This window comes from Pseudochelatococcus contaminans (genome assembly GCF_014195635.1).
In the GTDB taxonomy this organism is placed as follows: domain Bacteria; phylum Pseudomonadota; class Alphaproteobacteria; order Rhizobiales; family Beijerinckiaceae; genus Pseudochelatococcus; species Pseudochelatococcus contaminans.
Map to the genome: position 1 here is coordinate 109,534 of NZ_JACICC010000002.1, position 230,686 is coordinate 340,219.

At 62.2% G+C, this 230,686-nt stretch carries 198 protein-coding genes and 4 tRNA genes (1 of these 202 cut by a window edge); 95 read left to right on the forward strand and 107 right to left on the reverse strand.

The genetic code is table 11. The features are described from left to right. Window positions 1–209: 209 nt before the first annotated feature. The 3 genes from FHS81_RS04650 to FHS81_RS04660 form a co-directional block, all read right to left on the reverse strand. Window positions 210–599, reverse strand: a complete 390-nt coding sequence (locus tag FHS81_RS04650) for a hypothetical protein (RefSeq protein ID WP_183750899.1) — start codon at window positions 597–599, stop codon at window positions 210–212. Window positions 600–885: 286 nt separating this feature from the next. Next, entirely contained in the window at window positions 886–1,587 is a 702-nt protein-coding gene (locus FHS81_RS04655) for a response regulator transcription factor (RefSeq protein ID WP_183750900.1), read from the reverse strand. Between the two features lie 425 nt (window positions 1,588–2,012). Further along, window positions 2,013–3,278, reverse strand: a complete 1,266-nt coding sequence (locus FHS81_RS04660; RefSeq protein WP_183750901.1) for an FAD-dependent monooxygenase — start codon at window positions 3,276–3,278, stop codon at window positions 2,013–2,015. Between the two features lie 162 nt (window positions 3,279–3,440). Here FHS81_RS04660 and tesB point away from each other — a divergent pair, with 162 nt between their 5' ends. Continuing rightward, complete coding sequence (tesB, locus tag FHS81_RS04665) at window positions 3,441–4,313, forward strand: acyl-CoA thioesterase II (RefSeq protein WP_183750902.1); 873 nt, start codon at window positions 3,441–3,443, stop codon at window positions 4,311–4,313. Between the two features lie 53 nt (window positions 4,314–4,366). On the opposite strand, the gene FHS81_RS04670 is transcribed toward tesB, so the two are convergent. Then, window positions 4,367–4,522, reverse strand: a complete 156-nt coding sequence (locus FHS81_RS04670; protein WP_210281547.1) for a hypothetical protein — start codon at window positions 4,520–4,522, stop codon at window positions 4,367–4,369. Window positions 4,523–4,629: 107 nt separating this feature from the next. On the opposite strand from FHS81_RS04670, the gene FHS81_RS04675 reads away from it, so the two are divergent. Then, window positions 4,630–4,968, forward strand: coding sequence for a P-II family nitrogen regulator (locus FHS81_RS04675; protein WP_183751255.1), 339 nt, complete (start codon window positions 4,630–4,632; stop codon window positions 4,966–4,968). 17 nt (window positions 4,969–4,985) lie between these two features. After that, complete coding sequence (locus FHS81_RS04680; protein WP_183750904.1) at window positions 4,986–6,458, forward strand: ammonium transporter; 1,473 nt, start codon at window positions 4,986–4,988, stop codon at window positions 6,456–6,458. Window positions 6,459–6,537: 79 nt separating this feature from the next. On the opposite strand, the gene FHS81_RS04685 is transcribed toward FHS81_RS04680, so the two are convergent. Both FHS81_RS04685 and FHS81_RS04690 read right to left on the reverse strand, forming a co-directional pair. Beyond that, window positions 6,538–7,068, reverse strand: coding sequence for a cyclic nucleotide-binding domain-containing protein (locus tag FHS81_RS04685; protein ID WP_183750905.1), 531 nt, complete (start codon window positions 7,066–7,068; stop codon window positions 6,538–6,540). A 208-nt stretch (window positions 7,069–7,276) separates the two neighbouring features. Further along, window positions 7,277–7,963, reverse strand: coding sequence for a response regulator transcription factor (locus tag FHS81_RS04690; RefSeq protein WP_183750906.1), 687 nt, complete (start codon window positions 7,961–7,963; stop codon window positions 7,277–7,279). 196 nt (window positions 7,964–8,159) lie between these two features. Here FHS81_RS04690 and FHS81_RS04695 point away from each other — a divergent pair, with 196 nt between their 5' ends. Beyond that, window positions 8,160–8,747: a L,D-transpeptidase family protein gene (locus tag FHS81_RS04695; protein ID WP_183750907.1), complete on the forward strand. Its 588-nt coding sequence runs from the start codon at window positions 8,160–8,162 to the stop codon at window positions 8,745–8,747. On the opposite strand, the gene FHS81_RS04700 is transcribed toward FHS81_RS04695, so the two are convergent. The 4 genes from FHS81_RS04700 to FHS81_RS04715 are packed head-to-tail and all read right to left on the reverse strand — an operon-like array spanning window position 8,728 to window position 13,649. Next, the gene (locus tag FHS81_RS04700) at window positions 8,728–10,344 is read right to left on the reverse strand and encodes a dipeptide ABC transporter ATP-binding protein (protein ID WP_183750908.1); all 1,617 of its coding nucleotides are present in this window, start codon (window positions 10,342–10,344) and stop codon (window positions 8,728–8,730) included. The genes FHS81_RS04695 and FHS81_RS04700 overlap by 20 nt on opposite strands. After that, on the reverse strand, window positions 10,341–11,183 hold the full coding sequence (locus FHS81_RS04705) for an ABC transporter permease (protein WP_183750909.1): 843 nt from the start codon (window positions 11,181–11,183) through the stop codon (window positions 10,341–10,343). The genes FHS81_RS04700 and FHS81_RS04705 overlap by 4 nt, the downstream gene beginning before the upstream one ends. Beyond that, the gene (locus FHS81_RS04710) at window positions 11,180–12,127 is read right to left on the reverse strand and encodes an ABC transporter permease (RefSeq protein WP_183750910.1); all 948 of its coding nucleotides are present in this window, start codon (window positions 12,125–12,127) and stop codon (window positions 11,180–11,182) included. Before FHS81_RS04710 ends, FHS81_RS04705 begins: the two co-directional genes overlap by 4 nt. Window positions 12,128–12,158: 31 nt before the next feature. Then, window positions 12,159–13,649, reverse strand: coding sequence for an ABC transporter substrate-binding protein (locus FHS81_RS04715; RefSeq protein ID WP_246374731.1), 1,491 nt, complete (start codon window positions 13,647–13,649; stop codon window positions 12,159–12,161). A gap of 430 nt (window positions 13,650–14,079) precedes the next feature. Here FHS81_RS04715 and FHS81_RS04720 point away from each other — a divergent pair, with 430 nt between their 5' ends. Beyond that, complete coding sequence (locus FHS81_RS04720; RefSeq protein ID WP_183750911.1) at window positions 14,080–15,531, forward strand: mannose-1-phosphate guanylyltransferase/mannose-6-phosphate isomerase; 1,452 nt, start codon at window positions 14,080–14,082, stop codon at window positions 15,529–15,531. Window positions 15,532–15,617: 86 nt separating this feature from the next. Here the strand turns inward: FHS81_RS04720 and FHS81_RS04725 are convergent, their stop codons facing one another. Together FHS81_RS04725 and FHS81_RS04730 are read right to left on the reverse strand one after the other, a co-directional pair. Beyond that, the gene (locus FHS81_RS04725; RefSeq protein WP_183750912.1) at window positions 15,618–16,376 is read right to left on the reverse strand and encodes an ABC transporter ATP-binding protein; all 759 of its coding nucleotides are present in this window, start codon (window positions 16,374–16,376) and stop codon (window positions 15,618–15,620) included. A 39-nt stretch (window positions 16,377–16,415) separates the two neighbouring features. Next, window positions 16,416–17,165, reverse strand: a complete 750-nt coding sequence (locus FHS81_RS04730; protein WP_183750913.1) for an ABC transporter permease — start codon at window positions 17,163–17,165, stop codon at window positions 16,416–16,418. Between the two features lie 479 nt (window positions 17,166–17,644). Between FHS81_RS04730 and FHS81_RS04735 the strand changes: the two genes are divergently transcribed. Continuing rightward, window positions 17,645–18,631 (forward strand): glycosyltransferase family protein, encoded by a 987-nt coding sequence (locus FHS81_RS04735; protein ID WP_183750914.1) that lies wholly within the window; start codon window positions 17,645–17,647, stop codon window positions 18,629–18,631. Window positions 18,632–18,652: 21 nt separating this feature from the next. Here FHS81_RS04735 and FHS81_RS19150 read toward each other — a convergent pair whose 3' ends face one another. Next, a complete protein-coding gene (locus tag FHS81_RS19150) occupies window positions 18,653–18,781 on the reverse strand; it encodes a hypothetical protein (RefSeq protein ID WP_281374409.1) in 129 nt (42 codons plus the stop codon). A gap of 84 nt (window positions 18,782–18,865) precedes the next feature. Next, window positions 18,866–19,081: a hypothetical protein gene (locus FHS81_RS04740; protein WP_183750915.1), complete on the reverse strand. Its 216-nt coding sequence runs from the start codon at window positions 19,079–19,081 to the stop codon at window positions 18,866–18,868. Between the two features lie 290 nt (window positions 19,082–19,371). Here FHS81_RS04740 and scpC point away from each other — a divergent pair, with 290 nt between their 5' ends. From scpC to FHS81_RS04765, 5 genes are all read left to right on the forward strand, one after another. After that, window positions 19,372–20,862, forward strand: a complete 1,491-nt coding sequence (gene scpC, locus FHS81_RS04745; RefSeq protein WP_183750916.1) for a succinyl-CoA:acetate CoA-transferase ScpC — start codon at window positions 19,372–19,374, stop codon at window positions 20,860–20,862. Window positions 20,863–21,182: 320 nt separating this feature from the next. Beyond that, entirely contained in the window at window positions 21,183–22,388 is a 1,206-nt protein-coding gene (locus FHS81_RS04750) for an EAL domain-containing protein (RefSeq protein ID WP_183750917.1), read from the forward strand. 324 nt (window positions 22,389–22,712) lie between these two features. Next, window positions 22,713–23,981: a Glu/Leu/Phe/Val family dehydrogenase gene (locus FHS81_RS04755; protein WP_183751257.1), complete on the forward strand. Its 1,269-nt coding sequence runs from the start codon at window positions 22,713–22,715 to the stop codon at window positions 23,979–23,981. Between the two features lie 161 nt (window positions 23,982–24,142). After that, on the forward strand, window positions 24,143–24,313 hold the full coding sequence (locus tag FHS81_RS04760) for a hypothetical protein (protein ID WP_183750918.1): 171 nt from the start codon (window positions 24,143–24,145) through the stop codon (window positions 24,311–24,313). Window positions 24,314–24,404: 91 nt separating this feature from the next. Then, window positions 24,405–24,716, forward strand: a complete 312-nt coding sequence (locus FHS81_RS04765; RefSeq protein ID WP_183750919.1) for a hypothetical protein — start codon at window positions 24,405–24,407, stop codon at window positions 24,714–24,716. Window positions 24,717–24,877: 161 nt separating this feature from the next. Here the strand turns inward: FHS81_RS04765 and FHS81_RS04770 are convergent, their stop codons facing one another. Beyond that, window positions 24,878–25,879, reverse strand: a complete 1,002-nt coding sequence (locus FHS81_RS04770; RefSeq protein ID WP_183750920.1) for a small ribosomal subunit Rsm22 family protein — start codon at window positions 25,877–25,879, stop codon at window positions 24,878–24,880. Between the two features lie 8 nt (window positions 25,880–25,887). Then, window positions 25,888–26,775 carry an N-formylglutamate amidohydrolase gene (locus tag FHS81_RS04775; RefSeq protein WP_183750921.1) on the reverse strand — a complete coding sequence of 296 codons (888 nt, stop codon included), beginning with the start codon at window positions 26,773–26,775 and terminating at the stop codon, window positions 25,888–25,890. A gap of 276 nt (window positions 26,776–27,051) precedes the next feature. Here FHS81_RS04775 and cpdR point away from each other — a divergent pair, with 276 nt between their 5' ends. After that, a complete protein-coding gene (gene cpdR, locus FHS81_RS04780; protein ID WP_343052439.1) occupies window positions 27,052–27,414 on the forward strand; it encodes a cell cycle two-component system response regulator CpdR in 363 nt (120 codons plus the stop codon). Between the two features lie 308 nt (window positions 27,415–27,722). Continuing rightward, window positions 27,723–27,797, forward strand: a tRNA-Val gene (locus tag FHS81_RS04785). Between the two features lie 378 nt (window positions 27,798–28,175). Here the strand turns inward: FHS81_RS04785 and FHS81_RS04790 are convergent. Further along, a complete protein-coding gene (locus FHS81_RS04790; RefSeq protein ID WP_183750923.1) occupies window positions 28,176–29,060 on the reverse strand; it encodes a decaprenyl-phosphate phosphoribosyltransferase in 885 nt (294 codons plus the stop codon). Window positions 29,061–29,088: 28 nt separating this feature from the next. Here FHS81_RS04790 and FHS81_RS04795 point away from each other — a divergent pair, with 28 nt between their 5' ends. From FHS81_RS04795 to FHS81_RS04820, 6 genes are all read left to right on the forward strand, one after another. After that, on the forward strand, window positions 29,089–29,502 hold the full coding sequence (locus tag FHS81_RS04795; protein ID WP_183750924.1) for a GtrA family protein: 414 nt from the start codon (window positions 29,089–29,091) through the stop codon (window positions 29,500–29,502). Continuing rightward, window positions 29,499–30,800 (forward strand): FAD-binding oxidoreductase, encoded by a 1,302-nt coding sequence (locus FHS81_RS04800; protein WP_183750925.1) that lies wholly within the window; start codon window positions 29,499–29,501, stop codon window positions 30,798–30,800. The genes FHS81_RS04795 and FHS81_RS04800 overlap by 4 nt, the downstream gene beginning before the upstream one ends. Continuing rightward, complete coding sequence (locus tag FHS81_RS04805; protein ID WP_183750926.1) at window positions 30,801–31,553, forward strand: SDR family NAD(P)-dependent oxidoreductase; 753 nt, start codon at window positions 30,801–30,803, stop codon at window positions 31,551–31,553. A 108-nt stretch (window positions 31,554–31,661) separates the two neighbouring features. Next, window positions 31,662–32,786, forward strand: a complete 1,125-nt coding sequence (locus FHS81_RS04810) for a hypothetical protein (RefSeq protein ID WP_183750927.1) — start codon at window positions 31,662–31,664, stop codon at window positions 32,784–32,786. 24 nt (window positions 32,787–32,810) lie between these two features. Continuing rightward, the gene (locus FHS81_RS04815) at window positions 32,811–34,100 is read left to right on the forward strand and encodes an endonuclease Q family protein (protein ID WP_183750928.1); all 1,290 of its coding nucleotides are present in this window, start codon (window positions 32,811–32,813) and stop codon (window positions 34,098–34,100) included. Window positions 34,101–34,226: 126 nt separating this feature from the next. Beyond that, window positions 34,227–34,700: a pyridoxamine 5'-phosphate oxidase family protein gene (locus FHS81_RS04820; RefSeq protein ID WP_183750929.1), complete on the forward strand. Its 474-nt coding sequence runs from the start codon at window positions 34,227–34,229 to the stop codon at window positions 34,698–34,700. Between the two features lie 138 nt (window positions 34,701–34,838). Here FHS81_RS04820 and FHS81_RS04825 read toward each other — a convergent pair whose 3' ends face one another. Next, window positions 34,839–35,933, reverse strand: coding sequence for a glycerol dehydrogenase (locus FHS81_RS04825; RefSeq protein ID WP_183750930.1), 1,095 nt, complete (start codon window positions 35,931–35,933; stop codon window positions 34,839–34,841). Between the two features lie 226 nt (window positions 35,934–36,159). On the opposite strand from FHS81_RS04825, the gene FHS81_RS04830 reads away from it, so the two are divergent. Further along, a complete protein-coding gene (locus tag FHS81_RS04830; RefSeq protein ID WP_183750931.1) occupies window positions 36,160–37,143 on the forward strand; it encodes a LysR family transcriptional regulator in 984 nt (327 codons plus the stop codon). 95 nt (window positions 37,144–37,238) lie between these two features. Here FHS81_RS04830 and FHS81_RS04835 read toward each other — a convergent pair whose 3' ends face one another. Further along, complete coding sequence (locus FHS81_RS04835) at window positions 37,239–38,063, reverse strand: alpha/beta hydrolase (RefSeq protein ID WP_183750932.1); 825 nt, start codon at window positions 38,061–38,063, stop codon at window positions 37,239–37,241. 246 nt (window positions 38,064–38,309) lie between these two features. On the opposite strand from FHS81_RS04835, the gene FHS81_RS04840 reads away from it, so the two are divergent. After that, window positions 38,310–39,029, forward strand: a complete 720-nt coding sequence (locus tag FHS81_RS04840) for a L,D-transpeptidase (protein ID WP_246374733.1) — start codon at window positions 38,310–38,312, stop codon at window positions 39,027–39,029. On the opposite strand, the gene FHS81_RS04845 is transcribed toward FHS81_RS04840, so the two are convergent. Beyond that, window positions 39,019–39,378 carry a winged helix-turn-helix transcriptional regulator gene (locus tag FHS81_RS04845; protein ID WP_183750933.1) on the reverse strand — a complete coding sequence of 120 codons (360 nt, stop codon included), beginning with the start codon at window positions 39,376–39,378 and terminating at the stop codon, window positions 39,019–39,021. The two genes, FHS81_RS04840 and FHS81_RS04845, sit on opposite strands and share 11 nt — an antisense overlap. 112 nt (window positions 39,379–39,490) lie before the next feature. Between FHS81_RS04845 and FHS81_RS04850 the strand changes: the two genes are divergently transcribed. The 7 genes from FHS81_RS04850 (at window position 39,491) to FHS81_RS04880 (ending at window position 47,071) form a co-directional block, all read left to right on the forward strand. Then, on the forward strand, window positions 39,491–40,507 hold the full coding sequence (locus tag FHS81_RS04850) for a zinc-binding alcohol dehydrogenase family protein (RefSeq protein ID WP_183750934.1): 1,017 nt from the start codon (window positions 39,491–39,493) through the stop codon (window positions 40,505–40,507). Window positions 40,508–40,712: 205 nt separating this feature from the next. Further along, the gene (locus FHS81_RS04855; RefSeq protein ID WP_210281548.1) at window positions 40,713–41,105 is read left to right on the forward strand and encodes a helix-turn-helix domain-containing protein; all 393 of its coding nucleotides are present in this window, start codon (window positions 40,713–40,715) and stop codon (window positions 41,103–41,105) included. Window positions 41,106–41,392: 287 nt separating this feature from the next. Continuing rightward, a complete protein-coding gene (locus FHS81_RS18675) occupies window positions 41,393–41,980 on the forward strand; it encodes a hypothetical protein (protein WP_210281549.1) in 588 nt (195 codons plus the stop codon). 270 nt (window positions 41,981–42,250) lie between these two features. Beyond that, window positions 42,251–43,420 carry an ABC transporter ATP-binding protein gene (locus FHS81_RS04865; protein WP_183750935.1) on the forward strand — a complete coding sequence of 390 codons (1,170 nt, stop codon included), beginning with the start codon at window positions 42,251–42,253 and terminating at the stop codon, window positions 43,418–43,420. A gap of 142 nt (window positions 43,421–43,562) precedes the next feature. Further along, the gene (locus FHS81_RS04870) at window positions 43,563–44,522 is read left to right on the forward strand and encodes an ABC transporter substrate-binding protein (protein WP_183750936.1); all 960 of its coding nucleotides are present in this window, start codon (window positions 43,563–43,565) and stop codon (window positions 44,520–44,522) included. Between the two features lie 115 nt (window positions 44,523–44,637). Beyond that, window positions 44,638–46,314, forward strand: coding sequence for an ABC transporter permease (locus tag FHS81_RS04875; RefSeq protein WP_183750937.1), 1,677 nt, complete (start codon window positions 44,638–44,640; stop codon window positions 46,312–46,314). Between the two features lie 202 nt (window positions 46,315–46,516). Continuing rightward, a complete protein-coding gene (locus FHS81_RS04880; RefSeq protein ID WP_183750938.1) occupies window positions 46,517–47,071 on the forward strand; it encodes a hypothetical protein in 555 nt (184 codons plus the stop codon). Between the two features lie 61 nt (window positions 47,072–47,132). Here the strand turns inward: FHS81_RS04880 and FHS81_RS04885 are convergent, their stop codons facing one another. Both FHS81_RS04885 and secA read right to left on the reverse strand, forming a co-directional pair. Next, the gene (locus FHS81_RS04885) at window positions 47,133–48,773 is read right to left on the reverse strand and encodes a putative bifunctional diguanylate cyclase/phosphodiesterase (protein WP_183750939.1); all 1,641 of its coding nucleotides are present in this window, start codon (window positions 48,771–48,773) and stop codon (window positions 47,133–47,135) included. A gap of 623 nt (window positions 48,774–49,396) precedes the next feature. Next, complete coding sequence (gene secA / locus FHS81_RS04890; RefSeq protein WP_183750940.1) at window positions 49,397–52,159, reverse strand: preprotein translocase subunit SecA; 2,763 nt, start codon at window positions 52,157–52,159, stop codon at window positions 49,397–49,399. A gap of 413 nt (window positions 52,160–52,572) precedes the next feature. Here secA and FHS81_RS04895 point away from each other — a divergent pair, with 413 nt between their 5' ends. From FHS81_RS04895 to mutT, 3 genes are all read left to right on the forward strand, one after another. Continuing rightward, the gene (locus tag FHS81_RS04895; RefSeq protein ID WP_183750941.1) at window positions 52,573–53,502 is read left to right on the forward strand and encodes a peptidylprolyl isomerase; all 930 of its coding nucleotides are present in this window, start codon (window positions 52,573–52,575) and stop codon (window positions 53,500–53,502) included. Between the two features lie 241 nt (window positions 53,503–53,743). Continuing rightward, complete coding sequence (argJ, locus tag FHS81_RS04900; protein ID WP_183750942.1) at window positions 53,744–54,985, forward strand: bifunctional glutamate N-acetyltransferase/amino-acid acetyltransferase ArgJ; 1,242 nt, start codon at window positions 53,744–53,746, stop codon at window positions 54,983–54,985. After that, window positions 54,982–55,407, forward strand: coding sequence for an 8-oxo-dGTP diphosphatase MutT (gene mutT / locus FHS81_RS04905; RefSeq protein WP_183750943.1), 426 nt, complete (start codon window positions 54,982–54,984; stop codon window positions 55,405–55,407). Before argJ ends, mutT begins: the two co-directional genes overlap by 4 nt. 14 nt (window positions 55,408–55,421) lie before the next feature. Here the strand turns inward: mutT and FHS81_RS04910 are convergent, their stop codons facing one another. The 4 genes from FHS81_RS04910 to trxA all read right to left on the reverse strand — a co-directional run bounded on the left by FHS81_RS04910 (window position 55,422) and on the right by trxA (window position 58,370). Further along, complete coding sequence (locus FHS81_RS04910) at window positions 55,422–56,207, reverse strand: transglycosylase SLT domain-containing protein (protein WP_183750944.1); 786 nt, start codon at window positions 56,205–56,207, stop codon at window positions 55,422–55,424. Between the two features lie 131 nt (window positions 56,208–56,338). Then, window positions 56,339–56,569 carry a Trm112 family protein gene (locus tag FHS81_RS04915; protein WP_183750945.1) on the reverse strand — a complete coding sequence of 77 codons (231 nt, stop codon included), beginning with the start codon at window positions 56,567–56,569 and terminating at the stop codon, window positions 56,339–56,341. Between the two features lie 169 nt (window positions 56,570–56,738). Further along, window positions 56,739–57,407 carry an LON peptidase substrate-binding domain-containing protein gene (locus FHS81_RS04920; RefSeq protein ID WP_183750946.1) on the reverse strand — a complete coding sequence of 223 codons (669 nt, stop codon included), beginning with the start codon at window positions 57,405–57,407 and terminating at the stop codon, window positions 56,739–56,741. Between the two features lie 69 nt (window positions 57,408–57,476). After that, window positions 57,477–58,370, reverse strand: coding sequence for a thioredoxin (trxA, locus tag FHS81_RS04925; RefSeq protein ID WP_183750947.1), 894 nt, complete (start codon window positions 58,368–58,370; stop codon window positions 57,477–57,479). A 236-nt stretch (window positions 58,371–58,606) separates the two neighbouring features. On the opposite strand from trxA, the gene FHS81_RS04930 reads away from it, so the two are divergent. From FHS81_RS04930 to proC, 3 genes are all read left to right on the forward strand, one after another. Next, entirely contained in the window at window positions 58,607–58,933 is a 327-nt protein-coding gene (locus FHS81_RS04930) for an accessory factor UbiK family protein (RefSeq protein ID WP_183750948.1), read from the forward strand. A 532-nt stretch (window positions 58,934–59,465) separates the two neighbouring features. Beyond that, the gene (locus FHS81_RS04935) at window positions 59,466–59,972 is read left to right on the forward strand and encodes a type III secretion system chaperone family protein (RefSeq protein WP_183750949.1); all 507 of its coding nucleotides are present in this window, start codon (window positions 59,466–59,468) and stop codon (window positions 59,970–59,972) included. 171 nt (window positions 59,973–60,143) lie between these two features. Beyond that, entirely contained in the window at window positions 60,144–60,980 is an 837-nt protein-coding gene (gene proC, locus FHS81_RS04940; protein WP_428982435.1) for a pyrroline-5-carboxylate reductase, read from the forward strand. Window positions 60,981–61,000: 20 nt separating this feature from the next. Here the strand turns inward: proC and FHS81_RS04945 are convergent, their stop codons facing one another. The 3 genes from FHS81_RS04945 to FHS81_RS04955 all read right to left on the reverse strand — a co-directional run bounded on the left by FHS81_RS04945 (window position 61,001) and on the right by FHS81_RS04955 (window position 63,729). Further along, entirely contained in the window at window positions 61,001–62,335 is a 1,335-nt protein-coding gene (locus FHS81_RS04945) for an ATP-binding protein (RefSeq protein WP_246374811.1), read from the reverse strand. 90 nt (window positions 62,336–62,425) lie between these two features. Continuing rightward, a complete protein-coding gene (locus FHS81_RS04950) occupies window positions 62,426–63,181 on the reverse strand; it encodes a response regulator (protein ID WP_183750952.1) in 756 nt (251 codons plus the stop codon). Continuing rightward, window positions 63,178–63,729 (reverse strand): MarR family winged helix-turn-helix transcriptional regulator, encoded by a 552-nt coding sequence (locus tag FHS81_RS04955; protein ID WP_343052418.1) that lies wholly within the window; start codon window positions 63,727–63,729, stop codon window positions 63,178–63,180. The genes FHS81_RS04950 and FHS81_RS04955 overlap by 4 nt, the downstream gene beginning before the upstream one ends. A 254-nt stretch (window positions 63,730–63,983) precedes the next feature. Between FHS81_RS04955 and FHS81_RS04960 the strand changes: the two genes are divergently transcribed. Continuing rightward, window positions 63,984–64,859 carry a branched-chain amino acid aminotransferase gene (locus tag FHS81_RS04960; protein ID WP_183750954.1) on the forward strand — a complete coding sequence of 292 codons (876 nt, stop codon included), beginning with the start codon at window positions 63,984–63,986 and terminating at the stop codon, window positions 64,857–64,859. Window positions 64,860–65,025: 166 nt separating this feature from the next. On the opposite strand, the gene FHS81_RS04965 is transcribed toward FHS81_RS04960, so the two are convergent. The 5 genes from FHS81_RS04965 to FHS81_RS04985 all read right to left on the reverse strand — a co-directional run bounded on the left by FHS81_RS04965 (window position 65,026) and on the right by FHS81_RS04985 (window position 71,761). Next, the gene (locus tag FHS81_RS04965) at window positions 65,026–66,456 is read right to left on the reverse strand and encodes an MATE family efflux transporter (RefSeq protein ID WP_183750955.1); all 1,431 of its coding nucleotides are present in this window, start codon (window positions 66,454–66,456) and stop codon (window positions 65,026–65,028) included. A 200-nt stretch (window positions 66,457–66,656) separates the two neighbouring features. Continuing rightward, the gene (pgsA, locus tag FHS81_RS04970) at window positions 66,657–67,337 is read right to left on the reverse strand and encodes a CDP-diacylglycerol--glycerol-3-phosphate 3-phosphatidyltransferase (RefSeq protein WP_183750956.1); all 681 of its coding nucleotides are present in this window, start codon (window positions 67,335–67,337) and stop codon (window positions 66,657–66,659) included. Between the two features lie 99 nt (window positions 67,338–67,436). After that, entirely contained in the window at window positions 67,437–69,461 is a 2,025-nt protein-coding gene (gene uvrC / locus FHS81_RS04975; RefSeq protein WP_183750957.1) for an excinuclease ABC subunit UvrC, read from the reverse strand. Window positions 69,462–69,570: 109 nt separating this feature from the next. Continuing rightward, window positions 69,571–70,800 (reverse strand): multidrug effflux MFS transporter, encoded by a 1,230-nt coding sequence (locus FHS81_RS04980; protein ID WP_343052420.1) that lies wholly within the window; start codon window positions 70,798–70,800, stop codon window positions 69,571–69,573. 301 nt (window positions 70,801–71,101) lie between these two features. Further along, window positions 71,102–71,761 carry a LysE family transporter gene (locus tag FHS81_RS04985; RefSeq protein ID WP_210281550.1) on the reverse strand — a complete coding sequence of 220 codons (660 nt, stop codon included), beginning with the start codon at window positions 71,759–71,761 and terminating at the stop codon, window positions 71,102–71,104. 539 nt (window positions 71,762–72,300) lie between these two features. Here FHS81_RS04985 and aztA point away from each other — a divergent pair. Continuing rightward, on the forward strand, window positions 72,301–73,101 hold the full coding sequence (gene aztA / locus FHS81_RS04990; protein WP_183750959.1) for a zinc ABC transporter ATP-binding protein AztA: 801 nt from the start codon (window positions 72,301–72,303) through the stop codon (window positions 73,099–73,101). Then, window positions 73,098–73,985: a metal ABC transporter permease gene (locus FHS81_RS04995; protein ID WP_183750960.1), complete on the forward strand. Its 888-nt coding sequence runs from the start codon at window positions 73,098–73,100 to the stop codon at window positions 73,983–73,985. Before aztA ends, FHS81_RS04995 begins: the two co-directional genes overlap by 4 nt. 24 nt (window positions 73,986–74,009) lie before the next feature. Here the strand turns inward: FHS81_RS04995 and FHS81_RS05000 are convergent, their stop codons facing one another. From FHS81_RS05000 to FHS81_RS05020, 5 genes are all read right to left on the reverse strand, one after another. Further along, window positions 74,010–74,384, reverse strand: a complete 375-nt coding sequence (locus FHS81_RS05000) for a flagellar export protein FliJ (protein ID WP_183750961.1) — start codon at window positions 74,382–74,384, stop codon at window positions 74,010–74,012. A gap of 212 nt (window positions 74,385–74,596) precedes the next feature. After that, entirely contained in the window at window positions 74,597–75,418 is an 822-nt protein-coding gene (gene xth / locus FHS81_RS05005; protein WP_183750962.1) for an exodeoxyribonuclease III, read from the reverse strand. A 106-nt stretch (window positions 75,419–75,524) separates the two neighbouring features. Then, window positions 75,525–76,460 carry a LolA family protein gene (locus FHS81_RS05010; RefSeq protein ID WP_246374735.1) on the reverse strand — a complete coding sequence of 312 codons (936 nt, stop codon included), beginning with the start codon at window positions 76,458–76,460 and terminating at the stop codon, window positions 75,525–75,527. Between the two features lie 125 nt (window positions 76,461–76,585). Further along, a complete protein-coding gene (locus tag FHS81_RS05015) occupies window positions 76,586–79,960 on the reverse strand; it encodes a DNA translocase FtsK (protein WP_183750963.1) in 3,375 nt (1,124 codons plus the stop codon). A 163-nt stretch (window positions 79,961–80,123) separates the two neighbouring features. Then, entirely contained in the window at window positions 80,124–81,311 is a 1,188-nt protein-coding gene (locus FHS81_RS05020) for an MFS transporter (protein WP_183751263.1), read from the reverse strand. Between the two features lie 413 nt (window positions 81,312–81,724). Here FHS81_RS05020 and FHS81_RS05025 point away from each other — a divergent pair, with 413 nt between their 5' ends. From FHS81_RS05025 to mnhG, 7 genes are all read left to right on the forward strand, one after another. Beyond that, complete coding sequence (locus FHS81_RS05025) at window positions 81,725–82,690, forward strand: metal ABC transporter substrate-binding protein (protein WP_183750964.1); 966 nt, start codon at window positions 81,725–81,727, stop codon at window positions 82,688–82,690. A 420-nt stretch (window positions 82,691–83,110) separates the two neighbouring features. Next, entirely contained in the window at window positions 83,111–86,050 is a 2,940-nt protein-coding gene (locus FHS81_RS05030; RefSeq protein ID WP_183750965.1) for a monovalent cation/H+ antiporter subunit A, read from the forward strand. Next, a complete protein-coding gene (locus FHS81_RS05035; protein ID WP_183750966.1) occupies window positions 86,050–86,394 on the forward strand; it encodes a Na+/H+ antiporter subunit C in 345 nt (114 codons plus the stop codon). The genes FHS81_RS05030 and FHS81_RS05035 overlap by 1 nt, the downstream gene beginning before the upstream one ends. After that, window positions 86,394–88,025 carry a monovalent cation/H+ antiporter subunit D gene (locus FHS81_RS05040; RefSeq protein WP_183750967.1) on the forward strand — a complete coding sequence of 544 codons (1,632 nt, stop codon included), beginning with the start codon at window positions 86,394–86,396 and terminating at the stop codon, window positions 88,023–88,025. Before FHS81_RS05035 ends, FHS81_RS05040 begins: the two co-directional genes overlap by 1 nt. Next, window positions 88,022–88,510, forward strand: a complete 489-nt coding sequence (locus tag FHS81_RS05045; protein WP_183750968.1) for a Na+/H+ antiporter subunit E — start codon at window positions 88,022–88,024, stop codon at window positions 88,508–88,510. Before FHS81_RS05040 ends, FHS81_RS05045 begins: the two co-directional genes overlap by 4 nt. A gap of 35 nt (window positions 88,511–88,545) precedes the next feature. Beyond that, window positions 88,546–88,827: a K+/H+ antiporter subunit F gene (locus FHS81_RS05050; protein ID WP_183751264.1), complete on the forward strand. Its 282-nt coding sequence runs from the start codon at window positions 88,546–88,548 to the stop codon at window positions 88,825–88,827. Then, window positions 88,824–89,246, forward strand: coding sequence for a monovalent cation/H(+) antiporter subunit G (mnhG, locus tag FHS81_RS05055; protein ID WP_428982431.1), 423 nt, complete (start codon window positions 88,824–88,826; stop codon window positions 89,244–89,246). Before FHS81_RS05050 ends, mnhG begins: the two co-directional genes overlap by 4 nt. Before the next feature lie 120 nt (window positions 89,247–89,366). On the opposite strand, the gene FHS81_RS05060 is transcribed toward mnhG, so the two are convergent. The 3 genes from FHS81_RS05060 to lysM form a co-directional block, all read right to left on the reverse strand. Next, window positions 89,367–89,903 (reverse strand): DUF1269 domain-containing protein, encoded by a 537-nt coding sequence (locus tag FHS81_RS05060; protein ID WP_183750969.1) that lies wholly within the window; start codon window positions 89,901–89,903, stop codon window positions 89,367–89,369. 131 nt (window positions 89,904–90,034) lie between these two features. After that, a complete protein-coding gene (locus FHS81_RS05065; RefSeq protein WP_183750970.1) occupies window positions 90,035–90,370 on the reverse strand; it encodes an Rdx family protein in 336 nt (111 codons plus the stop codon). A gap of 66 nt (window positions 90,371–90,436) precedes the next feature. After that, on the reverse strand, window positions 90,437–90,883 hold the full coding sequence (lysM, locus tag FHS81_RS05070) for a peptidoglycan-binding protein LysM (protein WP_183750971.1): 447 nt from the start codon (window positions 90,881–90,883) through the stop codon (window positions 90,437–90,439). Window positions 90,884–91,178: 295 nt separating this feature from the next. Between lysM and FHS81_RS05075 the strand changes: the two genes are divergently transcribed. Next, a complete protein-coding gene (locus tag FHS81_RS05075; protein WP_183750972.1) occupies window positions 91,179–92,102 on the forward strand; it encodes a D-alanine--D-alanine ligase in 924 nt (307 codons plus the stop codon). Between the two features lie 22 nt (window positions 92,103–92,124). Here FHS81_RS05075 and FHS81_RS05080 read toward each other — a convergent pair whose 3' ends face one another. Further along, window positions 92,125–93,018, reverse strand: a complete 894-nt coding sequence (locus FHS81_RS05080) for a DMT family transporter (protein ID WP_210281551.1) — start codon at window positions 93,016–93,018, stop codon at window positions 92,125–92,127. A 405-nt stretch (window positions 93,019–93,423) separates the two neighbouring features. Between FHS81_RS05080 and FHS81_RS05085 the strand changes: the two genes are divergently transcribed. Further along, on the forward strand, window positions 93,424–93,993 hold the full coding sequence (locus tag FHS81_RS05085; RefSeq protein WP_183751267.1) for an HNH endonuclease: 570 nt from the start codon (window positions 93,424–93,426) through the stop codon (window positions 93,991–93,993). A gap of 12 nt (window positions 93,994–94,005) precedes the next feature. On the opposite strand, the gene FHS81_RS05090 is transcribed toward FHS81_RS05085, so the two are convergent. Genes FHS81_RS05090 through FHS81_RS05100 form a run of 3 tightly spaced genes read right to left on the reverse strand, consistent with a single transcriptional unit; the run spans window position 94,006 to window position 97,425 of the window. Next, complete coding sequence (locus tag FHS81_RS05090; protein WP_183750973.1) at window positions 94,006–94,482, reverse strand: YbaK/EbsC family protein; 477 nt, start codon at window positions 94,480–94,482, stop codon at window positions 94,006–94,008. Next, a complete protein-coding gene (locus tag FHS81_RS05095) occupies window positions 94,479–95,810 on the reverse strand; it encodes a UDP-glucose dehydrogenase family protein (protein WP_183750974.1) in 1,332 nt (443 codons plus the stop codon). The genes FHS81_RS05090 and FHS81_RS05095 overlap by 4 nt, the downstream gene beginning before the upstream one ends. 55 nt (window positions 95,811–95,865) lie before the next feature. Beyond that, a complete protein-coding gene (locus tag FHS81_RS05100) occupies window positions 95,866–97,425 on the reverse strand; it encodes a TerC family protein (protein ID WP_183750975.1) in 1,560 nt (519 codons plus the stop codon). 314 nt (window positions 97,426–97,739) lie between these two features. Between FHS81_RS05100 and FHS81_RS05105 the strand changes: the two genes are divergently transcribed. From FHS81_RS05105 to FHS81_RS05120, 4 genes are all read left to right on the forward strand, one after another. After that, window positions 97,740–98,366, forward strand: a complete 627-nt coding sequence (locus tag FHS81_RS05105; RefSeq protein WP_183750976.1) for a sigma-70 family RNA polymerase sigma factor — start codon at window positions 97,740–97,742, stop codon at window positions 98,364–98,366. Continuing rightward, complete coding sequence (locus tag FHS81_RS05110) at window positions 98,350–99,126, forward strand: anti-sigma factor family protein (protein ID WP_183750977.1); 777 nt, start codon at window positions 98,350–98,352, stop codon at window positions 99,124–99,126. The genes FHS81_RS05105 and FHS81_RS05110 overlap by 17 nt, the downstream gene beginning before the upstream one ends. A 71-nt stretch (window positions 99,127–99,197) precedes the next feature. Beyond that, complete coding sequence (locus FHS81_RS05115) at window positions 99,198–99,923, forward strand: Bax inhibitor-1/YccA family protein (protein ID WP_183750978.1); 726 nt, start codon at window positions 99,198–99,200, stop codon at window positions 99,921–99,923. A 164-nt stretch (window positions 99,924–100,087) separates the two neighbouring features. After that, complete coding sequence (locus FHS81_RS05120) at window positions 100,088–100,747, forward strand: exopolysaccharide biosynthesis protein (RefSeq protein WP_183750979.1); 660 nt, start codon at window positions 100,088–100,090, stop codon at window positions 100,745–100,747. A 12-nt stretch (window positions 100,748–100,759) separates the two neighbouring features. Here the strand turns inward: FHS81_RS05120 and pbpC are convergent, their stop codons facing one another. The 4 genes from pbpC to FHS81_RS05145 form a co-directional block, all read right to left on the reverse strand. Further along, window positions 100,760–102,841: a penicillin-binding protein 1C gene (pbpC, locus tag FHS81_RS05125; protein WP_246374737.1), complete on the reverse strand. Its 2,082-nt coding sequence runs from the start codon at window positions 102,839–102,841 to the stop codon at window positions 100,760–100,762. 24 nt (window positions 102,842–102,865) lie between these two features. Continuing rightward, a complete protein-coding gene (locus tag FHS81_RS05130; protein WP_246374819.1) occupies window positions 102,866–108,082 on the reverse strand; it encodes an alpha-2-macroglobulin family protein in 5,217 nt (1,738 codons plus the stop codon). Window positions 108,083–108,218: 136 nt separating this feature from the next. Next, window positions 108,219–108,902 carry a phosphonate metabolism protein/1,5-bisphosphokinase (PRPP-forming) PhnN gene (gene phnN, locus FHS81_RS05140; protein ID WP_183750982.1) on the reverse strand — a complete coding sequence of 228 codons (684 nt, stop codon included), beginning with the start codon at window positions 108,900–108,902 and terminating at the stop codon, window positions 108,219–108,221. Then, window positions 108,899–110,050: an alpha-D-ribose 1-methylphosphonate 5-triphosphate diphosphatase gene (locus FHS81_RS05145; protein WP_183750983.1), complete on the reverse strand. Its 1,152-nt coding sequence runs from the start codon at window positions 110,048–110,050 to the stop codon at window positions 108,899–108,901. Before FHS81_RS05145 ends, phnN begins: the two co-directional genes overlap by 4 nt. Before the next feature lie 365 nt (window positions 110,051–110,415). Here FHS81_RS05145 and phnF point away from each other — a divergent pair, with 365 nt between their 5' ends. The 5 genes from phnF (at window position 110,416) to FHS81_RS05170 (ending at window position 114,841) form a co-directional block, all read left to right on the forward strand. Next, on the forward strand, window positions 110,416–111,189 hold the full coding sequence (phnF, locus tag FHS81_RS05150) for a phosphonate metabolism transcriptional regulator PhnF (RefSeq protein ID WP_183750984.1): 774 nt from the start codon (window positions 110,416–110,418) through the stop codon (window positions 111,187–111,189). Window positions 111,190–111,214: 25 nt separating this feature from the next. Then, window positions 111,215–112,522 carry an MgtC/SapB family protein gene (locus FHS81_RS05155; protein WP_183750985.1) on the forward strand — a complete coding sequence of 436 codons (1,308 nt, stop codon included), beginning with the start codon at window positions 111,215–111,217 and terminating at the stop codon, window positions 112,520–112,522. 72 nt (window positions 112,523–112,594) lie between these two features. Further along, complete coding sequence (locus FHS81_RS05160) at window positions 112,595–113,608, forward strand: MaoC family dehydratase (RefSeq protein WP_183750986.1); 1,014 nt, start codon at window positions 112,595–112,597, stop codon at window positions 113,606–113,608. Window positions 113,609–113,704: 96 nt separating this feature from the next. Beyond that, window positions 113,705–114,256 carry a cytochrome b gene (locus tag FHS81_RS05165; protein WP_246374739.1) on the forward strand — a complete coding sequence of 184 codons (552 nt, stop codon included), beginning with the start codon at window positions 113,705–113,707 and terminating at the stop codon, window positions 114,254–114,256. 93 nt (window positions 114,257–114,349) lie between these two features. Continuing rightward, complete coding sequence (locus FHS81_RS05170; RefSeq protein ID WP_183750987.1) at window positions 114,350–114,841, forward strand: GAF domain-containing protein; 492 nt, start codon at window positions 114,350–114,352, stop codon at window positions 114,839–114,841. A 4-nt stretch (window positions 114,842–114,845) separates the two neighbouring features. Here FHS81_RS05170 and FHS81_RS05175 read toward each other — a convergent pair whose 3' ends face one another. After that, a complete protein-coding gene (locus FHS81_RS05175; protein ID WP_183750988.1) occupies window positions 114,846–115,346 on the reverse strand; it encodes a peptide deformylase in 501 nt (166 codons plus the stop codon). A 543-nt stretch (window positions 115,347–115,889) separates the two neighbouring features. On the opposite strand from FHS81_RS05175, the gene FHS81_RS05180 reads away from it, so the two are divergent. From FHS81_RS05180 to FHS81_RS05190, 3 genes are all read left to right on the forward strand, one after another. Continuing rightward, window positions 115,890–117,053, forward strand: a complete 1,164-nt coding sequence (locus FHS81_RS05180; RefSeq protein WP_183750989.1) for an alginate O-acetyltransferase AlgX-related protein — start codon at window positions 115,890–115,892, stop codon at window positions 117,051–117,053. 228 nt (window positions 117,054–117,281) lie between these two features. Then, window positions 117,282–118,652, forward strand: a complete 1,371-nt coding sequence (locus tag FHS81_RS05185) for an MBOAT family O-acyltransferase (RefSeq protein ID WP_246374741.1) — start codon at window positions 117,282–117,284, stop codon at window positions 118,650–118,652. A 51-nt stretch (window positions 118,653–118,703) separates the two neighbouring features. Further along, on the forward strand, window positions 118,704–119,825 hold the full coding sequence (locus FHS81_RS05190; RefSeq protein WP_210281554.1) for an alginate O-acetyltransferase AlgX-related protein: 1,122 nt from the start codon (window positions 118,704–118,706) through the stop codon (window positions 119,823–119,825). 226 nt (window positions 119,826–120,051) lie between these two features. Here FHS81_RS05190 and FHS81_RS05195 read toward each other — a convergent pair. Then, window positions 120,052–120,136: transfer RNA gene (locus FHS81_RS05195), tRNA-Leu, on the reverse strand. Between the two features lie 271 nt (window positions 120,137–120,407). Between FHS81_RS05195 and dapD the strand changes: the two genes are divergently transcribed. The 4 genes from dapD (at window position 120,408) to FHS81_RS05215 (ending at window position 123,905) form a co-directional block, all read left to right on the forward strand. Continuing rightward, window positions 120,408–121,250, forward strand: coding sequence for a 2,3,4,5-tetrahydropyridine-2,6-dicarboxylate N-succinyltransferase (dapD, locus tag FHS81_RS05200; protein ID WP_183750992.1), 843 nt, complete (start codon window positions 120,408–120,410; stop codon window positions 121,248–121,250). Window positions 121,251–121,256: 6 nt separating this feature from the next. Next, entirely contained in the window at window positions 121,257–122,450 is a 1,194-nt protein-coding gene (gene dapE / locus FHS81_RS05205) for a succinyl-diaminopimelate desuccinylase (RefSeq protein WP_183750993.1), read from the forward strand. Window positions 122,451–122,558: 108 nt separating this feature from the next. After that, window positions 122,559–123,281 carry an arginyltransferase gene (locus tag FHS81_RS05210; RefSeq protein ID WP_183750994.1) on the forward strand — a complete coding sequence of 241 codons (723 nt, stop codon included), beginning with the start codon at window positions 122,559–122,561 and terminating at the stop codon, window positions 123,279–123,281. Between the two features lie 165 nt (window positions 123,282–123,446). Beyond that, on the forward strand, window positions 123,447–123,905 hold the full coding sequence (locus tag FHS81_RS05215) for a DUF2852 domain-containing protein (protein ID WP_183750995.1): 459 nt from the start codon (window positions 123,447–123,449) through the stop codon (window positions 123,903–123,905). Window positions 123,906–123,935: 30 nt separating this feature from the next. Here FHS81_RS05215 and FHS81_RS05220 read toward each other — a convergent pair whose 3' ends face one another. Both FHS81_RS05220 and FHS81_RS05225 read right to left on the reverse strand, forming a co-directional pair. Continuing rightward, window positions 123,936–124,409, reverse strand: a complete 474-nt coding sequence (locus FHS81_RS05220; protein ID WP_246374743.1) for a DUF192 domain-containing protein — start codon at window positions 124,407–124,409, stop codon at window positions 123,936–123,938. Window positions 124,410–124,564: 155 nt separating this feature from the next. Further along, window positions 124,565–125,125, reverse strand: a complete 561-nt coding sequence (locus tag FHS81_RS05225) for a cold-shock protein (RefSeq protein WP_183750997.1) — start codon at window positions 125,123–125,125, stop codon at window positions 124,565–124,567. A gap of 422 nt (window positions 125,126–125,547) precedes the next feature. On the opposite strand from FHS81_RS05225, the gene FHS81_RS05230 reads away from it, so the two are divergent. Continuing rightward, the gene (locus tag FHS81_RS05230) at window positions 125,548–126,303 is read left to right on the forward strand and encodes a heparan-alpha-glucosaminide N-acetyltransferase (RefSeq protein WP_183750998.1); all 756 of its coding nucleotides are present in this window, start codon (window positions 125,548–125,550) and stop codon (window positions 126,301–126,303) included. Here FHS81_RS05230 and mfd read toward each other — a convergent pair. Both mfd and FHS81_RS05240 read right to left on the reverse strand, forming a co-directional pair. Then, window positions 126,290–129,817, reverse strand: a complete 3,528-nt coding sequence (gene mfd, locus FHS81_RS05235) for a transcription-repair coupling factor (RefSeq protein ID WP_183750999.1) — start codon at window positions 129,815–129,817, stop codon at window positions 126,290–126,292. The genes FHS81_RS05230 and mfd overlap by 14 nt on opposite strands. A 5-nt stretch (window positions 129,818–129,822) precedes the next feature. Continuing rightward, complete coding sequence (locus FHS81_RS05240; RefSeq protein ID WP_183751000.1) at window positions 129,823–130,164, reverse strand: FAD assembly factor SdhE; 342 nt, start codon at window positions 130,162–130,164, stop codon at window positions 129,823–129,825. A gap of 138 nt (window positions 130,165–130,302) precedes the next feature. On the opposite strand from FHS81_RS05240, the gene recG reads away from it, so the two are divergent. Then, a complete protein-coding gene (gene recG / locus FHS81_RS05245; protein WP_183751001.1) occupies window positions 130,303–132,405 on the forward strand; it encodes an ATP-dependent DNA helicase RecG in 2,103 nt (700 codons plus the stop codon). A gap of 35 nt (window positions 132,406–132,440) precedes the next feature. Here the strand turns inward: recG and FHS81_RS05250 are convergent, their stop codons facing one another. Together FHS81_RS05250 and FHS81_RS05255 are read right to left on the reverse strand one after the other, a co-directional pair. Beyond that, entirely contained in the window at window positions 132,441–133,850 is a 1,410-nt protein-coding gene (locus FHS81_RS05250) for a globin-coupled sensor protein (RefSeq protein WP_210281555.1), read from the reverse strand. Window positions 133,851–134,202: 352 nt separating this feature from the next. Then, window positions 134,203–135,579 carry a protoglobin domain-containing protein gene (locus tag FHS81_RS05255; protein ID WP_343052423.1) on the reverse strand — a complete coding sequence of 459 codons (1,377 nt, stop codon included), beginning with the start codon at window positions 135,577–135,579 and terminating at the stop codon, window positions 134,203–134,205. A gap of 415 nt (window positions 135,580–135,994) precedes the next feature. On the opposite strand from FHS81_RS05255, the gene xth (FHS81_RS05260) reads away from it, so the two are divergent. After that, the gene (gene xth, locus FHS81_RS05260) at window positions 135,995–136,777 is read left to right on the forward strand and encodes an exodeoxyribonuclease III (RefSeq protein ID WP_183751270.1); all 783 of its coding nucleotides are present in this window, start codon (window positions 135,995–135,997) and stop codon (window positions 136,775–136,777) included. A gap of 54 nt (window positions 136,778–136,831) precedes the next feature. On the opposite strand, the gene FHS81_RS05265 is transcribed toward xth (FHS81_RS05260), so the two are convergent. The 3 genes from FHS81_RS05265 to FHS81_RS05275 form a co-directional block, all read right to left on the reverse strand. After that, window positions 136,832–137,728: a tetratricopeptide repeat protein gene (locus FHS81_RS05265; protein ID WP_246374745.1), complete on the reverse strand. Its 897-nt coding sequence runs from the start codon at window positions 137,726–137,728 to the stop codon at window positions 136,832–136,834. Window positions 137,729–138,104: 376 nt separating this feature from the next. Further along, window positions 138,105–140,819, reverse strand: a complete 2,715-nt coding sequence (locus FHS81_RS05270) for a valine--tRNA ligase (protein WP_183751272.1) — start codon at window positions 140,817–140,819, stop codon at window positions 138,105–138,107. Between the two features lie 156 nt (window positions 140,820–140,975). Continuing rightward, window positions 140,976–141,440: a peroxiredoxin gene (locus FHS81_RS05275; protein ID WP_183751003.1), complete on the reverse strand. Its 465-nt coding sequence runs from the start codon at window positions 141,438–141,440 to the stop codon at window positions 140,976–140,978. A 474-nt stretch (window positions 141,441–141,914) separates the two neighbouring features. Between FHS81_RS05275 and FHS81_RS05280 the strand changes: the two genes are divergently transcribed. After that, entirely contained in the window at window positions 141,915–145,265 is a 3,351-nt protein-coding gene (locus FHS81_RS05280) for a YhdP family protein (protein WP_183751004.1), read from the forward strand. 71 nt (window positions 145,266–145,336) lie between these two features. On the opposite strand, the gene rnk is transcribed toward FHS81_RS05280, so the two are convergent. Beyond that, window positions 145,337–145,867 (reverse strand): nucleoside diphosphate kinase regulator, encoded by a 531-nt coding sequence (gene rnk, locus FHS81_RS05285; protein WP_183751005.1) that lies wholly within the window; start codon window positions 145,865–145,867, stop codon window positions 145,337–145,339. Window positions 145,868–146,654: 787 nt separating this feature from the next. Further along, window positions 146,655–146,730 (reverse strand) — tRNA-Asn (locus FHS81_RS05290). A 245-nt stretch (window positions 146,731–146,975) separates the two neighbouring features. On the opposite strand from FHS81_RS05290, the gene FHS81_RS05295 reads away from it, so the two are divergent. The 4 genes from FHS81_RS05295 to FHS81_RS05310 all read left to right on the forward strand — a co-directional run bounded on the left by FHS81_RS05295 (window position 146,976) and on the right by FHS81_RS05310 (window position 150,710). Then, a tRNA-Cys gene (locus FHS81_RS05295) sits at window positions 146,976–147,049 on the forward strand. A gap of 105 nt (window positions 147,050–147,154) precedes the next feature. Further along, the gene (locus tag FHS81_RS05300) at window positions 147,155–147,820 is read left to right on the forward strand and encodes a protein-L-isoaspartate O-methyltransferase family protein (protein ID WP_183751006.1); all 666 of its coding nucleotides are present in this window, start codon (window positions 147,155–147,157) and stop codon (window positions 147,818–147,820) included. 399 nt (window positions 147,821–148,219) lie between these two features. Then, window positions 148,220–149,608: a TolC family outer membrane protein gene (locus FHS81_RS05305; protein ID WP_343052424.1), complete on the forward strand. Its 1,389-nt coding sequence runs from the start codon at window positions 148,220–148,222 to the stop codon at window positions 149,606–149,608. A 472-nt stretch (window positions 149,609–150,080) separates the two neighbouring features. Continuing rightward, a complete protein-coding gene (locus tag FHS81_RS05310; RefSeq protein WP_183751008.1) occupies window positions 150,081–150,710 on the forward strand; it encodes a DUF2497 domain-containing protein in 630 nt (209 codons plus the stop codon). A gap of 95 nt (window positions 150,711–150,805) precedes the next feature. Here FHS81_RS05310 and FHS81_RS05315 read toward each other — a convergent pair whose 3' ends face one another. The 5 genes from FHS81_RS05315 to FHS81_RS05335 all read right to left on the reverse strand — a co-directional run bounded on the left by FHS81_RS05315 (window position 150,806) and on the right by FHS81_RS05335 (window position 155,392). Further along, window positions 150,806–151,519, reverse strand: a complete 714-nt coding sequence (locus FHS81_RS05315) for an amino acid ABC transporter permease (protein ID WP_183751009.1) — start codon at window positions 151,517–151,519, stop codon at window positions 150,806–150,808. After that, window positions 151,516–152,274 (reverse strand): amino acid ABC transporter permease, encoded by a 759-nt coding sequence (locus FHS81_RS05320; RefSeq protein ID WP_183751010.1) that lies wholly within the window; start codon window positions 152,272–152,274, stop codon window positions 151,516–151,518. Before FHS81_RS05320 ends, FHS81_RS05315 begins: the two co-directional genes overlap by 4 nt. Window positions 152,275–152,553: 279 nt before the next feature. Further along, the gene (locus tag FHS81_RS05325; RefSeq protein ID WP_246374747.1) at window positions 152,554–153,423 is read right to left on the reverse strand and encodes an ABC transporter substrate-binding protein; all 870 of its coding nucleotides are present in this window, start codon (window positions 153,421–153,423) and stop codon (window positions 152,554–152,556) included. Between the two features lie 34 nt (window positions 153,424–153,457). Continuing rightward, the gene (gene cysE / locus FHS81_RS05330) at window positions 153,458–154,276 is read right to left on the reverse strand and encodes a serine O-acetyltransferase (protein WP_183751011.1); all 819 of its coding nucleotides are present in this window, start codon (window positions 154,274–154,276) and stop codon (window positions 153,458–153,460) included. Window positions 154,277–154,549: 273 nt separating this feature from the next. Then, window positions 154,550–155,392, reverse strand: coding sequence for a siderophore-interacting protein (locus FHS81_RS05335; protein WP_183751012.1), 843 nt, complete (start codon window positions 155,390–155,392; stop codon window positions 154,550–154,552). Window positions 155,393–155,680: 288 nt separating this feature from the next. Between FHS81_RS05335 and apbC the strand changes: the two genes are divergently transcribed. The 4 genes from apbC (at window position 155,681) to dksA (ending at window position 159,091) form a co-directional block, all read left to right on the forward strand. Beyond that, window positions 155,681–156,814 (forward strand): iron-sulfur cluster carrier protein ApbC, encoded by a 1,134-nt coding sequence (apbC, locus tag FHS81_RS05340; RefSeq protein WP_183751013.1) that lies wholly within the window; start codon window positions 155,681–155,683, stop codon window positions 156,812–156,814. 184 nt (window positions 156,815–156,998) lie between these two features. Then, the gene (locus tag FHS81_RS05345) at window positions 156,999–158,132 is read left to right on the forward strand and encodes a TRAP transporter substrate-binding protein (protein ID WP_183751014.1); all 1,134 of its coding nucleotides are present in this window, start codon (window positions 156,999–157,001) and stop codon (window positions 158,130–158,132) included. Between the two features lie 51 nt (window positions 158,133–158,183). Beyond that, a complete protein-coding gene (locus tag FHS81_RS05350; RefSeq protein WP_183751015.1) occupies window positions 158,184–158,570 on the forward strand; it encodes a gamma-butyrobetaine hydroxylase family protein in 387 nt (128 codons plus the stop codon). 101 nt (window positions 158,571–158,671) lie between these two features. Beyond that, window positions 158,672–159,091, forward strand: coding sequence for an RNA polymerase-binding protein DksA (gene dksA, locus FHS81_RS05355; protein WP_183751016.1), 420 nt, complete (start codon window positions 158,672–158,674; stop codon window positions 159,089–159,091). Between the two features lie 134 nt (window positions 159,092–159,225). Here dksA and FHS81_RS05360 read toward each other — a convergent pair whose 3' ends face one another. After that, window positions 159,226–159,978 carry a 16S rRNA (uracil(1498)-N(3))-methyltransferase gene (locus FHS81_RS05360; RefSeq protein WP_183751017.1) on the reverse strand — a complete coding sequence of 251 codons (753 nt, stop codon included), beginning with the start codon at window positions 159,976–159,978 and terminating at the stop codon, window positions 159,226–159,228. Between the two features lie 349 nt (window positions 159,979–160,327). On the opposite strand from FHS81_RS05360, the gene FHS81_RS05365 reads away from it, so the two are divergent. Together FHS81_RS05365 and ubiA are read left to right on the forward strand one after the other, a co-directional pair. Next, window positions 160,328–160,810, forward strand: coding sequence for a hypothetical protein (locus FHS81_RS05365; protein WP_183751018.1), 483 nt, complete (start codon window positions 160,328–160,330; stop codon window positions 160,808–160,810). Between the two features lie 165 nt (window positions 160,811–160,975). Beyond that, entirely contained in the window at window positions 160,976–161,917 is a 942-nt protein-coding gene (gene ubiA, locus FHS81_RS05370) for a 4-hydroxybenzoate octaprenyltransferase (protein ID WP_183751019.1), read from the forward strand. A gap of 48 nt (window positions 161,918–161,965) precedes the next feature. On the opposite strand, the gene FHS81_RS05375 is transcribed toward ubiA, so the two are convergent. The 4 genes from FHS81_RS05375 to FHS81_RS05390 are packed head-to-tail and all read right to left on the reverse strand — an operon-like array spanning window position 161,966 to window position 166,705. Further along, the gene (locus FHS81_RS05375; protein WP_246374749.1) at window positions 161,966–162,898 is read right to left on the reverse strand and encodes an ABC transporter permease; all 933 of its coding nucleotides are present in this window, start codon (window positions 162,896–162,898) and stop codon (window positions 161,966–161,968) included. 8 nt (window positions 162,899–162,906) lie between these two features. Then, on the reverse strand, window positions 162,907–163,950 hold the full coding sequence (locus FHS81_RS05380; protein WP_183751020.1) for a putative B6 ABC transporter permease subunit 2: 1,044 nt from the start codon (window positions 163,948–163,950) through the stop codon (window positions 162,907–162,909). Further along, window positions 163,947–165,551 carry an ATP-binding cassette domain-containing protein gene (locus FHS81_RS05385; RefSeq protein ID WP_183751021.1) on the reverse strand — a complete coding sequence of 535 codons (1,605 nt, stop codon included), beginning with the start codon at window positions 165,549–165,551 and terminating at the stop codon, window positions 163,947–163,949. The genes FHS81_RS05380 and FHS81_RS05385 overlap by 4 nt, the downstream gene beginning before the upstream one ends. Then, a complete protein-coding gene (locus FHS81_RS05390) occupies window positions 165,548–166,705 on the reverse strand; it encodes a putative B6 ABC transporter substrate-binding protein (RefSeq protein WP_246374751.1) in 1,158 nt (385 codons plus the stop codon). The genes FHS81_RS05385 and FHS81_RS05390 overlap by 4 nt, the downstream gene beginning before the upstream one ends. Window positions 166,706–167,086: 381 nt before the next feature. On the opposite strand from FHS81_RS05390, the gene FHS81_RS05395 reads away from it, so the two are divergent. Then, window positions 167,087–167,770, forward strand: a complete 684-nt coding sequence (locus FHS81_RS05395) for a DUF1007 family protein (RefSeq protein WP_183751022.1) — start codon at window positions 167,087–167,089, stop codon at window positions 167,768–167,770. 147 nt (window positions 167,771–167,917) lie between these two features. Continuing rightward, complete coding sequence (locus FHS81_RS05400) at window positions 167,918–169,093, forward strand: nickel/cobalt transporter (RefSeq protein WP_183751023.1); 1,176 nt, start codon at window positions 167,918–167,920, stop codon at window positions 169,091–169,093. A gap of 48 nt (window positions 169,094–169,141) precedes the next feature. Here FHS81_RS05400 and FHS81_RS05405 read toward each other — a convergent pair whose 3' ends face one another. Next, entirely contained in the window at window positions 169,142–169,357 is a 216-nt protein-coding gene (locus FHS81_RS05405; protein WP_183751024.1) for a hypothetical protein, read from the reverse strand. On the opposite strand from FHS81_RS05405, the gene cysE (FHS81_RS05410) reads away from it, so the two are divergent. The 4 genes from cysE (FHS81_RS05410) to FHS81_RS05425 all read left to right on the forward strand — a co-directional run bounded on the left by cysE (FHS81_RS05410) (window position 169,356) and on the right by FHS81_RS05425 (window position 171,784). Next, on the forward strand, window positions 169,356–170,201 hold the full coding sequence (cysE, locus tag FHS81_RS05410) for a serine O-acetyltransferase (protein ID WP_183751025.1): 846 nt from the start codon (window positions 169,356–169,358) through the stop codon (window positions 170,199–170,201). The two genes, FHS81_RS05405 and cysE (FHS81_RS05410), sit on opposite strands and share 2 nt — an antisense overlap. Before the next feature lie 157 nt (window positions 170,202–170,358). After that, window positions 170,359–170,577 carry a DUF3126 family protein gene (locus tag FHS81_RS05415; RefSeq protein WP_183751026.1) on the forward strand — a complete coding sequence of 73 codons (219 nt, stop codon included), beginning with the start codon at window positions 170,359–170,361 and terminating at the stop codon, window positions 170,575–170,577. Window positions 170,578–170,778: 201 nt separating this feature from the next. Next, entirely contained in the window at window positions 170,779–171,084 is a 306-nt protein-coding gene (locus FHS81_RS05420; protein WP_183751027.1) for a DUF6949 family protein, read from the forward strand. A 169-nt stretch (window positions 171,085–171,253) separates the two neighbouring features. Next, complete coding sequence (locus FHS81_RS05425) at window positions 171,254–171,784, forward strand: gamma carbonic anhydrase family protein (protein ID WP_183751028.1); 531 nt, start codon at window positions 171,254–171,256, stop codon at window positions 171,782–171,784. A gap of 33 nt (window positions 171,785–171,817) precedes the next feature. Here FHS81_RS05425 and FHS81_RS05430 read toward each other — a convergent pair whose 3' ends face one another. The 5 genes from FHS81_RS05430 to FHS81_RS05450 form a co-directional block, all read right to left on the reverse strand. Beyond that, on the reverse strand, window positions 171,818–172,930 hold the full coding sequence (locus tag FHS81_RS05430; RefSeq protein WP_183751276.1) for an ABC transporter permease: 1,113 nt from the start codon (window positions 172,928–172,930) through the stop codon (window positions 171,818–171,820). Continuing rightward, window positions 172,930–175,713 (reverse strand): ribosome-associated ATPase/putative transporter RbbA, encoded by a 2,784-nt coding sequence (gene rbbA, locus FHS81_RS05435; protein ID WP_183751029.1) that lies wholly within the window; start codon window positions 175,711–175,713, stop codon window positions 172,930–172,932. Before rbbA ends, FHS81_RS05430 begins: the two co-directional genes overlap by 1 nt. Continuing rightward, a complete protein-coding gene (locus FHS81_RS05440) occupies window positions 175,710–176,780 on the reverse strand; it encodes an HlyD family secretion protein (protein ID WP_183751030.1) in 1,071 nt (356 codons plus the stop codon). The genes rbbA and FHS81_RS05440 overlap by 4 nt, the downstream gene beginning before the upstream one ends. 199 nt (window positions 176,781–176,979) lie before the next feature. Further along, window positions 176,980–178,356, reverse strand: coding sequence for a class I SAM-dependent methyltransferase (locus tag FHS81_RS05445; RefSeq protein ID WP_183751031.1), 1,377 nt, complete (start codon window positions 178,354–178,356; stop codon window positions 176,980–176,982). A gap of 153 nt (window positions 178,357–178,509) precedes the next feature. After that, window positions 178,510–180,759: a FepA family TonB-dependent siderophore receptor gene (locus FHS81_RS05450; protein WP_246374753.1), complete on the reverse strand. Its 2,250-nt coding sequence runs from the start codon at window positions 180,757–180,759 to the stop codon at window positions 178,510–178,512. A 492-nt stretch (window positions 180,760–181,251) separates the two neighbouring features. Here FHS81_RS05450 and gltS point away from each other — a divergent pair, with 492 nt between their 5' ends. Continuing rightward, complete coding sequence (gltS, locus tag FHS81_RS05455; RefSeq protein WP_183751032.1) at window positions 181,252–182,448, forward strand: sodium/glutamate symporter; 1,197 nt, start codon at window positions 181,252–181,254, stop codon at window positions 182,446–182,448. 135 nt (window positions 182,449–182,583) lie between these two features. On the opposite strand, the gene FHS81_RS05460 is transcribed toward gltS, so the two are convergent. The 3 genes from FHS81_RS05460 to FHS81_RS05470 form a co-directional block, all read right to left on the reverse strand. Further along, window positions 182,584–183,858 carry a saccharopine dehydrogenase family protein gene (locus tag FHS81_RS05460; protein WP_183751033.1) on the reverse strand — a complete coding sequence of 425 codons (1,275 nt, stop codon included), beginning with the start codon at window positions 183,856–183,858 and terminating at the stop codon, window positions 182,584–182,586. 47 nt (window positions 183,859–183,905) lie between these two features. After that, the gene (gene nspC / locus FHS81_RS05465) at window positions 183,906–185,024 is read right to left on the reverse strand and encodes a carboxynorspermidine decarboxylase (RefSeq protein WP_183751034.1); all 1,119 of its coding nucleotides are present in this window, start codon (window positions 185,022–185,024) and stop codon (window positions 183,906–183,908) included. 207 nt (window positions 185,025–185,231) lie between these two features. Continuing rightward, on the reverse strand, window positions 185,232–190,064 hold the full coding sequence (locus FHS81_RS05470; protein ID WP_183751035.1) for an NAD-glutamate dehydrogenase domain-containing protein: 4,833 nt from the start codon (window positions 190,062–190,064) through the stop codon (window positions 185,232–185,234). 705 nt (window positions 190,065–190,769) lie between these two features. Between FHS81_RS05470 and FHS81_RS05475 the strand changes: the two genes are divergently transcribed. Further along, window positions 190,770–191,225 carry a DUF2794 domain-containing protein gene (locus FHS81_RS05475; protein ID WP_246374755.1) on the forward strand — a complete coding sequence of 152 codons (456 nt, stop codon included), beginning with the start codon at window positions 190,770–190,772 and terminating at the stop codon, window positions 191,223–191,225. A gap of 116 nt (window positions 191,226–191,341) precedes the next feature. Here the strand turns inward: FHS81_RS05475 and FHS81_RS05480 are convergent, their stop codons facing one another. Beyond that, on the reverse strand, window positions 191,342–192,127 hold the full coding sequence (locus tag FHS81_RS05480) for a Bax inhibitor-1/YccA family protein (RefSeq protein ID WP_183751036.1): 786 nt from the start codon (window positions 192,125–192,127) through the stop codon (window positions 191,342–191,344). 448 nt (window positions 192,128–192,575) lie between these two features. On the opposite strand from FHS81_RS05480, the gene FHS81_RS05485 reads away from it, so the two are divergent. Then, window positions 192,576–193,094 carry a hypothetical protein gene (locus tag FHS81_RS05485; RefSeq protein ID WP_183751037.1) on the forward strand — a complete coding sequence of 173 codons (519 nt, stop codon included), beginning with the start codon at window positions 192,576–192,578 and terminating at the stop codon, window positions 193,092–193,094. A 37-nt stretch (window positions 193,095–193,131) separates the two neighbouring features. Here FHS81_RS05485 and FHS81_RS05490 read toward each other — a convergent pair whose 3' ends face one another. Beyond that, entirely contained in the window at window positions 193,132–195,678 is a 2,547-nt protein-coding gene (locus FHS81_RS05490; RefSeq protein WP_183751038.1) for an ABC transporter permease, read from the reverse strand. Continuing rightward, on the reverse strand, window positions 195,675–196,361 hold the full coding sequence (locus FHS81_RS05495) for an ABC transporter ATP-binding protein (protein WP_183751279.1): 687 nt from the start codon (window positions 196,359–196,361) through the stop codon (window positions 195,675–195,677). Before FHS81_RS05495 ends, FHS81_RS05490 begins: the two co-directional genes overlap by 4 nt. A gap of 359 nt (window positions 196,362–196,720) precedes the next feature. On the opposite strand from FHS81_RS05495, the gene FHS81_RS05500 reads away from it, so the two are divergent. The 3 genes from FHS81_RS05500 to FHS81_RS05510 all read left to right on the forward strand — a co-directional run bounded on the left by FHS81_RS05500 (window position 196,721) and on the right by FHS81_RS05510 (window position 199,000). Continuing rightward, window positions 196,721–197,341, forward strand: a complete 621-nt coding sequence (locus tag FHS81_RS05500) for an arylesterase (protein WP_246374757.1) — start codon at window positions 196,721–196,723, stop codon at window positions 197,339–197,341. A 32-nt stretch (window positions 197,342–197,373) separates the two neighbouring features. After that, window positions 197,374–198,426, forward strand: a complete 1,053-nt coding sequence (locus tag FHS81_RS05505) for an aldo/keto reductase (protein ID WP_183751280.1) — start codon at window positions 197,374–197,376, stop codon at window positions 198,424–198,426. Window positions 198,427–198,616: 190 nt separating this feature from the next. Beyond that, window positions 198,617–199,000, forward strand: a complete 384-nt coding sequence (locus FHS81_RS05510; RefSeq protein ID WP_183751040.1) for a YkvA family protein — start codon at window positions 198,617–198,619, stop codon at window positions 198,998–199,000. Window positions 199,001–199,165: 165 nt separating this feature from the next. Here the strand turns inward: FHS81_RS05510 and FHS81_RS05515 are convergent, their stop codons facing one another. The 20 genes from FHS81_RS05515 to FHS81_RS05610 all read right to left on the reverse strand — a co-directional run bounded on the left by FHS81_RS05515 (window position 199,166) and on the right by FHS81_RS05610 (window position 220,071). Continuing rightward, window positions 199,166–200,386, reverse strand: a complete 1,221-nt coding sequence (locus FHS81_RS05515; protein ID WP_183751041.1) for an acetate/propionate family kinase — start codon at window positions 200,384–200,386, stop codon at window positions 199,166–199,168. A gap of 87 nt (window positions 200,387–200,473) precedes the next feature. After that, window positions 200,474–201,895 (reverse strand): bifunctional enoyl-CoA hydratase/phosphate acetyltransferase, encoded by a 1,422-nt coding sequence (locus FHS81_RS05520; protein ID WP_183751042.1) that lies wholly within the window; start codon window positions 201,893–201,895, stop codon window positions 200,474–200,476. 137 nt (window positions 201,896–202,032) lie between these two features. Further along, a complete protein-coding gene (locus FHS81_RS05525) occupies window positions 202,033–204,345 on the reverse strand; it encodes a DUF3141 domain-containing protein (RefSeq protein WP_183751043.1) in 2,313 nt (770 codons plus the stop codon). Between the two features lie 393 nt (window positions 204,346–204,738). Continuing rightward, entirely contained in the window at window positions 204,739–205,497 is a 759-nt protein-coding gene (locus tag FHS81_RS05530; protein ID WP_246374759.1) for an outer membrane protein, read from the reverse strand. A gap of 337 nt (window positions 205,498–205,834) precedes the next feature. Further along, entirely contained in the window at window positions 205,835–207,196 is a 1,362-nt protein-coding gene (glmM, locus tag FHS81_RS05535; protein ID WP_183751044.1) for a phosphoglucosamine mutase, read from the reverse strand. A gap of 51 nt (window positions 207,197–207,247) precedes the next feature. Beyond that, window positions 207,248–207,511: a hypothetical protein gene (locus FHS81_RS05540; RefSeq protein ID WP_183751045.1), complete on the reverse strand. Its 264-nt coding sequence runs from the start codon at window positions 207,509–207,511 to the stop codon at window positions 207,248–207,250. Window positions 207,512–207,532: 21 nt separating this feature from the next. After that, complete coding sequence (ftsH, locus tag FHS81_RS05545) at window positions 207,533–209,452, reverse strand: ATP-dependent zinc metalloprotease FtsH (protein WP_183751282.1); 1,920 nt, start codon at window positions 209,450–209,452, stop codon at window positions 207,533–207,535. A gap of 273 nt (window positions 209,453–209,725) precedes the next feature. Then, the gene (gene tilS / locus FHS81_RS05550) at window positions 209,726–210,820 is read right to left on the reverse strand and encodes a tRNA lysidine(34) synthetase TilS (RefSeq protein ID WP_183751046.1); all 1,095 of its coding nucleotides are present in this window, start codon (window positions 210,818–210,820) and stop codon (window positions 209,726–209,728) included. Between the two features lie 58 nt (window positions 210,821–210,878). Then, entirely contained in the window at window positions 210,879–211,886 is a 1,008-nt protein-coding gene (gene ybgF / locus FHS81_RS05555) for a tol-pal system protein YbgF (RefSeq protein ID WP_183751047.1), read from the reverse strand. Window positions 211,887–212,065: 179 nt separating this feature from the next. Further along, window positions 212,066–212,572 carry a peptidoglycan-associated lipoprotein Pal gene (gene pal, locus FHS81_RS05560; protein ID WP_183751048.1) on the reverse strand — a complete coding sequence of 169 codons (507 nt, stop codon included), beginning with the start codon at window positions 212,570–212,572 and terminating at the stop codon, window positions 212,066–212,068. Window positions 212,573–212,622: 50 nt separating this feature from the next. Then, a complete protein-coding gene (gene tolB, locus FHS81_RS05565) occupies window positions 212,623–213,981 on the reverse strand; it encodes a Tol-Pal system beta propeller repeat protein TolB (RefSeq protein WP_428982437.1) in 1,359 nt (452 codons plus the stop codon). 83 nt (window positions 213,982–214,064) lie between these two features. Further along, the gene (locus FHS81_RS05570) at window positions 214,065–215,153 is read right to left on the reverse strand and encodes a hypothetical protein (RefSeq protein WP_183751050.1); all 1,089 of its coding nucleotides are present in this window, start codon (window positions 215,151–215,153) and stop codon (window positions 214,065–214,067) included. A 10-nt stretch (window positions 215,154–215,163) separates the two neighbouring features. Then, window positions 215,164–215,634, reverse strand: a complete 471-nt coding sequence (locus FHS81_RS05575; RefSeq protein WP_183751051.1) for an ExbD/TolR family protein — start codon at window positions 215,632–215,634, stop codon at window positions 215,164–215,166. A 15-nt stretch (window positions 215,635–215,649) separates the two neighbouring features. Next, a complete protein-coding gene (tolQ, locus tag FHS81_RS05580) occupies window positions 215,650–216,369 on the reverse strand; it encodes a protein TolQ (RefSeq protein WP_183751052.1) in 720 nt (239 codons plus the stop codon). A gap of 260 nt (window positions 216,370–216,629) precedes the next feature. Further along, complete coding sequence (gene ybgC, locus FHS81_RS05585; protein ID WP_183751053.1) at window positions 216,630–217,094, reverse strand: tol-pal system-associated acyl-CoA thioesterase; 465 nt, start codon at window positions 217,092–217,094, stop codon at window positions 216,630–216,632. Further along, window positions 217,084–218,133, reverse strand: a complete 1,050-nt coding sequence (gene ruvB, locus FHS81_RS05590) for a Holliday junction branch migration DNA helicase RuvB (RefSeq protein WP_183751054.1) — start codon at window positions 218,131–218,133, stop codon at window positions 217,084–217,086. Before ruvB ends, ybgC begins: the two co-directional genes overlap by 11 nt. After that, entirely contained in the window at window positions 218,130–218,744 is a 615-nt protein-coding gene (gene ruvA, locus FHS81_RS05595; RefSeq protein ID WP_183751055.1) for a Holliday junction branch migration protein RuvA, read from the reverse strand. The genes ruvB and ruvA overlap by 4 nt, the downstream gene beginning before the upstream one ends. Continuing rightward, window positions 218,741–219,265 (reverse strand): crossover junction endodeoxyribonuclease RuvC, encoded by a 525-nt coding sequence (gene ruvC / locus FHS81_RS05600; protein ID WP_183751283.1) that lies wholly within the window; start codon window positions 219,263–219,265, stop codon window positions 218,741–218,743. Before ruvC ends, ruvA begins: the two co-directional genes overlap by 4 nt. Before the next feature lie 135 nt (window positions 219,266–219,400). Beyond that, complete coding sequence (locus FHS81_RS05605) at window positions 219,401–219,796, reverse strand: cell division protein ZapA (RefSeq protein ID WP_210281558.1); 396 nt, start codon at window positions 219,794–219,796, stop codon at window positions 219,401–219,403. Next, entirely contained in the window at window positions 219,793–220,071 is a 279-nt protein-coding gene (locus FHS81_RS05610) for a DUF4164 family protein (protein WP_183751056.1), read from the reverse strand. Before FHS81_RS05610 ends, FHS81_RS05605 begins: the two co-directional genes overlap by 4 nt. A gap of 210 nt (window positions 220,072–220,281) precedes the next feature. On the opposite strand from FHS81_RS05610, the gene tkt reads away from it, so the two are divergent. From tkt to FHS81_RS05635, 5 genes are all read left to right on the forward strand, one after another. Continuing rightward, a complete protein-coding gene (tkt, locus tag FHS81_RS05615; RefSeq protein WP_343052426.1) occupies window positions 220,282–222,303 on the forward strand; it encodes a transketolase in 2,022 nt (673 codons plus the stop codon). A 166-nt stretch (window positions 222,304–222,469) separates the two neighbouring features. Next, window positions 222,470–223,480: a type I glyceraldehyde-3-phosphate dehydrogenase gene (gap, locus tag FHS81_RS05620; RefSeq protein WP_183751057.1), complete on the forward strand. Its 1,011-nt coding sequence runs from the start codon at window positions 222,470–222,472 to the stop codon at window positions 223,478–223,480. A gap of 117 nt (window positions 223,481–223,597) precedes the next feature. Beyond that, the gene (locus FHS81_RS05625) at window positions 223,598–224,806 is read left to right on the forward strand and encodes a phosphoglycerate kinase (RefSeq protein ID WP_183751058.1); all 1,209 of its coding nucleotides are present in this window, start codon (window positions 223,598–223,600) and stop codon (window positions 224,804–224,806) included. 133 nt (window positions 224,807–224,939) lie between these two features. Continuing rightward, the gene (fba, locus tag FHS81_RS05630) at window positions 224,940–226,007 is read left to right on the forward strand and encodes a class II fructose-bisphosphate aldolase (RefSeq protein WP_183751059.1); all 1,068 of its coding nucleotides are present in this window, start codon (window positions 224,940–224,942) and stop codon (window positions 226,005–226,007) included. Between the two features lie 36 nt (window positions 226,008–226,043). Beyond that, window positions 226,044–227,078, forward strand: a complete 1,035-nt coding sequence (locus FHS81_RS05635) for an alpha/beta hydrolase (RefSeq protein WP_246374761.1) — start codon at window positions 226,044–226,046, stop codon at window positions 227,076–227,078. Between the two features lie 35 nt (window positions 227,079–227,113). On the opposite strand, the gene FHS81_RS05640 is transcribed toward FHS81_RS05635, so the two are convergent. Beyond that, window positions 227,114–227,389 (reverse strand): hypothetical protein, encoded by a 276-nt coding sequence (locus FHS81_RS05640; RefSeq protein ID WP_183751060.1) that lies wholly within the window; start codon window positions 227,387–227,389, stop codon window positions 227,114–227,116. Window positions 227,390–227,485: 96 nt separating this feature from the next. After that, complete coding sequence (phaR, locus tag FHS81_RS05645) at window positions 227,486–228,127, reverse strand: polyhydroxyalkanoate synthesis repressor PhaR (RefSeq protein WP_183751061.1); 642 nt, start codon at window positions 228,125–228,127, stop codon at window positions 227,486–227,488. Between the two features lie 310 nt (window positions 228,128–228,437). Here phaR and FHS81_RS05650 point away from each other — a divergent pair, with 310 nt between their 5' ends. Both FHS81_RS05650 and phbB read left to right on the forward strand, forming a co-directional pair. Further along, window positions 228,438–229,616 (forward strand): acetyl-CoA C-acetyltransferase, encoded by a 1,179-nt coding sequence (locus tag FHS81_RS05650; protein ID WP_183751062.1) that lies wholly within the window; start codon window positions 228,438–228,440, stop codon window positions 229,614–229,616. Window positions 229,617–230,310: 694 nt separating this feature from the next. Beyond that, window positions 230,311–230,686, forward strand: the 5' portion of a protein-coding gene (gene phbB / locus FHS81_RS05655) for an acetoacetyl-CoA reductase (RefSeq protein WP_183751063.1). The gene runs 353 nt beyond the window's last position; only the first 376 of its 729 coding nucleotides appear in the window; the start codon lies at window positions 230,311–230,313; its stop codon lies beyond the right edge, outside the window.

Genomic DNA, 230,686 nt, shown 5'->3' on the forward strand with positions numbered 1-230,686 from the left:
GTCAATCATCCCGCCCCACTGCCCCGGCATCGGGATCAACCGGGTTTCATCAAGTACAACGGCGGAAATACGGATTTGTGCCATACACAATTCGCGCAGGACCATTTTTTCCTGCGCTTTGCATTCTGGCCGATAAAAACAGGTTCCGACTCATCTCCGGGGAGAAGAAAAGCCGTATTCGCTTTGCTTGAAAACGCTTTATGCGCGCATCAGGAGCTTGCGCGAGACGTCGAGCCCAACTGCCCGGTCGCTGCTGGCGTGCTGCCGGAGCGGAAGCGCTTGGACAGCAGTGAAACGTCCTGTCCAACGCTGTCGAGCAGGTCGATAAGCCACACCTGTTCCTTGCCTACCGATTCCGTCACGCTCTGGCGGATGATTTCGATCTTCGCCGCAACCTCGTATTCGTTGCGGGCAGTCAGGCCGCCTACGGCCCGCTCGATCGATTTCAGTTCGCGCACCAGCTCCTCGCGCAGCGAACGCTGATCGTCGGCGTTGATCAGCGGCGAGTCGAGCATGCCCCGCAATGCCGCCCAACGCAGGCCAAAGGAAGACACGGTGTTCTGCTGGTCGTGTTCGGAATGCGAGGTAACAGAAGTCATTATGATGCTCCGAATTCGTTGCGGCCAATCGCCCGGCAATGTTTGCCGGTCATTGTGCCGGAAAGCCCATCACGGACGGTTCTCAGGCGCTGACATTCTCACGGCTCTTATCTATTTTCCGTAAAGGAATGCTTTTCAGCGACGCGAGACTTTACCCCGGCCATTCACGCCTGACGTTTTTCATCGCGCCGGAGCCGAAGCTTTGTCGATAAAGTCTTCGAAGCCGGCTTTGTTCCCTCTGACAAAGTCATGGGGTTTGACAGTCATGGGGTTTGACAGCCTTGAATCAGGCTTCCTTGAAGCGGTAGCCGACGCCATAGAGCGTTTCGATCATGTCGAAATTGTCGTCGACAGCTTTGAACTTCTTGCGAAGCCGCTTGATGTGGCTGTCGATGGTGCGGTCGTCGACATAAATCTGGTCGTCGTAAGCTGCATCCATTAGAGCGTTACGGCTCTTGACCACGCCGGGGCGCATGGCGAGCGCCTGCAGGATGAGAAACTCCGTCACCGTCAGCGTAACGGGCTCGTTGCGCCACATGCTCGTGTGACGTTCGGGGTCCATTTTCAGGAAGCCGCGCTCCAGAACCCGCGACGTCTCGTTTTCGCGCGGAGCAGCCTGATCGCGCGGCGCGGCGCGGCGCAGCACGGCGCGGACGCGCTCGACCAGCAGCCGCTGCGAAAACGGTTTGCGGATGTAATCATCGGCGCCCATCTTGAGGCCGAACAGCTCGTCGATTTCCTCATCCTTCGATGTCAGGAAAATCACCGGCATATCGGACTTCTGCCGCAACCGGCGCAGAAGCTCCATGCCGTCCATGCGCGGCATCTTGATATCGAAAATGGCGATGTCCGGCGGATCCTTGGCCAGCCCTTCGAGCGCAGCCGCGCCATCGGTGTAGGTTTGGATGCGATAACCTTCCGCCTCCAGCGCAATCGATACCGATGTCAGGATGTTACGGTCATCATCTACTAGGGCGATTGTTGGCATACGACGTCGCTCTCCTTGAAACGTGCTGACAGTAGTCACGGTCAAGCAAGGTCAAATTGTGGCACACACGCCTCATGCAAGTCCGTTAACAGGTCAATCCCCAGCAACTTTAAGTGTTTCAAGCAATCTGCCTGCCGGCGGATAACGTATCCCCAAGGCCGTCTCCGCGTTTTTGGAAAACGCGAAAGTGGCCGGACTTTTCGATGTCGAGCGTAGTCCTGTCGTTCGGATATTTTCACCCGATCAGGAAAACGCTCCAGCACGTCACAAGCCTACACCCTTGCCGAACCTGATACAATCGCCGCCGCCATGCGCGATCCACCCATCAACATCCCGTTGACCGGTCATGCCCGCCTGCAATCCATTTTGCCGCTTTATTCCTTGCGCCCGGAAGCTGTTGCGAGGCTTGCGCCGCAGATGCAGGCTTACAGCCCCTCTCCCCGCAACAGGCGCGGAGCCGCGCCGGTGAGACCGGCAGCCTCACGCGCCAGAAGCCGCTTCACACCCGGCAGGCGGTCGACAATGCCGGCGCCCAGATCACGCGCTATGCGAACGGGAAAAATATCGTTTGAAAACAGCCGGTTCATCACGTCCACGGCCGCGCCGGTGCTGACAACATCGAAGCGCCGCGCGCGTTCATACGCTTCCAGCACGCGCCCGCCTGCCGGATCGAGACCGAGACGGACATTGGCGGCGACGGCTTCGGCCAATGCCGCCACATCCCGGAATCCCACATTGAGCCCAAGCCCCGCCAGAGGATGCACGATGTGCGCGGCATCGCCAACCAGCGCCAGCCGCTCGCCGGTGAAACGGCGCGCAACGCCGATGGCGAGCGGAAAGGCGCGCGGCGTGTCGAGCAACGTCAAGGGGCCAAGCGTGTCGCCGAAACGCCGGGTCACGGCGCGGATGATATCCTCACTGTCCAGCGTCACCAGAAAACGCGCTTCGTCTTCCGGCTCCACCCAAACGATGGACGAGCGGTTGCCCGTGAGAGGCAGCATGGCGAAAGTGCCGGCGGGCAGGAAGTGCTGCACCGCCACGCCCTCGTGCGGACGCTCATGGCCGATGGTGGCGACGATACCCGCCTGCCCATAGGAACGGCCCGTCCAACCGATGCCCGCCCGCCTGCGCAAGGGCGAGTTGCGCCCATCCGCCGCCACGACGAGCGCCGCATGATGCACGGAACCATCTGCAAGGGTCAGTCGCGCCGGGCGCGAGGCAGATGCCTCGACGTTGCTGACGCCGGCGGCGACAAAACGAATCCCCGCCTCCGATGCAGCATCACGCAGGGCGGCGATGAGCGCGTCGCCCTCCACCATATGCGCCAGCGGCCCGTCGCCGGCCTCCTCCTCATCGAAGGACAGCAGCGGCTGGCGCACGGCATCGCCAAGGCGGCTGTCGGTTATGCGCATCCGGGTAACGGGTTCGACATCCCCGGCAAGGCGATCCCAGACGCCGAGCACACCCAGCATCAGCTGCGAACCACGGGCCAGCGCATAGGCCCGGCCTTTTTCGTGCACCGGCTCACGCGCCAAAGCCGGATCGTAGACCGTGACATCGTAGCGTCCGCGAACCGCGTGGCGCAGCGCCAGGGCAGCGGCAAGGCCGACCGCTCCGCCGCCAACCACCCCGATGGTGCGCGCGTCCGCTACCGTCTTGCCCGTAGCCGGGCTATCAGCAACTTCGGTCATCAGCCTCTCCCCGCCTCTGGCGACTTCCATATATATGCACGATGCGTACCGCTGGAACAGGTTTCCCGTCAACCGGCAGGGGACGACGGAGCGATGGTTGCCGGGCGGCGGCACGGCGCGCTATAAAACAAGCGTTCGGTATCGTCAGAGGATGTATTGCTCATGAATAAAGCCGTGCTCGGTCTCATCGACATCCTCAACCTTGAACAGCTTGAGGAAAACCTGTTTCGCGGCATCGGGCCGAAAGAGGGCTGGCAACGCGTCTTCGGCGGGCAGGTTATCGGCCAGGCGCTGGTCGCCGCCACGCGCACCGTGGAGGCCGACCGGCCGGTGCATTCCATGCACTGTTATTTCGTCCATCCCGGCGATCCGAAAATTCCGATCGTCTACGAGGTCAAGCGCATCCGCGATGGCCGCAGCTTCACGACACGCTATGTCGAGGCAATTCAGCACGGACGGGCGATCTTTACGCTCATTGCCTCGTTCCATGCCCATGAGCCCGGCCTGCGCCACCAGCCGCCCATGCCTGACGTGCCGATGCCGGAGGAGACGGCGCAGGAGGATTTGCAGGCCGCGCTCTTGCAGCAGATGCCCGAGCCGATCCGCAATTATTTCGAGCGCGAGCGCCCGGTGGAGCTGCGTCCGGTCGATTACAGCCGGTTTCTACCCGGCACGCAGGGGGCACGCAAACCATCCTTCGACATCTGGATACGCGCCACGGCGCCGCTGCCGGATGATCCGGCAATTCATCGCTGTGTACTCGGCTACGCATCGGATATGACGTTGCTCGACACCAGCCTGGCAGTGCATGGCCGCTCGGTGTTCGAGGGCGGCATTCAGGGCGCCAGCCTCGACCACGCCATGTGGTTCCATCGTCCGTTCCGCGCCGACGAATGGCTGCTCTACTCGCAGGAAAGCCCGTTTTCGGGCAGCGCGCGTGGCCTCTCGCGCGGTCTGTTCTTCACCAGAGACGGCCTCCATGTCGCCACCGTGGCGCAGGAAGGACTGATCCGGCCCGTCGATCCCACCGCCTGAACAGGGACAGGCCCCCTGAAGAGCGGACACACGAGCGCCAAAATCACGCCTGTTTATTGATCATTGCCCAAGATATAGGCATAAACTGCCGCCGTCAGCGCGGCGGCGGCGATGCCACGCGCCGCATCGGCGGGCAAATGCGCGCGTTCCGCCGCCACGCGATGGCTTTTCAAGCGAGGCGCACGGCGGCCTGCCACCCGCGCCGCCACTTTTTTTCGCTGCCAGTGCGCCTTGCCACCCAAGTTGGCATGAACCTTGATTGAACCTCCGCATCGGCCGCGTGGTGCGTGCCGAACCCGCAAGCGGAGACAATGCCATGAAGCTGATCGTGGCCATTATCAAGCCCTTCAAGCTTGACGAAGTTCGGGATGCCCTGAGCGCGCTGGGCGTGCAGGGCCTCACCGTATCCGAGGTCAAGGGCTATGGCCGCCAGAAGGGCCATACGGAAATCTATCGCGGCGCGGAATACGCCGTCAGCTTCCTGCCCAAGCTGAAGATCGAAATTGCCGTGGAGGCCGAACGCGCCGCCGCCGTAACCGACGCCATCAAGAACGCTGCCCACACCGGCCAGATCGGTGACGGCAAGATCTTCGTCTCCTCCATAGAGCAGACGATCCGCATCCGCACGGGCGAAACCGGCCGTGACGCCCTGTGATGGAAGGAGTTCAATCAATGCAGCTTATCCGTTCCGCATCTCGCGGCCTTTTCCTTGCTCCGCTCGCGGCCTGTCTGGCAGCGACGCCGGCGCTGGCGCAGGACGCACCCGTGCCCGATAGCGGCAACACCGCCTTCCTACTGATCAGCGCCGTGCTGGTGCTGTTCATGTCATTGCCGGGCATCGCGCTGTTCTACGGCGGCATGGTGCGTGCGAAGAACATGCTCTCGGTTCTGTCGCAGGTGCTCGCCATCATGGCGCTGACCTCGATCATCTGGATCGTCTACGGCTATTCGCTGGCCTTCACCAACGGCGGCGGCCTGAACAGCTTCGTCGGCGGTTTCGACAAGCTTTTCCTCTCGGGCGTGGATGCATCGTCGCTGGCGGCAACGTTCTCCAACGGCGTCTACGTGCCGGAATATGCCTACATCGCCTTCCAGGCGGCCTTCGCCTGCCTGACGCCGGCAATCCTCATCGGCGCGCTGGTGGAACGCACGCGCTTTTCCGCCATCCTGCTGTTCACGGCGCTGTGGCTCACCTTCGTCTACTTCCCCATTGCGCACATGGTCTGGTACTGGGCCGGTCCCGACGCGCTCGCCGACGCGGCACGCGCGGTGCAGGAAGCGACCGATGAAGCTGCCCGTGCTGCGGCCCTGGCCAACCTCGCCGCTGTCGAGGCGGATGCGGGACTCATCTTCAAGTGGGGCGCGCTCGACTTTGCCGGCGGCACCGTGATTCACATCAACTCCGGTATCGCCGGCCTCGTGGGCGCGATCATGATCGGCAAGCGAATCGGTTACGGCAAGGAAGCCCTGCCGCCGCACTCCCTGCCCATGACGCTGATCGGCACCGCCGTTCTGTGGGTCGGCTGGTTCGGCTTCAACGCCGGCTCCAACCTGGAAGCCAACGGCGGCGCGGCGCTGGCCTTCGTCAACACGCTCTTCGCCACGGCTGGCGGTATCCTCGGCTGGCTCATCGTGGAGTGGACCGGCAAGGGCAAGCCCTCCATGCTCGGCATGGCGTCCGGCGCGATTTCCGGCCTCGTCGCCATCACACCCGCCGCCGGTTTTGCAGGCCCCGTGGGTGCGGCTGTCCTTGGCTTCGTTGGCGGTGCGGTTTGCTTCTACTTCGTCAGCAAGGTCAAGAACGCGCTCGGGTATGACGACTCGCTCGACGTGTTCGGCATCCACGGCGTGGGCGGCATTGTCGGCGCCATCGGCACGGGCATCGTGGTTGCCCCGGCGCTGGGCGGCGCTGGATTGGTGGACTACGTCACCAGCCCCGGCGAAGCCGTGAGTGTGGCCGTGAACATCGGCGAGCAGGTCTGGGCACAGATCAAGGGCGTGCTGCTGACAATAGTCTGGTCTGGCATAGGATCGGCCATCATCTTCAAGATCGTCGATCTGGTCGTGGGTCTGCGCGTGAGCCCGGAGGTCGAGCGCGAAGGGCTCGACGTCGCCGAGCACGGCGAGCGCGCTTACAATCTCTGATCCGGATCAACCGGACAGGGCAACCAATAAGGGGAACGGTTGAACGGGGGCGGCCTGCATGCAGGCCGCCCCTGCGCTTTCATGAGCGCGAGGCGTCGTCGTCTGCCTGCTCATCCGCCACCGCGCCGGACGCGGGCTCAAGCGTTCCTTGCTCAAGCGCTCCCTGCGCCGATTGCAACAAGCGGCTGACGACATCGAGTTCCATGCTCAGACGCCGAAACGGCACTGCAAGCGCCTGCTGCAAGGCAGCGGCCGAATGCGGAAACTCCTGAATAACGCGGCCCATCAGCGCCCGCGACAGCCGCAGCACCGCGCTGTCCTCATCGGCCACCGCCGTTGTGAGCCATTGGGTTTCGATCACCAGCGCCGGCTCCCCCAGCAGGCTGCCGGGCGACACCTGCCGCCGCCGGCCATCCGCATCCTGCAAGGAGAGGCTGCCACTGACGAGGACATAGCCGCCCTCCGCCGGTTCGCCCTGCCGATACAGCACCTCGCCAGTGCGGATATTGCGGGTCTGGGCGGACTGCGCCAGCCGCCGCAACGCCGCCTGCTCGAAACCCGCGAACACCGGCAAGGCCGACAGCAAGGCGATATCATCGCTCAAGCTCATGATTCACGCCCCATGCTTCATTGCCAGTTCGCTTAATTAATCAGCAAAAACCAGATCAACAAGAACCATGCCAAAATATATAATATATGGCGTAGCAAATGCAGACGTGACAGATCCTTTTTCGGGCATCCTATAAACCCGAAAAATGAATATCCAATCAATGACCAATTATTTTTATACGGCTTAACGACCCGGAATCGGCATGGATTTACGGCGCGAGCTTGTAGCCGCCGGGTTCCGTCACGAGGATCGACGCATTGGAGGGGTCTTCCTCGATCTTCTGGCGCAGGCGATAAATATGCGTTTCCAGCGTGTGCGTGGTGACGTTCGCGTTGTAACCCCACACTTCCGCCAGCAAGGTCTCGCGCGGCACGACCTGATCCTCGGCCCGGTAGAGGAAGCGCAGGATGGCGGTTTCCTTCTCTGTGAGCTTCAGCCGCGAGCCCTTGCTGTCCACCAGCAGTTTCGCACCCGGGCGGAAGGTATATTGCCCCACCTTGAGCACGGCATCCTCGCTGGCCTCATGCTGGCGGAGCTGCACGCGGATGCGCGCCAGCAGGACGGCGAAGCGGAACGGCTTGACGACATAATCGTTGGCGCCCGCCTCAAGCCCCTGAATGGTGTCGGCATCGTCGGCGTGGCCGGTCAGCATCAGGATCGGCGCGCGATAGCCGTTGCGGCGAATGAGCCTCACGGCCTCACGGCCATCCATGTCCGGCAGGCCAACATCCATGATGACGATGTCGAAGTTGCCCGCGCCGACAGCCTCGACCGCCGCCTCTCCGGAGGCAACGGACGTGACCTCGAAATCGCCAGTCAGCACGAGCTGCTCTGACAACGTATCGCGCAAGTCCGCTTCATCATCGACGATCAACAACTGAAAAAGGCGTGGCATGCGTGGACAATCTCCGGGATCCCGGCGACGACTGGTCGCCATTCATATGAACGGTTAAGAGTGGCGAAAGATAGCATGTGCCACCAGTTGAAAACGCAAAATACTCTAACTTTTTGATTTTCAGCGAATGCTTGTCGATTCGATGCCCAAGCCCGACCGGAAAGCACTCTGACCTGAAAACACAGCGAGGTTTGGGATGACAGGACGCGCGGCCCTCAGAACGATCCACGTCTTCCCCGCCCCCGATAACCCCCGGCGAGGGCGGATCGTCGCGGGAAACGTGGTCATTGCCTGCGCGCTTGGCAAGGGCGGAATCACCCGCGCCAAGCGGGAGGGGGACGGCGCGACCCCGGCCGGTGCGCATCGGCCCCTGCATGGTTACTACCGCGCCGACCGCGTCTCCAGGCCCCGAACCACGGTGCCGCTCGTGCCGCTGCGCCGGTCCGACGGCTGGTGCGACGCCCCCGGCCACCGCAGCTACAATCGCCACGTCACCCTGCCGTTTGCCGCCCGCCACGAAACCATGTGGCGGGACGATCATGTCTATGACATCGTTATCGATCTCGGCTGGAACCTGCGTCCGCGCATTCAAGGCCACGGCAGCGCCATTTTCCTGCATCTGGCGCGCGATGGCTTTGCGCCCACGGAAGGATGCATCGCCGTGCCGCGCGATAAGGCCGAACGCCTGCTGGCGCTGATCGGCCCGCAAACGCGGATCGTCGTCTGCGGCAAACCGAAGCCGGTGCGGCGCGTATCTCCCGCACTCAAGCGGCGAAAGCGCTGAAATCCGGCTGCGAGGCCAACAGCGCCCGTGTGTAAGGGTGCTGCGGATCGGTGAGCACCTCCGCCGTCATACCCTCCTCGACGATGCGCCCGTCATGCATCACCGCCACGCGCCTTGCGATGGCCTTTGCCACGCGCAAATCATGGGTGATGAAGAGATAAGCCAACCCGTGATCGGCGCGCAGCCGGGCCAGAAGATCCAGAATCCGCGCCTGCGCCACGACATCCAGCGACGACACGGCCTCATCGAGCACCACGAGCCGGGGTCGCGTAACCAGTGCGCGCGCCATCGCGATCCGCTGCCGCTGGCCGCCCGAAAACGCGTGCGGATACTTGTTCGCGTCGTCCGGCGAAAGGCCGACCTCGCGCAGCGCCTCGGCCACGCGCTCGTCCCGTTCATCGGCTGCAATCGGCCCCGCCAGATGCAGCGGCTCGGCAATGATCCAGCCCGCCTTGCGGCGCGGATCGAGAGAGGAGTACGGATCCTGAAACACCGCCTGCACATCCGCGCGCATGCGGCGCAGGACATCGCGCCCCGCTCCGGCGATATCCTGCCCGCGATAGGCGATGCGCCCGGCATCCGGCGTTTGCAGGCCCAGCATCAGACTGGCAAGTGTCGTTTTGCCAGAGCCTGATTCGCCGATCAACGCGACGCTCTCGCCAGCCTGGACAGAGAGGCTCACCTGATCGACCGCCCGCCGATACTGCCGCCAGGCCAGCGGGTGGGCACGGGGCAAGCCGAAACGGCGCGACACTGCTTCGGCTGCGAGCAGCGGCGGATGTTCTGCCGGCGTATGCTCAGGCAATGGAGGCACCGGAGCGGCGATCTCCCGCGAAAGCGTCGCGGCGGCGATCAGCGTGCGCACCTGCGGGGCGTGTGCCCGGCCTGCGAAACCGCGCGTCGGCCCGGTTTCGACGATGCGGCCTTCGTCCATCACGGCGATTCGGTCGGCCATGGTCGCCACCACGCCCAGATCGTGCGAGATCAGGAGCAAGGCCGGTCCGTCATCGCGCAGGATCGTCCGCAGCAGATCGAGAATGCGTGCCTGCGTGGTGACATCGAGCGCCGTGGTCGGCTCATCCGCGATGATGATGTCCGGCCGCATGGCGACCGTCATGGCGATGGCCACGCGCTGGCGCTGCCCGCCGGACAATTCATGCGGAAACCTGTCAGGCGACACCCTTGCCGGATCAAGCCCGGCACGCGCCAGCGTTTCCGCAGCCAGCGACGCCGCCTCCCGGCGAGTCACGTCCGCATGCTGCCGGATGCCCTCAGCCACCTGCGCGCCGATGGTCATCAACGGGTTCAGCGCGGATTGCGGTTCCTGAAACACCACGCCGATGCGCCGGCCCCGAATGCCGCACATCGCCGCCTCATCCAGCGACAGCAGATCCGTGCCATCGAAAACGATGCGCCCCCGCGCCTGCCCGTCCTGCGGTAGCAGGCGCATCAGCGCCAGGGCCGTCATCGACTTGCCAGACCCCGACCGGCCGATGATGCCCAGCGTTTCCCCCCGCGTCAGCGTGAAGCCGACACCGCGCAGGATAGGACGCCCGGCCACATCCACTTCCAGATTATCGACGGTCAGAAGCGTCACCGCACCGCCTCGCTTTCAGGAATAAACGCGCCGCGCGGGTCGAGCGCCTGCCGCAGGCCCGCGCCGAGCAGATTGAAGCCCATGACCGTGACCATAATGGCCAGTCCCGGCGCGATGGCGAGCAGCGGGCTGATAGGCAGCAGCGTCTGCGCCTCCAGCAGCATGCGGCCCCAGCTTGGCTGCGGCGGCTGAACGCCAAGCCCGATGTAGGACAACGATGCCTCCGCCAGCACCCCGAGCGATAGCTGCACACTGGTATGCACGGTCAGCACGCCGGCGATGTTCGGCAGCACATGCACGGTGGCAATCCACAGGCTGCCACGCCCGGCAACACGCGCCGCCGCGACGTAACCGCTGCGCCACACCGGCAACGACGCACCGTAGGAAACACGTATGAATATGGGGATATAGAAGATGCCGATAGCGACCATGGCATTGAGCATGCCCGGCCCCAATGTCTCGCGCAGCAGGATGGCGATGAGCAACGCCGGGAAGGCGAACAGGAAATCACTGGTGCGCAATGTGGCGTAGCTCGCGACACCGCCGCTGCTGGCGGCGAGCATACCCGCCGTTGCGCCGACGACAAGACCGATGGTGACCGCCGAGATCGACACCCCCACCGGCCCAACGGCACCGCGCATCAGCAAGGACAGCACGTCACGGCCAAGCTGATCTGTGCCGAGCCAATGCCGTGGCCCCGGCGGCGCAAAACGATTGGCGATGTCCAGTTTCAGCGGATCGTAGGGCGTCCATACGAGCGAGATCAACGCCATCAGGCAAACGCCGCCGACGATGATCGCCCCGGCCAGCAGCCGTGCGTTCAGAAAATCCCGGTTCATGCCGCCCTCCGCACCCGGGGATCGACCGCCGCATAAGCGAGGCCCACCAGGAGGTTGACCACCGCCACGATGGCGACCAGCAGCATGACCACGCTCTGCACCACGATGAGATCCCGCTGGTTGACGGCCTGAAAGACCAGCCGCCCGATGCCGGGCAGAAAGAAGACGTTCTCGATGATGATGGTTCCGGCCAGCAGAAACGGGAATTGCAGCCCCAGCACACTGAGGATGGGAATAAAGGCATTGCGCAGGGCATGGCGGCGCAGCGCCTGACCACGCGTCAGGCCCTTGGCGCGGGCGGTGCGGACGAAATCCTGCGCCAGCACATCGACAAGCGACTGGCGCATCACCTGCGCCAGAATCGCCGATTGCGGCAACGCCAGCGCCACCGCCGGCAGCACCAGCGCCAGCAGAGCGGGACCGGCACCGGCGTCCCACCCCGGGAAGCCGCCGGGGGGCAGCCATCGCAATGTCACCGCGAACAGCAGCACCAGCAGCATCGCCAGCCAGAAGTTGGGCACCGCGATGCCAAGCTGCGCCACGATCAGCACACCCCGATCCACCGCCCTGCCCCGCCGCGCGGCAGCCCACATACCCAGCGGCAGCCCAATGGCCACAGCGAGCGCCAGCGCCAGCGCCGCCAGCGGCAGGCTGACACCCAATCGCGCAGCTATGAGATCAGAAACGGGCACGGCATACGTGTGGCTGACGCCGGGATTGCCCGTGAGCAGCCCCGAGACCCACGTCCAATAGCGCACCGCCAGCGGCTGATCGAGACCGAGTTGCTCCCGCAGCGCGGCCAGCGTGTCGGGCCGTGCGTTGACGCCGAGCATCACCTGCGCCGGATCGCCGGGCAAAACCTGCATGGCCGCGAAAATCACCACGGACGCCACCAACAGCGTTGCCAGCAGCGACGCCACACCCGCAGCAAACGCGCGGATCATGCTGCGCCACTCCGCCCCCGGCAGGATGGCATCAACGCTCCCACCGCACGCCCGTCAGATCGTTGGCCGGAATCGGCGCATTCTCCCAAAACCCTTGCAGCCGGGCATCCCATACGCCCAGCTTGGGCAGCAGGAACAGGAAGCCGTTGACCGCATCGTCAGTAAGCTTTTGCTGAAGGCTCTTCAGCAAAACCAGCCGTTTTTCCTCATCCTGTTCCGCCGCCAGTTCAGCGTAGAGCGCTTTGTACTCGGGACTGTCGTAGTTGAAGTAGTAATCGTCGCGGGCATAGATATCGAGATCGTTCGGCTCGACATGGGACACGATGCTGAGGTCATAATTCTTGTCGCGGAACACATCCGTCAGCCACTGCGCCCATTCCATCGGCACGATATCGACTTGAATACCGACATCGCGCAGCCGCTCCGCAATAATCTCGCCAGAGCGGCGCGCGTAGGACGGCGGCGGCAGAGCCAGTTTCAGGCGCAACCCCTCCGCGCCCGCCTCCCTCAGCAAGGCACGCGCCGCCTCGGGATCGTAGGGATAGCGCCCGGTGAGGTCGACGTAACCGGCATTCTGCGGTGCGAAATGCGAGCCGATGGGATCGCCATAGCCGTATAACGCGCCGTCGATCAGCAGCTTGCGGTCGATGGCATGCGCGATGGCGCGGCGCACGCGAATATCGTCCAGCGGCTTGCGTGCGTTGTTCTGGGCCAGAACCGTCTTGCCCTCCGTACGGCCCACAACGACCTTGAAGCGCGGATCGGCTTCGAACTGCGGCAGGTGCTCCGGCGCGGGAAAGTTGGTGTAGGCGTCGATATTGCCGGCCATCAGCGCCGCATAAGCCGCCGAAGGATCGCCGATAACGCGGAAGGTGACGCGCGACAGCGCCGGCTTCTCGCCCCAGTAGCGATCGTTGCGCACCAGATCCACCCGGTCGCCCATATGCCAGCGGGAGAACCGGAACGGCCCGGTGCCATTCGGCATGGCGCGATTGGTTTCGGCGGTTTCATGCCCCACGATGACAAGCGCCGGCAGCCCGAGGATGAACGGCAGTTGCGCCGTCGGTCGCTTCAGACGCACGCTCAGGGTATGAGCGTCCACCGCCTCGACCGCTTCGATGGGTTCGAGCAGCGCCTTCTGCGGATTGATGCTGTCGGGCGCGATGGCGCGCTCCAGCGTAAACACCGCGTCGCGCGCATCGAAGGTGCTGCCATCATGGAAGAACACACCCTGCCGCAGCCGGAACGTATAGACCTTGCCGTCATCCGACACCTCCCAGCTCTCCGCAAGGCCGGGGATGACACGGCCCTCGCGGTCGATCCGCGTCAGGCCTTCGAACAGGTTGGCGTAGGTGATTTCACCGATGACCGCGGCAGCGGCGGCGGTGGGGTCGAGATGCGGAGGCTCCAGCCGCACGCCGATTGCAAGGTCCGTGCGCTGGGCGAAAGCCGGCCCGCCGCACAGCAGCGCCACGCCCAAAATCAGGGCAGCGCACCGCCTCGTCATGCGCCATACGGTCATTCCGCACCTCCAGAGCCGTCTTGTGAAGAGCTATCTCGCACATAGCAACTTCCACCGGGCAATTTCGCGTTCGATAATCCGATTATTCCGGTATAGCGCCGCCGGTGCAAGCAGCAAACATCTTCGCAGCCTTTCGTGACACGAAGAGCTGTGGGCGCTCGCATTATAATAGACCGCAGCCTGCATTTTATTCGGCAGACAGACGAGCATGCAAACCACGGTAACATTTGCAAGAACGCGCATGCCGCGATCAGGCAGGTTCTCGCGCGGTTTTATTCACCGCGAATCCTTGTCCGCCCAGCACTTCCACCCGATTGACAAATGCTTCTGCTGAATTTGCGCCATGGATGAGCTGTCATAACGGGTTGCCCGCAACCCCCTTGACCATGCTAAACAGTTGTCACGAATGGTGACAGGTATCGGACGAGACATGAGCACGATCAATCAGCGAATTACCCCGGTTATTTTGTCCGGCGGCACCGGCACGCGGCTGTGGCCGCTGTCGCGCGAGGCCTTCCCCAAGCAGTTGCTGCCGCTGGCCGGCGAACGCTCCATGTTGCAGGAAACCGTGCTGCGCGTCGCCGACCGCGCCCTGTTCAACGCGCCCGTCATCATCGCCAATGTCGAGCATCGCTTCGTCATTGCCGAGCAGCTGCGTGCGCTCGGGCTGACAGACGCCACCATCGTACTGGAGCCGGAGGGACGTAACACCACGGCAGCGGCGGCCGTCGCCGCGCTGCTGGAGGCGCGGCGCGACCCGCAGGGCCTCGTCCTGCTGCTGGCAGCCGACCATGTGGTGCAGGATGCGGAGGCGCTATCCGCCTCCGTCCGCAACAGTCTGCCCGCCGCGCAGGCCGGGCGCTTCGTGCTGTTCGGCATTCAGCCCACGTCGCCCGCCACCGGCTACGGTTACATCCAGCGCAGCGATACGCAGACTGAGGTTCCCGGCGTTTTCTCCGTGCAGCGGTTCGTCGAGAAACCCGATGCGTCAACCGCCGTCACCTATGTCGAATCCGGCGATTATCTCTGGAACAGCGGCATCTTCCTGCTGCCTGCCAGCCCCTTCCTGAAAGAGCTGGAGCGACTGGCGCCTGACGTGCTGTCCGCGGCGACTGAATCTCTCGACAAGGCGCGCGAGGATCTGGATTTCATCCGCCTCGATGAAGGCAGTTTCGCGCGCAGCCCGTCCATAGCCGTTGACTATGCCGTGATGGAAAAGACGGATCTGGCCGTGGTCACCCCCACCGATTGCGGCTGGACCGATGTCGGAAGCTGGTCTGCCCTCTGGGCAATCGGCAAGCAGGACGTCTCCGGCAATGTGCTCGTTGGCGATGTCGTGGCGGAAGATGTGAGCGGCAGCTATCTGCGCGGCGAAGGCCAGCTCATCGCGGCGCTGGGCGTCGAGGATCTTGTCGTCATCGCCACGCCCGATGTCGTGCTGGTGACGCGCAAGGATCGCGATCAGGACGTGAAGAAACTCGTGGAAATCCTGCGCAAGGATGGCCACGCCGCTGCCACGCAGACCGTGCAGATGCACCGCCCCTGGGGATATTACCAGTCGATCCACACCGGCGAGCGGTTCCAGGTGAAGCGCATCACTGTCAATCCTGGTGCGAAACTGTCGCTGCAGAAGCACTTCCACCGCGCCGAGCATTGGGTTGTGGTGAATGGCACTGCCCTCGTCACGCGCGACTCGGAGCAGATCCTGCTACGCGAAAACGAGTCCATCTTCCTGCCGCTCGGCTGCGTCCACCGGCTGGAAAACCCCGGCAAGCTGCCGCTGAACCTCATCGAGGTGCAGTCCGGCCCTTATCTGGGTGAAGACGACATCGTTCGCTTTGAGGATATCTACGCCCGCGCAGAGGACAAACCTGTTGGGTAAAATGATTCGCGTTCAAACCGAGGGGCGGTTTGAGCGCGGAATAGCGTAGAACGCGGTTTCAAAAATATGTCGGAAATGACGGGAAGTCAGAGCTTCCCGTCGTCTTCATCGACAAGGCCGTAAGCGCTCAGCACCTCATCGACCGTGCCGTCCGCCACGAGGCGACCTTCCGACATCATGATGGCGCGGTTGCAGTACTTGCGCAAGGTCTTGGCATCGTGCGAGGCCAGGACGAGAATGCTCGCATGCTGCATCATCGCCTCGATGCGCTGGCGGGCCTTGGCAGCAAAGACGCTGTCGCCGACGCTGATCAGCTCATCGAGCAGCAGGATGTCGGGCGCACGGGCTGTCGAGATGGCGAAGGCCAGACGCAGTGTCATGCCGCTGGAATAGGTGCGCATCGGCAGATCGACATATTCGCCCAGTTCCGAAAACTCCACCACCTCCGGAATCATCTTCCGCGCTTCATCAATGGTCTTGCCGAGGAAGACGCCGCGCAGGATGATGTTTTCCGCCCCGGTCAGTTCAGGGTCCATGCCCATGGTGATGTCGAGCAGCGATGCCACGTTGCCGACGATATCCGCCTGCCCCGAGGAAGGCTCATACGCCCCCGAAAACACTCGCAACAGGGTGGACTTGCCCGCACCGTTATGGCCGACGATGGCCAGCCGGTCGCCATTGCGCAGGGAGAGGTTCACGTCGCGCAACGCCGTCACCGTCACCCCGTCGGCTTCGGTGCTCACGGCCCCACCGACGCGCTGCAGCAGGGTGTTACGGAGGGAACGTCCGCGCGCGTTGTAGATCGGGAACTCGACGGTCGCGTTGACGAGATCGATTGACGGCAAGTTCTTACCCTTCCGATGATGGTCGCACGGCGATGCGTCCTACAGCCAGTACACGATGCGGGCGCGGAAACGCGCGAACAGCGGCCAGGTGATCGCCAGCAGAATGCCGATGACGACGGCCGCCGACACGTAATCAAGCGTTTCCGGCACATATCCGCGGATCGGGTCTGCGACGATGCGCAGGAATATCGCAAACGGATTGAGGTGCAACACCCACCAGCCGCTGTCGCCGAGCTGGTCGATCCGCCACATGATCGGCGTGAGGAAGAACGCCAGTTGCAGCAGGTTGGCGATAATCTGCGGCAGGTCGCGGAAACGGGTGCACAGGATGCCGCATAGCAGCGTGACGAGAAATGCCGCGACCAGCATCATCGCAAGGCCGGGAATGGCCAGCAGGATGGCCCAGCTTGGCACGACGCCGAAAATCAGGAACACCGGCGGCAGAATGATGAGGTTGTGCGCCAGCGCAATGAGATTGCGCACGATCACCCGCATCGCGAAAATCGATTTGGGCAGATTCTCCTGCCGCAGGAAAACCGTTCCCTGAACGAAGGCCGTCGTGCTGTCTGACACCACCCCGGACATGAACGTCCAGATGATATAGTTGACGGCAAGATAGGGCACGTATTCGGCGACGGACTGGTTGAACAGCGCCGAGAAGACGATGCCGATACCGCCGACGAACACCGCCATCGACAGCGTAATCCAGAACTGCCCGAAGCGCGACCGCTTGTAACGTTGGCGAATATCGCTGACGCCCATCAGCGTCCAGATCTGCCAGGATCTCATGCCCTGCGCAAAATCCTTATTGGCAAGGCTCCAGTCTCTGGAAGTAGGGCGAAGGGACATGAATAAGGGCACCCGAACAACGGATTGAACAGCAAATCCGCCAGCACAGGCTTCGCCGGAAAGTCCCCGGAGCAACGCGGCACGCCGGATAACGCCACGGACGAAGCCCATTCGCCAGCGAATGGAAAGACAGCGCGTCGAGTCATTATCGGACAGCACGCCTCAGGTCAACGCCCTCCCCGCGCCTCACAGACGCCAATGTGCGCCGCCGCATATTCGCGCATGAATGCGACATATGTGTCGAGATATACTTCATATCACGCGCAATTATGCTGAAAACGCGACACATTAATCTGAGCATGACCGAAACAGTTTTTAATTTTTTATGATATTCAAATTAATAATTATATTGACGCTCGATGTTCGCCTCGAACATAAGTATCCAGATTTTTATCGACTGAACTTTCTGGCGGCGGATTATGCAGCGGATTGTCGCGGGTATCGTCACTTACAATCCCGAGATCCCCATCTTGAGGGATCTTGTCGGCGCCATCGCCGGCGAAGTCGCGGCCGTGGTCATCGTCGCCAACTCGCCGATGTCTGCCGGCGACGAGGCCGTACTGCGCGAGGCAGCGGACGACACGCCTATCCATATCGACGACCCCGGCGATAACATCGGCCTCGGCAGCGCTTACGAACGCATCATGGCCCGCGTCGACTCCGGTGATGCCGATTTTCACGATGTCGGCCACGTCATTCTGTTCGATCAGGATTCCAGCCCGCCGGCCGGCATGGTGTCGGCGCTTGTGGCGCGCATGGACATGCTGCGCCGCATGGGCGAGCACCCTGCCCTCATCGGCCCCACACCTGTCTCGGCCACACCGGGACACAAGGCGCCCTCGGTCTATGGCCACTCATCCGGCCGGTCCGTAGCGGACTCGAGGGCGGTGTGGTTCGCCATTTCTTCCGGCAGCGTCATCGATGTGGCAGCGTTCCGTGATGTCGGCGCCTTCCGCAGCGACTTCTTCATCGACGCCATCGATATAGAATGGTGTTTCCGGGCATGGTCGGCGGGTTATTCCTGCTGGACGGCCAACGACATTCTCATGCCGCATCGCCTGGGCGGCGGGCATGTCACCGTGCCGCTGATCGGCTGGAAACTGCCCGTGCAGTCGCCGCCAAGGCTGGGCACTTATGCGCGCAATCAGGCAGCATTGCTGCGCGCACCGCATGTGCCTCGCCACTGGAAAGTGCGGGTATGCCTGTATCTGGCAGCCCAGACCGTCGCTTACTGGCTCGCTGACCATGGCCGCACGGCGCGGCCCACCTCTCTGGTAAAGGGATTTGCCGCCGGACTCGCGGGAAGACTGGGACCGCCGAAAGGATCGGCTCGCGCTGCGCCAACTCCCGTAACAGCGGCAAAAGGTCGCCACCCGTCACCGACCCGCGCGGCGCATGAGCAGTAACGCACTGGCGTTACTGGCAAATCATTCGACGATAAAATACGCGTAGACCAGAACGCCAATCAGCAGAAACGCCACCGCCACACTGACGACGAAAAAAACACCCGGCACATTCGCTCCGGCAGGCTGCCCCTGCCCGTTGTCTTCAACCATCGAAATCTCCAGTGAGATGCCGTCACGGCACTTCGACCCATGCGGCAGTATGGGGGTTGCCGACGTGCATCCAGCCGGATGGAATCAGCCCCTGCGCGTCAATATCCTGATTTTACCGCAACTTGCGCTCAATTCGACAGGCAGATCGGGCGTCAAACGGTCCAGCGGCAAAACACCGCGGCGACAGGGCCGCAGCGACGATGTCATACGCATCTGCTGCCCCTTTTTCCCCACCACGATTTCAGCACATCCGCGCATCGGTAACGGTCGTAACAGTTTGATATGAAACTGATTTTCCATTCAACCAATTGCTAAGTTTTCGAAACTGCCGCGAACGTCGATGGTAGTTGGCGGTGAGGTTGAATCGAAAGGAATCTGTCAGCGGCCTGTCATCGCCATCCCGTACGCCCGGAAGAGGCGGCAGGAGACCGGCCCGCGAACGCATCCCTTTTATACCGCATCGTTCGGCTCCTTGCGCCGGTGGAACAGTCTGCCGGCGGCAATGGCCATCCCAAATGAATATGCATTGCCCGGTGGAAGGACGGCGGCGCACGCCCCGCCCCAACCATGGGTCTGACGAGGATACGCTTATGCATCGCGAAAGAATCCGGAATAAAGAGCTTCAATCGAAGGTCACGAGCGCGCTTGAAGCTTCCCGCCACATCAAGAACGGTATGACGGTGGGTATGAGCGGGTTCACCCGCGCCGGCGAGGCAAAGGCGGTGCCGCTCGCCCTCGCTGCCCGGGCCAAGGAAGAGCCGCTCAAGATCACGCTCATCACCGGCGCCTCCCTCGGCAACGATCTCGACAAGACCATGGCCGAGGCGCACCTGCTGTCACGCCGCATGCCGTTTCAGGTAGACCCGGCCCTGCGCAAGCTCATCAACCAGGGCGAGGTCATGTTCGTCGACCAGCACCTGTCGGAAACGGTGGAACTGCTGCGCTCGCATCAGATCGGCCCGGTGGATGTCGCCGTGGTCGAGGCCGTGGCCATCACCGAGCATGGCGGCATCGTGCCCACGACATCGGTGGGCAACTCGGCATCCTTCGCCATTCTCGCCGAGAAGGTCATCGTCGAGATCAATCTCGAACAGTCGGATATGCTTGAGGGCATTCACGACATCTATATCCCCAAGCGCCGCCCCCATCGCGAGCCCATCCCGGTCGTCAATGTCGAAAGCCGCGTCGGCATTCCCTATATCGACATTCCGCCCGAGAAGATCGTGGCCATCGTGGTGACGACGAAGCTGGACAGTTCCTCCACCGTCACCCCGCCCGATGACGACACGCGCGCCATCGCCAGCCACCTGTCGGAATTCCTCCAGAACGAAGTCAGCCAGGGCCGTCTCACCAACAGCCTTCAGCCCTTGCAGGCCGGCATCGGATCCATCGCCAACGCGGTGATGCATGGCCTGATCGATTCGCCATTCCACGATCTGACCATGTATTCCGAAGTGCTTCAGGACAGCACTTTCGACCTGTTCGACGCGGGCAAGCTGGTGTTTGCCTCCGGCTCGTCGATCACGCTGTCGCAGGAGCGCTACAAGAGTGTGTTCCCGCGCCTCAGCGAGTACAAGTCGCGCCTCATTCTGCGCCCGCAGGAGGTCAGCAACCACCCGGAGATCATTCGCCGGCTTGGCCTGATCGCCATCAATACGGCGCTTGAGGTGGATATCTATGGCAACATCAACTCCACGCACGTAGCCGGCACGCACATGATGAACGGCATCGGCGGTTCGGGCGATTTCGCCCGCAACGCTTATCTGTCGGTGTTCGTCACCAAGTCCATCGCCAAGGGTGGGGCGATTTCCAGCGTCGTGCCCTTCGTCAGCCATGTCGACCACACCGAGCACGATGTCGACATCATCGTGACCGAAGCCGGCCTTGCCGATCTGCGCGGGCTGGCGCCGCGTGAACGGGCACGGCGCATCATCGATCACTGCGCCCATGCGAGCTATCGCGATGAACTCAACGATTATTTCGAGCGCGCCGTAGCGCGCGGCGGTCACACACCGCACATCATCGAGGAAGCGCTGTCATGGCACACACGCCTGCGTGAGAACGGATCAATGCATCGCTGATACCGAAGCAACTGGCGTTCATAAACTGAACTTGAAGCAAAGGCCGATGAACCCGTTTCATCGGCCTTTTAACATAGCAGGACAGCGATCTGGAAGCGTGCGCTCCACTTGCGTCGTAATGACGTGCGACAGCACGGAACCGAAGCGCAAGATGTATCACAACCACTCCGACGCCATCAGAACAAGAATAATGCCAGTTATTATAAATATTTGTTATTATTATAAGACAATTACCGATCTATCGACAGCCGATAAATTAATGGCCATAATACCTGAGGTGTGATAATTGCACTCTCCCTGCAGGATAGAGTCCGGAACCCATGATCGTATCTGCCCCTGATGTCCGTCGACACGCGGTACTCGGCGCCGTCAAGGGTGGGGAGATCAGACCAGCATTCCAGCCCATCATCCGTTTGCGAGAGCAGTCGCTGGCGGGCTTCGAGGCTCTGGCCCGGTGGGACAGCCCGACCTATGGAAGCATCGCGCCGAGCACCTTCATTCCGTGGGCCGAGGAAGACGGGCTGATCAACGCCCTGACGCACGGGCTGGTGTCTTCGGCGTGCGCAGCGGCAGCAGCCTGGGGCGAACATTTTTTCCTGTGCTTCAATATATCCCCTCTTCAGTTCAACGGCAGCGATCTCGTATCGGTGATTTTCTCGGCGGTGGACGGCACCGGCTTTTCCCGGCACAGGCTGGTTATGGAGATGACCGAAACCAGCGCTATATCCGAAACGCGCAACGCGCACGAGATGATCGGACACCTGAGCAAATCCGGTGTCAGAATCGCGCTCGACGACTTCGGCACCGGCCACTCCGGATTGAGCCGCCTGCTCAGCTTTCCCTTTTATGCCCTCAAGATCGACAAGACCTTCGTGCGCACCATCGAGGCCGACGCCGACGCCCGGATGATCGTCTCGGCAATCGTCGGGCTTTGCGACAGCCTTGGCCTGAAGGTGGTGGCTGAAGGCATCGAAAGGCCGGAGCAACTGGCGGTTTTGCAGGAACTTGGCTGCACCTATGGCCAGGGATGGCTGCTCGGCAGGGAGATGACGCCCGCGGCCGCAGCGCACTTTGCCGAAGGCCGGAAGGTTGCAACGCATTATCCTGAGACTGCCGTCGATCTCGCTGAGGAGGCGGCAAAACGCCGCCTGTTCGACGAACACGTGGCACGCGGGCGGCTTTTGTCTCGCGGCGCAAATCTCTCGGGCCTCGATATCCTGTTTGGCCTTTCGGACATCGGGCTGTGCCAGGTCGATCTTCACATGACCATCGTGCGGGTCAACGAAACGCTGGCGGCGCTGTTCCACAAGCATGTCCACGACCTGCAGGACGGAGCGGTCAAGGACGTTCTGCCGGCGGACTTCGCCGGCTGGCTCTGGCAGCATGCCGGCGAAATCGGCGCGAGCGACGATACGTTCGTGTACTCCCTCGCGGAACGGAGCGGCCGCGCCATCCGCCTCCGCGTCAGACGGATGCTCTCGGGAGGCAGCCTCACAGGCATTCTGATCATGGCGGTGCCGAACTGAAAACCCGGGCGGTATAATGCCACGCGACTCAAGGCAACCATGGCTTCAACACCGAAACCGAACTCCTCCGGGCATGCCCGTCACACCCCTCACGTCATGGCTGCCGAAAAACCGCTTGTATGTCCGCAACATGACACAAGCATCAATTTCCCCTTGACATATTGGTTATTTTATTTCCTTCAGGGGTGCTGACTTTTTGCGCAAATGCCACGCAAATGGCTATTGCCTTGCCGAAAGCTGCCTGCATTATGCGCTGCTGCATAATTTCCGTACAATTGTCCTTCAACCTTTTCACCCATAGGTGAGCAACCTTCAGGAGTCATGATGTCTCATCGCCAGAGCCTTCTCGATCTCGCCCTCGTCCGTCTCGACGAAGCCGCCCAGCACCTGCAAGTGGACGCGGACGTCATCGAGAAACTGAAATACCCCCGCGAGACGACGAAGGTTCGCCTGATGATTCGCATGGACGATGGTTCGCGTAAGTCGTTCCTCGCATGGCGCTGCCGCTATGACGACACCCGCGGCCCCACAAAAGGCGGCATTCGCTTCCATCCCGACTCCAATGAGGACGAGGTCGAGACCCTGGCCTTCTGGATGACGTTCAAATGCGCCGTCATGAACCTGCCCTACGGCGGCGGCAAGGGCGCGGTCAGCGTCGATCCGCGCTCGCTCTCCAAGGCAGAGCTTGAGCGCCTGTCGCGCTCCTATATCCAGGCGTTCGCCCGCATCGTCGGTCCCGACCGCGACATTCCCGCGCCGGATGTCTACACCAACTCGATGATCATGGGCTGGATGGCCGATGAGTATTCGCAGATCGTTGGCGAGGCTTCGCCGGCGGTGATCACCGGCAAGCCGATTGCGCTCGGCGGCTCCGTGGGCCGTCAGGATGCGACTGCACGCGGCGGCTACTATCTGGTGCGCGATCTGGCCACTGAACTCGGCCTTGAAGGCCGCACGCGCGTCGCCGTGCAGGGCTTCGGCAACGCCGGCCAGTACATCGCCTCGCTGCTGGCCTCGGACGGCAACGTGATCGTCGCGGTGTCCGATTCGAGCGGCGCGGTCTACTCGCCGGACGGGCTGGACATCGACCTTCTGCTGCAAGCCAAGGCCGAGAACAAGTCTGTCGCTTCCACGGCAGGCAAGAGCGGCCATCAGGCCATTTCGGCCGAAGACCTCATCGCCGTGGACGCGGACCTGCTCGTACCGGCAGCGCTTGAGAGCATGATCCACGAAGGCAATGCCGAAAACGTCAAGGCCAAGGTTATTCTTGAGCTGGCGAACGGCCCTGTCACGCCCGAGGCCGACGCCATCCTTGCCCGCAAGGGTGTGACGATCCTGCCGGATATTCTCGCCAACGCCGGCGGTGTGACCGTGTCTTACTTCGAATGGGTGCAGAACAAGCAGGGCTACGCCTGGGCGCTGGAAGAGGTGCATGAGCGCCTGCGCACCATCATGGTGCGGGAAGGCCGCGCCATCTGGGAGATTGCCCAGGACAAGAACGTGTCATGGCGCACGGCCGCCTATGTTCACGCCCTGGCCCGCCTGGCGGCAGCCATCGAGGCACACGGCACGCAGTCGTTCTTCGCAAGCTGAGACTCCAGCAGACACGACAACACGTTCTGAAAGCCGGGCGCGAGGAAAGCGTCCGGCTTTTGTCTTAAAACCACTGAAAAATAAACCACTGAGAAATATCCCCCCTTGTCCCCTGAAAAAAATCGCCAGAGAACTGAAATTATTGACGTATCACGACATATATGATCAACGGCATTCTTAGTTTTGTAAATATTGGCGGAATGGACTGTGCCAATGCTTTCATGACCGCTCGGGAAACAAAAAAGCGCCTCGGGAAACAAAAAAGCACTTGGCAAGTTTTAAATCGCGAGCCTGCTGCACAGAAAAATCAGACCATAACAAAATCTCGCTGATGTGAAGCGTTAAGTTATGGTAAACAGGCGCGCAACTTTTGCAGAAACGCGCCGGAGTGGGCCGGCTCGACTAATTTGGAGGAGTTTTGCAATGCGTGCGGTACTGATTTTGGGGGCTGTAAGCCTCATTCTGGCTGGCTGTCAGAGCACCGAAGAGTCGATGTACAGTGCTGAGCGCGTTTGCCTTAACGCCGGCCTGAAGCCCGGTTCACGGGCTTTCGACAGGTGCGCGAATGCCGCCTATGACGAGAACCGTCGCCAGTCCGATCAGGCGGCGACGGCTGTCGCGGTGGGTGCAGCGGCGGGCGTTATCGGCGGCGCGGTCGTCGGCGCCGCCGCAGCGCAGCCGCGCGGCTACTATTACGGCTGGGGCCCACGCTGCAACCGCTGGGGTTGCTGGTAAGCCAGTCCGGTTCGAGCAGTTTGCATCGGATTCAATGCATCGAATCGCGTGCAAAGCGGCATAGAACACTGACTTGAAACATCCGTCCCGGTATAGAGGTGCGGTTCCACCGGAGCCAGACCTCTATACCGGGGTTTTTTGTGTGGGAGCGGCTGGGCGGGTCAGGGAAAACTGTCGCCCCATCCTGCACGTCGGGCAATGCGATACGTATCGCCATCCCTTCGGCTGACCGTCCGCTGGACGATAGAGCCATCTGCCTCGCAGAGCTTCAGGCTGATATGCCCCTTCCCGGCACGTGGCGGCGCGAGAATGCGCGCACTAGCAAGGTTGTCGCTATCACTGCCGGATGTGCGCGAGACCGCAATGAAGGCATATTTCTCATCCTCCCACGGCACATCGCCACCCTTGACCATCCGGTGCATTTTGGAGCGCGCGACACGCTGGGCGAAGTGGCACCAGTCCGGCGCGATGACGGGGCACGGCAACTCGTGAGGGCACGGTGCCACGATATGCCCGCCAGCATCGATCAATTGCCGCCGAACGGCTTCCACGCGACGGAATCCAGCCGGAGTGCCCGGCTCCACGATGACGAGGACATCACGTGCGCGCGCCCATAGCCGCTCGATCAGGCCGTCACGGTCCCGTTCCTCGATTTCGTCGAGCACATAAGCCATGGTCACAAGATCGTGCTGCTCGGGCTGGCTGCTGCCGGCTGCATCGCCGACAATATTCTGCGATTGCCAGACCACACACATATCGGAACCGCCCTCCCCGGTCAGCGACGCCGACAGTTTCTCGCCCCACCGCCGGATTGAGGCGCTGCCTTCGACCAGCAGCGCCTTCCGGCATGACGGCCACTGGCTTGACGTCGCCCAAAGCGCAGTACCCGGTCCCGCGCCGACATCCAGCAAAGTCTCGGGAGCGAAGCCCGGCCTTTCTTCAGCAACGGTAGCCAGGGCCGCGCGCACGGCAGCGTAAGTCGCGGGCAGGCGCGTGGCGAGATAAGCCAATGCCGCACGATCACCCGCAAGGTGAAAGGCCCCATCGCGCACTTCAGCGCGATATCGCGCGGATAGCGTCGAGGCCGCGCGCGCGAGATCGGCAACGGCGTGCCCCTCCAGCGCGGCATCGACCGCGCGTTTCAATGCAACCGGCAGTTCCATGTCGTTCCTTACTCGGCCGCATTCCGCAATGGCATCAACAACCCCTGCGCTGCGTGCACAAGCTGGTCCGCAACCTCGGTCAGATCGCTGGCGAGACAGGCGAAACCGCCAGTCGGCTCCAGTGACTGCTCGTCCATATAGAGCGAGCGGTTGATCTCGATCTGCAACGCATGCCGGGCAGCAGCGGGCGAGCCGTAGTGCTCGGTAATATAGCCGCCGGCATAGGGCCGGTTGCGAACGACATTATAGCCCCGAACGCGAAAAGCCTTTTCGACGAAGTCGATGATGGCCGGCGCACAGCTCATACCGAAGCGATCTCCGAGCACGATATCAGGCGCGGCGGCGGACAACGCGGAACCCATTGGAGCGGGCATGGAATGGCAGTCCACCAGCAGCGCTGCCCCGAAGCGCGTCCGCGTCTCGGCAAGACGCTGGCGCAGCGCCTCATGATAGGGCCTGTAAAGCGTCTCCACACGAAGCAACCCCTCTTCAAGCGGAATGCGGCCGGGGTAAATGTTCTGGCCATTGCCGACGACGCGCGGAATGGTGCCAAGGCCACCGGCGACGCGTGGCGAGCGCGTATTGGCATGCGCCGGCGGCTTTTCCGTAAACAGGCGCGGGTCCAGCTCGCCTGGCTCGCGGTTGAGATCGAGATACGCGCGGGGGAAATGCGCCACCATCAACGGCGCCCCCAGCCCCACCACACCCGCGAACAATCTGTCGACGTAAGCATCCTCGGACCGGCGCAGCGAGGCGGGATCGAGGCATGATTCGTCACAGAACGACTTCGGATAGACGCGCCCGGCATGTGGCACATTGAAAACTACCGGCGCGCTATGCGGCGCAGGCTCGAAAATGGTGAAAGGCGGGCTGAAGTCCTGTGCGGCGTCGCGCATGTCTGTCCGGTTTGTTGATTGATCTTGTTGAAGGCAGCGAACATCCGATGCCATTTTGCCACATAGTGCCGTTTTCGGCGGTTCCTGTCCACGATGCATGTTTTGGCATGCGGTTAAGGCTGGAGGCCAGCCGGAACCTTCACACCAAATTTACGATCCGCATTGCTTGATGGTGCCCGTAATGGGGTGACCCCACCAATATAGCCTGCCGCAACCCGTCGCTCCCGCGAGCGCACGAAGGTCTATGGAACACCACGCGATTCGTCGAAAAGATATATCATGAACAAGATCCTCCTCGCCGAAGACGACAACGATATGCGCCGCTTTCTCGTCAAGGCCCTGCAGAACGCGGGCTATGACGTGGCGTCATACGACAACGGCCTTTCCGCTTACAATCATTTGCGGGAAGAGCCCTTCGAATTGCTGCTGACCGACATCGTCATGCCGGAAATGGACGGCATCGAACTGGCCCGCCGCGCCACGGAACTCGACCCGGACATCAAGGTCATGTTCATCACCGGGTTTGCCGCAGTCGCGCTCAACCCCGATTCGCAGGCCCCAAAAGACGCCAAGGTGCTCTCCAAGCCCTTCCACCTGCGCGAGCTGGTCGGAGAAGTGGAAAAGCTGCTGGTGGCCTGAGAAGCTGCTATCCGGGACATACAACCCCGCAAAACACTTGCCTGGCGCCGGCACGACCCTTGGCCAGCGAAATTTTTCCACATGCAAGCCGCGTTTCGGATGTTTCACGGCTTGCATGTCCTGCCGGGGCGCGTTATAGCCCTTTCAATGGATGCGGCGTTCAATTCCGCCGTCGCAATCAAGTGTATCGTCAACTGCGGTACACCTCATATAGGGTCTGTGGATAAAGCGGTTTTCGCTTGATTGACAGAAAAAACCCTGTATGAAGCCATACACCTTCGTTTGTTGCAATCATATGCACGGACAATGGGCGCGTAGCTCAGCGGGAGAGCACTACGTTGACATCGTAGGGGTCACAGGTTCGATCCCTGTCGCGCCCACCATTTCTTTCAATAAAACTGAATAGTTATTCACTCTTGCATCCAGATTTGCAGGGCGCTTTTGGTTCATTGAACCACGCGCATGGATTGATTGCTATTTTCGATCCGAGAATCGGAGCACTCGCAACCTGCGTATCGAGACGCTTGGGACTTATCCCTCGATCACCGCCAGCCCTCTCCCCTTCCCCATTCCGCGGATCAGTACCTCTACAAACATCAGCCAACATGGGACGGCGTAGCAAGCCAATTGCGCTGTCCGGACTGGCAGGTGCGACTTGGCACGACACGCGAGTCGGTGCTGGAAACTTGCGAAGCGCCGCTCATCATCTTTAGTATCATTTGATCGAAGTGGGCCAGCAAGATCAGATGCCAGCGAGACAGTTATGCCTGTATCGGCCACAGCGCCCAGCTACAGGCAGCCACCCACAACACAACGGTTAGTAATAATTGCCAATCAGCGACCAGCGCATCAGTAGGCGACTCGCCACCATCGAGCGCTTCCACCACGAACCAGTAACGAAACAAGCCAAACAGCACCAGCGGAATGGTAATGATCAACTCAGGCTTGGTCGACATCACAAACATGCTGTAAAATAAAAGCGCTCCCGTTGCAGACATTTCTGCGTAACGATCAACGAGCGAGACAGAGTATTTTTCGAGCACCTTGCGCCCCTCCGCTCCGCTATGACCCAGCTCCTGCCGCCGTTTCACCGCGGCCAGATATAATGCCAGACACAAGGTCGTAATGAACATCCAGGAGGATACTGGTACATTGAGCGCCATAGCTCCGGCATATACTCGCAGCACAAAACCAATAGCGACGCTAAAGATATCGACAACAGGCTGATGCTTAAGCACGAACGTATAAGCCAGGTTCAAGGCCAAATAAGCGGCAATGACCATAACCACTTTCGGTGCAACGAACCAGCCTGCCACCAATAGAGCATAAAGGCTCCCAAGCAGCATGACAGCAGCTGGCACCGACACGGTTCCCGCAGCGAGAGGGCGGGTTTTAGACTTCCCGGGGTGGCGGCGGTCTCGCTCGATGTCCTGTATATCGTTGACGATATAAGCCGCCGATGCGGCGACGCAGAACAGCAATAAAGCGAACATGGCATCGCGGACGGCGATAACATCCAGGAACTCACCGGAAAATACCAGTGGAGCCAGAACAAAACTGTTCTTGATCCACTGCTTAGGTCGCATCAGCTTGATTAAGGCCATAATTTGCGCTAATTGCGAGCGAGTTGCTGCCTTATCGAGCATTATTTCTGAACCTTGGTGATGTCATTGAATGTCTGCCCCGACTAAGCTGGCGATTAGCTATGCTATTTTCGCATTAATCGCAACCGCAGCAAACATCGGCATTCAGGTTCTTGTTATCCATATCTACCAGGGCGTTTTCGCGATACTGGCTTCGATCATTGCAGGCACCGGGGTCGGGTTGATCGTGAAGTATATACTGGACAAGCGCTACATTTTCCGTTTCCATGCCCGCAACATCGCTCACAATACCCGGACCTTTGTCCTTTACAGTGCCATGGGCCTCGCTACGACTCTGATTTTCTGGGGAGCAGAGCTTTGCTTTCAATACGCTTTCGAGTCCGATGAAATGCGATATCTCGGTGGCGTCATCGGTTTGGCCATTGGCTATCTGACGAAGTATCAGCTCGATAAGCGTTACGTCTTCCGCACGGAGGATGCATGACGCCAATTGCCGCATGGGGACGGCTGAGCGCTGACCCTCACCATGTCAGCAGACTCAATCATCCCTCCGGAGTTCCGGATCTTCTTCGTCATGCCAGCCACTCGGGCATCGCTCATGGCATGGGACGCAGCTACGGCGACGTTTGCCTGAATCCCGAAGGCACGCTCTGGATCACGACCGGACTGGACCATTTCATCGCCTTCGATAGCGAGAGCGGACGCTTGGTCTGCGAGTCTGGCGTGCTGTTGCGAGACATTCAACGGATGGTCATTCCTCGTGGCTGGATTTTGCCGGTCACGCCAGGCTCCCAGTTGGTGACAGTGGGAGGCGCCATTGCCAACGACGTACATGGCAAGAACCACCACGTCGTCGGTTCGTTCGGCGATCATATCCGGCGAATAACTCTCGTCCGCACCGATGGAGAAATCATCAACTGCGGCCCGGATGAACACGCTGAATGGTTCGCGGCCACAGTGGGGGGACTGGGGCTGACCGGGGTGATTACCCAGGCTGAAATCCAGTTACACAGGGTTGTCGGGCCATGGCTGGATACAGAAACCGTTCCCTATGCGAATCTCGACCAGTTTTTCCAGCTCGCGGACAGCTCCGAAGCCGATTGGGAGCATACGGTATCGTGGATCGACTGTATTGGGGGTAGCGATGGTCGTGGCCTTTTCATGCGTGCCAACTCAGCCGATGTTGCAGACCGTCCGGTAAATGAAGGGCGTAAACTGACGATACCCTTCGTTCCCCCGGTTTCCCTTGTCAACCGCATCTCATTGCGTGCATTCAATACTGCCTATTACCATTTCAAGAAATGGCGCTCGGGAAGAAATATCACGCATTACGAACCATTCTTCTATCCGCTGGATAACCTGCTTGAATGGAACAGAATGTATGGACCGAAAGGATTCTTCCAGTACCAGAGCGTCGTGCCACGCAATGGTGGGCATGCCGCGATACATGCCATGCTGAAAGAGATCGCCCGTTCGCACGACGGTTCCTTTTTGGCTGTCCTGAAGACATTCGGAAACCGCCAGCCTGTTGGAATGCTGAGCTTTCCGCAGCCCGGCGTAACGCTAGCCCTGGACTTCCCAAATAACGGGATTCGCACACACAGACTTTTGGAACGGTTGGATGCAATCGTGCACGATGCTGGCGGTCGCATTTATCCTGCCAAAGACGCGCGAATGCCGAGAGAGCTTTTTGAAAGAGGCTATCCGCGTCTGACGGAATTCATGCAATACCGCGATCCTGGCATCAGTTCCGGTCTCTCACGCCGCTTGATGGGATATTAAGTGAATACGAAACAACGAATCGTCATTATTGGCGCCACTTCAGCCATCGCGGAGCATTGCGCCAGACTCTGGTTGCAGAAGCGGCCCACCGAGCTGACCCTGGTCGGTCGTGATGCACGTCGTATCGAGAGAGTTGCGACAGATCTGAAAGTGCGCTGCCCCCAATCCGAGATTCGGATTGTCCAGGCCGAGTTTTTAGATCCTGCCGCAATAGCCACGATAACCGGGGATATCGTCGACAGCGGCCGTATCGACATCGTACTGATTGCGCACGGGTCGCTGCCCGAGCAAGCTGCGTGCCAGAACGACCTGCGCTCCTGTTACGATGCGATCGAGATAAACGGAGTTTCGCCCGTACTGTATGCTGAAGCATTTGCAAAGAAGATGGCAAACAACAACCACGGCACCATCGCGCTGATCGGCTCCGTGGCGGGTGATCGGGGGCGAAAATCCAACTATGTTTACGGTGCCGCCAAAGGGTTGGTTGCGCGCTATGCTGAAGGGTTGCAACATCGCTTTGCGGGCACCGGGGTCAAGGTGGTGCTGATAAAGCCGGGTCCGACCGACACCCCCATGACGGCGCACCTCAAAGACAATGGTGCAAAACTGGCCTCTGTTGAAGTTGTGGCGAAACAAATTGTCGAGGGCGTGGAAGCAGGCAAGCCTGTTATTTACACACCGGCAAAATGGCAGTTGATTATGATGATCATCAGGAATCTGCCTGCTTTCATATTCAACAAAATGGACATCTAAAGGCTGTTCTTATTTCATAAAACCATCTGATGCTCTAACTCGTTGCCATTGAGAAACCACTGAGCAAAATTTACAGACAATACAAATCAGCTGCCGGGAAGTTTAGGAATGAATGCAGTTAATAAAATTGAGAAATTCATTTATGAATCGGCGGCCTGGAAATTCATTCTTGTTATTGGATTACTGACTCTCTTCAAAACAGGGATCTGGTATATTCCAAACCTGAGCACGACACAATCCATCGCGCAGAATCCATTTGCGAGTCCATTTTCCGAATATAGCACGGATCATTATTTATTCTGGAGTTGGTTAGGCCCGTTCGTCGCATGGCTGATTGGCGCGACAGGAAAGTGGCAATTCTTTGCATTTCATCTGGCATTTTCTGTCGCCTTTACACTTCTGTTTATAAGAATTGCATTCACAAACTTCTCAAATGAGCTGGCACGATCATCTCTTGTTTTGTTCAGCGTATTACCCGTTTCGGCAACTGCCTATTTCTGGGTCAGCACAGATTCGATAACCCTCTTCCTGATGCTTTTGGCTCTGGCTTTCCCCAATTCACTTCTTTTAACATTCTCACTTGGCATTCTGCTCGGAATGCAACATTTTGAGCAAGGATTTTTTGCAGCGGCGGGTCTTTTATTTGCGGTGACCATCAGTCACAAGCAGGGATACTTGCTGAAATATTCATGGAAATTCTGCCTGTCTTTATTGATTGGAACAATCCTCGGCAAAATTATTCTTATTGGACTGTTCAAATATTATTCCATCGATATAGAATCAGGAAGGCTGGATTGGCTTCTCAGGAATATCAACCTGCTGCTCAGCTATTTCTTCTTCCATTTTCATTATATCATCTGGTCCGTTCTGGGGCTCGGCTGGCTTGTGGCGATCAGGTTCATGGATTGGGGCCACAAGTCGGTGCCTTTCTTCCTCACCCTTGCCGGACTATGCCTGCTGCTGCCGGTTTCTGGCGATCAGACGCGTGTTCTGGCCATTATTACTTTTCCGCTGGTATCGGCATATTGGCTCTTTAATCAGGATTTTCTTGAAAAAATCACCAGACGAGAGATTTCCATGCTGTTCATCGCCTGGGTGCTGGTGCCTTGGGGGTGGGTGTGGGATGGTATTCCCAGATGGTCGGCGTTCCCTTATGATGTGGCATACGTCCTTCATCGACTGTTCGGATGGTTTGATGTGCCGATGGATCCGGCTCTCTGGCCGTTTCGATAACGCATACTGCTGGCATGCCCGTTCATGGTTTTTCTCGCCGATTTACACGTCCACTCAAAATATTCCCGCGCCACGAGTCGTGATCTCGATCTGGAGCATTTGTTCTGGTGGACAGCGCGCAAGGGTATACGTGTTGTTGGCACCGGCGATTGCGTGCATCCGGTCTGGCTGAGTGAGATCAAGGACAAGTTGGTGCCGGAGGGCAACGGGCTGTTTCGCCTCAAGCCGGACATCGAGGCAGATATTCTGCAAACCTTGCCCGCAGCGTGCCGCCACCCGGTGTCCTTCATGCTGTCTACGGAAATTTCGACGATCTACAAAAAGGGCGACAAGACCCGCAAGATCCATCATCTCATTTACGCGGCGGACCTTGCCGCAGTAGATCGATTGGCGACGGCGCTGGCCGGCATCGGTAACATCGCTTCGGACGGACGGCCCATACTCGGCCTCGACTCGCGCAACCTGCTGGAGATCGCGTTGGACTCAGGCCCGGACTCGTATCTTGTTCCAGCGCATATCTGGACGCCTTGGTTTGCCGCGCTTGGCTCGCGGTCCGGCTTCGACTCCATCGAGGAGTGCTACGGCGATCTCGCCGATCATATCTTCGCGGTAGAAACCGGCCTGTCCTCCGACCCGGCAATGAACTGGCGCGTATCGTCGCTGGACCGTTTCCGCCTCACGTCGAATTCGGACGCCCATTCGCCAAGCAAGCTGGGGCGGGAGGCGACACGTTTTGGCTGCACACCGGACTATTTCGCCATTCGGCGCGCGCTTGAAACGGGCGATGGCTATGTCGGCACCGTCGAATTTTTCCCCGAGGAAGGCAAGTATCATCAGGATGGGCACCGTGCATGCAAGGTGCGCCTGACACCGGCTGAAACCATTGCCCTCGGCGGCCTTTGCCCGGTTTGCGGCCACCCGGTCACCGTTGGTGTCGCGCATCGCGTCGAGGCACTCGCCGACCGCGCGGAGGACGAAGCGCCGCCGCCGCCGACAGCGGGCACGACATCCAGCATGGTGCCGCTGCCGGAAATTCTCTCTGAAATCATCGGCGTCGGCGTTGCATCGAAGGCCGTCACTCGCGCCTACGACCGCACCCTCGCCGCATTGGGGCCAGAGCTGACCGTACTGGAGGAACAGCCCATCGAGGAGCTTGCCACGGCGCATCCGCTATTGGGTGAGGCGGTGGCACGGCTGCGTGCCGGCCGGGTTATCCGCCAGGCGGGCTACGATGGCGAATATGGCGTGATCCGCCTGTTCGAGGATGGAGAGCTGGATCGCGGAGCGAAGAAGGCGGGGCCGCTATTTGCGTGAAGCGCTGCATCGGTGACGGAGACCTTTCGAACGACCAGATCGATTTCAGCTTGATGAATTGGGGAACTTGACGTGTTGCCGAGCGGTTAACGGACATACCGACGGCAATTCGCGAAAGGATATCCAATGTCTGATCTGAAGCATAAGTTCTGGGATCGTCTCGACGGCATCAATGCCGGACTTCTGGGCACGACGAATGAGTTGAAATTTGTCCCAATGTCCCATTACGCCGATCCCGAGCAAAATGCGCTGTGGTTCATCACCGCAAATGGCGTGGATCTTGTTTCGCAAACGGAATCCGGTCCTAAGAACGCTATCCACCTCATCGGCGATGAAGCAGGTAAGCTCTGGGCGCGCATCGAGGGGCAGCTTGAGTTGTCGCAGGATACGGCCAAGCTTGATGAAATCTGGAACTCCGTCGCTGAATCGTGGTTCGATGGCGGCAAACGCGATCCGGACATCCGGCTGTTGAAGTTCTCCCTCGCCCGCGCCGAAGTATGGACGACAAATGGCAAGCTCGGCTTCCTGTATGAAATCAGCAAGTCCAAGCTGACAGGCGACAAGCCGGACCTTGGCGAAAATTACAATCTAACGTTCTGACCCGTCAGCATCGACTGGCATGGGCAAATGAAATGGGGAGCCATATCGGCTCCCCTTTTTTCGTGTGATCCGGTCTCACAAGCCCGGCATCCGCAAGCCCGGCATCCGACGGATGCAACGGGCTTTGGCGTTGGTGGATCAGGGCAGCGCCTTGCTGAATGCGTCCACGGCAAGGATTGCGTCCGCCACGTCGGCGGCTGTCAGGTCGGCGCGCAGGTTCTTCAGCGTGTCGCCGTCGCTGTTGGCCAGTTCACCGACCTTCAGCAAATCCTCGCGGCTGACATCGGCCAGGTGCAGTTCCTTGAGCGTGGTCGGCATGGCGATGGAGCGGAAGAAACGGATGTATTGCTCCAGATCTTCCTCCGGACGCTGATCGAGCACCATGTGTGTCAGGATGCCGTAAGCAACCTTCTCGCCGTGGGTCAGGTGATGAATGTCGCCGTGCAGCGCGGTGAAGCCATTATGAATGGCGTGCGCGCCGGCAAGGCCACCGTTCTCGAACCCAAGGCCGGACAGCAGCGTCGCGGCCTCGACCACGGCTTCCACAGCGGGTGTGACGAGCCCTTCCGCAACCGCCAGATAGGCGCTGTAGCCGTAATCCAGAAGCGTCTTTTCGCAGGCTTCGGCAACCGCGATACCCGCGATGGACACAGACCCGCCGACCATGGTTTTGCTATTGGAGCGCTTCACCGCCTGCGCCTCGACATTGGTGGCGAGACCATCGGCAATGCCGGATGCAAAAAGACGCACGGGCGCCTGCGCACAGACCCAGGTATCGACGAGCACCAGATCGGGGTTCTTGCTGTAGAACCTGTAGCGTTCGAAAACGCCGTCCTCCGAATAGATCACCGACAGCGCGCTACATGGCGCATCGGTCGACGCGATGGTCGGAACGATGACGACCGGCTGTTTGAGATCATCGGCAACGGCTTTCACGGTGTCGAGCGTCTTGCCGCCGCCCAGCCCCACGACAACCGTGGTGCCGATATCCCGTGCAGCCTTGGCGATGCGCTTGATTTCGGTTTCCGACGACTCGCCCTGAAAGCGCTCGCGATGGAAACGCGCCTTGCCGTCCAATGACGCCTCAACCTGACTTCCGATCAGACCCCAGACAGTATCGTCGGCAACCAGAAACGCGTGGTCGCCCAGTTGGCTCAGGTAATCTCCCAGCTCGCGGATGACACCGCTTCCCTGAACATAGCGGGACGGCGATGCGAAAATGCGTGTGCTCATGGTGTTGACCTCCCTGAATGCCGGTCTGAAAGCCGGCCCGCCCGCAACCACGGAGCGGGCGTGGCGCATCCTAACCGCTCCGGCGGGGCGCTATCAAGGCGAAGACGACCGCCCCAGATGCCGTCGATGAGGATGCCGGCACGGTCGCGGACCTGCCACGGCAAGGAAAGCCGCATGCCTCTACCCCACCATGATCGCAGGTGCGGCGGATCGACACAGCTTGCACATGGGCGGCAAAGATGCTGTCCTTTTTCCGGATAACAACGCATCAGGAGAGACGCCAATTTCCGAAAACGGAAAGACCGATCCGTCCCGATTGCGGTGGGACGATGTGCGGGTGTTTCTCGCCATCGCGCATACGGGCACGCTGAGCGGCGCGGCGGTTCGCCTCGGGGCGGGCCTTGCCACGGTATCGCGCCAGATCGAGCGGCTGGAATCCGCGCTCGGTTTGACGCTGTTCAGCCGCCATCAGAATGGTTATCGCCTCACCGATGACGGGGCCGCGCTGCTGGAGCGGGCGCAGGCACTGGAACATGCGGCTGAGGTTCTCTCGGAAGGGTCGGCCGCGCAGGCGGGCGTCGCCGGGCGCGTGCGGCTGGCCACCGCCGAAACACTGGCTAATTATGTCATCATCCCGGCACTGCCGCGACTCGCCGCCAGCTACCCTGACCTGACGCTTGAGGTGGTTACCGACGTTCAGACGGTCAACCTGCATCGGCGTGACGCGGATCTGGCTGTAAGATTGGTGAAGCCGACACGAGGCAATGTCACCATCCGCCGGTTGGGCACCATCGGCTTCGGCCTCTACGGTGCAAGGACTTATATGGAAAGCCGGCCGCAGGCTGCCGGCGATACCCGTTTCGAGGCCGATCGTTTCATTACATGGTGCGACACCTACGGGCACCTACCTGCGGCGCAATGGGTGGAGCGTGTGCTGCGCGGGCGCCCGCCGGCATTGGCAACGACAACGCTCTCCGCCCAGCTATCCGCCACCGTTGCCGGCGTCGGGCTTGGTGTGTTGCCGCATTTCATCGCGCGGCGGCACGATCTGGCCTGCGTGCAGGCTGACCTCGGCATCGACAGGGAGATCTGGCTGGCGATCCATGCCGATCTGGGACATTCACGCAGGATCAGGGTCGTGGCGGAATTCGTGACCGCGTTGATCCGGGAATCGAAAACCGACCTCGAAATCCCGCCTGCCCCGCCTTGATGCTTCCTGGATGCTTCCTGAAACGGCAAGCATCTCCCGTAGCAGCATCACCGAAACCTCCACAGGCCGGAGGTTTCGGCAGGCGACCGGAAAGATTACCGCGCGGCAAACCCGTTATCGGATGACCATGCAACGGTGCGCGACGCAACCTCTTCCGCCTTTTGGCCCATGATCAACAAGTGGCAAGCGCCTTCGATCACGTCGTAATCCGTCTTCGCGGGAGCGAGCCGTTGCCATTGCCACGCGGCTTTCACCAGCGGGGGCGCAACCAGCCGATCCTCGCTTGCGGCGATGAGCAGCAGCGGCGCGCGTCTGGCCGGCGGCCAAAGGACTGTGCCGAAGCCTGTTGCCGCTTCACCGTAAATCCGGCCGGGGCTTGGCACCAGGGATTCGTAAATCTCATTGCGGCGACCAAGCGGGAGCGTGTTGGCGGCGCGCGTATCGAAAACGTTGCGAGCGATGTCGTAAGTCTGGTTCCAGCCTCGCCAGCCCTTACTCACGAGCAACGCCGACTCGAAGGACACGGGATCGGGCAAAAGCCCTGCAAACGGCGCAGGCGACAGCACGATGCCTCCAGCGCCCAACCCTCGCGCGAGCAGCAGTTGAACGACCAGCCCGCCGAAAGAATGACCGACCAGCAACGGCGGCTTGTCGAATGCAGAGATGATACGGGCATAATGGTCGACGATTTCCGTCACCGACAGCGCTCCGAAGCGCGGGTCCAGCCCGGCGCGCAGCTCCTCGACAGGCCTGTCGAGCCACGGCCATGCAGGGGCAACGGTGTGAAAGCCGGCAGCCTCAAACGGCTTGCGGAATTCGTCCCAGCCGGCCGGTGTCGCCCATGCACCGTGAATGAACACCACCGCTGGCCGTGACGGGTCGCCCCCGGCGTCGTGCGGCGTTTGATGATTCGTTGTCATCGTCAGACTGCTCCCACGTTTTAGAACCCCTCACAGCGGGCAAACGTATTCCCGGTTTATGACCGCAACATTGCCATGGCCCGCACAGCGTGCGCCAGCGCGCGGTTACGGGACAACCGGGGCACACCGGCTGGCAATACACAATTCAATCAGCCTGGCGAAGCTTCGCCGAAGGATATTTAAGGTAACGTTAACCATTCGGGTAGAAAGACATAGGATATCGACTATCGATCCGGGGTAAAGTCCTTGTCGGCTCTTGATTCTTTTCGCGCCGCGTCATTAGCGGCCATCGTCGCCCTCGCCTTGGCCTCCTGCACAACCACGCAGGGCCAGCAGGGTACGGAGTTGCCCTCCCCGCCGCCGACGAACGTGGCAGCGCTGCCGCCGGCGCCGCTCCCCGATCCATTCCGGCCGGTCAATCAATCGCCTGCTGACATGTATGCCGCCAGGCAGGATGGCGAATTTGCCATTCCGCCCGTGGACCCGGTGCATATGAAGCCCGCGCATATCCGGCAGGTGGTGGACTATCGGACGAAGGAAGTCCCCGGCACCGTGGTTGTCGACCAGAACGCACGCCACCTCTATTTCATCATGCCGGAAGGCAAGGCCGTGCGTTACGCGGTCGGCGTCGGGCCGGTAGCGCGCGCCTTCAATGGCGGCGAGGCCGAAATTGCCCGCAAGGCCGCGTGGCCGCGCTGGATTCCCACGCAGGACATGATCGCCCGCAACCCGAAACAATATGAGCGCTATCGCGACGGCGTCGACGGCGGCCCCGGAAACCCCATGGGCGCGCGGGCTCTCTACATGCACAAGGACGGCATCGACACCTACTATCGCGTGCACGGAACGAACGACCCGTCATCCATCGGCAAAGCCGTTTCCGCAGGATGCATCCGGATGCTGAATCAGGATGTCATCGATCTGTATGACCGCGTGGAACCGGGCGCGAAGATCGTCATCCGCTGACGTCGCGCTGCCCCGCCACATTGACGTTCGCCTCGCCCCACGCCTGGAGGGCGAGGATGACGGGCGCCAGACTGCGCCCGCGTTCCGACAGGCTATATTCCACCTTGGGCGGCACTTCCGGGTAAACAGTGCGAATGACGAAGCCGTCGCTCTCCAGTTCGCGTAGCTGATTGGTGAGCATCCGCTGCGTCACCCCCGACACCCGGCGGCGTATTTCGTTGAAACGCAGCGTGCCCTGCAACAAATGCCACAGCACCACGCCCTTCCATTTGCCGCCGATCAGCGCGAGCGTCGCCTCCACCGGGCAGCCGGGGCTGCAATCGAAACGCTCATGACGGGGCCGGGGCATCAGACGGTATCCTTTTTGATACTATGTGCGATTTATGTGCATTCTTGCGGAAAGTACGCCAACACGTCACCTGTAGCCAGACACGATTTGCAGCGCAGAACAGGAGATATCGATGCGCGCTATTGGCTACAAAACGCCCCTTCCCATCGACAATGACGATGCGTTGGTTGACATCGACCTTCCCCGTCCCGTGCCATCCGGCCGCGACCTGCTGGTGGCGGTCAAAGCCATTTCCGTCAACCCGGTCGATACGAAAGTCCGCGCCGGCGTGAAGCCCGAAAATGGCGACTGGAAAGTGCTGGGCTGGGATGCCGCCGGCGCGGTTGTGGAAACCGGGCCGGATGCAAAGCTGTTCAAGGTTGGGGACGCCGTATTCCTCGCAGGCGCATTGACGCGCAACGGCACCAATGCCGAATTTCATCTTGTGGACGAGCGCATCGTCGGCCACAAACCCGAGACGCTTGGCTGGGCTGAAGCGGCGGCGTTGCCTTTGACAGCGATCACCGCATGGGAAGCGCTTTTCGACCGGCTGGATGTCAAGAACCACCCTGTTCCCGGCGCAGCGCCCGCCATCCTCATCATCGGCGGGGCTGGCGGGGTCGGCTCCATCGCTGTGCAGCTTGCCCGCCAGTTGACCGACCTCACCGTGATCGCGACAGCATCCAGACCGGAAACAAGAGATTGGGCCATCACTCTGGGTGCCCATCACGTTGTGGATCACTCAAAGCCGCTGGCGGCGCAGATTGCTGCTCTGGGCATTGGAGCACCAGCGTTCGTGTTCTCCACCACGCAGACCGAACAGCACCTTGCGGACATTGCGGAGCTGATCGCGCCTCAGGGCCGCTTTGCGCTGATCGACGACCCGGCCTCGCTCAATATCAACCCCTTCAAGCGCAAAAGCATCTCGGTGCATTGGGAGTTTATGTTCACCCGTTCGATGTTCGACACCGCCGATATTGCGCGGCAAGGCGCGTTACTCAACGATGTATCCCGCCTCGTCGACGAAGGCGTGATCCGCACGACATTGGCGGAGAATTTCGGCCGGATCGATGCGGCCAATCTGAAACGCGCCCACAAGCTGCTTGAGAGCGGACAAGCCCGCGGGAAAATCGTGCTCGAATCCTTCTGACGACAGCGGCCTTCAATACACAACCGGCGCGGCGAACCCACATCATGAACAGTGTGGCGCGCCGCGCCAGCCGCATGCACCGGCGGTGGTGAAGACATGAGTTGGGACACGGGCTTGTACATGGGCTTGACTTCTACATGGGCTTGACTTCGAGGAATAAAGCTCCAAATCTACACTACACGTCAGGTTTAGATAGGTGGTGGTTTTGTCCTCGCTCATGCAAATCGGTGAATTATCGAGCCGCGCCGGCGTCAGCCACCGGACGATTCATTATTACGAACGTATCGGGCTTCTGAAACCCGCCGAGCGCGAGGGGGCAGGCTACCGTTATTACGATGACAACGCCTTTCAGCGGCTGGAGAAAATAGCCGCCCTGAAGAAACTCGGGCTGAGCCTGGACGAAATCGCTGCGGTGATCGACCTCTATTTCGAGGACGCCAGCGGCATCAAGGGCAAGGAAAAGGTGCTCGCAATCCTTGAAGCGCAACTCGCCAAAGCGGACGCCCAACTTGCTGAACTCTCGACATTCCGGCGCGACCTCATCAGCAATATCGAGCGGATGAAATCGTTGATCGACGGAGCGCGCGAAACCCGGTGATCCGCCGGGCGGCCGCCTGTGCCTGGGTTACAAATCCGGGCGCAATCTACACTCAACGTCAGATCGAATTTTGTGCGGTTGCAGTGCCCATGTTGACCGCCGCCAGCCTCTTCCCCACCGCCGACAAGTGTCGGCAGCAACAGGAGAAGCCTCCCGTGCTCACAAAGCTTCACGTGCTCAAACCGCATCCCTTGCCCCGTCGCCGACCCATTGTCGGGATCGCAGCCCTTGTTCTCATTGCGGCGTCAGCGACTGCCGCTCTGGCTCAGTCAACGAAGGAACACACCATGTCACTTGCTTCCATCGCGCACGAAACTGCTTTCTCCGTTCATGACCATCTGCCGGCCGGTTATGGCGAAACCGCGCGCCGTCCCGTCGTTGTCGATGGCGAGGCGGCGGAACTGGTGCGCTATGAGCGAATGGACGGCCGCAACGCCGGCATTGGCGGCGAGCATTTCAGCACCGTGATCGCCGCCAATGGCCGCCTCAAGGGATTCGCGCGGATCGACCTCGACCTTGTCGGCGCGGATCTGCCTTCGCGGGACGAGGCGCAGGCCATCGCCCTCGCCTTCCTGCAAAAGCAGGCTCCGGACCTGTTGCCCGGCATGGAACTGAGCTGGATAGACCCGCATAAAGAACCTCTGCGCGTCGTGCGCAACGGCAAAACCGAAAACCTCACGCTCACCGGTATGAAGGTGAAAATACGCAACACGGTGGATGGCCGCTGGTTCTGGGTTATCGTCGGCGCGGACCGCAAGGTGATGGTGTTCGAGCGCGACATTCACTGGATCACCTTCCCCGGCCATCGCGGCACCGAGAAGTGGCTACACGACGCATGGCTGGTCGAGAAAGGACATGCACCGCGCGGGAGCTGATCGAACGCGCTGAATAACAGCGTTTAAAACACGCGGGTTTCGCAAGACTGTAATAATTTGCGCTTATGTCGCGGTTTAGCGACCACTTGTCTATATTCGATCATTGCTTACCAGAGCAATTTGCGTTCAATATGACCCCGTATATCGAATGCAAGTTGCAGTAACATCGAATCGAGTGCCCATCGGTGTACGGCGCGCTCGATGACCTTCACTTCCGAAGGCCGACGGTTTTCCGACCGTCGGCCTTCAGGTTTAACCGGATTGTGACTGATGACGCCCACGGCTGCACATGCCCGCGACAATGACCCTGCATCCGGCTCCGCCTCGACGGCGCAGCCGGAGGTTAGCGTGGACGGTGTTGCCCTGACCATCGGGCAGAACACAATTCTGCGCCGGATCGATCTCGCGCTTCCGCCCGGCCACATTCAGGCGCTGCTCGGCCCCTCGGGCTGCGGCAAGACCACGCTGCTGCGCATTGTTGCTGGCCTTCTGACGCCGAGCGAGGGCAAGGTCCGCATCGGCGGCGCGACGGTTGCCGACGCCTCCTCCGGCGCTTTCGTGCCGCCCGAACGGCGCGGCCTCGGCATGGTCTTTCAGGATTACGCCCTGTGGCCGCACCTGTCGATCGGCGGCAATGTTGCTTTCCCCCTCGAAATGCGCGGGGTCGGCGGGGCGGAACGCAAGACACGCGTGGCAAAGGCGCTGGCGCTCGTGGGTCTTTCCGGCTTCGAGGCGCGCAGCCCGGCATCGCTCTCCGGCGGCCAGCAGCAGCGTGTCGCCATCGCGCGGGCCATCGTCGCCGAGCCGCGCATCGTGCTGTTCGACGAGCCGTTGTCCAATCTGGACAAGGAACTGCGCGACCAGTTGTCGACGGAGCTGGCGGCGCTGGTGCGCGATCTCGGCCTCACCGCCCTTTACGTCACCCACGATCAGGGTGAAGCGTTCGCCATGGCGGATTCCGTCGCCATCATGCGTGGCGGGCAGATCGTTCAGAATGCCCCGCCCGAAGAACTCGTCGATGCACCCGCCGACCCGGAAACGGCAGAATTTCTCAACCTCGGCCCTGTTTTCACAGCCGTCGAGCGCGATGGCGCATGGCGGCTCACCGATGCGGATCTCGCGCTGGAGCCGCCGTCGGCATTCGCTGGCCAAAGCGGCGCAAACAGCCGAAAGGCCCGCGTGCTGCTTGCCCGCCGGGCATTGTCGCTGACCGCCCCCGGAACCGGGGACTGCGACGGCACGGTGAACCACAGCCTGTTTCGTGGCGACCACCACCTTGTCACCGTTGCGCTCGACCGCCCCGCACAGGCGGCGGCGGCACAGCCGGTGGCAACACACCCGGTGGATGTTCTGGTCGTCAGTGAAAGGCGCATCCGAACCGGAGAACGCGTGGGCGTGCGCGTCTTGCCGGATCGCCTGCGCTGGTTCGCGGATGCATGATCCCGGACAGCGTCAAGCGCTGACGGGAACGTCGCATCGCCAACAATGACGGAACGGGATGGCGCCCGCCCGGCCAGCCACCCCGCACCATGACATGCCACCGCTCTATCGACAGTCTTTCAGACATCAACGGGACACTATCATGATCAAACATTTGCGCCTTGCCGCTTTCGTCATCGCTGGCGTTGCCGCCACCTCTGCCGCGCATGCGGACGTTACCGTCTATTCCGCCGGCCCTGCTGGCCTCATCAATGGTCTTGCCGAAGGCTTCAAGGCGAAGACCGGCGTGCAGGTGAACGTGTTCCAGGGCACCACCGGCAAGGTTCTGGCCCGCATCGAGGCCGAGGCCGCCAATCCGCAGGTCGACGTGCTTGTTTCCGCGTCGTGGGATACGGCCAACGACTTCACCCAGCGCGGCTGGCTGCTGCCCTACACCAGCCCCAACGCCGCGACCGTGCCGGACTTCCTCAAGTCCGAAACCGCCGTTGCGCAGGGCGTCTCGGCGCTCGGCATCGTCTGGAACCCCAAGAGCGGCACGCCGAAGCCGGAAGAATGGGCCGACCTGACGAAGCCCGAGTTCAAGGATCTGGTGACCCTGCCCGACCCGGCCCAGTCCGGCGCCGCGTTCGAGCTGGTCGCGGCGCTTTCGGGCACCGCGGGTAACTGGAAGCTGTTCGAGGATCTGGCCGCCAACGGCGCGATTGTCGCCGGCGCCAATGCAGCAGCGCTCAACCCGGTGTTGCAGGGCGCCAAGGCAGCCGTTTTCGGCGCCGTGGACTACATCTCGTTCGCCGGCAAGAAGAAGGGTGAATCAGTCGAGGTGATCTTCCCGGCTTCCGGCACCGTGGTTGCGCCGCGCCCGGTCATGATCCTCAACTGGTCCAAGAACCAGGACGAGGCCAAGCAGTTCGTCGACTACATTCTTTCTGACGAGGGGCAGGCGCTGGTTGCCAAGGCATTCCTCATCCCGGCCCGCACCGATATCCCGGCTGACCGTCCGGTTATCAAGGATCTCAAGCTGCTTGAAATCGACTCCACGCAGGTCTACGCAAATCGCGCCCAGATGCTGGAAGAGTTCAGCAAGATCTTCAGCAAGAAGTAAGCGCATCCAGATAACGGCGCGCTGATTACGGCGCGCCGTTATTGTTTCTTCCATTAGTTTTTCCGATCACCATCAAACATCGATTCAACACGCAGCCAATGCGGCGAGGACAGGCATGAGCACCCCCGGCACCACGCGCAACCCCGGCCCTGTGGTATGGGGCGCAGCCGCCGCGCTGATCGTCCTCGTGGCGATCCCGCTGCTGTTCATCGTGTTGCAGGCCATTTTCCCCGCCATCGGGCAGGGCTCCCTCGCCTCCCCCTTCGACGGCGTTCTCGATGTCCTGACAGATCCCAAGCTTGTCGGCATGGCCGGAAACACGCTTGTGCTGGGGCTGGGCGTTGTCGTCTGTTCCGCTGTCATCGCCGTGCCGCTGGCGTTCCTGCGCGCACTGTTTCAGGTGCCTCTTGCGCGGCTATGGGATGTTCTGCTGCTCATCCCCTTCATGATTCCGCCCTATATCGCCACCCTCGGCTGGATCATGACCGTTCAGCCCAACGGTTACCTGAAGCAGGTCACTGGCCTCGATGCAGGCTCTTATCTGTTCTCGATAGGCGGTGTGATCTTCGTGATGACGCTTGGCGTGTTTCCGGTGGTTTATTTCGCTGTGTCCCGCACGGTCGAGGCCATCGGCGGGCGCTATGCGGACGTGGGCCGCGTGTTCGGCGCATCGCCCTTCACCGCCCTGCGGCGCGTCACGCTGCCCCTCTCCCTCCCCGGCCTTGCCGCCAGCCTGCTGCTGGTGTTCGCCATGGCCATCGAGGAATACGGCACACCGGCGGCCCTTGGACGGCAGGCAGGCTTCGAGGTGCTGGTGACCGGCATCGACACCCGCGTATCCGACTGGCCCATCGACCTGCGCGGCGCGGCGGTGCTGTCCCTCGTGCTGGTCATGATGTCACTTGGCGCGTTTATGATCCAGTTGCGCATTCTGGCCAACCGCTCTTTCGAGACGGTCGGCGGCAAGCCGCAGGCCGTGCGCAAACGGCCGCTCGGAATCTTCGCCATTCCGGTCGTGGCGGCTTTTGCCATCGTCACATTGCTGGCGGTCGGCGTGCCGCTGTTCGCCATCTTCGCCACCGCCCTGTCGAAAACGCTTTCGGGCGGCCTGTCGCCGGACAATCTCGGCTTCGACCATTTCCGGGCCATCGTAGCCGACGAGAACGGCGCGTTCCGTGCGCTGGTCAACAGCCTCAGCCTCGGCATCGCCACGGCGGTCATCACGGGGGTCATCGGCGCGGCCACGTCCTACATGGTGGTGCGCACGCGCTTTCGCGGCAAGGGTTTTCTCGATGCGTTGACAGTGATGCCGAATGCCATCCCCGGCGTCGTGGTGGCTGTCGGCATCATTCTGGCGTGGAACCAGCCGTGGCTGCCCGTCACGCCCTACAACACGCCGTTGATCCTGCTGATGGCTTATTGTTGTATCCTGCTGCCCTATCCGGTTCGTTACGCCAATGCGGCGTTCCGGCAGGTGGGCGATAATCTGGAAGCCGCCGCGCGCGTGTTCGGCGCATCGCCGCTGGTCGCGTTCCGCCGTATTCTGTTCCCGCTCGTGCTGCCAAGCCTGTTGGCGTCGATGCTGCTGGTGTTCGCCGTCGCCACGCGCGAACTGGTTGCCTCGCTGCTGCTCGCGCCAGTGGGCATGTCCACGATCTCGACCTTCATCTGGCGGCAGTTCGATCAGGGATCGGTCGGACTCGGCATGGCGATGAGCGCCGTCACCATCCTGATCACCACGACAATTCCGCTGCTGGTCACGCTGGCGTCCGGCCGCAGGGGGCCGATGTAGCAGGAATCGACCGGAAAGCCGTAAACGATGACAGCGCGTGGAAATATGGATAGATAACGCCCGTGGTCTGAGGCAATTATGCATCATCAACTGCTCAACTCCGCCCAAGCTGTCGTATAACGCACGTCATCGCAAACGTGTCCTGCTGACATCATGGTTTTATCGTGAGAAGGTACAGCCTCGGCGTGCGGAGGATCTCGCTATGATGTCGCTTTTCAGAACAGTGGTTTTTGCACTGATCATCATCGCGGGGCTATATCTTGTCTTCGGAAGACAACCCGCGCCACAAACGCTGATTTCGCTTGATGATGCCATCAAGAATGTTGCAGCCACAATCCATAATATTGAAAAAGAATATCCATCTTCGGATCGGGGCAACCTTGCTGTCGAGGAAATCAGCGTCCGGTTTGCGGTCCATGCAACCACAGATGATGCCGGAAACGTACAACTGAAAGTGTCGAATCACGCCGCCGGCACGTCCAATGGCATTTTGGCGTCGAGCGTGCCGGCGGACTCGTCAGCCGGCGGTGCGTTCGGCAACATCATAACGATCACATTCAAGCAGGCGAACGTCGTCTCGGCTGCCCCGCAGCAAGCAGCCGGCACCTCCCCGGTCGCTGCGGCCCACCAGGAAACCGCGAGAAACATCCCCCCCGGTGAGGCCCGAAGAAGCCGCACGCATGGGATGACAGCGACCGTGATCAGAATCACCCCCGCGACGGGTATTCCCAAGCCTTTCGCCATGCAGCAAGAGTGATGCGAAGCAAAGGCGCGGTCGCAAACAGCAAATAAAGGTACAAGCGTTGGCTTTATGACAGTCAAGGGCCGGCGATTATGCTGTCTTCGGCAGGCATGCCGATAAAGCGGCGGGCAAAGGCCATGAAACCGCATGTCGGCAGCGGGCGGGCAAAGTAAAAGCCCTGTACCTCGTTGCAACCCTCATCTTGCAAGACCGCAAGCTGGTCGACGCTCTCGACCCCTTCGGCGATAACGCGAAAGCCCAGTTCATGCCCCAGCGAGATGATGGTGCGCAGGATAATGCGGTCACTCTGGCTGTTAGGCACATCACGGACGAAGCCCTTGTCCACCTTCAACCGATCAACCTTGAGCTGACGCAGCACATGCAAGGATGACTGGCCAACACCGAAATCATCGATGGAGATCGACGGACCGAGAGCCCGGATTCTCATGATATCACCGCGAACCAGATCGAAGTCATGCATGACAGCGCTCTCGGTCAACTCGATATCGAGGCGAGTGGGGTCGACACCAGTTTCCTGCAAGGTATGCGCGATAAGGTTCGGTATACCACGGCGAGCAAACTGCCGTGCCGAGAGATTGATACTGACACGCAGGTCGAGGCCCTGATCATGCCAATGCCGTGCGGTGCGGCAAGCCTGAAACAGGACCCATTCATCGATTGCGGTGATGAGTCCGCTTTCCTCCGCATATGGAAGAAAGGCGCCGGGCGGAACCACCGTGCCATCGGGCCGCCGCCATCGGATGAGGGCCTCTCCCCCCACCATCCGGCCACTAGATATGTCGATCTGCGGCTGGAACTCCAAAAAAAATTGCTGCGCCGCCAATGCGTTCCGCAGTTCTATGGCCAGCAGCGCGTTCTTGCGGGCAACAGTCAGCATGTCCTCACGAAAAAAAGCCACGCCGCGCCGCCCGGTGCGGTTGCCGTATTGCGCCGCAATACCAGCCCGGTGAAGCAGATCGTGATACTCTCGCCCATCGAACGGAAACCGCGCCACGCCGACATTGACCGTGAGATTGATATTCTGCCCCTCGACCAGAAGCGGCGCACCGAGTTGGGCCAGAACCTGCCGCGCCAGCGCCTCGATTTCATGCGGAGCGCCAACATTGCATTGCAGGATGGCAAATCCGCTCGCGCCGAAACGCCGCACGATATGATCGTGCCCCAGAATGCTCCGCAGCCTGTTGGCGCAAACCGCCATCAGCTTCCGCCCGGCCGAGGGAGAGAACGCCGAGCACACGGCATCGAAACTGTCGATATTGACCATATGCAGCGCCACGGTGCTCTCCCGGGCGACACGGCGCTTCATATCCTGCTGAACGAGGATCTGCCCCGGCAAGCTCCACGCACGGTCAATCCTGTTATAAAGGCTCTCAAGCGCTTGCGCCGCTTCCGGCCTCCACCGTGCCAGCGCAAGCACCCATCGCATGCGCAAGGTTCGGGCGGTTTCTCCCATATCGGGCGTCAGCACATCGGCCGCGCCGGCTTCCAGGGCCCGCGCCAGGGCAGCGGCGTCGCACTTGCGGGTGAGCACCACCAGCTTCGCACCCGGCGCCGAACGTCCGAGATCGTGCAGCAGTTCGATAGTGGAACTATCGACGACATCGCTGCTGATGACGATAATAGATGGTTTTTGCCGCAGAGCTGACGAGGCCGGGGCACGCGGTTCCGGCACCTTGATATCGAATGCCTTGCGCATCCAATCCATCAAGCTGTCGCGGGAGGCGAATCTTTCAACGACCGCCCTGCCGTCCAAAATCCCGTTCGGGATCAAGGATGACGCGGAATCAACACTCCCCGGTTGTACAACGGCTATGGTTGTCATGAAATACCGCCCGACAGGATGAGACAAGCTCTCCACACACAGGCTGATAATAACGCAAAAATATCACACATAAAACAAATTAAAAAATGATTAATTCATATATGCTTAAAGCAATATATCCGACTTAATAATTGTATTTACATTATTATATAAATATAAATATTTACATAAACACTAATTAATATTGAATTTTATTTCATGATTGTAATTTTATCTGCATAGCAACGCTAAATATAAACTTTCATAGCTATATTCTTGTTCCCGTTTAATGTCGCCCGTTAATATCTATAAGAGGGGATCAATGACGCCGGTCTTCACCGCCGCTCGTGATCGCCAGAGACACGCGGGGAGACTTCCATTCCAGACATTCGACGAACTTTGTCCAAAAACAACACGGGCCGGCTTCACTGAAAGCCGGCCCTGTAAAATTACGATTCCGAATGATGTTGGGTTGACGCCAAAATCCGAAGAAAGCCGCCGGCTGAGCCTCCTGCCCGTCAGGTAAATCTGCCGTGGCAATGCTTGTATTTGCGGCCAGAGCCACACGGGCACAGATCGTTGCGACCCACCTTGTCCCATTGCTGCGGGTCAGCTGCGAACTGGGCGGGCGGCAGCGGCGCGGTGTTTTCCTGGGCCTGCTGCGGCTGCGCTGTCACTGCGTCTGGCTGCTGTGCCTCTTCATCCGTCGGCGGACGCAGCATGATCTCGACACGAGATACCTGCCGCGTGACCTGGCTGCGCAGCTCATTGATCAGACCATTGAACAGCTGAAATGCCTCGGCCTTGTATTCGTTCAGCGGATCGCGCTGTGCAAGGCCGCGCCACCCGATGACCTGACGCAGATGGTCCAGAGTGACCAGATGCTCGCGCCACAGATGGTCGAGCGATTGCAGCAAAATCTGCTTCTCGACATAGGTGGACAGTTCCGGCGTATTACGCTCGACACGCTGGGCATAGGCTTCGTCGGCGGCTGTGCGGATACGCTCACGCACTTCCTCGTCAGCAATGCCATCTTCCTTGAGCCAATCGACAATTGGCAGATCGAGATTGAGCAATTCGCGCACGTCAGCGGCCAGCGCTTCGCCGTCCCACTGCTCAGGATATGCATCCGGCGGAATGTGGCGGTGGACGATATCGTCGACGACACCGTGGCGCATCTCGTCGACTTCCTCGCGCACCGACTCGCGGGACATGAAGTCGCGGCGCTGCTCGAAGACGACCTTGCGCTGGTCGTTCATGACGTTATCGTACTTGAGGATATTCTTGCGGATATCGAAGTTGCGCGCTTCGACCTTGCCCTGCGCCTTCTCGATAGCCTTGTTGATCCAAGAATGGACGATGGCCTCATCTTCCTTCAGCCCAAGCCGGACCAGCATGCTGTCCATGCGCTCGGAGCCGAAGATGCGCATCAGGTCATCTTGCAGCGACAGATAGAATTTGGATCGACCGGGATCACCCTGACGGCCGGATCGACCGCGAAGCTGGTTGTCGATACGCCGGCTCTCATGACGCTCCGTGCCGACGACATAAAGGCCGCCAGCCCCCTTCGCGCGCTCCTTGAAAGCAGCGATCTCATCCCGAATGGCCTGTTCGGCCGCCGCACGCGCGGGATCCACGACATCGCCTTCCGGCTCCGGGCCAAGTTCGTGCAGGATGCGCATGTCGGCGTTGCCGCCAAGCTGGATGTCCGTACCACGACCCGCCATGTTGGTGGCAATGGTAATCGCCCCCGGCACACCGGCCTGCGCCACGATGAAGGCTTCCTGCTCGTGGAACCGCGCGTTCAGCACGGCGAAGTGCTTGCTCGCCTTGCCGGCGCGTGCAGCTTCGAACACAGGCGCAAGCGCATTGGGCGCGCTGAAGTCGATATGCCGGAAACCGTTCTGTGACAGATAAGCGCCCAGCTCTTCCGACTTCTCGATGGAGGTGGTGCCGACGAGAATTGGCTGGCCGTTGGCCGATGCCGCCTCGATCTCACGGGCAATTGCCTTGAGCTTTTCCTTCTCCGTCCGATAAACCTCATCATCCTCGTCAACACGACGAACCGGCAGATTGGTGGGAACCTCCACCACATCGAGCTGATAGATATCGGCGAATTCGTCCGCCTCGGTGGCCGCGGTGCCCGTCATGCCTGCGAGCTTGTCGTAAAGGCGGAAGTAGTTCTGAAACGTGATGGAGGCCAGCGTCTGGTTTTCAGGCTGCACCTGCACGTGTTCCTTGGCCTCCAGCGCCTGATGCAGGCCCTCGGAGTAGCGCCTGCCCTGCATCATGCGGCCGGTGAACTCGTCGATGATGACGACTTCGCCGTTGCGCACGATATAATCCTTGTCGCGCTGGAACAGCGTGTGCGCCCGCAGCGCCTGATTGACATGGTGCACGAGCGAGGCATTGACGGCGTCGTAGAGCCCGGCTCCGTCCTTGAGCAGACCGGCTTCGGCGAGAATTTCCTCGATGTGCTCGTTACCCTGCTCGGTCAGCGAGACGGCGCGCTGCTTCTCGTCGAGGTCGTAATCCTCGCGGGTCAGCTGCGGGATCAGCGCGTCGATGGTGTTGTAAAGCTCGGAGCGATCGTCCAGCGGACCGGAAATGATCAACGGCGTACGCGCCTCGTCGACCAGGATGGAGTCGACCTCGTCGACGATGGCGAAGTTATGCCCGCGCTGCACCATCTGCCCGAGGTCGTACTTCATGTTATCGCGCAGATAATCGAAGCCGTATTCGTTATTGGTGCCGTAAGTGATATCCGCCGCATAGGCTTCCCGGCGCTGGTCATCGTCCAGACCGTGACCGATGATGCCCACTGAGAGGCCGAGGAAGCGATAGACGCGCCCCATGATGCCGGCATCGCGGCTGGCAAGATAGTCGTTGACGGTGACGACATGCACGCCCTTGCCCGCCAATGCGTTGAGATAGACCGGCAAAGTGCCGACCAGCGTCTTGCCCTCACCCGTGCGCATTTCGGCGATGGAGCCTTCGTGCAGCACCATGCCGCCGACGAGCTGCACATCGAAATGGCGCTGGCCGAGCACACGCTTGCCCGCCTCGCGGACGGTCGCGAACGCGGGAACGAGCAGATCGTCGAGCGACTTGCCCTCGGCAACCTCGCGGCGGAAAGTATCCGTGCGTGCACGCAATTCGTCGTCGGAAAGGGCTGCGACTTCCTCCTCCAGCGCGTTGATAGCTGCCACGCGCGCCCGGTAGGTCTTCAGGCGGCGCTCGTTGGCCGAACCGAAGATTTTTTTCGCTATGCCGCCTAACATCGAAAGCCTTCCAGAACCAGAGTATGATATGCGCAACGCATTCCGCGCCGTGTACAGCGCACCCGACGCGCCAAACGGTTTAACTGTTGCCGCGCCCGCGGTCCAGAGCCGCGCCGCATCGAAACCATCTGAAACGACACATATATAAAGCAACATTCGATGCCTGCGCTCAAGCCCGCGGAAGCTTGTGCGCAAGCGAATGCACAGGAGCCAGATGGGCGTATCGCACGCCGCTGTCAACCACAGCCGGGGGACAATCCCGGTAAAACCGTTCAGGACTGTGTGCGAATATACGAATCTCCTTGCCATCGGCGGCGGGTTACGCCACTCATTCATTGCTGCGGTGGCCCCGGCGGCTGCGGCAGCGAGCTTCACGTCGAGATCCGATTTCGTCATCACGTCTGGATTATAGAATGACCGCGCGCCGTTTCCGTCTTTCTGCCCTCATTGCCATTTCGGCTCTGCCGCTGGTTGCGCTCGCTCATGGCGCGCAGGCCCAGCAGGCGCCGGCCGCTGCCCCCGCCGCGCAGGAAAGCGCGGAAGGCGAGAAGGTGCTCGCTCGTGTCAACGGCAAGCCGATAACGGAACGTGATCTCGAACTCGCGCTTGAGGAACTCAACGACCGCCTGCCCGCGCTGCCGGAATCCCAGAAGCGCGATTATGTCGTCGGCTACCTCATCGACATCCGCCTCGGCGCCGATGCCGCGGAAGCTGCCAAGCTGGCCGATACGCCTGAATTCGCCCGCCGCCTCGCCTATGCGCGCGACAAGGTGCTGGTGGACCAGTTCCTCGCCACCGCCGCGACCGAAGCCGCGACCGAAACAGAAATGCGCAAGCTCTATGATGAAACCATCAAGAGCCTGCAGCCCGAGGAAGAGGCACGCGCCCGCCACATCCTCGTCGCGGACGAAGACACTGCCAAGAAGGTGGTCGAGCGTCTGAACAAGGGCGAGGATTTTGCCGTCATCGCCGCCGAGTTGTCGAAGGATCCCGGCTCCGCGAAGGAAGGCGGCGACCTTGGCTATTTCGCGCGTGACCGCATGGTGCCGGAATTCGCCGAAGCCGCGTTCAAACTGGAGCCAGGCAAGGTTTCCGCTCCGGTCAAGTCGCAGTTCGGCTGGCACGTCATCAAGCTTGAGGACAAGCGCCAGAAGCCCGTGCCCACGTTCGACGAGATCAAGGATCAGATCCGCACCTTCATCGTCCAGCGGGCGCAGCAGGATGCAGTACTCAAGCTGCGCGATCAGGCCAAGATCGAACGCCTCGACAAGCCTGCCGGCGAACCCGCAGCACAGGGCCAGAACGGCACTGCTCCCGCAGCCAACGGCGCTGCACCGAAGTAAGCCCCTGCCACGGCTGAGGGGCACCCCCGGCTCGCTGCATCAGCATGCCGGGGTGGCCCGGTGAGAAAGTGACGGGCGGTTTCCACCGCCCCGCGATACCAGATGGCGTTCCAGCAACTGGCCATGTGGTGGCGGTTATTATTTCGCGATGCCAGTATGCAGCGCGGCTTGATGCGGCGTGACTTGGTTTCGATGTTCGCCCGGCAGTTGCCTGTCCCCTGCCCCTGATGTGAAGTTCAGCATGTCCACGAAGATCTCCCCTCTCGCACCCTCTGTCGTCCCAGATCTGCCGCCCGTGCCTGGCGTTCGCTTCGCCACTGCGGAGGCTGGTATCCGTTACAAGGGCCGCACGGACGTTCTGCTGGCTTTGCTCGATCCGGGCACGACAGTCGCGGGCGTGTTCACGCGCTCGCGCTGCCCTTCGGCGCCGGTGGACTGGTGCCGGGCCAATCTCGCGCACGGCACAGCGCGGGCCCTTCTCGTCAACTCCGGCAATGCCAACGCCTTCACGGGCAAGAAGGGCCGCGAGTCGACCGCGTTGGCGGCGAAGCTGGCGGCGGAAGTTGCCGGAATCAGCGAGACGGAAGTGTTTCTGGCATCCACCGGCGTTATTGGCGAACCGCTGGACGCAAGCAAATTCGGGAATGTCCTGGCGGATTGCGCGGACAAGGCGACGGACAGCGCATGGCTTGAGGCCGCGCGCGCCATCATGACCACGGACACCTTCCCCAAGCTGGCAACGCGTACCGCCACGATCGGTGGCGTGCAGGTGACGATCAACGGTTTTGCCAAGGGGGCGGGCATGATCGCGCCCGATATGGCGACCATGTTGTCCTTCGTCTTTACGGATGCGCCGCTGTCGGCAGCAGCGCTTCAGGGCCTGCTGTCGCGGGGCGTTCAGGGATCTTTCAACGCCGTCACCGTGGACAGCGACACGTCCACCTCCGACACCCTGCTGGCTTTCGCGACCGGCGCAGCAGCACAGCGCGGGGCTCCGGTCATCGAAGCTGCTGGTGACCGTCGGCTGTCCGGCTTCCGCAATGCCCTTAACAGCCTATTGGTGGATCTGGCGCAGCAGGTGGCGCGTGACGGTGAGGGTGCGCGCAAGTTTATCACCGTCAAGGTTGAGGGCGCGGTCAGTGCCGCTTCGGCCAAGCGCGTGGCGCTGTCTATCGCCAACTCGCCGCTGGTCAAGACAGCCGTCGCCGGTGAGGACGCCAACTGGGGCCGCGTCGTGATGGCCGTGGGCAAGGCAGGTGAGCCTGCCGACCGGGACCGGCTTTCCATTTCCTTTGGCGACATCCGCGTAGCCCATGAGGGCGAACGGGCTGCCTCTTATGATGAGGAAGCTGTTTCCGCCTACATGCGCGGCGACGAGGTCACCATCACGGCCGATCTGGGTCTCGGACGCGGGGCAGCGACCGTATGGACCTGCGACCTGACCAAGGAATACGTGGCGATCAACGGCGACTACCGTTCATGACCGACGCCGGATGCAAGCTGGTGCTGGTGGTGGCCTGCGCGCTGGTGAATGCCGATGGGCACATCCTGCTCGCCCAGCGCCCTGCCGGCAAGACGCTTGCCGGACTATGGGAGTTTCCCGGCGGCAAGCTGGAGCCTGGTGAGCGCCCTGAGGAATCGCTTGTCCGCGAGCTTGAGGAAGAACTCGGCATTGCCGTAAAAGCGGAAGATCTGGTGCCGCTGACCTTCGCGAGCCATCCTTATGAAACGTTTCACCTGTTGATGCCGCTCTATGTCTGCCGGCATTGGCAGGGAACGCTCGCACCGCGCGAGGGGCAGGAGTTGCAATGGGTCGCGCCGTCGAATCTGCGTGATTACCCGATGCCGCCTGCCGATGAGCCGTTGATTCCGTTTCTGACCAGTTTGCAGAGTCCGGCCGGTTAAACCAGCGAACAGCGTTACTGCATAATCATGAGGTTGGCGGAGTTGACCTTGCCGGTGACCTCGCGCCAGCGCGCGTCGGCGGCTTTCCAGTTGAGGCGGCTTTTCTTGCCTGTTCTCCCCGCAACCCTGACACCTCCGCCCACGGGTGCACCGAAGGTTGCCTTGGGTACCTCTCCCGTCACGGTGTAGCCACGTACGGTAAGGCCGCGGCGGACCTTGATGCAATAATCGACGGAGAGGTGAGAAAATCGGGTTTCGCCATGCCCGGCACGATACTTCATCACCGCCGTGCAGATGTCCTGACCCCCGAGCCGCCATGCTTGAGCCAGATAGGTCACGCCGTAGTGAATGTTGGTTTCCGGCACGGCAAGTTCGGCCAGCGTGCCGGAAAAGCCCAGCATGCGCGCAGTCGAGGGCAACACCTGCATCAGCCCGACCTCACCCACGCCGCCCACCGCGCCGCGATTATAGCTGCTTTCCACCTCGGTAACGGCGTCGGCCAGTTCGAAAGGCACGCCCAGAGCGGCAGCTTTCTCGCGCAATATCTTGCGATACGTATCCCGCCCCTGCGCACGAGACGACGGCGCCGCCTCCCCTGCGGATGAACTCGCCTCGGCGGGTTGTGGGACATCAGGCGCGGGGTTTTGCGCGCTTATGTCCGCAACGGCAGCCTGAGGCGTTTCGGGTGCTTTCGCTTCAGGCGCGGACACAACCGGATCAGCTTCGCCGGTTGCGGGCGCATTTTGCGCGGCAGCCGGCGACAACAGCAATGATCCAATCACGGCGAGAAGAAATCGCATGGTTTGTCCAGGTTATAGACACCAATTGCCGGGCAGCAATCAGCCTTCCGGAAACAATACCTGCGAGAGAATTATAATTCTCTTTCAAAAACGGCGCACGGCTTCAAGAGTTCGTCAGTGCGCCATTGATTTCATGCGAGGGTGCGGGCTTCTTCCGGCAGCATGATCGGGATACCGTCGCGGATGGGATAGGCAAGGCGGGCCTGCCGGCTGATCAGTTCCTGACGGTCCGCATCGTATTCGAGCGGGGCTTTGGTCAGTGGGCACACGAGCAATTCCAGCAGCTTGGGGTCGATGCCGATATGGCTGGCGCCTGCTCCCGCAGGGGATGCACCGGGGTTGGCTGCGTTGTGGTCACTCATCCTGTCGTCTCCTGAAAAACCGTCACCCGCAGGAAGCCAGAAACCGGCGGGACAATCGGGTGACGATGACAAAGCAGCATCCTCCGCCCGCGTCAACAGGCAGATGAAATGGTCGGCGCCGTGCGCGTTATCACGCCGTGGTCACGCACGCCATTGCGCCAGCGCCTCATCATTGCAGCGTCGAATCAGGCTCATCGCCGGAACGGGCCAGGTCGATCTCGGTGATCGCGATCAGCGTCTCAGCGCGCGTTCCAAGGTCCGGCGCTTCCAGCAGGGCCTGCTTTTCGCGCGAGCCGAAGGGCGACATCATGGACAGCGCATTCACGAGCGCCTCGTTCGACGCCTGCTCGATGGCCTTCCAGTCCACCCGCAAGTCGCGTGCATCGGCGAAACGACGCAGCACATCCAGCACGGACTGGCGATCGACCTTGTCCTCGCCCGCCCGCGCGGTGAAGTCGGCGCGGAACTCCTCGTAATCCACCCGGGCCTGCCGATAGGGCGTCAGCACCTGCAATTCCTCGGCGATCCGAAAGCGGGAAAGCCCGGTGAGCGACACCAGGTAGCGCCCGTCCTCCATCTCCACGAACTGCGTGATGCGCCCGGCACAGCCAACCTTGTAGAGCGGGACCACGGCATCCGACGCCTCGTCGATCTCCGCATCCGGCTGGACGATGCCGATCACCCGGTGCGCCCCGAGCACATCATCGACCAGCGCGAGGTAGCGAGGCTCGAACACGTTGAGCGGCAATTGCCCGCGTGGCAGCAGCAGTGTTTCCGCCAAGGGGAACAGCGGCACTACGCCGGGGCAATCGGCGACCGAGCGGTGAATAGCAATCATGGCGTCCTCCTCGCATCATCCGGCAAACGGTCGCGCAAGATGAGACTCCGCGCCGGCAGGCCGGCCAGCTTACGCAAACAGAATCGATGAAAGCCGCTTGCGACCCAGAATAGAAGCCGGGTCCGTCGGCCCCCATGCCTCGAAAAGCTGAAGCAGTTGCTTGCGCGCCCCGTCATCGTTCCAGGCGCGATCGCGGCGCACGATATCAATGAGGTGCTTCAGCGCTTCCTCGCGACGATTGGCGGCATTGAGCGCCAAAGCGAGGTCAAAACGCACCTGATGGTCATCCGGGTTGGCGGCGAGGCGCTGTTCCAGCTCGTGGAAATCACCCAGGGTCTGTGCTTGCTCGGCCAGCTCCAGCGCCGCGCGCGCCGCTGCGATGTGCGTGTCCGACGCCTTGTCGGCAGGGGCCGATTCAAGGAAGCGCCGCGCGCCTTCGAGATCGTTCAGCTTCACATGCAACCGCACCAGCGCGCCGATGGCGCGGGTGTTGTCGGGAGACTGCGCCAACACAGCCGCGTAAATCTCCGCCGCGCCGCCGACGTCACCCGCCTCGGCCTTTGCATCCGCTTCATCAAGCAGAGCATCGACACCGCCGCCCAGCGGCCCCACCAGCCGTTCGATGAAGCCGCGAATCTGGCTTTCCGGCAGCGCGCCCATGAAGCCGTCGACGGGCTGACCGTTCTGGAAGGCGATCACGGCGGGAATCGACTGAATGCCGAGTTGGCCCGGAATCTCGGGGTTCTCGTCGATGTTCAGTTTGACCAGCTTCACGCGCCCTTCCGCTTCGTTTACCGCCTTTTCGATAGCCGGCGCAAGCTGGCGGCAGGGACCGCACCACGGGGCCCAGAAATCGACCAGAACAGGCTGGCGCGCGGATTCGGCGATGACATCCTGGCGGAAACCCTGCGTCGTCGTGTCCTTGACAAGCGCATCGGATGCGGCATGCGTATCGGCTACCATATATAACTCCCGTGAAGTTGACGACGCCCGGCGGACGAATGCTGTGCGACTGCGAATATGACGGAAAATGGGCTTTTCACCCGCGGATCGCAAGCGTAACCGGCCTTTTCGCGCCTTTTTCCAGCGAGAATGCTGGCGAAATGCTCCAGCGCTTCCGATATGGCAGCATGATGGATTTCTGTTATAGAGCAACTTCAGATTTCGTGACGGGCGCAAGCAAGCAGGGAGTTCAAGACATGACACAGACAAGCGGTCGGCTTTTCGACGACGTTGCGCGCCTGATCACCGATGCAGCCGGCCTCGCCGAAGGCGCACGGCGCGAGGTGGAAACGGCGGCGCGTGTGCAGGCCGAACGTGTGCTGCGCTCGCTCGATGTCGTCTCCCGCGAGGAGTTCGAGGCAGTGCGCGAGATGGCCATTGCCGCGCGCGACGAAAACGAGCGCCTGCTGGCGCGAATCACGGCTTTGGAAGCCATCGTCGCACCCGGCTCGGCAGACAATTCGGCCTCCGACGAGGTGCGACATTCTGACGCAGAAGGCCCAACTGCCACCCCTTCTTCATAATACGCTGCCACGAACAGCGACGCGCTGTGGGGTGCAACATCCCGTAGCGACGAAGAAAATGCCCTCAAGCCACAGAAATCGTGGCCGGGGCGGCGGCGTGCTCCACCGCGCATCGTCAACGTGACAAGAGAATCATATTGAGCGTCTTGATTGTACCTTTTTGCCAGCTTATTGTAATCGGTCATGCCAAAGACTGGTGTGGAAACCGGAACGAGGGCCATTGCCGCACGCATGCGAATCCCGGACGATGGAGACGCATTACAGGCAATGCACTTCGCTGGCAGCCGTTTCCACCACGGAAACGGCGGACCTTGGATGTACGACTGCGGCACGTCCTGCAAACAGGATCGGATGCACATGAGCAGATCAGGGTACAACCGGGAAGCGCCCTGGCAGAACAGGGTAGCAGGCGCAACTTCATCGTTTCGCGAATCACGCCCTTTGGCAAGCCTACTGATCGCGCGGGCCATGCCGGCTTGCGCGTATCTTTTTTCCGGCCCCGGATGGGCCGAGAAACCGGAGAGGGATCGATATGACTCATCTCGACTTTGAAATCGTCCCCGAGCGGGACGAACATCCGCTGGATGTCGTCGAGCGCTATGCGTCCATGAACGACTGGACGTTCGACCGCGTGGACGACAACGAGATGTCGGTGTCCATCACCGGCGGGTGGGCCGATTATCATATCGCCTTCACCTGGATCGAGGACATGGAGACGCTCCACCTCGCCTGCGCCTTCGACCTCAAGGTGCAGGAGCGCCAGCGCTCCGAGATGCTGAAGCTGATCGCGCTCATCAACGAGCAGCTCTGGGTCGGCCATTTCGACCTGTGGACGCGCGAGCATGTCGTCATGTTCCGCCACTCCCTGCTGCTCTCCGGCGGCATCGAGCCCACGCGCAACCAGTGCGAGATCATGCTGCAGGTCGCCATCGACACCTGCGAGCGTTACTATCAGGCCTTCCAGTTCGTGCTCTGGGCGGGCAAAACCGCCCAGGAGGCGCTCGAAAGCGTGCTGTTCGAGACCGAAGGCGAAGCCTGAACAAGCCAGAGCAGCATATGTTATGCTTTGATCAGAACATATGCTGCTCTCGATTGTATATTTTACCGCAACTTGCGTTCAATTCGACAGATCGACTTGAACGCAAACTGTTTTTACGGAGACGGAATCATGCCCACGGGTGCGCAGACGGTGCAACGATTTGCTGATGTCATCGACGGCGCTGCTCCCGATCCGGCGCTTCCGTCGTCCCTCGTGCTTGCGGGTGCGGGCAAGATGGGCGCCTCCCTGCTCGACGGATGGCTGAAATCCGGCCTCGATCCGGTCAATGTCACGATTCTCGATCCGCATCCGTCCGAGCATATCGAGCGGCTGGCCGCAGAGCGTGGCATCGCCCTCAACACGGCTATCGAAGCAATCAGGCCGCCGGAAGTGCTCGTGCTGGCCATCAAGCCGCAGTCACTCGCGGAAGCCGCTCCGTCGCTGGCTCGTCTGGTTGCGCCGCATACGCTCGTGCTGTCCATTCTCGCGGGCAAGACCCTTGCCGGCCTCGCCGGGCATTTCCCCGAAGCAGGCGCCATCGTGCGTGCCATGCCGAACCTGCCCGCTTCCATTGGCCGCGGTATTACCGGCGTCGTTGCCTCGCAGAAAACGGACGATGCACAGCGCAGCACCGCCACGGCGTTGCTCGCAGGCTCCGGCGCGGTCGAGTGGCTGGATGACGAAGCCCTCATCGACGCGCTGACCGGCGTGTCAGGTTCCGGGCCGGCCTATGTGTTTCACCTTGTCGAAGCGTTGGCCGCCGCCGGTGTTGCGGCTGGTCTTCCGGCCGATCTGGCCGAGCGTCTGGCGCGCGGCACGGTCACCGGCTCCGGCGCGCTGCTTGAGGCCTCTCCCCTCTCCGCCACCGCCCTGCGTGAAGCCGTGACTTCGAAGGGCGGCACGACAGCCGCCGCGCTGGATGAACTTTCCGGTGATAACGGCATCGGCCCGGCCGTCACCCGCGCCGTCGCCGCCGCAAAACGCCGCGCGCAGGAATTGGCGGACTGAGCCGAGCGACCTGCCGTCCGTTAAACCGGCACACGAATCGTCGCTTTCAGCCCTCCAAGCGGGCTATCCGATAGTTCGATCTCGCCGCCATGCGACCGCACGATGTCGCGTGCGATGGCGAGCCCGAGGCCCGTACCGCCGTCATCGACGTTGCGCGCCGTATCCAGCCGCAGGAATGGCTTGAACGCTTCCTCCCGCAGTTCAGGTTCGATCCCCGGCCCGTCGTCCTCCACCGCGATCGTCAACCAGCGCGACTGGCGCGTGGCGGTGATGTTGACCTTGTCGCCATAACGCACCGCATTGGCGACGAGATTGGCGACGAGACGCTGGAAGGCCAGCGGCCTGACGGTTACAACCACATCGCCGACCACGCTGACGGAAATGTTGCGCCCCTGCCGCGCATAATCGGACTGCAGCGTTTCCAGCATTGCGGCGATGTCGGCAGGCCGCGACTGCTCGCCCGCATCGCCGCGCGCGAAGGCGAGATAGGCCTCCAGCATGTTGCCCATTTCATCGACGTCCTTGCGCAGATCCTGCACGTCCGGGCTATTGCGCATCAACGACAGCGACAGCTTGAAACGCGTGAGGATGGTCCGCAGATCGTGGCTGACGCCATTCAGCATGGTGGTACGCTGATCGATGGAGCGTTCGATTCGCCGCTTCATCTCAATGAAGGCTCGGCCCGCGCGCCGCACTTCACGCGCGCCGCGTGGGCGAAAATCGACGTCCCTCCCCATGCCGAACGCCTCGGCGGCATCCGCCAGCCGCAGAATGGGGCGAATCTGGTTGAACTGGAACAATACGGCAATCGTCACCAGCACGAATGACGTGCCCAGCATCCAGATAAGGAAGATGTGGGAGTTGGATGCATAAGCCAGGCTGCGCCGCGCGAATACGCGCATGACGACATCGTTGTCGAGCAGGATACGAATTTCGATGAGGTTGGAGCGCCCGACCGTATCGATCCAGAACGGCCGCGCAACCTGCCGGCTAATCTCTTCGGACAGCACCTCATCGAGAATGGAGAAGAACGGTTTCGGCCCCTGCGGCGGCAACTCCGTACCCGGCAGAAACTCAACTTCGAGGCCCAGCTTGTCCTGCGCGATGCGCACAAGCTCCGAGGTCATGCGCGCCTGGGGAGATACTTCGTAGATATCGATGAGCGCCGCGATATCCGAGCTGACGGCCGACGACAGCCGGCGCGTGACGAGCTGCCAATGGCGCTCCAGAAACACATAGGCCACGACGGATTGAAGGATGACGACCGGCGCGATGATGATGATGAGCGAGCGGACGAACAGTCCCTTCGGCATCACCTCGCCCAGCCAGCCGAACAATCGGCGCGGACCTTTCATCGCGGTTTTCCACGCCGTCCGCACTGTTCCAGCGGCGCGAGCCGCCATGCCGGGCTGGCTGATCGGGCCGTTCATCGCGCCGCCCCCGCGCTATCGGTCGATCAGCAGACGGTAGCCGACGCCGCGCACCGTTTGCAGATAAACCGGGTTGGCCGGATCGCGCTCGATTTTGCGTCGCAGACGGTTGATCTGCACATCGACGTTGCGGTCATTGGCCAGCGCGCCTGCGTTGGCGGCAGCGTTGCCGGCCAGATCCTCGCGCGCCACCTGTTCGCCGCCCGCCTCGCCCAGAATGGTGAGGATGTCGCGCTCACGCTCGGTGATGCGCACGATCTCGTCACCCAGACGCAACTCGCCCCGGTCGAACCGGAAGATGAACCCGCCAAAACGGATAGCCTCCGGCGTGGCGCGGGCCGCACCGGGCGCTTCGCTGGCGACGTTGCGCTTGATAATGTTGGCAAGGCGCAGCAGCAGCTCGCGCGGCTCGAAAGGCTTGCCGAGATAATCGTCCGCGCCGATCTCCAGCCCCGTCACCCGGTCGGCGCCGTCGCTGCGGGCGGTCAGCATCAGGATCGGCACCGCCGACTTTTGCCGCCAGCGACGGGCGAAGTCGAAGCCGTTTTCACCGGGCATCATGACATCCAGCACCAGCGCATCGAAAATCAGCGAGCCGAGCGTCGATTCGGCCGCCGCCGCATTGGCGGCCACCGTCACCCTGTAGCCGTTTCCGGTCAGGAAGCGCGACAGCAACGAGCGCAACCGGCGGTCATCGTCGACCACCAGCACGTGCGGTGCGTCGTCGGGCAATCCTTCCACCGGGGCATCGTCTTCGGTCGCGTCGATCATTGCACCTGCTCCTCCCCGTCGGCTGTTTTCCACACGATGCGGGAGACATCGTCCCTATCGTCATCGTTGATCATGGAAAACAGAAACGCGGTTACCTTGCTCTTCACGTCCGGCTCCAGCCCGTCCAGCGCGCGGGCGATGCGCTGAAGCTGCGGCGCGGTGAGCGCCAGCGAGAGCGCCCTCCCCTTGTCCGTCGGATAGAGCAGCCGCTGCCGCCTGTCCGCCGTGCCGGTACGTTGCACGATATAGCCTTTTTCGACAAGATCCTTCAGAATCGGGTTCAGACTTTGCTTGGTGATGCCAAGAATGTCGAGCATCTCGGCAATCGTCATGCCGGGAACGCGTTCCACGAAATGCAGCACCCGGTGATGCGCGCGGCCGAAACCGTACTCGGTCAACAGCCTGTCCGGGTCGCTGACGAAGTCCCGATAGGCGAAAAACAACAATTCGACGATGTCGTTGCCGGTCGGCGTATCGGATGGCGGGCCGGATACGTCGCCGGCATCCGCGGCGCTGTCTGACCGGGTGGAAACGGTGGCTGTCGTCACAAGGCTTTCCCTGGATTGCGTCTGATGAAAATTTGTGCAGTCATGCAACATACAGAGGTAGCGAGGAAAGAGTGAAAAACATTTATGTCAGCCTTATTGACATATTTCAGGAAGATTGTTACCCGTCAAGCGGTTTCCGCGAAAGGAAATAATACGGATTGGCCCTCGCGCGCTGAATGCCTTCATCGCCAACGACCGCCCCGGTCCGCATCCTGATTCCCGAACCGTCCGCAAGAAGATTTCGGAGTAGTTTCATGTCGGTCTCACCGCAAGAAAACAAGAAGGACGTCATCTGGATCGATGGCAAGCTCGTGCCACGTGAAGAGGCGAACATCCCGGTGCTCACCCACGGCCTGCATTATGCCTCGGCCGTCTTCGAGGGCGAACGCGCCTACAACGGCGTTATTTTCAAGTCGCGCCAGCATAGCGAGCGGCTGCTCAACTCTGGTCGGCAGCTCGATTTCGAGATTCCCTTCACCGCCGAGGAAATCGACGCGGCCAAGGAGCTGGTGCTAAAGGAAAACGGCCTCGTCGACGCCTACATCCGCCCCATCGCATGGCGCGGTGCCGAGGCGCTCGGCGTTTCGGCGCAGAAGAACAGCATCCACCTTGCCATCGCCGCATGGGTTTGGCCGAGCTACTTCACCCGCGAGGAGCGGATGAAGGGCATTCGCCTCGCCTTTGCCCGCTATCGCCGCCCGGACCCGGCAACCGCCCCTTCCACCGCCAAGGCAGCGGCGCTTTACTCCATCGCCACCATTTCCAAGCATGAGGCCGAGCGGCAGGGCTATTCCGACGCGCTGTTCCTCGACTGGCGTGGCCGTGTGGTCGAGTGCACGGGCGCGAACATCTTCTTTGTCAAGAACGGCGAACTGCACACGCCCGATCCCGAAGGCATCCTGAACGGCATCACGCGTCAGACCGTGATCGAACTGGCGAAGAAGCGTGGCATCCCTGTTGTCGAGCGGGCTATTCTGCCGGAAGAACTGTCTACGTTCACGGAAAGCTTCGTCACCGGCACGGCGGCGGAAGTGACGCCGGTGTCCGAGATCGGCGAGCACAAGTTCACGCCCGGCGAGATCACCACAACGTTGCTGAACGATTACGAGAATCTGGTTCAGGGCAAATAAGTCGCTGATAAAGCCTGTTAAAGAAAAATTTTGATCCCGCGCCGACTTTAGAGCATTTCGGTATTTCGTTGAAACGCCGAAATGCTCTATCTTATTGGTTTGACGCGTTTTCTTTACGCAAAGCGGTATCCACTTTGCTTGAAAACGCTTTAATCGGCGCGGTTTTTTATGCAGGCGGCGCTTTCGTGCCTTGCAGCAGGCCGAGTTGCACGCGCCGCATCCACCGGGCCATCATCAGCACGGCGACGACGCAAAGCCCCACTGTCAGCCCGGTCCAGATGCCCGCGCCGCCCAGCCCGGCGCCAAAAGCCAGGTAGACACTCAGCGGCAGGCCAACCAGCCAATAGCCGATGATGCCGTAGATCATCGGCATGCGCGTATCGTGTAGGCCGCGCAAGGCGGCGATTCCGAGCACCTGCGCACCATCCGCGAGCTGGAAAATCGCCGCCAGCGCAAGGAACGTCACAGCCAGTTGCACCGCGCGGGCGTTGGCAGGGTCGCTGGTGTCGAGGAAGATGCCGGCAAGTGTTTCGGGTATCAGCGTCATCGTCAGGCCGGAGATGACCATGATGACCATGCCAACGCCAAACCCCACCCAGCCGGCGCGCATCACGCCATCCGCGTCGCCCGCGCCAAAGGCCCGGCCCACGCGCACCGTTACCGCCTGCGACAGCCCCACCACTGCCATGAACGCCACGCCGACAAGCTGGATGGCCACGGCATGCGCCGCCAGAGAGGCCTCGCCGATCCAGCCCATCATGAAGGCAGCGGCGTTGAAGACGCTGACTTCCAGCGTCGAGACGAGTGCGATCGGCAGGCCCAGCCGCCAGAAGGCCGTGAACCTCGGCCAGTCCGCCTGCCAGAAGCGCCCGAACACCTGGTAGCGGCGAAAGCGCCGATCCCGCAGCACGACGATTAAAAGCACCACGAACAGCAACAGGTTGGCGCAGGCGCTGGCAATGCCGGACCCGACGACCTCCAGCCGGGGAAAGCCGAGATTGCCGAACACCAGCAGCCAGTTGCCGATAATGTTGAAGATGATCGACGCCACAGCCGCCACCAGCGCCCACTGCGGGCGCTCCAGCGCCGCCACGAAAGAGCGCAGCACGATGAAGCCGAGGAACGGCAGCAGCCCCCAGAGGAAGGCGCGCAGATAACCGCCCGCCATCGCCGACAGATCCGCCGGCTCGCCGATCAGCAGCAACAGCCGCTCACCGTTCCACAACAACACCGCGCAGGGGATGAATACGATGATGGCTGACCAAAGCCCCTGCCGCACGGTGCGGCGCACCTCGCCGACAGCAAAACGGTTGCGTCCCAGCTCGCGCGCGATCATCGGCGGCGCGGCCATCAGCAGCCCGAGCGAGAACAGCATCACCAGATGATAAAGGTTGGTCGCGAGCGTGGCGGCGGCAAGCGCCTGCGCACCAAGGCGGCCGATGAAGATCACATCGGTGATCATGACCGCCATCTGCGCCAGCGTGCTCAACGCCAGCGGCCATCCCAGCACCATCGTTGCGCGCAGCTCGCGCATCCATAAGTCGTAACCGCGACCGGGACGGTTATCCGCGCCCGCCAGCGCCTGCGTATCTGCCATAATGCGCGTCAATAGCTGACAATGCGTGCAGACACCATGACAGTCAGCGACATGGGCGTTATGCGTCTGGCATATCGCGCGCAGGCCGTTAAAGCGTTTTCAAGCAAAGTGGATACCACTTTGTGTGAAGAAAACGCGTCAAACCAAAAAGATAGAGCCTTTCGGCGTTTCAACGAAATGCCGAAAGGCTCTAGGTGGCCTCAGTCGTGCGCGGCGTCGCCCTTCGCGTTATTCGCCTGAGCGGTGGCGGCATCCCGGGCGAGGATGTGGCTGATGCCGTGCGTGAGATAATCCCAGCCCGTATAGAGCGTCAGCAGCGCCGCTATCCACAGCAAACCGATGCCGATCGGCAGCGTGCCGGGCAGCACCGCCTCGCCGGCCTTGCCCGCAATCAGAAACGACAGCGCCAGCAACTGCGCCGCCGTTTTCCATTTCGCCACCCGCGTCACCGGCACGCTGACGCGCAGTTCGGCCAGAAATTCCCGCAGGCCGGAGACGAGAATCTCGCGACACAGAATGATGATCGCCGCCCACAGCGACCAACTGCGGATAGTGCCGTCCGCCACCAGCATCAACAGCGAGGCAGCGACCAGCAGTTTGTCGGCGATAGGGTCCAGCATGCGGCCCAGCGCCGACTGTTGCGCCCAGGCACGCGCCAGATAACCGTCCAGATAATCGGTGATCGCGGCGGCGACGAAGATGCCCAATGCGATCCAGCGCATTTCGGCCTCGTCGGGCCAGAACAGGCACACGACCACCGCCGGCACCGCGACGATGCGACCATAAGTGAGCAGGTTCGGCAGGCTATATGGGCCGGAGAGACGGCCGGCCTTGCGCGGAGCAGGAGCGAGTGAGGAAGCGTCTGGGGGGGTCGTCGTCATGCCTGATCCACTGCGTGAAACCAATACCCGGGAAACCCTGCGCAGCCCCACCGCGAGCGACGGACGCGCCTGGCGAGTGAAGGAAGCGCCTGCGGACGGTCATCCGTCCCGGTCGTGAAAGAACCTATAGACCATTCCCGCCGTCGCCGCATTAATTCCCGGCGCGCTGCGTAAATCCTCCAGCGATGCCTGCGACACCGCCTTCGCCGTGCCGAAATGCAGCAGCAGCGCCCGCTTGCGCGCGGGGCCAATGCCCGCAATCTCGTCGAGCGGGCTTTTGGTGAACTCCCGCTTGCGCCGCGCCCGATGCGTGCCGATGGCGAAACGGTGCGCCTCATCCCGTAGCCGTTCCACATAATAAAGCGTGGCGTCGCGCGGCGGCAAGCGGAAGGGGGCACGCCCTTCCACAAAAAACGTCTCCCGGCCGGCATCGCGGTCGACACCCTTGGCAACGCCCACCACCGGCACGTCGGAAACGCCGAGTTCCTTCAGCGTCGCGCGCACGGCCCCCACCTGCCCCTGCCCGCCGTCGATGAGCAGCAGATCGGGCCATGAGGGGAAAGCGCCCTCATCCGCAACCTCGTCGTCGCCGGCAAATTCCGGATCGACAGGGGCTGCCTCGATGAGACGCGCGCCTTCCTTGACGAGACGTGTGAAGCGGCGTTGCAGCACCTCGCGCATCATGCCGAAGTCGTCGCCGGGGGTGATATCGGTGGAACGGATGTTGAAGGTGCGATAATGCGGCTTCATGAAGCCCTCGCGCCCGGCCACGATCATCGCCCCGACAGCGTTGGTGCCCATGATGTGCGAGTTGTCGTAGACCTCGATCCGCCGGGGCGGGCGCTCCAGCCCGAAAGCCTGCGCCACTGCGCCGAGCAGCTTGTCCTGCGATGCCGTATCGGCAAGCTTGCGCGCCAGCGCCTCCTGCGCGTTGCGGTGCGCGTGGGCCACAAGCGTATATTTCTCACCTCTTTTGGGCACCGCCACCTCAACCCTGTGGCCGGCATGGTCGGACAGCGCCTCCTGCAACAGCGCGCATTCGGTCGGCTTGTGCGACAGCAGCACGAGGCGCGGGCACGGCTTATCCTCATAGAACTGCGCCAGAAACGCCGATAGCACCTCCTCCTCCGGCAGGTTGCGATCCGCGCGGGGGAAGTAGGAACGGTTGCCCCAGTTCTGGCTGTTGCGGAAGAAGAACACCTGCACGCAGAACATGCCGGCTTCCGACGCAATGGCGAAGACATCCGCCTCTTCCACCGTCTGGGGGTTGATGTTCTGCGTACCCTGCACCGCCGACAGCGCCGCCAGACGATCCCGATACCGCGCCGCACGCTCATATTCCAGCGCCTCGGCTGCCTCCTGCATCTCGTGCGCGAGGCGGCGTTTCACCGCGATGGAACGGCCGGTGAGGAAGTCCCCCGCCTCATCGACGAGCTTGGCATAATCCTCCTGCGAGATCTCACCCGTGCACGGCCCCGCGCAGCGTTTGATCTGGAACAGCAGGCACGGACGCGTGCGGTTTTCATAATAGCTGTCCGTGCACGTGCGCAGCAGAAAGGCCCGTTGCAGCGCATTGACGGTGCGGTTCACCGCGCCGCCATCGGCGAAGGGGCCGAAGTAGCGCCCCTTGCGCACCCGCGCGCCGCGATGCTTGACCAGTTGCGGCGCCGCGTGGTCGCCGGTCAGCAAGATATACGGAAACGATTTATCATCCCGCATCAACACGTTATAGCGCGGACGCAACTGCTTGATGAGATTGGCTTCCAGCAGCAGCGCGGCGGTTTCCGTGTCGGTGGTGATGAACTCCATCGCCACCGTCTCGGCGATCATGCGCATGGTGCGCAGGCCGCCATGGCCGATGCCGCGCACGTAAGACGCCACACGTTTCTTCAGATCCAGCGCCTTGCCGACATAAAGCACATGGCCGTTGGCGTCGATCATGCGGTAGACGCCGGGCGCATGCGGCAGGGTTTTCCAGAAACGGCGGATCACCTCCGCCCCCGCGCGCAGCGACGGCGGGGCGCTCGCGTCCTCGGCCCACAGATCGGTTTCGATTGTCAGATCATCGTCAGCCGCAAGCGTGGCAGCGGCGGCGTTCGTGGGCGTGTCGTCTTTATGTATCATGCTTGCTGGCGAAAAACCTGCTTCCCCGAAAACTTATCCCAAACCCGCGCCCACGGCCGGTCGTCGGCGCGCGTGGGGCTGAATGTAGTTGCCCATGCCGGCAATTGCATCAGTGCGGCGGCTGCGCATCTTCGGTATCGTGTCTTTCGGTCCACTTTACGACGAAGGCTGCGGCCAGCCCCAGCACCAGATATCCCAGCGCCAGCGGCAGCACCGTGCCGTCATAAAGCTGGCCGATGATGACGCCGCACAGGGTGCCGAGAGCGGTTGTCGCTGCGCCGATAAAGGACGACGCCGTGCCTGCCATACGTCCCATGGGCCGCATGGCCAGCGCATTGAAGTTGGGAGCGGTGAGGCTGAAAAAGAAGTTCAGCAGCGCCAGAAACCCGGCGAAAATCACGAGCGGCGGCGGGCCGCCCCATGCCAGCACCACGATCACGAGCGCCAGCGCCGTCAGCGTGAAGGCCAGAGTGCCGTTCCACGCCAGCCGCTTCAGCCCCACACGCCGCACGAGCCAGGCATTGACGAACGATGCCACACCCATGACAGCGGCAACCACGCCGAAGACAACCGGAAACCAGCCGCCGAGCGCGTAGACTTCCGTCTCGAAAATCTGCTGCGCCGATGTGATATAGCCGAACAGCGAGCCCAGCACGAGGCTCATCGCCAGCGTGTAGCCCATTGTCACGGGGTTGCCGAGGCATAGGCGCAGGTTGTTCCACGCGCCGGCAAAAGATGCCTTCGTGCGATTTTCGGGCCGTAGCGTCTCCGGCATCCGCAGCGCGAACCAGAAGCCGACGACCAGCGCCATCACCAGCATGCTGACGAAGATGAAACGCCACGAGCCGATGGCCAGAATGAGCGCGCCGCTGCCGGGCGCGATGACGGGGCCGATGATGAACACCATCATGACGAAGGACATGACACGCGCCATCTCCTCGCCCTGATAACGGTCACGGACGATAGCCGTCACCAGCACGCGCGAGGATGCGCCGCCGATGCCCTGCACGGCCCGCGCCAGCAGCAGCATTTCGAAGCTGTTCGCCGCGATGGCCAGCACAGTGCCCACGGCATAGATCGCCATGCCCGTCAGCATGGCAGGCTTGCGCCCGTAAGCGTCCGACAGCGGCCCATAGAAGAGCTGGCTGATGGCAAACCCCGCCATGTAGCTGGAAATCATGTACTGCACCTCATTCGCACTGGCGAGATGGAACTCGTGCTGAATGGGAACGAAGGCTGGCAGCAGGTTGTCGATGGACAGGGCGACAAGAGCCATCATCAGGGCGACAAGCACCACGAACTCGACGAAGCCGGGCGCGCGAACGGCTTTATTGGACACGGATTGCGGCTGCGTCATTGAATGGCAACGTCCCTGAATGGCTGGCTGACGGCGCATTGCGCGCCCGGACGAGTGAATCGGCTTAAAGAAGGCAAGCATCAAAAAAGACACGCGCCTGCCGGAACGGCCGACGCTCTCAGTTGTATATTTTTCTGCAACTTGCGTTCACTTCGGTAGATCGACCTGAACGCAAACTGCACTAGAGGATTTCGGCATTTCGTTGAAACGCCAAAATGTTCTATCCTTTTGGTTTGACGCGTTTTCTTCACGCAAAGCGGTATCCACTTTGCTTGAAAACGCTTTAGCGGCTGGCAGCAAGCCTCACGCCCAGCGCGATCAATGCCGCGCCCATCACGGCGTCGAACGGTCGGCGCAACCGCGCGTACACCGTGCGCACGGCTGGTGACGAGAAGATGATGGCAAGAGTCGTGAACCAGCCCAGCGCCACCACGATGACGACGCCAACCGTCGCGCCATAAACCCATGCAGGAGCGCCGACAGGCAGCACGGTGACGAACAGACTGCCGAAAAATGCCATCGACTTGGGATTTGTCATGCCGACCAGAAAGCCCCGGCGCACGGAAGGCAGGAAAGCCATGCCACCCGCCCTTGTTCCCCCTGCGCTTATGCCCCCTGCAGTGGTGGACGGGGTGGCCGATATTTCGGACGCAGATCCCTGCCGCTCGCGCAGGCCATATAGCATGCGCACGCCCAGATAAACCAGATAGGCCGCGCCCACCAGGCGCAGCACCTCATAGCCCCATGCCATGCGCGCCAGAACGACGCCGAGACCAAAAACAGCAAGGGTCGCCCAGACGGTGCAGGCGGCAGTAACGCCAAGCGCCGCGCCCACACCTGCCCGCCTGCCGTTGAGGGCGTGCGACGTGATGGCGATGAAATCGGGTCCGGGGCTGATGCAAGCCAGCAGCATCACGCCGGCGAGCGTAAGAAGTTCGGCCAAAAACACCGGAATCGTCCTCTCTCGAATGGATGCGGCCACTCGTTCCTTGAGTTCCTCGTGTGGAGTCGAGTCTCGTCTGGAGTCGCCGTGCGGCGCAAGCTAACAGATGCCGACGCTCCCGGATAGACGCCGCCAACGAGGCGGAAACCGCAAGGCGACAAGCCAACCCGGCCGACATACGCCAACGAATGGATGACGCCAATGGATGCCGGCAATGGATGCCGGCATGTGCGCGCCCGCACAGCGCGGGTGGAGGAATAAAAGTTGCAACGCGAGGGCGTTATAATGTAACATATTCGCCATATTCAGGACTGTCACCACCATCAGCAGGCGGGCGAGGATTCTTTGTCTGGCGAAATCAAGCACCAAGCGGGATCCATTCCAAAGGCGTCCGTCACAGGAACATCCTTTACGAGCGTGTCCGTGTTGCGGAGCGCAATGGCCGAACGGCTGGCGGCTGCGGTCATCGTGTCGATTCTGCTCTGGTGCATCGCCTTCTGGGCCATGGGCTGGCTGTGACGGGAACCGGACCTGACGACATGGCACACGATCACTGTTCCCATACCCATACACATCGCTCCAGCCGCGATCAGGCGCCCGCGCCCGGCATCCGGCTCGATAATCTCACCGTCGCCTATCGCCGCCACCCTGCCGTGCACCACTTGTCCGGCAATTTTGCGCCCGGCTCGCTGACTGCCATCGTCGGCCCCAATGGCGCGGGTAAATCGACGTTGCTCAAGGCCATCATGGGTGCCTTGCGTCCTGCAACAGGCCGCATCGAGATTGCCGGCATCAACCGCCGGGACATCGCTTACCTGCCGCAGATCAGCGAAGTGGATCGCACGTTTCCCATCACCGTGCTCGATCTCGTCGCCATGGGCCTGTGGCGGCGTTGCGGCGCTTTCCGCCGCATTGGCCGCGATCAGCTTCACCGCGTCAATGACGCCATCACCACGGTTGGCTTGTCCGGCCTTGCCGAGCGCCCGATCAGCACGCTTTCCGGCGGTCAGTTCCAGCGGGCGCTGTTTGCGCGCATGCTGTTGCAGGATGCACGGTTGCTGCTGCTCGACGAGCCGTTCACGGCACTCGACATGAAGACAACGACGGACCTCATCGATGTAGTCAAGCATTGGCATGGCGAGAACCGCACCATCATTGCCGTGCTGCATGACATCGATCTGGTTCGCGAACACTTTCCGCAGGCGCTCCTGCTGGCGCGCTCTGAAGTGGCGTGGGGAAAGACCGAGGATGTGCTGACCGGCACCAACCTATTGACGGCCCGGCGCATGTGCGAGGGCTTCGACGACAACGCGCCGTTCTGCGATCATCAGGCCGCATGATGCTGTATGATGCGCTGATCGCACCATTTGTCGAATACGGCTTCATGCGCCGGGCGCTCGCGGGGTGTCTGGCCCTCTCCTTTGGCGGTGGGCCGCTCGGCGTTCTGCTGGTTTTGCGCCGCATGAGTTTGATGGGCGACGCATTGGCCCACGCTATTCTGCCCGGGGCGGCGATCGGCTTTCTCGTCGCCGGCCTCTCCCTCGTGGCCATGACGATCGGCGGTGTCGCCACCGGGCTGGCCGTTGCCGTGCTCGCGGGCCTCGTTTCGCGCGCTACGCCGCTGCGTGAAGATGCCAGTTTCGCCGCCTTCTATCTAATTTCACTGGGCCTTGGCGTGTTGATCGTATCCATGCGCGGCTCCAGCGTCGATCTGCTGCATGTCCTGTTCGGGTCGGTACTGGCGCTGGACGATGCGGCACTCTTGCTAATCGTTTCGATCAGCACCGTAACACTGATCGTGCTTGCAATCATTTATCGCCCGCTGATCATCGAATGTCTCGATCCCGGGTTCCTGCGCGCGGTCGGCGGCTTCGGGCCGGTCGGTCTCGGCTCCGTGGTTCACGTCACCTTCATCGCGCTGGTGGTGTTCAATCTCGTCGGCGGCTTTCAGGCGCTCGGCACGCTGATGGTGGTGGGCCTCATCATGCTGCCGGCAGTGGCGGCCCGCTTCTGGTTCCAGAGCGCGCCGGGGCAGATGGCCATCGCCATTGTATTCGGCATTGTCGCCAGCGTCGCCGGGCTGCTGGCGTCCTATCACTGGCACGCACCCGCCTCTTCCGCCATCATTCTGGCGGCGGGCGGGCTTTATATTCTGTCGGTTGTGGCGGGCCGCTTCGACAGCCTCGCCGCATCCCTCATCACGCTGCGCCACCGGGCCGGATAATCCGGCCCCGCCGCCTGCGCATTATCACAGCGAAGCGCTGATGCCCCGCATGGCCGGCTGCTCGCGCACCGACTCGCGGTCGTCGAGCGCCTCGGCCCGGCGCAATTCGCTGAGTGCGTCATCCAGATCCGCCAGCGCATCGTTGAGCTGCGACTTCAGATCCTCGGCCGACTGAACGAGATTATCCCGCCGCTGCGCCGCCGCCTTGGCATAGGTGGGATAGGCGAAATGGTTGTGGTCTGAAATGCCCGAGCGCTGCTCTTCGTGGGCGATCTCCTTGTCGAGATCTTCCGCCATGCGCATGAAGTCGGCGATCATCGCCTCGATCTGCGCGACGCGCCGGCGTCTTTCCTGAACGTGGAAGGTCTTCAACTGAATGATGCCGCTGCGAGGTTTCATCGCCGATAGTGCTCCCGTCGGCTCCGCCGGATGCCGGCTGGAGACTGTCTTCGTCACCATATTTACGGATACAGGTTGATCCTTCCTTACCAACCAAGCGCCAAAAGACGATTTTTGGCGCAAATATAGGGACTTATACCATTCGGTAAGAGTCTTGTACCATTCGGTAAGAGTCTTGCGCGCCTCAGCGGGTATCTCGACTATAAACCGCTCTACAGCGACAGCCGTACCGTGACGGGCGCATGATCGGACGGACGCTCCCAGCCACGAACGTCTCTTGCGATAGCGGCGGTTTCAAGCGCAGGGGCAATGTCTGGCGCCAGCCAGACGTGATCCAGCCGCCGCCCCTTGTCCGCCGCCGACCAATCGGGCGAGCGGTAACTCCACCACGTGAAAACCTTTTCCGGCTCCGGCCGCAGCGCGCGCACCGCGTCCACGTAGCCGGTCATGCGGCGGAATGCCTCCAGCCGTTCCGTCTCGACCGGCGTGTGGCTGACCACGCCGAGCAATGCCTTGTGATTCCAGACATCTGTTTCGTAAGGCGCGATGTTGAGATCACCGACCAGCACACTCGGGCGATCCGCCGGCCGCGTCGCCTCGTGCCATTCGACCAGTTCGTCGAGAAATGCGAGCTTGTGCGCGAATCGCGGGTTGATTTCCGGGTCCGGGGCATCCCCGCCGGCTGGCACGTAAAAATTGTGGATGCGCACGCCGCGCGAGCCGCCCGGTGTCCCCGTGCCGCCCAATTCCACCGTCATATGCCGCGAATCGTCCTTGTCGCAGAAACGCAGCGCCTGCGTCTCCGTGAACGGGATGCGCGAGATCGTGGCGACGCCGTGATACCCCTTCTGCCCGTTCAGCGCGATGTACTGGTAGCCCAGCGTCTTGAACGCCGCAGACGGGAAGTGATCGTTGGGGCACTTGGTTTCCTGCAGGCAGAGAACATCCGGTTCGTTCTCGACGAGAAACCGGATGACCTGATCGATGCGCAGTCTGACGGAGTTGATATTCCAGGTGGTGAGCGTGAACGACACGGCTGGCCTTGCGAGGTTCGGGAAACAGGGTGCATGAGCTTGCAACGCCGCGCCCACCGACACAACCGGGGATTTACCGGATTACCGGAATTGCCCCCTCGCCTACTCAGCGCCGCGCCACCTCGACGCCCGACAACGCGACCTCGGTCTCGTATCCTTGCGGGTCCACGATCCGCCAGCCGCGCAGGACATTGGCGTGGGCATCGAAGTGCAATGTCACGCGCGACGTGCCGCCGAGTGTGGCGCTGTCCTCAAGCGAAATAGAGACCAGCCCGCCCGGATCGATCTGGGCATCGCGCAGACGCACATCCCGCGCCAGATCGACGTTATCGCGCAGCAGGAACTTCAGCGGCGTCTGGCCGATGGAATACACATCGTTTGTGCGCAGCCGCGAGTCGCGAACCGCGACCGACCGTCCATCAGCGACGATTTCCAGCGTGCTCGGCGGATCGTAGGCGAAGCGCAACCGTCCGGGGCGCTGCACGAACAAGGTGCCGCCGACCTGCTGACGATCCGCGCCGGTCTGGAGGAAGCGCGCATTCAGCGTGTTGATGCTGTTGAGATAGGCGTTGACCCGTGCAACCGCCTCGGACGCATTGGCGGGAAGCGCACCTTGCTGCGGAGCACGAGCCTGCTGGGCCGGCGTGGCAACGGGTTGGGCGACAGGCGCCGCCGTGGGTGCGGCAATGGCCGGCGTTGCAACGGCTCCGCCCAACCCGGCTGGCCGGCGCGGCGGCATCGGCACGCCCCCGGCCTGCGAAGGCACCTGCACGGGTTGCGCCAGCGGTTCGGGCTGTACAGGCGCGGAAGGCGTAGGCCCACCCGGCAAAGGCGGCTGCGGCGCGGCCTGAGCGGGATCGGGAAGAGGCGGCGGCAGCGGTGCGGGTTGCGGCTGCCGGGAGGGGCGTTCCTGCTTGAAGACACCGTCCAGAAAACGGCTCAACGGATCCTGCGCATGGGCGGACGACAAGGGCAGCATCGCCGCGCACGCGACGAAAAGCATTCGTGTCAGCCCGCTATCCCACGCAACCCTTTTCATCATCGTCACCCGCGTCACCTCTGCCAAACCACTGCGGCCGACATCATTCAACAAGGCTGATATGGCGAAAGCAGGTCCGATATTGCAAGTGCATTCTGTTTTCACAAGCGCGTGCCCGGCGGCGCGTCTCAGCCGTGATTGGCCTGATCGTCGCCGCCGACGAGAATTTCGCGCTTGCCGGCATGATTGGCCGCACCCACGATACCTTCCAGTTCCATGCGTTCCATGATGGAGGCCGCGCGGTTGTAGCCGATCTGGAGACGGCGCTGGATATAGGACGTGGAGGCCTTCTTGTCACGCAGCACGATGGCGATGGCTTGATCGTAAAGATCGTTGCCACCACCGGCGGAACCGTTGGCTGTGTTGTCGAACACCGCAGCGCCATCGCCTTCCGCAGCCGCTTCCTCATCCGCCGTAACGGCCTCAAGATACTGCGGCCGCCCCTGCGTCTTGAGATGGGCGACGATCTTCTCCACCTCGTCGTCAGACACGAAGGGACCGTGAACGCGCACCACGCGCCCGCCGCCGGCCATGTAGAGCATGTCGCCCTGCCCGAGAAGCTGCTCCGCGCCCTGCTCACCCAGAATGGTGCGGCTGTCGATCTTCGACGTGACCTGGAACGAGATGCGGGTGGGGAAGTTCGCCTTGATGGTGCCGGTGATCACGTCCACGGAGGGGCGCTGGGTGGCCAGAATGACGTGGATGCCCGCCGCACGCGCCATCTGCGCCAGACGCTGGATGGTGCCTTCGATCTCCTTGCCCGCCACCATCATCAGGTCGGCCATTTCATCGACGACGATGACGATATAGGGCAACGGATCGAGGTCCATGACCTCGTCCTCGTAAATCGCCTCGCCGGTATCGCGGTCGAAGCCGGTCTGGACCGTGCGGGTGATGACCTCGCCGCGGGCCTTCGCCTCGCGCACGCGGGTGTTGAAACCGTCGATATTGCGCACCGACAGCTTGGACATCTTCTTGTAGCGATCCTCCATCTCGCGGACAGCCCACTTCAACGCCACAACCGCCTTCTTGGGGTCGGTCACGACCGGCGTCAGCAGGTGCGGAATGCCGTCATAGATGGACAGTTCGAGCATCTTGGGATCGACCATGATGAGGCGGCACTCTTCCGGCTTCAGACGGTAGAGCAGCGACATGATCATGGTGTTGATGGCGACAGACTTACCCGAGCCGGTAGTGCCTGCGACAAGCAGATGCGGCATGCGCGCCAGATCCGCGATCACCGGCTCGCCGCCGATGGTTTTGCCAAGGCACAGCGCCAGCTTGAACTTGGAACGCTGGAACTCTTCTGCGGCCAGCAGCTCGCGCAGATACACCGTCTCGCGCTTTGCATTCGGCAACTCGACGCCGATGGCATTACGGCCGGGAACCACGGCAACGCGCGCCGAAACCGCGCTCATCGAACGGGCAATGTCATCCGCCAGCGAGATCACCCGCGAGGATTTCGTGCCCGGCGCAGGCTCAAGCTCGTAAAGCGTCACCACGGGGCCGGGGCGCACATGAATGATGTCGCCGCGCACGCCAAAGTCTTCGAGCGTGCTTTCCAGCAGCGCCGCGTTCTGCTCCAGAGCGTCCTCGGAAATGGTGTCACGGGGGCCACTCGGCAGCGCCAGCATGCCCAGCGGCGGCATTTCGTAATCCGACGTCGAACGCGGTGAGACCGGCACACGGCGCGTCGTGGTGGCCGAAGCGGATGCCGCGACCGGAGCCGCCGCTACGCTGGCGGGGCGCGCAGCCGCAACCGGCGCACGCACAGGCGCTGGAACAGGCGCAGGTATTTGCGCAGCTGCCGGCCGTGCAGGACGGGGCTGGTCCGGATCGTCATCGTTGGAAGGTGCCAGCGCGGGTGGGCGGCGCTTGTGGCGCATCAGAACCGGCGCGGCGTCCGGAAGCGGCATCGCCGGGGACGAAGCCTCGTAAACATCGTCATCAGCGAAAGCGTCGTCCTGGTCAGAGGAGCTGCCATAGGCTGCTTCGTCCGTCCAGCCGGCATGATCGTCGTCCTCGGTCAGGCTGCCAAAGGCATCCGTCTCGCGACGATCCGCAGGCTGGTGATCGCCATCGTAATCGTCATATTCCTGATCGTAGCCATCCTGATCCTGGATGCCATGATCCTGCCGGGCAGGCGCGCGCGGAGCTTCCGCATAGGTGTCGACGTAAGGCTCCGCCCCACCCGCGGCATAGGCATCGCCCGGCGCGAAATCGAGCGTATGATCGCCAGCCGGATATGTGTCAGCAAGGTGGCCGGTCGCGGGATAACCCTCTTCCGAAATACCAGCTTCAGGATTTTGCAGTCCGATTTCGTCATGAGCACCACGATTGCGGGCGGCCAGTTCACGGTCCGTGCTGCGCGTGAAGCGCACGTTGGGCGGCAACTGGAACGGCTTGCGCCATGCGGGAACAGCAGTGTCTCCCCCTGCGGCTGCCATGGCGGCCGGTGCAACACTGACGAAATCCTCGATGGTGGACTGGTAGGATGCCGGTTCCTGCGGCTGAAGCTGCGCTACCGGCGGCATATGAATCTGAACCGGGCGTTCGCGCACGGGAGCGAAGGCCGCCACTTCCGGTGGAATCTCCGGCCGCGGCTGGACAGGCGCATCCATGCGGGGCGCGCCACGGGAAGGCGCAGCGCGAAGCGGGGCGCTGGCAACAGGCGCGGAGACGGAGGCGAACCCCTCATCCATGCCGTCATCCATCACACCCGCGTCGAAAGACGGCTCGCGGGCGGTGCGCGGTGCGGCATATGTCTGCTCGTCGCGGGGCTTCTGGAAACGGCGCATGACGGAGGCCTTCAACACCATCAGGCCATGCACGACAGCGCCCAGCGAAACGATGCCCCAGCCGGGGCTATCCTTGTCGTCGGAACCTGCGAAGCGGTAATCGTCCTCATCATCGTCAGCGAAATGCGACGGCTGCGCGGACAACCCGAGACCGGACGCCGCCGACAGCGCCAGAATGGCCGTAGCCGCATAGCATATACCGACGATGAGACCGCCGATGCCGCCATCGCCGATGAGGCCCTTGCCGCCAAACAGCAGCGCGTCGCCCACGACGCCGCCGAGGCCGGACGGCAGCGGCCAGCGCTCGGTGCCGGGCAGCGCGCTCGCCACCGCTGACGCCGCAGCCGTACCCAGCACCCACAGCGCGAGCCGCAGGACGAGACGCGGCAGCGGCCGGCGGCCGATCAGCCGGACGGCCCAAATGGCGCATGGAAGCAGCAGCGCCACGGTCCCGAGACCGAAGATCTGCATGGTGAGATCGGCAAAAATCGCACCCGGCGTGCCGAGCAGGTTGGCCACACGACCTTCCGTCGCATGGGTGAGACTGGGATCGGACACCGACCATGTCGCCAGCGCCAGCACGGCGGCGATGACCACGGCCAGCAACAGGAAGCCCGTCAACTCGACAGTGCGCTGCAGGAGGAAACGGCGCAGCGCATCCGGCATGTCATCGGTGGGGGACGTATTGCGTCGAATCGTTCGCATTGTTCGGCAGATCGGCTCGTTTGTTGAGGAAAGGCGAGGCGCGAAACCACGCCGCAACATGATTCGCCGTACATTACGGGCTGCCCGGTTAAGCCTGGATTAACTCAACCGCGACTTCACGGTTTGCACACCCTGCTCTTCCCCCAAAAAACAGACTGATCCGTCATTTTTGTGAAATATTTGCGGCATTATCCGCAACATATCGACGTTTCCGGCGGATGTCCGGCAAAAATATCGTCAACAATCCGATAGCGGGCAGGAAAGAGCAGAGCTGATAGACAAAGACGATGCCCTGACTGTCCGCAACCGCGCCAAGAACCGCCGCGCCCAGTCCGCCGAGGCCGAACGCCAGCCCAAAGAACAGGCCGGAGATCATCCCCACTTTTCCCGGCACCAGTTCCTGCGCGAACACCACGATGGCCGGGAACGACGATGACATGATGCCGCCGATCAGCACTGACAGCACGGCGGTCCAGAACAGATCCACGAACGGCAGCATCAGCGAGAACGGCAGCGCGCCCAGAACCGACCACCACAGCACTGCCTTGCGGCCGAAACGGTCGCCGATCGGCCCGCCGATGACGGTTCCCGCTGCCGCCGCGCCAAGGAAGAGGAACAGGAAAAGCTGCGCGTCCTGCACCGACACGCCAAAAGTGTCGATGAGGTAGAACATGTAATAGCTGGAAATGCTGGCCATGTAGACGTTCTTGGAGAACGTCAGCAGGCAGAGCACGATAATGCCGATCTGCACCGTGCGGCGCGGCAGGCCATGGTCCTGCACGGATACAACCCTGCTGGCATTTGCCCGGCGATAGCGGCTGTACCACGCGCTCACGCGCGACAGGATCACCATGGCAAGCAACGCCGCGAGCGAGAACCACGCCACACTCCCCTGCCCGCGCGGCAACACGACGAAGGCGGCCAGAAGCGGCCCGATGGCGGTGCCGAAATTGCCGCCAACCTGAAACAACGACTGCGACAGGCCATGACGCCCGCCGGCGGCCAGACGCGCCACGCGAGAGGCCTCCGGGTGGAATACCGACGAACCGATGCCGATCAAACAGGCCGCGACCACGAGCACGGTATAATCATGTGCCGCGGCCAGAAGCAGCAGGCCGAAAAACGTGAATGCCATCCCGAGCGGCAGCGAATACGGCATCGGGCGGCGATCCGTGACCGCGCCGACCAGCGGTTGCAACAACGAGGCGGTAAACTGGAATGCCAGCGTGAGCATCCCGATCTGCAGAAAGTCGAGGCTGTATTCCTCTTTGAAGATAGGATACATCGACGTGAACAGCGCCTGCATGATGTCATTCAGCATGTGGCAGAAGCTGATCGCGGCGATGATCATGAAGGCAGTCGTCTCTGCCCCCGGCGCACCCGCCACGCTGGGCGGCGCGGCCTCCCCGGAACGTTCGTCGATCTTGATGGACACCTTGGTTTTCCTCCAGCCACGAAAGCGTATTATCGTGCTGCGTTATCCGGAAGCGCCCCACCGTCCGCAGCATTGAATATGTCTAGCATGCAGCTTCGATTTGCCGTCCGCACCGCGTGCATGGCTGGTGTCTCCGGGGCACATATCCGGCAGATGAGGACGGCAGCGATGAAAGACTGGAGCACCCTGGAGATTGCGAGCACGCGACCCGGAGACCCTCACGGCGGAGGATGCGGGTTGAACGCCGGGTGATTTGGTCGTATACATTATGTTATATCGTTTCATATTTGAGCACGCCCATGTCGGGCAATGTTTCGAGGAGCTGATCCATGTTTGACAGACGGTCACTGCTGGCGGCGGCTGCAAGCTTCTGGCTTGCTGCCGGATATTCAGCCGGCGCACACGCGCAGGATGCCAAAGCCGAAGCCCCCATCGAGGCGGTGGCGAGCTTTTCCATCATCGGCGATATCGTGCAGGAAATCGGCGGCGACCGGGTGAAGGTCATCACGCTTGTCGGCCCCGACAGTGACGCCCATGTTTTCGAGCCGACCCCCGCCGACGTTAAGAAGCTTGGCTCTGCCGCCGTCCTGTTCGAGAACGGCCTTGCGTTCGAAACCTGGCTGGATCGTCTGGTGCAGGCATCCGGCTTCTCCGGTCCGCGTGTCGTGCTTTCGGAGGGCGTGAAGGCACGCAAGGCCGACGAGCACGAGCACGGGCATGAAGGCCACGCGCATGGGGAAGACGGCCACCATCACCACGGCGAATATGATCCCCACGCCTGGCAGAATGTCGGCAACGTCATCATTTATGCCCGCAACGCGGCTTCCGCGCTCGAAAAGATCGATCCGGAGCATGCAGCCTACTACCGTGACCGCGCCACCGCTTATGTCGGCAAACTCGAAGTGCTCGACGCAAAGCTGAAAGAGAAGTTCGCCGCGGTTCCGGAGAACAAGCGCAAGGTCGTGACGTCACACCACGCCTTTGGCTATTTCGGCGACGCTTATGGGCTGACGTTCCTTGCACCCGAAGGTGTCAGCACGGAAGCGGAAGCTTCGGCCGCGGACGTTGCCCGCATCGTCGACCAGATTCGCAAGGAAGGCATCAGCGCCGTATTCGTGGAGAACATCTCCAGCGACAAGCTGATCCGTCAGATCGCCTCCGAGACCGGGGCGAAGGTCGGCGGCGACCTTTATTCGGACGCGCTTGCAAAGCCGGGCCAGCCTGCCTCGACCTATATCGGGCTGATCGAATGGAACGCCGACCAGATCGGCCGCGCACTGACGCCAGCACCCTGACATCGTCGCTTTTCCACAGCGAAACACCGAGGGGGGCCGTCCAACGGCCCCCTTTTTCTTGAACGGCTCAGCACGGTCATGGCAGGGACATTTATGTCGCACTTGCCAGAAATGACTGCAAATCAAATGAGATATCAATTTTTTGTTAAATGACCGAAGCATTCCGATGGTCATAATCGCCCGAAAATCACCCTCGGCGATCACGAAATCGGCATGATCGCCGGTTATCGGGTGCAACAGGCCAGCCAGTCCACGACACAGGAAGGAGCGACGAATGCCAATCATTGCACAGGCTGTGTGATTAGTCGCTTGCGCCCCTGCCCTTGCGTCTGTTATCCGAATTGAACCGCGATGAATGACTTTCCGGTAAGGATCGGCATTCTCCCTCCCCAAAACTTCAAACGGCGCCGCGAATAACCAATGTGGGATGAAGCGCGACTCTTTTTGCTGATCTGCCTTCCCTTCCTGGGAAGCGTTGTCGTCGCATCCTTGCCCCGCGACGCGCGTGACGCTGCATGCCTGCTGACCGGCCTCGTGGCCCTCACCTGCACACTGGTCATCGCGTCGTTCTATTCAACGATGAGCGAAGGAACCGTCGTCAGCACCACCATCGAGTGGCTTCCGACGATTGGCCTCAACTTCATCCTGCGGCTGGATGGTTTTGCCTGGATCATGGCAGGCCTTGTCGGGCTTATCGGCTTCCTGGTCGTCGTCTATGCCCGGTATTATATGTCGCCGGAAGATCCGGTGCCGCGCTTCTTCTCGTTCTTTCTGTCATTTTTCGGGGCAATGCTGGGTGTCGTGCTGTCCGGCAACCTCATTCAGATGGTTTTCTTCTGGGAACTGACCAGCCTGTTCTCGTTCCTGCTCATCGGATACTGGAGCCATAACCCCGGCGCGCGTGAAGGTGCACGCATGGCGCTGACGGTGACGGGCATCGGCGGGCTCTGCCTGCTGGCGGGCGTGCTGATCCTTGGCCATATCGTCGGCAGCTACGATCTCGACAAGGTGCTTGCGGCTGGCGACAAAATCCGCTCCGACAGCCTTTACCGGCCGGCGCTGGTGCTGATCCTGCTCGGCGCGCTGACCAAGAGCGCGCAGTTCCCGTTCCATTTCTGGCTGCCACACGCCATGGCCGCGCCCACTCCGGTATCGGCATATCTGCATTCCGCCACCATGGTAAAGGTGGGTGTGTTCCTCATGGCGCGCCTCTGGCCTGTGCTGGCCGGCACGGAGCCGTGGTTCTGGATCGTCGGCGGCGCGGGCGTGTGTACGCTGCTGCTCGGTGCCTACATCGCCATTTTCCAGCAGGATCTGAAGGGGCTGCTGGCTTATTCCACCATCAGCCATCTCGGGCTCATCACGCTGATGCTTGGCCTCGGCAGCCCGCTCGGTGTCGTCGCGGCGGTGTTTCATCTGCTCAACCATGCCATCTTCAAGGCGTCGCTGTTCATGGCCGCCGGCATCATCGACCATGAAACAGGCAGTCGAGACCTGCGCCGCCTCAGCGGGTTGATACGCTATATGCCCATCACGGCGACGCTTGCGATGGTTGCAGGCGCCGCCATGGCCGGCGTGCCGCTGCTCAACGGCTTCCTGTCGAAGGAAATGTTCTTCGCCGAAACCATTGTCGAGCACGTCGATTCGGTATTCGACGAAGCGCTGCCGTTCCTGGCCGTGGTGGCCAGCATGTTCTCGGTTGCCTATTCGCTGCGCTTCATTCTCGGCGTTTTCTTCGGCCCGCCACCTGTGGGGTTGCCGCGCAAGCCGCACGAGCCGCCGCACTGGATGCGCTTCCCGATGGAATTTCTGGTGCTGCTGTGCCTGCTGATCGGTATCTTCCCGACATTCACCATCGGGCCGATCCTGCACATCGGCGTGTCGGCCATCCTCGGCGACAGACTGCCTTACTACAGCCTCGCCATCTGGCACGGGTTCAACTACCCGCTGCTGATGAGCATCATCGCCATGATCGGCGGCATCCTCGTCTACCTGCTGCTGCGCGGCTATCTGGCGCAGGGCGAGGAAGGCCCTCCCCTGCTTCGCGGGCTGAAGGGGCAGCGCATTTTCGAACGCATCATGGTAACGGTGTCGTGGAAGTGGGCGCGCCAGCTCGAAGCGCTGTTCGGCACCCGGCGGCTCCAGCCACAGTTGCGACTGCTGGTCTTCATGGCGCTGGCGGCTGCGACGTTGACGCTCTATTTCGACGGTTTCGGGCCGCTATGGCTGTCGTTTGCGGGGCTGGACCTGCACGGCTTCGATACCGCTTTCGCGCTGATGTGGCTGGTTGGCATCTGCTGCGCGGTCGGCGCGGCATCGGAGGCCAAGTATCACCGGCTGGCCGCCCTTGCCATGTTGGGCGGCGCAGGCCTTGCCACCTGCATCACCTTCGTCTGGCTGTCCGCCCCCGATCTGGCGCTGACGCAGCTTCTGGTCGAGATCGTCACCACTGTCCTGCTGCTGCTCGGCCTGCGCTGGATGCCCAAGCGTATCAAGGAAGTGGATGCGCTGACGCCGGTTCCGCTCAACGTTCGCGCCCGTCGCGCCTGGGATCTCGTGGTGGCCATTGCCGCCGGCACCGGCATCGCGATGCTGTCATACGCCGTCATGACGCAGCCGATGCCCGATTCCATCTCCAGCTTCTTCCTGGAGCGCGCCTATAGCGAGGGCGGCGGCACCAATGTCGTCAACGTCATTCTGGTCGATTTCCGCGGCTTCGATACGCTGGGCGAAATCACGGTTCTGGCCATCGTCGCGCTGACGGTGTTCGCCCTCCTGCGGCGTTTCCGCCCTGCGCCGGAGAGCATGGCGATGCCGGAGCAGCAGCAGCTCCAGATCGCTTATGACGATGCCCACCCGGATCGCAACGTCGGCCAGACGGTTGCCGAATACATGGCGATTCCGCGGCTCATCATGTTGTGGCTGTTCCCGGTCATCGCCGTCGTTGCGGTTTACCTGCTGATGCGCGGGCATGATCTGCCCGGCGGCGGGTTTGCGGCAGGCGTTGCCATGTCGATCTCGTTCATCCTGCAATACATGGCGAGCGACACACGCTGGGTTGAGGACAGGTTGCGCATTCTTCCCGTGCGCTGGATGGGCATCGGCCTGCTGGCCGCAACCTGCACGGGCCTTGGAGCGTGGCTGTTCGACTATCCGTTCCTGACATCGCACTTCCAGTATCTGGAACTGCCGGTGCTCGGAAAAATCCCGATGGCAAGCGCCTTGCTGTTCGACCTGGGCGTGTATTCGCTGGTTGTCGGCGCGACGGTGCTGATGCTGATCGCCATCGCCCACCAGTCGATCCGCACGCCGAAGCTGCCGCGCAAGAAACTCGCGGCCAGCACCACGGGAGGCCAGTGATGGAAATCATCATCGCAGTCGCCATCGGTGTGCTGACGGGGTCCGGCCTCTGGCTGCTGCTGCGCCCGCGTACATTTCAGGTCATCATCGGGCTGGCATTGATATCCTATGCGACGAACCTGTTCATCTTCGGCATGGGGCGCCTGCGCTCCAACGCACCGCCCATTCTCGAACCAGGCGGGTCGAGCGATCTGGCCACGCTGGCCGATCCGCTGCCTCAGGCGCTCGTGCTCACAGCCATCGTTATCAGCTTCGCCATGACCGCGCTTTTCCTTGTGGTGCTGCTCGCTTCGCGCGGGCTGACCGGCACTGATCATGTCGATGGCCGGGAGACCGACCTCTGATGACCGTGCTGGCCGATCACCTCATCATCCTCCCCATCGTGCTGCCGCTGCTGGCAGGGGCGTTCCTGCTGCTATTGGACGACCGCCGCAGGCCCGTCAAAGCCGCCTTGACCATTCTGGTGGCAATAGCATTGCTGGTTATCGCCGTGACGTTGCTGTTCCGCGCGAGCGGATCAACGGCGCTGGCAGAAACGGTGTCCTACCGGCTCGGCGACTGGCCTGCGCCATTCGGCATCGTGCTGGTGCTGGATCGCCTTTCGGCGGTCATGCTGGTGCTCACGAGTATCCTGGCGCTTGCGGCGCTGGTGTTTTCGCTGGCGCGCTGGCATCGGGCCGGCCCGCACTTCCACACGCTGTTCCTTTTCCTGCTTGTCGGGCTGAACGGCGCGTTCCTCACCGGCGATCTGTTCAACCTGTTCGTGTTCTTCGAGGTGTTGCTGGCCGCATCATACGGTCTCGTGTTGCATGGCATGGGCGTTGTGCGGGTGAAAGCCGGCCTGCACTACATCGTCGTGAACCTTGCTGCATCCACCCTGTTCCTGATCGGCGTCAGCCTCATTTACGGCGTCACCGGCACTTTGAACATGGCGGATCTGGCCACGCGCATTCCCGGTCTCAACGACACCGACAGGATGTTCATGGAGGCCGGAGCGGCGATACTGGGCGTTGCCTTTCTGGTTAAGGCCGGCATGTGGCCACTGTCATTCTGGCTGCCCACGGCCTATGCGGCGGCAAGCGCACCCGTCGCGGCTATTTTCTCCATCATGACGAAGGTGGGCGTCTACATCATACTGCGCCTGTCGCTGCTGCTTTTCGGCCCGGGGGCGGGCGAGTCGGCCCATTTCGGCTCCGAGGTGCTGCTTTACGGCGGCATGGCGACCATCGCCTTCGGCCTCGTCGGTGTGCTGGCCACGCAAACCATGTCGCGCCTTGCCGGATATAGCGTGCTGGTGTCCTCGGGAACGCTGCTTGCGGCCATTGGCGTGGGCAACGCGGCGGCGACGAGTGGCGCGCTGTTTTATCTGGTCAACTCCACATTGGCGGTTGCGGCATTTTTCCTGCTGACGGAACTCGTGGAGCGCGGGCGCGACCCCGGCGCCGACGTGCTGGCCGTCACCATGGAGGCATTCGGTTACACGGATGAGGACGATATCACCGAGGAAGTCGAGGTCGGTGAGCGCATTCCCACGATTCTGGCGTTCCTCGGCGGCAGTTTCGTTGCCTGCGCGCTGCTGCTGGCGGGTCTGCCACCGTTGTCGGGCTTCCTCGCCAAATTCGCCTTGATGTCGGCGATCATGGACCCGGCAGGTTTCGGCACGGGCGGGCCGCAGTTCGTGGTGACGTGGGTGCTGATCGCCCTGTTGATCCTGTCCGGTCTCTCGGCCATGCTGGCCATGACGCGTATCGGCATCCAGACGTTCTGGTCGCCACTTGAAATCGCCGTTCCGGGCGTGCGCGGAGTCGAGGTCGTGGCTGTCAGCTTCCTGCTTCTGCTATGCGTGGCGTTGACGATGGCCGCAGGCCCCGTGCTCGATTTCATGGAGGACACCGCCATGTCGTTGCATGCACCGGCGGCCTACATCGACAGCGTCCTGCCAAACGGCGGGGCGTCGCGGGGTGCCACGCCATGAGACGCATTTTGCCGCATCCCCTCATGTCGCTGGCCATTTTCGTGATGTGGCTGCTGCTCAACCAATCCGTGTCGCCGGCCGCCCTGACTTTCGCGGCCGTACTGGCGCTGGGTGGCGGCTGGATGATGACCACGCTGGAGCAGACTGGCCCACGCATTCGCCGCCCATGGACCATCATCAAGCTGGCGGGCATCATCTTTATCGACATCGTGCATTCGAACATCGCGGTGGCGAAGATTATTCTGCGTCCGTCGAGCCGGCGCGGGGCTCCCGGCTTCATGGCCGTGCCGCTGGATATTCGCAACCCGTATGGCCTTGCGACCCTTGCCATTGTCATCACGTCGACGCCCGGCACCATATGGACAAACTTTTCCTATTCGTCGGGCATGCTGCTGATTCACGTCCTCGATCTGCAGGAAGAGCAGCTCTGGATAGACACCATCAAGAATCGCTACGAGCGGCGGCTGATGGAGATTTTTGAATGAGGTTCCTTCCCCTCCCCCCTGCCCGCCCACTCGACATGCCGTTTCTGGTGCTGGACTGGTCGCTGTTCATTGCCCAGCTTTTCCTCGGGCTTGCCATGGCATGCGCGGCTTACAGGCTGATTTTCGGCCCGCGCGCACAGGATCGCATTCTCGGCCTCGATACATTTTATGTAAATGCCATGCTGCTGCTGCTGACATACGGCATTCGCATCGCCAGCGCGACTTACTTCGAGGTGGCGTTGATCATCGCTCTGCTCGGCTTCGTCGGTACGGCGGCACTATCGAAGTTCCTCATGCGCGGTGAGGTGATCGAGTGATTGATATCGACCTCGCGCTCAAGGATCTACCGGCCTGGGCCGCTTATCTGACTGCAGCCATGGTGTTTATCGGCGCGCTGCTGTCGTTGATCGGCGCAATTGGTCTTGTGCGGCTGAAATCGTTTTACGAGCGCGTGCATGCACCGACTTTGGGGGCAACACTCGGCACCGGATTTATTCTTGTCGCATCGATGATTTGTTTTACGGTGCTGCGCGGGCGCTTATCCGTGCACGAGATTTTGATCGCCGTATTCCTGACGATCACGACCCCGGTGGCGATGATGCTGCTGGTCCGCGCGGCGCTTTACCGGGACCGTGTCGAGAATAACCGCGAAGTTCCCGGTGCCGGAAAATACAAAAAAGCCGAAGCTGCAGTTCGGTCGCAAGCTGGCGAGAGCGAAACCGCGGATCGCACCTGAAGGCTAAAACCCTCCGGCACAAGTGCTCAGTGCTGCACCACGATACGGAACGAACTGGATTGAATAAAGCAAGCTTCAGACCATCCGGCGTCATATGACGCCGGATGGTCTGTTTGATTGTCAGCTTGCGGGAAGCTTTGCCGGATCTTCGCTGTCTTGCGGCCCGGTCTTGATGTGCCCGGCGAGTGCGTCGCGCAGAGCGGCTTCCTTGGTTTCGTCGTAGGAGGTCTGGATAACCGTACCGCCGATACCTTCAAGGTCTTTCAATACCTTGTCCGCCGTCACCTTGCGGATAAGCAAGAACAGGCCAGCGGTGCCGGGCGTCAAGGCCTCGGCGGCCTCCTTGACGAAGTTATCGTTGATGCCGACATCCGTGAACTTGCCGCTGAGCGCGCCGGCACCCGCGCCAATTGCCGTGCCCAAGATCGGGTTCAGGAAGATGAAGCCGATCAGTGCGCCCCAGAGTGCGCCAGAGGCTGCACCCGCCGCCGTCAGATTGACCAGCTGATTCAGGCGAATCTTGCCATCGTCCTCTTTGACGGCGATCACCGCGTCGCCGAGTTCGATGAGGTATTCCTGCTGAAGCTCAAGCAGGCGCTTGCGGACTTCGATAGCCTTTTCTTCGGTCGGGAATGCAATGAAAACGAGATCGCTCATCGGATCAACTCCATAGACGGGTGACGGAGGCGGTGCGCGAAACGGCGGCCGCACGATTTTGCCAGAAATGGCCTGACTGCTTATTCTAAAGATATTGCTGACCGGACGTTTCCACCCAGTCCAGCAGCGCCCTATTCCACGCGCGCAACGGCGTCGATATGGCCAAGATCACGCGCGGGGTCCAATTTATCGCGGACGCGCTGCTTCAGTGTTTTGACGTCGGGAAAGCCGCCATCGCGCTTGCGCTCCCAGATCGGATCGCCATCGTAGTCTATCCTGAAGACGCCGCCAGTACCGGGCACGAGGGCAACTTCAGAGAGATCTGTGGCGAACGTCGACAGCAGTTCTTGCGCCATCCAGGCCGCACGCAGCAGCCATTGGCATTGCGTGCAGTAGGTAATGACGATGCGAGGAGCAGCCGTTTCGGCTGCCGCGTCGCTATCGGAAGCGTCTTTTTGTATGCTCATGCCTATGGCTCACCCCGCCGGGATGCCGGTGCTGGCAATGCTGCGAAGCACCGGCTTTTGGCAGAATCAGACCAGCGCGGGAATGCGCAGCACCTGACCGGGATAGATCTTGTCGGGGTGGCTCAGAAGCGGCTTGTTCGCCTCGAAAATCTCGGTGTACTTCGCGCCCTTGCCTGCGCCGTACTGCTCTTCAGCGACCTTCCAGAGGGTGTCGCCCTTCTGCACGGTGTAGAAGCGGGCTTCCTCGCTGGGCGTTTCCACCGCGATTTCGCTTTCCACCGCAGCGACACCGATGGTGTTGCCAAGCGCCAGAGCGATCTTCTCCGCGTCTTCGGTGGTTGCGGCGTTGCCCTTCACGGTCACCTTGTCGCCATCGACCTGAATGTCGAGACCTTCGGTGCTGAAGCCGTGCTTTTCGACTTCCTTCTTGAGGTCATCGGCAGTTGCCGCCTGTGCCTCGCTCGCGCCGAAAATCTTCTCGCCCGCGCCCTTGATGAAGCTCAGCAAACCCATCGTGATCACTCCATTATTTGCATCTGCACTATCAGCATGCATGTCGTGCTGCCGTATGACAGGTTATCAAGACATACCATAATCTCAATAAACCCTGGCTGCTTAATTGCACGTACGAGCACTTATTTTGCAGCCATTCACATAAACAGCCTGTTCTTTCACCTTGTTCCATGTCCATGTATGGGCTTCAACGACGCCATCGGAGCGTTGATATCTGCCGGGATTTTTCGGGAAATAGTTACCTTTGCCACCCTATAAATCAGAACCTGAGGCAATACGAAGCGGGGGAAGAAAGATGTCGGCAAAACGGATTGTGGTTCTGTATGGTGGGTTCTCCACCGAGCGCGAAGTATCGCTTGTCAGCGGGCAGGCGTGCGCTGATGCCCTTCGCAGCAAGGGCCATGACGTTGCCCTCGTCGATCCGGCTGATGGTGTCAAGACGTTGGTCGCTGCGCTCGATCCGGATCGCGACATCGTATTCAACGCCCTGCATGGCCATCTTGGTGAAGATGGGTCGGTGCAGGGTTTGCTTGATCTCCTTCGCGTGCCCTACACCCACTCCGGCCTGCTGGCATCGGCCGTCGCCATGAACAAAGCGCTGTCGCGCGATATCTTCACCCGCGCCGGACTGCGCTGCGCCGCCGGGAAGCTATGCACCCGCGATGATTTCCGCGATGGACACCCGCTGCCGCCACCTTATGTCATCAAGCCTGTGGCAGAGGGGTCATCGAAGGGCGTACGCATCGTGCAGGCGGGCGACAACGCGATCGCCAGCGACGAGGATTGGCACTATGGCGACCATGTGCTGGTTGAAAAGTTCATCGAAGGCCGGGAACTGACAGTGGCGGTGCTCGACGGCAAGGCATTGGCGGTGACGGAGCTGCGCACCTCCGAAGGCTTCTATGATTACGACAGCAAATATACGGCCGGACGCACGCAGCACCTCATCCCCGCTCCGATTCCCGCCGAGATCACCGAGCAGGCCCTGCGCTGGGCGGAAATCGCCCACACGGTGCTTGGCTGCCGCAGCCTGAGCCGCTCCGACTTCCGCTACGACGACCGCCCGGAAGCGGGCAGCGACGGCGGGCTTTATATTCTTGAAACCAACACCCAGCCGGGCATGACGCCACTCAGCCTTGCGCCCGAACAGGCAGCTTACGTCGGCATCAGCTTCGCTGATCTCGTTGACGGGCTGGTCAAAACCGCGCGTTACGGCTGAGTGAGCGCAGGCGCGAGCGCGATCATCGTTGCTTGCGCCGCCACTCGCTGACGAGCACGCCGGCAACAATCAGCGCGCCGCCGAGAAGAGCCAGCGGGCCGAGTCGCTCGCCCGCCAGCCGCCCGAAAATGCCGCCCCACACCGGCTCCCCGGCATAGATCAGGGTGGCGCGCGTGGGGGAAACGGTGCGTTGCGCCCAGTTCATCGCGAACTGGATTGCGGCGCTCGCGACACCCAACCCGACGACCGTGGCAACCAGCAGCCATGAAAACGGCGGGATGGCTTCGCCAGCCGGGATCATCGCCGCAAAGCTCAAGACGGAGGCAACACCAAGCTGTATCACCGTCACGCGTCTGGCACTGGTGCGGCCCGCGAAAAAGCTGATGAGGATGATTTCCCCGGCAATGGCAACGGCGGACGCCACCGTCCACAATTCACCGACTTCGAAGCGGATCGACAACCCCTCCGGCCCGGCGAGCAGCATCAGGCCGAGGAAGGCCAGCACGATGCCGAGCCATGCCATTCGGCGGGGCATGACACGCAAAACTAGAAGCTGAAGCAGCGGCACACAAGGCACGTAGAGCGCGGTTATAAAGGCGGACTGGCTGCTCGGAATGGTCTGCAGTCCAACCGTCTGCAACGAATAGCCCAGCATCAGCACGATGCCGATCAGGCAGCCGGCTCGCCATTCAAGACGGGTCACCCCCGCTGCCATCGAGCGCCACGACACCAGCGCCAGCAGCAGCGCGGCCGCTGCGAATCTCAGGCCGACGAGAAAGAACGGCCCCGTCACCGTGAGCGCATTCTGCACGATGAGGAATGTGGCGCCCCAGAAAACCGTGATGATAATGAGCACGACTTCCGGCAGCGAAAACCATTTCCGCTCCGGCTCGGCAACCCCGGATGACACGCTCAATCATCTGCTCCGTTACGCGTGGCGAGCGCGCGCAGCGCGCGTTCTCCAGACCGATCTTTGATGAATCATCCGGTGTATGACACATTCTCGCGAGAAATGCGAAACGCCCATCGCACAGCGCTTCGCGCCGGGCCAACCGGGAAATGCCTGACGGGCCCTCCTTGCTTGAGTCGCCGCTGCGGAGTCTAAAAGGCCTGCCCACGGTGTCGTGAGCAGACGGGCGCAAGAGCTTGAATCGGAGCAGATTGGCGTGCAACGGTAAAGGGTTGTCGGCTATTGAAGGCGGAATTCACAAAGACATAATTATCCTTCACAACAACGTCACAGGCACTGTAGAATATCCGTCGCGAAGCAGAATAGTCTGTTTTTGGAAACCCCTACGTGGGGGAATACGGAGACGGCAAGGTGACGGTCCACGTCCCAGTTCCCGCTACGCCGGATGGATGTCCGGCTCTTGTACTCAACGCCGATTTCCGGCCGCTGAGCTATTATCCGCTTTCCTTATGGAGTTGGCAGGATGCAATCAAGGCGGTGTTTCTCGACAGGGTAAACATCGTCTCGGAATATGATACGGCGGTGCGAAGTCCCACTTTCGAGATGCGCCTTCCCTCCGTCGTTTCCCTGAAAACCTACGTTCAACCCTCTCGCCATCCGGCCTTTACAAGGTTCAACGTTTTCCTCCGCGATCGCTTCTCATGCCAGTACTGCGGATCGCACGAGGATCTCACCTTCGATCATTTGATCCCCCGTTCCAAGGGCGGACAGACGACCTGGGAAAACGTTGTCACGGCCTGTTCGCCGTGCAATCTGCGCAAAGGCAACCGTATGCCGCGCGATATTGACATGTGGCCGATGCAGATGCCCTACGCACCGTCCGTTCACGATCTGCACCAGAACGGACGCCTGTTCCCGCCCAACTATCTGCATGAAAGCTGGCTCGATTACCTCTACTGGGACGTGGAACTGGAGCCCTGAATCAACGTGGCTTCAAGCCGGCGTGTCGACTTCCTGACACACGTCGATCCATGTTGCCCCGACGATTTCAGCCAGCCGCTGCGTGCCGATACGCACTGCGGAATGCGTCGAGCCAGCCGCCGGTACGACTTCGTCGAAGGCCTTGAGGGATACGTCACAATAAACCGGCAGCGGTGTCGCCAGCCCGAACGGGCACACCCCGCCCACGGGATGGCCGGTGAGCGCCGCGACTTCCTCCGGTCCCGGCATGCGGGCCTTCGTGCCGAAATGTGTTTTCAGCTTGCGATTGTCGAGCCGTGCGTCGCCGCGCGCCACAACCAGCACCACATCGTCGCCGAACCGCAGTGACAGCGTTTTGGCGATGCGCCCCGGCTCCACGCCATGCGCCTCGGCCGCCAGTGCCACTGTGGCCGTGCTCACCTCAAGCTCGATGATTTCGAGATCAGGCGCTTTCTCTTTCAGGAAGGCGCGAGCCGACTCAAGGCTCATGCCCCCTCCTCCTCGTACAACTCCTGCGGGCGGCCGATGCTGATGTAGGTGAAGCCACGGCGCAGCAGATCGTTCGGCGGATAGATGTTGCGCAGGTCCACCATGACGGGCTGGCGAAGCAAGGCCTTGACGCGGTCGAGATCGAGCGCGCGGAAGGCATCCCACTCCGTGACGATAACGAGCGCATCCGCTCCGTCGATGGCCGAATAGGCATCCTTGGTGTAGGTCACGTCGTCGAGCACCAGCCTGGCCTGATCGATGCCCTCGGGATCGTAGGCGCGGATGGCTGCGCCCGCATCCTGCAGCGTGCGGATGACGGCAATGGACGGCGCCTCGCGCATGTCGTCGGTGTTGGGCTTGAAGGTGAGGCCCAGCACGGCGATGGTCTTGCCCGAAACGTTGCCGCCGCAAGCTGCGATCACCTTGCGCCCCATGGCGCGTTTGCGCACCTCGTTGACGGCGGAGACCGTCTCGACGATACGCACAGGCGAGTCGGCATCCTGCGCGATTTTCACCAGCGCCATCGTATCCTTGGGGAAGCAGGAGCCGCCGTAACCCGGCCCCGCGTGCAGGAACTTGCCGCCGATGCGGTTATCGAGGCCGATGCCGCGCGCCACCTCCTGCACGTTGGCTCCGACTTTCTCGCACAGATCGGCGATCTCGTTGATGAACGTGATCTTGGTGGCGAGGAAAGCGTTGGCCGCATATTTGATCAGTTCCGCCGTGCGGCGGTTGGTGACGATGAGCGGCGACTGGTTCAGATAGAGCGGGCGATAAAGCGCCCGCATCACCTCGGCAGCGCGCTCATCCTCCGTGCCCACGACAATGCGGTCCGGGCGCTTGAAGTCGCTGATAGCAGCGCCCTCGCGCAGAAACTCAGGATTGGAGACAACGGCGAAATCCGCATCCGGCCGCACCTCGCGGATGATGGCTTCCACGGCGTCGCCCGTGCCCACCGGCACGGTCGACTTCGTGACGATGACGGTATATCCGTCGATGGCCGCAGCGATCTCGCGTGCCGCCTGATGCACATAGGACAGATCCGCGTGCCCGTCCCCGCGCCGGGACGGCGTGCCGACGGCGATGAAAACGGCATCGGCAGACCGCACGGCTTCCGTCAGATCCGTATCGAAGAAAAGACGGCCGGTGCGGACGTTATTGGCCACGAGTTCGGCCAGCCCCGGCTCGAAAATCGGGATTTGACCGGCTTTCAGCGCCTCGATCTTGGCCGGATCCTTGTCGACGCAGGTCACGTCATGGCCGAAATCGGCAAAGCATGCTCCCGATACCAGCCCGACATAACCGGCGCCAATCATTGTTACGCGCATATTACCGTTCCTGCTTGCTGTTATACCAGCGGCGCCGATCCGGCACCGCACAGGCTCATGAAGCGCCGCTCGCCCCGGCAACCACACTGCCGATACGCCGGCCGTTCATATCCGCGACCTCGAAACGCCAGCCGTTCCAGATGAACGCCTCGCCTTCTTCCGGCAGGTGGCCAAGATGGGCCAGCATGAACCCGGCCAGCGTGGTGAAGTCGCCGTCCTCGTCCATATCCTCAAGCTGCAGCACGCGCTCGACCTCGTCGATGGCCATGCGCCCGTCGAGCATCCATGCGCCATCTTCGCGCCGCACGGCCTCTGCCTTCTCTTCCCCGGCCAGTTCCGGCAGATCGCCGGCGATGGCGACGAGCACGTCGGTTGCCGTCACAACGCCCTCGAAGGTGCCGTGCTCGTCAACCACAATGGCCAGATGGACGTTGGCTTCCCTGAAGTTCTCAAGCAGCCGCAGCACGGGCATGGTGTCGTTGACATAAAGCGGCGCGCGCACCGCCGTCGCCAGATCGATCGTGCCGGTCAGGCGCTGTTGCTCCAGCAGATCCTTGGCGTGAACGACGCCGATGACATTATCCACCTCGCCCCGGCAAACGGGAAAGCGCGAGCGTCCGCTCTGGTTGATCTCCCGCAGCACCACCTCGGGCGGGTCGGCCGCGTCAAGCCAGATCGTGTCGACGCGCGGCACCATGATGGAACGCACGTTGCGCTCCCCGAGGGTCAGGACGCGCTCGATCATACTGCTCTCGGCAGCAGTGAACGCCGTTCCACCACCGCCGGTGGAGATGATCGCCGCGACCTCCTCGGACGCCTCGGACGTATCCTTGCCGCCGCGCAGGATGCGCAGCACGGCGCGCGCCGTGCGGTCGCGCAGATCCGTGCTAGTCACGCGCTTCTGCACGTTTCGCCGGCCAAGCTGGTTCGCCGCCTCCACCAGAATGGAGAAGCCGATGGCGGCGTAGAGGTAGCCCTTGGGAATGTGATAGCCGAGACCTTCGACAATCAGGCTGAAGCCGATCATCAGCAGGAAGCCGAGGCAGAGGATGACCACGGTCGGGTGGCGGCTGACGAAGTTCATCAGCGGACGGCTGGCGATCATCATCACCACGACGGCCACGATGACAGCGATCATCATCACCGACAGATCCTTCACCATGCCGACGGCGGTGATGACCGAATCCAGCGAGAACACCGCGTCAAGCACGACGATCTGGGCGATGACGTGCCAGAAGACCGCATAGGCCCCGGACGACGCCTTGGCGGCCGTGTGCCCTTCCAGCCGCTCATGCAGCTCTGACGTGCCCTTGAAGAGCAGGAAGGCGCCGCCGCCGATGAGGATCACGTCCCGCCAGGATATCTCCGCCCCGAGAATGGTGATGATGGGCTGCGTAAGCGTCACGATCCACGAGATCGAGGCCAGCAGCGCCAGGCGCATGATGAGCGCCAGCGACAGACCGATGATGCGCGCCTTGTTGCGCTGCTCGGGCGGTAGCTTGTCGGCGAGAATGGCGATAAAGATGAGGTTGTCGATCCCGAGGACGACCTCGAGCACGATAAGCGTGGCCAGACCGGCCCAAGCGGAGGGGTCCGCAATCCATTCCATAGACATCAGACGATTTCCGCGACTGTTTCAGGCTGGGAGAAAGCGGGCCGGACCAATGGTGCGCAGGCTGGCGACAGGCAGCAGATGCAACAGCTTCCCAAAATACTCCCCGCTTCGAATCGCGTTATACAACAGCTCGGTTCGCCAGCGGGGGACACAAAGGGCTCCATGATCTCGACAGGCGCGCATTGCGCACGCTGCCGCTATCATAAGCGCAGCGCCATGCCGCCAACAACCCCCGTTTGCAACCTCGCAACAAAAAAACGCATGAAACACGCTCTACCCGGGAATAGAATCGATTTCAGATCCGTATACCCAACATGAAACGTGACAGGACGCCCGTGAACGTCAGTGCTTCGGAAACGCCCGCCGCTCACAGCGGCGATGGCGATGGCCTTGATGTGGTTGGCGAATTGCCGGCGTTGCGCCGCTACGCGCTGAGCCTGACGCGCGATGCGACGGACGCCGAGGATCTCGTCCACGACGCTCTGCTGCGCGCCTACGAAAAGCGTGGCGGCTTTCGTGCGGAAAAGGGCCTGCGCCCGTGGCTGCTGGCGATCCTGCATAATATTTTCGTCGACCGGCTGCGTTCACGGCGAAGCGAGCGCAAACGTATGGAAGCGCTGGCCGGGGATATAAATGCCGACCCTGCGGCGCGCCAGCATGGGCCGCAGCAGGATCACGCATTGCGGCTGGCACAGGTGCGCGAAGCGTTCATGGCCTTGCCGGAGGAGCAGCGCGCCGTGCTGCACCTTATCACCATCGAGGGGTTGGGCTATGGCGAGGCCGCGCAGGCGCTGGACGTGCCGGTCGGCACCGTGATGTCGCGCCTCTCCCGCGCCAGGGCGGCGCTGCGCGCGTTCGAGGAGCAGCCCGCCCGCCCCAGGGAGGCGGCCGGCGTTACCCATCTGCGTGTGGTAGGAGGCACCGATGACACATCTGCATGACAGTGCGCATGATCCTGTCGTTGAGACCGATCTGCAACGCTATATCGACGGGCATATATCCCTGCCCCGCCGCATCGCGGTGGAAGCGCACCTCGCCGCGCGCCCCGAACTGGCCGCCCGCGTGATGCAGGATATGCGCCTGCGTGACGAGCTGACGCTCGCATTGGCGCAGGTGCAGCCGGCTCCCCGCCCGGAAACCGGACAGGCCGCCCGCCGTCTGTCCCGGGCGTTGCGCTGGGGACGGCGTTCCGAGGCCTTGCGCCGCCTCGCGGCTGTCGGCATGTTCCTCGCCATCGGCTGGTTCGCGCATGCGGAATATGGCGCGCTGGGCATCGGCAAGGTATCCGCCTCGGGGCTGCCGCCGGCATTCGTCGAGGAGGCCATCGACCGCTTCGACGAACGTCCATCCGTTATCCGCGAGAGCAGTGGCGGCGCTTACGATCCGCTGCACATCCTCGCGGAAACCGCGATTGCGCTCCCGGCCCTGCCGGACGACTGGCAGGTGCAGGATGTCGCGGTCGCGCCGTCCGCCTATGGCCCCGGCGTGGGATTGTCGATTGCAACGCCCGATATGGGCTCCATATCGCTGATCGCCCTGCGCCCCGGCGTTTTCGATGTCGTGCCGGTCACGATTGCGCACAGGGGCGAGCTTGCCGTCGCTTACTGGCAGATTGGCGACGTGGCCTATGCGCTCGTCACGCAGGAGGGCGCGCGCGAAATCGATGAGGCGGCCAGCCGCCTGCTGCGAACCCTCTACTGACGTTCCGCCGGCCCGCGCCGGTGGAGATCACCTCGGATGATCCTTTCAATATCGCTTCTCTGGAGTTGACAATGAACAACCCGCAACCCGGTTTCGGCTGGCAGAACACCGCCCGCACCGTCGACCGCGCCGCGTTCGACGAGGGCCTGCGCCAGCACATGCTGCGCATCTACAATTATATGTGCCTTGGCCTCGTGGTCACGGGCGTCGTCGCCTTCATCGTCGGCACCACGCCGGCGCTGTACGTGCCGATTTTCTCCACCCCGCTGAAGTGGGTGGTGATGCTGGCTCCGCTCGCCTTCGTGCTGTTCTTCTCGTTCCGCATCGACAAGATTTCCGCCAGCGGCGCGCAGACCCTGTTCTGGGCCTTCTGCGCCGTGATGGGCCTGTCACTGGCCTCGATCTTCCTGGTGTTCACCGGCACCAGCATCGCCCGCACGTTCTTCATCACGGCGGCGATGTTCGGCGCAACCAGCCTTTACGGCTACACCACGAAGCGTGACCTGTCGCAGTTCGGCTCGTTCCTGATCATGGGCCTGATCGGCGTCATCATCGCCAGCCTCGTGAACCTGTTCATCGGTTCGACCATGCTGCAGTTCGCGGTGTCGGTGATCGGCGTGCTGGTGTTCGTCGGCCTGACCGCATGGGACACGCAGAGCATCAAGGAGCAGTACTCCGAAAACTTTGCCTACGAGTCGCAGCAGAAGCTCGCCATCTTCGGCGCATTCTCGCTGTACCTCAACTTCATCAACATGTTCCAGTTGCTGCTGTCCCTCACCGGCCAGCGTCAGGAATAATCCGTCAGGCAGCATGCTCCGCAATCCAGCCATGCGGATGCCCACTTGACCGATACTCGTGACTTGACCAAGACCCGGCGACGCTCCATCTCAGGGGAAGCCGCCGCCGGGAGACGATATAATAATCAGCCGCCCGGGCGACGGCGGTTCGGGAGGTTTAGCCAGTGTCCCAATCGACCAGCGCCAGTTCGGGCCCGGTTCCGAATATCCGCCAGCGCCCGCCCGGACGGCGGCTCTGGGCCATTCTCAGAGCGCTGGCGCGCGATACGAGCCGAGAGCGTATCTCGGTCGGTGACTTGCTGGAAACCATGCGTGACCGCGCTTTCGGCGCGCTGATGTTCATTTTCGCCTTTCCCAACATTCTGCCCACGCCACCCGGCACCTCGGCCGTGCTCGGCCTGCCGCTGGTCTTCCTGTCCGCACAGCTCATGTTCGGCCGCAAGCCGTGGCTGCCGAAGGTCATCGCCAGCCGCTCCATGGCGCGCAAGGACTTCGCCGCCGTAACGGAGCGCGCCGTGCCGTGGCTTTTCCGCGCGGAGAAGCTGCTGCGGCCACGGTTGATCGTGCTGGCCAGCCCGCCGGCCGAATACGTGACCGGCGCCATCTGCTTCTTGCTGTCCGTGATCCTGCTGCTGCCGATCCCGCTGGGCAACATGCTGCCCGCGCTGGCCATCTGCCTGTTTTCCCTCGGCATTCTTGGCCGCGACGGCGTGTGGATCCTGCTCGGGGTGGTGGCCACCATCGTTTCGCTCATCGTCGTGAGCGGTGTGGTCTATGCCTTCGTCAAAAGCGCGATCTTCATCATCTCCAACGCTTTCGGATAACGCGGCACACCCCTACCGCAACCGCACGTTGACGTGATCGGCGTTGCCGCGCGCATCGATCACCGACAGCCGTGCGAAGCCCGCGCCATCCGGCTGCCACGATGTTTCCCGCCGGATGCTACCCTGCTGCACCGGCTTGCCGTCGACCAGCCACGTCAGCGGCAGCGCCCCGCCAGTGGCCTTGAGCGCCAACGACTGCAACAGCCCGGCCCCATCCGCAAAACCCAGATCGATCACCGCACCATCGGGCGGATAGGCGATGCGCAGCGGCGCGGTAACCGTCGCGAGGATCGTACCCGGCGCATCACGGCGCAGATGCCGCAGCGGCGGCGGCAGGCTGGCAGAGGTGGAGACGGTCAAGCGGCCCGACGGCGCGACAACCGGCACAGGCTCTCGGCCCAGCCGCGCGAAGGCATCGAACAGCAGGGGCGCGGCAGTGTTGCGCGCCAGCAAACCCGGCACCGCGCCGCCATCGGGACGCCCAAGCCACACGGCAATCGTGGTATGCCGGTCAAAGCCCGCCGCAACGGCGTCACGATAACCATAGGATGTGCCCGTCTTGTAGGCGATGCGGCCCGGCAGCGCGTTGTGAGGTGCGGGAGCCCCGCGCAGGATGTCGGCCACGTACCACGCCGCCACTGGCCCGACGAATGCGGGGCGCGGCGCGCCCTCCCCATCATCGGGGCGATACCGCAACACCGGCACCGCGCCGCCGCGCGCCAGCCCTGAAAACGCCGCTGCCATATCCGTGAGGCGCAACCCCAACCCGCCGAGCGCAATGGCAAGGCCCGGCTCGCCGGCATCCTTCGGCATCTCCACCGCCACTCCGGATGCGCGCAGCCGCGTGAGAAACTGCACCGGGCCGACCTCCGCCAGCAGGGCCACGGCGGGAATGTTCAACGACAGTTGCAACGCCTTGCGCGCGGTGACGGTGCCCTGAAACGTCTGGTCGAAATTCTCCGGCGCATAAAGGCCATAGCGCGTGGGCCTGTCCTCCAGAATGGTTTCGGGATGCGCCAGCCCCGCCTCGAAGGCCATGGCATAGATGAACGGTTTCAGCACCGATCCGGGCGAGCGCACGGCGCGCGCTGCATCCACCCAACCGGCGCGCTCGGCTGCGCCATAATCCGCCGCGCCCACATGTGCCCTCACCTCGCCGGTGGCGTTGTCGACCACCACGATAGCCGCCGACAGATACGGGCCGATCCGCGCCGCGGCCTCACGCGCCAGTGCCTCCATGGAAGCCTGCAAGCCAGCGTCGATCGTGGTGCGGTGAACGCCCGCTTCGGGCCGCGCATCCCGCACCTCCTGCGCGACATGGGGGGCCAGCATGGGAAAAGGCCGCCGCGCGTCCGGTACTGGTGCGGCGCGTGCAGCCTCCGCCTCTGCTGCGCTGACAACCCCACGCTCCACCGCCCTGTCCAGCACACGGTCGCGGGCAATGCGCGCCCGCGCGGGGGAGCGGTCGGGACGGCGCGCTTCGGGGGATTGCGGCAGCGCCACCAGCAGCGCCGCTTCCGCCGTGGACAGGCGGCGCGGCTCCTTGCCGAAATAGGCGAGGCTTGCGGCGCGCACGCCTTCCAGATTGCCGCCATAGGGAGCGAGATTAAGATAGAATGACAGGATCTCGGCCTTGGAAAAGCGCCGTTCCAGTTCCACGGCACGCACGGCCTGCCGCAGCTTGGCCTTGAACGAGCGCTCGCTGCGCGGCTCCATCAGCCGGGCCACCTGCATGGTCAGCGTCGAGCCGCCAGACACGATGCGCCCGCTCGTCAGCATCTGATAAGCCGCGCGCCCCACTGCCAGCGGGTCTACGCCATCGTGCGCGTGAAAGCGCCTATCCTCGTAGGCAATCAGCAGATCGATGAAACGCGGATCGACATCGGCGACGGTGGCAGGCAGACGCCAGCGTCCGTCATCGAACGTGAACGCGCGCAGCAATGTGCCGTTGCGGTCGAGGACGACGGCAGAGTGTTGCCGTACCGGCGTGAGATCGAGTTGCGGCAGCGTCGCGGCGAACCGCCAGACGCCGATACCTGCCAACGCCACGATGACCGCCACAGCCAGCGCGGCCACGACCAGAACACGGCGCATCCTCGCCGCAGCACCCATCATCGTTCAAGGGGTTCCCTTGCCCCCGGAAACTTCGACATTGCCGAAGCCCGTGCGGCCAAACCTCTCAGGCCGGAACATGTCTTCCACGATCGCGGGCGGATGCAGATAGTCGCCCGGCGTCACCGCCCGCACCACATAGGCCACCGAAAAGAACGCCGGCTGATCCGGCGTGCGGTCGAATGCGGCGATGAAGCGGTCATCGCGATATTCGACATGGGCGGGCTCGACATCACGCGACAGCCACGGCAAACCGGCCACGTCGCCGCTGTCGACGAGGCGCGGATTGTCGATCTCGAAGCCGGCGGGCAAGTAGTCGACCAGCAGCGTGCGCGCCTCGCGAGCGTCCCGTTCCGTCACTGTCAGCACGGTGACGAGCCGCTCGTTCTGCGTCACCTTTGCCGGATCGGCGGGCTTGCCGTCGAGGTGGAAATAGCGTCGCTCGATCTCATAGCCTTGCGCCAGCGCATCCTCATGAACGGATGAGTTGCCCGCCACGCCGATGACCACCCGCACCGGCGACGTGCCGGTGTTGACGATCTCCACGGCCCCTTCGGCCAGCGCCGATTCCGGCAGCGTGCGGAACAGCGGCCCCTGATGCGCCTCGCCATTCACGCTCAGCGCGACATTGTCAGCCTCCTTTGCGAGGCCGATGGCGGCCAGCAGCAGCCAGGCGTTTTCCTGCGTGCTGGTGAGGGTGCGCTCGTTGCGCGCCTTTTCCAGTATGTCGGTCACGCGCGCCAGCTCGGCCCGGCCCGCGCCGGTTTCGCCGATGAGGGCAAGGACACCGGCGGCATCCCGCAGGACGGAGCCGTAATCCCCGCGGCCATTCTCGCTGTCCTGCGCGGCCGCCAGCGTGTCGGCTGCCTGAGCGAAGGCCCGGTCGGCGCGCGGCGTATCGCCAAGCAGCGCCAGCGCCGCGCCGATCTGCGCCTGTGCCAGCGGTGAGCCGAACGCGGACAGCCGTGCATCGGCAAAGTAACGCAGATCGCCGATGACGGGGCGGCCGTTGCGTGCCAGCACGTAAGCCGCGTAGGCCAGCGCCTGCCCCTCGCCATCCGGGAAATCCGTGCTGTTGACGACCGCGTTGCGCAGCCGGTCCAGCGACTGGGTGAAGGCGATCTGCGGCACGTCATGGCCACCCTCACGCGCCCGCGTCAGGAAATCCGTGATGTAGGCGTCGAGCCAGAGATCATCACCGCCCACGGACCACAGCCCGAAGGAGCCGTTGGCGTCCTGCCGCGACAGCACGCGCGACACCGCCGCGCCGACCTTTTCGGCGGCATCCTCGTCAACCGAGAGCGCGCCCAGCCGATGCAGCGTAGCGGCATAAAGCAGCGGCAGAGCACGACTCACGGTCTGCTCGGTGCAGGTATAGGGGAAGCGCTCCAGCGCGCCGAGCAGCGCCGGCACATCGAGCGCCGCAACGGGCGAAACCGCCAGCGAGGCCACACCCGTACCCGGAACGATATCCGCGAAGAGATCACGCGAGACGGTGAGGCTCTCGCCAGGGGCCAGCGTCTCCACCGTGCGGCGGGTGAGCGGGCGCAGGCCGGTGCCGACGCCAAGCCGCAAGATCTGCGCCGCCTCGACACCCGGCCCGGCAATATTGACCGTCACGCTGCCCTGCCCGATGCCCGATGCCGTGACGGGGATGGCAAATGCCGCCTGCCCGCCCTTTTCCAGCCGCACCGGCTGCGCGAAAACGGAATCGTCCACCGTGAGCGGCCCTTCGCTCGTCAGCGACAGCCGGTAATCGCCCGCTTCGCCCGATACGTTATCGACCGCGAGGAACAGGCTCGTGGTGTCTCCGGGGTTGAGGAAGCGCGGCATGTTGGCGGAAACGACCACCGGGTCGCGCACCACGATATCGGTTGTGGCCTGCCCCACCTTGTTCTGCGACCATGCCACGGCATTGACGCGCACGGTGCCGTTGAAGGCCGGGATGTCGAAATCGACGGTGGCGACGCCATCGGCGCCGACCTTGACCACGCCGGAATAGCGCGCCAGCGGCTCCTGCGCCGGCGGCGAGCCTTCAAGTTGCAAAGCGCCTGCATCGCCGCCGGAGCGGATCGCGCCACGCGTGCCCTGCATGCCGTCGATGAGGAAGCCGTAGATGTCGCGGATTTCAGTGCCAAGCTGGCGCTGACCGAAGAAATATTCAGCCGGATCAGGCGATTCATAACGTGTGAGGTTAAGGATGCCGACATCCACCGCCGACACGACAACGAACGCCTCCTGCCCCGGCGTGAGACCGCCAACCTTCACCGGCACGGACAGCGTGCTGCGCGGCGCGATCTCCTTCGGCGTATCGATGGCGACGGCGAGCGTGCGCGCCTCCCTGTCGACGGAGAACCACGCCAGCCCGAGCGCCCGGCCCGGCTGGCGGCGGGCCGCGACATCGAGCGGGCGGTGCGCCAGCGCCACGACATAGGCCCCCGGCCCCCATTCGGCCTGCACCGGCAAACTTACCGTGGTGCCATCGGGCGTGACGTCAATGACGCGTTCCTCATAAATGCGGTCGCTGGCAATGACGAGCGTGGCGCGGCCGGTGAAACGCGGCTTGATCACTGCCGTCAGCGTGTCGCCAGCGGCGTAGGCCGCTTTGTCGAGCGTCAGGTCGAGACGGTCCGGTACATCCGCCGTGGCATCCCCGCCAAAACCTGAAACGAACGTCACGCTCACAGGTTCAGCCGCGCCATCGGGTGCGACGATCTCAAGCCGGTAGCGGCCCCATTCCACCGGCACGGAAATGCGAGCAGGGTCACCTGCGCCAGCAAGCTCGATCTGACCGTCGCTGACGCGGCGCGTGGTGGTGACGCTCTCGAAAGACCAGCCTCCGTCCCGCTTGTACCACTGATAATTTTTCTCGATTCGTGACAGCGTCCAGCGCGCCTTGCCGCCCAGCCGCTCGCCCTGCGGTGAGACGGCCACCACCTCGAAGCCCGCCTGCGCGCCCTCGGTGAGATTGGTGAACAGTGGTCTGGCCGCCAGCACGGGGCCTTGCGGCAAGATCGGCAACGTCACGGAACGCTCAACCGCGCGCCCGCCCGCTTCCGCTACCTGAACCGCGATCCGCGCCTCGATAGGCCGCGCCGCCACCACCTCCGGCACGGGCACGGTGAGCTTCGCCTTGCCCTGCGCATCGGTGACGACACCGTCGGGCAATTCCACGAAGACGCTCTCGAACGTCTCATCGTCGATGCCGGTGCGGTAGCCTTCCAGCCCTGAAATCGCCGACGCCTGCGCCTGTTGCACGGTGACGGACCCGCTGACGCCAAGCCCGCCAGCCGGCGCGCCATAGAGGAAATCGGCACTGACATCGATGACGGCATCGGCATCCCACGCCAGCTTGTCCGCTGCCGGCGTCAGCCGCACGTCGATTCGCTCCGGCAGGTAATCTTCCACCAGAAATGTGGTTTCGCCCACGGGCTCGCCCTTGGGGTCGATGAAAGCCTGCACGCGCCACGTGCCATGCGCAGCCCCCGCCAGCAGCGGCAGCGACCACGCGCGCCCGCCCAGCCCCTGATCGGTGACGACATCGCGCCGGTATTCGACGCCATCCGGCCTGCGGGCGATGAGCGTCACCGGCAGGCCGTCCGCCGCGTTGCCGGACGAGTCGCGCAGCAGCGTGGTGACATGCACATCCTCGCCGGTGCGGTAGACGCCGCGTTCGGTGAAGACGTCCGCGTCCAGCGGTCCAGGCGCGGCGCGCCCCGCCACGCCCCGATCCGTGAGATCGAACGGCGCTTGCTGGAGATCGATAAAGTTGTAATCGCCCTCCGGCGTGGTGGCGACGACGAGCGCCGGGCGCACGCCCCCCTGTCCGCGCAGCAGGCCGGCATCGAAAGTGAACTCGCCCCGTTCATCGCTGCGCGCGGTGGCGAGCACCTCGTTGTTGCGCGCCACCAGCTTCAGCTCGATGCCGGCAAGCGGCGCGGCGGAAGCCAGCGAGCGCGTCAGCACCTGCAAACCACCCTGATTCGACAGCGTGGTCAGGCCGATGTCCGACACCACGAACCATTGCGTGGCGCGCTGGCTGAAATCCTCTTCGGCTGGCGGGCCGCCTGCCGGACGCGCGGTCAGCGCATAGACCCCCGGTTGCAGCCGCTGGCCGATGGCCTCGTCTACCGGAAAGGCGGTGATCTCGTCGACGTTAAGCGGCGCGCGAGTTGTGAGCGTGCCGTTCCATATTCTCTGGCCGCGCTCACCCGCCAGCGTCTCGATCACCCAGCTTCCCAACTGGTCGAGGAAGCCGCCATCGCGGATGGCAGGGAGCAGGTTGCGGTCACCGACGCGGAAAATTTCGATCTCCACCGCCTCGGTGTTGACGGAGATAACCGGAATGCCTTCCTGCCCTGTGGAGGGCAGAACATAATTACGGCCTGTGAACCGCACGGACGGCGCACGGTCACGCACGAAGATGTCATAGTCGAGATTGCGCGGCAGCGTGTCGCCGGTGGCCGAGGGCAGGCCCTGCCGCAGCACGATGGCGTAACGCTCGCCGTGGCGCAGGCCATCGACGCAGATCTGCTGATCTTCAGCCGTCACCGCCGCGTTGGCGGAACCGGCGACCGCGACGAAAGGCGCGAAATCCACCCCCGGCGCAAGGCTTTCCGAAAACTGGAAGCAGGCGCGCGGCGAGGCCGCGTCGGAATCGACGCTGTTGTCGAAGACGCGAAAACCGTAGCGGTCGCGCAGGTCATCAAACACCTGCCGCACAGCCGGGTCATCGACAAGCGCGAGAGAGGCGCGGTAAGCTTCAATGGCGGGGCGGAACAACGATGCCTTGGCCTGCACCTCGCCGAGCGTCACCAGCGCTTTGGCCTTGTCGGCAGGCGTTTTGGCCCGCTCGAACCCGGCATAGGCGGCAACGCGGGCATTCCGGAACAGCTTCTGCTGCCTCGCATAATCGTCGGTCTCGACGGCGGCGGAAAGCCGCGCATAGGCAAGCCAGTCCGCCGGGCTGGCGGCATCGCGCACCAGAACGGCGCTGGCCAGATCGAGCGCCCGCGCCGCATCGCCGCGATCACGAGCGGCGTCCCGGTCCTTGCGCAATTGCGCGACTGTGTGCTTCAAATCGGCGGCAGAAGCCTGCGCCCGCAAAACCGGATCGAACCGCACCACTTCGCTCGCCAGATCGCGACGCTCGAAGGATTTAACCGTCTGGGAAAGAGCCGGCGTCAGGGAAAGGGTGATGGCCGCAGCCACCGGAATCGCCATGCGGCGAAAAAATGTAAAAGTCACAGCGCCTCTCCCCAGTCCACTTTCAACCCGACACCGCGCGGCTGCCGCAGGATGGACGATACGCCGCGTTCTTTCAAGGTCGCCTTGGCGGGAGCGATAGCGCCGGCGCTGCCTATACGCCTTCGCGCACCACCGCGCATTTCTCGGCAACGCGGCGCAGGAAACGCGACAGACGCTCGCCGCCGATTTCCACCGGCCCTGTATTCATGATGGTCAGGTCCGGATTGAGCACGGCGCTCAGTCTTTTGCTGCGCTCCATGCGGGCGTCAATGCTCGCTCCGCTTTCGCGGCCCCGCTGGCGCAGGCGCTCCATGATGACCGTAGGGGGAGCGGTGATGAGCACCACGTGGACGTTATCGAAGCGCTCGAATATTTCGGAGATGATGGCCCGCGACACGTTGCACACCACCACCTTGCCGCCCTCCACCGCCTCACGCACCGCCATGGGCAGCGCATAGCCGAGGCCATGCGCCTCCCAGTGCAGACAAAAGGCGCCCTCGCGCACGCCGGCCTCGTAGGCTTCCCGGCTGATGCTGTCGTGGTCTTCCGCATCATTGTGCTCGCGCGTCACGAGACGGCGCGGGAAAACGATGGCCGGATCGTTGGCGAGGATACTCCGCGCATGCATCAGCAGGCTATCCTTGCCCGCACCGCTCGGCCCGACGATGCAGACGAACGCACCGCGCGCGGATGCCCCTTTGACGGATGCGTCCTTCACAGACGCCGCTTTCGCAAGTGCTTCCTTGGCAAACTTTTCCTTGGCCGATGCTCCGTCGGCGGATGCGCCCTGTATCATGTCACCCTGCGCCCCCCGCGCCACACTTCGCGGACCACCGGCACGTCGCCGACCACGCGCACGCGCACGACATCACCCCGCCGGCCGACCTCCAGCGCACCACGGTCATCCAGCCCGGCCGCGCGGGCAGGATTGGCCGTGACGGTCGCGATGGCCTGCGGCAGCGCGATGGACGGCACACGCCGCGCCAGATCGAAGGCGGCCATCATCAGGCTCGCCGGCACGTAATCCGATGACAGCAGGTCGAGAATGCCTTCGCGCGCCAGCGTCTCGGCGGCAATGTTCCCCGCGTGAGATCCGCCGCGCACGACATTCGGGCCGCCCATCATCACCTGAATGCCGGCCTTGTGGGACTGATACGCCGCCTCGACCGTCGTGGGAAACTCCGCCACGGTGACGCCATCCGCCACCGCCCTCGCGACGTGCTCGCCGGTGGCGTCATCATGGCTGGCCAGCACCGCGCCCTGCCTGCGGGCCATCTCCACCAGCGCCTTGCGGTGCGGTTCGGAATGGCGCTCGTGCAGCTCAAGGCGGCGGGCGATCAACTGGCTCGCCTCCTCGTCGGATGCGTCTGTCCTGCCCATGTAGAACAGCTTCCAGACGCTGATATCGCGAAACTGCCGCTGGCCGGGCGTGTGGTCCATCAACGACATGAAATGCACGGGGTGGCGCGCCACGAACGCCTCCGCCTGCTCCAGCACATCCGAGGAGGAGACTTCGCACCGCAGATGCGTGCGGTGGTCGGCGCGCAGGCATCCCGTGTCCCTGGCCTCGGCGAACGCAGCCGCCAGAAGCCACAGCTCATCGCTGTCGATTGGGTAGAAATCGAAATCCGAGCCGACCCGCAGCGAGTCGAAGACCGTGGTGATGCCGGCCGCCGCGATCTGCGCGTCATAGGCCATGACGGCGCTCATCGGATGCCAGCGCACATGCGGGCGCGGGTGGAAATGGCTCTCGACGTGATCTGTATGAAGCTCGATGAGACCCGGAGTCACATAGTCGCCGCCGACATCCACCCCGCGCTCGGGCGCCCTGCCCTCACCGATTTCGGCGATGACGCCATCGGCAATCGCGATCCACCCGCCTGTGACCACCCGGTCCGGCAGGATGAGAGACGCGTTTTCCAGAACAAGGTTATCGGCGGTCATATAAGATCTTCTTCCAATGCGAAACGTGACTCAGGCCCGCTTCTCATAAGACGATCCTCTCGCCGGCGCCATGCGGATGCATACCGGAGCGGATCTGGGCCTCATTAAACAACGACAAGTACACGGCAAGGCGTATTCATGCCGCCCGCCGATGACGAAACGAGAAATTGGATATGGGACTTCCGAGGATCATCAAATACCTGATCCATCATTGCATGGTCATTTACCCGGACCCATGCGACTCACACTAGTCCAGCGAGACAACAATCGTGCGACGGCCCCGCAGAACCCATCGCAATTCCTTTGGTTAAGGCGTACTTTCCGATTCGACCAGAGCAGACGCTTTACGTGTCCGGGACGAAACGATGCCAGGTACAGACGATACAAATCCGGCTTCCGCCCTCTACCGGGGCAAAGGGGTGACCGCATGGCGGCTGATCGCGGATGAGATCGAAGCCGATATCGCGGTGCTGCGCCTGCCGCCCGGGGAGCAGCTGCCGACGGAGGCGCAACTGGCGGCGCGCTTTGGCGTGAACCGCCACACCGTGCGCCGCGCCATCGCATCGCTGGCCGAGCGCGGTCTGCTGAAAGCAGCGCAGGGCCGTGGAACTTTTGTGGAAAACTGGCCGCTCTCCTACCCCATCGGTCCCCGCACACGCTTTTCCGAGAATGTCGCACGAGAGCGTCATCAACCCGGAGGCGAATTGCTGCGGGCGGAAGAGATCCCCGCCACACCTGTCATTGCGCATGCCCTTTCCATTCCTGCCGCCGCGCCGGTGGTGGCGGTGAGCACGCGCCGTTTTGCAGACGGCACGCCCATCTCCTGCGGCATAATCCACCTGCCGCTGCCACGCTTTGCCGGGTTTGCCGCCGCCTATCGGCGCAACGGCGCGGTGACGCCGGCGCTCGCCGCCTGCGGGGTTGCGGACTATCGCAGGCTGGAAACGCGGATCGCCGCACGCTCCGCCTCCGCCGAGGAAGCGGCGTTGCTCGATCTAGCCCCGGGGCGCGTCGTGCTGGCCGTGACAAGCATCAACGTCGACGACAATCAGGTGCCGATCGAATTCGGCAACACCGCATTCGCGGCCGATCGTGTCGAGCTTCTCGTCGCCAGCGATCAAGCCGAGTTCAAGCCATGATCTCTTCTCCGGCAAAGGCCGCGCGATGAACACATCCTCGCTTCTGTTCCAGCTCGGTCTGGCGCTGGCCATCGGCCTGCTGGTCGGCACGGAGCGCCACTGGCGCGAGCGTGACGATGCCCCCGGCGCACGAACGGCGGGCATTCGCACCTTCGGCATCATCGGCCTGCTCGGCGGCCTCACCGCGAGCCTCGCAGGCGCGGCGGGAATGCCGGCGGCCATCCTGACGGGGTGCGTTTTCGTCGCCTTCTCGGCCGTGTTCGCAGCCTTCAAGTGGCGCGAATCGGAGGCGCAGCACGACTTCAGCGTCACCACCGTTGTCGCGGGTCAGACAACGTTCCTGCTCGGCGTGCTGGCAGTTGGCGATAATCATGCAGTTGCAGCGGGCGCAGCTATCGCCCTCACCGCGCTCCTCGCCAGCCGTGAAAGCCTGCACGCCTTTGTGCGGCGGCTGACGTGGCCGGAGTTGCGCTCCGCCATCTTCCTGCTGGCCATGGCGTTCATCGTGCTGCCCCTGCTGCCCGACCGCGCCATGGGGCCGTTCAATGCCATCAACCCGGCGGAAATCTGGATTTTCGCCATTGCGCTGGCCGGTATTTCCTTTGTCGGTTACGTGGCGGTGCGCGTGTTCGGCACGGCACATGGGCCGCTGATCGCGGGGCTTGCTGGCGGCCTCGTGTCCTCCACCGCCGTAGCGCTGACGGCTGCACGTGATTCACGCGCCGCCGATGCCAGCATCCGCGCCATTGCCTCGGGCGCGCTGGCGGCAAGTGCCGTATCCGTCGCGCGTGGCGGGGCGCTGGTGGCCTTTTTCGTGCCCGCCCTGCTGACGCCGATCCTGCCGGCGCTGGTATCGACGGGCATCGTCTTGACCCTCGCCGCGATTATCTGCGCCGTCCGGCAGCCTCCGCCGCCATCCAAGAATGGCGAACAGGCGAATAATAGCACGGCGGAGCAGCAGAACCCGTTCGAGATCGGCGCTGTGCTCAAGCTCGCGGCCATCATCGCCTTCGCCACCATCGCCGCGCGCGTCGGAAGCACGATCTTCGGCGACCGAGGCCTCATGATCGTTTCCGTCATCATGGGACTGGTCGATATCGATTCCGTCATTCTGTCGATTACCCGGCTTGCCAGCGGCGCCGCCAGCCAGACTTCCGGCCCATCGGAAACGGCGCTGACGCTGGCCATCCTGCTCGCCATCGCGGCTAACATCGTGGGCAAGGCAGGCTACAGCATGGCGCTGGGCTCGCGCCGCTACGGCCTGTTGATCGCCGGTGTTTCGGCGCTGGCGCTCGTAGCCGGCGTGCTTGCCGCCGGTTCGATGCTGGTGTAACAAACACCTGTTAGGGAGCCGGCCGACGCCAGATCGCCAATAAAAAACGCCTGACATAACCGGAGGTCAACAATGCCCGCCCGCTCGTTCGAAGACTTCATACCCGGGACGCAGACCGAATATGGCGATACCGCCGTGAGCGCCGAGGAGATCATCGCTTTCGCCCGCGAATACGACGATCAGCCCATGCATACTGACGCCGAAGCGGCGCGCCACAGCTTCGCCGGCGAATTGATCGCCTCCGGCTGGCATACCTGCGCGTTGACGATGCGGATGTTTCACGACAACGTGCTGATCGATTCCACCAGCATGGGGTCGCCCGGCGTCGACGAAGGTAGCTGGGTGCGTCCGGTGCGTCCCGGCGATACGTTGCGCGTTCGCCAGACCATTCCGGAAACCCGCGCCTCCCGCAGCCGCCCGGAAATGGGGCTGGTGCACTTTGTTTTCGATGTCGTGAACCAGCGCGACGAAACCGTCTATACGCAATCCTGCCACGTGATGTTCGGCCGTCGCGGCGCACCGGCACTCCTTCCCGCCGAGGGGCGCGGACCGGCCCTTTCGCCTGCGGGGCAGGAAGCGCCGCAGGTGCCTGAAAACACGGGCGCGCCGGTGGTTTGGTTTGACGATGTCGTACCGGGCGCGGAAACGATCATCGGCAGCCACCATTTCACCGCCGACGAGATCGTGCGCTACGCCCATGCTTACGATCCGCAGCCCTTCCACACCGACGCCGAGGCGGCACGCCTGACGCATTTTGGCGCGCTATGCGCTTCCGGCTGGCACACGGGGGCCGTCTGGATGAAAACGATGCTGGCCCATCAAGCCCGCGAGGCCGCCCGTGCGGAGCAGGCGGGCATCCCTGTCGGCAAAAAAGGCCCCTCCCCGGGTTTCCGTAACCTGCGTTGGCTGAAGCCCGTGTACGCGGGCGACGTGCTGTCCTACCGCTCCACCTTCACCGACAAGCGCCCCACCGCGACGCGGCCAGGCTGGGGCATCGTGCGTTCGCACAACACGGCCTTCAACGCTGCCGGTGAGCAGGTTTTCAGCTTTGACGCCGCTGTTTTCCACCAGATACGTGCCACCTAAGGCTGTTTGAGGCACTATACATGTCGCTCTATAGCTTTTCTTTTGAGACGGAATTTCATTATACTCCGGACGAAGAGGCTGAAACAGGGCGATAAGTTGACTGGATTGCTTGATAATGCGCAGCGCTACGGGTTCGTCACGCGGGCGCTGCACTGGCTGATGGCCGCGATCTTCCTGTGGCAATTCGTGGGGATGGGGCTGCGGCTCGCTTTGGGCCGCACGCCGCTGGTCGGGTTCTTCGTGTCCAGCCACGGCGCGCTCGGAGCTGTGCTTTTCGTGCTGGTCGCCATACGCATCCTGTGGGGGCTGCTGAACCGGAACCGCCGCCCCGCCTATGAGCACGGCCTGCTCGGTCTGCTGGCAAAGGCCGGGCATCTCGGGCTTTATGCGCTGATGGTGATCGTGCCCGGGCTGGCCCTTTTGCGAGCCTGGGGCTCCGGCCGGGGGTTTCAGCCCTTCGGCATCCCGGTGTTCCCCGCGACAGGCGAGCAGATTGCATGGGCCACCGCCCCGGCCAACGCCCTGCACGGCGTGCTGGCCTGGGTGCTGCTCGTGCTCATTGCCGGACATGTGTTCATGGTGCTGGTGCATCAATTCATCTTCCGCGACAACGTGGCCAGCCGCATGCTTCCCGCGGGCCAGCGCTGAAGCGCTTGATCCCGGCGCTAAATAAGGAGAGCATGGGACTCTGATCTCATATCATCGGAAAGCGTCTGGACGCCGACCGCAGGGAGAACGACGATGTTCACGGCAAGCCAGATCGATGCCTCCGACCTGACACGTTTTTACGCGGAACTCGACGCCCAACTCGCGGCATTGTTGACGGGAGAGCGCGATGTCGTCGCCAATGCGGCCAATACATCGGCGCTGATTTTCCAGCTTGTCGCCGATCTCAACTGGGCCGGCTTCTATCTCCTGAAAAGCTCCGATGAACTCGTCGTCGGCCCGTTTCAGGGCAAGCCCGCGTGTGTGCGCATTCCGGTCGGCAAGGGTGTGTGCGGAGCAACGGTGGAGCGGCGGGCGTCGATCCTCGTCGAGGACGTCCACGCCTTCCCGGGGCATATCGCTTGCGACGCCAATTCGCAGTCGGAACTCGTTGTGCCGCTGCTTCTGGGCGAACGGATCCTCGGCGTTCTCGATCTCGACAGCCCGGTGAAGCGCCGCTTCGGCGAGGCCGACCGCATCGGCTTCGAGCGGCTGGCCAAGACCTTCGTGGAAGCCTGCGACTGGTAACGGGTCAGCGCGGCGCGGACGTCTTTTCGTAACGGCGCAGCAGCCTGTCACGCTTCAGCCGCGACAAGCGCTGAAGCCAGAAAATACCGTCGAGCTGGTCGATTTCGTGCTGAAGGCAGACGGCCAGCAACCCGTCCGCCGTTTCCTCATGCTCCACACCGTCAAGATCGCGATACCGCACCCGCACACGCGCGGCGCGCTCCACCTCCTCGGTCACGCCGGGCAGCGAAACGCTGCCTTCCGTGTGCCTGATACGCTCCGCAGATGTCTCGATCACCTCAGGGTTGGCGTAATGGCGCACGCCATCGTCCGGTGAAAGCGCGATCACGACGAGCCGCTGCAACACGCCGATATGCGGCGCGGTGATGCCAATACCCGGCGCGGCACGCATGGTATCGAGCAGATCATCGGCCAAAGCGCGCAAATCCGCGTCGAACGCCGAAACCGGCTCTGCCGGCAACTTCAACACGGGATCGGGATAATAAACGATGGGCCGCACAGGCACGATGGATTTCCTGAATATACAACAAGGCGCAGAACAAGCACTTCCCCTGAGAAAGCAGCATACCCATAAGGACCAGCAAGTCAATCATCGCAAAGATTATCAATAAAAGCATATTATTTGTTTTTACAGCAATTTAAATTTGATATCAAATAAAGTAAATTTTTAACAAACAAAATGAATATATAAAAAACTAAATACATTTATACATATTCAAATAAATTTGAATAGATTATAAATATACTATTAGATATTATTATATGTAATTTTTTGTTGATAATTTGCTTTTTAATAGATGAATAGTGTTCCATGTGATGCCATGTGGGTGTATCGGGCAACTTTAAGCTTTGCCTGATGACTTCAGTTGGACCCAGGCTGCAACAGGATACAAGATTTGGAGCGCACGTTCTGATGGCGCTTGATGCCCCGGCTGAAAGCTGCTCCGTGTCCGCTGCCTGCGGCGGTATTCAAGATGCAGTATTCAATTCCCGGTCATCACTGTTGTTTGTGACACATTGCTGCTTTAAGAAACGGGTGTTGAAATAAGTGACAATCACTGATCATTCTACTGAATCGACATCCCGTCGATCTTTTGCGGCGCGCATCTATGGTTACTGTCTTGTCGGTTTGCTGGCGCTCGCGAGTATAGCTGGCATGAATGCCATCATCTTTGCGCCGAATACAGAGGCCGGTGAAAAGCTGACGGACGAAAATCGGGATCGCAGCACGATGCCGCCTCTGCCCGGCACGGCATCGGAATGGGTAAGCTTTCCGCGCCGTTTCGAGACCTTCGTCAACGACAATTTTGGTTTGCGAGACGCCCTCATCCGCACCAGTTCGATATTGTCAACAACCATGCTCGGGCGCCTACCAACCGATCAGGTCATTGCCGGCACCGGAGGGTGGCTCTTTTTCACCGGCGACCGCTCGCTTGAACTTTTTCAGCGCACGTTCAGCTTCGCCCCCGCCACCCTCGACCAGTGGAGCGCTCAACTCGCTGAACGCAAGCGAGCGCTTGAAGCGCGTGGCATCCCTTATATCTTCACCCTCGCTCCGGATAAACATACAGTCTATGGCGAGTTCATGCCGCGGCATCTGCGCCGGAGCAACGCTCCGTCCCAGCACGATCAACTCATGACAGTCGCGCTGAGGCAGAACCTTTCCGTCGTCGATCTGCGCCAAGACCTGTTGCGCGCTAAAAAGAATGATATTCTCTATCTCCGCGACGACACACACTGGAATGATCGGGGCGGCGTGGTTGCCTATAACACCCTCATGTCATACTTGGATTTGCACCCCATTGCCGTCGATAACGATGCTTTCGCTTTACGCAACAGAAAGGAAAGCGATTTGGCGCGCATGGCCCTGATGAGTCGCGTTGAGAATGCACCGGCTTTACGCCGTGAGGCCCTTCCCTGTCACGACACAATCAAGGAGAATGTCCCTGATCACTTCGTAATGGGAATGGTAACCCGGACGCACTGCGAAAGCCGCAAAGGTAAGTTACTGTTTTTACATGACTCATTCGGAATTGCCCTGCTGCCTTTGCTGGCGGCCAGCTTTGGTGAAGTCATAGCGATAGGAACCTACCCTTCAACCGAAGTTTTTCTGGCAACAGTGGAGGCTGAACAGCCAGATTTTGTAATCGAGGAACGTGTCGAGCGATACCTGCAATACCCGCCCGCATCCGTTGGAAAGGGCTTCCCTTAATAAGTGTAGCACAATAACTATTCACCGGAGCAATAGACGCTCGAACAGAGGTGCGCTCCGTCGATAATATATCAGCGGCAGCGTGTTTCTTTTAAAACTGGAAACAGCTTTAGAAAAAGAAATAAAATGGTCTTTGCATCCCCTGTCTTCATATTCTTATTTCTTCCTGTCTCACTTATATTTTATTTTCTGTCTCCTATCCGGCTCAGAAACGCTGTCCTGCTGTTCATGAGCATTCTTTTCTATGCATGGGGAGAAAAGATACTCACGCTGGTTATGCTGGCCTCGGTCGCCGCTAACTGGATATTCGGCCTGCTGCTGGAGCGGTATCCGGCGGGTCATGGCGGCAAGTTCGTCGTCGCTGGCGCCGTGGTGGTCAATCTCGGACTGCTCGGCTTCTTCAAATATTCCGGATTCTTCGTCGAGCAGCTCAACGATGTGATCGTGCCGCTGGGGTTCTCGGCGTGGGTGTTCGATGCACCGCCTTTGCCGCTGGGCATATCGTTCTTCACGTTCCACGCCCTGTCTTACGTGATCGATATCTATCGGCGCGAAGCCCCGGCCCAGCGAAACCCGGTGGATTTCGCACTCTACATCTCGCTGTTTCCACAGCTCATCGCCGGCCCCATCATCCGCTATCACGACATCAGCACGCAGTTGACGCAACGGCGCACGCGCTTTGATTATGTCGTGTCAGGGGTGGAGCGCTTCGTGGCCGGTTTCGGCAAGAAGATGCTGCTCGCCAACCCGCTGGGCGAGGTCGCCGACACGATTTTCGCCCTGCCGCCGGACCAGTTGACCACGCCCGTCGCGTGGCTCGGCATCATCTGCTACGCGTTGCAGATCTACCTCGATTTCTCAGCTTATTCCGACATGGCCATCGGTCTGGCGCGGCTGTTCGGCTTCGATTTTCTGGAAAACTTCAACTATCCCTACAAGGCGCGGTCGGTGCAGGAGTTCTGGCGGCGCTGGCACATCTCGCTGTCCAACTGGTTCCGGGATTACTTCTATATTCCGCTGGGCGGCAGCCGGGTTGTCGAATGGCGGGTGTGGTTCAACCTCGTCATTGTTTTTCTCGCCTGCGGCCTGTGGCATGGCGCAAGCTGGACGTTTGTCGTCTGGGGTGCGCTGCATGGCCTGTTTCTCGTGCTGGAGCGCATCGGGCTGGGCCGCGTGTTGGCGCGCCTGCCCGCGTTCATACGCAGCGCCTATCTGCTACTGGTCGTGACGGTGGCGTGGGTGTTCTTCCGCGCTGACGATATCGGCGCAGCCTTCACCTATCTCGGCGCGATGGCCGGTCTCAACACGCCGGCGCAGGGGCCGGGCGTCGAGGATTATCTCGATATCGCCGTGGTGATTTACCTGGCTCTTGGAATCATGGCCAGCGCCGGATTGTTTACGCGTCTCACCGCCGATTGGCGTTGCCGGGCCGGCCAGGTTCATGGCATTCTCTCACCGGGTCTCGACACGCTGCGGATCGGCGCGGATGGCCGTGCCATGCTGGCAGGCCGCTTCGTTCTGTTGTGCGCCATCGCATGGCTCGCAGCGGCCCAGATGGCGGGCGGCACTTATAACCCGTTCATTTATTTCCGGTTCTAAGGGAATTCACAACGGTCAATGGCAATATCACGGCCCGCACATTCGCTCCCGGTGCGCATCTATAGCTATGGGCTTGCCGGCCTTCTCACACTTGCGAGCGTAGCCGGCATGGCAGGCATCCTGATGTCCATGACTGTGCAGGAGGATGGCGCTGCGCTGCGGGGCGAAAACCGCCGCCTTGGCGCATTGCCGGCCATCCCGCACACAGCTGAGGAGTGGAACAGCTTCCCGCGCCGGTTCGAGGCTTTCGTCAATGACCATTTCGGCCTGCGGACCGCGCTTGTCCGCACCCACACCGACATATCCACCGCCCTGCTGAATCGCCTGCCGACTGATCAGGTCGTCGCCGGCAAGGACGGCTGGTTGTTCTATGCCGGCGAAGGTGCACTCGGCCTGTTCCAACGGGCGGTGTCGCTCGATCTGGACCGCCTTGACGCCTGGCGAGACCAGCTTTCTCAGCGAGCGACCGCATTATCTGCCCGCGGCGTTCCATATGCCTTCGTCATCGCCCCGGACAAGCACACGATCTATGGCGAGAACATGCCCGGCTATCTGCGGCAAGGACGCAACCCGTCTCCGCACGACCAGCTAGTCGCAACGGCGACAGCACACGGCTTGCCGGTTGTGGATCTGCGCCCGGACCTGACAGCCGCCAAGACCGATGCTCGTCTCTACATGCGGGATGATACGCATTGGAACGAACGCGGGGCGGACGTCGCCTATCGCACGCTGATGCAACACCTTGGCCTGCAACCGCTCACTCTCGATGCGGACAGTTTCGCCATGCGCCCGAACGGCCCCGGCGATCTCGCGAGCATGGCGCTGATCGACCGGCTGGAAGACGTGCCATCACTGCGCCCCGAGGCCCTGCCCTGCGTTGCAAAAGAAGTGGAGCGTGTCGCGGATCAGTATGGCAGGGCGGTCATCAGTCGCACCCGCTGCGATGGCGCGACGGGCAAGCTGCTGTTTTTCCGCGACTCGTTCGGCGATGCGCTATTGCCATTCCTCACCGCCAGTTTCGGTGAAGTCGTCGCTGTGGCCGATGCCCCCTCCACGCAGGACTTCCTGCACATGGTCAAGACGGAGCTGCCGGATGTCGTGATCGAAGAGCGCGTCGAGCGCCACCTGCGGTTTCCGCCCCGCGCAATCAAGGCCGCAGCAACTGACGAATAAAGACATACCGAGCGGAACCGGCGCTTAGAACATAGTGCCAGACAAAGCCTCGATTATCGATTTCAGGTAAAATATAAAGCCGGCCTCGCCCGGGCAGCCGCCACGTGCCCGGTTGTTCCGGGTTTCGCGCCAATTCTCGCTCCAAGAAACCTTGCACGCCTGCGGCCGCAAAATCGGGCAATTCGAAGTTCCGAAACGATCAGACCTTCACACCCTCTTGGGGAATTGGTGCGGCCAAGAGGACTCGAACCTCCACCGGTTGCCCGACTAGCACCTCAAGCTAGCGCGTCTACCAATTCCGCCATGGCCGCAGCGTCTTCAGAAGAACCATGCTCTCCCGAAGTGGGTTGGATGTAGCAGAACCATTTCGCCTCGACAAGTATATTCCTGCCCTCACCCCTGCAAGAAAGACTGAACGTCTGTGGGTAACGCCGCAACTCATTGATTTCAATGGTCTATAAAAAACAGACCGGCTTCAGCTCTCTCGTGCCTTCACGCGTGTTTCAGGCTGCCATTGACAGATCGCGGCGGATGGGCAGACTCCGCGTTTCATTTGAGATTACGCAATCATTCGGGATACCCATGACCCACGACCATCTCGCCTCGACCATCGACAACGCCTGGGAACGCCGTAACGACGTTTCGCCCGCAACGACCGGAGAAATCCGCGATGCCGTGGAAGAGGCGCTGAATCAGCTCGACAGTGGCCGCGCGCGCGTGGCGGAGAAGGTGGACGGCGAGTGGCGCGTCAACCAGTGGCTTAAAAAGGCCGTGCTGCTGTCCTTCCGCCTGAACGATATGGCCGTCATCGCGGGCGGTCCGGGCGATGCGTCGTGGTGGGATAAGGTGCCCTCCAAGTTCGCGGGCTGGGATGCACAGGCTTTCCGCGCGGCGGGTTTCCGGGCTGTTCCCAACGCCATCGTGCGCCGCGGCGCCTACATCGCGCCGAACGTTGTGCTGATGCCGTCTTTCGTCAATCTGGGGGCTTACGTCGGCGAAAACACCATGGTCGACACCTGGGCCACCGTCGGTTCCTGCGCCCAGATCGGCAGCAACGTCCACCTGTCTGGCGGCGTTGGCATCGGCGGCGTGCTGGAGCCGCTGCAGGCAAATCCGGTCATCATCGAGGACAACTGCTTCATCGGCGCGCGATCTGAAGTGGTGGAAGGCGTCATCGTGCGCGAAGGGTCCGTGCTGTCCATGGGCGTGTTCATCAGCGCCTCCACAAAGATCATCGACCGGGAAACCGGGGAAGTGTTCCGTGGCGAGGTTCCGCCCTATTCCGTCGTCGTGCCCGGCAGCCTGCCCGGCAAGCCCCTGCCGGATGGAACGCCCGGACCTTCGCTTTACGCGGCGGTCATCGTAAAGCGCGTCGATGCGCAGACGCGCGCCAAGACCAGCATCAACGATCTCCTGCGCGACTGAACGTCCATGACAACCCCTGCCCACACCGAAGCCGGCCATCCGGCCGTTACCCTTGCACAGGCCCTTATTCGCTGCCCGTCCGTCACGCCCGACGACGGCGGCGCGCTGGCGCTGCTGGCGGAGCGGCTGGCCCACGCAGGCTTCGTGGTGGAACAGGTGACTTTCAGCGAAGCCGGCACGCCGGATATCGCCAATCTCTACGCCCGCTATGGCACGGCAGAGCCGGTTTTCGTGTTTGCCGGCCATACCGATGTCGTGCCGCCGGGTGACATCAGCCGGTGGCGGCACGATCCGTTTGCCGCCGTCATCGAGGATGGCAAGCTGTTCGGGCGCGGGGCGTGCGACATGAAGGGCGGCGTCGCCGCCATGGTCACCGCAGCGATCGACTTCGTGGCTGCGCATCCACAATTCAACGGCTCCATTGCCTTCCTGCTGACAGGCGACGAGGAAGGCCCGGCGGTGAATGGCACGGTGAAGCTGCTGGAATGGGCGAAGGCGCGCGGCGAGGTGTTTTCGCATTGCCTGCTGGGCGAACCGACGAACCCCAGCGCTTTGGGCGATATGGTGAAGATCGGTCGGCGCGGCTCGCTCACCGGCAGGCTGACCGTGCGCGGCAAGCAAGGGCATGTCGGCTATCCGCATCTGGCCGACAACCCCGTCCCTGCCCTGCTGCGTATTCTCCAATCACTGATTGCGCCAGGCCTCGACGCCGGATCGGATTTTTTCGACGCGTCCAATCTCGAAGTGACCACCGTCGATATCGGGAATCCCGCGACCAACGTCATCCCCGGCGAAGCGCGCGCTACGTTCAATATCCGGTTCAATGACCTGTGGGCACCGCAGACGCTGCGGGACGAAATCGGCCGCAGAGTTGCCGAGGCAGCGGGTGAGGCGCGATACACGCTGACCTTCGATCCGACCAATGCCGTTTCCTTCCTGACCGCGCCGGGGCCTTTCGTCGATCTCGTCGCCGGGGTCATTGCCGGCCGGACCGGCCATACTCCGCGCCTGTCCACGACCGGCGGTACATCGGACGCGCGTTTCATCCAGGCCAGTTGCCCCGTGGTCGAGTTCGGCCCCGTCGGCACCACCATGCATCAGGTGGACGAATACGTCTCCATCGCGGATCTTATTGCGCTGACAGCAATTTATCGGGATATTATCGATGCCTATTTCGCCGCCGGCAGTCAGGCTTCATGAGCCACGAACATGTTTTGACGTCGCGGCGATGTTGATTTAACATCCCGGCTTGTTTGACGTGTTTTCATGCCTGTCAATTGCGCTTCTATCGACGCGGGTGGTCTTACCTTGACGACACAGCCACGCGACACGCCTCAGTTCTATCTGACAGCGCCCGCGCCTTGCCCCTATCTGCCGGGGCTTCAGGAGCGCAAGGTGTTCACGCACCTCATCGGCCGCCGGGCCGAGGAGATGAACGACGCGCTGACCCAGGGCGGCTTTCGCCGCTCGCAGACCATCGCCTACCGCCCGGCCTGCGAGAGCTGCCGTGGCTGTGTGTCGGTACGCGTGGTCGCAGACGCCTTCAGGCCGTCGCGCAGTTTTCGCCGCGTCTGCGCCAGCAACGCCGATTTGCGCGGCGAAGCCGTACCGGCACAATCCACTTCCGAGCAATATTCGTTGTTCCGCAGCTATCTCGACGCCCGCCACGCGGATGGCGGCATGGCCGATATGAGCGTGCTGGACTACGCCGTGATGGTCGAGGATACCCACGTCACCACCCAGCTCATCGAATATCGGGACGAGCGGGGTGAACTCATGGCCGTTGCGCTGACAGACGTGCTCGCGGATGGCTTGTCGATGGTTTATTCGTTCTATAACCCCGACATGCCGCACCGCAGCTTCGGCAGCTTTCTCATTCTTGATCACATCGCTCGCGCCCGCACGATGAACCTGCCATACGTTTACCTCGGCTACTGGGTCGAGGGATCACAGCGCATGGGCTACAAAAGCCGCTTCTATCCGCAGGAGCGCCTGCTGCCGGAAGGATGGGCGCGCTTCGATGCGCCCTGATTACGCCTGAGCTTCCGCTTGATTCCCGGTCTGGATGCACCATCTGGTGTTGCATAACCGCAGCATTCCATCGAAATGTCGAAATGCCGTGGATTTCTGACATGACGCGTTTTCGGCATGCAAGGCGGCATCCGTCTTGCGCGAAAACGCCTCCCGGAGACCGCAATGACCAATCGTGACACCCGTTCCTCTTTCAACAACTGGCGGCCGACAGAGCTTGCGGCCCTTGTCATCGGCCTGATCGTGTTCTGGCCGCTGGGCATTGCCGTATTGGCATGGAAATACTGGAACGACCGCTCCGCGTCACCGCGCAATCTCGATGAAATATTCGGCGAAGGCGTGCGCAACCTGCGTGGAAACCTGAGCGGTATTTTTGGCAGCGTCAGCCCGAAAGCCGGACCGGGCGATGCCAGCACGTATGCCGATGACCTCGCGCCGACCGGCAATGCAGCCTTTGACGCGCATGTGCGGGACGAGTTGCACCGCATTGACACCCGCCGCCAGCATCTGGCGGAAGAGGTTCGCGCCTTCCGCGCTTTTCTGGATGAAGAGCGCACGGGCGGTCCGGAAGTCTATGAGCGGTTCCGCCGCAGGCAGGAAACCGGCCGCGACCACACTATTTAAAGCGCGAAATGATCGGATAAAATTGTCCGATCATTTGCGGTCGATAAACGAGATGTCGACCTTGTCACCAACCTTGGCGCCGATGCGGGAAGCCGTGCCGGCGTTTAATTCGATCACAGCCCGCACGGGACCGCCGGAAGGGATGAACCGGCGTGACAACGGCTCGGCCCGTTCGGCGATGCGAATAATCTTGCTATCCGGGCCGACGAACAAAATATCGAGGGAAATGAAGGTGTTCTCCATCCACATGGAGACTGGTCGCACATCCGCATAATCGAAGATCATGCCACGGTCCGGGGGGAGATAGCGACGGTGCATCAGCCCCCTCGCCTGCTCCTCTTCCGTCCGGGCGATCTCAACCTCGAACTTGTGCTGTCCGGATGCCGTGTTGACGGTCAGCGTCTCGGTGGCCAACCCGGTGGCTGCGACTTGTTGGGAGTGGAAACCGGCAAACGCGGCCAGTGATGCCGCCAGCCAGAATGCGCCAAAGCGCCGTCTGCTCATATTCATCCGTCTACCCGCGTGAAATATCTCCGGCCACAGCATATAGAGCACCTTACCAGATCAGGACAGGTAGCACCAAAACGTCACCAAATCCCGACATTTTCGCGCGATAGCGACATGCCGCGTCGGCCGATGCGCATTTCAGTTTAAAGGCGTCAGTGCGAGACCGGCGCGTGGCTGATGTCCGGCAGGCGGATCTCGGCCACCATGCGGCCCTTCGGGCCATCTCCGTAACGCACCAGCACAGCCTGCCCCGGGATCAGTTCCACCAGCCCATAACGGCGCATGGTTTCCATGTGGACGAACATGTCCGGCGCTCCCTCGCCGCAGGTGACGAAGCCGAAACCGCGCTGGCGGTTGAACCATTTCACCACGGCAAGCTCGAAACCGCCGGTCGGCACCACGGAAACATGCGTGCGCACGGGCAACTCGGACGGATGCGGGGCCGTCGATACGTCGACGGAAACGACACGGAACACCTGCAACCCGCGATCCCGGCGGATCGCCTCGCAAACGATGCTCGCCCCTTCAGTCACGGCCTCATAACCATCGCGCTTGAGGCAGGTTATGTGCAACAGCACATCCGGCAAACCGTTGTCCGGCACAATAAAACCGAAGCCGCGTGTGGTATCGAACCACTTGATCCGGCCGCTGACACGGATCAGATTCTGCGACACATCCGATGAGGTCTGATGGATTTCAGTTTGCCGGATCATATTGTCATGGGCTATGATGTCACTGCCCTTATCCTGATGAGCGAGCAAAGAATCGTTTCTTGTCCGAGCCTCATCAACCATGACTTGCAACACCCGAAAACTGGCAACACGAATATATTAACCATATCATTAATGCCTGCCGGACGCAGGCCACAATCCCTTCGCGTGCGCGATTCGCACACAGGCTTTATGCGTCAATAGCCCTGGCGGGCTGCGCACATAAAAATGCCATGCCGATCACACCGGCGGTCTTGATATTCCCCGCAGTTTGCGCCCAACTCGCGGCAGAGATTTACTAACGCGCCGGACGTTCTGACTGAATCAGAACAAGCGCTCCAGATTCCATATCTCACCGCAACTTGCGTTCAAGGCGATGGATCAACTTGAACGCAAACTGCTCCGGGCGTTGACGCGAGGGCCTTATGACCATGCCGGTTTCCAGCAAGCTTCCTGCGGGTGGCAAGCGCATTCTCGCTCTTGATGCCGCGCGCGGCATCGCGATCATCGCGATGATCTCCTATCATTTCATGTGGGATCTCTATTTCACCGGCTTCTGGGACGTGAATGCCGCGCGCGATCCGCTGCTGCGTTTTTATGCCAAGGCCATCGCGGCCTCGTTTCTGACCATCGCCGGCATATCGCTTTACCTCGCTCAGGAACGCGGCATCCGCTGGCCGTCCTTTCTGAAACGTCTCGCCATCATCGCCATTGCGGCGCTTGCCGTCAGCGTCGGGTCGTGGTTCGCATTTCCGCAGAGCTTTATTTTTTTTGGCATTCTGCACTGCATTGCCGTCTCCAGCGTCGTCGCCCTGCCGTTTCTGCGTGCTCCGCTGGCGCTCGTGTTCGCGGCCGCCGCGGCGGCCTTCGCACTCCCGCTCTTCATCGCTTCACCAGCGCTGGAAACATGGCCAACGTGGTGGCTTGGCCTTGGGGAATGGCCACCGGCCAGCAACGATTATGTGCCGCTGTTTCCGTGGGTTGGCTTCGTGCTAGTGGGCGTCGGTGTTGCGCGGCTGCTCGTCCCCATGCGCGATACAGTCGCGCAATGGCAGCCGCGCACGTGGCTTGGCCGGGGGCTGATTGCCGCCGGCCGATATAGCCTCATCATTTATCTGACGCACCAGATCGTGTTGCTCGGCATCCTGATCGGGCTGGCGCAGATCCTTAGGCCGCTTTGACGGGCCGTTCGGCAATGCGCACCAGATTGCGCAGGATCGTCGTCGCGCCTTTGAGACGATGCTCCGGCGTATCGAAGGAATCGATGAAGACGATGCGCATGTCCGGCCGCACCTTGGCCAAAGATCCCTGCTCCGCGACATAGGACACCAGCCCTGCCGGGTTGGCGAACGAGTTGTTGCGGAACGAGACGATGACGCCCTTCGGCCCTGCTTCGATCTTCTCGACATTGGCGCGCACGCACAACGCCTTGATCGAGACGATCTTCAGCAGTTGCTCCACCTCCTCCGGCAGCGGGCCGAAACGATCGACAAGTTCTGCCGCGAACGCCTCGATCTCCCGGTCCTCGTCGATTGTGGACAGGCGGCGATAGATGTCGAGCCGCAGTTGCAGGTCCGTCACGTAGGATTCGGGAATCATTACCGGCGTGCCGATGGTGATGGTCGGCGACCATTGCTCGTCCGCATCGTCGTCCACGGCGCCGGATTTGAGCTGCGCCACCGCTTCCTCAAGCATCTGCTGATATAGCTCATAGCCGACCTCGCGGATGTGACCGGACTGCTCATCGCCCAGCAGGTTGCCCGCGCCGCGAATATCGAGGTCATGGCTCGCCAGCATGAAGCCCGCCCCCAGCGTATCGAGCGATTGCAGCACCTCCAGCCGCTTTTCGGCGGCGGGCGTCAGGCGGCGTTTGGGCGGCACCGTGAACAGCGCATAGGCGCGCGTCTTGGAGCGCCCGACGCGCCCGCGAAGCTGATAGAGCTGCGCGAGGCCAAACATATCCGCCCGATGCACAATGAGCGTGTTGGCGCGGGGGATGTCGAGGCCGGATTCAACGATGGTGGTGGACAGCAGGATATCGAACTTGCCCTCGTAAAAGGCCGTCATGATATCTTCGAGCTGCCCCGCCGGCATCTGCCCGTGGGCAACGGCGACCTTGGCTTCCGGCACCTCACGGTCGAGAAAATCCTTCACCTCGGCCAGATCGTCGATGCGCGGCACCACATAGAACGACTGCCCGCCCCGATAGCGCTCGCGCAGCAACGCCTCGCGCACGGAAAGCCCGTCGAACGGCATGATGAACGTGCGCACGGCCAGCCGGTCCACGGGCGGCGTGGCGATGATCGACAGTTCCCGCACACCCGTCAGCGCCAGTTGCAGCGTGCGCGGGATGGGGGTGGCGGAGAGAGTGAGCACGTGCACCTCGGCCCGCAGTTCCTTCAGCCGCTCTTTGTGCGAGACACCGAAATGCTGCTCCTCGTCGATGATGATAAGGCCAAGATCCTTGAACCTGATTGTTTTCGACAACACTGCATGCGTGCCGACGACGATGTCGACGGTGCCGTCCGTCAACCCGGCCTTGACCTTGCGCGCCTCGGCGGCGGGCACGAAGCGCGAGAGCTGGGCGATGTTGACCGGCAGGCCCTGGAAACGCTCGACGAAGCCGGCATAGTGCTGGCGCGCCAGCAGCGTCGTCGGCACCACCACCGCGACCTGATGCCCGGCAAGCGCCACGGCGAAAGCCGCGCGCAGGGCGACTTCCGTCTTGCCGAAGCCGACATCGCCGCACACCAGCCGGTCCATGGGCCGGCCGGCGGCCAGATCATCGAGCACCGCGTCGATGGCGCTCTGCTGATCGTCCGTTTCCTCGTAAGGGAAGCGCGCCGCGAACTCATCGTAGACACCGGGCGGCAGGTCGACACGCGGCGCCTCGCGCATGGCCCGTTCCGCTGCCACCTTGATGAGCTGGCCAGCCATCACCTTGATGCGCTGGCGCAATTTGGCCTTGCGCGCCTGCCATGCCCCGCCGCCGAGTTTGTCGAGCGCGACTTCCGTATCCCCGGAGCCATAACGCGACAGCAGCTCGATATTCACCACGGGCAGAAACAGCTTGTCACCGCCGGCGTAGTGGATTTCGAGGCAATCGAGCGGCGCACCTGCCGCCGTGATCGTCTTCAGATCGACGAAGCGGCCAATGCCGTGATCGACATGCACCACGAGATCGCCCGCTGACAGGCTGCCGACCTCGGCAATAAAATCCTGTGCGCGCTTCGTTTTCCGCTTCTGCCGCACGAGGCGGTCGCCCAGAATGTCCTGCTCGCTGATGACGGCCAGATTGGCGGTCTCGAAGCCCGATTCCAGCCCCCAGACGGCCAGCCCCACCTCGTTGCGCGGCAGTGCCAGCGCCACATCGAGGCGGGCGACGTTGATAACCGGCTTCAGCCCGTGATCCGCCAGCACATGCGATAGGCGCTCACGCGCGCCATCCGACCACGCCGCGATGATGACGCGCTTTTTATCCAGCACGAGCGCCCGGGCGTGATCCACCGCAGCCTGGAACACATTGGCGCTGTCGTCGACACGCTCCGGCGCAAAATTGCGGCCCTGCTTCGCACCCGCATCGATCACGGCACTGGCTGCATCGGAGGGGCGGGAGAACGGCGTCAGCCGGGCGTGGGCAACCGTCGCCTGCCGCTCGGACCACTCCGCAGGCGTCAGATAAAGCGATTCGGGCGGCAGCGGATTGTAGGGGGCGCTGCCGGATGCGGACTCGGCGGCACGCGCGGCCTTTCTGGCTTCGTAATAGTCACCGATCTGCGCGAATCGCTCAGTCGCCGCCTCATCGGTCAGCGCATCGAGGACCAGCGGCACGCCGGGGAGATAATCGAACAGCGTGTCCAGCCCGTCATGCAGCAGCGGCAGCCAGTGTTCGAGGCCGGGGTGGCGCCGCCCCTCTGACACGGCTTCATATAAGGTATCATCGCGTGTGGCCGCGCCGAATGCCTTCACATACCCCTGCCGAAAGCGACGAATCGTTTCCGTGGTGATCTTGGCCTCGCTCATCGGCACAAGATCGAGCGAACGCAACTGGTGAGTGGTGCGCTGGGTTTCGGGATCGAAAGCGCGAATCGATTCGAGCGTATCGCCGAAAAAGTCCAGCCGGATCGGCTCTGCCAGCCCCGGCGCATAAAGATCGACGATGCCGCCTCGCACCGCGTATTCGCCCGTGTCGCGCACCGTGGGCGTGCGGCCAAAGCCGTTGACCTCCAGCCATTCGACGAGCCTGTTCATGTCGATGGCGTTGCCGGGAGCGGCGGAAAATGTCTCTGTCGCGATCAGCCGCAGCGGCGGCACCCTTTGCAGCAGAGCATTGACCGTGGTCAGCACCACGCGCGGCTGCTGCTCGGACGAGCGCGTGCGCGCCAGCCGCGCCAGGGTCATCATGCGCCGGGCCGTTATCGCCGGCGTGGGCGATACGCGATCATACGGCTGGCAATCCCAGCCGGGAAAGGACAGCGCCTCGATTTCCGGCGCGGCGAAAGCGAGACCCGCCTCCATGGCCGCCATGCGCCGGTCGTCGCGCGCCACGTGGATGAGCACGGCCGCGTGCTCCCTCTCCCGCAGTCCGCGCGTCAGTTCCGCCACGACAAGAGCGTCGTAGCCGTCCGGCACGTTGGCAATGGTGGGATTATCGCCCCTTGCGAGGGCGTCGATGGCGCGCTTCAGGCTGGACATATCGCTCAGACGTTGACCGGAGACGTGTGGGTGTGGAACGCCTTGATGCGGCGGAAGATCGGCGTGTCCTGCTCCGGCGGCACATTGCCGGTGCTGAACCATGTAAACAGATCCCGGTCGGGCAGCGACATCAGACGCTCCAGCGCGGTCACGGTTTCCTCGTCGAGCTTGTCGAGTTCCGAATCGACGAACGGCCCGAGCACCATGTCCATCTCGCGCGTGCCGCGATGCCAGGCCCGGAAGCGGATGCGCCTGCGGCGGGCATCCAATGCCAGCCCATCGGACAAATCCGCCCCTTCTATTTCACCGCCGGCCTCGGAAAAGCCGGGCTGCAAAAAACTGTTCATGATTTGTCCCTTGAAAGACATATGGTCGCCACGGGCGTTCGTGTGAGCTATATAACGCAGAGGCTGGCTTCTGTCATCCATCCGTCTTCCGTTCCACTGTTTTGCAATCCATCGTCTTGCCTGTCCGGTTTCGTTCGTATGCGCCCTGCCCTGCTCGATCCGCTGTTCGCGCCTGTCACGACCCTTCCGGGCGTGGGGCCACGCGTGGGCGCGCTGTTCAACCGGCTGCTGGGCACACCGGAACATGAAGCGCGCGTGGTGGACCTTTTGTTCCACCTGCCCCACTCGGTCATCGATCGCAGCCGCCGGCCGGCGATTCGCGATACCCGCGAAGGCGATATCGTCACTCTCACCGTGCGCGTGGCCGAGCATCGCCCGGCGGCTTACGGCGGCAAGGCGCCGTTCCGCGTGCTGGTGGAAGACGGCACCGGCGATGTGACGCTGGTCTTTTTTGGCATGACACAGGCACGCATCGACAAGATGCTGCCGCTCGGTGCGACGCGGGTGGTGTCCGGCACAATTGCCGTCTGGGAAGGCTTCCGCCAGATGGTGCACCCGGACCGGATCATGTCCGAGGAGGAAGCCGAAGGCCAGCCGCTGATCGAACCTGTCTATGGCCAGACTGAAGGGCTGACGTCACGCGCCATCGCGCGCGCGGCGCAAGCGGCGCTATCCACGCGCCTGCCGGCGCTGCCCGAATGGCAGGACGCCGCCTGGCTGGCACGTGAGAAATTTCCGGCCTTCGGTGAGGCTCTGGCAGCGTTGCACCGGCCCGAATCGGTTGCGGCATTTGCGCCTGAAAGCCCGGCGCGGCGGCGGCTTGCCTATGACGAACTGCTCGCATCGCAGCTCGCTCTGGCGCTGATGCGCGCATCTCACCGCAAGGCGGCGGGGCGCGTCAACGCGGGGGACGGGCGGCTCGTCGCGGCCATCGAGGCCGCGCTGCCGTTTGCACTAACGGACGGACAGCGCGAAGCTGTGGCGGATATTCGCCGCGATCTGGCCGAGCCGCAGCGGATGCTCCGGCTGCTGCAAGGGGATGTGGGATCCGGCAAAACGGTCGTCGCGCTGCTCGCCATGGCCAGCGCCGTCGAGGCCGGGCGACAGGCCGCGCTGATGGCCCCGACCGATATTCTGGCCCGGCAGCACTTCGCCAGGCTTGAACCGCTGGCGCGGGCTGCGGGCATCGAGGTCGCGCTGCTCACAGGGCGGGACAAGGGCGCGGCGCGGACGAAAGCGCTGGCGGCAATCGAATCGGGCGCAGCGCAGATCGTCATCGGCACCCATGCCCTGTTTCAGGAGGCGGTGGCTTTTCAGGATCTGGGGTTTGCCGTCATCGACGAGCAGCACCGCTTCGGCGTTCACCAGCGATTCGCACTCAGCCGCAAGGGCGACGGCGTCGACCTTCTGGTGATGACAGCGACCCCGATTCCGCGCACGCTGATGCTGACATTCTTCGGCGATATGGACGTGTCTCTGTTGAAAGAAAAGCCTGCGGGGAGGCAGCCCGTCGATACGCGCGCCGTTCCCATCGACAGGCTGGGCGATGTGGTCGACGGTCTGGCGCGGGCGCTGGAGCGCGGGGCGCGCACCTATTGGGTGTGCCCGCTCGTGTCCGAATCGGAAACCATTGATCTCGCGGCCGCGGACGAGCGTTTCGCCGACCTGACCCGCATTTTCGGCCCTGTGGTCGGCCTGTTGCACGGCAAGATGAGCGGCCGCGACAAGGACGCTGCCATGGCGGCTTTCCAGCGCGGGGAAACGCGGATTCTGGTGGCCACCACGGTCATCGAGGTGGGCGTCGACGTGCCGGAAGCCACCATCATGGTGATCGAGCATGCGGAGCGCTTCGGGCTGGCGCAGCTTCACCAGTTGCGCGGCCGGATCGGGCGCGGATCGGGCGCATCGACATGCCTGCTGGTTTACAAGGCACCGCTGGGCGAGGTGTCGAAGGCGCGCATCAGCATCATGCGCGAAACCGAAGATGGTTTCCGTATTGCCGAGGAAGATCTGCGGCTGCGCGGCGAAGGTGAGATTCTGGGCACGCGTCAGTCCGGCACACCCGGCTTCCGCCTGGCGCGGCTGGAGGAGGACGCGGACCTGCTGCCCGTCGCCCGCGATGACGCCCGCCTCATCCTGGAACGTGACACAACGCTTGCCAGTGAGCGCGGACAAGCGTTGCGGGTGTTGCTCTATCTCTTCGAGCGCGACGAAGCCATCCGCCTGCTGCGGGCGGGATAGCTCCGGCTGCGATCGTCCGTTACCATGCCGGCAGCTTATGCCGCGCGATTGCGCCGCTCTGGCCCATAGTACTTTTCGCTGGCATTATCGTCGCGCCGGTCGAGCGGCCCCTGACGCAGGACGACGAAGAACTTGTTGATCTCGTCGCCAAGCACGACCATCTGCTGATTGAGTGTATTCGACGCCTCCGTCAGCGTGTCCGATGTCTCGCGGGTGTCGCCCATGGCGCGGGACACGTTGCCGATGGTTTCGGACAGCGATTGCGCACCGCCGGCGACACGGGTCACGCTGCGCGAGATTTCCTCCGTCGCCGCACCCTGCTCCCGGGCCGTGGCGGCAATGGCGCTGGTGATCTGGTCGACCTGCAACATAGCGTCGGAGATATTCTCGATCACCGTGACGGTGCTCTCGGTCGCGGTCTGGATCGAACCGATCTGCCGCGCGATGTCCTCCGTGGCGCGCGATGTCTTGGAAGCCAGTTCCTTGACCTCTGAAGCCACCACCGCGAACCCCTTGCCGGCCTCGCCTGCCCGTGCCGCCTCAATGGTGGCGTTCAACGCCAGCAGGTTCGTCTGGGCGGCAATCGTCTGGATCAGCGTCACGATTTCGCCGATCTGCTTCGCCGCCTCGGTCAGGTTGCCGATATCATCCCGCGCTTCGGCCATCAGCCGTACGGTGGTGGTGACGGAACTCGCGGCGCTTGAAATCTGCTCCGATACTTCGGCAATCGATTTGGACAGTTCTTCCGTCGCCGAGGCGATTTCTGAAACGCTGCTGGCTGTGTCACGCGCAGCGGACGCGGCCATGTCGGAGTTTTGCGATACGTTGGCAACCACACTGCCAAGATCGTCGGCAGCGTTTCTCAAGCCGTCACCATTCTCGCGCACGTTGTCCAGCACGCCGAAGACGATACCCTGGAAGCTCATGATGGCGGACTCGGTCTGATCGCCCAGGTTTTTCTTGTCGTCGAGAAGAATGTCCTGATAGGTGGACAGCGCGAGGTCCAGATCGAGCATGAGGCCCTTGGTAATCGCCTCGATCCGCGCTGCGGCCGTCTTCATGTTCCAGCGGGAGTTTTGCAGAATGATACCGTGCAGTTCGTTGAGCACGATCTGGTAACCGCCGATATACCAGCGCGGTTCAAGCCCGATGCGCTGATGCGCCGTACCGATCTTGAGTGTTTCATCGAAATATTGCTTGTCGAAAGCGCCGGAAAAGATGCGCTGCCAATGCTTGAGCTGGGCAGCGGACAGACGATCCTGCAGCGGGCCGATCATCTTCTTCAGGTGCGGATAGGCGAAGATATGATCGTAAAAGCGTTGCAGCACGCCCGGCAAATGGCCTTCAATGATCGGCCATACACTCCGCAAGTCTGCCTTTGTCTGCTCCGTGATCTTTGCAAACGCGAGCCGCTCCGAAATCAAATTGATTTCATTCTGTTCCATGACTTCCCCTCACCGGGCAATTTTCGAAAATAAGTCCTGTTAGCGCTTAGATCGGATTTCCACGAACAAATTCAAAAAACATCTATAAAAACAAATAAATCTTGTTATCTTATTTTAGCAATCTACACATCCAGATGGAGTTTCCATGGATACGATAATGTAGAATCATTGCAATAATATGAAATTGACAATCTATAAAGCGCAAGTTTATTTATGTATTGCACAAATATTAATTGAAAAAAATATTTTCATTATGGTATTATACTAATAAATATTAATACAATAAGTTAAATGGAAATTTTTTCCTCAATTTATATTTATATTCGCATCGGTAAATTTGATTTCGTCATTTTTACTCTTCTGCTCTTGAATATACTCCAGCTCTGTCATCGTTGCTCCGCAAAATGGCAAAGAACCGATGGATCTCTTTATCGAGCACTGTCATCTGGTCGGTGACCGCCCCCGATGCCCCTGTCAGCACATCCGATGTCTGCCGCGTCTCGGTCATGGCATGGGAAACTTGCGCGACGGTTTCGGAAAGCGCCTGCGCGCCGCCGGCAACGCGGGTCACGCTGCGCGAGATTTCCTCGGTTGCCGCACCCTGTTGCCTCGCCGTGGCGGCGATAGCGGCGGTGATTTGATCGACCTGCGACATGGCATCGGAAATGTTCCGGGTCACGGAAGCCGTGCTATGCGTCGCGGCCTGAATCGAACCGATCTGCCGGGCGATTTCTTCCGTGGCATGCGACGTTTTGGAGGCCAATTCCTTCACCTCGGAAGCGACGACCGCAAAGCCCTTTCCAGCCTCTCCCGCGCGCGCTGCCTCGATTGTGGCGTTCAGGGCCAGAAGATTCGTCTGCGCCGCTATGCTCTGGATGAGCGTGACGATCTCGCCGATCTGCTTCGCGGCATCCGTCAGGTTGCCGATATCATTCCGCGCTTCGTCCATGAGCCGTACGGTCGTGGTGACGGAGGTGGCGGCGCTTGAAATCTGCCCCGAGACCTCCGCAATCGACTGCGACAATTCCTCCGTCGCGGAAGCAATTTCAGAGACGCTGTGCGCCGTATCGCGCGCGGCCGATGCGGCGACATCGGAGTTTTGCGATACCTGGATCACGACATGATCGAGACGTCCCGAAGCATCCCGCAGCCCCTCGCCGTTCTCGCGCACATGGCCCAGCACGCCGAGAACGATGCCCTGAAAATCATGAATGGCAGCCTCGGTCCGCTCCATCCTTTTCTTTTCGTTATCGAGAACAATGGCGTGATAAGTCGACAAAGCGAGATCAAGGTCGAGCATAAGGGCCTTGGTCACAGCCTCTGCCCTGGCAACCGCGACCTTGCGGTTCCATCGCGCATTGTCACTAATGACGGCGTGTAACTCGTTGAGCACAAGCTGGTAACCGCCGATATACCAGCGCGGCTCAAGCCCTATACGATAATGTGCCTCGCCGATTTTGAGCGCACGCTCACAATACTCATCATCGAAAGCGCCGAAAAAGATACGCTGCCAGTGCTTGAGCTGAGCGGCGGACAGACGCTCCCGTAGCGGACCGATCATCTGCCTGAGATGCGGATACGTCACCAGATGATCGTAAAAACGCGACAAAATACCCGGCAAGTGACCTTTAATCACGGGCCAGACGCTGCGTAAATCCGCTTTCGTCTGTTCCGTAATCTTCGCGAACGCGAGACGTTCCGATATCATGCATACAATGTCTTGCGTCATAAAATCACCACACAATATTAAAAAATATTTTTTATTATACTTATATATAATAAAATAAACTATACGATATCTATAATCCAAAAATGTAAATTTATTTCTAAATTTTTAGATATATTACATTTTATATATTACAGACGTATAAAATAACATCGCCAAACATATATTTTTAGCATAATGTATTATACTGATAATTTTTATAAAATTATAATTACGATTCTATATTATAAAATCTAATGGGTTTATTATCATGCAAACAAGTCGCTCATATAAGTAATTTTTCTTTTGTATCGGTTGGTGACTGTCATCGCTGCGGGCTGAAATCTGCAACCGCTTTCCGGCCATATCGATAAAAAGGGTGTCCACTTTCCCGCCTGATGCGCTAGTTTCCGGCCATATTCATGTGAGGATCGTCATGCTGCGAGTGGCTACCTGGAACATCAATTCGGCCCGTCTGCGCGTCGGGCACCTGACGACATTCCTGCAGGAGGCGAAACCGGACGTTCTGTGCCTTCAGGAAATCAAGTGCGTCGACGATGCCTTTCCCGTCGGCGACATCGAAGCGCTTGGCTACAACGTGGCTGTACACGGGCAAAAGACGTTCAACGGAGTCGCCATTCTGTCACGTCTGCCGCTGGAGGATGTCACCCGTGGCCTTCCCGGTGACGACGGCGATGAGCAGGCCCGCTATATCGAGGCCGTGGTTTCCGTGGCCGGCGGCGTTGTGCGTGTGGCGTCGATCTACCTGCCGAACGGCAATCCCCCCGATACGGAGAAATATACCTACAAGCTCGCATGGATGGACCGCCTCATCGCCCACGCGCGCGGCCTGCTGGAACTGGAAGAGCCACTCGTGCTCGCGGGCGACTACAATGTTATCCCCGAAGCACGCGATGCGGCGCGGCCTGAACTCTGGACGGGCGATGCGCTGTTTCTGCCGCAAACGCGATCAAAGTTCCGGGCGCTGCTCAATCTGGGCCTGACGGAAGCGCTTCGCGCCTGCGACGATCAGCCGGGGGTTTACACGTTCTGGGATTATCAGGCCGGAGCATGGCAGAAGAACAATGGCATCCGGATCGATCATCTGATTCTCTCACCCCAGGCAGCCGACAAGCTGCGGTCGACAGAGGTGCATAAGCACCTGCGCGGGCTGGAAAAGCCCTCGGACCATGTGCCGGTATCGATTGATCTGGATTTGTAAGACGCGCCGCATCAAGGGCAGACGGCCTTCCCGCGTTTTATCGAAACGCGGGAATCAGCGGCCGGTGCGCAGATATTGTTCGAGATAAGACATCGCCAGCTTGCGGTCGTCATCGCTGGCGCTGGCGAAGTTCTTGTCGTGAAGCTCGGTGATCCACGCATCTTCCGCAGCGGCGCTTTTGCCCTCGTTCTGCACCGACTCACGCGCGAGGGCCAGCCACATCAGGCCAAGCCCCGGCTGTTTCGGCACCCCCTGCCCGGCGATCAGCATGTTACCGAGCAGCGCCTGCGATGCCGGATGCCCCTTGCCCGCTGCAAGCTTCAGCCAGCGCGCCGCCTGACGGGCATCCTTGGGGACACCCTGCCCGTCGAGGTAAAGCCTGGCGAGGTTATACTGACCATCCGGATCGCCGTAATACGATGCGGCGTACTGGAACATATCAACCGCGCGGTTGAGGTTCGCCTTTACGTAAGTATTCGGAATACCTTCCAGAAAATAGCCACCGAGCGCGACAAAGGCGCTGGACACGAACGGCGCCTGCCGCGTGCCGGGACTTTCATCGGCGTAATTGTCGGCGATTCGGGAGAAGTATTCGAAAGCCTTGAGATCGTCGTGCGGCACGCCGTCGCCCTCGGCGAACATGCGGCCGAGTTTCCACAGCGACACGGTGTGGCCCTGAGTCGCGGCATACTGAAGCGCACGCACGGCACCGGCCTTGTTGCCGGCGTTGTAATCCTTGATGCCGCGCCGGAACGCCTCGCCCACGGACTTGAAACCGCTATCGGACGTCAGCGGATTAGCGAGATCTATGGGATTGGCTGCTCCGGATTTCGCGCGATCGGCAGCGAGAATGGTGGCCGCATGATTCTGCAGAACCGAGATATCCGTCAGTTGCGCCCGCGCGGGTGCGGCTGCGGCCATACAGACGACCCCGGACAGGAAAGCAAACATGCAGTGCCGGACATTCATCATTCCGTCAACGCCCGCAATGAAAGCAACGCTTGCATGACCGCTCCGCTACACAACTCCGGATCGGACCGCCATCCACGATGACGCGACCGAGCGCAAAAGACCCTGATCGCTGCGAGAAGCTGCACAACAGCACATGCGCCTCCTTCAACAGCCGGCATATGAAGCCGGTTCTTTGTGGCGGCATCACGGCGTTAGTACTTTTTTTACTTAAGCACTCCGCTGGACGGTCCGCCGCGGCGGTTTGCCTTCCGCCACGGACGTATCTGACCATTGTTTCGGGCCGCCGTCCATGCCACGGCGGCCACAACTCTTTGTAATGGTTACCGCGAACCGACGCGGTTGCCGGGAAAAGCGATCAGCCGATGCCGGAAAGCTGTTCCAGCGCTTCCGATACCTTGGCATGGCGGGCTTCCAGATCGCTCCGGCGCTCGCGCTGCTCCTCGACGATTTCCTCCGGCGCGCGGGCAAGGAAATCCGCATTGCCCAGCTTGGCATCGATACGGCCGATATCGGCGGCGATCTTGTCCGCTTCCTTGCGCAGGCGGGCTTTTTCCACCGACAGATCGATGACGCCAGCCAAAGGCAACGCCACGACTTCGCCGTCCACGATGAGTCGCACTGCCCCTTCCGGGGCCGAATCGGCAAAGTCGATGGCGGACAGACGCGCCAGCCGCGCGATGGTGTCGCGCCAGCGTTCCGCCCTTTCGCGGATGGACGCCGACACGCCGACGAGCGCGAGCGGAATCTGCGCACCCGCAGGCACGTTCATCTCGGCTCGCACCGAGCGGACTTCCGACACCAGCGCGACCACCCAGCCGATTTCCGCCTGCGCCTCGGCATCGCCGGCAACCGTGGGCACCGGCCACGGCGCAAGAGTCAGCAACGTTTCACGCGCCGGACCCTGCTCACCCTTGATCGCCCACAGTTCTTCCGTGAGGAATGGCATGAACGGATGCAGCAACCGGGCGGCCTCGTCGATCAGCCACGCGATGGTTGCGCGGGTTTCGTCCTTCGCGGAACCGTCCTCGCCCTGCAACACCGGCTTGGCCAGTTCCAGATACCAGTCGCAGAACACGTTCCAGACGAATCGGTAGGCCGCGCCCGCCGCCTCGTTGAAGCGGAAATCCTCCAGCGCCGCCGTGATATCGCGCACCGTTTGCGACACCTCGGCCACGGCCCAGCGATTGAGCGTTTCCTTCACGCCCGCGGGATCGAACCCGGCCACACGCACGCAGCCGTTCATTTCGGCGAAGCGGGCGGCGTTCCACAGCTTGGTGGCGAAGTTGCGATAACCTTCCACGCGCTGGGTGGAGAGCTTGATGTCCCGGCCCTGTGCTGCCATGGCCGCCAGCGTAAAGCGCAGCGCATCGGCACCGTAGCGGTCGATCAGCTCGATGGGGTCGATGACGTTGCCCTTGGACTTCGACATCTTCGCGCCGCGCTCGTCCCGCACCAGTGCGTGGATGTAGACGTTGCGGAACGGCACCTCGTCCATCACGTGCAGGCCCATCATCATCATGCGAGCGACCCAGAAGAAGATGATGTCGAAGCCGGTTACAAGCGTGCTGGTGGGGTAATAGCGCTTCAATTCCGGCGTATCATCCGGCCAGCCCAGCGTCGAGAACGGCCACAGGCCAGAGGAAAACCACGTATCCAGCACGTCCTCATCACGCGTCAGCGTGACGTCATCGGCGCCGTAATGGCGCACGGCCTCGGCGCGGGCGTCTTCCTCGTTCTCCGCCACGAAAACGTGCCCGTCCGGCCCGTACCATGCCGGGATCTGATGGCCCCACCAGAGCTGGCGCGAGATGCACCACGGCTCGATGTTCTCCAGCCAGTCGAAGTAGGTCTTTTCCCAGTTTTTCGGGATGAACACCGTGTCACCGTCACGCACGACCTTCAGCGCCCGATCAGCCAGCGGCTTGACGTTGACGTACCACTGATCCGTCAGCCACGGCTCGATCACGACGCCGGAACGGTCGCCGTGCGGCACAACATGGGTGTGCGGTTCAATCGCCTCGACCAGCTCGCGCTCTTCCAGCAGAGCGACGATGGCCTTGCGCGCCTTGGCGCGGTCCTGCCCTTCCAGCGCCAGCACGGCGTCGAGATCGGGACCGGGCGTGGCCCCGCGCAGGAAATCCTCGTTGCCGGCAATCGTGACCTGTGCCTCGGAGCCGAGCACGTTGATCAGCGGCAGGTTATGCCGCTTGCCGACCTCGAAGTCGTTGAAGTCATGCGCGGGGGTGATCTTCACCGCGCCGGTGCCCTTTTCGGGGTCGGAGTAAGTGTCGGCCACAATCGGGATGCGCCGGCCCACGAGCGGCAGCAGAACGTGCTTGCCGACGAGATCGCGATAGCGCTCATCCTCCGGGTGCACCGCCACGGCGACATCGCCCAGCATGGTTTCGGGACGCGTCGTCGCCACGACGATGAAACGGCCGGGCTCATCCGCCACCGGATAGCGCAGATGCCACAGGTTGCCCTTCATCTCGATCTGCTCGACCTCGATATCCGAGATCGCGGTCTGGAAACGCGGGTCCCAATTGACGAGGCGCTTGTCGCGATAGATCAGCCCGTCCTTATGGAAGCGCACGAAGATGCGGCGCACGGCGCGCGACAGGCCCTCATCCATGGTGAAGCGCTCGCGCGACCAGTCGCAGGATGCACCCAGGCGACGCAGCTGGTTGCCGATGACGCCGCCCGATTCGGCTTTCCACTCCCACACCCGCCGGACGAATTCCTCACGGCCGAGTTCGCGCCTGCCCGGCTGCTGGCGCTCGGCAAGCTGTCGTTCCACCACCATCTGCGTGGCGATGCCGGCATGGTCCATGCCGGGCTGCCAGAGCACATCCTTGCCGCGCATGCGCTCGAATCGCGACAGGATATCCTGCAACGTATTGTTGAGCGCGTGGCCCATGTGCAGCGAGCCGGTGACGTTGGGCGGCGGAATGACGATGGAATATGGCTCGGCATCCTTGCGCTCGGGCCGGCCGGCGCGGAACGCCTGTGCATCTTCCCATGCTTTTGAAATACGGGCCTCGACGGCGGCGGGCTCGAAGGTCTTTTCCATCGCACTCAACGTCAATACTCAACTGTTGTGGCGCGCGACGCGCCCGGAGAATGGCAGCACGACCGCACCGGCGGCCCGGGCGGTTGCAGCAAGATCAAGGTGCAGATGAAGCGGAGCCGGCCGCCGCTGTCAAGGCGAACGGCTTCCGCTCAACATTCAGAGCGCCTGCGCGGCCTTCAGCACGGCCTCGGCATGGCCGGGAACCTTCACCTTGCGCCAGATCTGCGCGATCCGGCCCTCGGCATCGATGAGGAAGGTGGAGCGGTCGATACCGAAATACTTGCGGCCATACATGCTCTTTTCCACCCACGCGCCATAGGCCTCGACGGTCTGCTTCGTCTCGTCGGACGCCAAGGCGATGGCGAGGTCGTGCTTGTCGCGGAACTTGTCGTGACTGGCGGCGCTGTCGGCAGACAGGCCGATGATGACCGTATTCGCTTCCTCGAATGCATCGCGCAGACCGTTGAAGGCAATGGCCTCCTTCGTGCAACCGCTGGTGTCATCCTTGGGATAGAGATACAGCACCACCTTGCGCCCACGCAGCGCAGACAGGGAAATGGTCTCTCCGCCGGCACCCGGCAGGGTAAAATCGGGGGCGGCATCGCCTTGTTCGAGGCTCATCTCAGACTCCATTCGATTCAAGTCGGTATGTTCCAGAGGCCAGAGGCTCCGGACATGCGAGATTCCGGGTCCGCCGGAACATTCGCCGGGAAAGGACCGTTCGCTCCCCGTGATGCCGCTTTCACGGCATTATATTCCGGTGACAACATAATGCGGCCACAACGGTATAGAAGCGAATACGGCAGAGCATCCACCCGGCTCCGGGCGGATGCGACAGAACGGCAGTGTGCACGGGTTTTTGTGTGGGCAAAAGACGATTTTTAGCCCACATCATCATCCTCGACATGCGACAACGTTACACTATGCTTGGTTGAAACGGAATGGCGGCGCCATTTCCGGGGAGGGTTCCAGCGTGCCTGACAGATTATCACGAGGTCGGCAAACCAGTGCTCCCGGCCTGCAGCGGTCAGGCGGATGACAGGATTTCGACTTTTTCGCCGAAACCGCCGCAGACAGGCCAGACGGGGCGGCGTGGTGCAACGTGCAACGGCCCAGATGCTTCGCGGCGGGCTTCTTGTTGCGCTCATATTGATCCTGTGCGTTGGCGCCGTCATCGTTCGCCTCTCGTTCGGCTCGCTTTCAGCGGAAGCGCTGGCGGAGCCTATTTCCCGCGCGCTCAACGAACGCCTCGCCCCCGGCTGGAGCGCGCGCATCGCCAGTACCGGCGTTGCATTGTCCGCCTATGGCCCGGCGTTGCTGGCGGAAGGCATCGAGATCCGGCAACCTGACGGCACCGTATTCCTGAGCGCGCGCGAGGGCGAGATCGCCATCGATCCGTGGCAGCTGATGTTCGGCGCCGTCGACGTTACCGCCATCGCCTTTTCAGGCATCGACGCCCGCCTCAGCATCATGCCCGACGGCACGGTTCACACCGAATCGACACCCACCCTCAGCGCCCCTGCAATTCCCGAACGCGACACGCCGCCGCCAAGCACGATACAGGCGCATCCGAAAAGCGGAGACGCCTTCGATTCCGCCATCGTCGGCATGGTCGATATACTGTCCGACGAATCGGGGCTTGCTCGCGCGCTCGACAGCATTTCCCTGTCCGACGCGCGCATCACCATCGCAGGCAGCAGTGGCGAGGACCGGATTCACTTTTCGGAAGTGAAGGCCGACGTATCGCGCAAATCGGCCGACACGCTGGATATGACGATGGCCGCTCGCAGCCCGACCGGCGTGTGGACGGCAAAAGGCGGTATCACCGGCATCGTCACGGGCGACCGCGTTCTCGAATTTGCGCTGGAGGGGGCTTCCCTCGGCGATATCCTGCTGCTGGCCAACGCCGAAAACGGTCCCGTCGCCGGAGATCTCGTCTTTTCGGGCCGGGCGCGGGCGGCCGTTTCGGCGCAGAACCGGCTTACGGCGCTGGAAGGCTCAATCGAATCGGCCCCCGGCACGCTGATCTATCATGACAAGGACCAACCGCCGCTGCACGTTTCCGCCTTCCAGCTGGAAGTCAATCGCGAAGCCGCAAGCGGGGATCTGCTGATTCCCAAGTTATCTCTTGCGATCAGCGGGGCGAAGTTCGATCTGGACGGGCGCGTGCAATTCGGGGGCGTTGAAACGCCGTGGCGCCTGCTTCTCTCCGGTAAGGATGCCGTGCTTCCCCCCCTGAGCGAAACCGAGCAGCCGCTGATCATCGACAATCTCTCCGTCGATGTCGCCGGCAAACACGATGGCCGCGTACACATCGAGCGTATCGCCGCATCCGGCGCGGGTTTCGGCGTTGCATTGAACGGCGACCTCGGCGGCGCGGATAACCCCGGCGGCATCCGCCTCGGCGTGCAGACCGCGCGTTCCGATGCCAGGGCAATTCTGCGGTTCTGGCCACAGTTCGTCACACCCGAGCCGCGCCTCTATCTCATCGAGAATCTGAAAGCCGGCCTGCTTGAAAATCTGAATGTCGCTGTCAGCCTGTCGAAAGCGCAACTCGAAGCCTCACGCCGCCGCGAACCTCTGGCCCATGAGGTGGCCCGCACGCAATTTTCCGCCACCGACGTCACATTGCAGGCCGCGCCTGGGTTTCCAGCGCTGGAAGATGCAACAGTGAGCGGCATCGTGACCGGGGCAAGCGCCAAGGTTTCCGTGCCCTCGGCGCAGGCGGAGATCGTACCGGGGCAGATTCTCGAACTGTCAGATGGTAGCATGACCATGGAACGTCTGACCGCCCCCATCGTGGCCGCCATCGACTTTCGCATACGCGGCGAGGCCACGACGCTCGTGCGTCTTCTGGAGCGGGAAGCACTGCGGCCGATTTTCGACCTCGACATTCCAGCGAACAGCGTTCAGGGGGCCGTGGATCTAAGGGTCGATGTTTCGCTGCCGCTCATCAAGGATCTGAAACCGGATCAGGTCGCCACCCGCGTAACGGGCGCGCTTCAGAAACTCAGTATCAGCATCGGCAAGGAAAAACTCACGAATGGCGAGCTGGCGCTGACCGCCAACGACAACGACCTGACGATCAACGGCACAGGACAGATCGCCGGTTTGCCAGCGACGATCGATGTAAACCAGCCCCTGCGGCGCGGACATGACAACGACAGGCGCGCCGGCCGCGCAATTGTCACGCTGACTCTCGACGACGCCGCGCGCAAGGCCCAGGGTATCGATCTTGGAAACCGGCTGCGCGGCCCCATCGCTGTGCGGGTCGACACGCCTTTCGGCACCGGCGCCGCCAACGGCAGCTTACCGATGAAGGTCGACGCCGACCTGACGCGCGCGCGGATTGATAACCTTCTCCCCGGCTGGTCCAAGCCGGCGGGCAAATCCGGCAGCCTCACTTTTACCCTCGTGGAACAGAACGGTTTCAACTTGTCCGACATCGTGCTGGATGCAGGGGCCACAGCACGAGGCAGCGCGCGGCTGGAACCTGGCGGCAGTCTCAAGAGCGCCGCGCTGACTGGCGTGCGGCTATCGCCGAACGATGATCTGTCCGTTGACGTCACTGCAAATGGCAACGGGTATCGCATCGGCGCGCGCGGTAATCTGCTCGACGCCCGCCCGTTCCTCAAGGATATCAGCGGCGGCCTCACCGGCGGCGAGAGTGGCGGCGCAGGCGGCAGCCTGCCCGATATCGACCTCGATCTCGCCGTCAACATTCTGGCTGGCTTCAACGGCGAAACGCTGTCGAAATCGGCGCTGACGCTGAAAACACGCAAGGGCAGCATCAGTGCGCTCAACTTGAAGGGCAGTTTCAGCGGCGCGGCACTGGAAGCCAGCATGAATGGCGGAAATGGCGACATTTCGATGCGTACCGCCAATGCCGGCGCCATGTTGCGCTTCGCGAACCTCTACGCGCGGCTCGCGGGCGGCAATCTTCAGGCTCATATGACGAAGGACGCCGGCCAGCTGCTGATGCACAACTTCGCCATCCTCAACGAGCCGACCATGGAGCATCTGCTGACGGAAAGCCCGCGCAAGCTGCCTGTCGACCCCGGCAATGTCGCCTTTACCAAGCTGCGGATAGCGTTTACCCGCGCACCCGGCCGCATATACATTCAGGAGGGCGTGACCTGGGGGCCGAGCGTCGGCATCACGTTTGAAGGTAACATTAACCTCCAGCGCGAGACGCTCGACCTCTCGGGAACATATGTGCCCGCCTATGCACTCAACAATGTGTTCAGCCAGGTGCCGTTGCTCGGGCCACTGCTGGGCGGCGGTCAATACGGCGGTCTGTTCGCGGTCAATTTCCGCGCGCAGGGGGCAATCGCCTCACCCAGTGTCACCGTTAACCCGCTGTCGGCTATCGCCCCCGGCATATTCCGCAAGTTTTTCGACCTCGGCCGCGCCGATAGCAAGCCGACCGCAACGGGCGCGAATTGAGACCCTCGGAGCATCCTGCGTTCAGGCAGCCTTGCCTGTCGAACGCAGGATGCGGAGGTACACACAGCCGCTTACGCTGCCGAGGGGCCGGGATCGTCCTCTCCGGATATGCCTGCGGCCGGGCGTGCGACGGCCCGGGCATCGCGGGCATTGCCGAGATCGATAACGGCACTCCCCTCGCCTTCCGGCTTGACGACGGGACTGGCGGCCGGGCCGACAGACAGCACAGTGAGCCGCTGCTGGCGCCCATCCCGCGCCTCGAAGGAAAACGACTGCCCCGCCGACAGCCCGATCAGCGCCGCGCCGATGGGTGTCAGTATCGAGATACGGCCGGATGAAATATCCGCCTCGCCCGGGTAGACGAGCGTCACGCGACGCCGGTGGCCTTCGTCCGTTTCGAACTCAACCTCGGCGTTCATGCGCACGACATCCGCCGGCACCTTCGCCGACTTGACGACGCGGGCGCGATCCATTTCCGCGAGCAATTCCTCTGCAAGCTCGGGCTGGCGCGCGGCGATCGAATTCGCCAGCGCCGACAGGCGTTCATGCTCTTCATCGCCGATGACGATCTTGGGCAGGGCGATACGACCTGATTTAGTCATGTTGGTCACCTTGTGAGAATAGTCCCTCCCGGAATGCCTGCCGGAAGAGAATTGCCGGATCGTCCGGGCGATGTCGCGCATTGAAGCCGATGTGGCTCCGTGCTGCTGATAGCGATGACGATCTGTAAAAATTGGGGTTTCAGGCTATCCGGCGCGGGGCCTTTACAGGGGCTGCCCGTCCGCGGGTGGCGATGTCAGTGCGGGGAGATTAAGCCCCGGCCGGCTGCCACCGGGCAACCCTTGCGGCTGCCATCCTTCCCGGTCGATGTCGCCGGGCTTCGGCAACACACGGCACCGCGATCCGGAACGGCGCGTCTTGCGCCTGTCCGGTTTCAGCTTGCGGCAACATGCGCCCGATATGGTTCAAAACAGCCATGAAAGAATGGTCGCCGCAATCACATCGTTTGTCAATTCAGGAAAAGAAAACGTGATTCGCAAAGCCAGCCGGCATACTGCGTCATAAGCGCATATCGATAGGTGATGAAAAGCGCTAGGTAGAATCGCCTGCGACTGAGAAGGCTTGGGCCATCCGCCAGAAACGTGGCCATATGAAACTGCAAAAGCGAATCGCTATCAGCAGATGACCAACTATTTCGCGTTATTTTTGTGAAGACTGCAAGCCGCCACTGGCCGTCGCCTGAGTGGTATCATGGAATGATATCCACGTTACAGAAAGCAACAAGGCTGCATGCCTTTGCTTATAATGTTATCCACTCGCGGCCTTGGCCGCGATATTGAATAAACATCACACATGCGTATCGCAACGCATGTATTCCAAAAAATAAACTGGCTCCTCGAGCAGGACTCGAACCTGCGACCCAGCGATTAACAGTCGCTTGCTCTACCAACTGAGCTATCGAGGAACAGTGATCAGGGGGATACAGGATGATGTTTCAGGATGCAAGCCGTTTTACGATTTTTTTGCCGGCGATGTTCGGGTGTGGATAACATTCGGGCATTGAGACGCAAACGACAGGATTTCCAGCCATCGAAGGGGCCTCGTGCCGCTGTTTCCACTGGAGTCAGGCGGATTTCGGCTGCGAAGGCGGTCATATTCATCGAGGCAGTTGCAATCCTGTATCGGGCTTTGCTATGAAGCACGCAGTGAGGCCTCGTGGCGGAGTGGTTACGCAGAGGACTGCAAATCCTTGCACCCCGGTTCGATTCCGGGCGAGGCCTCCAGAATTTCGGCGCATCCGGCATTTTCCGGCGCAGGCCGGGTGGCTGCAACGGCAAGCGGGTTCGACGACGCAGCAGGCAACGATACGCAGCATAAAGGTCGCCGTCATGTTCGATTTCGCCAGCGCCCGACGTACGATGGTCGACTGTCAGGTGCGGACATTCGACGTTACCGATAGAGACGTGCTGGCAGCGCTTCTCGACCTGCCGCGCGAGCGCTTCGTTCCGGAAGACAGGCAGCTTCTTGCTTTCAGCGATCAGCACCTCGTCGTTGGAGAAGACAGGGAGCATGGGCGCTTCCTTCTGGCGCCGCTGATTTTTGCCCGCCTCATTCAGGCTCTTGAAGTGACGCCGCGCGCCCGCATTCTCGATGTCGGCGCGGCGACCGGATATGGCTCGGCCGTTCTGGCGCATCTGGGCGCTGCAGTGACTGCGCTCGAGTCGGACGAGGCCGTCGCCGCGAAAGCCCGCCAGTTGGCTGCGGAGTTCGGTGAAGGCCGGATCGAGGTCGTGACCGGCCCGCTCGCAGATGGCTGGAGCGCAACGGCGCCCTATGATGCGATCGTTATCAACGGCGCTTTCGATGTCATTCCCGACAAGCTCCGGGACCAGCTGGTCGATGGCGGCAAAATCGTCGGCATCAGCAGCCATTCCGGCGCGCCCAAGGCCATACTCATCCAGCGTGTCGGCTCATCGTTCAGTACGCGGACATTGTTCGACGCGCCAGCGCCAGCGCTTGACGCGTTCCGTGCGCCAGCGGATTTCATATTCTGAAACAACTCAATACTTGCTTGTGCGATGCCGCACGCAGCAGCCCACTATCCGCAATAGCTTTTTCTTTGGCATTTGACATAACCGGCTGCAAAAGAAAGATTATCGCCAGCTTTCAGGAGGCTGGCGATGTTTCATTTTTGCCACACCCTTTTCCAAACACCGGAACTGAAAGAAAAGCATAGTTTCAGGCTGCTACACGGCAACGTAGAATGCATGCGCTGTTGCATGGGATGGTTTTTTAACTGGATTTGAGTACGTGATGACACGCGACGGCAGCATTTGTACGGAAGGTAATCCATCCGCAAAGGACGCCTGCCGGGAGGCGGTTTTTTTATTCGCATCGGCATGCTTGGCAGATTGTGCGGCAGTCCGACCAATTTGGAATTCGGGAAGGTGAACGTGAACAGCAACGGCAGAACCACCCGGGCAGCGGTTATCGGCTTCGCTCTCCTCGTCAGCACCGCCCTCTCGGCTCCGGCAGCGGCGGAAACGATGACGGGCGCGCTGGCGAAAGCCTATGCGTCGAGCCCCACCCTGAACGTCCAGCGTGCGGCGCTACGCGTTACGGATGAGAATGTGCCACAGGCTTTGTCGGGCTACCGGCCGACGCTGAACGCCACGGGAAGCACCGGCATTGCCCGCACAGATACCCGGATTCCCGGCAACCGTAATACGGAAACGCTTTATCCCAGCTCCCTCGGCATCCAGCTCGACCAGAGCATATTCAACGGTAATCGCACCCGCAATTCAGTGCGGGCAGCCGAATCTCAGGTGCTGAGCGGACGTGAGCAGCTCCGCAACACCGAACAGGTTCTCCTGCTCGACAGTGCCTCCGCTTACATGAACGTGCTGCGCGACACCGCCGTTCTCAATTTGCAGCGCAACAACGTCGAGGTTCTGGAAGAGCAGCTCCGCCAGACAGAAGACAGGTTCAGCGTTGGTGAAGTGACGCGTACCGACGTCGCACAGTCAGAGGCACAGCTCGCCAGCAGTCATGCCCAGGAAAGCGTGGCCGAGGCGAATCTGCGCACCAGCATCGCGACGTACCGTCAGATCATCGGCGAAACCCCGCGCAAGCTCGGGCCAGGTGTAGCGGCGGAGCGTTATCTGCCCAAGACCCTAGAACAGGGGATCCGGATTGGCCTTGCGGAACACCCCGCGATCATCGCGGCGCTACATGGCGTCGACGTTGCGGAGTTCCAGGTAAAGGTGGCAGAAAGCGCTCTTTACCCGCAACTTGGGGTCAGCGCATCATTGACCCGTAACTTCGATGCCTCCAGCACCCGCCACAGCGTCATTACCTCGGGCACCATTGTCGGACAATTGCGCATTCCGATTTACGAAGGTGGACTTGTCTACTCGCAGACAAGGCAGGCCAAGGAAAGTGCAGGCCAGCAGCGCCTCCAGGTCGATGTTGTCCGCGATCAGGTGCAGCAGGCGATCGTTGCTGCCTGGGCAAACCTTGAAGCCTCCAAGCAGCGCATTACTGCCGCGCAGTCCGCCGTTGCAGCCAATGAAATCGCCTTGTCCGGCACCCGCGAGGAAGCCAAGGTCGGACAGCGCACAACGCTCGACGTGTTGAACGCACAGCAGACACTGCTGTCATCGCGTGTGCTCTTGGTCACAGCGCAGCGGGACCGGATTGTCGCTTCCTATGAAGTGCTTCACGCGATCGGCCGCCTGTCGGCAGAGACCCTCGGGCTGAAAGTGGCGCGTTACGATTCGTCCCAGCACTTCCATCAGGTCAAGGGCAAGTGGATCGGCACATCGACGCCTGACGGGCGCTGATTATCCGCCCTTCCGCCTATCGGGTAAATCTCAAGCCTGTCCGTCATCCGCATGTGAATCGGGAACGCAGCCAGTTGCCGCGTTTCCGGTTTTGCTTTTCGGCCCCGTGCCATGATTCCAGCAGTTGCAAGTCAAGCAGTTGTCCGAGACCCTGGCGCCCAGAGTGTAAGGTCGGATCTTGGCTGGAGTCGTTTTTCTTACCTGTATCAACGGTAATCTTTCATTAACCTCTGTGCACGGGAATTGAGCGAGGCTATCTTCGTCCAACGTATTTTCGCCTGCCAGAGCAGTTTGCGTTCAAAGCGATCCATCGAATTGGACTCACCCTGCCGAAACAGACATTCGGATCTCGCGGCCTGATATTGTCAGCAAGCGCGTTTCCGGCAGGAGGAAATCATCGTGGTTGGATGATATATTCGCGCACAGGGTCGCCGCAGGGCACCCGTCAGTTACAGGACAGGCAGGTTTGTCGATGAGCGCAGCAAGCCAGAGGCTTCATTCCGTTCCCCGGGAGACCACCCGCACCAGCGACCGGGCGAACGTCGAACCATCGATGGAAGAAATTCTCGCATCGATCCGGCGCATCATTGCCGACGATCAGGCCCACTCGCTGCCGCTGCCGGCTGATAGCGTCAACGTCGATGCGGGTATCGATTTCAGCGCAATCACCTTCGATGACGAAGTTGTCGAGAGCGATCCGCAACATCCTCGCGACATGAGCACCGTGACTACGCCTGCCCCTTCGTCCGTACCGATTGCGGAACCTGTGCGCCCTCAGGCGCACGAGCGGCGAGACGCACATGAAACGGCTCATGCGCAGCAGGCGGCTCCGATCTCGGAAACCGCTTCTTCGCGTCCCGGCGATGTCGAAGCACCGCCTGCTCCGGAACCCCTTCTGTCTTCCGCCGCCGATGCATCCGCGGCCTCGGCGTTCAGCGCCCTGTCATCGGTTGTGTTGAACCGCGCCCCGCGCACGGTTGACGATCTGGTGCAGGAGATGCTGCGTCCGCTGCTGAAGTCATGGCTCGACGAGAACCTGCCGCCGTTAGTAGAAAGACTGGTCAAGGCAGAGATCGAGCGCATCTCACGCGGCAAGCAGTAACCCCGCGCCCGGCGGCGCTTGATACCAAACGGTGACAAGCAGCCGCCATGCCGGGTCTGAGTGCTTTCGCGCTTTTAACTTAAAAGTCGACGGCATCAGGAAGCGGTTTTGGCGGCCTTGTCGCCTCTGGTATGTTCCCGTTCCTTACCCGCCACCGCTCCCGCGACGAGATCGAGCGCGCCGCAGATCACGAAATACACCGCCGCGACAAACAGAAATATCTCCGCCGGATAGACCATCGCCCGGTTGTTGACCTGGGTGGCGACGAAGGACAGTTCCGGCACGCCAATGACGTAGGCGAGTGACGTGTCCTTGATCAGAGCGACCCACTGGTTGACGAAGGATGGCGCCATGCGGCGCAGGGATTGGGGCAGGATGATGAGGCGCAGAACGCGCCAGCGCCCCAGCCCCAACGAAATGCCGGCCTCCCACTGCCCTCCCCCCACGCTACGCAAGCCCGCTGCAACGCCATGCGCCAGGTAAGCGCCGCCGATGAAGGCCAGCGCGCAGACCACGGTTGCAAGTTCAGGCACGGAAAAACCGAGCGCCACGGGCAGCAGAAAATATGTCCAGAAGATCAGCATCAGCACCGGGATCGACCGGAAAAAGCTGAGGAACAGCAGCAGCACAGTGTGCACGATGCCCCGGGCCATGAATAGCCAGACGCCGAGCACCAGCCCGATCACCGCCGATGCAATGCCGGAAAACAGGCTCAGCACGATCGTCAGCGCCGCACCGCCCAACGGACCCTGCGGCCATGCACCCCACAGCAGATATGGCAGGTTGTTCCAGACGACATCGAAATTCATGTCACGGCCCCCCGGCCATATTTTCTGTCGCGCCGACGCTGCACCAGTTCGCCAATGGCTTCCACGACCGCCACCGCGAAGATGTAAAGAATCGTGGCGATGCCGAAGGCTTCAAAGGTTTGGAACGTTTCCGTCTCGACCTGCCGCGAGGCATAGGACAACTCGGCCACGCCGATTGCCATGGTCAGCGATGAATTCTTGATGGCGTTCATATACTGCCCGAGCAGCGGCGCGAAGGCGTGGCGCGTGGCCTGGGGCACGATGATGAGAATGAACACCAACGCCGGCGAAAGACCGAGCGACAGGCCACCCTCGCGCTGGCCGGCATCGACCGCCCGAAGACCGGACCTGAACTCCTCGGCAATGAAAGCCGTGGTGTAGAATGTGAGTGAGACGAAGCCGGCCCAGAACTCGAACGAGGGGAGCTTGAACGACAGCCAGGTTGTTCCTGCCGGCGCAATCGTGACCGTATGGGGATTGTTGAACCAGTCCAGCAGGGGGGTCGGGAAAATAGCCGATCCGGCGAAGTACCAGAAAAAGATCTGCACAAGCAAAGGGGTGTTGCGGAAGATGGCCAGATAAATCCGCGCAGGGATGCTGAACACGCGCAGCGGGCTGATCCGCGCGGCGCAGATCACCAAGCCCCCGAGTGTCGCGGCAACGCATGTCGCGGCGGATAGCAGCAGGGTGACGCCGAAGCCCCACAGCAGCCATTCGACGTAAATGGACGCCAGACCAAATATCGATAAATCCATCGTCAGCAGCTCGTGACCGTGAGTTCGCCCATGCCGTCAGATCGCATAATGCCCGTATGTCAGGAAAGGACTGCGAAATTGCGCAAATCGGTATCCGCTTTGCTTGAAAACGCTCTACTTCCCCGGACAAGCAAGCTGCGCGTTCGGTTGGGAACGCGCAGCCAGAGATGTCGAACGGCGCTATAACTGTCTGATTTCACACGCCGTCTCTACGCAAAGCAGTGCGCGCTCTGCCGGTCAACGGTTCAGTTGGCCCAACAGTTCAGTTGGTCCAAGAGTTCAGTTCGTCTTGGCATCACCGATCTTGAACAGGCGCGGCAGCGGGGTCTTGCTGTTCGGGCCGAACCAGACGTCATAGATTTCCTGCGCCTTGCCGGATGCTTCCAGCTCCGTCAGCGTTTCGTTGACGAACTCGACCAGCGCCGTCTCGCCCTTCGGGATGCCAACGCCGATGTAGTCGTTGGAGATGGTGAAGGCCGGGATCTCATAGTTTTCCTTGTCCGGCACGTTCGCCAGCAGACCGACGAGCTTGGGGCCGTCCTGTGTGATGGCCTGCACGTTGCCGTTGCGCAGTGCCGTGAAGGCGAAGGGCGTATCGTCGTAAGAGACGATGGTTGCGCCTGGGAAGTCGCGGCGCAGGACGATTTCGTTGACGGTGCCCTTGTCCGCGCCGATGCGCAGGCTGTTGAGCTGGTCCGGCGAGCTGAGAACGCCCTTCTTGGCCAGGAACTGCTGGCCGGAGGAGAAGTACGGCACGCTGAAGTCGACCTGCTTGGCGCGCTCGTCGGTGATCGTGAAGTTCGCCAGCACGAGATCGACATTGCCGGAGGTCAGCAGCGGCACGCGGTTGGCGGGGTTGGTGGGGCGCAGTTCCAGCTTGACGCCGAGCTTGTCGGCGAATGCCTTGGCATAATCGACGTCCAGACCGACGATCTGGCGGCTCTTTTCATCGACATAACCGAAGGGCGGGTTGCTGTCGAACGCGGCAACGCGCAAGACGCCAGCCTTCTTGATGTCGTCGAGCCTGTCGGCATGCGCCGCACCGCCAACGAATACGGCGGCGAGGAGAACGAGTGCACCTAGTTTCATGGTCTTTTCCTCATGCTTGGAGCCGCCAGAGGCGCCGAACCATACGGCCACTCTGCGCATTGCCCCATAAAACTTTCAGGATGGATGCTATCCATCATAGCCCGACGTCGTAGAACATCTGGTTCATGGCCTGCGACGGCTCGTCCGCGCCGGCTGAACCAACGACGCGGGCAGGGCTGCCAGCGACAGTCGTGCGCGGCGGCACTGACGACAGCACGACCGCACCTGCCCCCACGCGCGCCCGCTCACCGACCTCGATATTGCCGAGAATCTTCGCGCCCGCACCGATCAGCACACCCGAGCGAACCTTGGGATGGCGGTCGCCAAGCCCCTTGCCCGTGCCGCCAAGGGTGACGCCCTGGAGAATGGAGACGTTATCGGCGATTTCGGCGGTTTCACCGACGACGAAGCCGGTCGCATGATCGAGAAAGATACCGCGTCCCATCCGCACAGCGGGGTGGATATCCGTCTGGAATACCTCGGAGGATACGCTTTGCAGGTGCCGGGCAAAGTCACGCCGGCCCTTTTTCCACAGCCAGTGCGCCAACCTGTGGGCCTCGATGGCGTGGAAGCCCTTGAAATAGAGGATAGCGTCGAGATAGCGCCCCACAGCCGGATCACGCTCGATCACCGCCACGAGATCCGCCCGCATCGCCGCCTTGATGTCCGGATCAGCCCGGAACGCTTCGGTATAGGCCGCACGGATGAGTTCGGCAGAGAGAATGCCGCGATCAAGACGCTGGGCAACACGATAGGCCAGCGCATCCTCAAGCGTCTCGTGGCCGAGAATCGAGGCCCATACCACGGTGGCCAGTTCCGGCTCGCGCTTGATCACCTCCTGCGTCTCGGTCTGCACCTTCCGCCAAAGCCAGTCCGTCACTCTCGGACTGCCTTCATTCACCGCGATGCTCATGCCGCAGACCTCTTGTCGCCCTGTTCCATGCGAGGCGACATGCACCGCCTCAGCAAATGTTTATTGAATTTATAGACCATTTAAAGTGCGGGCAACAAAATTCACATAAAAAATGAGATTCATCGATAATTTTACATTTTTAAAACGCATATAGCTTGGGATAAAAAAGCCGCCAGGTGAATACCCGACGGCTTTGCGCCTGAAAAAGAGAGGTGTATCCGAAGCAGGCCGCACCCGACCCGATGCAACGAATTGGGCCAATTGTTTGTCGCCTCAGTCCGCGTGTTCGTCGTGAGAGTTGGCGACGCCCTTTTTCCAGTAGCCGGATGCCTTCAGCCAGGCCTTCGGGTGGCCGTGCGTTGCCAGCAGAATGTCTCGCAGCCGCTTGGCGGTGAGCGATTCGCAGGCGATCCACACGTATCCGTCGCCTGCCGGCAACGCGAGTTTCCCGATGGCGTCTGCCAGCAACGTATTGTCGCCCGGCGTCCGGCCGTCGCGGTGGAGCCATTGGACCTGCAAATCGGCGCGGGAAGACAACGGCTGTTCCGCGTCCGCATCCGCAACCTCGGCCACGACCAGTGCCCGCGCCTCGGGGCGCAGTTCCTCCAGACGGCGGGCAATAGCGGGAAGGGCTGTTTCATCGCCCACCAGCAGATACCAGTCGAAATCATCCCGCACCACGAAGGAGCCTCTCGGCCCCGCCACGCCGAGGTGATCGCCCGGTTGCGCCGCGCGCGCCCAGTCGCTGGCCGGGCCTGATTCATGCAGCGCGAAGTCGATGTCGAGTTCTCCCGCGCTCGCGTCATAGTGGCGGGGCGTGTAATCGCGCGCGGTCGGGCGATTGTTTTCGTCCACCAGCACGCGGCCTTCTTCCAGCTTCGGCAACACAGGCAGAGCCTCGCCAGCACGCGGGAAGAACAGTTTGACGTGATCGTCATGGGCGCCGCTGTAGAAACCGGCCAGATCGTCACCCGCCAGGGTGATGCGCACCATCCCCGGCGTCAGCGGATGCACCCGCTTGACTGTCAGCAGCCGGATGCGCAGTGGGTGGCGAACGCGCTCCGTCCGGTGTCGCTCGCTGTCCGGTACGCCAGCATCGGGATCGGTCGTCGTCATGCCGCTCATCCTTTCATTCAGTTCACGATAACCATTCGGTCCTGAAGGGTCGATGTCCGGAACGGATCCTCCTGCGTCAGCCGAACTATCACTGCCTTTGGCTACGGCAAGATTGGATCTATTCCATATTTTATTGAAATAACACGCGAAAATGTTTTACCCTGCCATCCTCGCACAATGCCAGTAAAAACGGATACCGCCTGTTGCGGCCCGTCTGTATAGTGCCGCCCGTAAAGGGCCTCTGCCGCTGGCGGCGGACGCGGAGCGCACCGAGGAAACAGGACGACCATGGCCGATCAATCTCAGCAGCCGACCGAAGACGTCATTCTCGCGGCCCTCGCCTCCATTCCCGGGCCGGACGGACGCACGCCCCTGCCCCGCTCGGGCGCGTTGTCGGAAGTCGTGGTGCACAAAGGCAAGGTGTACTTTTCCATACAGGTGGATGCCGCACGCGCCTCCCGGCTGGAGCCTCTGCGGCTGGCCGCCGAAAATGCGGTGCGGGCCGTGCCGGGCGTCGTCGATGTCCTCGTCTCGCTGACGGAAGAACGCGCCGCCACCGAAGCCCCCGCGCCGGGCGGCAGACGCCCCGGGCCCAAAGCACAGGCCGCGACCACCAAAGCGGGCGTGCCGGGCATCCGCCATATCATCGCGGTCGCCAGCGGCAAGGGCGGCGTCGGCAAGTCGACCACCACGGCGAACCTCGCTCTGGCGCTGGCGCGAATCGGCAACCGCGTCGGCGTTCTGGATGCGGATATCTATGGGCCGTCCGTGCCCAAATTGTTCGACCTCTCCAACGCCCGCCCGGAAACGGTCGAGGGCAAGACGCTCAAGCCGTTGACGGCACACGGGCTAGCGCTGATGTCGATTGGCTTTCTCGTCGATCAGGAAGCCGCGATGATCTGGCGCGGCCCGATGGTGATGTCTGCGTTGCAACAGATGCTGCGCGATGTCGCGTGGGGGGATCTCGACATCCTCGTCATCGATATGCCGCCGGGCACCGGCGACGCGCAGCTCACCATCGCGCAGACCGTCCCCCTGTCCGGCGCGGTCATCGTTTCGACGCCGCAGGATCTGGCGCTGATCGATGCGCGCCGGGGCGTGACGATGTTCGAGCAGGTGGCCATTCCCGTGCTCGGCATCGTGGAGAACATGTCGTATTTCGTCTGCCCGCATTGCGGCGAGCGCTCCGACATTTTCGGTCACGGCGGCGCGCGGGACGAGGCAGCGCGCCGGGGCGTGCCGTTTCTCGGCGACATCCCGCTCGACATGGCCATCCGCGCGACGTCGGACGCGGGCCAGCCAATCGTCGCAGCCGAGCCGGACGGCCCTCATGCCGCGGCCTATCTCGCCATCGCGCAGCAGGTGGCGACCGGCCTTGCCACGCCGCAGCGCCCGCCGCCGCGCATCGTCATTGAGCAATGAGCGGTGGCGATAAAAGGCGGCAACCAGAGGCGGGTCGGAAACATATCGCTGCCGTCAGTCAGATGTTTACCTGTTCCACATTATACTCACTCTTATCGAGCCATCCGTCCTGTTGCCGATTTCTGGCAGCACGGTCGCTGAACGACCGCCCCGCCCCGGCTATTGACAGTATCGGAGCTGATTGATGAAGCGCCGCCAGTTTCTTCATGCCGCAGGTATGGTGACCGCCAGCCTCGGCGCCGCCCTTGCCGGCACTGGCGCCTCACGTGCGCAGACGGCGGCGGAAGGCGCCCCCGGCAAGGCGGAGCCCAAACCCGTCGTCTGGCGCCTCGTTTCGGATTTTCCCGAGGCGCTCGATACACCGCGTGCCGGAGTGGAAGCGCTGGCGAATACACTGACGGCCATCACGGACGGCGCGTTCACCGTCAACGCCGCCTCGCAGCCTCAGAAAACACAAAAGCAGCCCGCGTCCGCACTCGACGCCGTGCGCGAGGGCAAGGCCGAAATCGCCTATACGTCGACAGCCTTTTATGCCGACCGCGATCCGGTCTTCGGTGTCGGCGGCGGCATGCCTTTCGGCCCCAACGCGCGGCAGTTCAGTGCCTGGCTGCTGGACCGGGGCGGCCTCGACCTGCTGAACGATGCTTATCGCAGCCACGGCGTGCTGGCCCTGCCGGGCGGCAACACCGGCGCGATCACCGGCGGGTGGTTCAAACAGGAAATCGCAGGCGTCGAGGGTCTCGCCGGCAAGCGCGTGGGCGTGACAGGCACAGGCGCGGCCCTGCTGGCACGCTTCGGCGCATTGCCGCAACCCATCCCGCCGCAGGATCTGGCAGCGGCGCTGACCGCGGGGCGCATCGACATAGCGCAGTGGACCGGCCCGCATGACGACGAGCGCCTTGGGCTGAACAAGGGGGCGCCATTCTATTATTATCCAGGTTGGCAAGGCGGCCTTCAGTTCAGCTTCATCATTGCGCGCGATGCGTGGGACGCCCTTTCCGCACCGCACCGGGCCGCGCTTACCGCCGCCGCTGCGCGAGCACATGACACCGTGCAGGCGCGCTACGATGCACTCAACGCGGCTGCGATCCGCCGGCTCGTCGCGCTCGGCACGAAGCTACGCCCCACCCCGCAGGCCATGATGTCCCAGCTTTACACGGCCAATCAGGCGTTGACGGCGGAAATCGCCGATACCAATCCGGCTTTCCGCACGCTTTCCGACTCCGTGAAAATTTTCAGCACCGAGGCCTATCTCTGGTGGCAGGTGGCAGAGTACACCTATGACAACTTCATGATCCGGGTGCGCGCACAGGATTAACCCCTTGCGGGGGCACACCCGGATTTTCAGCGGCACGAGCGAGGAACTGTCATGGCGAACCATTGGCCGGAAGAACTGCGCCTCTCGCGCGACAAGACCACGCTGACCGTGACCTTTCCCGACGCCGCCTTTGCGCTGCCGGCGGAATATCTGCGCGTGTCGAGCCCCTCCGCAGAGGTGCGCGGCCATGGGCCGGGACAGGCCATCACGGTTGCCGGCAAGCGGGACGTGGCCATTCTCGGCATCGAGCCCGTGGGGCGTTATGCGGTCAAGCTGGTGTTCGACGACATGCACGCCAGCGGCATCTACACCTGGGATTATTTGCACGAATTGGGCCACGAGCAGCCGGCGCGCTGGGCAAAATATCTCGCCGAACTTGTGGATAAAGGATTGACTCGCGATCCGCCGACACCTGTCGTTCGGCAAACAAGACGATAAGGCGACAATAAAGAACGTTGTGAGACGTTGCCAAGACGGTTATACAGACGCGGCCAAGGAATGGTCCTGGTGCTATCGAGTGTGAAGAGCTTCAGCTACGCATGTCTGATACACTGATTGAGGCAGGCTACAGGCCAACCGAAGACGAGCCGTTCATGAACGAGCGGCAGCGTGAGTATTTCCGGCGCAAGCTCATGGCCTGGAAGGATGACATCATCCGCGAAAGCCGTGAGACGCTTCTGACCCTGCAAACCGAGAACGAGAACCATCCGGACATCGCCGACCGTGCCTCCTCCGAGACCGATCGCTCGATCGAGTTGCGCGCCCGCGACCGCCAGCGCAAGCTGATCTCGAAGATCGACGCCGCGCTGGGCCGCATCGACGATGGCACCTATGGCTACTGTGAGGATACCGGCGAACCGATCTCGCTCAAGCGGCTCGAAGCGCGTCCGATCGCCACGCTGTCCATCGAGGCACAGGAGCGCCACGAACGGAACGAGCGCGTCTATCGCGAGGATTGAGCGCCGGATTCTATATTTCACCGCAACCTGCGTTCCATTCGATTCATCGCGTGGAACGCAAGGGGCGTTCGATGATGAGTTGAAGGCGCGATACGTGCGGCGCGCTTGCAGCGGATGGCGGCGCGCAGCCTGTTTTACCGCCAGTCACCCAGCACGGCCTGCACCACGGCCAGCGCGGCCACTGCCGCCGTATCGGCCCGCAGGATACGCGGCCCCAGCGATAGACGCAGGGTGCGCGGATGGGCGAGGATCTGCATCCGCTCCGCTTCGTCAAAACCACCCTCGGGACCGATCAGCACCGCTATACCGCCCTGCGTGCTATCATCAGCGGCGCTGCGCAACGCGGCGATGCTGTCGCTAACAGGGGCACCCTCATCGCAAAACACCAGCAGACGTCCCGCATCCAGTGCCGCCAGAGCCTCCCCGAGGCGCACCGGATCGCGCACTTCCGGCACAGCGAGGATGCCGCACTGCTCCGCTGCCTCAACCGCATTGGCCAGCATGCGCTCCGTGTTGACGCGGGATACCTGCGTGCGCCGGGTCAGCACCGGGGCAAGCACGCCGGCGCCCATCTCCACAGCCTTTTGCACCATATAATCCAGCCGCGCATGCTTGAGTGGCGCGAACAGGTAAAGCAGATCCGGCGCCGCGGGCTGTTCGCGGGTCAGCTGCGTGGGAGAAAGGTGCGTCACCCGGCGTCCCGCCTGAGCCACCCGCGCTAGCCATTCGCCATCGCTGCCGTTGAAAATCAAGACGCTATCGCCGTCAGCAAGCCGCAGAACATTGCCGAGATAGTTCGCCTGCGCCTTGTCTACGGCAATATCCTCCCCTGCCCGGATGGGGGTGGATACATGCAGCCGCGGCGCGGAAAAGTCGTAATCGCTCAAAATTATCCCCGATCATTCCACCGCGGCGGCACTCCTCCACGGCGTTTGTATTGACGGAAGCTTGTAGTAAAATTGGCGGCATGAGCAATCGCTACCGCCGCATTATCACCCCATTGTGCCGGTAAAAACGCCGCATCATATGATTGCGCGGGCAGATGTTTGCACTTGTGCAGCCACGCATTCCTGCAACAAAGTATTGCAGGTGGCTGGATAAGCCTTATGTTCGGATGAAACTGCCACGTATCGGTGTTCTCCGGGAGACGCGATATCCGGGCAGGATACCCGGGATGGAATTGCCCGCAAAAATCGTTTATTGATTCGCAGCCTCGATGATTGAAAAGGTTGGACCATGAAGCAATCCGCAATCCGCCGCGCAACGATGGGTGCTGTCGCAGCCGCGCTGCTCTCGTCGATTCCGCTTTTCGGCGCGATGCCCGTTGCTCATGCGCAGGAAGGCGTCTGCGCGCGCATCACCACCTTCCTCGAAGACCGCAAGGCGCTGGTCACGCGGATCAACAAGATGGGCAAGCGCCCCGATCCCCGCAATGCCTGCACCTTGTTCCGCAATCTCGTGTCGAACGGCAACGCAGCCATCAAGTGGCTGGAAACCAACAAGGACTGGTGCCAGATTCCTGACCAGTTCATCAGCGGCCTCAAGGCCGACAATGCCAAGGCCGACGAGATTCGCGGACAGGCCTGCCGCGCTGCGACCCAGCAGGCGGCAATGGAAAAGCGCGCCCGCGAAAACGCGCAGAACCGCCCGCAGATGCTCGGCGGCAGCGATGGCGATCCCGTGACCGGCCGTATCCCGATTCCCCAGGGTGCGCTCTGAACCGCTCAGGCAGTTTGCGTTCAAGCCAATCGATCCGGTTGAACGCAAACTGCGTTGGAGCATGGAATCCGCAAAGCGCAGGGCACCGCGCTTGCGGATGATCGGGCCGTACGCGGCCATCCTGTGATATGCCGGTTGCGGATGACCGAATCGTGAGCCGCAGACATGACCGACCCCACAGGCATTGACCGCCCGCTTCCCGACGCCATACCCGGCAACTGGCTGGACACCTACGCCCCGCGTGCATGGCGTCCTTATCTCAGGCTGGCCCGTCTGGAACGACCCATTGGCTTCTGGCTGCTGCTGCTGCCCTGCTGGTGGTCGGCTGCCTTGGCCGCCGGTGCTGCGGGCCAATATCCCAACGTCTGGCACCTGCTGCTGTTCTTCATCGGGGCGGTGGCGATGCGCGGCGCGGGTACGGCCTATAACGACATCGTCGACCGCGACCTCGATGCGCAGGTCGCCCGCACCCGTCACCGCCCGCTGCCGGCAGGACAGGTGACGGCCCGGCAGGCCGCCGTATTCCTGCTGGCGCTATGTCTGCTCGGCCTGCTGGTGCTGCTGCAATTCAACCGCGAAACGATCTGGCTCGGGTTCGGATCGCTGGCCATCGTCGCTGCTTATCCGTTCATGAAGCGCATCACCTCCATGCCACAGCTGGTGCTGGGGTTTGCCTTCGCGTGGGGCGGGCTGATGGGCTGGTCGGCCGTCTTCGGCCAGGTCGATGCCCCGGCTTATCTCCTCTACGCCGCCGCCGTGATCTGGACCGTGGGATACGATACGATTTACGCCCTTCAGGATATCGAGGATGATTCCGTCGTCGGCATCAAATCCTCGGCGCGGCTGTTCGGTTCGCGGGTGCGCGCGGGTGTCGGCGGCTGCTATGCTATCGCGGTGCTGCTGCTGGCCGGTGCTCTGGCGACGGCGCACGCGGGAATCACCGGGTGGCTGGGCGGCGCGGTATTCGCTGCACATCTGGCGTGGCAGGTCAAATCCATCGATCCCGGCAATGGGCAACTGGCGCTGACGCTGTTCAAATCCAACCGCGACGCAGGTCTGCTGCTGTTCGCCGGCCTCGTCGTGGATGCCGTGCTGCGCGCAAGCTAATCGAACGCGCGCTGCGTTATTTTTCAAGCGGATTATTTCGCAAGTGGATTACTTCCCAAGCGGATTGCCCCGTGTCCAGGCCTCGCCCAGCGCGGCGGGCAACGCGCCGCCCTGGCCGAAAATTGCCAGTACCAGCAGCACTGCCGCGAAAGGCAGCATCTGCACCACGTCCGTTGGAGCATCGATCCCGGCGACCTGCAAGGCGGTCGTTGCAGACAGGCAAGCGCCGAATAGCAGCGCGCCGCACAGCACCATCAGCGGCCGCCCACGCGCCAACATGGCCAGCACGATGGCGATGAACCCCGCGCCATTGGTCATGAAGGGCACGAAAATCCCTGCGCCGACAATGACCATGAACGCCCCGCCCAGACCAGCGCCAGCCCCTGCCGCCAGCACGGCAGCGACACGCGTGCGCACCACGCTGCCGCCCGCTGCATCCAGCGCGGAAGGATGCTCCCCCGCGGCACGCAGCGACAATCCGAAGCCCGTGCGCCGGTCGATCCACACCATCACGGCGACCAGCGCCACCGCCGCGTAGACGACGGGCGAGCGGTCGAACAGGGCTGGCCCGACGACGGGCAGGTGCGACAACCCCGGCAGCGCCCATGACGGAGCAGGCGGCAGACGCGGATAGGTGGTGGCAAAGGCCAGATGGTGCAGAATCGCTGTCGCGCCCTCGACCCCCAGCAGCAGCGCGATACCGATAACGATCTGGTTGAGGCCAAGGCACACCGCGAGCAGCGCCATGAGCGCCGCAATTCCCATGCCGGCGACCATGCCGGCCGCAAAGCCCCACCATGGATCGCCAGTGCCGAGCGCCGCAACGAAAGCGGCGTAGGCGCCCGCAAGCATCATGCCTTCAAGACCGATGTTGAGCACACCGGATTTTTGCGACATCTGCTCCCCGAGCCCCGCCAGCAGCAAAGGCACACCGGCGGTGACGGCACCGGCCAGAAGAGCCGTGGCAAAAGCCGTTGTCATCAGCTCCATCATGCCGTTGCCGCCTTCGTCGCGCGCCGGCGCCGGTCAAGCGCTTCGCCCACTGCAAGCCCGATCAACAGGATTGCGACCGTTACCAGCGTGACGTAGTTGGGCACGCCAAGCCGCCGCGCCGCGCTCTCGCCCCCCACCGACAGAACGGAAAACAGGAAGACGAAGACGATGGCCGCGAACCCGTTGAAGCGGGCCAGAAACACCAGCGGCACCACCATAAGGCCATAAGCCGGGTTCCACCCTGCCCTGACATTGCCCTGTATGCCGAGAACATCGACGGCGCCGGCCAGCCCCGCAAGTCCCGCGGAGAGGCCGAAAACCACCATGGTAAGGCGCGGCACATCGAGACCCGCGTGGACAGCGGCGCGGGCATTCGCCCCGACGATGCGCAACCGCAGGCCGAAGGCCGTGCGCGTCATCACCCCATGCACCAGCAGCACCGCCAGCAGCCCCACCAGCACGCCCGACGACACCGCGCCGCCCAAAAGACCATCGCCGATTCGCGGCAGGCGATCGGCAACCGGCAGCGTCACCGTTTGCGGCACGGTGGTACCGGGGTCTTGAAACACGAACTTGATGAGCACGTTCGCCAGCGACAGGCCAAGGAACGACATCATCAGCGAAGACACAACCTCGTTGACACCGCGACGGGCGCGCAGCCATGCGGGCAACAAGGACCACACCGCGCCCGTGACGGCAGCGGCCGCGAAACACACAAGCCACGCCAGCCAGTGCGGCATCATGCCGGCCAGTGCGGGCGCGATGGCGGCGGCGATAACCGCACCGAGCAGATATTGCCCATCGCCACCGAGATTCCAGATGCCGGCGCGGAACGCGAGAATAAGGCTTGCCGCCACCAATAGCAGCGGGGCCATGCGCGTGATGGCTGCCTGCAACCCGGAGGGGGAAAGCAATCCCCGCTGCACCACCAGCCCGAAATACGCCAGCGGATCGACGCCCATAAGGGCGAGCATGCATGCCGTCAGCCCGAGAGCCAGCAGCAAGGGCGCGGCCACCAGGCGGATGAAGCGACCAGTCATGACGCTTCCCCGAAGGACCGATCCTGAAGTCCGCCCGCGCTCAAATCCTCACTCCGGCTGATGGCGCGCCCCACTGCCGCGTGAGCGCCCTCGCCGCCAGGAATACGCGCCACGATACGCCCGCCCGCCATCACGACAATCTGTTGAGACAACGCAACGATTTCATCGAGGTCGGTCGAGATCAGCACAACGGCAAGGCCCGCAGCGGCAGCAGCGCGGATGCGGGCGTGGCAGGCCGCCGCGCTGCGCACGTCCAGCCCGTGCGTGGGTTTGGCGAAGACGATGGCCCGCGCAGCACCGTCCAGTTCGCGGGCGAGCATCACCTTTTGCAGATTTCCCCCGGACAGATGCCCCGCAAGTGTGCGCGGCCCTTGCGCACGGATGTCGAACGCCTCAATGGCCTGCCGCGCGTGGGCATCCACAGCAGCCAGCTTCTCCATGCCGCCGCGCCAGAACGGCGCATCGCCAATGCGTTTGATCAGCAGGTTAAGGCCGATGGAGAGCGCACTAACCGTTCCCTCGCCATGCCGGTCATCGCTGGCATATCGCAACCCGCGTTTGTAGCGCGCGGCGACACCAAGACCCCGCACGGACGCGCCGCAGAGCAGAATATCACCCGCGTCGAACGGGCGTTGACCGGCCAATGCCTCGGCAAGCTCGCGCTGGCCGTTGCCGTCGATGCCGGCGATGCCAACGATCTCACCGGCGCGCACGGTGAGCGTGACGTCACGGAGCGGGGGATCGGCATCCGCAATCGAAAGCCTTTGCACCTCCAGCACCGGCGCGGCGGAAGCTGCTGGCAAGCTGGCCGCAATTGTCGGTGCTTGCGCCAAACCACCCGAGAACATCATGCCGAGCAGGGTATCGCGCGCTGTGTCGCGAGTCATGTCCGCGCCGGGGCGCAGTTCTCCCGCCTTGCGCCCACCCCGCAGGACGGTGATACGATCGCCGCAATCGAGCGCCTCGTCCAGCCGGTGCGTGACGAAGACAATGCCCAATGGCCGCGCGGCGTCATCCGCTAGACGGCGCATCAACCGCACCAGATCGGCGGCAGCTTCCGGCGTCAGCATGGACGTGGGTTCGTCCAGTACCAGCAGGCGGCTGTCGCGCATCAGCGCCCGCACGATCTGCGCCCGCTGCCGCTCGCCAAGCGACAGCGCCCCGGCCCGTGCGAAGGGATCGAGCCTCCCTGTCCCACCGATCCGCGCATCAGCCTCGCGCATGCGCTGCGCGATGCGGGCACGCTGCGGCGTTTGCCACCACGGGCCGCCCAGCGCGATGTTATCGACAAGGCTTAACGAGGGAACGAGTTGCGCGTGCTGGAACACGACGCCGATGCCGCTGTCCATCGCGTCACGCGGGGAAGCGATGCGGCGCTCTGTGCCATCAAGAAGGATGCGGCCACCATCCGGCTGCTGCACACCGGCAAGGATGGCGGCGAGCGTCGATTTGCCCGCGCCATTTTCCCCGAGCAGAACATGAACCTCACCGGCGCGGAAATCGACATCAACATCGTCGAGCGCCCGCACGGCACCGTATGACTTACGGATGCCCGCCAGCGACACGAGCGGCGTGGCATCCGCATAGACAGGATGCGTCACGGCGCGCGTGTCGCGCTCGTCACGAGAGCGTGGACGCCAGCAGCGTCAAAGACGGGCGTGAGCGTGATTTTGCCATCGATGATATCCTGACGGATACCCTCGATGTGCCGCCATGCATCCTCGGGGATATGCGGCGTTTTCAGCAGCGAAACCGAATCGTCGCGTAGGGCGATGCCGTAATTGCGCTCTCCGAAGGTGCCCGCTTTCACATCCGCGATGATGGCGGAGAATACCGGCTCAAGGTTCCAGATGACGGACGACAGCAGATGACCTTTGTCGATAGGCGTCTTGTCGCCGATGACATCGATGAACCACACCTTGCCGCCATCCACGGCTGGTGTTGCCTCCACGGCAGCGAGCATGCCGAAGCTCGACCCGTTGCCCTGCCCGAAAATAATATCCGCCCCGGCGGCGATCACGGTTTCCGTCACCCGCCGCGCACCGGCAGCGTCGCTATAGGCGGCAGGGCCGATCACCGCATAACGAATGACGATATCGGGCTTTTCCGCCCGTGCACCCTGTGCGAACGCCGCTGACTGAGAGTTCCAGCCGGGCGGCTCACCGGATGTGACGATGCCGAGCGTGCCGGTGCGGCTGAGGCGGCCCGCAAGACGCCCAGCCAGATAAGCCCCCTCATGCCCGCTGGCGGTATAATCCGCGACCTTTCCCGGTTCGCGCGCTTGCGGCCGATCCGTGATGGCGACGGGCACGCCCAGCTCCGCCCCGATCTCGGGTGCGGCGGTGTTGTAGCCGCTGGCATGCGCGATCAGCAAGCCGGCTCCGTCCTCTGCCAGTTCGCGCAGCACCGGCCGCACGTCGTCGTAGCCGAGGTTCTCCGCCACCAGCACCTTGACGCCCGCCTTGTCCGCCGCCGCACGCGCCGCAGCAACGCCTTGCTGGTTCCAGCCGAAATCCGTCGCAGCCTCCGGCGCGAGAATGGCAATCGTACTCAGCTCATCCGCCTTGGCAGGCGCAGCATGGACGAGGCAGGCCGCCACCACCAGCATGGCGAGTTTCGCGCCCGCCCATGGCATCGCCGAGCCAAGAAACTCCGAACCAAGATTTGCCCAGCCAAAATTTGCCGATGCCAAGCGGCGAAACGCCCGCGGCGCGCGGCGCCGTGATGATGCGTCGATGGTGAACCCGTTGCGCATGCCCACTCCCCTCTTTTGCCGGCCGATCATGCACGCTCGTTCCGGCACGGTTATTTTTCGTATTAATGACTGTCCGAGGGAAGAAATCCAGATACATCAGCGATAAATATTGCCGTCATATACCTCATGTGCGATTCACCGGCTGAGCAATTGCCTTCCGGATGCGCCACGCCGCGCCTGGTGCCGTATTCCTGCCGCTGTTGACGTGCAAAGGCGGTTCGGGATGCTAGAGCCTTTCGGCATTTCGTTGAAACGCCGAAAGGCTCTATCTTTTTGGTTTGACGCGTTTTCTTCACACAAAGCGGTATCCACTTTGCTTGAAAACGCTTTAGGGCGACATAGACCGCGATCCGTCGCGGAAAACGGGATGATCGACAACTGATGCCGCAGCGCCACGCCACGCCCAGCCACCGCTCCGCCGCCGGCCCTCGACTGGCCGCCATGGGAATGCTGGCGCTGGCTGCCATCGGGATATCCCATGAGGCGGCAGCGCATCCGCATGTCTGGGTGACGTCGCGGTCGCAGTTCGTGTTCGACGGCGATAACGTCGCCGCCATCCGGCATAGCTGGACCTTCGATCCCGCCTATTCGCAATATGCCACGCAGGGCCTCGACATCAACGGCGACGGCAAGCTCGACGGGACCGAACTCGCGGACCTTGCCGCCGCGAATGTCGAGGGGCTGTACGAGTTTGATTTCTTCACCAAGGTCAAGGCGAACGGCAAGCCTGTCACGCTCTCCAAAGCCACGGACTCCGCCATGACATTCAAGGATGGTGCGGTGGTGCTTGATTTCACCTTGCCCATCGAGCCGCCCGTGCCGGCGGACAAGGCGCTGGCTGTGGAAATCTATGACCCGACCTATTTCGTGTCGTTCCTGTTCGCGTCTGAAGCGGATGCCGCCACGGTCAGCGGGCGGGAGAACGCGTGTGCCATCACCATCAAGCGGCCGGAACAGAAGGTTTTCGACGATGAAGAACTATCGGAAGCGTTTTTCAACGCCTTGACGTCCGCCTCCAACTTCAGTCAGGATTTCGCCACGCGTGCCATTGTCGCTTGCCCATGACCAGTGGCGGCTCATGACAACACCGTTCCTGAGAGCGCACGATGGTCTGACAGAGTTAGAACAAGCACTCCAGATTCTCTATTTACCGCAACTTGCGTTGAATTGGATGGTTCGACTTGAATGCAAACGGCTTTAGATGACAGCGACATGAGCGATACGACGATTCCCGCCTCCACGTCCCGTCCTACGCTGAAGAGCAACCTGATCCGCGCAAGCATTGCCCTGCTGGCGCTGGCGCTCGTCGCAGGACTGGTCGTGCTGACGGCGCATATCGGCGGTGGAGAGACACAGCCTACGCCAAGGCATCCCTTCGCGACCGGCGTCACCGAGGCCGCGCCATCCACAACGGGTATCGGCGGTGCCATTCTCGCCATTCAGTCCGGATTCTACGCCCGCATGATCGCGGCGCTGCAAGGGCTGGCGAACAATGCCGCCGCCTTCTGGACGCTGGTTGCCCTCAGCTTCGCTTACGGCATTTTCCACGCGGCCGGGCCGGGACACGGCAAGGCGGTGATCTCGGGTTATCTGGTGGCCGACAGCCGGCGCTCCATCGGGCGCGGACTGGGGCTGGCGCTCGCGTCGTCGCTATTGCAGGCAGTCGTGGCCATCGCCATCGTCGGTGTCGCCATGGCGGCCCTGAATGCCACCGCAGCAACCGTGAACGCCACGGCGCGGATCATCGAGCAGGTGAGTTTTCTGCTCGTGGCACTCGTTGGCCTGATGGTGCTATGGCGCAAGGCGGGTCGGCTGGCTTTCCTGATTCAGCAACCGGCAGCGCCCCGGATCTCCGCACCTGTGCCTGTATCTGCACCAGCACCCACGCCGGAAGCCGCTCCCAGAACAGCCGTGAGCGGGCTGTCCTTCAAACCTGCGGGCACCGTATCGTCGGGACGCTTTCGCGCTGAGGCTGTTGAGGCGGATGCCGTGCCGGAAGCATGCGACGATGTCTCGTGCCGGGCTGGCGGCCTGTGTACACATGTGCATCTCCTGACGCCTGCCGAGCTGAAGCGGCTCGACAGCCCGCGCGACATGGCCATGGTGGCGCTTTCAGCCGGACTGCGGCCCTGCTCCGGCGCCATGATCGTGCTGGTTTTCGCCTTCGCGCAGGGCATGCCGGCAGCCGGCATCGCCGCTGCCTTCGCCATGGCCGCAGGCACTTTCATCACCGTGGGCGCATTGGCGAGTCTTGCTGTTTTCGCCAAGCGGGTGGCCACGGGCATTGCCCGCCCCGGCGGCAGAACGGGCGTGCGAGCCATCGCCGTGCTGGAAGTCCTGGCCGGCGCGGTCGTCGCCGTGATAGGCGCAATCCTGATGCTCGGCTGAGCCCGCCCGAGTGTCGGGATGACGAAGAAGCTGGCGACAACGGGGCGGTTATCGCTTTCCTCCAAGAACAATTCCATGTAGCGTGAGATCCTGTTTCGGGACAAAAGCCGAAGCAGGGCGGGAATCCAGTGCGCTCATCGCAGGTGCGGGGAACAGGAGAGATGATGAAAGTTGCGCTCGAAACAGGGCAAATCTGCCGCTGTTGACGGTTGGCAGACCGTTACGCGATTTTGTCTCCTTCTGAATTTTCAGGAACTCGACCATGATTTCGGAGCCCCTCTCCACCGTTCACGACCCCCGCGCGGATATCGACCTGTCACCGCGCAATCTGGTCTGGATGCGCGTGCGCAGGGAAGCCAGCGCCATCGTTGACCGCGAACCCTATCTCGGCGGCGCAATCGCCGGATCCGTTCTCAACCATGACAGCCTCGAATCGGTTTTGGCCTTCAAGCTTGGGCAGCGCCTTGGCCACCCCACCCTGCCCGGCGAACTGATCTCGCAGGGGCTGATGGCCGCTTTCGATAGCGAGCCGGAGTTGAAGTCCATCGTTCAGGCGGATCTGCTCGCCGTGGCCGACCGTGACCCCGCCTGCCAGCGCATCATCGAGCCAGTGCTTTACTTCAAGGGCTTTCACGCGCTCGTTGCCCACAGGCTGGCGCACTGGCTGTGGCAGGAAGGCCGCAAGGACTTCGCCCTGCACATCCAGAGCCGCTCGTCGGAAGTGTTCCAGACGGACATCAACCCCGCGGCCCGGTTCGGGCGCGGCATCTTTCTCGATCACGCTACCGGCTTCGTCGTCGGCGCGACGGCGGTGGTGGACGATAACGTGTCATTTCTTCAGGAAGTGACGCTCGGCGGCACCGGCAAGGAAAGCGGAGATCGTCATCCGAAAATCCGCAGTGGCGTGCTCGTTGGGGCGGGAGCCAAGATTCTCGGCAACATCGAAGTCGGCCCATGCGCGCGAATCGCTGCCGGTTCCGTGGTGCTGCACCGCGTTCCACCCAATACAACCGTTGCCGGAGTCCCCGCAAAACCTATAGGAAAAGCCGATTCCATAGAGCCGGCCCGCTCCATGGATCAGATCCTTGGAGATTTCCCGGACGAGTAACACAACCGAGAGTTGCTCTTGTCAGCGACTTGCCGCAGGTCTCGTCACCCTTTATCAAACCCTTGTCTCCTCCGTTTGCCACGGCGAATCCGTGGCATGTCGGCGGTAGCCGCTTTTCCCCTCACACAAACATAACCAGAGCAGAGATTCCGTCATCATGGACAAAAAAGAACTTGCCAAAATCGAACAATTCCTGCGTCAAACCTTCGCAAATCACGCCATTCGTGTCGTCGGTCGCCCCAAGAAAACCGACTCCGCCGAAGTTTATATCAGCGATGAATTCATTGGCGTTCTGTTCGTCGACGACGAAGACGGAGACAAATCTTACAGCTTCCAGATGGCTATCCTTGATACCGATCTGGAAGAGGATGCATAAAACTTAGGATATATCCCGGAATCGTGAAAAAATATCATAGGGTGGTCAAAGGCATGCTGAGCGACATCATTGTCTCACCCTATGGTTGTGATGCATTTTAAGCACGCTTCAATGTCATTTTTGCCATTTCGAGCGCCAGTATTGATGCAAATCAACGGTGTGAGTATTTAACCACATCCCTATCAATAGATGTGGTCTCCTATGTCAGATTTTACAATTCAGGCGTTCATCCTGGGCTTTTCGTTCGCAGGGCTGATCTGTAACAGCTTCGAATTTCTGACCGGCCGTCCAGCCAATTTCGGCCTGATGTTCGCACGCGGCAAGGCATTGCTACTATGCCTTCCCCTGCTGCTGTTTTCCGCTCCCTACATTCTGGCGAGAAACGTCTTTCGTGCCGCCGGCGTCTACGGCCTGGGCCGCAACGCGCTGATTGGCGCGCTGGTGATGTCCGTGCTGTGGAGCATCATGTGCGGCCGTGTGGTGATGATGGTCGTGACGAGTGCATGATCCGCAGAGCGTTTGTCCTTCAGATGGGGCACCTGAATGACAAACGCTCTGCGTCGCAAGCACAACATCACCTTGGCAAATCGCCGCCGCAAATCATCGTTGACGATGTCGGTGCATACGGCCACAGTGCCGGAGCGTCAGGGTTGATATTACAATCCCGGAGGGAAAGATGCCGATATACAGGCTTGGAGAAGCCGCTCCAGTCTTGCCTGCCGATGGCCGGTTCTGGGTGGCGCCGACGGCTTCGGTCATCGGCAATGTCATTCTGGGCGAGGATGTCGGCATCTGGTTCGGGGCGGTGCTGCGGGGCGATAACGAGCCCATGCGCATAGGGGCCGGTACCAATATCCAGGATAATGCCGCCCTCCATTCCGACACAGGCAAGCCACTGACAATCGGCGCGGGCTGCACCATCGGGCACAGTGCGATCGTGCATGGCTGCACGATTGGCGATAACTCCCTGGTCGGCATGGGCGCGACGATCCTCAACGGCGCCCGCATTGGCGCCAACTCTCTCATCGGCGCCAACGCGCTGATCACAGAGGGCAAGGAGTTTCCCGACAACGCGCTCATCGTCGGCGCACCGGCGCGCGCGATCCGGAGTCTGGACGAAGAGGCTATCGCGGGCCTGCGCGCATCCGCCCGGCATTACATCGAAAACTGGAAGCGCTTTGCGGCGGGTCTGACACCCGTTAGGTGAAGCCTCACCTGACGTTCAGCGGCCGCCCGAGTGCTACTTCAACGACCGCCTGAACCGTCCCAGTGAGAACATGAACAGGGCTGTGCCGATCACGGCCAGCGCTGCAAGCTGCTGCCAGACGAGCGTCAGATCCGCCCCTCTGAAGAGCACGCCCTGAGCCAGCGCCACGAAGTGCGTGGTGGGCGCGGCCATCATAACGGTCTGCACGAACTCGGGCATGCTCTCGCGCGGCGTTGTACCGCCGGAGAGGATGTTGAGCGGCAGCAGCGTCATCATCAGCAACAGGCCGAACTGGGGCATGGACCCCGACATCGTGGCGAGAAATATCCCGAGCGAAGTAACGGCGAAAAGATGCAGCGCCACACCGAACAGGAACAGCCCCAGCGAGCCCTGCAACGGCACCTGCATGATGCCCTGTACCAGCACGATGAGCGACAGCGCCGTGGCGACGAACACCACACACCCCATCGACCACACCTTGCCCAGCATGATCTCAAGCGGTGTCACCGGCATCACCAGCAGATGCTCGATGGTGCCGTGTTCCCGCTCCCGGATCAGCGCCGTGCCGGTGAGGATCACGGCCAGCATGGTGACGTTGTTGATGATCTGCACCACGGCCCCGAACCACTGCTTGTTCAGTTCCGGGTTGAACCGCGCGCGCATCGCCAGATCGACCGGCAGGCTGTCGCCGGAACGGTGGCGCGCGACGAACTCGTTCACCTCGCCATTGACGATCGACTGGACATAGCCGCTGCCGGTAAAGGCCTGCGACATCCGGGTGGCGTCGACATTGAGCTGGATGACCGGCTGACGCCCGGCCAACAGATCGCGCTGAAAATTCGGCGGGATATTCAGGGCGAAAGTGTCGAGCCCGGCATCCATGCGCTGATCCATCTCGGCGCGGGTGATGAGCGAGGGCGTCAGGAACAGCGGCGGATAAAACGCCCCGGCGATGCGATCCGACAGCGGCGAGCGATCCTCGTCGATGATGGCGATGGGGGCCTTGTTCAGCGTTTCCGGGATGGCCGTCGCGGCGCTGTAAACCGACATCGAGAATGCATACACGATGAGGATGAGCAGAACCGGGTCGCGGGTGAGGCCGCGCAGTTCCTTGATGCCGAGTTGGATGACGTTGGCTACTCTCATCACGTCGCCTGCTTCTTCAGGAGCAGCGCCCCGAGGCCGATGAGCACGGGGCCCGCGATCAGCAGCGGCACAAAGGCCGCCGACATATCGCTGAAATCCAGCGCCTTCGAGAAAGCGCCGCGCGCGATGGTGATGAAATGCGTCGTGGGATAGATGCTGCCGATGAAACGGCCCGTCCCCTCCAGCGACGAGACAGGCTCCGTCAGCCCCGAAAACTGTGTCGCCGGGATCAGCGTCAGGATGGATGTGCCGAAGATGGCGGCAATCTGGCTGTTGACGAAGGACGAGATGAACAGCCCGAACCCCGTGGCGGCGATGACATAGAGGAAGGCCCCGAGCGTCAGCGCAAACAGCGACCCCTTGACCGGCACACCGAAGATGAACACGGCCAACCCCAGCAGCAGCACGAAGTTCGCCATTGCCAGCACGACATAGGGCAATTGCTTGCCCAGGAGGAATTCGAGCCGCGTCGTCGGAGTGACGTAGAGGTTGACGATGGACCCCAGTTCTTTCTCACGCACCACGCTCAGGGCCGTCAGAATGGCTGGAATCAGGATCAGCAGCAGGGGAATGACCGCCGGCACCATCGCCGGCAGGCTTCTGACATCCGGATTGTAGCGGAAACGCACTTCGACGCTGAAGTTACCGGCAGCGGCGGCGCTGCCGAGCCGAAGTGCAGCCTTTTCCAGCAGCCAGCGCTGGTGCATGCCCTGAATATATCCACGGACCGTCTCGGCACGCATGGGCATCGCACCATCGTACCAGACGCCGATCTCGACGTTGCTACCCCGCGACACATCGCGGCCGAAGCCCGGCGGAATTTCGATGGCCAGCGTGATTTCACCAGCCCGCATCCGCCGATCAAGATCATCGTAATCGGTAATCGGAGGCTTTTCGATGAAGTAGCGCGAGCCGGCGATATCGAGCGTGTAGTTCCGGCTGATCGTCGTCTGGTCGTGATCGAGAACGGCAAATGTCAGATCTTCGACATCCATGCTGATGCCGTAGCCGATGATGCACATCAGAAAGACGCTGCCGGCAAACGCCATCGCCGCGCGCACGGGATCGCGCCACAGTTCCAGCGACTCAAGCCGCGCATAGCTCAACATGCGCCCGAAATCGAACCAGCTCAACGCCGTGTGCCGGGGCTTGTCCCCCGCTTGCCCCATAGGCACGGCGTCCGGCGCGATGGCAGGCTGCGGCTCCGAGTTGCCGTCGCCCGCTCCCGCGTCTTCGAGATAGGCGATGAACGCCTCTTCCAGAGTCTGCGCGCCGCGGGTCTTGACGATGTTGGCGGGTGTATCGCTGATCAGCACCTTGCCGGCATGCATCAGCGAAATACGATCGCAACGCTCGGCCTCGTTCATGAAGTGGGTCGAGACGAAGATCGTCACGTCTTCCTTGCGGGAAAGCGCGATCAACTCGATCCACAGCGCATCGCGCGCCACCGGGTCCACGCCCGATGTCGGCTCGTCGAGGATCAGGATTTCGGGCCGGTGCACCAACGCCACCGCCAGCGACAGCCGCTGCCGGATGCCCAGCGGCAACGCGTCGGGCAGTGCATCCATCAGCTCCGTCAGGTCGAAACGTTCCGCCATCTCGCGGATACGGTCCGGAATCGTATCGGGCGGCAGATCGAACAGGCGGGCATGCAGATCGAGGTTCTGCCGCACGGTCAATTCCGTATAGAGCGAGAACGACTGCGACATGTAACCAACGCGCCGGCGCACAGCCAGATCGTTGGGATCGACCTCGCGCCCAAAGAGGCGGGCCGTGCCCTCGCTGGCCGGCAACAGGCCGGTGAGCATCTTCATCGTGGTGGTCTTGCCGCAGCCGTTGGAGCCGAGAAAGCCGAAAATCTCGCCCTTGGGGATGCGGAAACTGACATTGTCGACGGCGACGAAATCGCCGAAGCGCATCGTCAGCCCCTCGGCCTCGATGGCTGGCTCGCCGTCATCCGGTGGACGGGGCGCAATCTCCACCGCCTTATGATCCCGCCGTTTTTCCTCCGGCAGCACCGCAATGAACGCGTCATCGAGATTGGCCGCGCCCGTGCTTTCCAGCAGCCCCGCGGGGGAGCCCGTCGCCAGCACCTTGCCCGCGTCCATGGCGACGAGCCAGTCGAAGCGCGCCGCCTCTTCCATGTAGGCGGTGGCGACGATGACGCTCATCTTGGGCCGCTCGCGGCGGATGTCGTCGATCAGATCCCAGAACTGGCGCCGCGACAGCGGATCGACGCCCGTGGTGGGCTCATCCAGAATCAGCAGGTCGGGATCGTGAATGAGTGCGCAGCACAGCCCAAGCTTCTGCTTCATGCCGCCGGACAGCTTGCCGGCCGGCCTGTCCCTGAACGAGGACAGCCGCGTGCGGGCCAGCAGATCGTCGATCCGCTCCTCGCGTTCCTTCCGGTCATGGCCGAACAGCCGGCCGAAGAAATCGACGTTCTCGAAGACCGACAGGTTGAAGTAGAGATTCTTGCCAAGCCCCTGCGGCATATAGGCGATTTGCGGACAGACGCTGTTGCGGTGGCGCGCATCCGCGATGTCGCCACCCAACACCATGATGCGCCCGTCCTGCATCACGCGCGCCCCGGCAATCAGCGACAGCAGGCTCGACTTGCCGACGCCATCCGGCCCGATCAGGCCGACCATGATGCCGGGAGGAATATCAAGGTCGATCCCGTCCAGCGCCAACGTCTTGCCATAACGCAGGCTGACTCCGGTGGCCGAAACCACGGGCGCGGATGCGGACTGCCCGCCTGCCACCGGAGCGTTCCCGCTCATTTCCGGCCCGCGTTCGGTTGCAGGTTCTCAGGCCATTCGACGGTGGAATCGGTTCGCACATAGACCACGCCGGGCAGCCCCGTCTTCACGTAGGTAATGTATTCGCGCAGCAGCTCCGGCGGAATGCGCGCGCGGATGCGGAACATCAGCTTTTCCCGCTCCAGCTCCGTCTCGACGGTCTTGGGCGTGAACTGCGCGACATCCGACACAAAGGAGATGTTGGCCGGAATGATCAGCTGCGGCGCGGCATCCAGCACGATACGCGCTTCGTCGCCCACACCGAGCCGGCCGGCACTTTCCGTGGGCAAGAAGAAAGTCATGAAAACGTCGGTGAGGTCGACAAGGTTGAGCACGCGCCCGCCCGCCGCCAGCACCTCACCCGGTTGGGCCACGCGGAACTGCACCCGCCCGTCGCGCGGCGAGGTCAGCACGGTGTCGGCGAGATCGGCGTCGATACGGTCGATGGTTGCGCGCGCTGCATCGACTGCGGCCTCTGCGGCCACGACCTGCGACCGCGCCGCGCCGATGGCGGCTTCGCTCGCGGCAAGCTGCGCCTTCGCCGCCTCCACAGCCGCCGCTGCACCGAGCGCCTCGGCCCGGTTGTCATCGACCACCTGCTGGGACACGTTATCGCGCACGATCAGCTGCATCGAGCGGGCAAGACGTTTGTCGGCGGCGTCCTGCTGCGCCTGGCGCTGGGCCACGACCGCCTTGGCGGATGCCTGCTCGGCCTCGCGTTGCGTCACCTGGCTCCGGGCGGTCTCGACGGCGAACAGCGCCTGCTGCAACTGCGCCTCCGCCTGACGCTTCTCGGCTTGCAGCTGATCGGTGTCCATCTGCGCCAGCTTCTGGCCAGCGGTGATGAAATCGCCCTCGCGCACGAGCACGTCTTTCACCCGGCCCGCGGCCTTGGTGGCGACATCGATCTCGGTCGCCTCAATGCGGCCGTTGCCCGTGGCAATTCCGTCAGGCAGACGGTCGCGCGACAGTTCCTTCCAGGCGTTATAACCGACGATCGCCAGTATCACGGCGGCGGCAAGCACCACCCATTTTCTCGATCCGCTCATGCGCCGCCACCCTGTTTCTATCGCCCCGCGAAGCCGTCATGCAGCCGTGTGCCCGCACGCAAGCCCAGAGCGGGCGGCGCACTGCTTGACCGGGACCATTATCATACTGACCAAATCGGTAAAATGATCCCCGGCAATTCGGCGTGCCCTGGCACACATGACAGCCCCGCACGTGGACAGGTCCGGGTGCGGGACGGTCTTATCCCAGCAGCCTTGCCCACGCGCCCGATGCCGGCTTGCCAGAGGCCAGACGGTCAAGAAGTGGGGTCGGCACTTCCAGTCCGGAACCGATTCCGGGCGCGGCAAGCGCCGGCACTCTCTTGCCCTCAGAATGCCGCCGGATGAGAACGGCATTGAGCCGTCGCGCCATAGCGCCATCCGGCGCATGTTCGGGAACGGGATGGATGGCCCCTGCCCCCATCAGGGCGTGCAGCGTCTGGTTCACGAGGCCGGGTCGGCCCCTCATGACGGGCAACTGCTCCAGCTCGGCATAGGACACCGTCTGACGGGCAGCGAGCGCCTCCAGCACCGGCGAAAAAATACTGGCGTGCCCTTCGATCCGCCCGATGCGGGTTTCGAATGTCACGCCGCCGCCTGCGGGCGCTCCCGGCAACGCTGTAAAGCGCAGTTGCCGCAAAGCGGCAAAGTGCTTATCCGCAGCCAGCGGCGCGATGTCGCGGCGGTATAGATCAAGCCGCGCCTGCTGGTTGCAGGCCATATCCCGCACAAGTTCCCGCGTACCGCGATCCTTCTGCGCGTTCAGCAGGCCGCGCAGACTTTCCGGCACGGTAAAGTCATCGAGGTTGTCGAGAGGGCTTGCATTGCCCGCCAGCGCGAGCCCGACACCGCCCATGTCGTGCATCACCTGCGCGACGGTTAACGGTGTGAAATACGCATTCAGATAGTCATGCGCGGTATAGGCCGCATCGTCAGCGGCGGTTGCCTGCGCATAATTCTCGGCCACAGGATGCGTGGCGAAAAAGCCTGCCTTGCCTTTACGCAGGCCGGCGATCAAATCCCGGCCACGCTGCACGGCGTCCAGCGCATGCGCTCCCGGCTGCAGGTGAAGGGCCGAAAACAGCCCGTGAAACACCGTGAGATCCGCAGCGCCCGGCAGAGTGAGATAATGCAGCAGAGCGACGCCGCCGGGCTTCAGATGTTGGCCTGCCAACTCTCTGACGGCCTGCCTGACATCCGGCGAAACCCAGGAATACAACCCGCGAACGATCAGGAAGTCGACAGCGGGCAGCCCGATGTCCTCGCGCAGATCCTTGCAATGGAACTCGACATTGCCGATGCCGGCATCTTCCGCCAGCCGTTTCGCCGCATCGATATGCTCGGGATTGATGTCGATGCCGATAAACCGCACGTTCGGGTTCGTCGCCGCCAGGATCAGCAGCCCGACCGCCGGGCCGCAGCCCACTTCACACCAGACAGGTTGTGAGGCAGCGGTGTGTTGAACCTCTGCCTGCCCCAACGCGGCCAGACAGGCGCGCAGCCAAATGGGCGCATGCTCGCGATGAAACTGCGGCACATAAGGAACATCGAGCAGATAGCCGGCGGGCAAATCGGTCATGCCGGTTCTCCTGAACGCATGGCGGGCACAGTCACAACACAGAGCCATATGCCGGCTTCCGTGGAAACAGGCATATGGCCCAAGTCTTTATAACGGATGAACCGCCGGATGATTTCCGGCGGCTCCAGATCGGTCAAAGCGTTCAACGGCGCGTCAGAACGAGCCGGTGAGCGAGATGTAGTAGGCGCGTCCCGGTTCGTTGAAGGTGTTGGCGCCGGCGTTGGTGGTGGTGCCTTCGCGCTTGACTTCCTTGTTGAACAGGTTGGTGACACCGGCGAGCAGACGAAGGTTTTCGTTGAACTCGTAACGGGCCGTCACGTTCACCAGCGTATAAGGCGAACGCGAGCGGGTGTTTTCCGCCACCTGCAGCGTCGAGAAGCTGACGGTCGGGGCCTTGATCTCACCGTAATGGGTGACGCCCAGGTTCAGCTCAAGCTGCTCGGTTGCCTGCCAGACCAGGTTGGAGTTGATCGTGTACTTGGGCACGAGCGACAGCGGCTGGTTGTCGGTCTTGTTCTTGGACTCGATCATGTACGTGGCGTTGGTCGACCACCGCACCTTCTCGTGCAGAGGAATGATCAGGTTGCCTTCGAGGCCCTGAATGACCGCCTTCGGCACGTTTTCCCACTGGTAAACGGCCATGCCGTTATACGTCCCGATGGGGGTGGTGCCCGACTGGATGTGATCCTTGAAGTCGTTGTGGAAGTAGGTGATGCCCGCGTTCCAGCCAGACTCGTTGATATAACCCAGGCCGACTTCCTTGTTGATGCTGGTCTCGGGTTCGAGGTTCTCGTTACCGATGACGTAGCACGGACGACCGTACATGTAGGGGCAGCCATTGCCCATCGACGTGTAGAGGTAGTTCGGGTTGAGCTGGAACAGGTTCGGCACCTTGAAGGCGCGTGCGATACCGGCCTTCAGCGTGATCTCGTCAGTGATCGAGTAAGACGCGTTCAGGCTCGGGCTCCAGTTGTTGCCCGATTCCGAGTGATGGTCGAAGCGCAGGCCAGGCGTCAGGATGAACTTGTCGGTGACGAGAATGTTGTCTTCGACATAGATGCCGTAAAGCTGCGACTGGCTCTTGGGATTACGCAGCGCCGGGTCCGACACCGTGCCGAAACCGGGGATGGCGAAAGTCGTGGCGCTTGCAGCACCCATGTTTTCGTCATCCATCCACTCGCCGCGGAACTCGGCGCCGACCGTCAGCGTCTGCGGGACGACGATGGTCAGCGGGAAGTTCCACTCGCTCTTGGCCGTCACGTTGTCGAGCGTGATCGCCAGACGATCCTTGGCATACTGCGAGCTGATACGTCCCTCGCCGGAACCAGCATTGCCTTCGCCGAGACGCGAGTTCTTCGAGTTTTCCCACTGGATGTAGCTGTTGGAGGTACCGAAGTCCCACTTGCCGCGATGGGTAGCGGACAGCGTCGTGCGCGTCACGCGGTTCGTCTCGCGTCCATCGCGAGCCAGCGACTCGTTCAGCTCAGTGGAAAAGACGTCCTGATGCAGCGCGTCACCGGCGTAGATGTTACGCTGCTGGCTCCAGGCCGCTTCGAAGTCGAGCACGTGCTGCTCGTTGAGCTTCCACGACAGCAAACCGCGGAAGTCGGTGTTCTTCACACCCTCGCGGCCGGCAGCGACGCTCTCGCCTTCCGGCGTCGCATCCTCGTTGATGCCGATGTCGTCGGCGCCGGTGATGTTGTAGTTCGCCGAGAAGCGATAGGACAGGTTCTCGCTGATCGGACCGCCGGCGACGATGGTCGAGCGGTAGGTGCGGCCTTCATCGCTGTTTTCGGGAATGTTGGCGAAGGTCGTCGCGCTGAAGCTCTGCTTGTCCGGGCGCTTAGTGATGATGTTCACCACACCGCCGGCTGCGCCGGAGCCGTAACGCGCCGCTGCCGGGCCGCGCAGCACTTCGATGCGCTCGACCATTTCAGCCGGCACCCAGTTCGAGTCGCCGCGCGTATCGCGCTCACCGCCGCGCCGCATGCGCACGGAGTTACGCGAGAACACGGGCTTGCCGTCGATGAGGATCAGGGTGTTTTCCGGGCCCATACCGCGGATGTCGATCTGGCGGTTGTTGCCGCGCTGACCGTTCGACGTGTTGCCGGTGAGGTTGACACCGGGCTGACGGCGAATTGCATCCGAAAGGTCGTTGACGGGCGGGGTCAGCTCAAGCTGTTCGCGGCTGATGATGGACACGCCCGGCGCCTGGCTGAGCTGCTCACGCGCGGAAACCACGACCACTTCGTCGAGCAACAGTTCCTCGCCGGTCAGCGGCAACTCGGCGTTGGCCTGCGCACGCTGCGCGCGCGTATCCTGCGCATTGGCGACGCCTGCCGACGCGACGATCAGCGCGCCGATCGCAGTCGCGGTTGCAAGTCCCCTTCCCATCGGTGTCATTCCCTTTGTCCTTTCAAAGCCAGTCCATGGATAACTGAACAGCAGCAAACCTTCCCACCCATGAAACTGAAGGCGCGCTTACATTAAAGTTTTAAAGAAGATGCCGCTTTAATTTATAATTATTCTGAAATATATTTTTAAAGCATTTAAACTATCTCCAACAAAAATTTATCTTCAAATCTCCTAAATCAACTCCTGTATGGCTATACCGATTCTCCTTTTATACCGGAAGCACGAATCAGCCTGCACGGAAAAGAAGCACGATACTGTTGCCGGCAATCATCATTATTGAATTTGAATATTTATAAAGTATGCGGCAACCTATGCCGGTGAGCGCAGGCGAAACGCTTCATCAAACGTTTCGCAACGGATGCCCATAAAAATTTCACGGACTATAAAACCCGTAAAGATTGTCACTTGCGATTATAATTTACCTGTTACACATAATGAATTTGAAAAATCCGGAATCACATGCACAGATGAAAACAGTAAATGACCATCATAGATGACTTTTTATCTTTTAATATAGCAATACTATTGCTAATGATGGGAAAGCTTCTGACCCATAATTCAAAAATGCTCAGAAAGTACAGTATCCCTGAGCCTGTCATCGGCGGCCTTCTATGCTCTGCGGTTGTCGCTGCCATATACTTCATATCCGGGCACCAGATTTCATTCGACCTCGACGTTCGGGATTTTCTGCTATTATTGTTTTTTGCCGGCATCGGGCTAAAAGCCGAAGTGCGTACCCTGTTACTTGGCGGCAAGCCCTTGCTGGTGCTGCTCGGTCTGGCGGCGGCATTTATCGTCACCCAGAACCTCGCCGGCATGGGAATGGCAACCTTGTTCGGGCTGGACCCGCACGCCGGGTTGATGGTCGGATCGGTCTCGCTCACCGGCGGCCTTGGCACAACGATGGCCTGGGCGCCGATCCTGCAGCGCGACATGGGAATCAGCAATGCGGCTGAACTGGGCGTTGCCAGCAACACCGTCGGGCTGATCGCCGCCTGTGTCATCGGCGGGCCGATGGCGACCTATCTGATGCGCCGCAATGCCATTACACCGTCGAACACATCCGACTTGACCATCGGCGCCGGACCCGATCCGCAGGCCGGCGAGCTGGATTACTTTTCCGTGCTATGGGCTATTTTCGTTCTCAACGCCACGGTGCTTCTGGGAACGATGCTCGACGCATTGATCAGCAAAACCGGCCTCACGTTGCCGACATTCGTCTCGTGCCTCATCGTCGGCATCCTGATACGCAACCTGACGCCGTTCGTGTCAGGCAAGGTCGTGCGACGCTACTGGCCCGCCACCGGGCGGGGGATGTCACTGGTATCGGATATCTCGCTCGGCCTATTCCTCATCATGGCGCTGATGAACCTGCAATTGTGGGAGCTGAACGGCATATTCGTGTTCATCATCTCCACGCTCGTCGTGCAGATCGTGCTCTGTCTGGCCTATACCATCTGCATCGTGTTCCCGCTGATGGGGCGCGATTACGAGGCCACCGTGATCAGCGCCGGCTTTGGCGGCATCGCGCTGGGCTCAACGGCCACCGCGATCGCCAACATGACCGCCGTAACGCAGCAATATGGCGCGGCGCATCGCGCCTTCATTATTGTGCCTCTGGTCTGCGGCTTCTTCATCGACCTCGTGAACGCACTGGTGATCGCCGCCTTCATGTAAAATCCGCATAAAAAAGGGAGACGGGTGCGTGCCCGTCTCCCCAGATGTTTCAAAGCCGCTTGCGTTCAACTCAATTCATCGCATTGAACGCAAGTCGCGGTGAGATATACAAGCTAGAACGCCAGATACAGCCGATCAGGCGACGCGCCACTTCCCGGCATCGTCGCGCGCGAAATCCAGCGCACGGTCGTCGTCACCCTCGCGGATGCGCGACGGCAGGCCGATGTGGTTCAGCAGGTTGAGGAAGGGATGCGGCGGCAATTCCTCGACGTTTGCCTGACGCCGGACATCCCACTCACCAGTCGCGACGAGCATCGCAGCCGCAACAGCAGGCACGCCCGCCGTGTAGGAAATGCCCTGGCTGCCGACTTCCTCGTAAGCCTCTTTATGGTCGCTGATCTGATAGATGAAGATCTCGCGGTCCTTGCCGTCCTTCGTGCCCTTCACCAGATCGCCGATGCACGTCTTGCCGGTGTAGGTCGGCGCGAGAGAGGCCGGATCCGGCAGCACCGCCTTGACCACCTTCAACGGCACCACCTCAAGCCCCTCGGCCGTGGTCACCGGCTGCTCGGACAAAAGACCAAGGTTCTGCAACACGGTGAACACGTTGATGTAATGCGCGCCGAAGCCCATCCAGAACCGGATGTTCTTCACCGGCAGATGACGCGACAGCGAGTGCAGTTCGTCATGGCCGGAGAGATACGTGGTCTGCTCGCCAACGACCGGCAGGTCGTCCGTGCGGCTGATCTCGAACATCTTGTTGCTCTGCCACGCGCCCTGCTGCCACGAATAGACCGTGCCGGTGAACTCGCGGAAATTGATTTCCGGATCGAAGTTGGTCGCGAAATAACGTCCGTGGCTGCCTGCATTGACGTCGATGATGTCGATGGAATCCACGTCATCGAAGTAATCCTGCACGGCGAGCGCGGCATAGGAATTGACGACGCCGGGATCGAAGCCCGCGCCGTGAATGGCCGTGATGCCCTTCTGTGCGCATTCCTCGGCGTGCTTCCACTCGTAGTTGCCGTACCACGGCGGCGTTTCGCAGATCTTCGCCGGGTCCTCATGAATGGCAGTATCGATATAGGCCACACCCGTATCGATGGCTGCACGCAGCACCGACATATTGATGAAAGCCGAACCGACGTTGATGATGATCTGGACTCCGGTTTCCCGGATCAGCGCTTTTGTCGCCTCGACGTCGAGCGCGTCGAGCGTATGGGCGCGGAGCACGCCACCGGGCTGCTTGAGCGCGCGTTTTTCCAGCACGCCGGCAATGATATCCTCCGCCTTCGCGATATTGCGCGAGGCGATGTGAATGTCACCGAGGATATCGTTGTTCTGGGCAGCCTTGTGGGCGACGACCTGTGCTACACCACCAGCACCAATAATGAGAACGTTCTTTTTCATTTCACGCGGATCTCTCCATGTATGATTGATGTTTATTGCCTGTATACTCACGACAGGCTGGCGACATAATCGCCGTATCCGAACTCTTTCACGAGTTCGATATCGCCATTCAACTGGCGAATTGCAATGGCCGGCATCTTGACACCGTTGAACCAGTTCTTTTTCACCATCGTATAGCCAGCAGCGTCTTCGATGGACAACCGGTCGCCAACCTTGAGCGGAGCCTCGAACGAGAATTCGCCGAAGATATCGCCCGCAAGGCAAGACTTGCCGCAGACCATGAACTGATGCGAGCCTGTATTGGGCTTCATCTTGGCGCTCAACCGATAGATCAGCAGATCCAGCATATGCGCCTCGACGGAACTGTCGACAATTGCGAGATGCTTGCCGTTATACAGCGTGTCGAGCACACTCACCTCAAGCGTGGTGCTTTTGGTGATGGCAGCCTCTCCCGGTTCCAGATACACCTGCACGCCGAAACGGTCGGAGAAGGCCTTCAGCCGGTCGGCAAGCGCGTCCAGCGGGTAGCCTTCGCCGGTAAAGTGGATGCCGCCGCCCAAGCTGACCCAGTCCAGTCGCTGCAAGAAATGGCCGAAACGCTCTTCCACCTGAGACAGCAGGCTGTCGAACAGGCCAAAATCGGTGTTCTCGCAATTGTTGTGAATCATGAAGCCGGAGACATCGCCGATCACGGCCTCGATGCGCTCGTTTTCCCACTCGCCCAGCCGGCTGAACGGCCGCGCGGGGTCGGCCAGCGTGAAGTCCGAGCTGCTGATGCCGGGGTTTACGCGCAGGCCACGCACCACATTGCGCGCCACTGCGCGCTCGCCAAAGCGCGCCAGTTGTCCTGCGGAGTTGAAGATAATCTTGTCGGCCTGCTCCAGCACCTCGTCGATTTCGTCATCGGCGTAGGCGACGCTGTAGGCATGCGTCTCGCCGCCGAACTTCTCGCGGCCCAGCTTGACCTCGTAAAGCGAGGAGGACGTGGTGCCGTCCATGTATTGGCTCATCAGATCGAACACCGACCAGGTTGCAAAACACTTGAGAGCCAGCAAAGCTTTGGCGCCTGAGCGTTCGCGAAGATTGGCTATTATCTCCATGTTCCGAAGAAGTTTAGCCTTGTCTATGAGGTAATAGGGCGTTGCGAGATCCGACTGTTTGTCCAATTCAGTTTCCTTGAGGCTGGAAGTTCATGCGGCTGTCGCTAGGGCCGCTGCGTTGTTCTGGACACCATCCAGAAAGCTGACACGTTCTTGTATAGAAACTGCATGAAAATCTCAAGAAGATTCCGATAAAGCAAAGCGCGCAGGCCCCGATGGACCTGCGCGCTTATGTTTTTTACACGCTTGCTGACTGATACTTGCGGGTGTTTATCAGTCGCGCGCCATATCGCTGACGAGGCTTGCGGCGACGATTGTTCGCGACAGTGTCAGCCCGGAGACGCGGATGGCGTCCACGGCCTTGCGGATGCGCTCCACGTCCTCCGAACGCGCGTCAACCCAGGCCGCGACCGCCGCGGCTCCGTCCGTGCCCGTCTCACCGTTCAAAACGGCTTCGGCGGTCAGGCGGGAGTGCGCGTCGTCGAGCGCCTTCACCGCGCGGTCGAGCGCGAGGCGGTCGTAGTAGTCGCCCGGTGCGATGGCCCGCGCCGCTTCCGCCAGCTCCTGGAAGCCGAATACGTCCGCAAGCGCGAAGTGCACCGCCGCCACCTCACCGACAGAGCGCTGCGTGCGCGCCGCGACACGCACGATATCCGGCGTCTGCGCCAACGCCGACAGCCGCAACAGGCGCGTGGACACGTCGTCGGGAACATGAAGCGCCCGCAGCGCTGCGATGCGCTCCTCGGCCGCCGCCGGCACCGGCGCCGTATCCAGCACCGCACCAACCGCCTCGACACCCGCACGGTAACGATCGACAACAGCGCCGATACCGTCGCTGGAGAAGTCGACATTGCGGCCGAACCACACCAGCAGATCGATGAATACGTCCTGCAACGCCGCGTAGAGCGACAGCTGCGTCTCGCCGCTCACCTGGCCCTCGCCCTCGCCGATCCGGCTATCCAGCGCGTCGATATCCGCCGTGAGTTCGCCAAGACCGAACGCCGACCACACCGCGATGAACGCCGCTGCCAGCGTCGCCGCGCTTGCGCCCGTCTGATCCGCAACCCGCGTCACGATGCCGGGGCCGCCCTGGTTGACAATGGCGTTTGCCAGCCGTGTCGCCACGATCTCGCGCCGCAGCCGGTGATGCGCAATCGCATCCGGGAAGCGATCCGCCAGCTCCTGCGGGAAATACGCCACCAACTCACGCGCGACATAGGGATCGTCAGGCACCGACGATTCGAGAACCGCGTCGTAGAGCGCCAGCTTCGAATAGGCCAGCAGCACAGCGATTTCAGGCCGCCACAGGCCATCGCCACGCTTCTCGCGCGCCGCCAGTTCGCTGTCGTCCGGCAGGTACTCCAGCGCCCGGTCAAGCCGGCCCGCCGATTCCAGCACCTGGATCAGACGCCGCGCGTAGCCGATTTCCTCCGCCTTGCGCAACTCGACCAGCGAAATGGCCCGCGACTGCTCGTAGTTCGTCGTCAGCACCAGCCCCGCCACCTCGGACGTGAGCTGCTTCAGCAACGCGTTGCGGTTATCCACCGACAGACGGCCGTCCGCCTCCGGAATCGCAAGCGCGATCTTCAGATTGACCTCGATGTCGGACGTGTTCACACCCGCCGAATTGTCGATGGCATCGGTGTTGAGGTGCACGCCGGCGCGCGCCGCCTCGATGCGCCCGAGCTGCGTGACACCGAGGTTGGCGCCTTCGCCGATCACCCGCGCCTGCACCTCGCCGCCGCTGATGCGCACGGGATCATTGGCGCGGTCGCCGACCTTCTCATCCGACTCGCCGGACGCGCGGATATACGTGCCGATACCGCCGAACCACAGCAGATCCACCGGCGCGCGCAGGATGGCCGAAATCAGCTCCTGCGGCGGCAGTTCCGTCTTGTCGATGCCCAGCCGCTCCCGCACCTGCGGCGACAGCGCGATGGTCTTGGCCGAACGGGAGAACACGCCGCCGCCCGCCGAGATCAGCCCCGTGTCGTAATCCTGCCAGCTCGACCGCGGCAGATCGAACAGCCGTTTGCGCTCCGCCCATGATGTTGCCGGATCCGGATCGGGATCGAGGAAGATGTCGCGGTGGTCGAAGGCGGCCACCACCTTGAGCGCCTGCGACAGCAGCATGCCGTTGCCGAACACGTCGCCCGACATGTCGCCCACGCCCGCCACCGTCACCGGCGTCGTCTGGATGTCGATGTCCACCTCGCGGAAGTGGCGTTTCACCGCCTCCCACGCGCCGCGCGCCGTGATGCCCATGCCCTTGTGGTCATAGCCGTTGCGCCCGCCGGAGGCGAACGCGTCACCCAGCCAGTGGTGATGCTCCAGCGAGATTTCGTTGGCGAGGTCGGAGAACGTCGCCGTGCCCTTGTCCGCCGCAACCACCAGATACGGATCGTCGCCGTCATGACGCACCGTGCGCGCTGGCGGCACGATCTGTGCGCCGTCACGGTTGTCGGTGATGTCGAGCAGGCTGGCGATGAACACGCGGTATGCGCCGCGCCCTTCCTCCAGCCAAGCGGCGCGGTCGGAAGCCGGCGGCAGGCGCTTGGGCACGAATCCGCCCTTCGCCCCAACCGGCACGATCACCGCGTTCTTCACCTGCTGCGCCTTCACGAGGCCCAGCACTTCCGTCCGGAAGTCCTGCGGGCGATCAGACCAGCGCAGGCCGCCACGCGCCACCTTACCGAAGCGCAGATGCACGCCTTCGACACGCGGCGAATACACGAAGATTTCGTACAGCGGCACCGGGCGCGGCAGCCCGTCCACCTTGGCGCAATCGAACTTGAACGAGATCGTCGCGTGAGGCTCTCCGGCGGCATCGCGCTGGTAGATGTTGGTGCGCACCGTCGCTTCGATCAGGTTCACGAAGCGGCGCAGGATGCGGTCTTCGTCAAGGCTGGAAACGCTTTGAAGACGCTCTTCGATCGCCGCCTTCACCTCGGCCTCGCGCGCGGCGCGGTCCGTTTCCGCATCGGGATCGAAACGGGCGGCGATCAGCGCCACCAGACGCGTCGTGATGTCGGGATGGCGCGACAGCGTCTGCGCCAGATAGTCCTGACCGAACGGCACACCGATCTGGCGCGAATACCGGCCCCAGGCACGCAGGATGGCTGCCTCGCGCCAGTCCAGCCCGGCCTCCAGCACAAGCGCGTTGAAGCCGTCCGACTCGGCCCGCCCCTCGAACAGCGCCAGCAGCGCCGCCTCAAGCCCGGGCTTGGCGCGCTCGACGTTGATCGCCCCGCCGCTTGCCCGCTCCAGCGTCATGTCGTGCAGCCAGACGCGGCCTTCCTCTGACACGCCATGCGGCACGATGCGGTATGTCCGCTCGTTGACGACACGGAAACCGAGTTTTTCCAGCAGCGGCACGCGCTCGGACAGTGACGTCGGCGCCGAGCGTGAAAACACCTTCAGCGCCGCGCGCGATTCCGGATCGCCGGAGCGGCGATAGAGCCGCACGGCGCGCGGATGTTCCGGCCCCAGCGTTTCCACCACGGCGATATCGTCGATGGCTTCCTCACCCGAGAATGCCTCGCGATACGCGCCGCTGAACGCATGCGAATACCGCGCCGCCAGTTGCCGCCCGCGCTTGCCGCCGACGTGGCGGAAGAACGCGTCGTCAAGCGCGTCGCTCCACGTGCGCACGCGCTGGGTGATGCCGGCTTCCAGCGTCGCCCGGTCGATCACCGGCGTATCGCCCTCGTCGCGGCCGATGATGAAATGGATGCGCGCCAGCGGCCCCTCGGGGAACGTCGGATACGTCGCCGACAGCCGCCCCTGATAAAGCCGGGTCAGAAACGCGCCGATGTCCGCCTGCACGTCCGTATCGTAACGGTTCTTCGGCAGATAGACGATCACCGATACGAACCGGCCGAACTCGTCCGGCCGCGCCAGCACGCGCACGCGCGGGCGCTCGGTCAGTTGCAGGATGTCGTTCACGAAGCCGAACAGCGTGTCGGCATCGATCTGGAACAGTTCATCGCGCGGATAATCGTCCAGCACATGCAGCAGCGAACGACCGGAATAGCTGTCGGGGTCGAATTCCGCCCGGTTCACCACCTGGGCCACCTTGCGCCGCAGATACGGAATGGTCAGCGTGGACTGCGTATAGGCGTTGCCAGTGAAGAGGCCCGCAATGCGCAGCTCGCCCACCACCTCGCCCGCCGCGTCGAACAGCTTGACGCCGACATAATCGAGGTGCGTGCGCCGGTGCACGCGCGACTTGACGTTGGCCTTGGTAATAATGAGCGCTTCCGGGCGCTGCAGGAAGGCGCGCACCTCGGGCGACATCGACAGCAGTTCCCGCCCGCGCCGCAGGATGCGCACTTCGGGATCGGTCAGGATGCCAAGCCCCGTTCCTTCCACCGGATCAGCCACGCTGCCCGGCTGGAAGCGGTATTCGCGAATACCCAGAATGGTGAAATTGTCGTCCACCAGCCATTGCAGGAAGGCGGAGGCCTCCTCGACGATGTCGCGGTCCAGTGGCGAGGGCGTCTCGCGCAGATCGCGTGCGGCCTCGACCAGCCGCTCACGCATGGCCGGCCAGTCGGCGACGGCGCTGGAGACATCGGCGTAAACGCGCGTCAGCTCTTCGACAAGACGCTCGCGCCGCTCGGGATCGTGAATGCGTGGTAGGTGCAGATGAATAAGGCTCTCGCGGCTGACGCCCGGGGCCGGCGCCTGCGCACCCGCCTCGCCAGACAGCGACACCACCGCGCCCGACGCATCGCGCGCGACATCGAGGATGGGGTGCGACACCAGCAGCGGCTCGAAGCCCAGATCCACCACCGCCGCAAGCGTCGAATCGAACAGGAACGGCACGTTGTCGTTGATCACCTCAACCACGGTGATATCGCGTGCATCCGCATCACCATCGGTGGGCGGATCGCTCAGCCGGATGCCCGGCACGCCGCGCCGGTGGGGCTCGCGCACATAGTCGAAAGCCTCCGTGACGCGGTCAGCAAGAAAGGCATCCGGCAAAACAACCAGATCCTCCGTCGCAACCCCGCCCAGCAAGGCCTCAACAAACCACCCAGGAACAGTGCTGTCGCGTTCCTTCAGAACGCCTGCAATACGCCCAATAAGATCACCAGCCGCCACGTCTGTCTCCCATACGGATGCCGCGTCGGTTTATCCGACCGGCGGTTGAGACCGATGGCTTTCTGCCGATCGGCCTCTTGAAGCGTTTTCGGGCAAGGCGGGCAGCGCTTCAGGTCAATAAAGCGTACCCGGCCAATAAGTTATAGCGCTTCCAGGAAACATCCGAGCGCCGTCGGCAGCATAGACGATCTTGTCGTGCCCAGAAAGTGTCCATTCCGGCCAACACCGCTTATTATATGCAATATCTGTCTTTTTTTGCCGGACGGCCGCAGAGGTAGTGACAAACGCCGAAACCCGCCCCGAAGATCCGGGCCGGGCTGGCGGCGTGTTACGCAACCGAAACAATAAAGCTGGAAAAACTGACGCAATGTCGATCCGGACGGTCTCGCAGGTGGGACTCGCCGAAGGGGCTGGGGGGCTATGAAACTCAGCGTATCGAACCGCCAGACCGTCCAGATGACAGGTATTAATCTGACGGCGGAATGGGGCCAGATCACGGCACTGGCGCGACGTCCGCGTGATCATGTCGAGACAATCCGTCGGCTCACCCGACATAATCATCCGGATATTGCGTCCCTTTCTGCGCCCCGCTTGTATCATGGGGCTTGCATACGGGCGGTGCGGCGGCCATCATTCAGATTGTCTGGCTGTTCGATAAAGCAGAAAGACAGTCTGGCGGAAACCGAATGGCTGGAGGGAAGCGGATTGAGTGAAGCGGGAGGCGGTGATCCCGAGCAGACCACGGCATCGATGGCGACAAGCCCTCAAGACGCCCCCTCTCGCCGCGAGACAATGCGCGCCGCCGTCATTCCGCTCCGCACCCAGACGAATGCCGCGTCCAGCTCGTCCCAGCAGGCATATGCAGGCCCGGTCACCTTCAACCAAGCGGAACTGCGACTGATTTTCGGCATCTACGGACGCAAGGTCGCAGCCGGGGAGTGGCGCGACTACGCCATGGATTTTCTGCGCGATCAGGCGATCTTTTCGATCTATCGCCGCTCGTCGGAAGTGCCGCTCTACCGCATCGAAAAGACGCCGCGCCTTGCACGGCGACAGGGCGAATATGCCGCCATCGCGGCTTCCGGCTTCATTCTCAAGCGCGGCGGCGATCTGGGGCGCGTGCTCGCCGCCCTCGACAAGCCACTGAAAATCGTCCGCTGATCCTCGTGGAAATGGCACTCAACCCCTGAAATGCAAAAACCCCGGCGTCACCGCCGGGGCTTCGTCATCATCGCAAGTTCCGGGTGGGGCTTGCCCACCCGCATCGACGCCTGAGATCAGTTACGCTGCTGGCCGAAGAGCTGCAGCAGGAACATGAACATGTTGATGAAGTTCAGGTACAGGCTGAGCGCACCGAGCACAGACTTCTTGGCCGCGATCTCGCCGCCGTCCATCTCGTAGTACATCTCCTTGATGCGCTGCGTGTCGTAGGCGGTCAGGCCGGCGAAGATCAGCACACCAATGGCCGACACCGCGAACTGCAGGCCGCTCGACTGCAGGAAGATGTTCACCACCGAGGCAATGATCAGGCCGAACAGGCCCATGATCAGGAACGACCCCATGCCCGACAGGCTACGCTTCGTCGTGTAGCCATAGAGGCTGAGCGCACCGAAGGCAGCGGCGGTGATGAAGAACACCTGCACGATGGACGACTGCGTATAGACGAGGAAGATCGACGAGATCGACACGCCCATCAGCGCAGCGTAGACGAAAAACAGCATCCGGGCGGTGCTGGCCTGCATCTTCGCGATGCGGAAGCTGATGAAGAACACCATCGCAAGCGGCGCGAGGATCGCCACCCACTTCAGCGGCGTGGCGAACAGCGTGTACCCGAACTGCGTCAGGAAAACGCCACCGCCGATGCTTGCCACAGCGCTTGCCGGATCGCTGGTCACAGCGGCCATGAAAACGCCAAGCGACGCCAGACCCGTGATGGCGAGGCCAAGCACCATGTTGTTGTAAACGCCGAGCATGAACGCGCGCAGGCCCTGATCGAGCTCCGCGCTGCCAGCCCGGGCCGCACCCTGCCCATAGGCCGGTGCGTTGCGGTTCCAGTTCGACATAATGATTCTCTCCCGAGAGAAATAGTGTCCGAAAGATACGGACGTTATCGCCAATATGGCCCGCATCAACCGTCAATACAAGTCAACCGGACAGGCGCAGCGGCAATGAATCCCGGTCGATGTCGCATCGCCCGCCACAGGCCCACGCGATACGCGCCAGCCCTACACACCTGAAGATCCCGCATAACAGGCTGATTGTATTTCAGGATTCCGCATCTTTTCCAATTTTACGACCTTTTCCCAAGCATTCCTTGAAAGACCAGTCGCACGCCAACTAAACATAAAACCTGAATTTTATGCAATCACGGCCAACTCTTCCAACATCCGATCATGCCAGCAGCTTTATTACCGCGTCATCTGATCGGAACCTGCCGAAACTGTCAGTAGCATCGATGTCCGGCATGGAAAAGTGTGTGTTTGAAGAGATAGCCACGATCAGGAGATCTGAATGAAGCGACACTCTACTGCGACATTACGCCGGTTTATTGTTTCGGCTATCATCGCCGCGACTGCCGCAGTCGTCCATCCCGCCGGGCCGGCAAATGCGCAGGGCCTTCCTAATCTGGGAGCGATTTTCGGCAATGGCGGCGTCAATCCGCGCGGTGCGGTCGATATGGGACTGGGCCTGCTCAACGAGGGCATTCGCCAGCAGAAAGCCGCCGATGCCCGCCGCCGTGCTGCGGAGTCTGCCAGGCGGGAGCAGCTTCGCCGTGCCGAACTGTCCAAAACCAAGGCAGGCCGAGCAAAGCTCGCACGTGAAGATGCAGCCGCCCGCAAGCGCGCAAAGCAGCAGGAGCAGATGTATGACGGCCTCGCCCGCGCCATAGCAGGAGGCATTCTCGGCGGCGGCGGTGGCGGCAGTGGTGGCCGCAACGGCGAAAGCTACAGCGAGTATAAATCGAGATGCTATCAGCCGAGCACTGTCACGGCTGATGCCAATCGCGGCGGAATGATGTGGATGTGTTAGGCAGCGAGAATCTGCCCGTTAAACCCACACCCCACACCTACCGTTCCCGCAGATAGGCGGCGGGCCGCTGGGCGAGGACGCGCCATGTGCCGGCAAGCGCCAGCGTCACCGCCACGGCGACCGCGATCAGCGCGGCGACGATGGCGGGGCCGGGCACGAAATCAGCCGGCAGGCGCATGACCTGCGTCATGATCACCATTGCCGCCGCCGAACCCGCCAGAAACCCGAACAGCGCCGACACCAACGCCAGCAGGCCATATTCCAGCGCATAGGCACGCAGCAATCGGCCACGGGTCGCGCCGAGCGTTTTCAGGATGACGGCGTCGTAAAGCCGGGCCCGGTGCGAAGCCGCCAGCGCCCCGCCAAGCACAAGCGCGCTGGCGATCAGCGCCACCGCGCTGGCCGCCGCCATGGCCACGGCAAGCTGGCCAACCATGTCGTTCACCGCCGTCAGCACGTCGCGCACCCGCACGCTGGTCACGGCGGGGAAGCGGGCGGCGATCTCCCGCACCAGCGTCAGGTTGCCGCCCGCTTCCGCGCCTGCCGGTTCGGTGAGCGTCGCGAGCACGGTGTAGGGCGCGCCCGCGAACGTATTGGGTGAAAACACCATGACGAAGTTGATGCCCAGCGAGCGCCACTCCACCGACCGCAGGTTGGCGATAGTGACAGGGATTTCGCGCCCCAGCACATTGACAACCACCGCATCGCCGACGCCGAGACCAAGCTGCTCCGCGATAACGGCATCGAACGACACGAGCGGCGGGCCGTCATAATCTGCGGGCCACCAGTCCCCGGCAAGGATGTTGCTGCCCTCGGGCGGGGTATCCGCGAAGGTGATACCGCGATCGCCCTCCAGCACCCAGGCCACTTCCTCGGGCGAGGTATAATCCTGCGCGCGGATGCCCTTCAGCGATATGATACGTCCGCGCATCATCGGCACACGCTCGATGGTGCTGCCGGGCACGGCCCCGTCCAGATATTGCGCGAACGCGTCGGCCTCCTGCGCCTGCACGTCGAGGAAGAAGAACGCGGGCGCGCGCTCCGGCAGTGAGCGCGTCAACTCGCGGCGCAGGCCGGCATCGACGAGCACCAGCGTCACCACCAACGTCACGCCAAGGCCCAGCGACAGCACCAGCGCCGGCGTCAGTGTGCCGGGCCGGTGCAGATTGGCCAGCGCCAGCCGCCATGTCGGATTGGCCGTATGCGGCAGCGCCCGCGCGGCGCGCATGGTGCCGATGGCCACCAGCCGCAGCAGGCCGAAAGCAATGGCCGCCGCCACGAGGAAAATCGCCGCCACGCGCACATTATGCGCCAGCGCCAACGCCACGACGATCAGCAACACGCCCGCCCCTGCCGCCGCCAGACGATACCGCAAACGCGGACGGGCTTGCGCGGCGTCGACATGATCGCGGAACAGCGCCGCCACCGGCACGTCATGCACACGCCCCACCGGGCCCAGCGAAAAGGCCAGCGCCGCCAGCGCGCCATAGAGGGCGGCCGCGAGCAGTTCCAACGGCGCAAGCCGGGGTACAATGGGCAGCGGCAGTACATCCTGCGCCACCCACACCACGATGAACGGCATGAGCGCGCCCACGACCAGCCCGATGACGATGCCGATAGCGGCGATCATCATCACTTCGGTCAATGCCACCGCGACCGCGACGCCGCCGGAAGCGCCAACCGCCTTCAGCGTCGCCATGGTGGTGCGCCGCCTGTCCGTGAAGCCGCGCACGGCGTTCGCCACACCGACGCCGCCCACCAGCAACGCCGTCATGCCGACAAGCGTCAGGTATTGCGTGAACTGGTCGATGCGTCGCTGCAACTGCGGCGCGGCCTCGCGCCGGTCACGGATGCGCCAGCCTTCATCGGGAAAAGCATCGCCCGCCCGTGCGGTGAAACGCGCCAGCGCCGCATCGTCCAGCTCACCACCGGGCAGCACAAGCCGATACACGTGGCTAATGATGCTCCCCGGCTGCACAAGGCCCGTGCGCGCCAGCGCCTCATGCGAGATCATCAACCGTGGACCGAAGCCGACGCCGGTGGCGATCTTGTCCGGCTCGCTGACAAGCTCTGCCTTGATAACGAGGTCAAGATTGCCGAGCCGCAGCACATCCCCCACGCCAAGGCCGAGACGCGCCAGCAGGGCCGGGTCTGCTACCGCGCCGAAACGCTCTCCCTCCCCCGCGAACGGCGCATCGCCATCGGCGGCGGGCGCGGTGTCGAGCGTGCCCACAAGCGGGTATGCGTCATCGACCGCCTTCACCTCAACCAGCGCTGCTTCGCCATCCGGCGCAACGGCCATGGCGCGAAAATCCGTGACGTGCGACAGCGCACCTTGCGCGCGCAGGAAGGCCAGCTCCTCGCCGGTCGCCTCGCGCTGCGTCAGCGTCACGGCTACGTCACCGCCAAGGATGGTGCGGCCCTCGCGTGCCAGCCCCTCGGACAACGAGCGCGCCACCGAGCCGACCCCCGCGATGGCGGCGACGCCGAGCGCAATACAGGCAAGGAAGATGCCGAAACCTCGCAGCCCGCCGCGCATGTCGCGCAAGGCCAGCCGCAGCACCAGAGGAAGCCGCACGCTCATTCCGAAGCATCCGTGTCCGCAAGCGGATATTCCACTAGCCCGGAGCGCAGCCGCACCGTGCGGTCGCATCGGGCCGCAAGGTCGGGATCGTGCGTCACCAGCACCAGCGTCGAGCCTTCGTCACGCCGCAACGAGAACAGCAATTCCACGATAGCGCGGCCTGTATCCTCATCAAGATTGCCGGTGGGCTCATCGGCCACGATGAGCGGCGGCCTGCCGACGACAGCCCGCGCGATAGCCACACGCTGCTGCTCGCCGCCGGAAAGCTGCGCCGGGTAATGCCCCGTGCGCGCCTTGAGGCCCACACGCTCCAGCGCCTTCGCAGCCCTGTCGAAGGCGTCGGACGCGCCGGCCAGCTCCAGCGGTAGCGCGACATTTTCAAGCGCCGTCATCGTCGGCACGAGATGAAAAGACTGGAACACGATGCCGATATACTTGCCGCGAAAGCGCGCCAGCTGATCCTCATCCAGCTCCGTGATGTCGAAACCATTGATGAACACCTTGCCCGATTCCACCCGTTCGAGACCGGCCAGCGTCATCAGCAGGCTGGATTTGCCGGACCCGGACGGCCCGACGAGCCCCACCGCCTCGCCGTGGGCAACGTCCAGGGACACGCCTTTCAGCGCCTCGACCCGTGCCGCGCCATGTCCGAGGCTCAGCCGCACCGAGCGCAGCCGCACCATGAGGGCCTGCTCCTCATCCGCAGGCAGGGGCGCGTGCCCCCCGGTGAGGGACGTGACGGTCGCAGGGGAAGACGTCATGGATCGGCTCGACCTTCTGGCTGGCGGCCAACTGGCTGACGGGCAACCGGCCGGCTTTGCATTTACACGATTATATATCCATGTTGACGGCATAACGCATCTGCAACATGGAGGCTGGCGTGCTGACAAGTGTGTTTCGACATATAAGCGTGTTTGGAAATTTGTCGCCCAAACATCCTCGTGAACGGCAGCCCGACAACGCACATGCATCACGAGGCTTGTGCGCTGCTTTCTCCCGGCGGACACTGTCGGCTCTGGCTCTGGTTACGGGAATGGCCGCCATGATTCTCACCGCTGCCCCGCAGATGGCGCAAGCACAACAGCAGGATAATACCCCGCCGCTGCGCATCGTCGCGCTGGGCGACAGCCTGACCGCGGGCTATTCCCTGCCGCAAACCGCCGCCTTCCCCGTGGTGCTGGAGGCTGCGCTCAAGGCCCGTGGACACTATGTCACCATCGCCAACGCCGGCGTATCAGGAGACACCGCCAGCGGCGGCCTTGCGCGTCTCGACTGGTCCGTGCCCGACGGCACGCAGGCCGTCATTCTGGAACTGGGCGCCAACGACATGCTGCGCGGCGTCGATCCGGCCGTGACGGAAAAGGCGCTCGACACCATCATCACCCGGCTGAAGGAGCGCGGCATCGCCGTTCTGCTGGCAGGCATGTTCGCCGCGCCAAACCTGGGGCAGGACTACGCCAACCGCTTCGAGAGCATCTACACGAACCTTGCCAGCAAGCACGATCTCGTGCTTTACCCCTTCTTTCTCGATGGAGTAACTGGAAACGCACCTCTCGTCCTGCCGGACGGCCTGCATCCCAGCGCGGCCGGCGTGGAAGTTATCGTGGAGCGCATCCTGCCCACCGTCGAACGTTTCATCGCCGGCGTCACCGCCGCGCCCTGACTTCACCACACCCCGCCGGAGTTGACATGTCGATCGTCTACCGCAAGCTTGGCCGCACGGACCTGACCATTCCCAGCATCGCGCTGGGCACCATGACATGGGGCGACCAGAACACCGAGGCCGAGGGCCACGCCCAGCTTGATTACGCGCTGGAGCGCGGTATCAATTTTCTCGACACGGCGGAGATGTATTCCACGCCCCCCAAGGCCGAGACGCAGGGCAACACCGAGCGTGTCATCGGCACGTGGCTGAAGGCCCGCAACAACCGCGACAAGGTCACCATCGCCACCAAGGTTATCGGCCGCACGCAGAACACGTGGTATCGCGATGACGGCTCCACCACGGAGCTTTCGCGCAAGCAGATCTTCGAAGCCGTCGACAAGAGCCTGCAACGCCTGCAAACCGACTATATCGACCTCTACCAGCTTCACTTTCCCGACCGGCCCTTCGCCTATTTCGGCTCCAACCACACCATCTTCCGCGACACGCGCGGCACCGTGAACGAGGTGCCGATCGACGAAACTCTCGCTGCGCTGGATGAAATCGTGAAAGCCGGCAAGGTGCGTTATGTTGGCCTGTCCAACGAAACTCCGTGGGGCGTGTCGCGCTTCCTGAATCTCTCCGAGCGGCATGGCCAGCCGCGCGTGCAGTCCATTCAGAACGCTTATTCGCTGACCAATCGCACCTTCGAAGTGGGGCTTGCCGAGTTCGCCCTGCGAGAGGACGTGTCCTTGCTGGCCTATTCGCCGCTGGCGCAGGGCTATCTCACTGGCAAGTATCGCGACGGGGCATTGCCCGCTGGCTCCCGCAAACAACTCTACAACCGTCTGAACCGCTATCAGACGCCAGGTTCCGAGGCGGCATTCAACGCCTATGTCGATCTGGCCCATGAACTGGGTCTGGACCCTGCCCAGTTCGCCATCGCCTTCGTGCATACACGCCCGTTCGTCGCATCCGTCATCATCGGCGCGTCATCGTTGGCGCAACTTGAAGCAGATATCGATGCCGCTGAAATCGCCATCACACCGGAGATCGAAGAGCGCATCGACGCGATTCACCTTTTGAACAGCAATCCCACGCCATAGGACTTTTCCACTTTTCATCTAACAGCAGAAATGCTTTATCTTTTTAGATATGCAGCGACTCTGGCTTTCTTTAGAATTGCTTTAATCTATAAAGGTAAAGCTTCTGCTTGCTTGCAGCCATCGTCATCATTACATGCATTTTCGACGGAATCTGTCCGCCGCAAGATGCGTCCGAATGGAGACATATACGATGGCCGATTTTCTGGCCCGCCCGCTGACGAAAAAGGAGATGGACGCCATGCGCCGCGCGGCGCGTGACGAGGCCAGCGTATCGCGCAAGTTCTGGTCTTCGCTGAAACGCGTGGTCAACAACCTGCCGTTTGCGGAAGATCTGGTTGCCGCTTTCGTCTGCGCCAAAGATCCGCAGACATCGCCGAAGGTGCGTTACGCCCTGCTCGGCGGTCTCGGCTATTTCATCATGCCGATTGACGCCTTGCCCGATATCCTGCCGCTGATCGGCTATTCGGACGACATGGCGGTTCTGGCAGCCCTCGTCGGCACCGTCGCAGGCGCGATCAAGCCCGAGCACCGCGACAAGGCCCGCAAGATTCTCGACAAGTCCCGCAAGGGTTGAGCGCTTGTTCCGGATTCTATATTTCGCTGCACCTTGCGCCCAATTCGATGAATTGACTTGAACGCAAACTGCTCTGGCGCAGATCAAAGCACGGCTTAAAGTTTAAAGCGCCCATTCCGGAAAAGCCGGAATGGGCGCTTCGTTTTATAACGTTGTGAGCAGGGCTTATTCAGCCGCCTGCTGCACATCCTTCACCAGCAGGCCGAGCACGTCCAACGTGTGCTCGGCGATCATCAGGCCCTCGTTGGTGCGCACGATGTAGACGCGTACACGCGACAGCGGCGAGGAGATGAGGCGGGCATTGCGGTGGTTGGCTTCCTCGTCGAGGTCGATGCCGATCCACTGCATGCCCTGCAGCACGCGCTCGCGCACGCGCCAGGAGTTCTCGCCGATACCGCCGCAGAACACCATGGCGTCCAGACCGTCGAGAGCTGCCGACAGAGCACCCACTTCACGGCGCACGCGGTTGACGAAGTAATCGATCGCTTCCCGCGCCTCGCGCGTGTCGGAGGCTTCGAGGTCGCGCATGTCCTGCGACAGGCCGGAGAGACCGAGCAGACCCGACTTCGTGTACAGGATGTTGCGGATTTCCGACGAGCTGTAGCCCTTCTGGTCGAGCATGTAGAGCAGCACGCCGGCATCGAGGTTACCGCAGCGGGTGCCCATTGGCAGGCCGTCGAGTGCCGAGAAACCCATGGTCGAGGCGATGGAGTGGCCATAACGCACGGCGCACATGGAGGCGCCGTTGCCGAGGTGGGCGATGACGACGCGGCCTTCCGCATCCAGCGGCGCGATCTGCTTCATGCGGCGGGTGACGTATTCGTAGGACACGCCGTGGAAGCCGTAGCGGCGCACGCCTTCGTTGTAGAACTCGCGCGGGATGGCGAACGTGTCGTTATAGAACGGGTGACCGCGATGGAACGAGGTGTCGAACACCGCCACCTGCGGCACACCGGGAAACGCCTCGCGCGCGGCAAGGATGCCGGCGATGTTGTGCGGCTGATGAATGGGTGCGAGCGGGATCAGCTTTTCTAGCTCGGCGATCACGGTGTCGTCGATCTTGACCGGCTTGGTGAAGCGCACGCCGCCGTGCACGACGCGGTGGCCAACAGCCACAACCTCGCTGCCGGGGAACGTTTCGTCGATCCAGCGCAGGATCACGTCCACACCCTCGGCGTGGTTGGAGATGCCGCCGGAAGCCTTGTCGAAGTTCCGCTCGCCAAACGACTGGCCCTCACCGTCCTTGGCGGAGAAAACAGTGGCAGAGGCGCCCAGGCCCTCGATCTGCCCGGTGGCCAGATTGACCGGCTTGCCTTCGGTTACGTCGAACACGACGAACTTGATGGAGGAAGAGCCCGCATTCAGCACGATAAGGGTCTTGGACATGAAGTCGTTCCTTCGGGAAAAAACGGTCATCAGGTAATAGGGGCAGATAAAAAAGGGCCGGCCCGAGAGGCCGGCCCATTGCAGCAATTATTCCGCGGCCTTGGCCACGACCACGTCCGCATCGCCTTCGAACGGACGCCCGTTCGTGCGCCAGTAGTCATAGAACTGGGCCAGCGCGGCCGAAGCCAGGCGGGCGCGGTCATTGTCGGCGCGGCTGGTCAGCATCACCGGAGCCTTGGCGCCGAGCACGAGGCCGGCAGCTTCGGCGCGGCCCACGAAGGTCAGCTCCTTGGCCAGCATGTTACCGGCTTCAAGGTTCGGCACGACGAGGATTTCCGCCTTGCCGGCCACCAGAGACGTGATGCCCTTCGTGCGCGCGGCTTCCGTGTCGATGGCGTTGTCCATGGCCAGCGGGCCGTCGACGATGCCGCCACGGATCTGGCCGCGATCGGCCATCTTGGACAGGATCGCCGCGTCGAGCGTCGACGGGATGTTGACGTTGACCGTCTCCACTGCCGACAGCACACCCACGCGCGGCTGCTTGACCCCGCAGGCGATGGCCAGATCGATGGCGTTCTGCGTGATGTCGACCTTGGTCACCAGATCAGGCGCGATGTTGATGGCCGCGTCGGAGATGAACAGGAGGTGATCGAGGGTAGGCACGTCCATGACGAAGGTGTGGCTGATGCGCCGCGAGGTGCGCAGGCCGCCGTCGCGCTTCACCACCTGGCCGAGCAGCTCGTCAGAATGGATGTTGCCCTTCATGATGGCGCGGGCTTCGCCGGTGTTGATCAGCTCAACCGCCTTGGCGGCGGCGGCACGGTGACCGTCCACCTCGATCAGGCGATAGCCGCTGATGTCGGCGTCGAGTTCGGCGGCAGCCTTTTCAATGGCGGCGCGCTCACCGATGAGGATCGGAACGATCAGGCCCTTCTGGGCCGACAGAACCGCACCGCCGAGCGAATTGTGGTCGTCGGGCGAGACGACGGCGGTCGGCAGCGCCGGAAGCTGCGCCGCGCGCGCCACCAGCTTGCCGAAGTGGTCATGCTCGTCGAGGATCAGTTCCGGCAGCGCGTTGGTATCGGCCTCAATGCGCTCCAGCGGCACTTCGACCTCGGCGCGGCCTTCGGCCAGCAGGTCGCCGTCGACGCTGGTCACGCGGGTCTCGAAAGTAGCCAGCGGCTTCTCAAGCTTCTCGGTGCAGCGGACAGAGGCGATGACCTTGTCGCCAAGGCGGACGCGCTTGTGGAACGTCAGGTTCTGCACGCGATAGAGCGTGCCGGGGCCGGGCAGACGGTTGCCGAGAGCCGCCGAGATCAGCGAGCCGATCCACATGGAAGGGGCGGAAGGCTGTTTGTCTTCGTTGCCGGGCAGGTTGGCGGGGTTGACGTTACCCGTAACGTGGGCGAACAGGTAGAAATCCTGAGCCGTGGCCGTGCGTTCCACGGAGGCTTCGTCACCCACCTTCAGTTCGTCCCAGGTGGTGTTGCGAACGGTATTGCTCGACATCGTTCAATCTCCTTGGGAAAATCCCGCTTCCGGGGACAAATCCCGCTCCTTGGGAAAATCTCCGGCCCGCCGCGTGCGGCCAGCCGGAGAAAGGGTTGGAAGGGAGCTTCCCGACGGAAGCCCCCCGAAGGCGAGCATTACTCGGCGGCGGCGACCGCAACCGGCTTTGCGGGCTTTGCAGCGGCGAAAGCTTCTTCCACTTCCTGCAGCGCGATCAGCGCGGCGGGATCGATTTCCTCACGGGTCGGGCCGGCGATCTCGATGGCGAGATCGATGGCGCGCTTGCGCTCGGCCGGGTCCTTGATCAGGTCGGGCAGCGTCAGCAGCGCCTGTTCGCGTTCCAGTTCCACGATCACGCTCTGCTCGTGGATGAGGTGGGCGCGAGCCTGCTCGCTCAGCGTGTCGAACGGCGCGGAGCGGGTCAGGATCTGGGCCGAGCGGGCCAGACGCGTGCGGCGCACGTTGCCGCGAGCCTGTGCGAGGATGATGAGGATACGCACCACGCCTTCGGCGAAGCCACCCTTGTCCACGCGGGCAAGGATTTCCTGCACTTCCGTACGGGCACGCAGATCGGTCTCGGTGTTGTCGCTCTCTGCGGCGCGGCGGCGCAGCTCTTCCTTGCCGACAGCCTGCATCCACGGAGTGGTGTAGATCGACAGGAAGGTAAGTTCCTTCATCGCGTCGTTCACGTCGCGCCAGCCGTCGAGCGCGTTCTCAATCGCATCCGCCCAGACGTTCTGCAGGGCGAAGAACGCGTTGTCCTTGCTGACCGGATGACGGTTTTCGCGCACCTGCTCGGCGATGCCGGCGACGGGCGCAACCAGCGGGTTCTCGTCGGAGACGGCGACGCGCTGCACGCGCGGCCAGGCCGACTTGAAGTAACGGTCGGCGCTTTCCGGCGTCACGACCGAACGCACGAGCGGACGCACCGCCAGTTCGTAGAACGAAGCGCCAAGCTGCGAGTAGCGTGCCACGGCGGCGAAAGCAGCGTTGTCGTCCGGGCCGGCATCGATGGCCTTGATGTCGTCGATGGTGCGCGGCTCAAGGCTGATGTGCAGACGCTCGGGACCGTCTTCCAGCACCAGCTCGTAGAGACCGGGCGCCAGCGCCTCGATGGCCTCGATGGTGCCGGCGATGGCATCGTGCTCACGGCCGGCGACCTTCGCGGACACGAAGATGCCGAGATGGCCGATGGACTGGTGAACGATGTAGATGATGCGCTGGCCGCGGGCCTTGATGTTCTCGGCCGAACCGTAGAGGTCGACGATCCAGTTCAGGGCCTGCTGCGGCGGGGTGATATTGTCGCCGACAGAGGCGAACACGATCACGGGGCATTCGATGTCGCGCAGGTCGATGTTCTTGTGGCCCAGCCTGGACGTACCCGTGCCCAGCTTGTTACCGACGAACAGATCTTCGACGATCCAGCGGATTTCGGCCTCGTTCATGAAGAAGAAGCCCGACCACCAGCGCTCGAAGTCCAGGAAGCGCGGGCCTTCGGTGTCGACCTTGGCGTAGAGGTTGTAATACTTCTTCCACCAAGTGTTGCCGGGGCTCATGTTCTCAAAGTTCGTCACCAGCGCCGAGCCGTCAAACAGGCCGTTGCCGAGATCGGACGAGAACAGCGCCGGCACGATACCGCCGTTGAGGCCGGCGGAGTAGCGCATCGGGCTGCGGCCCTCGGGACCGGACCAATAAGACAGCGGCGCACCGGAAATGGCGACAGCGCCGATCTTCTCCGGGTTGGAGGCGGCGAGCAGCATGCTGGCCCAGCCACCCTGGCAGTTACCAATCACCACCGGGCGCGGCGCCTTCGGGTGACGCTCGGCGATTTCGTTGAGGAACGCGCCCTCGGCCTCGCACACGTCAGCAAGGGTCTGGCCCGGCTCCGGCTTCGGGCGGAACACGACGAAGTAGCACGCGTGACCGGCGCGCAGCGCCACGCCAACCTGGCTCATGGGCTTCATGCCGCCGATGCCGGAACCGTGGCCGGCGCGCGGATCGATCACCACGAAGGGGCGCTTTTCGTCATCAATGACGGTGCCTTCCGGCGGAAGGATGCGCAGCAGCGAGTAGTTCACCGGGCGCGGCAGCGAACGGCCATCGATAATGGTTTCGTACTGGAAGTCGAGCACCGGCGGCAGGCCGGCTGCTTCGTGTGCGAGATAGTTGTCGCCGCGCTGGCGCAGCACGTCGAGGTAAAGCACCGAGCGCTCGGCGGCATCGACGACGTACTCCGCCCATTCCTTGGCGAAATCGAGCGGGGTGAGCGAGCTGAGCGCCTGCTGGGTACGGGCGGTGCGATCGAGAGCCTCGTTGGCCTGGGTCGTCGCGATGGTGCTGGCTGCGTCAGACAGATTGTTGCCGATCCGGCGGGCGGCGGCAAGCTGCTGGTCCACGATTTTCTCGGTCAGCGCGATCCGGTCATTCAGCGTATCATTTACCTGCGTCATGTCCTGCACTCCATCCATCATTGCGGGTAACAGGCCGGTTGCCTGCCCTCCCGACGCGCCCGTATGCGCGAAGCCAGCTCCCTCTCAGGGAGCTGGCAATGGCTGCTGAAGCGATACGATATACGGGGCGCATCGCTGTCGATTCTATCACATCCACAGGCCGGCGGCATCGACCGTTACAGCTTTGAATGATGAGTGTCCCGTGAGGCCATAATAATATGGTCTCCGTCTGGGCGAGTCTTTGCCACATGCCAATAACGAAGACATGACAGCCGGTGCGATATGGAGGGCTTTTCCTGTTTCATGGATCAGGAGAAAAGCAAAACGCTGCAACGACGCGAAACAATGGCCTCGCATCGAAACAACATTTTTAGAATATTAATGAATCAAGCTTCAGGGAAGTTCCGCGGAGGCCCCGGCGCCGAAGTTCCAGCGCAGGCCGATCCGCAGATCGTGCGAGCCGCTTTCCCGCAAGGCGAGCGCGGCGGAGCGGCGCGTGCCGGTGTGCAGGTAGCGGTATCCCACATCGATACTCGCCTGCGGCGTCACCGCGAAGGCGAAACCGCCGCCAACCGCCCAGACCAGATCCGCGCGGTTCCCGTTTCCGCCAAACGCACCGTCGACCGACAACCCGTTCCAGCCGGCGCCGACACCGGCCCCGACATAGGGCGTTACCCCATACCAGGTGCCAAGATCGGCATAGACATTGGCGAGCACGGTGGCACCGGAGATGTGCGCGCGCGCACCATCGGCAGTTCGGATATTGGTGCGTGAACGGTATTCCGCCGTGATATCCGCCCGCAGGACATGCGCGAAACGATAACCCGCGCCGATACCGGCGATCCCCCCTCCCGACAAGCCGGGAGAGAAACGGCCGTTCGCCGTCAGCGCCTTGCCAGCCGTGAGCGAGCCGAAACCGGCATCGGCCCGCAGATAAAAACCATTATCGCCGGCAGCAAAGAACGGAATGGTATCGAGGTCCGGCGCGTCGGGCAGCGAGACGTCCTCGATCGGCCCGGCGGCGGCATTCTCCCCGTTCCACTCGGCCGGATGAAGGCGCAACGGAACCTCGTCCGCGCTGGCCGGCGCGATGCAGAGCATAGCCGCCAAACCACCCGCCACACTGCCGAAGAGAAAATTCCGAAACGTCATCCGCCACAGCCCCTGCGCCGTCCCTCGCCCAAACGGCGCGAACACGCGGGCCACTGTCAACGAACATGGTTAATAACGAATTAACCGTAAAACGCGTTTTGGCCGGAGCCGCCTTCACAACGATGAAGATCGTTCAAATACAAATACATGTCTCCCCCAACCGGCAGTGAATGCAGAAAGAGGCAGAAGCCGGCTGCGGGCGCGGCGGACGGACTATATCGACCGCAAGTTATTGAAAAATAGAAAAATCAAAGCGCCAGCCATCCTTGAAATCCGTGAGAATGGCTGGCGCTCCTTGCATTAACTACATACGCGGTGCCCGCGCTTGCGCAGCGCGTCAAGCAACAGCCCGGGAAATTTCATCGACAATCTCGTCCACGACCGAATTGACCAGATCGCCATTATCGCCTTCGCCCATCACGCGGATCACCGGCTCCGTCCCGGATGGGCGCACCAGAAGTCGCCCACCATCTCCAAGACGCTCACGCGCCCGTTCGATAACCGGCAAAAGCACGTCATCGGAAGGCGCATCCTTGGCGAAGCGCACGTTTTTCAGCACTTGCGGCAGCGGCTCGAACAGGTGACAGACCTCGCTCACCGGCCGGTCACGGCGGCGAATCACAGCCAGCAGTTGCAAGGCAGCAACGAGACCGTCACCCGTCGTGCCATAATCTCTCAGGATGACATGGCCGGATTGCTCGCCGCCCACATTATATCCATCGGCTCGCATCCGCTCCAGAACGTAGCGATCGCCAACCGCCGTGCGGGCAAGTTCGAGACCGATGCCGCGCAGATAGCGTTCCAGCCCAAGGTTGGACATCACCGTGGCCACGATACCCGGACGCGACAGGCGGCCATCTTCCTTCCAGAGCGTCGCGATGGCAGCCATGAGCTGATCGCCGTCAACGACCTGCCCCTTTTCATCCACGACGATCACGCGGTCTGCATCGCCATCAAGGGCGATGCCGATGTCGGCCCGCGTTTCATGCACCTTGGCGATCAGCGCCGACAGAGAAGTCGATCCCACGTCGCGGTTGATATTAAAGCCATCGGGCTCGACACCGATTGCGATGACTTCCGCACCAAGCTCCCAAAGCGCCTCGGGCGCAACGCGATAGGCCGCACCGTTGGCGCAATCCACCACGATGCGCAGCCCTTCGAGGTTGAGCCCTTTTCCGGGCGTGCGGCCATTGGCTGAAATCGTTTGCTTGGCGAATTCGATATAGCGCGCGTGTACACCCTCGATACGCTTGGCGCGGCCCATGCGCGCCGGGCTGACAAGCCGGTCGCCGACCCCCGTATCGATCAGTCCCTCGATCTGCGTTTCCACTTCATCCGACAGCTTGTAGGCATCGGGGCCGAAGAGTTTGATGCCGTTGTCCTCATACGGATTGTGAGAGGCGGAGATCATCACACCGAGATCGCAGCGCATCGAGCGGGTGAGCATCGCGACCGCAGGGGTCGGCATTGGGCCGAGCAGCAGCACATCCATGCCCACGGACGTAAAGCCGGCGACAAGCGCATTCTCGATCATGTAACCGGAAAGCCGCGTATCCTTGCCGATAACGACGCGGTTACGGTGATCGCCACGCTGAAATGCAAGCCCGGCAGCCTGTCCCACCTTGAGAGCCAGTTCAGGCGTGATCGTTGCATTGGCGCGTCCACGAATTCCGTCGGTTCCAAAATAGCTGCGCGTCATATGTCTTTCCACTGGTTCGCTATCGTGCCGCCGTCGCGTCGAATAAAGGGCTCATGATCTCTCGCCATTTCGATAAAAAGCACGACGCGATAGCCTGACAACTTTAGGGGCCTTGCTGGCAATACAAGAATTATAGACAAATGTATCATCAAACGCCTTCATCAGAGCCAATGCGCGATGCACCGTCAGCAGATGGTGGCCATAAACATCCAGAGATCCGAGATTTGCAGGAAATATGGCTTTCAGGCAGGACAGTCGGGAGACCTCGCAATCAAACGGCCGGATTTCTCCGGCCGTTATCTCACGTTTCGTCATACGCCGCCTGACGGCGGTTCGTCAGGATTGCGGCTGCGGTTCCAGCCCCTGCCCCGGCTCATCCTTGGGCCGGTTGCGTCCGGCGGAAGGAACCGGCGAACCACGCGGCGGCGTCGGATCGCTCGGGTCGCGAACCGGCGGCTGACCGGCGATCAGCTTGACGATCTCGTCTCCGCTGAGCGTCTCATATTCGAGCAGCCCCTGCGCAAGCTTTTCAAGATCGTCCCGCTTCTCCGTGAGGATGCGGCGCGCTTCCTGCAAACCGGCCTCGACGAAGCGACGGATTTCAGCGTCGATCTTCTGCGAGGTCGCTTCCGACACGTTCTGCTGACGTCCGACGGACATGCCCAGGAACACTTCGTCCTGATTCTCGCCGTACATCACAGTACCAAGCTCACGAGAGAAGCCCCACTGCGTCACCATAGCCCGTGCAAGGCGCGTGGCCTGCTGGATATCGGACGATGCGCCCGAAGTGACCTTGTCGTCGCCGAAGATGATCTCTTCCGCCACACGTCCGCCCATCATGATGGCCAGCCGCGAGGTCATCTGCTCGTAGCTCATGGAGAGCTTGTCGCGCTCGGGCAACTGCATGACCATACCGAGCGCACGTCCGCGCGGAATGATCGTTGCCTTGTGTACCGGATCGGTTGCAGGCACGTTGAGTGCAACGATGGCGTGGCCGGCCTCATGATAAGCGGTGAGGCGCTTTTCGTCCTCGCTCATGACGAGGGTGCGGCGCTCCGCGCCCATCATGACCTTGTCCTTGGCGTCCTCGAACTCGGCCATGGTGACGATGCGCTTGCCGCGCCGCGCCGCCAGCAGCGCTGCCTCATTGACGAGGTTCATCAGGTCCGCACCGGAGAAGCCGGGCGTGCCGCGTGCAATCGTCTTCAGGTCGACATCAGGCGCCAGCGGCACCTTGCGCACATGCACGCGCAGGATACGCTCGCGACCAGCGACGTCGGGGTTCGGCACCACGATCTGACGGTCGAAACGACCGGGACGCAGCAGCGCGGGGTCAAGCACGTCCGGCCGGTTGGTGGCGGCGATGATGATGACGCCTTCATTCGCCTCGAAGCCGTCCATCTCCACCAGAAGCTGGTTGAGCGTCTGCTCGCGCTCGTCATTACCGCCGCCCAGACCGGCGCCGCGGTGACGTCCGACAGCGTCGATTTCGTCGATGAAGATAATGCACGGAGCATTCTTCTTCGCCTGCTCGAACATGTCGCGCACACGCGATGCACCGACACCGACGAACATTTCAACGAAGTCCGAACCGGAGATGGTGAAGAACGGCACGTTCGCCTCACCCGCCACGGCACGGGCGATCAGCGTCTTACCGGTGCCGGGAGGGCCGACGAGCAGGACACCGCGCGGAATGCGGCCACCAAGGCGCTGGAACTTCTGCGGATCGCGCAGGAACTCCACGATCTCCTGGAGGTCTTCCTTAGCTTCCTCGACGCCCGCGACATCCTCGAACGTCACACGTCCATGCGCCTCGGTAAGGAGCTTGGCCTTGGACTTGCCGAAGCCCATGGCGCGGCCGGCGCCGTTCTGCATCTGCCGCGACAGGAATATCCACACGCCGATGAAAACGATGAGCGGCAGCCAGTTGACCAGCAGCGCGACAAACCACGGCGTCGAATCGTTCGGCGGACGCGCGGTTATCTGCACGCCCTTCTCCGACAGCGTCGAAACAAGGCCGGGATCGTAAGGCGCATAGGTGCGGAAGGTACCGCCGGTCTTGTAGGTGCCGGTGATTTCCTGCCCGGCGATGGTCACGGCGGAAACGCCGCCCGCCTCAGCGTCGCTCAGGAGTTGGGAATAGGGAATCTCATTGCTGCTGCTGCGCTGTCCGGGGTTCTGGAACAGGCTCACCAAGGCCAGCACCAGCAGGAATATGATGACCCACAGGGCAAAATTCCGGAAATTGGGGTTCATCTTGTTATCTGTCATCCCGCAAGGTTAAGAGGCCGCGATTGTCGATAACGCCTCGTGTCGATAACGGCCCCGTCCCGACACCAGGTCCGGCCCGAACTCCGGTCCGGCGCTGGATTATTCTTCCCGGAAAGCACACCGCCTTTCCGACGGACAGGCGCTGACGCGCACATCTTTCCCGGATTGCTGCGCATTCCCGCGTAATTTAGGCATACCGCCCGCTCTTGCCAAGGTCTCGCAGTGGCGCTTGTCAGCAATAATGCGTGAATCGAACAGTCATTCGTCACCGATCGGCCCCGCACCCCGGCCAGCCCTCCCCCGCAAGCGTGGCGGCTCGGGCGCGATATCGATCTTTCCGGCGCTTGAGAGGCGCACAGTCGCCCCATGCAGCGTGCGGCGCAACGCCGCACCGGCACGCCGGGCCGCATGCATTTCGCCGCCAAGCCGCTCAAGCCTTTCCAGCGCCACAGGCCGATTCACGCCGGTCACCTGCATCAAAGCCAGCGCCAGCACCCGCAGGACGATCTCCTCCGGCTCACGCCAGACATCGGACGATACCGTCAGATGGCCACGATCATCCTGAACCAACGTCGAATAATGCCCGGCTGCGATTGTGGAGAGCGCATCTTCGGCCCGCGCGGCGCGTGCAGCCAGCCGCGTCAGTCTCTCGGGCGTCAAGCCAAGCACCGAACGTTCAGCCTCATGGCCGCGGAGCCGGGCGCGCGCGAATCGCGGATCTCGATTGGCAGGGTCGTCAACCACCTGCACCCCGGCTTCATCCGTGATCGCGATCAACCGGCGTTTGGGCAGGCCCAGAAGCGGGCGGGCGAGACGAATCCGCGTTTCCGGCATCTCCGCCACTGGCCGCATCGCCGACAATCCGCCGATGCCGCTACCACCGGAAAGGCGCATCAGCACCGTTTCGGCCTGATCGTCGCGATGGTGCGCGGTTACGACATGGCTCGCCCCGTCCGCATACGCTGCATCTGCGAGCAGCCGGTAGCGAGCAGCACGGGCGGCCTCCTGAATGCCGCTTCGCGGCTTGTTTCCTTGCCAGGTCAGCACCCGGCCCTCAAATCCAAGCCACTGCGCCAGCGCGACCACCGCCCGGGCCTCTCCGGCAGCGGATGGCCGCAAACCGTGATCCACGCTGGCAACAACGACGGCGGGCGTCCCGCGAAGGGCCGACCATCGTGCCGCGAGCAACATCAGGGCAACCGAATCAGGACCGCCGGACACGGCGAGCACCAGCTTTGGCGCATCGGCAAGCAGCGCGAATAATTCCTCGATCTCGCTGTCCGCGATGGAATCGAACGGCAGCAAGCGCGGGTCGCGGGTCAATAACGGCGTGTTATTGCAAAATTCGGTCATGAAGCCGGCTCAAATGGCGACGGCGATCAGCGCGGAAAGACGATTGGGCGCACGGCGCTCATGCGCATCGGGCGCGAGCGCGGGCAACACCTTCGCGCACTTCCGGGCCAGCATTGGGATACTTGCGAAGCGTTTCAGCCAAAGTCGCGCAGGCCTGATCGCGAGCGCCAAGCGCGTCGAGCGAAATGCCAAGCCTGAGCATGCCCTCAGGTGCACGCGGACTGTTGGGGAAGGCAGTGGTTACGCGAAGATATTGTTCGGCCGCCTCACGATAACGGCCACGAAAAAAATAACTTTCACCGAGCAGAAACGTCGCCTCCGGGGTCAACCTGTCACGCGGATGGCTTTGTAGAAACTCGCGAAATTCCATCTCGGCGGCGGCAAAGTCCTGCCGGCGCAACGATGCCTCCGCATTTCTGAAACCGGCCTGCGGATCGCCCGGCGACGTCGCGGCAACGGAGGGAATATCGGCCACAACGCCCGTGTCCGGAACCTCGGGAGCCTGCGGTGTCGCAGCCAGGCCGACAGCACCGAGGTCAAGAGGGGCGCCCGCCCCACCCGGCTCCAGCGGCGTCGACATCGCGGGAGTGTCGATGCGCGGCAACGCCAGCACCGGCGGTGAAAACGGCTCTTCACCTGCCGCGCCATCGGGGAAAGCCGACTCGGCTGCGCGTCCGGCAGAAATGGACGACGCCGGCTGTGCCGGCGTCGTGGTCTGCGTAACCTGCTGCGTGCCCCCGACGTCGTCGGATCGGGGGTCAGCGGGCGTAATGTCTGAGCGTTTCTGTTTCGCGGGGGCTGCCCCGCTCGACTCCTGGAAACGGAACTCGACATCCTCCTGAAAGCGCTTGAGCTGCTCTTGCAGGCGGCGGTTCTCGAACTCGAGCTTTTCAACGGTGCCCGACATTTCGCGCACCTGGTTTTCCAGCCGGTTGAGGCGCAGGAAGAACTCGGATGCATCCTGCGCGGCCGACTGCCCGGCCGAGGCCATGAGCAATACGACCGGCAGCAGAAGCGCCGCGAGCGCCAACCCTGCGCGGGAAAAAATCAAACGACGTGCGGTCATCAGCAAAGAACCTCGTCCGTTGCGGAATTCATGATCGGCCGATCACGGATAATGTTTTTACCCGAAACCGATCACCGCGTCAGTTTAAACTATTGCGCCCGGATAAAGCGCTTTTTGCATGGGCGATGCGCCCCGGCAACTCACGCCTGCCGGGGCGGAATATTGACGACCGAGGCTGCTTACGAGCCAGCCGGGCGGTCGAGCACCGTCACCGAACGGCGGTTCTGAGACCAGCAGGAAATGTCGTTGCAGACTGCGACCGGGCGTTCCTTGCCGTAAGACACGACGCGGATGCGGTTGGACTGGACGCCGCGCGACACGAGATAATCGTACACCGTCTGGGCGCGGCGAGCGCCGAGAGCGTAGTTGTATTCACGCGTGCCGCGCTCGTCGGCATGACCTTCGATCAGGAAGGTGTAGTGCGGATAGCGCTGCAGCCAGCCGGCCTGCTTGTCGAGCGTCGCCACGGCGGTCGAGGTCAGGTTGGTGCTGTCGGTTTCGAAGAACACGCGGTCGCCGACATTGACGACGAAATCCTGCGCCGAACCGGGTGTGGATGCGCCGGCGCCGTAAACGCCGCCAGCACCCGCCTGGTCTGTCTTGTTGGAGGCGCAGGCGCCGAGCGCCAGCGTCGCCGAGAGTATGGCAGCCGCCTTGAAGCCGGCAGAAACCTTGAGGCCAAACATAATGACTTCTCCTGAAGAACGATAATCAGATCAGTAAATGGGTTACGATATCAGCGCAGGTCGCTCACCAGTGGCGACCAGGCCGGATCGGATGCATAAGACGGCGTCGGAACGGGCACGCGAACACGGCCGGTCACATCGGCCATATACAGACGGCCGCCGCCCTCTCCACCGGGATCGCTGAAGAACATCACGAACTGCCCGTTCGGCGCCCACGTCGGGCTCTCGTTATGATAGCCTTCGGTCAGGATGCGCTCGCCCGAACCGTCGGGCTTCATGATGCCGATGGCGAACTGGCCGGCGCGCGAGCGGGTGAAGGCGATGTAGTCTCCGCGCGGTGACCACACAGGCTGGCTGTAACGTCCTTCCCCGAACGAGATACGCTGCTGGTTGGAGCCATCCGCGTTCATGACGTAAAGCTGGGTTCCGCCACCACGATCCGATTCGAAAACGATCTGGCTGCCATCCGGCGAGTATGACGGCGACGTGTCGATGGCGTTGGTCGAGGTGATGCGCGTGGTCGTCCGCGCCTTGGGCGCAATGCTGTAGATATTGGCGTTACCGCCCTGCTGGAGGCTGAGCGCAATGCGCTGACCATCCGGCGTGAACTGCGGGCTGGTCGTCATTTCCGGAAAACTGCCGACGATCTCCCGCTGGCCGCTCTCGATGTTGAGAAGCTGCACACGCGTACGCTCGTTCGGACGCTGCGACATGAACGCGACTTCCTGCGATACCGGCGAGAAGCGCGGCGACACGACGAGTTCCTCGCCGCGCGTCAGGTAACGCAGATTGGCGCCATCCTGGTCCATGACCGCCAGACGCTTGCGGCGCTTTTCCTTGGTACCCGTCTCATCGACAAACACCACCCGCGTATCGAACATCCCCTTGAGGCCGGTGATGCGCGTGAGGACCGCGTCCGAGATGATATGGCCGATACGCCGCCAATTCGCCGTGTCCGTATAATACTGCTGCCCGGCAAGCTGCTGCCCGGCGAACACGTCCCACAGGCGGAACTCGACGCGGATGCGCCCGCCGCCCTCACGAACCGCGCGGCCCGTGATCAGCGCCTGCGCATTGGCGGTCTGCCAGGCCGGAAAATCGGGCAACCCGTCGAAATCCACCTGTTGCTGCGGAAAACTGGCAGGCTCTAACGGCGCGAAATAGCCGATGCGACGCAGGTTGTTGGTGATCATCTCCGTAATGCCCGACGCAACCTCCGGATCACCCGAGAAGGGGGCGACCGCAATCGGCAGCGGGGCAAAGGTCGGGCTGTTGAGTGTGATCGAGATCTCCGCCCGCGCACCGGGCGCGGCGAGACCGAACCATGCCAACGCCAGCAAGGCGGCAGCGAATCGGGACAGCAGGGCGATCGTCTTCATCGTCGAATATCTTTCGGTCTGGAACCTCATGGGCCTCTGGCAGAAAAGTTCCGGGTCATGAACGACTGGCTGTGCGCCGGAGCCAACGGAAGGAAACATCGTCATCTCTCCCGTCAACCGAGGAAATCGCCGGGCGTGGCGTCAATACGCCAGTCGCGCCAGTCATTGTAATAAGGTGCGTACTGCGCCGGGAAGGTGTAGGGCGCGCAGCGGCGGATCGCGCGCATCACGCTTTCAGCATAAGAGCGCGAGGCAGCATCGTTCGCCCCGCTGACAAGCTGCGGCGGACCGGCCAGCGTGCCATCCTCGTTCAACGACACCCGGATGATCGGAGACGTCGTCACATCGGCCATTCCCGGCGGCGCGGAGAAGCAGCGCCCGATCTGTTCCTTCATCAGATTGCCGATGGCATCGCGCTGCGACAGCGACAGCTTCGGCGAATTGCCCGTGCGGGTGCCCGCCGACGCAGCCTGCTGCTGCCGCCCGGTGGAGCCGGATGCCTGCGGGCTTTCGCGGCTTGCCAGCAATCGCTCGATGGAATCCGCCTGGGCAGGCTTGTCCGATGCCGTGCGCGAAGCCAGCTTACGCGCCTCGGCAGGCTTGGGAGGCGCAGGCGGCTTGGGCGGCGCGGGCTTGGGAGGAGCCGGTTTCGGAGGCTCAGGCTTAGGGGGCTCGGGCTTAGGAGGCTCCGGCTTGGGAGGCTCCGGTTTGGGAGGTTCCGGCTTGTCCGGCTCCTGAACGTCGGCCAGTTGCTGCGGACGCGGGCGGGGCGTCGGCGGGGCCGGCACTGGCGGCGTCGGTTCAGGCGGAGCGACCTCAGTCACCTGCGGCGGCGTTGGCTTTTGTTCCTGCGGCTCGGGAGTCGCCTCCACCGCCGGGCGATCTTCAGACTTGTCTTCGGCCACGGGGCGCGCCACGGGCGCTGGCACATCGCGGCTGGCCTCGCCGGGATCGGGCTTCTGCTCTTCAACCTCAGCCACGCGGTCAACGCGCTGCTGCGGTGTATCCAGAACGGTTTTGGAGGTGCGGTCACCCTGCATCATGGACGAGAACGCATCCTCGGAAATCACCTCGACGGCGATGGATTCTTGCTGATCGGAAAAAGGCGGCGGCGACGAAAAGGCAACGAGCGCCGCCGTCAGCAGCGCTGCATGCGCTGCCACCGAAGCGACCAGTCCCGGCTCTTTTCCCAAGAAGCGCACGCGAGAGTCCTCAGTTCGATCCGGCGGCAAGCTTGGGGTCGGGCTCGGTCACGAGCGCAACCTTCTTGAAACCAGCCGCAGTAATAAGCGCCATGACTTCCGCCACGCGCCCGTAGTTCACCGCCTTCGCGCCGCGCACATAGATGCGCTCTTCCTCACCGGCGGGCGCAACCTCACGCAGCCGCTCGACAATGGCGCCATCGGAAAGCTCGGTGTCCAGCACGTAAACGCGCCCGTCCGCACTGACAGAAACCGTCAGCGGCTTCTGCTCCATGTTCAGAGGTTTGGCCGCCGTTTGCGGCAGGTCGAGCGGCACGCCGACCACCATCATCGGGGCCGCGACCATGAAAATGATCAGCAGCACGAGCATGACGTCGATGAACGGCGTCATGTTGATTTCGGAAATCACGCCGGGCGCCCGGCCACGGCGGCGTCCGCCACGCCCTGCACCAGATCCGGCTCCGCCAACTGACATGCCCATTCAGATCCTCCCGCCTCAAGCCGCCGCGCGTTCGTCGAGCTGACGCGACAGGATGGAGGAAAATTCGTCCGCGAAGCCTTCCAGCCGCCCCTGAATCCGCAGGGATTCAGACTGCAGCTTGTTATAGGCGATCACCGCGGGTATGGCGGCAACAAGGCCGATGGCGGTCGCGAACAGCGCCTCCGCAATACCGGGCGCAACCACGGCAAGGCTGGTGTTGTTGGAGGCCGCGATGGACCGGAAGCTGGTCATGATGCCCCACACCGTGCCGAACAGGCCGATGAACGGAGCCGACGTGCCAACCGTCGCCAGCACGCCGATGCGAGACTGCAACCGCTCGCCCTCACGCTGGATGGCCAGGTCGAGCGCCCTGTCGATGCGCTGCTGCAGGCTGCCGACTGCCCGGCGTTGACCGTCGAAACTGCGCTTCCATTCGCGCATCGCGGCCTGGAACAGCGCCTGCATGCCATGCACCGGCTTATCTTCCAGCGAGCGATAGAGTTCCTCCAGCGAACGGCCGGACCAAAACGCTTCCTCGAACTTATCCATGGAGCGCGCGTAGCGGCCGAACATCAGCGATTTGTCGATGATGATCGCCCAGCACCAGATAGATGCCGCCACCAGACCGATCATGACCAGCTTGACGACGATGTGAGCATGCCAGAACATGCTGAACAGCGTAATCTCGCTGCCTGCCATGGGCAGGGCCGTCTGAACCACAGCGGCGGTGTTCATCAAAAATCCTTTCCCACTACGGGCGTGGCACCATAACCCGGATTCGTGAGCATCCGATACGGCGCACGGCCTGCCCGACGCTTGCCGGCAGCCCTGCGACCTATCGCATGTCACGTTTCTCTCGCTTGTGCTCGCCTATAAATCTGTCGAAATCAGGGCCGAGCGGCCCCCGGTGCTGCCGGAGAGAAACCTGTTACAGTTAACGAAGAAAAGCCCGTTGCGGTTAACGCCACGTTACAACAGAGCAAATACTCCGCGTTTCACGCACCGCCGCCCTCCAGAATATGCCGCAGCGCATCGGGAATCCGCGCCGGGCGCCCGCCGGCGAGCGCCGCCACCCGGACATCGGCGGAAACAATCAGTTCCTCGCCCCGCAATATGCGCTGGGCGATGACCAGCGATGCGCCGCGCACTTCCTCGGTGCGGGTCTGCACCTCAAGCACGTCGTCCATCAGCGCCGGGCGGTGATAATCGATGGTGAGGCGGCGCACCGCAAAGAACAGCCCCTCCCCGCCCGCATGCAACTCGTTCTGCCCCACGCCGGCAAGCCGAAGACTGTCCGTGCGCCCGCGCTCCAGAAACCGCAGGTAGCCCGCATGATAGACGATGCCGGAAAAGTCGGTGTCTTCATAATAGACTCTAACCGGCAGAATATGCGTGCGCCCCTCAAACCGGCCTGCCAGATCGGGCCAGGCAGCCGGAGAGGTGGAAGCGTCATGGCTCATCGTCGGTCTCCTCGTTGAACAGCGCCCCCTGCCCCACCGGGCTACGGGGAGCGGGTTCCGCCAGTCCCAGATGCCTGAAAGCATGCGGCGTCAGCACCCGCCCGCGCGGCGTGCGCTGCACGAACCCCTGCTGGATCAGATAAGGCTCGATGATTTCCTCGATGGCGTCGCGCGGCTCTGACAGCGCCGCGGCGATGGTCTCGATGCCCACGGGGCCGCCGCCGAACGATTGCGCCACCATGATCAGATAGCGCCGGTCCATCAGGTCCAGCCCCGCGCCGTCCACCTCCAGCAGGCGCAAGGCGTGGTCAGCGATGGGCCGGGTGATGATGTCGGAACCGCCAACGATGGCGAAATCCCGCACGCGGCGCAGCAGGCGCCCGGCAATGCGCGGAGTGCCGCGCGCGCGGCGGGCGATCTCATTGGCGCCGTCCGGGCTCATGCCGATACCGATCACCTTCGCGCCGCGCGTTACGATCAGCTCCAGCTCCTCCACCGTATAGAACTGCAACCGCACCGGAATGCCGAAACGGTCGCGCAGCGGTGTTGTCAGCAGACCTTGCCGGGTGGTCGCCCCCACCAGCGTAAACTTCGGCAGGTCGATCTTGACCGAACGCGCCGCCGGCCCCTCGCCGATGATCAGATCAAGCTGATAATCCTCCATCGCCGGATAGAGAATTTCCTCCACAGCCGGATTGAGCCGGTGGATCTCATCGATGAACAGCACATCGCGCTCATCGAGATTGGTGAGCTGGGCCGCCAGATCTCCGGCCTTGGCGATGACGGGGCCGGAGGTGGAGCGGAAATTCACGCCAAGCTCGCGCGCCACGATCTGTGCCAGCGTCGTCTTGCCGAGGCCGGGCGGGCCGACAAACAGCACATGATCGAGCGCGTCGCTGCGCGTCTTCGCCGCTTCGATAAACACTGCAAGGTTCGCCCGCGCCTGCGCCTGCCCGATGAACTCACCAAGCGCAAGCGGACGTAGAGACAGCTCCTGATCGTCCTCACGCTCATGCGGCGTCAGAATACCCTTGCTCATGCCGCAAGCTCCCTGAGCGCAAGGCGAATGAGCGTCGCGGTGTCGGCGTCCTCACCGGCAGCTTCAGCCACCACGGCAACGGCGCGCGCCGCCTGAGGCTCGCCGTAACCCAGATTGATCAGCGCCGAAACCGCATCGGCCACAGGCCGGGGCGCATCCGCCACCGCTGCCGTGTAGGGAACCGCGGCCTCGCCCGGACCGGGCAGGAAGGCAGGCGTCTTGTCCTTCAGCTCGGACACCAGACGCGCGGCAAGCCGCGGCCCGACACCCGGCGCACGGGCCAGCGCCGTCTTGTCGCCGCGCCCGATCGCCGCCGTCAGCGCCGGCGGATCGAGCACCGTCAGGATGCCCAGCGCCACCTTCGCGCCAACACCCTGCACGGTCTGTAACATGCGGAAGCACTCACGCTCGGCGTCGGAGCGAAATCCGTAGAGGCGAATCATATCCTCGCGAACCACGGTCTCGATGGCGAGCGACGCCGCCTCTCCCGCCGCCGGCAGCGCCTGCAACGTGCGCGCCGAACAATGAACCAGATAACCGACGCCGTGCACGTCGAGAATCACATGGTCCTCACCCTGGCTGTCGACGACGCCTTTCAGTTTGCCGATCATGATGCGGCTTCCGCGAGCGTGCGGCTTAACAAGCCGTGAGATTTGCGATGATGGGCATGGGTGATGGCAACGGCAAGCGCGTCCGCAGCATCCGGCGTGCGCGCGTTGGACAGTGGCAGCAGCACGCGGATCATGGCTGCGATCTGCGCCTTCTCGGCATGGCCGACGCCCACCACCGTTTTCTTCACCTGATTGGCCGCATACTCCGCCACCGTCAGCCCCGCCAGCGCCGGCACCAGCAGCGCTATACCGCGGGCATGGCCCAGCTTCAGCGTAGCCTGCGCATCCTTGTTGACGAAGGTTTCTTCCACTGCCGCCTCATCCGGCGTCCACGCGCCGAGCACGCCCGCCAGCCCGTCGTGCAACTGCCGCAGACGGCCTGCGAGCGACAACGACGCGTCCGACTCGACACAGCCGCAGCCCACGAAAGACAACCGCGACCCCGCGACCGCGATCACGCCCCACCCGGTGCGGCGCAAGCCCGGATCGATCCCCAGAATGCGAATCACTTCTCGTCCCATCATCCGCGCGGTGTAGCAGAAACAAATGGAGAACTCATTAACGCAATTCCAGCAAGACCCGAGCTGGATCGCCGCTATTATCGCCCGAAAACAACGAGATAAAACGGCCCGACGGAATATCAAGCCGCCGCTGCGTCACGCCTGCACTGTGGGCGTAAGCTCGGCGGTGAGGGCTTCGATGCGCTCGGCAGCGGCGATGACGACATTCGCGATCCGCGCTTCCTGCTCCTTGGCCTGAGCCTTTTCAGCCGCCAGCTCGGCCTGCAACACGGCGACGCGGCGCTCCGAGGCCGCAAGATCGTCGGCGATGGAGAATGCCGCCATGACGGTCAGGCGCAGATCGTCCATGGAACCGAAGAACCCGGCCAGTTCCGCGATGCGTGCATCGACACGCGCGGCAAGAGCCTCGATTCGCGCCTCGTCGCCCGCCTCGCACGCCATGCGGAACGGCCGACCTGCAATAATAACGGACACCTGACCCACGGATTCCCGACCAGCGGGTCCGCCCGTCGTGTCGCCGCCGTCCGTCATGATCCGCTTCCTTCTTCGCCCGCCAGAACAGCTTCGACCCGCCCGAGCGCTGACGACAGGCGCTCGTCGACATCGCTTGTGACGGCCTCCAGCGTGGCGACTCGCGCCAGCGCACCATCCAGCTCGACCGCGAGTCTGGCGCGGTCATCCTGCGCAAGCGCCAGTTCTGCCGGCAGATCTCCGCCACGCCGGTCGCGTTCCAGCCTGCGGCCGCCGGCGCGTTCCAGCGCGGCAACGGCAGCGTCGAGCCTGTTCAGCGCCTCTGCGAGCGGCATGATGTTGTCCCCATCCGTCCTGCGGATGCCTCCTTCTCTATACGATGGCCAAGGTGAACGCCGGATTCACGCTCGTCAATACGTCGGTAAGGCAGTTATGTTTTGACTTGGGGATACAGCCTGCTATCAAGCCGGATTATCCGAGCCATATTGACAAGAGCGGCCGGCAGCAACCGGCCTCGCTCCCGTTCACGATCAGAGGATTGCCCCGTGACAGCACAAGTCGAGCAAAGCCTGTCCTCCCGGCCGCAGCTTGCCCACAAGCAGCTTGCAAACGCCATCCGCGCCCTGGCGATCGACTCCGTGGAGAAGGCCAAGTCCGGCCACCCCGGTCTGCCGCTCGGCACCGCCGATGTCGCCGCCGTGCTGTTTTCGCGCTTTCTCAAGTTCGATGCCGCCAATCCTGCATGGCCGGATCGCGACCGCTTCATCCTCTCCGCCGGCCACGGGTCCACGCTGCTCTACGCGTTGCTCTATCTCACCGGATCGTCCACCGTCACGCTCGATGAGCTGAAGCGCTTTCGCCAGCTTCACTCCAAGACCCCCGGCCACCCGGAGAACTTCGTCACCCCCGGTATCGAAACCACGACCGGCCCGCTCGGTCAGGGGCTTGCCATGGCTGTCGGGTTCGCGCTGGCCGAGCGCCTGCTCAATGCCGAGTTCGGGCAGGATCTGATCGATCACTTCACGTATGTACTGGCGTCCGACGGCGATCTGATGGAAGGCATCAGCCAGGAAGCCATCGCCTTGGCGGGGCACCTCAAGCTCAACCGCCTCATCGTCATCTGGGACGATAACGGCATTTCCATCGATGGTCCGCTGTCGCTGTCCGATTCGGTCGATCAGGTGAAGCGCTTCGAGGCCGCCGGCTGGAGCGCGGTCCACGTCGACGGGCACGATCCGGAAGCCATCGCCGCCGCCATCGAGGCCGCGCAGAAGAGCGACCGCCCCACGCTGATCGCGGCCAAGACCGTGATCGGCTACGGTTCGCCGAAAAAGGCCGGCACCTCCAAGGCACACGGCGAGCCGCTGGGCGCTGATGAACTCGTCGCCACCAAGGAGGCGCTCGGCTGGCCGCACGGGCCGTTCGAGATCCCCGCTGACATTCTGTCCGCATGGCGGGAGATCGGCGCCCGTGGCAAGGCTGCGCGCGAGGCCTGGCAGAGCCGGCTGGCAGCGCGGCCCGAGGCGGAACGCACGGAGTTCGCCCGCCGCATCAATAACGAGACGGACGCACGCCGTCTGCATGCCGCCATCGATGCGCTCAAGACACGCCTCGCTGCCGAGAAGCCGACCATCGCCACCCGCAAGGCAAGCGAGCTGGCGCTGGAAGCGCTGGTGAATGAAGTGCCGGAGCTGCTGCTGGGATCGGCAGACCTGACGCCCTCCAACAACACCCGTACGAAGGACCTCAAGTCCATCGCGCCGGGGGATTACACCGGCCGCTACATTCACTATGGCATCCGTGAGCACGCCATGGCGGCGGCGATGAACGGCATCCTGCAGCACGGCGGCTATCGCCCGGCGGGCGGCACCTTCCTCGTGTTCTCGGATTATGCGCGCCCGGCGATCCGGCTGGCGGCGCTGACCGGCACGCCCGCTATCTACGTGTTCACGCACGATTCCATCGGGCTTGGCGAGGATGGTCCCACCCATCAGCCGGTGGAGCATCTGGCAGCCCTGCGCGCCATCCCCAACCTGCGCGTGCTGCGCCCTGCCGATGCCGTGGAGACGGCGGAAGCGTGGCAGATCGCGCTTGGCCGCACCACCGGCCCGACGCTGCTGGCCCTCACCCGCCAGAACCTGCCGACCGTGCGCAGCGAACCCGGCCCGCAGAACCTGTCCGCCACCGGCGCCTACGAATTGTCGCCAGCCGAGGGCGTCGCCGTGGCAACGCTGTTTGCCTCCGGGTCCGAGGTCGAGATCGCGTTGGCCGCCCAGAAACTGCTTCAGGACAAGGGCATCGGCGCGCGGGTTGTGTCCGTGCCGTCGCTGGAATTGTTCCTCGATCAGCCGGAAGACGTGCGCAAGGCTGTGATCGGCAACGCGCCGGTCAAGGTCGCCATCGAGGCCGCCGTGCGCTTCGGCTGGGATGGGGTGATCGGACCGGACGGCATTTTCGTCGGCTTGTCGGGCTTTGGCGCAAGCGGTCCCTACAAGGATCTCTATGCGCATTTCGGCATCACGCCGGAAGCCGTCGCCGAAAAGGTGCTGGCGCGCAGCCACGCGTGACGCGCACCGAAATAAAAAAACAGAAACTTGCGCTCGGGCCGACCCATCGCATCGAGTGCAAGTTACGGTAAAATTCGGAATTGAAAGCGTATGTTCCCGATTCCATCGGGACGCGTATCGCTCTATAGACGGCCTGACAAATCTGCACTGCGAGGAGACGAAGAACATGGCGGTTCGCGTAGCAATCAACGGATTCGGGCGTATCGGTCGCCTCGTCCTGCGCTCCATCGTCGAGAGCGGTCGCACGGATATCGAGGTGGTGGCCATCAACGCCTCCGGCCCGGTGGAAGACAATGCCCACCTGCTGCGTTTCGACTCCGTGCATGGCCGCTTCCCCGGCACCATCACCGTGGACGGCGACACCATCGATGTGGGCAACGGCCCAATCAAGGTGACGTCAGTGCGCGATCCGGCGCTGCTGCCGCACAGGGAGCTTGGCGTCGATATTGCCCTCGAATGCACCGGCAGCTTCAACTCTCGCGACAAGGCTGCCGTGCATCTGGAAGCCGGGGCAAAGCGCGTCCTCGTATCCGCACCGGCGGAAGGCGCTGACCTGACGGTGGTTTACGGCGTCAACCAGGACAAGCTGACCCGCGATCACCTCGTCGTCTCCAACGCCTCGTGCACCACGAACGGGCTGGCGCCGGTGGCCAAGGTGCTCAACGACGCGGTGGGCATCGAGACCGGCTTCATGACGACGATCCACGCCTACACCAATGACCAGCCCACGCTCGACCGCCGGCACAAGGATCTGTACCGCGCCCGCGCGGCGGCGCTGTCGCTGATCCCGACTTCCACCGGCGCGGCCAAGGCCGTGGGCCTCGTGCTGCCGGAGTTGAAGGGCAAGCTGGACGGAACGTCGATCCGCGTGCCGACGCCGAATGTCTCGGTCATCGATCTTTCGTTCGTCGCCAGCCGCGAGACCAGCGTCGAAGAGATCAACGCCGCCGTCAAGGCTGCCGCCACTGAAGGCCCGCTGAAGGGCATTCTCGGCTATACCGACCAGCCGAACGTGTCGATCGACTTCAACCACGACGCGCATTCGTCGATCTTCGCGCTGGACCAGACCAAGGTCATCGACGGCAAGTTCGTGCGCGTACTGAGCTGGTACGACAACGAATGGGCGTTCTCCAACCGCATGGTGGATACGGCTGTTGCTTTGGGCAAGCTGATCTGAGAACGCAGGCACGGGGCGCCGTTGGCGCTCCGTTTCCAGAAGCAGTGCACGTTCAGTCCGGACCTCCGAATTGAACGCGGACTGCGGTACAAGATGGACTACTCGGAGTTAATGCCGATGACGGCTTTCCGCCCGCTTGATGAGGCCGATGTCAAGGGACAACGCGTGCTGGTGCGCGTGGACCTTAACGTTCCCATGGATGAACACGGTCAGGTGACCGACCGGACGCGCATCGAGCGCGCCACGCCTACCATTGCCGAACTGGCCGACAAGGGTGCACGGGTGATCGTGCTGTCGCACTTCGGCCGTCCGAAGGGGCACGACCCGAGTGAAAGCCTGCGCCCGCTTGCCGAGGTCGTGACCGAGGTGCTGAAGCGGCCGGTGGCTTTCGCCGAGAACACCGTAGGGGAAGCCGCCGAACGGGCCGTCGCCGCGCTGAAGGATGGCGACATCGTGGTGCTGGAAAATACCCGCTTCCACGCCGGCGAGGAAAAGAACGATCCCGAGTTTATCCGGGCGCTGGCGCGTCTGGGCGATATCTACGTCAACGACGCGTTTTCCGTCGCGCATCGCTCCCATGCCTCGACCGAGGGGCTGGCCCATCTGCTGCCGGCCTTCGCGGGCCGCACCATGCAGGCGGAACTGGAAGCGCTGACGAAGGGGCTGGAAAACCCGAAGCGTCCGTTGGTGGCCGTGGTCGGCGGGGCCAAGGTCTCGACCAAGCTGGCGCTGCTCGAAAATCTCGTCACCAAGGTCGATGCGCTCGTCGTCGGCGGCGGTATGGCGAATACGTTCCTGCTGGCGCAAGGCATCGGCATCGGCAAGTCGCTGGCGGAGCATGATCTCGTCGGCACCGCCCGCCGGATTCTTGCGGCAGCGGACAAGCACGGTTGCAGCATCATCCTGCCCGTGGACGCTGTCGTGGCACACGCGTTCAAGGCCGGCGCAGAGAACCACGCCTACGGCCTCGACGCCATACCGGCGGACGGGATGATCCTCGACATCGGCCCGCAATCCATCGAGCGGGTCCGCGCGGCCATCGATGACGCGAGCACGCTGGTATGGAACGGCCCGCTCGGAGCGTTCGAGATCGATCCGTTTGATCGCGGCACGGTTGCGGCGGCGCAGCGCGCGGCGGAACGCACGAAAGCGGGCAAACTCGTGTCCGTCGCCGGCGGCGGCGACACCATCGCCGCGCTGAACAAAGCTGGCGCGGCCGATAATTTCACCTATGTTTCGACAGCGGGCGGCGCTTTTCTTGAATGGCTGGAAGGCAAGCCGCTGCCCGGCGTCGCGGCGCTGGCGCGCAGCAAGAAGCTGGCCTGAGCCATATCGCAATCCCCGGCTCCGGGATTTCAGTCCGGAGCCGCACAAGTCTCATGCATCTTTGCAAGTCTGATGCATCTTTGAAAGCCTGCACATTGCTGGCAGCCCACATTTTTCGTTCAGGAGGACGACCGTGGCTCGCATTACCCTGAGGCAGCTTCTCGATCACGCGGCAGAGCATGGCTATGGCGTGCCCGCGTTCAACATCAACAACATGGAACAGGGTCTGGCCATTCTGGCGGCGGCAGATGCCGTGGATGCCCCCGTCATCATTCAGGCCAGCCGGGGCGCCCGCGCCTATGCCAACGACCGGGTGCTGGCGCGCCTCATCGACGCGCTCGTGGACATCTATCCGCACATCCCGATCTGCATGCATCTCGACCACGGCAATAACGAAGCCACCTGCGTCACCGCGCTGCAGAACGGCTTCACCTCGGTCATGATGGACGGCTCGCTCGAAGCGGACGGCAAGACCCCCTCCGACTACGATTACAACGTCGGCATCACCAAGCGCGTCGCCGACATCGCTCACTGGGGCGGCGCTTCGGTGGAGGGCGAACTGGGTGTGCTCGGCTCGCTGGAAACCGGCGAAGGCGACAAGGAAGATGGCCACGGCGCCGAGGGCAAACTGTCCCACGACCAGCTTCTGACAGACCCCGATCAGGCAGTGGACTTCGTCAGGAAGACCAAGGTCGATGCGCTTGCCATCGCCATGGGCACCTCGCACGGGGCTTACAAGTTCAGCCGCAAGCCCGATGGCGAGATTCTGGCGATGAACGTCATTGAGGAAATCCACAAGCGCCTGCCGAACGTGCATCTGGTGATGCATGGCTCGTCATCGGTGCCGCAGGATTTGCAGGATATCATCAACGCTCATGGCGGCGAGATGCCGCAGACATGGGGCGTGCCGGTGGAAGAAATCGTGCGCGGCATCAAGCATGGCGTGCGCAAGGTGAACATCGACACCGACAACCGCCTCGCCATGACCGGCGCGATCCGCAAGGTTCTGAGCGAGAACAAAGCCGAGTTCGATCCGCGCAAATACCTGAAGCCCGCCATGGACGCCATGACGAAGCTTTGCAAGCAGCGGCTGGAAGAATTCGGCACCGCCGGCAATGCCTCGAAGATCAAGGTGCTGCCGCTCGACGTGATGGCGAAGCGCTACGCCTCTGGCGAGCTGGACCCCAAGTTTGGCAACTGAGCAAGTTCGGCAACTGAGCGGTCGATAGCTGACACGATGAGCCTCGCGGATCGTTTGTCCGTGAGGCTTGCCGCCGGGCAATATCTGACGGCGGAACGGCACTTGCCGGAGGTTTCGATGCGCCTGTCTTACGTGATACCCTTCCTCTTGTCAGGCGTGGCATTTTCAGGCGTAGCGATGGCGCAGCCCGTTCAGATTCCCGGACCGCAAGGCCCTCTTGAGGCCGAGATGATCGCTGTCGAGAATGCCGATCATGCGGTCATCATCATCCCCGGCTCCGGGCCGACGGACCGGGATGGCAATGCCCCGTCGATGGGCATGGCGTCAAATACCTACAAGTCGCTCGCCGAAGAATTGGCTGCGAACGGCGTAGCCTCGCTGCGCATCGACAAGCGCGGTTTCTACGGCAGCGCGGCTGCAATATCCAACCCGAACGACGTGACCATCGCCGCCTATGCCGACGACGTGCGTCAATGGGTTGAGCGGGCATCGAGCCTCGCGCCATGCGTCTGGATCGCGGGGCATTCCGAGGGTGGGCTCGTGGCGCTGGTCGCGGCGGAAAATGCGCCGAAACATCTTTGCGGGCTGCTCCTGCTGGCGACATCGGGGCGTCCCACCGGGCAGTTGCTGATCGAGCAGTTGCAGGCCAATCCGGCGAATGCTTCACTCATGCCGGAAATCAAAGCCATCGTGGCCGATCTTGAGAGCGGCAAAACCCGCGATGCGGCAACCATCACGCCGGTTCTGCAACCGCTTTTCTCCGCCGGGTTGCAGCGTTACATGATCGACCTGTTTTCGTATGATCCCGTCGCGTCCGCGCGCAAGTGGCAAGGCCCGGCGCTGGTCGTGCAGGGAAGCGCTGACATTCAGGTGCGCCCGCGCGACGCCGATCTGCTCACGGACGCCCTGCCCAACCCGGAGCGCGTCGACTTGCCCCGTGGCACGCACATGTTGAAAACCGATATCGAAGGGCAGCCGCTCGCGACGTATACGGACGCCGCCCTGCCCCTGCACGCAGATCTGGTGCCTTCCATCACCCGCTTTCTGAAGAATACGCAGCCGCGCCAATAATCTTGCAGATCGCTGGCGAAGCGTGCGCCGCGTTGTTACAGCAACGCGGTGACCCGATCCCGCAGATACACAGCCACAAGCACTTCCAGGCAACGTGGACCGCCCGGCCTGGCGGGATGGCGGGCGGAAATGCGCATCAGGTCTGCCAGCAGATGGTCCCGCTGGTCATCGGTCATTGCACGGCCAAGAACAGCCAGCAGGTCGATATCGCTCTGCGGCCGCAATGATCCCGAAACCGCTGATGCATGTACATAAAGCGCCTGAAGAGACTCGCCCAGAACAGCATTCAAGATCGCCGATGCATCTGACATCTGGACGGTCCAGCCTTGTTCAGACCAGTCTTGTCCGGATATGTGCATCGGCGACCTCGAAAAGCTTGGCTTATCCTCTGCTGGCCTCTGCTGGCATCAGTTGGATTTGTCGCCCTTGCCGGTATCGGGCGCTGGCTTGTCGTCCTTCTTGCCGGCCAGGGCATCCAGCCGCGCCTGCACCTCGGCCAGTTGCTGGCGAAGGGCTTCGAAATCAGCCGCACCGGGTGCAGGAGCTGTTGTTTCGGGCGCAGCGGAGCGCTGGTGCTGTTCTTCGGCCTTCTGGGCGAAAGTGGGCAGGAAAAGCCGCAACGCCTCGTTGAACACCGCAACATTGGAGCGCACCTGCTCCTCGATGGCATGAAAGGCCGCGGCAGGACCGAACGACTGGGAAAACTTCTCGCGCAGTTTCTGCTGCTCGCGGGTGAAGTTCTCTATGGAAAACTCCAGATAGCTCGGCACCAGCGATTCGATGCTGTCGCCGTAAATCCGGATCAACTGGCGGAGGAAGGCGACCGGCAGCAACGCCTGCCCTTCCTTGGCTTCCTCTTCGAAAATGATCTGCGCCAGCACGGAACGTGTAATATCCTCACCGGATCTGGCATCGTAGACGACGAAGTCCTCCCCCTGCCGCACCATGGCAGCAAGATCCTCAAGTGTCACATAAGTGCTGGTTCCTGTGTGATACAGGCGGCGGTTAGCGTACTTTTTGATAACCGTGGGTTCTTTCTCTGTCGCCATGTGCCTTCCTACCGTCAATTCTCACTGTCAACTGCTGGCAGCCACCCGCGAATTGATGCAGGTCATTGCGCTGACATGTCGCCGGAGGACGATAGGCTGTTCGCGCGTCCGCGCAAACCTTTTTCGCATGAAACATGATAAGGCCCCGGCGCGAGGCAGCCAGCGGCCACGGTATCAATACTTGACGCATTATCTCCCATGCTCAAACTGGCATGGGGGGAGGAGTTTCACCGCCCATAACGGGCACTTGCCATAACGGGCACTTGCCCGAAAGGACGTTGTCTACAACGCTCAACTGGAGAAAAATCCCATGGCCTTCAAGGATATCGTCATCGTCGCCGCGACACGTTCGGCGGTCGGCTCATTCAACGGCGCTTTCGCAACCGTCCCCGCGGTCGAACTCGGCGCGCAGATCATCCAGGCCGCTCTCTCCCGCGCTGGCCTGGAACCCGGTGATGTGGACGAGGTGATTCTCGGCCAGGTGCTGACCGCCGCCCAGGGTCAGAACCCCGCCCGTCAGGCCGCCATCAAGGCCGGTATCCCGATCGAGAAGACCGCATGGCTCCTCAACCAGGTTTGCGGTTCGGGCCTGCGCACGGTCGCCGTCGGCGCCCAGCAGATCGCCACGGGCGACGCCACCTTCATCGTGGCCGGCGGCCAGGAATCGATGAGCCTCTCCACGCATGCCGCCTACCTGCGCGCAGGCCAGAAGATGGGCGACCTCAGCCTGATCGACACCATGATCAAGGACGGTCTGTGGGAAGCCTTCAACGGCTACCACATGGGCCAGACGGCCGAGAACATCGCTGCCAAGTTCGGCATCACGCGCGAAGAGCAGGACGAGTTCGCCGTCGCTTCGCAGAACAAGGCCGAAGCCGCCCGCAAGGAAGGCCGCTTCAAGGACGAAATCGCCCCCGTCACCGTCAAGACCCGCAAGGGCGACGTGATCGTCGACACCGACGAGTACATCCGTGACGGCGCAACGCTGGATTCGCTCACCAAGCTGCGTCCGGCCTTCACCAAGGACGGCACCGTCACCGCCGGCAACGCATCGGGCATCAACGACGGCGCGGCGATCCTGATCGTCACGACCGCCGAGGAAGCCGAAAAGCGCGGCCTCAAGGTGCTGGCGCGCATCGTTTCGTGGGCAACGGCCGGCGTCGACCCCACCATCATGGGCACCGGCCCGATCCCTGCCGTGCGCAAGGCACTGGCCAAGGCTGGCTGGACGGTCAACGATCTCGACCTGATCGAAGCCAACGAGGCTTTTGCCGCACAGGCCATTTCGGTCAACCGTGAGCTGGGCTGGGATACCTCCAAGGTGAACGTCAACGGCGGCGCCATCGCCATCGGCCACCCGATCGGCGCTTCGGGCGCGCGCATCCTCGTCACGCTGCTGCACGAAATGCAGCGCCGCGACGCGAAGAAGGGCATCGCCACGCTCTGCATCGGCGGCGGTCAGGGTGTTGCGCTCACCGTCGAGCGCTAAACCGCCGGTTGTTCTGATCGAACCTGCGAAAACCATAGAGGCTGGCGCAAACGCGCCAGTCTCTTTTCTTGAACAACGCAGAGAGCAGGAAAGCATACGGTGCTTTCCTGTTTTTCTTTCAGAGACAATCAAACTGCAAAACAGGCAGGGCACCGGACCGGCAAGACCATGCCAAGACACATATCAAGACCCACGCCAAAACCATGCCAAAACCATGCATTGACATCAGCAAAGTCGTTTCAACCCGAACTTTTCTTGTCACATGAATGTTAAATACATTGCAGTGCAACATTAGCAAAACACGATATTCTGTCTTCTGCGTCATATGGTGAACAGTTGAAGCGTTTCCCGAAACCTATCGTTAACCATCTATCGCTATGTAAATTAATAGCTATTTTTCATATTCCCATCTTTCCGCATCGGGTAACGCGCCAAAGAGCATGCCACAACGTGTGTAAGGATATTGGCCATGCGGCAAGCATATCGCAGGTGCAAAATAACCAATCAGAGAAAATAATCGCTAATTTTGCGCGATAACAATAAATAATGAGATGAACCGGCTTATTGTTCTGGTATTGTCGGAAGGCGGTGCTGCGGGGCCCTGGAGAATCAAACCATCGGTGTGATTCTGCCCGCCAGCATCGGCAAGCAGGGCAACCAATCCGCAAATTGTAAAAAAACGACAGGAATCACCATGGCACGGGTAGCATTAGTCACCGGAGGCACGCGCGGCATCGGCGCAGCCATTTCCAAGGCCCTGGCAGAGGAAGGCCACAAGGTCGTCGCTAATTACGCCGGTAACGAAGAAGCAGCCGCGAAGTTCAACGCCGAGACTGGAATTCCGGTCATCAAGTTCGACGTGTCCGATCCCGTCGGGTCGGCCGAGGCGATCGCCAGGATCGAAGCCGAACACGGTCCTGTTGAAATCGTGGTCAACAATGCCGGCATCACCCGCGACGGCACGTTCCATCGCCTGTCCTACGAGCAGTGGTCGCAGGTCATCCGCACCAACCTTGATTCCGTGTTCAACGTCACCCGCCCGGTGATCGAGGGCATGCGCGCGCGGGGCT

Bases quoted from the DNA above. Each gene is read 5' to 3' on its own strand.
- FHS81_RS04650 (WP_183750899.1), bottom strand. From the start codon at position 599: ATGACTTCTGTTACCTCGCATTCCGAACACGACCAGCAGAACACCGTG.
- FHS81_RS04655 (WP_183750900.1), bottom strand. From the start codon at position 1,587: ATGCCAACAATCGCCCTAGTAGATGATGACCGTAACATCCTGACATCG.
- FHS81_RS04660 (WP_183750901.1), bottom strand. From the start codon at position 3,278: ATGACCGAAGTTGCTGATAGCCCGGCTACGGGCAAGACGGTAGCGGAC.
- tesB (WP_183750902.1), top strand. From the start codon at position 3,441: ATGAATAAAGCCGTGCTCGGTCTCATCGACATCCTCAACCTTGAACAG.
- FHS81_RS04675 (WP_183751255.1), top strand. From the start codon at position 4,630: ATGAAGCTGATCGTGGCCATTATCAAGCCCTTCAAGCTTGACGAAGTT.
- FHS81_RS04680 (WP_183750904.1), top strand. From the start codon at position 4,986: ATGCAGCTTATCCGTTCCGCATCTCGCGGCCTTTTCCTTGCTCCGCTC.
- FHS81_RS04685 (WP_183750905.1), bottom strand. From the start codon at position 7,068: ATGAGCTTGAGCGATGATATCGCCTTGCTGTCGGCCTTGCCGGTGTTC.
- FHS81_RS04690 (WP_183750906.1), bottom strand. From the start codon at position 7,963: ATGCCACGCCTTTTTCAGTTGTTGATCGTCGATGATGAAGCGGACTTG.
- FHS81_RS04695 (WP_183750907.1), top strand. From the start codon at position 8,160: ATGACAGGACGCGCGGCCCTCAGAACGATCCACGTCTTCCCCGCCCCC.
- FHS81_RS04705 (WP_183750909.1), bottom strand. From the start codon at position 11,183: ATGAACCGGGATTTTCTGAACGCACGGCTGCTGGCCGGGGCGATCATC.
- FHS81_RS04710 (WP_183750910.1), bottom strand. From the start codon at position 12,127: ATGATCCGCGCGTTTGCTGCGGGTGTGGCGTCGCTGCTGGCAACGCTG.
- FHS81_RS04715 (WP_246374731.1), bottom strand. From the start codon at position 13,649: ATGACCGTATGGCGCATGACGAGGCGGTGCGCTGCCCTGATTTTGGGC.
- FHS81_RS04720 (WP_183750911.1), top strand. From the start codon at position 14,080: ATGAGCACGATCAATCAGCGAATTACCCCGGTTATTTTGTCCGGCGGC.
- FHS81_RS04730 (WP_183750913.1), bottom strand. From the start codon at position 17,165: ATGAGATCCTGGCAGATCTGGACGCTGATGGGCGTCAGCGATATTCGC.
- FHS81_RS04735 (WP_183750914.1), top strand. From the start codon at position 17,645: ATGCAGCGGATTGTCGCGGGTATCGTCACTTACAATCCCGAGATCCCC.
- FHS81_RS19150 (WP_281374409.1), bottom strand. From the start codon at position 18,781: ATGGTTGAAGACAACGGGCAGGGGCAGCCTGCCGGAGCGAATGTGCCG.
- FHS81_RS04740 (WP_183750915.1), bottom strand. From the start codon at position 19,081: ATGGAAAATCAGTTTCATATCAAACTGTTACGACCGTTACCGATGCGC.
- scpC (WP_183750916.1), top strand. From the start codon at position 19,372: ATGCATCGCGAAAGAATCCGGAATAAAGAGCTTCAATCGAAGGTCACG.
- FHS81_RS04750 (WP_183750917.1), top strand. From the start codon at position 21,183: ATGATCGTATCTGCCCCTGATGTCCGTCGACACGCGGTACTCGGCGCC.
- FHS81_RS04755 (WP_183751257.1), top strand. From the start codon at position 22,713: ATGTCTCATCGCCAGAGCCTTCTCGATCTCGCCCTCGTCCGTCTCGAC.
- FHS81_RS04760 (WP_183750918.1), top strand. From the start codon at position 24,143: ATGATCAACGGCATTCTTAGTTTTGTAAATATTGGCGGAATGGACTGT.
- FHS81_RS04765 (WP_183750919.1), top strand. From the start codon at position 24,405: ATGCGTGCGGTACTGATTTTGGGGGCTGTAAGCCTCATTCTGGCTGGC.
- FHS81_RS04770 (WP_183750920.1), bottom strand. From the start codon at position 25,879: ATGGAACTGCCGGTTGCATTGAAACGCGCGGTCGATGCCGCGCTGGAG.
- FHS81_RS04775 (WP_183750921.1), bottom strand. From the start codon at position 26,775: ATGCGCGACGCCGCACAGGACTTCAGCCCGCCTTTCACCATTTTCGAG.
- FHS81_RS04790 (WP_183750923.1), bottom strand. From the start codon at position 29,060: ATGCTCGATAAGGCAGCAACTCGCTCGCAATTAGCGCAAATTATGGCC.
- FHS81_RS04795 (WP_183750924.1), top strand. From the start codon at position 29,089: ATGTCTGCCCCGACTAAGCTGGCGATTAGCTATGCTATTTTCGCATTA.
- FHS81_RS04800 (WP_183750925.1), top strand. From the start codon at position 29,499: ATGACGCCAATTGCCGCATGGGGACGGCTGAGCGCTGACCCTCACCAT.
- FHS81_RS04810 (WP_183750927.1), top strand. From the start codon at position 31,662: ATGAATGCAGTTAATAAAATTGAGAAATTCATTTATGAATCGGCGGCC.
- FHS81_RS04815 (WP_183750928.1), top strand. From the start codon at position 32,811: ATGGTTTTTCTCGCCGATTTACACGTCCACTCAAAATATTCCCGCGCC.
- FHS81_RS04820 (WP_183750929.1), top strand. From the start codon at position 34,227: ATGTCTGATCTGAAGCATAAGTTCTGGGATCGTCTCGACGGCATCAAT.
- FHS81_RS04825 (WP_183750930.1), bottom strand. From the start codon at position 35,933: ATGAGCACACGCATTTTCGCATCGCCGTCCCGCTATGTTCAGGGAAGC.
- FHS81_RS04830 (WP_183750931.1), top strand. From the start codon at position 36,160: ATGGGCGGCAAAGATGCTGTCCTTTTTCCGGATAACAACGCATCAGGA.
- FHS81_RS04835 (WP_183750932.1), bottom strand. From the start codon at position 38,063: ATGACAACGAATCATCAAACGCCGCACGACGCCGGGGGCGACCCGTCA.
- FHS81_RS04845 (WP_183750933.1), bottom strand. From the start codon at position 39,378: ATGCCCCGGCCCCGTCATGAGCGTTTCGATTGCAGCCCCGGCTGCCCG.
- FHS81_RS04850 (WP_183750934.1), top strand. From the start codon at position 39,491: ATGCGCGCTATTGGCTACAAAACGCCCCTTCCCATCGACAATGACGAT.
- FHS81_RS18675 (WP_210281549.1), top strand. From the start codon at position 41,393: ATGTCACTTGCTTCCATCGCGCACGAAACTGCTTTCTCCGTTCATGAC.
- FHS81_RS04865 (WP_183750935.1), top strand. From the start codon at position 42,251: ATGACGCCCACGGCTGCACATGCCCGCGACAATGACCCTGCATCCGGC.
- FHS81_RS04870 (WP_183750936.1), top strand. From the start codon at position 43,563: ATGATCAAACATTTGCGCCTTGCCGCTTTCGTCATCGCTGGCGTTGCC.
- FHS81_RS04875 (WP_183750937.1), top strand. From the start codon at position 44,638: ATGAGCACCCCCGGCACCACGCGCAACCCCGGCCCTGTGGTATGGGGC.
- FHS81_RS04880 (WP_183750938.1), top strand. From the start codon at position 46,517: ATGATGTCGCTTTTCAGAACAGTGGTTTTTGCACTGATCATCATCGCG.
- FHS81_RS04885 (WP_183750939.1), bottom strand. From the start codon at position 48,773: ATGCGCAAGGCATTCGATATCAAGGTGCCGGAACCGCGTGCCCCGGCC.
- secA (WP_183750940.1), bottom strand. From the start codon at position 52,159: ATGTTAGGCGGCATAGCGAAAAAAATCTTCGGTTCGGCCAACGAGCGC.
- FHS81_RS04895 (WP_183750941.1), top strand. From the start codon at position 52,573: ATGACCGCGCGCCGTTTCCGTCTTTCTGCCCTCATTGCCATTTCGGCT.
- argJ (WP_183750942.1), top strand. From the start codon at position 53,744: ATGTCCACGAAGATCTCCCCTCTCGCACCCTCTGTCGTCCCAGATCTG.
- mutT (WP_183750943.1), top strand. From the start codon at position 54,982: ATGACCGACGCCGGATGCAAGCTGGTGCTGGTGGTGGCCTGCGCGCTG.
- FHS81_RS04910 (WP_183750944.1), bottom strand. From the start codon at position 56,207: ATGCGATTTCTTCTCGCCGTGATTGGATCATTGCTGTTGTCGCCGGCT.
- FHS81_RS04915 (WP_183750945.1), bottom strand. From the start codon at position 56,569: ATGAGTGACCACAACGCAGCCAACCCCGGTGCATCCCCTGCGGGAGCA.
- FHS81_RS04920 (WP_183750946.1), bottom strand. From the start codon at position 57,407: ATGATTGCTATTCACCGCTCGGTCGCCGATTGCCCCGGCGTAGTGCCG.
- trxA (WP_183750947.1), bottom strand. From the start codon at position 58,370: ATGGTAGCCGATACGCATGCCGCATCCGATGCGCTTGTCAAGGACACG.
- FHS81_RS04930 (WP_183750948.1), top strand. From the start codon at position 58,607: ATGACACAGACAAGCGGTCGGCTTTTCGACGACGTTGCGCGCCTGATC.
- FHS81_RS04935 (WP_183750949.1), top strand. From the start codon at position 59,466: ATGACTCATCTCGACTTTGAAATCGTCCCCGAGCGGGACGAACATCCG.
- FHS81_RS04945 (WP_246374811.1), bottom strand. From the start codon at position 62,335: ATGAAAGGTCCGCGCCGATTGTTCGGCTGGCTGGGCGAGGTGATGCCG.
- FHS81_RS04950 (WP_183750952.1), bottom strand. From the start codon at position 63,181: ATGATCGACGCGACCGAAGACGATGCCCCGGTGGAAGGATTGCCCGAC.
- FHS81_RS04960 (WP_183750954.1), top strand. From the start codon at position 63,984: ATGTCGGTCTCACCGCAAGAAAACAAGAAGGACGTCATCTGGATCGAT.
- FHS81_RS04965 (WP_183750955.1), bottom strand. From the start codon at position 66,456: ATGGCAGATACGCAGGCGCTGGCGGGCGCGGATAACCGTCCCGGTCGC.
- pgsA (WP_183750956.1), bottom strand. From the start codon at position 67,337: ATGACGACGACCCCCCCAGACGCTTCCTCACTCGCTCCTGCTCCGCGC.
- uvrC (WP_183750957.1), bottom strand. From the start codon at position 69,461: ATGATACATAAAGACGACACGCCCACGAACGCCGCCGCTGCCACGCTT.
- aztA (WP_183750959.1), top strand. From the start codon at position 72,301: ATGGCACACGATCACTGTTCCCATACCCATACACATCGCTCCAGCCGC.
- FHS81_RS04995 (WP_183750960.1), top strand. From the start codon at position 73,098: ATGATGCTGTATGATGCGCTGATCGCACCATTTGTCGAATACGGCTTC.
- FHS81_RS05000 (WP_183750961.1), bottom strand. From the start codon at position 74,384: ATGAAACCTCGCAGCGGCATCATTCAGTTGAAGACCTTCCACGTTCAG.
- FHS81_RS05010 (WP_246374735.1), bottom strand. From the start codon at position 76,460: ATGATGAAAAGGGTTGCGTGGGATAGCGGGCTGACACGAATGCTTTTC.
- FHS81_RS05015 (WP_183750963.1), bottom strand. From the start codon at position 79,960: ATGCGAACGATTCGACGCAATACGTCCCCCACCGATGACATGCCGGAT.
- FHS81_RS05020 (WP_183751263.1), bottom strand. From the start codon at position 81,311: ATGATCATCGCCGCGATCAGCTTCTGCCACATGCTGAATGACATCATG.
- FHS81_RS05025 (WP_183750964.1), top strand. From the start codon at position 81,725: ATGTTTGACAGACGGTCACTGCTGGCGGCGGCTGCAAGCTTCTGGCTT.
- FHS81_RS05030 (WP_183750965.1), top strand. From the start codon at position 83,111: ATGTGGGATGAAGCGCGACTCTTTTTGCTGATCTGCCTTCCCTTCCTG.
- FHS81_RS05035 (WP_183750966.1), top strand. From the start codon at position 86,050: ATGGAAATCATCATCGCAGTCGCCATCGGTGTGCTGACGGGGTCCGGC.
- FHS81_RS05040 (WP_183750967.1), top strand. From the start codon at position 86,394: ATGACCGTGCTGGCCGATCACCTCATCATCCTCCCCATCGTGCTGCCG.
- FHS81_RS05045 (WP_183750968.1), top strand. From the start codon at position 88,022: ATGAGACGCATTTTGCCGCATCCCCTCATGTCGCTGGCCATTTTCGTG.
- FHS81_RS05050 (WP_183751264.1), top strand. From the start codon at position 88,546: ATGCCGTTTCTGGTGCTGGACTGGTCGCTGTTCATTGCCCAGCTTTTC.
- FHS81_RS05060 (WP_183750969.1), bottom strand. From the start codon at position 89,903: ATGAGCGATCTCGTTTTCATTGCATTCCCGACCGAAGAAAAGGCTATC.
- FHS81_RS05065 (WP_183750970.1), bottom strand. From the start codon at position 90,370: ATGAGCATACAAAAAGACGCTTCCGATAGCGACGCGGCAGCCGAAACG.
- lysM (WP_183750971.1), bottom strand. From the start codon at position 90,883: ATGGGTTTGCTGAGCTTCATCAAGGGCGCGGGCGAGAAGATTTTCGGC.
- FHS81_RS05075 (WP_183750972.1), top strand. From the start codon at position 91,179: ATGTCGGCAAAACGGATTGTGGTTCTGTATGGTGGGTTCTCCACCGAG.
- FHS81_RS05090 (WP_183750973.1), bottom strand. From the start codon at position 94,482: ATGAGCCTTGAGTCGGCTCGCGCCTTCCTGAAAGAGAAAGCGCCTGAT.
- FHS81_RS05095 (WP_183750974.1), bottom strand. From the start codon at position 95,810: ATGCGCGTAACAATGATTGGCGCCGGTTATGTCGGGCTGGTATCGGGA.
- FHS81_RS05100 (WP_183750975.1), bottom strand. From the start codon at position 97,425: ATGTCTATGGAATGGATTGCGGACCCCTCCGCTTGGGCCGGTCTGGCC.
- FHS81_RS05105 (WP_183750976.1), top strand. From the start codon at position 97,740: ATGAAACGTGACAGGACGCCCGTGAACGTCAGTGCTTCGGAAACGCCC.
- FHS81_RS05110 (WP_183750977.1), top strand. From the start codon at position 98,350: ATGACACATCTGCATGACAGTGCGCATGATCCTGTCGTTGAGACCGAT.
- FHS81_RS05115 (WP_183750978.1), top strand. From the start codon at position 99,198: ATGAACAACCCGCAACCCGGTTTCGGCTGGCAGAACACCGCCCGCACC.
- pbpC (WP_246374737.1), bottom strand. From the start codon at position 102,841: ATGCGCCGTGTTCTGGTCGTGGCCGCGCTGGCTGTGGCGGTCATCGTG.
- FHS81_RS05130 (WP_246374819.1), bottom strand. From the start codon at position 108,082: ATGGCGATTCCGGTGGCTGCGGCCATCACCCTTTCCCTGACGCCGGCT.
- phnN (WP_183750982.1), bottom strand. From the start codon at position 108,902: ATGATACAGGGCGCATCCGCCGACGGAGCATCGGCCAAGGAAAAGTTT.
- FHS81_RS05145 (WP_183750983.1), bottom strand. From the start codon at position 110,050: ATGACCGCCGATAACCTTGTTCTGGAAAACGCGTCTCTCATCCTGCCG.
- phnF (WP_183750984.1), top strand. From the start codon at position 110,416: ATGCCAGGTACAGACGATACAAATCCGGCTTCCGCCCTCTACCGGGGC.
- FHS81_RS05155 (WP_183750985.1), top strand. From the start codon at position 111,215: ATGAACACATCCTCGCTTCTGTTCCAGCTCGGTCTGGCGCTGGCCATC.
- FHS81_RS05160 (WP_183750986.1), top strand. From the start codon at position 112,595: ATGCCCGCCCGCTCGTTCGAAGACTTCATACCCGGGACGCAGACCGAA.
- FHS81_RS05170 (WP_183750987.1), top strand. From the start codon at position 114,350: ATGTTCACGGCAAGCCAGATCGATGCCTCCGACCTGACACGTTTTTAC.
- FHS81_RS05185 (WP_246374741.1), top strand. From the start codon at position 117,282: ATGAGCATTCTTTTCTATGCATGGGGAGAAAAGATACTCACGCTGGTT.
- dapD (WP_183750992.1), top strand. From the start codon at position 120,408: ATGACCCACGACCATCTCGCCTCGACCATCGACAACGCCTGGGAACGC.
- dapE (WP_183750993.1), top strand. From the start codon at position 121,257: ATGACAACCCCTGCCCACACCGAAGCCGGCCATCCGGCCGTTACCCTT.
- FHS81_RS05215 (WP_183750995.1), top strand. From the start codon at position 123,447: ATGACCAATCGTGACACCCGTTCCTCTTTCAACAACTGGCGGCCGACA.
- FHS81_RS05220 (WP_246374743.1), bottom strand. From the start codon at position 124,409: ATGAGCAGACGGCGCTTTGGCGCATTCTGGCTGGCGGCATCACTGGCC.
- FHS81_RS05225 (WP_183750997.1), bottom strand. From the start codon at position 125,125: ATGATCCGGCAAACTGAAATCCATCAGACCTCATCGGATGTGTCGCAG.
- FHS81_RS05230 (WP_183750998.1), top strand. From the start codon at position 125,548: ATGACCATGCCGGTTTCCAGCAAGCTTCCTGCGGGTGGCAAGCGCATT.
- mfd (WP_183750999.1), bottom strand. From the start codon at position 129,817: ATGTCCAGCCTGAAGCGCGCCATCGACGCCCTCGCAAGGGGCGATAAT.
- FHS81_RS05240 (WP_183751000.1), bottom strand. From the start codon at position 130,164: ATGAACAGTTTTTTGCAGCCCGGCTTTTCCGAGGCCGGCGGTGAAATA.
- recG (WP_183751001.1), top strand. From the start codon at position 130,303: ATGCGCCCTGCCCTGCTCGATCCGCTGTTCGCGCCTGTCACGACCCTT.
- FHS81_RS05250 (WP_210281555.1), bottom strand. From the start codon at position 133,850: ATGGAACAGAATGAAATCAATTTGATTTCGGAGCGGCTCGCGTTTGCA.
- FHS81_RS05255 (WP_343052423.1), bottom strand. From the start codon at position 135,579: ATGACGCAAGACATTGTATGCATGATATCGGAACGTCTCGCGTTCGCG.
- FHS81_RS05265 (WP_246374745.1), bottom strand. From the start codon at position 137,728: ATGTTTGCTTTCCTGTCCGGGGTCGTCTGTATGGCCGCAGCCGCACCC.
- FHS81_RS05270 (WP_183751272.1), bottom strand. From the start codon at position 140,819: ATGGAAAAGACCTTCGAGCCCGCCGCCGTCGAGGCCCGTATTTCAAAA.
- FHS81_RS05275 (WP_183751003.1), bottom strand. From the start codon at position 141,440: ATGAGCCTCGAACAAGGCGATGCCGCCCCCGATTTTACCCTGCCGGGT.
- rnk (WP_183751005.1), bottom strand. From the start codon at position 145,867: ATGACTAAATCAGGTCGTATCGCCCTGCCCAAGATCGTCATCGGCGAT.
- FHS81_RS05300 (WP_183751006.1), top strand. From the start codon at position 147,155: ATGTTCGATTTCGCCAGCGCCCGACGTACGATGGTCGACTGTCAGGTG.
- FHS81_RS05310 (WP_183751008.1), top strand. From the start codon at position 150,081: ATGAGCGCAGCAAGCCAGAGGCTTCATTCCGTTCCCCGGGAGACCACC.
- FHS81_RS05315 (WP_183751009.1), bottom strand. From the start codon at position 151,519: ATGAATTTCGATGTCGTCTGGAACAACCTGCCATATCTGCTGTGGGGT.
- FHS81_RS05320 (WP_183751010.1), bottom strand. From the start codon at position 152,274: ATGGATTTATCGATATTTGGTCTGGCGTCCATTTACGTCGAATGGCTG.
- FHS81_RS05325 (WP_246374747.1), bottom strand. From the start codon at position 153,423: ATGCGCAGAGTGGCCGTATGGTTCGGCGCCTCTGGCGGCTCCAAGCAT.
- cysE (WP_183751011.1), bottom strand. From the start codon at position 154,276: ATGAGCATCGCGGTGAATGAAGGCAGTCCGAGAGTGACGGACTGGCTT.
- FHS81_RS05335 (WP_183751012.1), bottom strand. From the start codon at position 155,392: ATGACGACGACCGATCCCGATGCTGGCGTACCGGACAGCGAGCGACAC.
- apbC (WP_183751013.1), top strand. From the start codon at position 155,681: ATGGCCGATCAATCTCAGCAGCCGACCGAAGACGTCATTCTCGCGGCC.
- FHS81_RS05345 (WP_183751014.1), top strand. From the start codon at position 156,999: ATGAAGCGCCGCCAGTTTCTTCATGCCGCAGGTATGGTGACCGCCAGC.
- FHS81_RS05350 (WP_183751015.1), top strand. From the start codon at position 158,184: ATGGCGAACCATTGGCCGGAAGAACTGCGCCTCTCGCGCGACAAGACC.
- dksA (WP_183751016.1), top strand. From the start codon at position 158,672: ATGTCTGATACACTGATTGAGGCAGGCTACAGGCCAACCGAAGACGAG.
- FHS81_RS05365 (WP_183751018.1), top strand. From the start codon at position 160,328: ATGAAGCAATCCGCAATCCGCCGCGCAACGATGGGTGCTGTCGCAGCC.
- ubiA (WP_183751019.1), top strand. From the start codon at position 160,976: ATGACCGACCCCACAGGCATTGACCGCCCGCTTCCCGACGCCATACCC.
- FHS81_RS05375 (WP_246374749.1), bottom strand. From the start codon at position 162,898: ATGACAACGGCTTTTGCCACGGCTCTTCTGGCCGGTGCCGTCACCGCC.
- FHS81_RS05380 (WP_183751020.1), bottom strand. From the start codon at position 163,950: ATGACTGGTCGCTTCATCCGCCTGGTGGCCGCGCCCTTGCTGCTGGCT.
- FHS81_RS05390 (WP_246374751.1), bottom strand. From the start codon at position 166,705: ATGCGCAACGGGTTCACCATCGACGCATCATCACGGCGCCGCGCGCCG.
- FHS81_RS05395 (WP_183751022.1), top strand. From the start codon at position 167,087: ATGCCGCAGCGCCACGCCACGCCCAGCCACCGCTCCGCCGCCGGCCCT.
- FHS81_RS05400 (WP_183751023.1), top strand. From the start codon at position 167,918: ATGAGCGATACGACGATTCCCGCCTCCACGTCCCGTCCTACGCTGAAG.
- cysE (WP_183751025.1), top strand. From the start codon at position 169,356: ATGATTTCGGAGCCCCTCTCCACCGTTCACGACCCCCGCGCGGATATC.
- FHS81_RS05405 (WP_183751024.1), bottom strand. From the start codon at position 169,357: ATGGTCGAGTTCCTGAAAATTCAGAAGGAGACAAAATCGCGTAACGGT.
- FHS81_RS05415 (WP_183751026.1), top strand. From the start codon at position 170,359: ATGGACAAAAAAGAACTTGCCAAAATCGAACAATTCCTGCGTCAAACC.
- FHS81_RS05420 (WP_183751027.1), top strand. From the start codon at position 170,779: ATGTCAGATTTTACAATTCAGGCGTTCATCCTGGGCTTTTCGTTCGCA.
- FHS81_RS05425 (WP_183751028.1), top strand. From the start codon at position 171,254: ATGCCGATATACAGGCTTGGAGAAGCCGCTCCAGTCTTGCCTGCCGAT.
- FHS81_RS05430 (WP_183751276.1), bottom strand. From the start codon at position 172,930: ATGAGAGTAGCCAACGTCATCCAACTCGGCATCAAGGAACTGCGCGGC.
- rbbA (WP_183751029.1), bottom strand. From the start codon at position 175,713: ATGAGCGGGAACGCTCCGGTGGCAGGCGGGCAGTCCGCATCCGCGCCC.
- FHS81_RS05440 (WP_183751030.1), bottom strand. From the start codon at position 176,780: ATGAGCGGATCGAGAAAATGGGTGGTGCTTGCCGCCGCCGTGATACTG.
- FHS81_RS05445 (WP_183751031.1), bottom strand. From the start codon at position 178,356: ATGACCGATTTGCCCGCCGGCTATCTGCTCGATGTTCCTTATGTGCCG.
- FHS81_RS05450 (WP_246374753.1), bottom strand. From the start codon at position 180,759: ATGACACCGATGGGAAGGGGACTTGCAACCGCGACTGCGATCGGCGCG.
- gltS (WP_183751032.1), top strand. From the start codon at position 181,252: ATGACCATCATAGATGACTTTTTATCTTTTAATATAGCAATACTATTG.
- FHS81_RS05460 (WP_183751033.1), bottom strand. From the start codon at position 183,858: ATGAAAAAGAACGTTCTCATTATTGGTGCTGGTGGTGTAGCACAGGTC.
- FHS81_RS05480 (WP_183751036.1), bottom strand. From the start codon at position 192,127: ATGTCGAACTGGAACCGCAACGCACCGGCCTATGGGCAGGGTGCGGCC.
- FHS81_RS05485 (WP_183751037.1), top strand. From the start codon at position 192,576: ATGAAGCGACACTCTACTGCGACATTACGCCGGTTTATTGTTTCGGCT.
- FHS81_RS05490 (WP_183751038.1), bottom strand. From the start codon at position 195,678: ATGAGCGTGCGGCTTCCTCTGGTGCTGCGGCTGGCCTTGCGCGACATG.
- FHS81_RS05495 (WP_183751279.1), bottom strand. From the start codon at position 196,361: ATGGTGCGGCTGCGCTCGGTGCGGCTGAGCCTCGGACATGGCGCGGCA.
- FHS81_RS05500 (WP_246374757.1), top strand. From the start codon at position 196,721: ATGATTCTCACCGCTGCCCCGCAGATGGCGCAAGCACAACAGCAGGAT.
- FHS81_RS05510 (WP_183751040.1), top strand. From the start codon at position 198,617: ATGGCCGATTTTCTGGCCCGCCCGCTGACGAAAAAGGAGATGGACGCC.
- FHS81_RS05515 (WP_183751041.1), bottom strand. From the start codon at position 200,386: ATGTCCAAGACCCTTATCGTGCTGAATGCGGGCTCTTCCTCCATCAAG.
- FHS81_RS05520 (WP_183751042.1), bottom strand. From the start codon at position 201,895: ATGTCGAGCAATACCGTTCGCAACACCACCTGGGACGAACTGAAGGTG.
- FHS81_RS05525 (WP_183751043.1), bottom strand. From the start codon at position 204,345: ATGACGCAGGTAAATGATACGCTGAATGACCGGATCGCGCTGACCGAG.
- FHS81_RS05530 (WP_246374759.1), bottom strand. From the start codon at position 205,497: ATGACGTTTCGGAATTTTCTCTTCGGCAGTGTGGCGGGTGGTTTGGCG.
- glmM (WP_183751044.1), bottom strand. From the start codon at position 207,196: ATGACGCGCAGCTATTTTGGAACCGACGGAATTCGTGGACGCGCCAAT.
- FHS81_RS05540 (WP_183751045.1), bottom strand. From the start codon at position 207,511: ATGACGAAACGTGAGATAACGGCCGGAGAAATCCGGCCGTTTGATTGC.
- ftsH (WP_183751282.1), bottom strand. From the start codon at position 209,452: ATGAACCCCAATTTCCGGAATTTTGCCCTGTGGGTCATCATATTCCTG.
- tilS (WP_183751046.1), bottom strand. From the start codon at position 210,820: ATGACCGAATTTTGCAATAACACGCCGTTATTGACCCGCGACCCGCGC.
- ybgF (WP_183751047.1), bottom strand. From the start codon at position 211,886: ATGACCGCACGTCGTTTGATTTTTTCCCGCGCAGGGTTGGCGCTCGCG.
- pal (WP_183751048.1), bottom strand. From the start codon at position 212,572: ATGTTTGGCCTCAAGGTTTCTGCCGGCTTCAAGGCGGCTGCCATACTC.
- tolB (WP_428982437.1), bottom strand. From the start codon at position 213,981: ATGAGGTTCCAGACCGAAAGATATTCGACGATGAAGACGATCGCCCTG.
- FHS81_RS05575 (WP_183751051.1), bottom strand. From the start codon at position 215,634: ATGGGCATGTCAGTTGGCGGAGCCGGATCTGGTGCAGGGCGTGGCGGA.
- tolQ (WP_183751052.1), bottom strand. From the start codon at position 216,369: ATGAACACCGCCGCTGTGGTTCAGACGGCCCTGCCCATGGCAGGCAGC.
- ybgC (WP_183751053.1), bottom strand. From the start codon at position 217,094: ATGAGCCATGACGCTTCCACCTCTCCGGCTGCCTGGCCCGATCTGGCA.
- ruvB (WP_183751054.1), bottom strand. From the start codon at position 218,133: ATGAGCAAGGGTATTCTGACGCCGCATGAGCGTGAGGACGATCAGGAG.
- ruvA (WP_183751055.1), bottom strand. From the start codon at position 218,744: ATGATCGGCAAACTGAAAGGCGTCGTCGACAGCCAGGGTGAGGACCAT.
- ruvC (WP_183751283.1), bottom strand. From the start codon at position 219,265: ATGGGACGAGAAGTGATTCGCATTCTGGGGATCGATCCGGGCTTGCGC.
- FHS81_RS05605 (WP_210281558.1), bottom strand. From the start codon at position 219,796: ATGACGGACGGCGGCGACACGACGGGCGGACCCGCTGGTCGGGAATCC.
- FHS81_RS05610 (WP_183751056.1), bottom strand. From the start codon at position 220,071: ATGCCGCTCGCAGAGGCGCTGAACAGGCTCGACGCTGCCGTTGCCGCG.
- gap (WP_183751057.1), top strand. From the start codon at position 222,470: ATGGCGGTTCGCGTAGCAATCAACGGATTCGGGCGTATCGGTCGCCTC.
- FHS81_RS05625 (WP_183751058.1), top strand. From the start codon at position 223,598: ATGACGGCTTTCCGCCCGCTTGATGAGGCCGATGTCAAGGGACAACGC.
- FHS81_RS05635 (WP_246374761.1), top strand. From the start codon at position 226,044: ATGAGCCTCGCGGATCGTTTGTCCGTGAGGCTTGCCGCCGGGCAATAT.
- FHS81_RS05640 (WP_183751060.1), bottom strand. From the start codon at position 227,389: ATGTCAGATGCATCGGCGATCTTGAATGCTGTTCTGGGCGAGTCTCTT.
- phaR (WP_183751061.1), bottom strand. From the start codon at position 228,127: ATGGCGACAGAGAAAGAACCCACGGTTATCAAAAAGTACGCTAACCGC.
- FHS81_RS05650 (WP_183751062.1), top strand. From the start codon at position 228,438: ATGGCCTTCAAGGATATCGTCATCGTCGCCGCGACACGTTCGGCGGTC.